The sequence below is a fragment of the Dinoroseobacter sp. PD6 genome (assembly GCF_028807315.1).
In the GTDB taxonomy this organism is placed as follows: Bacteria; Pseudomonadota; Alphaproteobacteria; order Rhodobacterales; family Rhodobacteraceae; genus Dinoroseobacter; species Dinoroseobacter shibae.
In genome coordinates, this window is sequence record NZ_JARAMN010000007.1 from 1 (window position 1) to 212,361 (window position 212,361).

At 66.5% G+C, this 212,361-nt stretch carries 209 protein-coding genes, 2 tRNA genes and 3 pseudogenes; 111 read left to right on the plus strand and 103 right to left on the minus strand.

Annotation, left to right across the window (positions count from 1 at the left end):
- The 3 genes from ftsY to PVW48_RS12540 form a co-directional block, all read left to right on the plus strand.
- A partial coding sequence (gene ftsY, locus PVW48_RS12530) for a signal recognition particle-docking protein FtsY (protein ID WP_274581588.1) occupies window positions 1-1,036 on the plus strand: 1,036 nt, incomplete at its 5' end.
- A 23-nt stretch (window positions 1,037-1,059) separates the two neighbouring features.
- Window positions 1,060-1,962 carry an EamA family transporter gene (locus PVW48_RS12535; RefSeq protein ID WP_012179385.1) on the plus strand — a complete coding sequence of 301 codons (903 nt, stop codon included), beginning with the start codon at window positions 1,060-1,062 and terminating at the stop codon, window positions 1,960-1,962.
- Between the two features lie 14 nt (window positions 1,963-1,976).
- Entirely contained in the window at window positions 1,977-2,588 is a 612-nt protein-coding gene (locus PVW48_RS12540; RefSeq protein WP_044027941.1) for an inner membrane-spanning protein YciB, read from the plus strand.
- 213 nt (window positions 2,589-2,801) lie between these two features.
- Here PVW48_RS12540 and PVW48_RS12545 read toward each other — a convergent pair whose 3' ends face one another.
- From PVW48_RS12545 to PVW48_RS12570, 6 genes are all read right to left on the minus strand, one after another.
- Window positions 2,802-3,143, minus strand: coding sequence for a DUF427 domain-containing protein (locus PVW48_RS12545; RefSeq protein WP_012179383.1), 342 nt, complete (start codon window positions 3,141-3,143; stop codon window positions 2,802-2,804).
- An 84-nt stretch (window positions 3,144-3,227) separates the two neighbouring features.
- Window positions 3,228-5,027 carry an aminopeptidase P family protein gene (locus tag PVW48_RS12550; protein WP_274581589.1) on the minus strand — a complete coding sequence of 600 codons (1,800 nt, stop codon included), beginning with the start codon at window positions 5,025-5,027 and terminating at the stop codon, window positions 3,228-3,230.
- Window positions 5,028-5,159: 132 nt separating this feature from the next.
- Window positions 5,160-6,287, minus strand: a complete 1,128-nt coding sequence (locus tag PVW48_RS12555) for an endonuclease/exonuclease/phosphatase family protein (RefSeq protein WP_274581590.1) — start codon at window positions 6,285-6,287, stop codon at window positions 5,160-5,162.
- A 57-nt stretch (window positions 6,288-6,344) separates the two neighbouring features.
- Window positions 6,345-8,219, minus strand: coding sequence for a cobaltochelatase subunit CobT (gene cobT / locus PVW48_RS12560; RefSeq protein ID WP_274581591.1), 1,875 nt, complete (start codon window positions 8,217-8,219; stop codon window positions 6,345-6,347).
- Window positions 8,220-8,274: 55 nt separating this feature from the next.
- The gene (locus tag PVW48_RS12565; RefSeq protein WP_425358959.1) at window positions 8,275-8,532 is read right to left on the minus strand and encodes a helix-turn-helix domain-containing protein; all 258 of its coding nucleotides are present in this window, start codon (window positions 8,530-8,532) and stop codon (window positions 8,275-8,277) included.
- Entirely contained in the window at window positions 8,525-9,046 is a 522-nt protein-coding gene (locus PVW48_RS12570; RefSeq protein ID WP_274581592.1) for a DUF2975 domain-containing protein, read from the minus strand. Before PVW48_RS12570 ends, PVW48_RS12565 begins: the two co-directional genes overlap by 8 nt.
- Window positions 9,047-9,116: 70 nt before the next feature.
- Here PVW48_RS12570 and PVW48_RS12575 point away from each other — a divergent pair, with 70 nt between their 5' ends.
- Window positions 9,117-9,626 carry a hypothetical protein gene (locus tag PVW48_RS12575; RefSeq protein WP_274581593.1) on the plus strand — a complete coding sequence of 170 codons (510 nt, stop codon included), beginning with the start codon at window positions 9,117-9,119 and terminating at the stop codon, window positions 9,624-9,626.
- Window positions 9,627-9,772: 146 nt separating this feature from the next.
- Here the strand turns inward: PVW48_RS12575 and PVW48_RS12580 are convergent, their stop codons facing one another.
- The gene (locus PVW48_RS12580; RefSeq protein ID WP_274581594.1) at window positions 9,773-11,089 is read right to left on the minus strand and encodes a DEAD/DEAH box helicase; all 1,317 of its coding nucleotides are present in this window, start codon (window positions 11,087-11,089) and stop codon (window positions 9,773-9,775) included.
- Between the two features lie 442 nt (window positions 11,090-11,531).
- Here PVW48_RS12580 and PVW48_RS12585 point away from each other — a divergent pair, with 442 nt between their 5' ends.
- From PVW48_RS12585 to PVW48_RS12595, 3 genes are read left to right on the plus strand one after another with little or no spacing between them, the layout of a single operon-like run.
- The gene (locus PVW48_RS12585) at window positions 11,532-12,209 is read left to right on the plus strand and encodes a phosphatidylserine decarboxylase (protein ID WP_274581595.1); all 678 of its coding nucleotides are present in this window, start codon (window positions 11,532-11,534) and stop codon (window positions 12,207-12,209) included.
- Window positions 12,206-12,955: a CDP-diacylglycerol--serine O-phosphatidyltransferase gene (pssA, locus tag PVW48_RS12590; RefSeq protein WP_012179374.1), complete on the plus strand. Its 750-nt coding sequence runs from the start codon at window positions 12,206-12,208 to the stop codon at window positions 12,953-12,955. Before PVW48_RS12585 ends, pssA begins: the two co-directional genes overlap by 4 nt.
- Window positions 12,956-12,971: 16 nt before the next feature.
- Window positions 12,972-13,652: a class I SAM-dependent methyltransferase gene (locus PVW48_RS12595; protein ID WP_274581596.1), complete on the plus strand. Its 681-nt coding sequence runs from the start codon at window positions 12,972-12,974 to the stop codon at window positions 13,650-13,652.
- Window positions 13,653-13,712: 60 nt separating this feature from the next.
- On the opposite strand, the gene cobS is transcribed toward PVW48_RS12595, so the two are convergent.
- Entirely contained in the window at window positions 13,713-14,696 is a 984-nt protein-coding gene (cobS, locus tag PVW48_RS12600; protein WP_012179372.1) for a cobaltochelatase subunit CobS, read from the minus strand.
- A 119-nt stretch (window positions 14,697-14,815) separates the two neighbouring features.
- Window positions 14,816-16,021 carry an NAD(P)/FAD-dependent oxidoreductase gene (locus tag PVW48_RS12605; protein ID WP_012179371.1) on the minus strand — a complete coding sequence of 402 codons (1,206 nt, stop codon included), beginning with the start codon at window positions 16,019-16,021 and terminating at the stop codon, window positions 14,816-14,818.
- Between the two features lie 136 nt (window positions 16,022-16,157).
- Here PVW48_RS12605 and msrB point away from each other — a divergent pair, with 136 nt between their 5' ends.
- On the plus strand, window positions 16,158-16,634 hold the full coding sequence (gene msrB / locus PVW48_RS12610; protein WP_012179370.1) for a peptide-methionine (R)-S-oxide reductase MsrB: 477 nt from the start codon (window positions 16,158-16,160) through the stop codon (window positions 16,632-16,634).
- A gap of 8 nt (window positions 16,635-16,642) precedes the next feature.
- On the opposite strand, the gene PVW48_RS12615 is transcribed toward msrB, so the two are convergent.
- The 4 genes from PVW48_RS12615 to hemE form a co-directional block, all read right to left on the minus strand.
- Window positions 16,643-18,235: an ATP-binding protein gene (locus PVW48_RS12615; protein ID WP_274581597.1), complete on the minus strand. Its 1,593-nt coding sequence runs from the start codon at window positions 18,233-18,235 to the stop codon at window positions 16,643-16,645.
- 108 nt (window positions 18,236-18,343) lie between these two features.
- Entirely contained in the window at window positions 18,344-20,062 is a 1,719-nt protein-coding gene (gene metG / locus PVW48_RS12620; protein ID WP_274581598.1) for a methionine--tRNA ligase, read from the minus strand.
- A 54-nt stretch (window positions 20,063-20,116) separates the two neighbouring features.
- Window positions 20,117-21,331, minus strand: coding sequence for an MFS transporter (locus PVW48_RS12625; RefSeq protein ID WP_012179367.1), 1,215 nt, complete (start codon window positions 21,329-21,331; stop codon window positions 20,117-20,119).
- 173 nt (window positions 21,332-21,504) lie between these two features.
- Complete coding sequence (gene hemE / locus PVW48_RS12630; protein WP_274581599.1) at window positions 21,505-22,539, minus strand: uroporphyrinogen decarboxylase; 1,035 nt, start codon at window positions 22,537-22,539, stop codon at window positions 21,505-21,507.
- Window positions 22,540-22,643: 104 nt separating this feature from the next.
- On the opposite strand from hemE, the gene hemC reads away from it, so the two are divergent.
- Window positions 22,644-23,600, plus strand: a complete 957-nt coding sequence (hemC, locus tag PVW48_RS12635) for a hydroxymethylbilane synthase (RefSeq protein WP_044027934.1) — start codon at window positions 22,644-22,646, stop codon at window positions 23,598-23,600.
- Window positions 23,601-23,760: 160 nt separating this feature from the next.
- Window positions 23,761-24,168, plus strand: a complete 408-nt coding sequence (locus PVW48_RS12640; RefSeq protein WP_012179364.1) for a hypothetical protein — start codon at window positions 23,761-23,763, stop codon at window positions 24,166-24,168.
- A 73-nt stretch (window positions 24,169-24,241) separates the two neighbouring features.
- On the opposite strand, the gene PVW48_RS12645 is transcribed toward PVW48_RS12640, so the two are convergent.
- From PVW48_RS12645 to urtA, 8 genes are all read right to left on the minus strand, one after another.
- Window positions 24,242-25,234, minus strand: coding sequence for a threonine ammonia-lyase (locus PVW48_RS12645; RefSeq protein WP_274581601.1), 993 nt, complete (start codon window positions 25,232-25,234; stop codon window positions 24,242-24,244).
- Window positions 25,231-26,055 carry an alpha/beta fold hydrolase gene (locus PVW48_RS12650; RefSeq protein ID WP_274581602.1) on the minus strand — a complete coding sequence of 275 codons (825 nt, stop codon included), beginning with the start codon at window positions 26,053-26,055 and terminating at the stop codon, window positions 25,231-25,233. The genes PVW48_RS12645 and PVW48_RS12650 overlap by 4 nt, the downstream gene beginning before the upstream one ends.
- Window positions 26,055-26,744, minus strand: coding sequence for a haloacid dehalogenase type II (locus PVW48_RS12655; RefSeq protein ID WP_274581603.1), 690 nt, complete (start codon window positions 26,742-26,744; stop codon window positions 26,055-26,057). The genes PVW48_RS12650 and PVW48_RS12655 overlap by 1 nt, the downstream gene beginning before the upstream one ends.
- 477 nt (window positions 26,745-27,221) lie before the next feature.
- A complete protein-coding gene (urtE, locus tag PVW48_RS12660) occupies window positions 27,222-27,917 on the minus strand; it encodes an urea ABC transporter ATP-binding subunit UrtE (RefSeq protein ID WP_274581604.1) in 696 nt (231 codons plus the stop codon).
- A 1-nt stretch (window position 27,918) separates the two neighbouring features.
- Window positions 27,919-28,656, minus strand: a complete 738-nt coding sequence (gene urtD / locus PVW48_RS12665; protein ID WP_274581605.1) for an urea ABC transporter ATP-binding protein UrtD — start codon at window positions 28,654-28,656, stop codon at window positions 27,919-27,921.
- Window positions 28,653-29,756 (minus strand): urea ABC transporter permease subunit UrtC, encoded by a 1,104-nt coding sequence (gene urtC, locus PVW48_RS12670; RefSeq protein ID WP_274581606.1) that lies wholly within the window; start codon window positions 29,754-29,756, stop codon window positions 28,653-28,655. Before urtC ends, urtD begins: the two co-directional genes overlap by 4 nt.
- A 301-nt stretch (window positions 29,757-30,057) precedes the next feature.
- Complete coding sequence (gene urtB, locus PVW48_RS12675; RefSeq protein WP_274581607.1) at window positions 30,058-31,674, minus strand: urea ABC transporter permease subunit UrtB; 1,617 nt, start codon at window positions 31,672-31,674, stop codon at window positions 30,058-30,060.
- Window positions 31,675-31,783: 109 nt separating this feature from the next.
- Window positions 31,784-33,067 carry an urea ABC transporter substrate-binding protein gene (gene urtA, locus PVW48_RS12680; protein ID WP_044028887.1) on the minus strand — a complete coding sequence of 428 codons (1,284 nt, stop codon included), beginning with the start codon at window positions 33,065-33,067 and terminating at the stop codon, window positions 31,784-31,786.
- 521 nt (window positions 33,068-33,588) lie between these two features.
- Between urtA and PVW48_RS12685 the strand changes: the two genes are divergently transcribed.
- A tRNA-Met gene (locus PVW48_RS12685) sits at window positions 33,589-33,665 on the plus strand.
- A gap of 47 nt (window positions 33,666-33,712) precedes the next feature.
- Here the strand turns inward: PVW48_RS12685 and PVW48_RS12690 are convergent.
- On the minus strand, window positions 33,713-34,114 hold the full coding sequence (locus PVW48_RS12690) for a c-type cytochrome (RefSeq protein WP_012179355.1): 402 nt from the start codon (window positions 34,112-34,114) through the stop codon (window positions 33,713-33,715).
- Window positions 34,115-34,256: 142 nt separating this feature from the next.
- On the opposite strand from PVW48_RS12690, the gene PVW48_RS12695 reads away from it, so the two are divergent.
- On the plus strand, window positions 34,257-34,691 hold the full coding sequence (locus PVW48_RS12695; RefSeq protein ID WP_044027927.1) for a DMT family transporter: 435 nt from the start codon (window positions 34,257-34,259) through the stop codon (window positions 34,689-34,691).
- A gap of 35 nt (window positions 34,692-34,726) precedes the next feature.
- On the plus strand, window positions 34,727-35,455 hold the full coding sequence (locus PVW48_RS12700; protein WP_012179353.1) for a DUF1194 domain-containing protein: 729 nt from the start codon (window positions 34,727-34,729) through the stop codon (window positions 35,453-35,455).
- A 12-nt stretch (window positions 35,456-35,467) separates the two neighbouring features.
- On the opposite strand, the gene gloB is transcribed toward PVW48_RS12700, so the two are convergent.
- On the minus strand, window positions 35,468-36,238 hold the full coding sequence (gene gloB / locus PVW48_RS12705) for a hydroxyacylglutathione hydrolase (RefSeq protein WP_274581609.1): 771 nt from the start codon (window positions 36,236-36,238) through the stop codon (window positions 35,468-35,470).
- A gap of 143 nt (window positions 36,239-36,381) precedes the next feature.
- Here gloB and PVW48_RS12710 point away from each other — a divergent pair, with 143 nt between their 5' ends.
- Window positions 36,382-36,936 (plus strand): hypothetical protein, encoded by a 555-nt coding sequence (locus PVW48_RS12710; protein ID WP_274581610.1) that lies wholly within the window; start codon window positions 36,382-36,384, stop codon window positions 36,934-36,936.
- A gap of 20 nt (window positions 36,937-36,956) precedes the next feature.
- On the opposite strand, the gene PVW48_RS12715 is transcribed toward PVW48_RS12710, so the two are convergent.
- The 4 genes from PVW48_RS12715 to PVW48_RS12730 all read right to left on the minus strand — a co-directional run bounded on the left by PVW48_RS12715 (window position 36,957) and on the right by PVW48_RS12730 (window position 40,765).
- Window positions 36,957-37,970 carry a cytochrome d ubiquinol oxidase subunit II gene (locus PVW48_RS12715; protein ID WP_012179350.1) on the minus strand — a complete coding sequence of 338 codons (1,014 nt, stop codon included), beginning with the start codon at window positions 37,968-37,970 and terminating at the stop codon, window positions 36,957-36,959.
- Between the two features lie 4 nt (window positions 37,971-37,974).
- Window positions 37,975-39,369, minus strand: coding sequence for a cytochrome ubiquinol oxidase subunit I (locus PVW48_RS12720; protein ID WP_274581611.1), 1,395 nt, complete (start codon window positions 39,367-39,369; stop codon window positions 37,975-37,977).
- 267 nt (window positions 39,370-39,636) lie between these two features.
- Window positions 39,637-40,110: a pseudoazurin gene (locus PVW48_RS12725; protein WP_274581612.1), complete on the minus strand. Its 474-nt coding sequence runs from the start codon at window positions 40,108-40,110 to the stop codon at window positions 39,637-39,639.
- A gap of 238 nt (window positions 40,111-40,348) precedes the next feature.
- Window positions 40,349-40,765 (minus strand): universal stress protein, encoded by a 417-nt coding sequence (locus PVW48_RS12730; RefSeq protein ID WP_274581613.1) that lies wholly within the window; start codon window positions 40,763-40,765, stop codon window positions 40,349-40,351.
- Window positions 40,766-41,067: 302 nt separating this feature from the next.
- Here PVW48_RS12730 and PVW48_RS12735 point away from each other — a divergent pair, with 302 nt between their 5' ends.
- Together PVW48_RS12735 and uraH are read left to right on the plus strand one after the other, a co-directional pair.
- Window positions 41,068-42,057 carry a type I glyceraldehyde-3-phosphate dehydrogenase gene (locus PVW48_RS12735; RefSeq protein WP_012179346.1) on the plus strand — a complete coding sequence of 330 codons (990 nt, stop codon included), beginning with the start codon at window positions 41,068-41,070 and terminating at the stop codon, window positions 42,055-42,057.
- Window positions 42,058-42,451: 394 nt separating this feature from the next.
- A complete protein-coding gene (uraH, locus tag PVW48_RS12740; protein WP_012179345.1) occupies window positions 42,452-42,817 on the plus strand; it encodes a hydroxyisourate hydrolase in 366 nt (121 codons plus the stop codon).
- Window positions 42,818-42,869: 52 nt separating this feature from the next.
- On the opposite strand, the gene PVW48_RS12745 is transcribed toward uraH, so the two are convergent.
- Window positions 42,870-43,874: an aldose epimerase family protein gene (locus PVW48_RS12745; RefSeq protein WP_274581614.1), complete on the minus strand. Its 1,005-nt coding sequence runs from the start codon at window positions 43,872-43,874 to the stop codon at window positions 42,870-42,872.
- 192 nt (window positions 43,875-44,066) lie between these two features.
- Between PVW48_RS12745 and gcvT the strand changes: the two genes are divergently transcribed.
- From gcvT to gcvP, 3 genes are all read left to right on the plus strand, one after another.
- A complete protein-coding gene (gene gcvT, locus PVW48_RS12750; protein ID WP_274581615.1) occupies window positions 44,067-45,152 on the plus strand; it encodes a glycine cleavage system aminomethyltransferase GcvT in 1,086 nt (361 codons plus the stop codon).
- A 13-nt stretch (window positions 45,153-45,165) separates the two neighbouring features.
- On the plus strand, window positions 45,166-45,534 hold the full coding sequence (gene gcvH / locus PVW48_RS12755; RefSeq protein ID WP_274581616.1) for a glycine cleavage system protein GcvH: 369 nt from the start codon (window positions 45,166-45,168) through the stop codon (window positions 45,532-45,534).
- Between the two features lie 91 nt (window positions 45,535-45,625).
- Window positions 45,626-48,490 carry an aminomethyl-transferring glycine dehydrogenase gene (gene gcvP / locus PVW48_RS12760; protein WP_274581617.1) on the plus strand — a complete coding sequence of 955 codons (2,865 nt, stop codon included), beginning with the start codon at window positions 45,626-45,628 and terminating at the stop codon, window positions 48,488-48,490.
- Window positions 48,491-48,859: 369 nt separating this feature from the next.
- Here the strand turns inward: gcvP and PVW48_RS12765 are convergent, their stop codons facing one another.
- On the minus strand, window positions 48,860-51,388 hold the full coding sequence (locus PVW48_RS12765; protein WP_274581618.1) for an ABC transporter permease: 2,529 nt from the start codon (window positions 51,386-51,388) through the stop codon (window positions 48,860-48,862).
- Window positions 51,385-52,089: an ABC transporter ATP-binding protein gene (locus PVW48_RS12770; protein WP_274581619.1), complete on the minus strand. Its 705-nt coding sequence runs from the start codon at window positions 52,087-52,089 to the stop codon at window positions 51,385-51,387. The genes PVW48_RS12765 and PVW48_RS12770 overlap by 4 nt, the downstream gene beginning before the upstream one ends.
- Before the next feature lie 22 nt (window positions 52,090-52,111).
- Between PVW48_RS12770 and PVW48_RS12775 the strand changes: the two genes are divergently transcribed.
- Window positions 52,112-52,813 carry an arylesterase gene (locus tag PVW48_RS12775; RefSeq protein WP_274581620.1) on the plus strand — a complete coding sequence of 234 codons (702 nt, stop codon included), beginning with the start codon at window positions 52,112-52,114 and terminating at the stop codon, window positions 52,811-52,813.
- Here the strand turns inward: PVW48_RS12775 and PVW48_RS12780 are convergent.
- The 5 genes and pseudogenes from PVW48_RS12780 to PVW48_RS12800 form a co-directional block, all read right to left on the minus strand.
- Window positions 52,810-55,052: pseudogene (locus PVW48_RS12780) on the minus strand (PAS-domain containing protein). The gene PVW48_RS12775 and the pseudogene PVW48_RS12780 sit on opposite strands and share 4 nt — an antisense overlap.
- Window positions 55,024-56,223 carry an FIST N-terminal domain-containing protein gene (locus PVW48_RS12785; RefSeq protein ID WP_274581621.1) on the minus strand — a complete coding sequence of 400 codons (1,200 nt, stop codon included), beginning with the start codon at window positions 56,221-56,223 and terminating at the stop codon, window positions 55,024-55,026. Before PVW48_RS12785 ends, PVW48_RS12780 begins: the two are co-directional and overlap by 29 nt.
- A gap of 54 nt (window positions 56,224-56,277) precedes the next feature.
- Window positions 56,278-56,964, minus strand: a complete 687-nt coding sequence (locus tag PVW48_RS12790; protein WP_274581622.1) for a response regulator transcription factor — start codon at window positions 56,962-56,964, stop codon at window positions 56,278-56,280.
- A gap of 357 nt (window positions 56,965-57,321) precedes the next feature.
- A complete protein-coding gene (locus PVW48_RS12795; protein WP_274581623.1) occupies window positions 57,322-59,088 on the minus strand; it encodes a PQQ-dependent methanol/ethanol family dehydrogenase in 1,767 nt (588 codons plus the stop codon).
- A gap of 297 nt (window positions 59,089-59,385) precedes the next feature.
- Complete coding sequence (locus PVW48_RS12800; RefSeq protein WP_012179333.1) at window positions 59,386-59,805, minus strand: c-type cytochrome; 420 nt, start codon at window positions 59,803-59,805, stop codon at window positions 59,386-59,388.
- A 174-nt stretch (window positions 59,806-59,979) separates the two neighbouring features.
- Between PVW48_RS12800 and PVW48_RS12805 the strand changes: the two genes are divergently transcribed.
- Both PVW48_RS12805 and PVW48_RS12810 read left to right on the plus strand, forming a co-directional pair.
- Window positions 59,980-60,951: an ABC transporter substrate-binding protein gene (locus PVW48_RS12805; protein WP_274581624.1), complete on the plus strand. Its 972-nt coding sequence runs from the start codon at window positions 59,980-59,982 to the stop codon at window positions 60,949-60,951.
- Between the two features lie 16 nt (window positions 60,952-60,967).
- The gene (locus PVW48_RS12810) at window positions 60,968-61,678 is read left to right on the plus strand and encodes an ABC transporter ATP-binding protein (RefSeq protein ID WP_012179331.1); all 711 of its coding nucleotides are present in this window, start codon (window positions 60,968-60,970) and stop codon (window positions 61,676-61,678) included.
- Here PVW48_RS12810 and PVW48_RS12815 read toward each other — a convergent pair.
- The 6 genes from PVW48_RS12815 to PVW48_RS12840 all read right to left on the minus strand — a co-directional run bounded on the left by PVW48_RS12815 (window position 61,618) and on the right by PVW48_RS12840 (window position 66,962).
- Window positions 61,618-62,163, minus strand: coding sequence for a tetratricopeptide repeat protein (locus PVW48_RS12815; protein WP_012179330.1), 546 nt, complete (start codon window positions 62,161-62,163; stop codon window positions 61,618-61,620). The two genes, PVW48_RS12810 and PVW48_RS12815, sit on opposite strands and share 61 nt — an antisense overlap.
- A gap of 46 nt (window positions 62,164-62,209) precedes the next feature.
- Window positions 62,210-63,001, minus strand: a complete 792-nt coding sequence (locus PVW48_RS12820; RefSeq protein ID WP_012179329.1) for an ABC transporter permease — start codon at window positions 62,999-63,001, stop codon at window positions 62,210-62,212.
- Between the two features lie 481 nt (window positions 63,002-63,482).
- The gene (locus PVW48_RS12825; protein WP_274581625.1) at window positions 63,483-64,202 is read right to left on the minus strand and encodes an ABC transporter ATP-binding protein; all 720 of its coding nucleotides are present in this window, start codon (window positions 64,200-64,202) and stop codon (window positions 63,483-63,485) included.
- A gap of 6 nt (window positions 64,203-64,208) precedes the next feature.
- Entirely contained in the window at window positions 64,209-64,655 is a 447-nt protein-coding gene (locus PVW48_RS12830) for a hypothetical protein (protein ID WP_012179327.1), read from the minus strand.
- Window positions 64,656-64,761: 106 nt separating this feature from the next.
- Window positions 64,762-65,739, minus strand: a complete 978-nt coding sequence (locus PVW48_RS12835) for a YVTN family beta-propeller repeat protein (RefSeq protein WP_274581626.1) — start codon at window positions 65,737-65,739, stop codon at window positions 64,762-64,764.
- Between the two features lie 62 nt (window positions 65,740-65,801).
- The gene (locus PVW48_RS12840; RefSeq protein ID WP_274581627.1) at window positions 65,802-66,962 is read right to left on the minus strand and encodes an ABC transporter substrate-binding protein; all 1,161 of its coding nucleotides are present in this window, start codon (window positions 66,960-66,962) and stop codon (window positions 65,802-65,804) included.
- A gap of 312 nt (window positions 66,963-67,274) precedes the next feature.
- Between PVW48_RS12840 and pedF the strand changes: the two genes are divergently transcribed.
- The 7 genes from pedF to PVW48_RS12875 all read left to right on the plus strand — a co-directional run bounded on the left by pedF (window position 67,275) and on the right by PVW48_RS12875 (window position 74,131).
- Window positions 67,275-67,949, plus strand: coding sequence for a cytochrome c-550 PedF (gene pedF, locus PVW48_RS12845; protein ID WP_012179324.1), 675 nt, complete (start codon window positions 67,275-67,277; stop codon window positions 67,947-67,949).
- A gap of 73 nt (window positions 67,950-68,022) precedes the next feature.
- On the plus strand, window positions 68,023-68,925 hold the full coding sequence (locus PVW48_RS12850) for a substrate-binding periplasmic protein (RefSeq protein ID WP_012179323.1): 903 nt from the start codon (window positions 68,023-68,025) through the stop codon (window positions 68,923-68,925).
- A gap of 76 nt (window positions 68,926-69,001) precedes the next feature.
- A complete protein-coding gene (locus PVW48_RS12855) occupies window positions 69,002-69,532 on the plus strand; it encodes a CoxG family protein (RefSeq protein WP_012179322.1) in 531 nt (176 codons plus the stop codon).
- Between the two features lie 48 nt (window positions 69,533-69,580).
- Window positions 69,581-70,069 (plus strand): (2Fe-2S)-binding protein, encoded by a 489-nt coding sequence (locus PVW48_RS12860; RefSeq protein ID WP_274581628.1) that lies wholly within the window; start codon window positions 69,581-69,583, stop codon window positions 70,067-70,069.
- 73 nt (window positions 70,070-70,142) lie between these two features.
- Window positions 70,143-72,518, plus strand: coding sequence for a xanthine dehydrogenase family protein molybdopterin-binding subunit (locus PVW48_RS12865; protein WP_274581629.1), 2,376 nt, complete (start codon window positions 70,143-70,145; stop codon window positions 72,516-72,518).
- Window positions 72,519-72,566: 48 nt separating this feature from the next.
- A complete protein-coding gene (locus PVW48_RS12870) occupies window positions 72,567-73,355 on the plus strand; it encodes an FAD binding domain-containing protein (RefSeq protein WP_274581630.1) in 789 nt (262 codons plus the stop codon).
- Window positions 73,356-73,540: 185 nt separating this feature from the next.
- Complete coding sequence (locus PVW48_RS12875; protein WP_274581631.1) at window positions 73,541-74,131, plus strand: hypothetical protein; 591 nt, start codon at window positions 73,541-73,543, stop codon at window positions 74,129-74,131.
- A 93-nt stretch (window positions 74,132-74,224) separates the two neighbouring features.
- Here PVW48_RS12875 and PVW48_RS12880 read toward each other — a convergent pair whose 3' ends face one another.
- Entirely contained in the window at window positions 74,225-76,300 is a 2,076-nt protein-coding gene (locus PVW48_RS12880) for a bifunctional sulfate adenylyltransferase/adenylylsulfate kinase (protein WP_274581632.1), read from the minus strand.
- A 256-nt stretch (window positions 76,301-76,556) separates the two neighbouring features.
- Here PVW48_RS12880 and PVW48_RS12885 point away from each other — a divergent pair.
- Window positions 76,557-77,609, plus strand: a pseudogene (locus PVW48_RS12885) (cytochrome-c peroxidase).
- Window positions 77,610-77,655: 46 nt separating this feature from the next.
- Here the strand turns inward: PVW48_RS12885 and trxB are convergent.
- Window positions 77,656-78,654, minus strand: a complete 999-nt coding sequence (gene trxB / locus PVW48_RS12890; RefSeq protein WP_274581633.1) for a thioredoxin-disulfide reductase — start codon at window positions 78,652-78,654, stop codon at window positions 77,656-77,658.
- A gap of 164 nt (window positions 78,655-78,818) precedes the next feature.
- Between trxB and PVW48_RS12895 the strand changes: the two genes are divergently transcribed.
- On the plus strand, window positions 78,819-79,319 hold the full coding sequence (locus tag PVW48_RS12895; RefSeq protein ID WP_012179314.1) for an Lrp/AsnC family transcriptional regulator: 501 nt from the start codon (window positions 78,819-78,821) through the stop codon (window positions 79,317-79,319).
- 19 nt (window positions 79,320-79,338) lie between these two features.
- Here PVW48_RS12895 and PVW48_RS12900 read toward each other — a convergent pair whose 3' ends face one another.
- From PVW48_RS12900 to lgt, 5 genes are all read right to left on the minus strand, one after another.
- On the minus strand, window positions 79,339-80,043 hold the full coding sequence (locus tag PVW48_RS12900) for a Hint domain-containing protein (protein WP_274581634.1): 705 nt from the start codon (window positions 80,041-80,043) through the stop codon (window positions 79,339-79,341).
- Window positions 80,044-80,151: 108 nt separating this feature from the next.
- Window positions 80,152-80,301 (minus strand): hypothetical protein, encoded by a 150-nt coding sequence (locus tag PVW48_RS12905; protein WP_274581635.1) that lies wholly within the window; start codon window positions 80,299-80,301, stop codon window positions 80,152-80,154.
- A gap of 241 nt (window positions 80,302-80,542) precedes the next feature.
- Window positions 80,543-81,301, minus strand: coding sequence for a peptidoglycan editing factor PgeF (pgeF, locus tag PVW48_RS12910; protein WP_274581636.1), 759 nt, complete (start codon window positions 81,299-81,301; stop codon window positions 80,543-80,545).
- A complete protein-coding gene (locus tag PVW48_RS12915; protein ID WP_274581637.1) occupies window positions 81,298-82,389 on the minus strand; it encodes a class I SAM-dependent methyltransferase in 1,092 nt (363 codons plus the stop codon). The genes pgeF and PVW48_RS12915 overlap by 4 nt, the downstream gene beginning before the upstream one ends.
- Window positions 82,386-83,273, minus strand: coding sequence for a prolipoprotein diacylglyceryl transferase (lgt, locus tag PVW48_RS12920; protein WP_274581638.1), 888 nt, complete (start codon window positions 83,271-83,273; stop codon window positions 82,386-82,388). The genes PVW48_RS12915 and lgt overlap by 4 nt, the downstream gene beginning before the upstream one ends.
- Before the next feature lie 112 nt (window positions 83,274-83,385).
- On the opposite strand from lgt, the gene PVW48_RS12925 reads away from it, so the two are divergent.
- The gene (locus PVW48_RS12925) at window positions 83,386-83,628 is read left to right on the plus strand and encodes an accessory factor UbiK family protein (RefSeq protein ID WP_012179309.1); all 243 of its coding nucleotides are present in this window, start codon (window positions 83,386-83,388) and stop codon (window positions 83,626-83,628) included.
- A 2-nt stretch (window positions 83,629-83,630) separates the two neighbouring features.
- Here the strand turns inward: PVW48_RS12925 and PVW48_RS12930 are convergent, their stop codons facing one another.
- Window positions 83,631-84,551, minus strand: a complete 921-nt coding sequence (locus PVW48_RS12930) for a hypothetical protein (RefSeq protein WP_274581639.1) — start codon at window positions 84,549-84,551, stop codon at window positions 83,631-83,633.
- 283 nt (window positions 84,552-84,834) lie between these two features.
- Here PVW48_RS12930 and PVW48_RS12935 point away from each other — a divergent pair, with 283 nt between their 5' ends.
- The 5 genes from PVW48_RS12935 to PVW48_RS12955 all read left to right on the plus strand — a co-directional run bounded on the left by PVW48_RS12935 (window position 84,835) and on the right by PVW48_RS12955 (window position 88,429).
- Window positions 84,835-85,365: a YbjN domain-containing protein gene (locus PVW48_RS12935; protein ID WP_012179307.1), complete on the plus strand. Its 531-nt coding sequence runs from the start codon at window positions 84,835-84,837 to the stop codon at window positions 85,363-85,365.
- Window positions 85,366-85,396: 31 nt separating this feature from the next.
- The gene (gene proC / locus PVW48_RS12940) at window positions 85,397-86,218 is read left to right on the plus strand and encodes a pyrroline-5-carboxylate reductase (RefSeq protein WP_274581640.1); all 822 of its coding nucleotides are present in this window, start codon (window positions 85,397-85,399) and stop codon (window positions 86,216-86,218) included.
- A 3-nt stretch (window positions 86,219-86,221) separates the two neighbouring features.
- On the plus strand, window positions 86,222-86,560 hold the full coding sequence (locus PVW48_RS12945; RefSeq protein ID WP_274581641.1) for a tRNA-binding protein: 339 nt from the start codon (window positions 86,222-86,224) through the stop codon (window positions 86,558-86,560).
- Window positions 86,560-87,510, plus strand: coding sequence for a 2-hydroxyacid dehydrogenase (locus tag PVW48_RS12950; RefSeq protein ID WP_274581642.1), 951 nt, complete (start codon window positions 86,560-86,562; stop codon window positions 87,508-87,510). The genes PVW48_RS12945 and PVW48_RS12950 overlap by 1 nt, the downstream gene beginning before the upstream one ends.
- An 82-nt stretch (window positions 87,511-87,592) precedes the next feature.
- Window positions 87,593-88,429, plus strand: coding sequence for a hypothetical protein (locus tag PVW48_RS12955; protein WP_274581644.1), 837 nt, complete (start codon window positions 87,593-87,595; stop codon window positions 88,427-88,429).
- Here the strand turns inward: PVW48_RS12955 and PVW48_RS12960 are convergent.
- On the minus strand, window positions 88,426-89,016 hold the full coding sequence (locus tag PVW48_RS12960) for a thymidine kinase (RefSeq protein WP_274581645.1): 591 nt from the start codon (window positions 89,014-89,016) through the stop codon (window positions 88,426-88,428). The two genes, PVW48_RS12955 and PVW48_RS12960, sit on opposite strands and share 4 nt — an antisense overlap.
- 122 nt (window positions 89,017-89,138) lie before the next feature.
- Here PVW48_RS12960 and PVW48_RS12965 point away from each other — a divergent pair, with 122 nt between their 5' ends.
- Window positions 89,139-89,930 (plus strand): hypothetical protein, encoded by a 792-nt coding sequence (locus PVW48_RS12965; RefSeq protein ID WP_274581646.1) that lies wholly within the window; start codon window positions 89,139-89,141, stop codon window positions 89,928-89,930.
- Between the two features lie 114 nt (window positions 89,931-90,044).
- On the opposite strand, the gene carB is transcribed toward PVW48_RS12965, so the two are convergent.
- On the minus strand, window positions 90,045-93,362 hold the full coding sequence (gene carB, locus PVW48_RS12970; protein WP_012179300.1) for a carbamoyl-phosphate synthase large subunit: 3,318 nt from the start codon (window positions 93,360-93,362) through the stop codon (window positions 90,045-90,047).
- A 182-nt stretch (window positions 93,363-93,544) separates the two neighbouring features.
- Between carB and PVW48_RS12975 the strand changes: the two genes are divergently transcribed.
- The 3 genes from PVW48_RS12975 (at window position 93,545) to bchJ (ending at window position 96,092) form a co-directional block, all read left to right on the plus strand.
- On the plus strand, window positions 93,545-93,757 hold the full coding sequence (locus PVW48_RS12975) for a Flp family type IVb pilin (protein ID WP_274581647.1): 213 nt from the start codon (window positions 93,545-93,547) through the stop codon (window positions 93,755-93,757).
- Window positions 93,758-93,825: 68 nt separating this feature from the next.
- Window positions 93,826-95,469, plus strand: coding sequence for a magnesium-protoporphyrin IX monomethyl ester anaerobic oxidative cyclase (gene bchE, locus PVW48_RS12980; protein WP_012179298.1), 1,644 nt, complete (start codon window positions 93,826-93,828; stop codon window positions 95,467-95,469).
- Window positions 95,469-96,092, plus strand: coding sequence for a bacteriochlorophyll 4-vinyl reductase (gene bchJ / locus PVW48_RS12985; protein WP_012179297.1), 624 nt, complete (start codon window positions 95,469-95,471; stop codon window positions 96,090-96,092). Before bchE ends, bchJ begins: the two co-directional genes overlap by 1 nt.
- 42 nt (window positions 96,093-96,134) lie before the next feature.
- On the opposite strand, the gene PVW48_RS12990 is transcribed toward bchJ, so the two are convergent.
- Entirely contained in the window at window positions 96,135-96,776 is a 642-nt protein-coding gene (locus tag PVW48_RS12990; protein ID WP_274581648.1) for a pentapeptide repeat-containing protein, read from the minus strand.
- Window positions 96,777-96,872: 96 nt separating this feature from the next.
- Here PVW48_RS12990 and PVW48_RS12995 point away from each other — a divergent pair, with 96 nt between their 5' ends.
- Entirely contained in the window at window positions 96,873-97,349 is a 477-nt protein-coding gene (locus tag PVW48_RS12995; RefSeq protein WP_044027916.1) for a hypothetical protein, read from the plus strand.
- 99 nt (window positions 97,350-97,448) lie between these two features.
- Window positions 97,449-99,341 (plus strand): aspartate--tRNA ligase, encoded by a 1,893-nt coding sequence (gene aspS, locus PVW48_RS13000; protein ID WP_274581650.1) that lies wholly within the window; start codon window positions 97,449-97,451, stop codon window positions 99,339-99,341.
- Window positions 99,342-99,391: 50 nt separating this feature from the next.
- On the opposite strand, the gene PVW48_RS13005 is transcribed toward aspS, so the two are convergent.
- Both PVW48_RS13005 and PVW48_RS13010 read right to left on the minus strand, forming a co-directional pair.
- The gene (locus tag PVW48_RS13005) at window positions 99,392-99,586 is read right to left on the minus strand and encodes a hypothetical protein (protein ID WP_012179293.1); all 195 of its coding nucleotides are present in this window, start codon (window positions 99,584-99,586) and stop codon (window positions 99,392-99,394) included.
- A gap of 166 nt (window positions 99,587-99,752) precedes the next feature.
- A complete protein-coding gene (locus PVW48_RS13010) occupies window positions 99,753-100,457 on the minus strand; it encodes a response regulator (protein ID WP_012179292.1) in 705 nt (234 codons plus the stop codon).
- A 131-nt stretch (window positions 100,458-100,588) separates the two neighbouring features.
- On the opposite strand from PVW48_RS13010, the gene mce reads away from it, so the two are divergent.
- Both mce and PVW48_RS13020 read left to right on the plus strand, forming a co-directional pair.
- Window positions 100,589-100,993 carry a methylmalonyl-CoA epimerase gene (mce, locus tag PVW48_RS13015; RefSeq protein WP_012179291.1) on the plus strand — a complete coding sequence of 135 codons (405 nt, stop codon included), beginning with the start codon at window positions 100,589-100,591 and terminating at the stop codon, window positions 100,991-100,993.
- A gap of 3 nt (window positions 100,994-100,996) precedes the next feature.
- The gene (locus PVW48_RS13020) at window positions 100,997-101,284 is read left to right on the plus strand and encodes a DUF1467 family protein (protein WP_012179290.1); all 288 of its coding nucleotides are present in this window, start codon (window positions 100,997-100,999) and stop codon (window positions 101,282-101,284) included.
- 27 nt (window positions 101,285-101,311) lie between these two features.
- Here the strand turns inward: PVW48_RS13020 and PVW48_RS13025 are convergent, their stop codons facing one another.
- The 5 genes from PVW48_RS13025 to PVW48_RS13045 all read right to left on the minus strand — a co-directional run bounded on the left by PVW48_RS13025 (window position 101,312) and on the right by PVW48_RS13045 (window position 104,639).
- Window positions 101,312-102,022 (minus strand): EI24 domain-containing protein, encoded by a 711-nt coding sequence (locus tag PVW48_RS13025; RefSeq protein ID WP_274581651.1) that lies wholly within the window; start codon window positions 102,020-102,022, stop codon window positions 101,312-101,314.
- Window positions 102,019-102,624, minus strand: coding sequence for a nitroreductase family protein (locus tag PVW48_RS13030; RefSeq protein ID WP_274581652.1), 606 nt, complete (start codon window positions 102,622-102,624; stop codon window positions 102,019-102,021). Before PVW48_RS13030 ends, PVW48_RS13025 begins: the two co-directional genes overlap by 4 nt.
- A gap of 46 nt (window positions 102,625-102,670) precedes the next feature.
- Window positions 102,671-103,849 carry an MFS transporter gene (locus PVW48_RS13035; RefSeq protein WP_274581653.1) on the minus strand — a complete coding sequence of 393 codons (1,179 nt, stop codon included), beginning with the start codon at window positions 103,847-103,849 and terminating at the stop codon, window positions 102,671-102,673.
- A 103-nt stretch (window positions 103,850-103,952) separates the two neighbouring features.
- On the minus strand, window positions 103,953-104,207 hold the full coding sequence (locus PVW48_RS13040; RefSeq protein ID WP_012179286.1) for a hypothetical protein: 255 nt from the start codon (window positions 104,205-104,207) through the stop codon (window positions 103,953-103,955).
- A 9-nt stretch (window positions 104,208-104,216) separates the two neighbouring features.
- Window positions 104,217-104,639 carry a thiol-disulfide oxidoreductase DCC family protein gene (locus PVW48_RS13045; RefSeq protein ID WP_012179285.1) on the minus strand — a complete coding sequence of 141 codons (423 nt, stop codon included), beginning with the start codon at window positions 104,637-104,639 and terminating at the stop codon, window positions 104,217-104,219.
- 136 nt (window positions 104,640-104,775) lie between these two features.
- Here PVW48_RS13045 and PVW48_RS13050 point away from each other — a divergent pair, with 136 nt between their 5' ends.
- The 4 genes from PVW48_RS13050 (at window position 104,776) to PVW48_RS13065 (ending at window position 106,628) form a co-directional block, all read left to right on the plus strand.
- Entirely contained in the window at window positions 104,776-105,528 is a 753-nt protein-coding gene (locus PVW48_RS13050; protein WP_012179284.1) for a M48 family metallopeptidase, read from the plus strand.
- A 96-nt stretch (window positions 105,529-105,624) separates the two neighbouring features.
- Window positions 105,625-105,873 (plus strand): DUF6455 family protein, encoded by a 249-nt coding sequence (locus PVW48_RS13055; RefSeq protein ID WP_012179283.1) that lies wholly within the window; start codon window positions 105,625-105,627, stop codon window positions 105,871-105,873.
- Window positions 105,874-105,926: 53 nt separating this feature from the next.
- Window positions 105,927-106,262 carry a DUF6455 family protein gene (locus PVW48_RS13060; protein WP_012179282.1) on the plus strand — a complete coding sequence of 112 codons (336 nt, stop codon included), beginning with the start codon at window positions 105,927-105,929 and terminating at the stop codon, window positions 106,260-106,262.
- Window positions 106,263-106,292: 30 nt separating this feature from the next.
- Entirely contained in the window at window positions 106,293-106,628 is a 336-nt protein-coding gene (locus PVW48_RS13065; protein WP_274581654.1) for a hypothetical protein, read from the plus strand.
- Window positions 106,629-106,631: 3 nt separating this feature from the next.
- Here PVW48_RS13065 and cutA read toward each other — a convergent pair whose 3' ends face one another.
- Both cutA and rimO read right to left on the minus strand, forming a co-directional pair.
- Window positions 106,632-106,967 (minus strand): divalent-cation tolerance protein CutA, encoded by a 336-nt coding sequence (gene cutA / locus PVW48_RS13070; RefSeq protein ID WP_274581655.1) that lies wholly within the window; start codon window positions 106,965-106,967, stop codon window positions 106,632-106,634.
- Between the two features lie 74 nt (window positions 106,968-107,041).
- A complete protein-coding gene (gene rimO / locus PVW48_RS13075; protein WP_274581656.1) occupies window positions 107,042-108,412 on the minus strand; it encodes a 30S ribosomal protein S12 methylthiotransferase RimO in 1,371 nt (456 codons plus the stop codon).
- Window positions 108,413-108,749: 337 nt separating this feature from the next.
- Here rimO and PVW48_RS13080 point away from each other — a divergent pair, with 337 nt between their 5' ends.
- On the plus strand, window positions 108,750-109,391 hold the full coding sequence (locus tag PVW48_RS13080; protein WP_012179278.1) for a VPLPA-CTERM sorting domain-containing protein: 642 nt from the start codon (window positions 108,750-108,752) through the stop codon (window positions 109,389-109,391).
- Between the two features lie 199 nt (window positions 109,392-109,590).
- On the opposite strand, the gene PVW48_RS13085 is transcribed toward PVW48_RS13080, so the two are convergent.
- Window positions 109,591-110,214, minus strand: coding sequence for a GcrA family cell cycle regulator (locus tag PVW48_RS13085; protein ID WP_012179277.1), 624 nt, complete (start codon window positions 110,212-110,214; stop codon window positions 109,591-109,593).
- A gap of 154 nt (window positions 110,215-110,368) precedes the next feature.
- On the opposite strand from PVW48_RS13085, the gene PVW48_RS13090 reads away from it, so the two are divergent.
- Window positions 110,369-111,172, plus strand: a complete 804-nt coding sequence (locus PVW48_RS13090; protein WP_012179276.1) for an ABC transporter permease — start codon at window positions 110,369-110,371, stop codon at window positions 111,170-111,172.
- A 115-nt stretch (window positions 111,173-111,287) separates the two neighbouring features.
- On the plus strand, window positions 111,288-111,593 hold the full coding sequence (locus tag PVW48_RS13095; protein WP_012179275.1) for a hypothetical protein: 306 nt from the start codon (window positions 111,288-111,290) through the stop codon (window positions 111,591-111,593).
- Here PVW48_RS13095 and PVW48_RS13100 read toward each other — a convergent pair.
- Window positions 111,590-112,039: a low molecular weight protein-tyrosine-phosphatase gene (locus PVW48_RS13100; protein ID WP_274581657.1), complete on the minus strand. Its 450-nt coding sequence runs from the start codon at window positions 112,037-112,039 to the stop codon at window positions 111,590-111,592. The genes PVW48_RS13095 and PVW48_RS13100 overlap by 4 nt on opposite strands.
- A 61-nt stretch (window positions 112,040-112,100) precedes the next feature.
- Between PVW48_RS13100 and PVW48_RS13105 the strand changes: the two genes are divergently transcribed.
- Window positions 112,101-112,787 (plus strand): NAD-dependent deacylase, encoded by a 687-nt coding sequence (locus tag PVW48_RS13105; protein WP_274581658.1) that lies wholly within the window; start codon window positions 112,101-112,103, stop codon window positions 112,785-112,787.
- Between the two features lie 203 nt (window positions 112,788-112,990).
- Here the strand turns inward: PVW48_RS13105 and PVW48_RS13110 are convergent, their stop codons facing one another.
- Window positions 112,991-113,323, minus strand: coding sequence for a DUF6476 family protein (locus PVW48_RS13110; RefSeq protein WP_157865333.1), 333 nt, complete (start codon window positions 113,321-113,323; stop codon window positions 112,991-112,993).
- On the opposite strand from PVW48_RS13110, the gene PVW48_RS13115 reads away from it, so the two are divergent.
- The 7 genes from PVW48_RS13115 (at window position 113,322) to PVW48_RS13145 (ending at window position 118,080) form a co-directional block, all read left to right on the plus strand.
- A complete protein-coding gene (locus PVW48_RS13115; protein WP_274581659.1) occupies window positions 113,322-114,365 on the plus strand; it encodes an RluA family pseudouridine synthase in 1,044 nt (347 codons plus the stop codon). The genes PVW48_RS13110 and PVW48_RS13115 overlap by 2 nt on opposite strands.
- A gap of 193 nt (window positions 114,366-114,558) precedes the next feature.
- Complete coding sequence (rpoH, locus tag PVW48_RS13120) at window positions 114,559-115,455, plus strand: RNA polymerase sigma factor RpoH (protein ID WP_012179270.1); 897 nt, start codon at window positions 114,559-114,561, stop codon at window positions 115,453-115,455.
- Between the two features lie 52 nt (window positions 115,456-115,507).
- Complete coding sequence (locus PVW48_RS13125; protein WP_274581662.1) at window positions 115,508-116,494, plus strand: Gfo/Idh/MocA family protein; 987 nt, start codon at window positions 115,508-115,510, stop codon at window positions 116,492-116,494.
- A 217-nt stretch (window positions 116,495-116,711) separates the two neighbouring features.
- Window positions 116,712-117,014 (plus strand): DUF4389 domain-containing protein, encoded by a 303-nt coding sequence (locus tag PVW48_RS13130; protein WP_274581663.1) that lies wholly within the window; start codon window positions 116,712-116,714, stop codon window positions 117,012-117,014.
- A gap of 119 nt (window positions 117,015-117,133) precedes the next feature.
- Window positions 117,134-117,376 (plus strand): CDGSH iron-sulfur domain-containing protein, encoded by a 243-nt coding sequence (locus PVW48_RS13135; RefSeq protein ID WP_012179267.1) that lies wholly within the window; start codon window positions 117,134-117,136, stop codon window positions 117,374-117,376.
- A gap of 65 nt (window positions 117,377-117,441) precedes the next feature.
- Window positions 117,442-117,666, plus strand: coding sequence for a hypothetical protein (locus PVW48_RS13140; RefSeq protein WP_274581664.1), 225 nt, complete (start codon window positions 117,442-117,444; stop codon window positions 117,664-117,666).
- 12 nt (window positions 117,667-117,678) lie between these two features.
- Window positions 117,679-118,080, plus strand: a complete 402-nt coding sequence (locus PVW48_RS13145) for a DUF805 domain-containing protein (protein ID WP_274581665.1) — start codon at window positions 117,679-117,681, stop codon at window positions 118,078-118,080.
- Window positions 118,081-118,164: 84 nt separating this feature from the next.
- On the opposite strand, the gene PVW48_RS13150 is transcribed toward PVW48_RS13145, so the two are convergent.
- The 12 genes from PVW48_RS13150 to PVW48_RS13205 form a co-directional block, all read right to left on the minus strand.
- The gene (locus tag PVW48_RS13150) at window positions 118,165-120,000 is read right to left on the minus strand and encodes a M3 family oligoendopeptidase (RefSeq protein WP_274581666.1); all 1,836 of its coding nucleotides are present in this window, start codon (window positions 119,998-120,000) and stop codon (window positions 118,165-118,167) included.
- Between the two features lie 401 nt (window positions 120,001-120,401).
- A complete protein-coding gene (locus PVW48_RS13155) occupies window positions 120,402-121,607 on the minus strand; it encodes an acyl-CoA dehydrogenase family protein (RefSeq protein WP_274581668.1) in 1,206 nt (401 codons plus the stop codon).
- A 180-nt stretch (window positions 121,608-121,787) separates the two neighbouring features.
- A complete protein-coding gene (locus PVW48_RS13160; RefSeq protein ID WP_274581669.1) occupies window positions 121,788-122,816 on the minus strand; it encodes a helix-turn-helix domain-containing protein in 1,029 nt (342 codons plus the stop codon).
- Window positions 122,806-123,702, minus strand: a complete 897-nt coding sequence (locus tag PVW48_RS13165) for a DMT family transporter (RefSeq protein ID WP_274581670.1) — start codon at window positions 123,700-123,702, stop codon at window positions 122,806-122,808. Before PVW48_RS13165 ends, PVW48_RS13160 begins: the two co-directional genes overlap by 11 nt.
- Entirely contained in the window at window positions 123,699-124,493 is a 795-nt protein-coding gene (locus PVW48_RS13170; protein ID WP_274581671.1) for an ABC transporter permease, read from the minus strand. The genes PVW48_RS13165 and PVW48_RS13170 overlap by 4 nt, the downstream gene beginning before the upstream one ends.
- On the minus strand, window positions 124,486-125,424 hold the full coding sequence (locus tag PVW48_RS13175) for an ABC transporter permease (protein ID WP_274581673.1): 939 nt from the start codon (window positions 125,422-125,424) through the stop codon (window positions 124,486-124,488). The genes PVW48_RS13170 and PVW48_RS13175 overlap by 8 nt, the downstream gene beginning before the upstream one ends.
- Window positions 125,421-126,146, minus strand: coding sequence for an ABC transporter ATP-binding protein (locus PVW48_RS13180; protein ID WP_012179258.1), 726 nt, complete (start codon window positions 126,144-126,146; stop codon window positions 125,421-125,423). The genes PVW48_RS13175 and PVW48_RS13180 overlap by 4 nt, the downstream gene beginning before the upstream one ends.
- On the minus strand, window positions 126,140-126,823 hold the full coding sequence (locus PVW48_RS13185; RefSeq protein ID WP_274581676.1) for an ATP-binding cassette domain-containing protein: 684 nt from the start codon (window positions 126,821-126,823) through the stop codon (window positions 126,140-126,142). Before PVW48_RS13185 ends, PVW48_RS13180 begins: the two co-directional genes overlap by 7 nt.
- Window positions 126,820-128,343: an ABC transporter substrate-binding protein gene (locus PVW48_RS13190; RefSeq protein WP_274581678.1), complete on the minus strand. Its 1,524-nt coding sequence runs from the start codon at window positions 128,341-128,343 to the stop codon at window positions 126,820-126,822. The genes PVW48_RS13185 and PVW48_RS13190 overlap by 4 nt, the downstream gene beginning before the upstream one ends.
- A gap of 10 nt (window positions 128,344-128,353) precedes the next feature.
- Complete coding sequence (locus PVW48_RS13195; RefSeq protein WP_274581680.1) at window positions 128,354-128,626, minus strand: DUF6525 family protein; 273 nt, start codon at window positions 128,624-128,626, stop codon at window positions 128,354-128,356.
- Window positions 128,623-129,258: a DUF1826 domain-containing protein gene (locus PVW48_RS13200; protein WP_012179254.1), complete on the minus strand. Its 636-nt coding sequence runs from the start codon at window positions 129,256-129,258 to the stop codon at window positions 128,623-128,625. The genes PVW48_RS13195 and PVW48_RS13200 overlap by 4 nt, the downstream gene beginning before the upstream one ends.
- Window positions 129,255-130,466, minus strand: a complete 1,212-nt coding sequence (locus PVW48_RS13205) for a GTP-binding protein (RefSeq protein ID WP_274581682.1) — start codon at window positions 130,464-130,466, stop codon at window positions 129,255-129,257. Before PVW48_RS13205 ends, PVW48_RS13200 begins: the two co-directional genes overlap by 4 nt.
- 103 nt (window positions 130,467-130,569) lie before the next feature.
- Between PVW48_RS13205 and PVW48_RS13210 the strand changes: the two genes are divergently transcribed.
- Complete coding sequence (locus tag PVW48_RS13210) at window positions 130,570-130,974, plus strand: RrF2 family transcriptional regulator (protein ID WP_083768390.1); 405 nt, start codon at window positions 130,570-130,572, stop codon at window positions 130,972-130,974.
- A gap of 116 nt (window positions 130,975-131,090) precedes the next feature.
- Here PVW48_RS13210 and PVW48_RS13215 read toward each other — a convergent pair whose 3' ends face one another.
- The 4 genes from PVW48_RS13215 to PVW48_RS13230 all read right to left on the minus strand — a co-directional run bounded on the left by PVW48_RS13215 (window position 131,091) and on the right by PVW48_RS13230 (window position 135,471).
- Window positions 131,091-131,723 (minus strand): tyrosine-type recombinase/integrase, encoded by a 633-nt coding sequence (locus tag PVW48_RS13215; RefSeq protein WP_012179251.1) that lies wholly within the window; start codon window positions 131,721-131,723, stop codon window positions 131,091-131,093.
- A 225-nt stretch (window positions 131,724-131,948) separates the two neighbouring features.
- On the minus strand, window positions 131,949-133,553 hold the full coding sequence (locus PVW48_RS13220) for an ATP-dependent DNA ligase (RefSeq protein WP_274581686.1): 1,605 nt from the start codon (window positions 133,551-133,553) through the stop codon (window positions 131,949-131,951).
- The gene (locus PVW48_RS13225) at window positions 133,550-134,446 is read right to left on the minus strand and encodes an alpha/beta hydrolase fold domain-containing protein (protein WP_274581687.1); all 897 of its coding nucleotides are present in this window, start codon (window positions 134,444-134,446) and stop codon (window positions 133,550-133,552) included. The genes PVW48_RS13220 and PVW48_RS13225 overlap by 4 nt, the downstream gene beginning before the upstream one ends.
- Window positions 134,443-135,471, minus strand: a complete 1,029-nt coding sequence (locus tag PVW48_RS13230) for a ligase-associated DNA damage response exonuclease (protein ID WP_274581688.1) — start codon at window positions 135,469-135,471, stop codon at window positions 134,443-134,445. The genes PVW48_RS13225 and PVW48_RS13230 overlap by 4 nt, the downstream gene beginning before the upstream one ends.
- A 289-nt stretch (window positions 135,472-135,760) precedes the next feature.
- Here PVW48_RS13230 and PVW48_RS13235 point away from each other — a divergent pair, with 289 nt between their 5' ends.
- On the plus strand, window positions 135,761-136,516 hold the full coding sequence (locus PVW48_RS13235) for an HpcH/HpaI aldolase family protein (protein ID WP_274581689.1): 756 nt from the start codon (window positions 135,761-135,763) through the stop codon (window positions 136,514-136,516).
- An 18-nt stretch (window positions 136,517-136,534) separates the two neighbouring features.
- Here the strand turns inward: PVW48_RS13235 and PVW48_RS13240 are convergent, their stop codons facing one another.
- The 4 genes from PVW48_RS13240 to meaB all read right to left on the minus strand — a co-directional run bounded on the left by PVW48_RS13240 (window position 136,535) and on the right by meaB (window position 139,227).
- Complete coding sequence (locus tag PVW48_RS13240; protein WP_012179246.1) at window positions 136,535-137,047, minus strand: copper chaperone PCu(A)C; 513 nt, start codon at window positions 137,045-137,047, stop codon at window positions 136,535-136,537.
- Between the two features lie 43 nt (window positions 137,048-137,090).
- The gene (locus PVW48_RS13245) at window positions 137,091-137,447 is read right to left on the minus strand and encodes a hypothetical protein (RefSeq protein ID WP_274581690.1); all 357 of its coding nucleotides are present in this window, start codon (window positions 137,445-137,447) and stop codon (window positions 137,091-137,093) included.
- A gap of 292 nt (window positions 137,448-137,739) precedes the next feature.
- The gene (gene rpmB, locus PVW48_RS13250) at window positions 137,740-138,027 is read right to left on the minus strand and encodes a 50S ribosomal protein L28 (protein WP_012179244.1); all 288 of its coding nucleotides are present in this window, start codon (window positions 138,025-138,027) and stop codon (window positions 137,740-137,742) included.
- Window positions 138,028-138,150: 123 nt separating this feature from the next.
- A complete protein-coding gene (gene meaB / locus PVW48_RS13255) occupies window positions 138,151-139,227 on the minus strand; it encodes a methylmalonyl Co-A mutase-associated GTPase MeaB (RefSeq protein WP_274581691.1) in 1,077 nt (358 codons plus the stop codon).
- Window positions 139,228-139,378: 151 nt separating this feature from the next.
- On the opposite strand from meaB, the gene PVW48_RS13260 reads away from it, so the two are divergent.
- Both PVW48_RS13260 and hrpB read left to right on the plus strand, forming a co-directional pair.
- Window positions 139,379-140,110 (plus strand): DUF3108 domain-containing protein, encoded by a 732-nt coding sequence (locus PVW48_RS13260; RefSeq protein ID WP_274581692.1) that lies wholly within the window; start codon window positions 139,379-139,381, stop codon window positions 140,108-140,110.
- Window positions 140,111-140,158: 48 nt separating this feature from the next.
- Window positions 140,159-142,663, plus strand: a complete 2,505-nt coding sequence (gene hrpB / locus PVW48_RS13265; protein WP_274581693.1) for an ATP-dependent helicase HrpB — start codon at window positions 140,159-140,161, stop codon at window positions 142,661-142,663.
- Between the two features lie 165 nt (window positions 142,664-142,828).
- Here hrpB and PVW48_RS13270 read toward each other — a convergent pair whose 3' ends face one another.
- Window positions 142,829-143,233, minus strand: a complete 405-nt coding sequence (locus PVW48_RS13270) for a DUF2147 domain-containing protein (protein ID WP_012179240.1) — start codon at window positions 143,231-143,233, stop codon at window positions 142,829-142,831.
- A gap of 143 nt (window positions 143,234-143,376) precedes the next feature.
- Here PVW48_RS13270 and hisA point away from each other — a divergent pair, with 143 nt between their 5' ends.
- On the plus strand, window positions 143,377-144,099 hold the full coding sequence (gene hisA, locus PVW48_RS13275; protein WP_012179239.1) for a 1-(5-phosphoribosyl)-5-[(5-phosphoribosylamino)methylideneamino]imidazole-4-carboxamide isomerase: 723 nt from the start codon (window positions 143,377-143,379) through the stop codon (window positions 144,097-144,099).
- Between the two features lie 260 nt (window positions 144,100-144,359).
- Here the strand turns inward: hisA and PVW48_RS13280 are convergent, their stop codons facing one another.
- Window positions 144,360-145,484, minus strand: coding sequence for a THUMP domain-containing class I SAM-dependent RNA methyltransferase (locus tag PVW48_RS13280; protein ID WP_274581738.1), 1,125 nt, complete (start codon window positions 145,482-145,484; stop codon window positions 144,360-144,362).
- Between the two features lie 100 nt (window positions 145,485-145,584).
- Here PVW48_RS13280 and hisF point away from each other — a divergent pair, with 100 nt between their 5' ends.
- Window positions 145,585-146,346, plus strand: coding sequence for an imidazole glycerol phosphate synthase subunit HisF (hisF, locus tag PVW48_RS13285; RefSeq protein ID WP_012179237.1), 762 nt, complete (start codon window positions 145,585-145,587; stop codon window positions 146,344-146,346).
- Window positions 146,343-146,651: a phosphoribosyl-ATP diphosphatase gene (locus PVW48_RS13290; RefSeq protein WP_274581694.1), complete on the plus strand. Its 309-nt coding sequence runs from the start codon at window positions 146,343-146,345 to the stop codon at window positions 146,649-146,651. Before hisF ends, PVW48_RS13290 begins: the two co-directional genes overlap by 4 nt.
- An 88-nt stretch (window positions 146,652-146,739) precedes the next feature.
- On the opposite strand, the gene PVW48_RS13295 is transcribed toward PVW48_RS13290, so the two are convergent.
- The 4 genes from PVW48_RS13295 to rlmB all read right to left on the minus strand — a co-directional run bounded on the left by PVW48_RS13295 (window position 146,740) and on the right by rlmB (window position 149,225).
- Window positions 146,740-147,225 (minus strand): CoA-binding protein, encoded by a 486-nt coding sequence (locus PVW48_RS13295; protein ID WP_274581695.1) that lies wholly within the window; start codon window positions 147,223-147,225, stop codon window positions 146,740-146,742.
- 270 nt (window positions 147,226-147,495) lie between these two features.
- The gene (locus PVW48_RS13300; RefSeq protein WP_274581696.1) at window positions 147,496-147,951 is read right to left on the minus strand and encodes a YHS domain-containing (seleno)protein; all 456 of its coding nucleotides are present in this window, start codon (window positions 147,949-147,951) and stop codon (window positions 147,496-147,498) included.
- 106 nt (window positions 147,952-148,057) lie between these two features.
- Window positions 148,058-148,390 (minus strand): hypothetical protein, encoded by a 333-nt coding sequence (locus PVW48_RS13305; RefSeq protein ID WP_012179233.1) that lies wholly within the window; start codon window positions 148,388-148,390, stop codon window positions 148,058-148,060.
- Between the two features lie 43 nt (window positions 148,391-148,433).
- Complete coding sequence (gene rlmB / locus PVW48_RS13310; protein WP_274581697.1) at window positions 148,434-149,225, minus strand: 23S rRNA (guanosine(2251)-2'-O)-methyltransferase RlmB; 792 nt, start codon at window positions 149,223-149,225, stop codon at window positions 148,434-148,436.
- A 118-nt stretch (window positions 149,226-149,343) separates the two neighbouring features.
- Here rlmB and PVW48_RS13315 point away from each other — a divergent pair.
- The 3 genes from PVW48_RS13315 to PVW48_RS13325 all read left to right on the plus strand — a co-directional run bounded on the left by PVW48_RS13315 (window position 149,344) and on the right by PVW48_RS13325 (window position 151,248).
- Window positions 149,344-149,427 (plus strand) — tRNA-Tyr (locus PVW48_RS13315).
- Window positions 149,428-149,581: 154 nt separating this feature from the next.
- On the plus strand, window positions 149,582-150,223 hold the full coding sequence (locus tag PVW48_RS13320) for a GntR family transcriptional regulator (RefSeq protein WP_274581698.1): 642 nt from the start codon (window positions 149,582-149,584) through the stop codon (window positions 150,221-150,223).
- On the plus strand, window positions 150,220-151,248 hold the full coding sequence (locus tag PVW48_RS13325; protein ID WP_274581699.1) for an AbrB family transcriptional regulator: 1,029 nt from the start codon (window positions 150,220-150,222) through the stop codon (window positions 151,246-151,248). Before PVW48_RS13320 ends, PVW48_RS13325 begins: the two co-directional genes overlap by 4 nt.
- Window positions 151,249-151,256: 8 nt before the next feature.
- Here PVW48_RS13325 and PVW48_RS13330 read toward each other — a convergent pair whose 3' ends face one another.
- From PVW48_RS13330 to PVW48_RS13340, 3 genes are all read right to left on the minus strand, one after another.
- Window positions 151,257-151,901: a response regulator transcription factor gene (locus tag PVW48_RS13330; RefSeq protein WP_012179229.1), complete on the minus strand. Its 645-nt coding sequence runs from the start codon at window positions 151,899-151,901 to the stop codon at window positions 151,257-151,259.
- Window positions 151,894-154,200 (minus strand): cache domain-containing protein, encoded by a 2,307-nt coding sequence (locus PVW48_RS13335; RefSeq protein WP_274581700.1) that lies wholly within the window; start codon window positions 154,198-154,200, stop codon window positions 151,894-151,896. Before PVW48_RS13335 ends, PVW48_RS13330 begins: the two co-directional genes overlap by 8 nt.
- A gap of 397 nt (window positions 154,201-154,597) precedes the next feature.
- Window positions 154,598-156,787, minus strand: coding sequence for a dehydrogenase E1 component subunit alpha/beta (locus PVW48_RS13340; RefSeq protein ID WP_274581739.1), 2,190 nt, complete (start codon window positions 156,785-156,787; stop codon window positions 154,598-154,600).
- A 218-nt stretch (window positions 156,788-157,005) separates the two neighbouring features.
- On the opposite strand from PVW48_RS13340, the gene PVW48_RS13345 reads away from it, so the two are divergent.
- The 19 genes from PVW48_RS13345 (at window position 157,006) to PVW48_RS13435 (ending at window position 184,623) form a co-directional block, all read left to right on the plus strand.
- Window positions 157,006-157,647, plus strand: coding sequence for a LuxR C-terminal-related transcriptional regulator (locus PVW48_RS13345; protein ID WP_274581701.1), 642 nt, complete (start codon window positions 157,006-157,008; stop codon window positions 157,645-157,647).
- A 219-nt stretch (window positions 157,648-157,866) separates the two neighbouring features.
- Window positions 157,867-160,212, plus strand: coding sequence for a phage tail sheath family protein (locus tag PVW48_RS13350; protein WP_274581702.1), 2,346 nt, complete (start codon window positions 157,867-157,869; stop codon window positions 160,210-160,212).
- Window positions 160,213-160,238: 26 nt separating this feature from the next.
- Window positions 160,239-160,748, plus strand: a complete 510-nt coding sequence (locus PVW48_RS13355) for a phage tail protein (protein ID WP_012179224.1) — start codon at window positions 160,239-160,241, stop codon at window positions 160,746-160,748.
- A complete protein-coding gene (locus tag PVW48_RS13360) occupies window positions 160,745-161,563 on the plus strand; it encodes a hypothetical protein (RefSeq protein ID WP_274581703.1) in 819 nt (272 codons plus the stop codon). Before PVW48_RS13355 ends, PVW48_RS13360 begins: the two co-directional genes overlap by 4 nt.
- Before the next feature lie 870 nt (window positions 161,564-162,433).
- The gene (locus PVW48_RS13365) at window positions 162,434-163,513 is read left to right on the plus strand and encodes a DUF4255 domain-containing protein (protein WP_274581704.1); all 1,080 of its coding nucleotides are present in this window, start codon (window positions 162,434-162,436) and stop codon (window positions 163,511-163,513) included.
- Window positions 163,514-163,518: 5 nt separating this feature from the next.
- The gene (locus tag PVW48_RS13370; RefSeq protein WP_274581740.1) at window positions 163,519-164,853 is read left to right on the plus strand and encodes an ATP-binding protein; all 1,335 of its coding nucleotides are present in this window, start codon (window positions 163,519-163,521) and stop codon (window positions 164,851-164,853) included.
- The gene (locus PVW48_RS13375; RefSeq protein ID WP_044027889.1) at window positions 164,850-165,083 is read left to right on the plus strand and encodes a hypothetical protein; all 234 of its coding nucleotides are present in this window, start codon (window positions 164,850-164,852) and stop codon (window positions 165,081-165,083) included. Before PVW48_RS13370 ends, PVW48_RS13375 begins: the two co-directional genes overlap by 4 nt.
- Entirely contained in the window at window positions 165,080-165,742 is a 663-nt protein-coding gene (locus tag PVW48_RS13380; protein WP_012179219.1) for a hypothetical protein, read from the plus strand. Before PVW48_RS13375 ends, PVW48_RS13380 begins: the two co-directional genes overlap by 4 nt.
- A 3-nt stretch (window positions 165,743-165,745) precedes the next feature.
- Complete coding sequence (locus PVW48_RS13385; RefSeq protein WP_274581705.1) at window positions 165,746-166,108, plus strand: hypothetical protein; 363 nt, start codon at window positions 165,746-165,748, stop codon at window positions 166,106-166,108.
- Window positions 166,109-166,112: 4 nt separating this feature from the next.
- Window positions 166,113-167,252: a phage late control D family protein gene (locus tag PVW48_RS13390; RefSeq protein WP_274581706.1), complete on the plus strand. Its 1,140-nt coding sequence runs from the start codon at window positions 166,113-166,115 to the stop codon at window positions 167,250-167,252.
- Window positions 167,249-168,070, plus strand: coding sequence for a phage baseplate assembly protein V (locus PVW48_RS13395; RefSeq protein WP_012179216.1), 822 nt, complete (start codon window positions 167,249-167,251; stop codon window positions 168,068-168,070). Before PVW48_RS13390 ends, PVW48_RS13395 begins: the two co-directional genes overlap by 4 nt.
- Before the next feature lie 10 nt (window positions 168,071-168,080).
- Window positions 168,081-168,476 carry a GPW/gp25 family protein gene (locus PVW48_RS13400; RefSeq protein WP_012179215.1) on the plus strand — a complete coding sequence of 132 codons (396 nt, stop codon included), beginning with the start codon at window positions 168,081-168,083 and terminating at the stop codon, window positions 168,474-168,476.
- Window position 168,477: 1 nt separating this feature from the next.
- Window positions 168,478-169,671 carry a hypothetical protein gene (locus PVW48_RS13405; RefSeq protein WP_012179214.1) on the plus strand — a complete coding sequence of 398 codons (1,194 nt, stop codon included), beginning with the start codon at window positions 168,478-168,480 and terminating at the stop codon, window positions 169,669-169,671.
- Window positions 169,668-172,487 (plus strand): hypothetical protein, encoded by a 2,820-nt coding sequence (locus PVW48_RS13410; RefSeq protein ID WP_274581707.1) that lies wholly within the window; start codon window positions 169,668-169,670, stop codon window positions 172,485-172,487. The genes PVW48_RS13405 and PVW48_RS13410 overlap by 4 nt, the downstream gene beginning before the upstream one ends.
- 3 nt (window positions 172,488-172,490) lie before the next feature.
- Window positions 172,491-174,041, plus strand: a complete 1,551-nt coding sequence (locus PVW48_RS13415) for a hypothetical protein (protein ID WP_274581708.1) — start codon at window positions 172,491-172,493, stop codon at window positions 174,039-174,041.
- Between the two features lie 54 nt (window positions 174,042-174,095).
- On the plus strand, window positions 174,096-178,511 hold the full coding sequence (locus PVW48_RS13420; RefSeq protein WP_274581709.1) for a DUF6519 domain-containing protein: 4,416 nt from the start codon (window positions 174,096-174,098) through the stop codon (window positions 178,509-178,511).
- 12 nt (window positions 178,512-178,523) lie between these two features.
- Window positions 178,524-180,011, plus strand: a complete 1,488-nt coding sequence (locus PVW48_RS13425; protein WP_274581710.1) for an eCIS core domain-containing protein — start codon at window positions 178,524-178,526, stop codon at window positions 180,009-180,011.
- 3 nt (window positions 180,012-180,014) lie between these two features.
- Window positions 180,015-184,226 carry an eCIS core domain-containing protein gene (locus tag PVW48_RS13430; RefSeq protein WP_274581711.1) on the plus strand — a complete coding sequence of 1,404 codons (4,212 nt, stop codon included), beginning with the start codon at window positions 180,015-180,017 and terminating at the stop codon, window positions 184,224-184,226.
- Between the two features lie 16 nt (window positions 184,227-184,242).
- The gene (locus PVW48_RS13435) at window positions 184,243-184,623 is read left to right on the plus strand and encodes a hypothetical protein (RefSeq protein ID WP_274581712.1); all 381 of its coding nucleotides are present in this window, start codon (window positions 184,243-184,245) and stop codon (window positions 184,621-184,623) included.
- Window positions 184,624-184,716: 93 nt separating this feature from the next.
- Here the strand turns inward: PVW48_RS13435 and PVW48_RS13440 are convergent, their stop codons facing one another.
- Genes PVW48_RS13440 through PVW48_RS13460 form a run of 5 tightly spaced genes read right to left on the minus strand, consistent with a single transcriptional unit; the run spans window position 184,717 to window position 189,449 of the window.
- Window positions 184,717-185,772 (minus strand): Ldh family oxidoreductase, encoded by a 1,056-nt coding sequence (locus tag PVW48_RS13440; protein ID WP_274581713.1) that lies wholly within the window; start codon window positions 185,770-185,772, stop codon window positions 184,717-184,719.
- Entirely contained in the window at window positions 185,765-186,619 is an 855-nt protein-coding gene (locus PVW48_RS13445) for an ABC transporter permease (RefSeq protein WP_050757898.1), read from the minus strand. Before PVW48_RS13445 ends, PVW48_RS13440 begins: the two co-directional genes overlap by 8 nt.
- Before the next feature lie 5 nt (window positions 186,620-186,624).
- On the minus strand, window positions 186,625-187,434 hold the full coding sequence (locus PVW48_RS13450) for an ABC transporter ATP-binding protein (protein WP_274581714.1): 810 nt from the start codon (window positions 187,432-187,434) through the stop codon (window positions 186,625-186,627).
- Window positions 187,434-188,462, minus strand: a complete 1,029-nt coding sequence (locus tag PVW48_RS13455) for an ABC transporter substrate-binding protein (protein WP_274581715.1) — start codon at window positions 188,460-188,462, stop codon at window positions 187,434-187,436. The genes PVW48_RS13450 and PVW48_RS13455 overlap by 1 nt, the downstream gene beginning before the upstream one ends.
- 60 nt (window positions 188,463-188,522) lie before the next feature.
- Window positions 188,523-189,449 (minus strand): fumarylacetoacetate hydrolase family protein, encoded by a 927-nt coding sequence (locus PVW48_RS13460; protein ID WP_274581716.1) that lies wholly within the window; start codon window positions 189,447-189,449, stop codon window positions 188,523-188,525.
- A gap of 183 nt (window positions 189,450-189,632) precedes the next feature.
- Between PVW48_RS13460 and PVW48_RS13465 the strand changes: the two genes are divergently transcribed.
- Window positions 189,633-190,313: a FadR/GntR family transcriptional regulator gene (locus PVW48_RS13465; protein ID WP_274581717.1), complete on the plus strand. Its 681-nt coding sequence runs from the start codon at window positions 189,633-189,635 to the stop codon at window positions 190,311-190,313.
- Between the two features lie 154 nt (window positions 190,314-190,467).
- On the opposite strand, the gene PVW48_RS13470 is transcribed toward PVW48_RS13465, so the two are convergent.
- Together PVW48_RS13470 and PVW48_RS13475 are read right to left on the minus strand one after the other, a co-directional pair.
- Window positions 190,468-191,031 carry a hypothetical protein gene (locus tag PVW48_RS13470; protein WP_274581718.1) on the minus strand — a complete coding sequence of 188 codons (564 nt, stop codon included), beginning with the start codon at window positions 191,029-191,031 and terminating at the stop codon, window positions 190,468-190,470.
- Between the two features lie 53 nt (window positions 191,032-191,084).
- A complete protein-coding gene (locus tag PVW48_RS13475) occupies window positions 191,085-191,774 on the minus strand; it encodes a FadR/GntR family transcriptional regulator (RefSeq protein WP_012179200.1) in 690 nt (229 codons plus the stop codon).
- Window positions 191,775-191,942: 168 nt separating this feature from the next.
- On the opposite strand from PVW48_RS13475, the gene PVW48_RS13480 reads away from it, so the two are divergent.
- The 13 genes and pseudogenes from PVW48_RS13480 to PVW48_RS13535 all read left to right on the plus strand — a co-directional run bounded on the left by PVW48_RS13480 (window position 191,943) and on the right by PVW48_RS13535 (window position 202,596).
- Window positions 191,943-192,629, plus strand: a complete 687-nt coding sequence (locus tag PVW48_RS13480) for a fumarylacetoacetate hydrolase family protein (RefSeq protein ID WP_274581719.1) — start codon at window positions 191,943-191,945, stop codon at window positions 192,627-192,629.
- A 31-nt stretch (window positions 192,630-192,660) separates the two neighbouring features.
- Window positions 192,661-193,704, plus strand: a complete 1,044-nt coding sequence (locus PVW48_RS13485) for a 4,5-dihydroxyphthalate decarboxylase (RefSeq protein ID WP_274581720.1) — start codon at window positions 192,661-192,663, stop codon at window positions 193,702-193,704.
- Window positions 193,705-193,915: 211 nt separating this feature from the next.
- On the plus strand, window positions 193,916-194,053 hold the full coding sequence (locus PVW48_RS13490) for a hypothetical protein (RefSeq protein WP_274581721.1): 138 nt from the start codon (window positions 193,916-193,918) through the stop codon (window positions 194,051-194,053).
- Window positions 194,054-194,283: 230 nt separating this feature from the next.
- The gene (locus PVW48_RS13495) at window positions 194,284-194,442 is read left to right on the plus strand and encodes a hypothetical protein (protein ID WP_274581722.1); all 159 of its coding nucleotides are present in this window, start codon (window positions 194,284-194,286) and stop codon (window positions 194,440-194,442) included.
- A 54-nt stretch (window positions 194,443-194,496) separates the two neighbouring features.
- Window positions 194,497-194,928, plus strand: a complete 432-nt coding sequence (locus tag PVW48_RS13500; protein WP_274581723.1) for a tripartite tricarboxylate transporter permease — start codon at window positions 194,497-194,499, stop codon at window positions 194,926-194,928.
- 14 nt (window positions 194,929-194,942) lie between these two features.
- Window positions 194,943-195,131: a hypothetical protein gene (locus PVW48_RS13505; protein ID WP_012179194.1), complete on the plus strand. Its 189-nt coding sequence runs from the start codon at window positions 194,943-194,945 to the stop codon at window positions 195,129-195,131.
- Window positions 195,132-195,378: 247 nt separating this feature from the next.
- A pseudogene (locus PVW48_RS20135) lies at window positions 195,379-195,735 on the plus strand (molybdopterin cofactor-binding domain-containing protein); the annotation flags it as partial.
- A 128-nt stretch (window positions 195,736-195,863) separates the two neighbouring features.
- Window positions 195,864-196,301, plus strand: coding sequence for a molybdopterin-dependent oxidoreductase (locus tag PVW48_RS13510; RefSeq protein ID WP_274581724.1), 438 nt, complete (start codon window positions 195,864-195,866; stop codon window positions 196,299-196,301).
- 489 nt (window positions 196,302-196,790) lie between these two features.
- On the plus strand, window positions 196,791-198,005 hold the full coding sequence (locus PVW48_RS13515) for a TsoY family (seleno)protein (RefSeq protein WP_274581725.1): 1,215 nt from the start codon (window positions 196,791-196,793) through the stop codon (window positions 198,003-198,005).
- A gap of 37 nt (window positions 198,006-198,042) precedes the next feature.
- The gene (locus PVW48_RS13520) at window positions 198,043-198,738 is read left to right on the plus strand and encodes a Crp/Fnr family transcriptional regulator (RefSeq protein ID WP_274581726.1); all 696 of its coding nucleotides are present in this window, start codon (window positions 198,043-198,045) and stop codon (window positions 198,736-198,738) included.
- Between the two features lie 926 nt (window positions 198,739-199,664).
- Complete coding sequence (locus tag PVW48_RS13525; RefSeq protein ID WP_274581727.1) at window positions 199,665-200,966, plus strand: NAD(P)/FAD-dependent oxidoreductase; 1,302 nt, start codon at window positions 199,665-199,667, stop codon at window positions 200,964-200,966.
- A gap of 12 nt (window positions 200,967-200,978) precedes the next feature.
- Window positions 200,979-201,347 carry a DUF5368 domain-containing protein gene (locus tag PVW48_RS13530; protein ID WP_274581728.1) on the plus strand — a complete coding sequence of 123 codons (369 nt, stop codon included), beginning with the start codon at window positions 200,979-200,981 and terminating at the stop codon, window positions 201,345-201,347.
- A 271-nt stretch (window positions 201,348-201,618) separates the two neighbouring features.
- Complete coding sequence (locus PVW48_RS13535) at window positions 201,619-202,596, plus strand: SLAC1 anion channel family protein (RefSeq protein ID WP_274581729.1); 978 nt, start codon at window positions 201,619-201,621, stop codon at window positions 202,594-202,596.
- A gap of 22 nt (window positions 202,597-202,618) precedes the next feature.
- On the opposite strand, the gene PVW48_RS13540 is transcribed toward PVW48_RS13535, so the two are convergent.
- On the minus strand, window positions 202,619-203,536 hold the full coding sequence (locus PVW48_RS13540) for a hydrogen peroxide-inducible genes activator (RefSeq protein WP_274581730.1): 918 nt from the start codon (window positions 203,534-203,536) through the stop codon (window positions 202,619-202,621).
- A 71-nt stretch (window positions 203,537-203,607) separates the two neighbouring features.
- Between PVW48_RS13540 and PVW48_RS13545 the strand changes: the two genes are divergently transcribed.
- The 7 genes from PVW48_RS13545 (at window position 203,608) to PVW48_RS13575 (ending at window position 209,283) form a co-directional block, all read left to right on the plus strand.
- Window positions 203,608-204,300: a peroxiredoxin gene (locus tag PVW48_RS13545; RefSeq protein ID WP_274581731.1), complete on the plus strand. Its 693-nt coding sequence runs from the start codon at window positions 203,608-203,610 to the stop codon at window positions 204,298-204,300.
- An 84-nt stretch (window positions 204,301-204,384) separates the two neighbouring features.
- Window positions 204,385-205,062 (plus strand): Crp/Fnr family transcriptional regulator, encoded by a 678-nt coding sequence (locus tag PVW48_RS13550; protein ID WP_012179182.1) that lies wholly within the window; start codon window positions 204,385-204,387, stop codon window positions 205,060-205,062.
- A 102-nt stretch (window positions 205,063-205,164) separates the two neighbouring features.
- Window positions 205,165-205,377 (plus strand): YgaP family membrane protein, encoded by a 213-nt coding sequence (locus tag PVW48_RS13555; RefSeq protein ID WP_274581732.1) that lies wholly within the window; start codon window positions 205,165-205,167, stop codon window positions 205,375-205,377.
- Window positions 205,374-205,808, plus strand: a complete 435-nt coding sequence (locus PVW48_RS13560; RefSeq protein ID WP_274581733.1) for a YeeE/YedE family protein — start codon at window positions 205,374-205,376, stop codon at window positions 205,806-205,808. Before PVW48_RS13555 ends, PVW48_RS13560 begins: the two co-directional genes overlap by 4 nt.
- A 4-nt stretch (window positions 205,809-205,812) precedes the next feature.
- On the plus strand, window positions 205,813-206,250 hold the full coding sequence (locus tag PVW48_RS13565) for a DUF6691 family protein (RefSeq protein WP_274581734.1): 438 nt from the start codon (window positions 205,813-205,815) through the stop codon (window positions 206,248-206,250).
- A gap of 28 nt (window positions 206,251-206,278) precedes the next feature.
- The gene (locus tag PVW48_RS13570) at window positions 206,279-207,163 is read left to right on the plus strand and encodes an MBL fold metallo-hydrolase (protein ID WP_012179178.1); all 885 of its coding nucleotides are present in this window, start codon (window positions 206,279-206,281) and stop codon (window positions 207,161-207,163) included.
- A gap of 383 nt (window positions 207,164-207,546) precedes the next feature.
- Entirely contained in the window at window positions 207,547-209,283 is a 1,737-nt protein-coding gene (locus PVW48_RS13575; protein WP_274581735.1) for a SulP family inorganic anion transporter, read from the plus strand.
- 131 nt (window positions 209,284-209,414) lie between these two features.
- On the opposite strand, the gene PVW48_RS13580 is transcribed toward PVW48_RS13575, so the two are convergent.
- The gene (locus PVW48_RS13580) at window positions 209,415-210,407 is read right to left on the minus strand and encodes a hypothetical protein (protein WP_274581736.1); all 993 of its coding nucleotides are present in this window, start codon (window positions 210,405-210,407) and stop codon (window positions 209,415-209,417) included.
- A gap of 84 nt (window positions 210,408-210,491) precedes the next feature.
- Between PVW48_RS13580 and PVW48_RS13585 the strand changes: the two genes are divergently transcribed.
- Window positions 210,492-210,905 carry a hypothetical protein gene (locus PVW48_RS13585; RefSeq protein ID WP_012179174.1) on the plus strand — a complete coding sequence of 138 codons (414 nt, stop codon included), beginning with the start codon at window positions 210,492-210,494 and terminating at the stop codon, window positions 210,903-210,905.
- Between the two features lie 15 nt (window positions 210,906-210,920).
- Here PVW48_RS13585 and dusA read toward each other — a convergent pair whose 3' ends face one another.
- Window positions 210,921-211,937 (minus strand): tRNA dihydrouridine(20/20a) synthase DusA, encoded by a 1,017-nt coding sequence (dusA, locus tag PVW48_RS13590; protein WP_274581737.1) that lies wholly within the window; start codon window positions 211,935-211,937, stop codon window positions 210,921-210,923.
- Window positions 211,938-212,361: the final 424 nt, after the last annotated feature.

Genomic DNA, 212,361 nt, shown 5'->3' on the forward strand with positions numbered 1-212,361 from the left:
CGAACCCGAACCCGAACCCGAACCCGAACCCGAACCCGAACCCGAACCCCAGCCTGAGCCTGCCAAAAAGCCAGGGCTGATGGGGCGGCTTTTCGGGGGCGGGAGTGCGCCCGCGGCGGACCCTGCGCCGCAACCTGCCGCTGCGCCCACGCCCACGCCTACCCCGACCCCGCCGCCCGCCCCGGCGCTTGGGCCGACCCTGCGCCGGGTGATGGACGACGCGATGCTGGAAAGCCTCGAAGAGGTGCTGATCGCGGCGGATATGGGCGTCGACACGGCGCTGCGGGTCAGTGCGAACATCGCGGAAGGGCGGATGGGCCGAAAGGTCTCCACCAACGAGATCAAGCGCATCCTCGCCGACGAGATCGCCCGCATCATGGAGCCGGTGGCCAAGCCCCTGCCGATCTATCCCAAGCGGCCGCAAGTGGTGCTGGTGGTGGGCGTCAACGGGTCGGGCAAGACCACGACCATCGGCAAGCTTGCCAGCCAGTTCAAGGCCGCGGGCAAATCCGTGGTGATCGCCGCGGGCGATACGTTCCGCGCGGCGGCGGTCGAACAGTTGCAGGTCTGGGGCGACCGGGCCGGGGTGCCGGTGCTGACAGCCCCCGAGGGGTCCGACCCGGCCTCTTTGGCTTTCGATGCGATCAAGCAGGCGCAGGCCTCGGGCGCGGACCTGTTGATGATCGACACTGCCGGGCGGCTGCAAAATCGCGCCGACCTGATGGAAGAGCTGGCCAAGATCGTCCGGGTGATCCGCAAGGTGGACGAGACCGCGCCACACAACACCCTGCTGGTGCTGGACGCCACCACGGGCCAGAACGCGCTCAGCCAGGTGGAGACCTTCCGCAAGCTCGCGGATGTCTCGGGCCTGGTGATGACCAAGCTCGACGGCACGGCCAAGGGGGGTGTCCTGGTGGCGCTGGCCGACAAGTTCGGGCTGCCGATCCACGCCATCGGGGTGGGGGAGCAGATCGACGATCTCGCCGCCTTCGACCCCGAGGAGTTCGCCGATGCGCTCACCGGGTATGAGCGCTAGACGCAGGTGAGGATGCGCGCATCATGAGCGCCTGGCTCGTGTCCCTCGAAGGGACGGCGGATGGCAAGACGCTCGCCCTGATCCTCGCGCTGACCGCGGCGGTGCTGCATGCGGTGTTCGGCGCGCTGCAGAAGGGGCGCCACGACCCCTGGCTGTCCCGCGGGGCGATCGACACCGTGCTGTTCGTGATGGCGGCGCCACTGGCGCTCTGGGTGGTGCCCTGGCCCGAGCCGCATATGTGGCCGATCTTCGCCGGGGTCTTCGTGATCCATACGGCCTACAAGACCCTGCAGGCCTTCGCCTATTCCAAGGGCGCCTATACGGTCGTCTACCCGGTGGTGCGCGGCACGGGGCCCCTGTTCACGGTAATCGGGGCCTATTTCGTCTTTGGGGAGTATTTTACGGCGACCCAGTGGCTGGGGGTCGCGGTGCTTCTGGCGGGGATCTTCGGGCTGGCGGCCTACAACCTCGTGCATATCGAGATCGACCGGGACACGCTGGTCCCGGCGCTCTGGCTGGCGGTGGCGACGGGGCTCTTCGTGGCGCTCTATACCACCTATGACGCATACGGTATCCGCGCCACGGCGGACCCCTTCACCTTCCTCGCGTGGTTCTTCTTCATCGACAGCGTGGTCTTTCCGGTGCTGGCGGTCCTGCGCTGGCGCCGCATGGCCGATGCACCCCGCCTGGCACCCCTGGCCCTGCGGGGCGTGATCGGGGCGGTAGTGGCCTGGGGCAGCTTCGGCTCGGTGATGATCGCCACCCGGCTCGACAAGGTGGGCGAGGCCGCGATCCTGCGGGAAACCTCGACCGTGTTCGCCGCCGTGATCGGCTGGGTCTTCCTGAAAGAGACCGTGGGGCCGCGACGGATGGGCCTGATGGCATTGATCGCGGCGGGAGCTGTGATAGTTGAGTTGGGAGCATGAGCGAAAGGCGCCCGATGGCAGAGCAGAAACCGATCAATCCCTGGGTGAAGACGGGGCTGGAGCTTGGCCCCGTGCTGGGCTTCTTCATTGTCTACATGCGGATCAAGGACGAGGTGTACCCGATCCTCGGGCAGGACTACAGCGGCTTCATCGTGGCCACGGTCGGGTTCATCCCGATCCTGCTGCTGTCCATCGCGATCCTGTGGAAGCTGACCGGCAAGCTCAGCCGGATGCAGATCATGACCGCCGTGCTGGTGATCGTATTCGGCGGGTTGACGGTGATCTTCAACGACGAGGCGTTCTTCAAGATCAAGACCACGATCGTCTACGGCATGTTCGCGGCGATCCTCGGGGTCGGGCTGCTGCGCGGGCAATCCTACCTTGCCTTCGTGATGGAGGACCTGATGCCCATCGCGCAGGAAGGCTGGATGCTGCTGACCAAGCGCCTGGCGGCCATGTTCGCGGCCATGGCGGGGGCCAACGAGATTGTCTGGCGCACCATGTCCACGGAATTCTGGGTCAAGTTCGAGACCTTCGCCCTGCCTGCGGCGCTTTTTGCGTTTTTCATTGCCCAGGCGAAGATGCTGGAGCGGTATTCCCTGGAAAAAAAGGGACCGGAGGCCTGATCTGCAAGAGACGGCTGCGCGCCGCGGCGCTCGTGTGTTGCCAAAAGGCGCGCCTGTCGGCGCACGCGGTCCCTGGTGCCGCCCTGCGGGCGGCGAGGCGGCGCTGCCCCCGCCGCGCGGCGCGCGTCTCCCCCGGAGTATTTTCGCAAAGATGAAGACTGGCGCGACGGCCTGCGACGGGGCGGTGTGGGTGGTGCGCCTGTGCCTCCGGGGTCAGAGTTGTTCCACCGTGACCTTGTCCGGGAAAAAGGCGATGTGGTCGCGGATCCGCGCCACCGCGTCCTTGGGGCTTTCGTAGGACCAGCCGGCATCGGGGATCAGCCCACTTTTGGCCTGGATCGAGTAATAGCTGGCATCGCCCTTGTGCGGGCAGTGGGAGCGGGTTTCGGACGGCTCGAGGAAGGCCATGCCGATATCGGACCGGGGGAAGTAGATTACCGGCGGCATGCCGCCTTCGACCAGTTCGAGGGCGTTGGCGCTTTCGACCAGCACGGCACCGCCCGCGCGGACGGTCCAGGTGCCGGGGGCCTTGTGGATCTTGATATGCTCGCTCATGGCTTGGTCCTTTGAGTTGTGGCGATGCCGGGGATGTCCGGCGCGCGTCGTGTCGGGTGTGTCGCCGTCAGGCGGACTGCGCGGTCACAGCGGGCGCGTTGCCCTGTCCAGCCAGCGACGCGCCTCGGGCGTCAGCCGGTCTCGGAGGCGCTGGCGGGTTTCCGCGTGATAGGTGTCGATCCAGTCGATCTCGGCCTGCGACAGCATCGCGGTGTCGATGAGGGCGGTCTCGAGCGGGACGTAAGTCAGGGTGTCGAAGCGCAACATCTCGCGTTGCGGATCGCCGCCCTCGGGCGGGTCGGCCTGCGTGACGACGACGAGGTTCTCCAGCCGGATGCCGAAGGCGCCTTCGCGATAATAGCCGGGCTCGTTGCTGAGGATCATACCGGGCTCGAGGGGCACTTCGCTGATCCGGCTGAGCCGCTGCGGGCCTTCGTGGACGCACAGATAGGTGCCCACACCGTGCCCGGTACCGTGGTCGTAATCCTGCCCGGCCATCCACAGCGGGGCGCGGGCCAGCGCGTCTAGGTCGCGGCCTGCCAACCCCTTGGGCCAGCGCGCGCGGCTGATGGCGATCATGCCCTGCAGGACCCGTGTGAAGGCGGCCCTGGCACCCTCCGGCGGGGTGCCTGTGGCCAGCGTGCGGGTGATGTCGGTCGTCCCGTCCGCATACTGGCCACCGCTGTCGATCAGCAGCAGGTCACCGGGGGTGATCCGCCGATTGGTGCCTTCGGTCACGCGGTAATGGACGATGGCGCCGTTCGGGCCGGTGCCGCAGATCGTCTCGAAGCTGATGTCGCGCAGGGCGCCCGTGGCCTGCCGGGCGGCTTCGAGCGCCTTGACCACGTCGATTTCGGTCAGCTCCGCGGGGTTTTGGCCCGAGAACCAGGTGAGGAACTCGACAACCGCGGCCCCGTCGCGCAGGTGCGCCTCGGTGGTGCCCGCGATCTCGGCCGCGGTCTTGCAGGCCTTGGGCAGGATGCAGGGGTCGTCGGCCTCGATCACCGGGGTGTCCTGGGCGGCCAACAGGTCGAAGATCGCGACAGGCGCGGTGTTCGGGTCTACCTGGACCGGACCGGCCAGCGCGCCGAGGGCCGCGGCCAGGTCGTGCGGCGGGTAGCAGCGGATCTCGGGCCCGAGATGGGCGTGCAGATCGTCACCGAGCTTGGCCGGATCGATGAAGAGATCGCAGCTTGCATCGTCATGCAGGACCGCGAAGGCATGGACCACCGGGTTGCGGGGGATATCCGCGCCGCGGATGTTGAGCAGCCAGCACAGGCTGTCGGGCAGGGTGAGGACCACGGATTTCGCGCCGGCCTCGGTGAGGTACTGCGCGAGGGACCTGCGCTTCTCGGCGCTGCTGCGACCGGCCAGGCTATCGGGATGGACGATGACCGCGCCTTGGGGTGGCGCGGGCTGATCCGGCCAGATCCTGTCGATCAGGTTGTCCGTGCGGCGCAGGGACAGCGCGTCGCCGAGGCTCGCCTCCAGCCGCGCGATCTCGGCATTGGTATGCAGCCAGGGGTCGAACCCGATCACCCCGGTGGAAAGCGCTTCGCGCAGCCAGGGGCCCGGCTGCGTCTTGGGCCAGGGAACCGGGGTGAAGGCCCGGGTGTCGACCTGCGCGCGGACCTGCAGGGTGTAGCGCCCGTCGATGAAGATCCCGGCGGTTTCGGCCAGGGCGATGCAGAACCCCGCGGAGCCGGTGAACCCCGTGAGCCACGCAAGCCTGTCGTCGCGCGGAGCCACGTATTCTCCCTGATGCGCGTCGGCGCGCGGCACGAGAAAACCTGCGAGCTCCTCCGCGGCCATTTCGGCGCGCAGGGCCGCAAGACGGGGTGGCCCCTGATCGGGGGTGGTGGTGGCGGAAAAAGATTGGAACATGGGTGCTTTGGTTGTTTCTTGCCGGTACAATCTAGCGTTGCGGGCAGAAACCGCCATGGCAATCCGCAGGCGCGGGGCAAGCGCCTTCAAGGGCGCCTCTAAAGGCGCTGCGAAGCGCCTTGAGCCCGTTGCTCAGATGTCGAATTCCACGACGACCGGGCAATGGTCGCTGGCCTTGGGCCGGTCCCATCCGATCCGGGGGTAACGCGGGGTATCGAGGTTGGGCACGCGCTGGGGCATGCCCGTCCGGATGATCTCGGGGATGCTGCGCACCCGTGCGGCCAGGGCGGGCGAGGCGATGACATAGTCAAGCTGGGTCTTCGACCGCCCCCCGGCGTAGTAATGGGTCCAGCGCGCGGCCTCGGGCAGGGCCGCCACAAGGTTGATCCCGAACCCATCCTCCAGCAGCGGCGCGACCCCCGATGCGTCTTCGCCGGAAGGCGGCCTGTCGCGTAGGCTTTCGGCAAAGCTGCCATCGGCCTGCCGCACCGAGCTGACGAAGCGGTAGCTCAGCGCGTCGTTCAGATCGCCGCAGATCGCCCAGAGCCCTGCTGCGGGATCCGGGAATTTCCGGGTGATCAGCTCGCGCACCAGGATCGCTTCGGTCTGCCGCGTGGCGAGGGATTTCTCCGCATTGCGCCCGCCCATGGATTTGAAATGACAGTTGTAGAGCGTGAGCGTCCCGTCCCCCACGGGCACCACCAGCTCCAGGCAATCGCGCCGAAACACCCGCGCCGAGCGCAGCGACCGCGCGCGGGCCCTCGCCAGAGGATAGGCGTCGAGCAGGGCCCGTCCCGTTTCGGTATTGTCGATCACCGAGCCCGTCAGCCAGGCATGGCTGCGGCTGTAGAACGGAAACCTGCGCACCGAGATCGCGGCCACGTCGATGCCGCGCGGGTCGTTGCCCTCGTGCAGGACGCGGTTGTGGAAACTCTCGCCCATCGTCTTCTTCACATAAGCCTCCAGGAACCGGGTCAGCGGGTCGAACCCGTCAACCTCCTGCAGGCAGTAGAGATGCGCATCCGCTTCGGCGATGGCGAGGGCGGTCTGCTGACGTTTGTCGTCGTCCTGCGCGATGGCGGCGGTTTCCACCATGCGCTTGAACGCGGCGAACTTGCTCAGGTCATCATCCCCGTAATCGCCGTAGAACTGCACGATCGGTGACAGGTAGCGCGCCGCATCCGGGTCGGAAAAGCCCGAAAAATTGAACCGGGTGAACAGGTTTTCGATGTTGAAGGTGCAAAGGCGGAACTTGGTCATGGAAAATCTCCCTGTCTCTCAATGAGAGCAGGATAGCACATCTGGCCGCGGGCGGGCTCAGCTGGCGCGCTTGATCCCCATCACCCGGGCCCGGGCCCGGGGGTCGCTGTCGAACAGGGCGGCAAGTTGCTCGGTCATCGCGCCGGCCAATTGCTCCACATCCGTGATGGTCACGGCACGGTCGTAGTAGCGTGTGACGTCATGGCCGATGCCGATGGCGATCAGTTCCACCGCGCGGCGCTTCTCGACCATGGCGATCACGTCGCGCAGGTGCTTTTCGAGATAGTTCGCCGGGTTCACCGACAGGGTCGAATCGTCCACCGGGGCGCCGTCCGAGATCACCATCAGGATCTTGCGCGCCTCGGGCCGTGCCAGCATGCGGCGGTGCGCCCATTCCAGCGCCTCGCCATCGATGTTTTCCTTAAGCAGCCCTTCCTTCATCATCAGGCCGAGGTTGTTCCGGGTCCGGCGCATGGGCGCGTCGGCCTGCTTGTAGATGATGTGGCGCAAATCGTTCAGGCGTCCGGGCTGCTGCGGGCGACCATCGGCGAGCCATTTCTCGCGGCTCAGCCCGCCTTTCCAGGCGCGGGTGGTGAAGCCCAGGATCTCGACCTTCACCTGGCACCGCTCCAGCGTCCGCGCCAGCACATCGGCGCAGATCGCCGCAATCGAGATCGGGCGCCCGCGCATGGAGCCGGAATTGTCCAGCAGGAGCGTGACCACCGTATCGCGAAACTCGGTGTCCTGTTCGACCTTGAAGCTCAGCGGGGTCGTCGGGTTCGCGACCACGCGCGCCAGCCGCCCGACATCGAGGATGCCTTCCTCCATGTCGAATTTCCAGCTGCGGTTCTGCTGCGCCTGGAGACGCCGCTGCAGCTTGTTGGCCAGCCGCGAGACCGCGCCCTTCAGCGGCTCGAGCTGCTGGTCGAGATAGGCGCGCAGGCGTTCGAGCTCGGCAGGCTCGGCCAGATCCTCGGCCTTGATCTCCTCGTCGTGCTCGGTGAGGTAGACCACGTAGTTCGGGTCCGCATCGGAATGGGCGGGCGGCGGCGGCGGCTCCAGCGGGGCCTCGCCCTCGGGCAGCTCGGCCTCGTCGCCCAGTTCCATATCCGCCAGGTCGTCCATGGCGACTTCGGCCTGGGACGGGTCCATTTCCCGGGTGTCGGAGGGGTCGGGGGCGGCTTCGCCCTGTTCGGACTGCTGGTCGTCCTCATCGCCGTCCTCGGCGGCGCTGTCCTCATCCTCCTCCTGTTCGGAGGTGTCTTCGGACTCGTCCTCTTCCTGGTCCGGGTCGTCGCCCAGTTGGTCGCCATAGCCCAGATCGTCGATGATCTGGCGGGCCAGCTTGGCAAAGGCGGCCTGGTCGCTCAGGTCCCGCTGCAGCGTTGCAAGGGTCTCGCCGCACTGATCCTCGATGTGATCGCGCCACAGGTCCATGACATTCTGCGCCCCCTTGGGCAGATCGCGCCCCGTGGCCAGGTGCCGGATCAGGTAGCCCGCGGCAATGGCCAGCGGCGCCTCGGAGGCCTGGGTGACCTGGTCATAGCCCTTGCGCTGGGCCTCGGCACCGATCTTGGCGTCGATATTGCCAGCCGTCCCCGGCATCACCCGTGCGCCCATCGCCTCGCACCGGGCGGTCTCCATCGCCTCGTAGAGGTCGCGCGCCATCTGCCCGGCGGGTTCGTATCGCGCATGTGTGCCCGCATCGTGATACTTCCGGCGCATGGCATAGGCATCGGCGGTGCCGCGCGCGAACATCACCTCTTCGCGAGTCATGCGGCGGCTGATCTGGGGCAGGCGCATGGAGTCCGATGTCATCCCCGGCGGATCGACGGAGTAGGTCACCGCCATGTCCGGATCATCGGCCAGCACGCGGGTCGCTTCGGCCAGGGCCTTCTTGAAGGGTTCGACGGGGTTGTCGGGCTTGCTCATGGGGGCCTGCGCAGGGGTGGCGGCCCAGATGGGCCTGATGGGAAATACATAGGGTTTATTGCGCGGATGGGGAGGATTGGCCAGAGCCGGATGCCTCCCCGCCGGGCAGATATTCCAGCAGGTCGCCCGGCTGGCAGTCGAGCTCCCGGCAGATCGCCGCGAGCGTCTCGAACCGTACGCCCTTCACCTTGCCGGATTTCAGCAGCGACAGGTTCTGTTCCGTGATCCCGATGCGGCGCGCGAGCTCGCGCGAGCGCATCTTGCGGCGGGCCAGCATCACGTCCAGCCGCACGGTAATGTCTGCCTCAGACAAAGAGCCGGTTCTCGTCCGCCTGGCGCGTGGCCTCGGCCAGCACCCACCCCATCACCATCAAAAGCGCCCCCAGAAGCCCCAGCAGCACATCATGTCCCGCGAAGGACACCGCGAGCGTGCGGGCCCCCTGCGGGTTGTCGTGGGTCAGGATCAGCACGGCCGCCGTGCGTCCGGCGATGGCCAGCCCGGTGCCGAGCAAAAGGGCTGCGCCGATGCGCCGGATCGCCGTGGCATTGCGGTGGCTGAACACACAGCCTTGCCCGTAACGCCCGAAAAGCCCGCGCGCTGTCCAGAGCGCGACACCCGCCGGGGCGAGGATCACCGCGGCAAGCGTCGCAAGGGCCACCCGCTTGCCCGGGGTCAGGCCGGTCGCGGTCTCCACCGGTGGCAGGAAGGGCTCGGGATCGACCAGAACCACCCCGTAGCCTGCGATCAGCAGGGCGCAGGCCAAGGTACAGCCATGGCCGAGCAAGGTGCAAAGCCGGGCAAGACGCGGGGGAAGAGAAGTTTGCATCGTTTCAATCCCAGAAGTGATAATTTAATGTAAAACGACAAATGATTCGTGTCGAGAGAGGAATTGAAAGATGTGCTATCCTTGGATTGCCGCGCTTTGCGTTGCCGGATGCTCGCAGGTGCCCCTGGCCAGCATGGTGGAGCTTGCGAGGTTCGATCCTTTGCAGACGGACCTGGCGGGTATCACCGTGGCGGTCGATGTGACGGAGGGGCTGAGGGTCGCGCCCGACGGGGCCATCATGGTGCTGGCCGCGCAGGCGCCGAGCGGGGCTTCGGTATCCGAGCGCTTCGTGCTGGATCAAGCGGCAGTGTCCGAGACGCGCTGGTTTTTCGGCGTCGCGCCGCAGGACGCCGCTAGATTGGAACGTGCCCGGCAGCAGATCGTCGCGTTGAAGGCGGAGGACCCCGCCACGGCAGGGCAGCTGTCGGTCACGGCAGAGCCCTGTCGCGCCGTGGCGGGGGCGGGGGGCACGGTGGATGTGTTCCTGCAACTGGCCGCGGACAGACCTTTCGTGCCCGTCGCCCCAACGGTCGATCTGGAGGACGAGGGCGTGCCCGTGCCAAGGTGCGAAGGAATGTAACTTCGCCCCGAACCTTCGGCGGAACTCAGGGCGTTGCGTCGTGAGATTTTTTTCGGAACACTGAAGCCGCAAGCGCGCCGCGCAAGGGGCGCTAGGGGCCCGGGGCCTGACCCGGATTTCGGGTCAGGCCGTTCGTGGCTGAGAGGTTACGCCGCGGCGCGGGCGCGCCGGGGGCGGCGGCGCTTGTTGGCCGGTTTGCCCTGGGGCTTCGGCTGGGGCTTGCCCTGGCCGGTCGGCTTGCCGCCGCCGCTGCCGCGACGCTGGCCCCCACCACCGCCGGGGCCGCGCCCGCGACCACCGCCGCCGCGGCGGGGTTTGGACGGCTCGTCCATCACCTCCCACGGGGTGCCGCCGGCCACGGGCAGGGTCAGGCCCATGACCTTCTGCACCGCGCGCAGCTCGCCCATTTCCTCGGGCGCGCAGAAGGCGACCGCCTGGCCATCGCGGCCCGCGCGGGCGGTCCGGCCGATGCGGTGCACGAAATTCTCCGGCACGTTGGGCAGGTCGAAATTGTAGACGAAGCGCACATCGGGGATGTCGATCCCCCGGGCAGCCACATCCGTGGCCACCAGCACCTTGAGCGTGCCCTCGCGGAAGGCCTTGAGCGCGCGCTCCCGTTGGCCCTGACTGCGGTTGCCATGGATCGCGGCGGTCTCGAAGCCCGCGTTGCTCAGCTTGCGCGCCAGCCGGTCGGCCCCGTGCTTGGTGCGCGAGAAGACCAGCGCCAACTCGTCCCGGTGATGGCCGAGAAGGTCGATCAGCAGCTGTGTCTTGGCGCCCTGTTCGACGAAATGCACCGACTGGGTGATCTTGTCGGCGATCTTGCCCGGAGGCGCGACCTCGACCCGCACAGGGTCGGTCAGGTAGGCGCGGCTGAGCTCTTCCATCTGCTTGGGCATGGTGGCCGAGAACAGCATGGTCTGGCGTTCCGCGGGCAGGAGCGGCGCGATCTTGCGCAGGGCATGGATGAAGCCGAGATCCAGCATCTGGTCGGCCTCGTCCAGCACCAGGAACCTGGTTTCGCTCAGGCGCAGGGCCTTGCGGTCCAGCAGGTCGATCAGACGGCCGGGCGTGGCCACGATCAGGTCGGCGCCCCGCTCGGCGCGCTTGATCTGCGGGCCGATGGCAACACCGCCCACGATCACCTGCAGCTTGAGATGGGAGCCTTCGGTGAAGGCGCGCAGGCTCTCACAGATCTGGCTCACCAATTCCCGCGTGGGGGCGAGGATCAGCCCGCGGCAGGTGCGCGGCGCGGGCTTGGTGCCCGCCTTCATCAGCGCATCGAGCAGGGGCAGCCCGAAGGCCGCGGTCTTGCCGGTGCCGGTCTGGGCGATGCCCAGCACGTCGCGCCCGTTGAGCCCGTGCGGGATCGCGCGGGTCTGGATCGGGGTCGGGTCGGTGATGTTCTGGGCGGCAAGGCCGGCCACGAGGCGGGGCGAGAGCCCCAGCATGTCGAAATCCAAAGGATATGTCCTTTCGCGCCACGCAATCGGCGTGGCTATGGGGGATGCGTGCGGCCGGTTTCGGCACGCGGCATGTACAGGGACGCGCTGCCTCGGCAAGGCGCGCGACGGCGTTTGGCCGCGTCTGCGGCGCTCGGGTTCCGGGTCAAGGACGCGCTGCGCCGTGACCCTCTGGACCCAGGCGTGAATGGGAACCGGTCGGAGAGGCATGCTGGCATCTGTCTGCGATCCGGGGACCGCAACGACCCTGAGGCCGGACAGTTCTGCTCACGCGGCAGGCCTGCAATGCTCAGCAGCACATGGGGGAGTTTTGCCCAAAGGTCAATGGGGTGCCGCGCATTCGAGGGATATTTGACGCCGCGACGCCGGGCCGGGGTGGTTGCAAACAGCGCAGATTGGCCCTAGCGCTGTTGGGGATCAGACATAGCGGAGAGCCGCGCCCATGCGCATGACCGACACCTTCATCAAGCCGATGCATCCCGAGGGCCGCAAGTTCGTGGCGATTTTCGGGGCCATTGCCCTCGCGCTCTTCATCGTGTGGGAGCCTCTGGGCTGGATCGGGGTCGGTGCGACGGTGTGGTGCTACTATTTCTTCCGCGACCCCGAGCGGGTGACGCCGCAGCGCGACGGGCTGGTGATCAGCCCCGCGGACGGGGTCGTCTCGCTGATCGAGCAGGCCGTGCCCCCGGCGGAGCTGGGCATGGCCGATACCCCCCTGACCCGGGTCAGCGTCTTCATGAACGTGTTCAACTGCCACGTGAACCGCACGCCCGTGCCCGGGACGGTGAAGGCCGTGGCCTACCGGCCGGGCAAGTTCCTCAACGCCTCGCTCGACAAGGCCAGCGAAGACAATGAGCGTAACTCGGTCTGTGTCGAGATGGCCGATGGCCGCCAGATCGCCATGGTCCAGATCGCGGGGCTTGTGGCCCGGCGCATCGTCAGCTTCGTCAAGGGCGGCGAAACCCTCGCGGCCGGCGAGCGGTTCGGTCTGATCCGCTTCGGCAGCCGCGTGGATGTCTACCTGCCCCAGGGCGTGCAGCCACTGGTCTCGGTCGGGCAGACCATGGTCGCGGGCGAAACCGTGCTGGCGGAGCTGGGCGCCGGAGGCCGCGCAGCATGACACGCCCGCCCCGCCGCCCGCGCACCGAGTTCTCGATCACCAACCTGTTGCCGAACATGCTGACGGTGGCCGCGATCTGCGCGGGGCTGACGGCGATCCGCTTCGGGGTGGACGGCAATTACGAGCCCGCGGTGCTGCTGATCCTGCTGGCGGCGGTGCTGGACGGGCTGGACGGGCGCCTTGCCCGCGCGCTGGGCAGCGACAGCGAGATGGGCGCCGAACTCGACAGCCTGGCGGATTTTCTGAACTTCGGGGTCGCGCCCCCGCTGATCCTGTATTTCTGGGCGCTGCAGGACATGCGCGGTGCGGCCTGGATCTCGGTGCTGGTCTTCACCGTCTGCTGCGTGGTGCGCCTGGCACGGTTCAACGCCACCTCCAAATCCGACGAGGGGGCCAGCAAGCTGTCGGAGTTTTTCACCGGCGTACCGGCCCCCGCGGGCGCGGCGCTGGTCATGCTGCCGATGTTCGCCTCCTTCTCCGTGGGGGAGGAACCGCTCTTCCCGCCGGTGCTGATCATGCTCTACATGATGGGGGTCGGGCTGCTGATGATCAGCCGGATTCCAACCTGGTCTTTCAAGACCGCGCGGGTCTCACGCGAAAATGTTAAGTTTTTTTTGGTCGGATTTGTGGCAGTCGTCGCCGCACTGTTTACTTTTGCTTGGACGACATTGGTGATCCTGTGCCTCGTATACGTGGGCGTTGTGATCTGGGCGCTGCTCATGCGGCGACCCGGAGCAGGGTCGTAACAGACCCGGAGAGGCTATGCGCCCTGAACAAGTTGAAACTGCCTATGCCCGCTGGGCACCCATATATGACTGGTCATTCGGCAAGCTGACCTCGGTCGCCCGCCGTCGAACGATGGAGTATGTCTCGGGCCGCGACGGCTCGGTTCTGGAGGTCGGGGTCGGGACGGGATTGTCCCTGGGCCTCTATCCCGAGGGCCGCCCCGTGACCGGCATCGACTACAGTGCGGACATGCTCGCCCGCGCGCAGGACAAGGCCGCGCAGGGCAATCTGCCGGTCACGCCGGAGCTGCACCGCATGGATGCGCGGGACATGGACTTCCCGGACGATCATTTCGACACGGTGCTGGCCATGCACGTGCTGTCGGTGGTGCCCGAGCCGCACCGGGTCATGGCCGAGATGACGCGCGTCTGTCGCCCCGGGGGCGAGATCGTGGTGGCGAACCATTTCGCGCGGGAGACAGGTCTGTTGCACCTGGCAGAGCGGGCGATCTCGTCGATCCCGGGCACGGTGGGCTGGCATTCGGACTTCGAGCGCGAGATCGTGACCGAGGCACCTGGCCTGCGGGTGGCGCATTACGAGCCCTTGCCGCCCCTCGGCGTCATGACGCTGGTGGTGCTGGAAAAGCCGGTGCCCGAGGTCAAGCTGCCGGAGGCGTCGCCCTGTGCTGCGGAGGCGGTCGCGGAACCCATCGCTTAACCCGCGTCCGGGCACGGTGCCTTGCGCTGCCGTGCCCGGCCCGGTCTTGCAGCCCGGGTGTCAGGTGATCGCGTTGGAGGCCGCGCTTTCGGGCAGTTCCTCATCGAAGCAGCGCTGGTAGAACTCTGCCACGGTCTCGCGCTCCAGCTCATCGCATTTGTTGAGGAAGGTCAGCCGGAAGGCGTAGCCCACATTGCGGAAGATCTCGGCATTCTGGGCCCAGGCGATGACCGTCCGCGGGCTCATCACCGTCGACAGGTCACCGTTCATGAACGCGGTCCGGGTCAGGTCCGCGACGGTGACCATGTGCCCCACGATCTTGCGGCCCTTTTCGGTGTTGTAATGGGGGTTCTTGGCCAGCACGATGGCGGCCTCCGCATCGTGGCGCAGGTAGTTCAGGGTCGCCACCAGGGACCAGCGGTCCATCTGGCCCTGGTTGATCTGCTGGGTGCCGTGATAGAGCCCCGTCGTATCCCCGAGCCCGACGGTATTGGCCGTGGCGAAGATGCGAAAATAAGGGTTCGGCGTGATCACCTCGTTCTGGTCGAGCAGCGTGAGCTTGCCGTCCACCTCCAGCACCCGCTGGATCACGAACATCACATCCGCCCGGCCCGCGTCGTACTCGTCGAACACGATGGCCGTGGGGTTGCGCAGGGCCCAGGGCAGGATGCCCTCGTGGAATTCGGTGACCTGCACCCCGTCCTTGAGCTTGATCGCGTCCTTGCCGATCAGGTCAATCCGGCTGATATGGCTGTCGAGGTTGACCCGCACGCAGGGCCAGTTCAGCCGTGCGGCGACCTGTTCGATATGGGTGGATTTGCCTGTGCCGTGATAGCCCTGGATCATCACCCGACGGTTGTGGGAAAACCCGGCCAGGATGGCCAGGGTGGTGTCGGGGTCGAACTTGTAGGTCGGGTCGATATCCGGCACGCGGTCGGAGCGTTCGGAGAAGCCTTTGACCTTCATGTCCGTGTCGATACCGAACACCTCCCGCACCGAGATTTCTTCCGTGGGTTTACCGATATCCAAGCCACCGTCTGCCATGCTGTCCCCGAATCTTGTGAGTCGCGCCAGAGGGATCTGGCGCGTGTTTGCGCGCAACATATCGTAGGGGACGCGGAGGGAAAGGGGGAGACCGGGACGCAATAGCGGTTTTTGGCAGATCAGCCGCCCGCGCGGGCCGCGATCTCTTGGCCCGCGGCCCAGCCCGAGGACCAGGCCCACTGGAAGTTGTACCCGCCGAGCCAGCCGGTCACGTCCACCACCTCGCCGATGAAGTAGAGCCCGGGCTGATGCGCGCTCTCCATGCTGCGCGACGACAGGGCCGCGGTCTCCACGCCGCCAAGGGTCACTTCGGCCTTGCGATACCCCTCGGTGCCCGTGGGTTTCAGGTGCCAGTCGGTCAGCGCCGCGGTGATCTCGCGCAACCGCGTGTCGCTCAGGTCGGCCAGGTTGCCGGTGGCGCCCACCTGCGCGGCGATGGTCTGGGCCAGCCGCTTCGGAAGCCATTCCGTCAGCACCGTGGCCAGGTCCCGCCGCCCGGCCCGGGCGCGCCGGTCGCGGAGGGCGGTGAAGAAGTCGGTCTCGGGGCACAGCCGCACGGTGATCCCGTCGCCCTCGCGCCAGTAGGACGACGCCTGCAGGATCGCCGGTCCCGACAGCCCGCGATGGGTAAAGAGCAGCGCCTCGTCGAAACTGGTGCCATTGGCGGTCACCCGGGCGGGGCTGGCAAGGCCCGACAACTCGGCGAACGCGGCCTCCGCCCCGAACGTCAGCGGCACCAGCGCGGGCCGCGTCTCGGTCAGGGCATGGCCGAACTGCCGCGCGATGCGGTACCCCTGGTCCGACGCGCCGATCTTGGGGATCGACTTGCCGCCGCAGGCCACCACCACCTGCCGCGCGGTCACGCGCACGGACCGCCCCTCCCGCGTCACCGACAGCCGGAACCGGCTGCCGTCATGGGCGATCTCGTCGAGCGTGCTGCGCAGCCACAGCACCGCGCCCGCCCGGTCCATCTCCGCCAGCAGCATCGCGATGATGTCCTTGGCGGAAGTGTCACAGAAAAGCTGCCCCAGGGTCTTTTCGTGATAGGGAATGCCGTGCCGCGCCACAAGGTCGATGAAATCCCATTGGGTGTAACGGCTGAGCGCGGATTTGGCGAAATGCGGGTTGGCGGAGATGAAGTTCTCCGGCCCCGCATACATGTTGGTGAAGTTGCACCGCCCCCCGCCCGAGATGCGGATCTTCTCGCCCGGATTGGCGCTGTGATCCAGCACCAGCACCCCGGGCCCCGCATGGGCCGCGCACATCATGCCCGCGGCCCCGGCGCCGAGGATCACGGTCTCGAAACTGTCAGCGGGTTGTGCCATGGGCGCGGGATGGCCCAGAGCCGCCCGAGGTGCAAGCCCTCACGGGGCCACACAACCCCGTGACAGGGATGACGCAATCGCGACAGGTGGCCGCCCCCGCGCTTATATAGCCGGGACACGACCGAAAGGATGCCCCATGAACCGTCGCCATTTCCTCGCCGCCACCGCCGGACTTCTCGCCAGCGCCGCGATCCTGCCCCGCGGCCTGCAGGCCAGCGCCGGCCCGTTCGAGATCACCCTGACCGAGGCGGAGTGGCGCGCGCGCCTGACACCGGCGCAGTTCAAGGTGCTGCGCAAGGAGGGGACCGAGCGCCCCTTCACCAGCCCCCTGAATGACGAGACCCGCGCCGGGATCTATCACTGCGCGGGATGCGACCTGCCGGTCTATCCGTCGACCACCAAGTATGACAGCGGCACGGGCTGGCCGTCCTTCTGGGCACCGCTGGAGGAGGCCATCGGCACCAAGGCGGACCGCAAGCTGATCTATTTGCGCACCGAGGTCCATTGCCGCCGCTGTGGCGGGCATCTGGGCCATGTGTTCGATGACGGGCCGCAGCCCACGGGCAAACGGCATTGCCTCAACGGGGTCGCGCTGACGTTCAAACCGGCCTGAGCGCGGCGCTAGGTGCCGGGACCGTGCGAGAAAGCGCCGCCCGAGACGGCGCTGTTGATCGCGGCTTCCAGGGCGCGCGGGTCCACCGGCTTGGGCAGGAACCCGTCGATCCCCGCATCGCGGTAGCGCGCCTGCACGTCGCCGCCCACATGGGCGGTGCAGGCGATGATCGGCACCTTGCTTTTTTCCGGGCCCGAGGTGCGGATCTGCGCCGTCGCCCCCAACCCGTCGAGCCCGGGCATGGTGATGTCCATCAACACCAGGTCGAAACTCTCCGACAGGATCGCCTCGACCGCCTCGAACCCGTTGGAGACCACGCGCACCTCGTGCCCGAGATCGCGCAGCATCGCCTCCATCACGTTCTGGTTCAGCGGATTGTCCTCGGCCACCAGCACCTTGGCCGACGGCCCCCTGGGCGCCCGGGCGGGATGGGGCTGCGGGGTCTCGCGCGGCTCGGGGCAGGGCTCCAGCGGCAGCGTCAGCTCGAAATGAAAGGTCGCGCCCGCGCCGGGCTGCGAGGTCACCCCGATATCGGCGCTCATGGCCGCGGCGATGTTGTGGCAGATCGACAGGCCAAGGCCCCAGCCGCCGCGATCCTTGCCGAAATCGCTCTCGATCTGCACGAAGGGCCGGAACAGCAACGCCTGCTGCTCTTCCGAGATCCCGATCCCGGTATCCTCGACCTCCAGACGCAGGCGCGAGAAGCTGTCGCTGCGGCTGATTTCCCGCACACGCAGGGTGATCGTGCCCCGGTCGGTATAGCGCAGGGCGTTGGCCATGAAGTTGTTGAGCACCTGTTGCAGCCGCACCGGGTCAGTCAGCACACGGGCCGGCATCCGGTCGTCGATCTCGACCTGCAAGGTCAGGCCCTTGTCGCTGACCGAGCTGTACCACCAGTCCGCCACCTGGTCCAAAAGCGGCATCAGGTCCGTCGCGCGGCTTTCGATCCGCATGCGCCCGGTTTCCATGTGGCTCAGATCCAGCAGGTCGGTCAGCAGGTTCATCAACTGCCCGCCCGCCGCGATGATCGCATCCACATGGCCGCGCCGCTTCTCGTCCAGGTCCGACAGCCGCAACAGCTGCGCAAAACCGAGAATGGCGTTCATCGGGGTGCGGATCTCGTGGCTCATGGCGGCCAGGAACCGGCTCTTGGCGCGGCTGGCATCCTCGGCCCTGATCAGGGCGGCCTGAAGGTCCTGCTGCAGCCCGTCCGTCCCGTCATCGGCACTGACAATCGACAGGGTGCGCAGGAAGGCGCCGTCCGCGTCGCGCAGCACCACGGCCGAGACAAGGGCGTGGAACGGCGTGCCGTCCTGGCGCAGGAACGTATGCCGGATCTTGTCCACCGAAGATGTCCGCAGCAGGGTCGGCATGACCTCGGTCCGGGCACGGTTCGCCGATTCGGGCACCATGAACTCCATGATCGACCGGCCGATCATGTCATCGGGGCTGTAGCCGAGCCGGGCCGCCCAATAGGCGCTGATCGCCACGATGACGCCGTCCCGATCCACAGAATGCATCAGTACAGGCGCCTTGCCGAAGAACTCGAGGAACGGGTTCGCGGCGTGGTCGTCAAGCCCCTTGAGCGTTGCCTCAGGCATACACTGTGTCCTTAGAGTGGCGTCCGGAGACAGAATTCCCCCGGCCAGAACATCATCGTCTTCCCAAGGGGAACCTTCGCATTCCCGGTTGCAATATGCAAATAAAGCTTAGTCGCGCGTGCCGGAAAACTTCTCGGCCCAGGCCTCCCGATCCGCGTCGGAGATCTTGGCAAAGGTCACCTCGGGCACCGCGAAGGCATGGCCCGCGGGCAGGGCGGCAAGCGCCTCTGCCACGTCCCCGGGCCAGCCGGCATCCTCGGCCTTCATGGCGCGCAACAGCGCGGCACTGGCATCGGGGATGAAAGGCCGCGACAGCACCGCGTAGAACCGCACCAGGTTCAGCCCCAGCCGGATGATCGCCGCCGCCGCGTCCGGATCGGTCTTGAACACGCTCCAGGGGGCGGCGGCTTGCAGGTACTCGTTGCCCGCAACCCAGATCGCGCGCAACTCGGCCGCGGCCTTGCGCACCTCCATCGCGTCCATGTGCCCCTCGTAGGCGCGCAGCTTGGTGGTTAACTCGGCGATCAGCGCCTCCTCGGCAGGCTCATAGGCACCGCCCGCAGGCACCTCTTCGCCGTATTTTGACCGGCAGAACTTGGTCACGCGGCTGGCGAAATTGCCCAGCACATCGGCGAGATCCTTGTTCACAGAGGCCTGGAAATTCTCCCACGTAAACTCGGAATCGGAGTTTTCCGGCGCGTGGCTCAGCAGCCACCAGCGCCAGTAATCCGCCGGCAGGATCTCCAGCGCCTGGTCCATGAACACGCCCCGCCCCTGGGAGGTCGAGAACTGCCCCCCGTCATAAGTCAGGTAATTGAACGACTTGATGTAATCCACCAGCTTCCAGGGATCGCCCGAACCCATGATCGTGGCCGGGAAGCTCAAGGTGTGGAAGGGCACGTTGTCCTTGCCCATGAACTGCACGTAGCGCACCTCGTCCGCGCCCTTGTCCGTGCGCCACCAGCGTTCCCATGCCGCATCGTCCAGCCCGTTGGCATCGGCCCATTCGGCGGTCCCGGCAATGTACTCGATGGGCGCGTCGAACCAGACGTAGAAGACCTTGCCCTCCATCCCCGGCCAATCCTCGGTTCCCTTCTTCACCGGCACGCCCCAGTCGAGATCCCGGGTGATGCCCCGGTCCTGCAACCCGTCCCCGTCATGGAGCCATTTCTTCGCGATCGACGTGGTCAGGATCGGCCAGTCGGTCTTGCTGTCGATCCAGGCGTCCAATTGGTCCTTCAACGCGGATTGGCGCAGATAGAGGTGCTTGGTCTCCCGCACCTCCAGGTCGGTGGAGCCGGAGATTGCGCTGCGCGGGTCAATCAGGTCCGTGGGGTCGAGCTGCTTGGTGCAGTTCTCGCACTGGTCGCCGCGGGCCTTGTCGTAGCCGCAATTGGGGCAGGTGCCCTCGATGTACCGGTCCGGCAGGAACCGGCCGTCCGCATGGGAATAGACCTGCTTTTCCGAGACCTCCTCGATCAGCCCGTTCTCGGCCAGCTTGCCCGCGAAATATTGGGTCAGCGCCTTGTTGCGCTCCGACGAGGAGCGGCCGAAATGATCGAAGCTCAGCCCGAAGCGTTTCGCGATATCCGACTGGACCGCGTGCATCTCGGCGCAATACTCCGCCACCGGCTTGCCCGCCTTGGCCGCGGCCAGCTCGGCCGGGGTGCCATGCTCGTCCGTGGCGCAGATGAACATCACCTCATGTCCACGCGCACGGGCATAGCGGGCATAGAGGTCCGCAGGCAGCTGGCTGCCCACGAGATTGCCCAGATGCTTGATGCCGTTGATGTAGGGAATCGCGGAGGTGATGAGGATACGTGCCATGGATCGGGCCTTTGTGACGTGCCCGCCCGAGGTAGCGCAGGGGCGCGGCGAGGTCTAGCGCTTGCGGCCCAGAAGCCGCCCGATGGTGAAGCTGGTGCGCGGGGTATAGACGTAATCCGTACGCTCCTGCGGTGCCGGCCGCACCCGCATCCGCGCCAGGCCGAACACCACCAACACGAGATGCCCCAGACCCAGGAACACGAAGAGCGCCATCGGCCCCCGCGCCTCGATCAAGAGCGACGAGACCAGCGGGCTGGCAATCGCGCCCACGGCGAACATGAACATCAACGCCGCCGACAGCTCCACCCGCTCGTCATCGCTGGCGAAATCATGGGCATGGGCGGCGGCGACCGAGAAGATCGGAAAGGTCGTCACCCCGAACAGAAGCGCCGCGCCGAACACCGCCAGCGTCCCGGCGCTCTGGGTGTGGATCGTGATGGCGCAGCTGGCGATGGCGGCGACCGACAGGGCGATCAGCACCCTGCGCCGGTCGAACCGATCCGCGAGCCAGCCGGTGGGATACTGCGCCAGCGCCCCGCCCAACACGTAGGCGGCCAGAAAGAGCCCGATCTGGTCCGAGCGCAGGCCCACATCCTGACCGTAGATCGGGCCGACCATGCGGAAGGCTGCACTGGTCAGCCCCGCCACGATCACCGCCGCCGCCGCCAGGGGGGATTTGGCGAGGGCGAGGGCAGGGCGCAGGCGCGGGGCCTTGGGCACCGCGGGCTGGCTCGCCTGGGTCAGGGCGATGGGCAGGAGCGCCATGCAGCACAGGATCGCCAGCAGGTTGTAGGACACGTACTCCGCCGGGGGCAGCACCGCGATCATCAGCTGCGCGATCAGCGCCGCACCCAGGTCCACCACCCGGTAGAGCCCGGTCGCCCGCCCCCGCGTCTCGTTGGTCAGCCGCGCATTCAGCCAGCTTTCGATGATCGTGTAGCAGCCCGCGACACACAGCCCCGTGGTGACCCGCAGCCCGGCCCAGGCCAAGGGATGCACCACCATCATATGCGCCAGCAGCCCGATGGCGCCCGCGGCGGTGAAGGCCGCGAAGGCGCGCGAATGGCCCACCGTGCCCAGCAGGCGTGGTGCACCCCAGCAGCCGATGAAGAACCCGATGTAATGGGCCGAACCGAGCATGCCGATCTCGGCATTGGAAAACCCGAGAACCGCGCCGGAAAGCGCATCCAGGGGCCCGACCGCGCCCGACGACACCTGCAACAGGGCGACGGAGGCGAAAAGGGCGGCAAAAGTGATCAGTACGCGCATGGGAACCGGGGCGGGCAGGACAGGCCCCCCCTATGGCACCGAAGGCGCAGCCCGGGGCGGCCGATTTCGACGCGCCCGTGTCGGTTTTGAGCCTGCGGCGCGCGGTGCGCCCTCAGAGCCCGAAAGATGCCGCGCCGCGGGGCAAGAATTTTAAGTAAAATTCTTGCCCCCGCTCAGGCGCTGCGCACGGTGTCGATCATCAGCTGCACGTTCTCGGGGTCCGCATCGGGCGTGATCCCGTGGCCGAGGTTGAAGATATGCGGGCCCTTGGAGAACGCTTGGACGATCTCGCGGGTCTCGTCCACCAGGGCCTGCCCGCCGGTCACCATATGCGACGAGGCCAGGTTGCCCTGCACGCAGCCATCGACCTGCACATGCTCGGCCGCCCAGGCCGCCGAGACGGAATTGTCCAGTGCGACGCAATCGGCCCCCGTGGCCTTGGCAAAGCCGATATAGCCGTCGCCCGCCTCGCGCGGGAAGGCGATGATCGGCGTGTCGGGATGTTTCGCCTTCAGCGCGGCGATGATCTTTTTCGTCGGCTCCAGAGCGTATTTCGTGAACGCCTCGCCCTTCAGCGACCCGGCCCAGCTGTCGAAGATCTTCACCGTCTCGGCCCCCGCCTCGATCTGCATCGAGAGGTACGCGATGGTCGCCTCGGTCAGCCGGTCCATCAGCGCGTCGAACACCTCGGGCGCCTCGCGCATCAGCTTGTGCGCCGGGGCCTGGTCTGGCGTCCCGCGCCCGGCGATCATGTAGGTCGCCACGGTCCAGGGCGCCCCGGCAAAGCCGATCAGCGCGGTCTCGGCGGGCAACTCGCGCGACAGGATCCGCACGGTCTCGTAGATCGGGGCGAGATGGTCATGGACCTCGTCGGCGGGCTTGAGCTTGTTGAACTCTTCCATGGTCTCGATGGTCGACAGGCGCGGCCCCTCGCCGGTCACGAACCACAAATCCGCCCCCAGCGCGTCAGGGATCAGCAGGATATCTGCGAACAGGATCGCCGCGTCGAACCCGTAGCGGCGGATCGGCTGCAGGGTCACCTCGGCGGCCAGTTCCGAGTTGTAGCACAGCGACAGAAAATCTCCGGCCTCCGCCCGCGTGGCGCGATATTCGGGCAAATACCGCCCCGCCTGGCGCATCATCCAGATGGGTGGGACCTTTTGCACCTCTCCATCCAGAGAACGGAGGAGTTTTTTTCTGTCAGTCATCGAGGTCGTTCCTTAGTATGGGGATACTGAGATCCCGCCGTGATGTCAGCTTGATGGCGCAAAATGTGTTGTCAAGTCAAGTTGACACTTATAGAGATGCGACCATGACTATCACACTCCCGACCCCCGATTCACCCTTGAAAATCGGCACACGCGGCTCGCTGCTCGCGCTGGCCCAGGCCCATGAGACGCGGGCCCGTTTGTCGGCCGCGTTCGACCTGCCGGAGGAGGCCTTCGAGATCGTGGTCATCAAGACCACCGGGGACCGGATCCAGGACCGCTCGCTGAGCGAGATCGGCGGCAAGGGCCTGTTCACCCGGGAAATCGAGGACGCCATGCTGGACGGGAGCATCGACATCGCGGTGCATTCGATGAAGGACATGCCCGTGGACACGCCCGCGGGACTGGCACTCGACACCTACCTGCCGCGCGAGGACGTGCGCGACGCTTTCGTGACGCTCGACGGGGGCACGCTGGCGGATCTGCCCGAGGGGGCCGTGGTCGGGTCCAGTTCCCTGCGGCGGCGCGCGCAGCTGGCCCATCGGCGCCCGGACCTGCAACTGGTCGAGTTCCGCGGCAATGTGCAGACCCGGATGAAGAAACTCGGCGACGGCGTGGCCCATGCGACCTTTCTTGCCATGGCGGGGTTGAACCGGCTCGGCATGGACGAGGTCCCGCGCAGCGCGATTGCGCCCGAAGACATGCTGCCCGCGGTCGCCCAGGGCTGCATCGGGATCGAACGGCGCGCCGATGATCCGCGTGCGGCCGAAATGCTGGCCGCGATTCACGACGGACCTTCCGGACACCGCCTGGCCTGCGAGCGCGCCTACCTGTCGGCCCTGGACGGCTCGTGCCAGACCCCGATCGCCGGTCTGGCGGAGCTTGACGGCGGCTCGATTCACTTGCGTGCCGAAATTCTGCGCCCCGATGGCTCCGAAGTGCTGAGCGATTCCGAAACCGCACCGGTGGAAGATGCCGCAAAAATGGGCAGGGAGGTGGCCGAACGCCTCCGCGCCCGCGCGCCCGACGGGTTTTTCAGCTGGCTGACGGCGCACGCGTGACCTGAAACGGGCGTTTGATGCCCGAGGCTGCGACCGATTGCTGCGCTGCGGCGCGACGTCCCTTTGGATTGCCGGGAACTCTGCCAAACTGTGTCACGCGATACCGGCCCTGTCGGTCCGGTGTCGCGCGGTTAGGACAGTTGCAGAATCGGATCCCGGAATGTTGACCCCAGAAGAGCCCATTTCCCCGCCCCTCGACGCGGACCGCGCTCAGGAGGTTCTGGCCTTGATCCGCCGTCGGGCGGATGCATCGCGCAGCGCCGCGCGGCTCGACCTCTTCAAGGCCTGCGCGGTGCTTTCCCTGCGCGAAGAGGCCTCGGCCCATGATTTCGCCGATGCCGTGGCCCGCACCCTGGAGCAGGCCCTGGGCCGCGCCCCCGAATGGCACGGCCCCGACGCCCGCAGCGTGACTTTCGACGAAACCTGGCTGCTGCGGCTGGTGGACCGCTCCATCGCCTGTGACAGTGCCAGCGTCGCCTTCCTGATCTCCAGCCGGGTGCAACGGGGCAAGCGTGCCTCGCTCGCCTACCTGGTGAACGGGCTGGCCGAACGGCTCGAGGCGGCCTGACCGCCGCAGGGGGCGCTGCCCCCGTCGCGGACGCGACGCCCCCGGAGTATTTTTGCAACGATGAAGCGGGGCGTCAGGCGCGGGTCGGAGGCATGCTCAGGGCGCGGGCGAAGACCTCGGCGCTGACATTGCCCCCGGTGGCCACCGCGATGACCGTGTCGCCGGAGAGCGCGTCGGGGCGGAACAGTGCCGCCGCGAGGGCCACCGCGCCGCCCGGCTCCAGCACCAGTTTCAAGTGCTGGAAGGCCAGCGCCATGGTCCGCAGCACCTCACCCTCGGTCACCACGAGCCCCGGTCCCGCCCGCGACGCGAGCACGGGGAAGGTGATCTCGCCGGGCATCGGGGTCAGGATCGCGTCGCAGATCGAGCCGTCGCGCGCGCTGTTGGCCAGCCGTGTGCCCGCCGCGAGCGAGCGGGCCATGTCGTCGAAGCCGTCCGGCTCCACCGGCCGGACGCGCATCCGTGGCGCGGTCTCGGCCAGGGCCAGGGCGATCCCCGCGCTCAGCCCGCCGCCGCCGCAACACACCAGCACCTCCGCCGCGTGGACGCCTTCCGCAGCGGCCTGGGCGGCGATCTCCAGCCCGGTGGTGGCCTGACCCGCGATCACCTCGGTGTCGTCATAGGGTTTGATCAGGGTCAGCCCGTCGCGCTCCGCTAAAGTCGCGGTCAGCCCGTCCCGATCCTCCCGCGCCCGGTCGTAGAACACGACCTCCGCCCCCAGGGCGCGGGTGTTGTCCACTTTCGGCGCAGGCGCATCGCCAGGCATCACGATGAGCGCCCGCGTGCCATGGGCCGCCGCGGCGCGGGCCACGCCTTGGGCATGGTTGCCGCTGGAACAGGCGATCACCCCGCGCGCCCGCACCGCCGCGGGCAGGGCCGAGACCGCCGCCCAGCCGCCCCGCGCCTTGAAGGAGCCGGTGTGCTGCAGGCACTCGGCCTTGATCAGCACCCGGCGCCCGGCAAGCGCATCGAGCGCGGGCGCGCTCAGGAGCGGCGTGCGCCGGACATGCCCGTCGAGCCGCGCCTCCGCCGCCTTGATCCGGTCGAAATCGGGGGCGCCGCTCATGGGGTCACGGCGGCAAGAAAGGCGCGCAGGGCCGCGACCGACTCCGGCTCGTCGAGGAAGGGAATATGCGCGCGGTCCGGCACTTCGGCGGCGATCAGGCCCGGGTGGCGGCGCGCCATCTCGACCACGGTCGCCGCACTCAGAAGGTCCGAATTCGCCCCCCGGATCACCGCCACGGGCAGCCCCGCCAGCGCCTCGAAGAACGGCCAGAGGTCCGGGGCCGCCGTGGCCCCGGCCTCCTCGACGGCATCGCGGAGCTTCGGATCATAGGTGATCTGCAGCCCGCGTGGGGTTTCGGTATAGTGTTTTTGCACCTCCTCCAGCCAGCGGCTGGCGGGCACATTGGCAAAGCCGGTCATCAGCCCGGGCATGGCCGCGGCCATCTCGGCATGGGTGGCATAGGCCGGGTTGCGGCCCAAGTATCCCATGATCACCTCCAGCCCCTTGGGGTCAAGCTCGGGCCCGATATCGTTGAGGCACACGCCCAGCAGTCGCTCCCGCGCCCCCAGCCCCAGCCCCATGGCGATCAGCCCGCCGCGGGAAGTGCCGAGGATCGCCGCCCTGTCCAGCCCGAGATGGTCGAGCAGTTGCAGCGCGTCCGCGGCCTCCTGTTGCAGGGTGTAGGACCTGTGGTCGGCCCAGTCGCTTTGCCCCCGGCCGCGGTAGTCCATCCGGATCACCCGTGCGCCGGTCAGGTGGGGCAGGGCGTAGTCGAAATCCCGGGTGGTCCGGGTCAGGCCCGACAGGCACAGCAGCGGGATGCCCGCGCCCTCGTCGGTGTAATGCAGGCGGGTGCCGTCGGGCGCGGTGATCTGGGGCATCAGAGCTCTTTCACGAGGACGGGAAGGGGCCGGAGGTCGGCGACGATCCGGTCGGGCACCGCGGGCAGGCGGTCGACGGGCTCTTCGGCGCGGTTGGCCCAGACCGCGCGGAACCCGTAGGCGGCGGCCGCCGCCGCGTCCCAGCCGTTGGAGGAGACGAACATCACCTGCTCCGGGCTGCAGCCGAAGCGCGCGCCGACGAGGTCATAGACCAGCCGCGCGGGCTTGAAGATGCTGACCGATTCGACGCTGAGCACATCGTCGAGCAGCGCCCCGATCCCGGCGCTGTCCACCGCGCCTGCGAGCATGTCCGGCGCGCCGTTGGACAGGATGCCGGTGTTCAGGCCCTGGTCCTTGAGCGCGCCGAGCATGGCGGGCACCTCCGGGTAGGCCGACAGCTCCCAGTAGAGCTGCAACAGGCGTTCGCGCAGCTCCGCATCGTCGCCGAGGCCCGCGGCCTCCAGCGCCCAGTCCAGCCCGTCCTGCGTGACCTGCCAGAAGTCGCAGTGATCCCCGGTGACGGCGCGGAGCCAGGTGTATTGCAGTTGCTTGAGCCGCCAGTCCCGCGCGATCTGCGGCCAATGGGTGGCGAAGGCGGCGCGCCCGGGCTCCGCGGCGGCTTCGCGGGCGGCGGCGCTGACATCGAACAGGGTGCCATAGGCGTCGAAAATGCAGGTGGTGATGGGCATGGGGCGTGGGTCCTTCGTCGGGGCCAAGGTGACGCTGTGGGGCGGGAAGGGCAAGGCCCGGATGGACGGCGGGTCAGGTTTTGCGCCGCGCTGCGCGCGTCGCACGGTTGACGATGCACTATTCCTGGGTGCTGGACGGTTTGGCATGGTATTGCGCCGCGCGATGCGCGTCGCCCCGGCGGGGGGCAAGCCCCCCGCACCCCCCGATCTGCGTGGGGGCGCTGCCCCCACACCCCCGGAGTATTTTTGCGCAAAAGAAGACATACGCGGAGCGCATGGAAGGGTCTGTGGCGTCCGAAAACGCGAGGTGGGAGGCGCGTCAGAAGGGCCTTTGGGGCGGGCCCACCGTCGCGTAGCGGCGGCCGGGCCCAACGCCGGTCCAGCCCCGCAAGGGGCGTGGGCCGGGGGCGGGAGAGCCACGACTCCGCCTGTTCGGGACGCTGTGAAGCTCGGACGCTGGCGCGGTCCTGCGGGAAGTTACACCGTCAGAAGGCCGCGCAGCTCTGCCTCATCCATGGAGTCGCGCGTGCCGGCTTTCACGATCTGGCCCCGATCCATCACAGCGAAGCTGTCGCAGAGGTCGCGGGCGAAGTCGAAGTACTGCTCCACCAGCAAGATCGCCATGTCGCCCCGGTCGCGCAGGTAGCTGATCGCGCGGCCGATATCCTGGATGATCGAGGGCTGGATGCCCTCGGTCGGCTCGTCGAGTACCAAGAGGCGCGGCCGCATCACCAGCGCCCGGCCGATGGCAAGCTGCTGTTGCTGGCCACCCGACAGGTCGCCGCCACGCCGGCCCAGCATATCCTTGAGGACCGGGAAAAGGGTGAAGACCTCGTCGGGGACGTGGCGCAGCGCGCGCGGCAGCGCTCCGAAGCCGGTTTCCAGGTTCTCCTGCACGGTCAACAGGGGGAAGATCTCCCGCCCCTGGGGGACCGAGGCGATCCCAGCCCGGGCGCGGGCATCGGCGCGCAGCGTCGACAGATCGGTGCCTTCCCACTCCATCCGGCCCGCCGAGATCGGCTGACGCCCGGTGATGGCGCGCAGGAGCGTGGTCTTGCCCACCCCGTTGCGCCCCAGCACGGTGGTGACCTTGCCCGGCTCGGCGGAAATGGAGACGCCGCGCAAGGCCTGCGCCGCGCCGTAATGGAGGTCGATATTGTCGATGTTCAGCATCTTAGCGGCCCAGATAGACTTCAATGACTTGTGGGTTGGCGGAGACATGGTCCAGCGAGCCTTCGGCCAGCACATGGCCCTGGTGCAGCACCGTCACACGGCAGTCGAGCGCGCGGATGAAATCCATGTCGTGTTCGACCACGATCACCGTGTGCTTGCCCGCGATACCGCGCAGAAGCTCGGCGGTGCGCATGGTCTCGGCGTCGGTCATGCCTGCGGCGGGTTCGTCCACCAGCAGCAATTCAGGGTCCTGTGCCAGAAGCATGCCGATCTCCAGCCATTGTTTCTGTCCGTGGCTGAGGTCCGCCGCCAGCCGGTCGCGGTCACCGTCGAGCTTCACCAGTTCGAGCAGCTCGGTGATCCGCGCCTCCTCGGCGGCGGTGCGCCGGTTGAAGAGCGTGGCCCAGATGCCCCGGTCTGCCTTCAGGCTGAGCGCGATGTTGTCGGCCACGGTGTGGGTTTCGAACACGGTCGGTTTCTGGAACTTGCGCCCGATGCCGAGATTGGCGCTGTCGGCCTCGTCGGTGCGGGTCAGGTCCACGGTCTGGTTCCAGAGCACCTCGCCCTCGTCGGGCCGGGTCTTGCCGGTGATGATGTCCATCATCGTGGTCTTGCCCGCGCCGTTGGGGCCGATGATGGCGCGTAACTCACCCTTCTCGACCGTGAGGCTGAGGTTGTTGATCGCCTTGAACCCGTCGAAGCTGCGGTTCACGCCGTTGAGGGAAAGCTGAATGCTCATGCCTCTGCCTCCCTCGGTTCCGGCTCTGGTTTCTTCTTGCGTTTCAAGGTTTTCTCGACGACGCCCAGCACGCCCTTGGGCATGAAGATCGTCACGAAGATGAAGAGCGCGCCGAGGGCGAAGAGCCAGATCTCGGGGAACCAGCCCGTCAGAAGGGTCTTGGCGGCCGCCACGAGGATGGCGCCGATGGCGGCGCCGACGAGGGTGCCGCGGCCGCCGAGGGCGACCCAGATGACGATCTCGATGGAGTTGGCGGGGCTGAACTCGCCGGGGTTGATGATGCCCACCTGGGGTGTGTAGAGCGCGCCCGCGACCCCCGCCATCATCGCCGAGACCACCCAGACGAAGAGCTTGTAGCGCTCCACCCGGTAGCCGAGGAACCGCGTGCGGGCCTCCGAATCCCGGACACAGACGAGGATCTGGCCGAGCTTGGACTTGGTGATCGCCTTGGAGATCAGCAGCCCCGCCGTCAGCGCCAGGGCCGAGAGTACGAAGAGGCCCGCGCGGGTGGCATCCGATTGCAGATCGAAGCCCAGCACGTCCTTGAAATCCGTCAGCCCGTTGTTGCCGCCAAAGCCCATCTCGTTGCGGAAGAAGGCGAGCATCAAGGCATAGGTCATGGCCTGTGTGATGATCGACAGGTAGACGCCGGTCACCCGGCTGCGGAACGCGAACCAGCCGAAGACGAAGGCCAGCGCACCGGGCACCAGAAGCACCATCAGGCAGGCGAACCAGAACTGGTCGAACCCGTACCAGAACCATGGAAGCTCCTGATAATTCAGGAAAACCATGAAGTCGGGCAGCTCGGGGTTGGCATAGACGCCGCGGTCGCCGATCTCGCGCATCAGGTGCATGCCCATGGCGTAGCCACCAAGCGCGAAGAAGGCCCCGTGACCCAGCGACAGGATGCCCGTGTAGCCCCAGACCAGGTCCAGCGCGACGGCGAGCAGCGCATAGCACAGGTACTTGCCCAGCAGGCTGACGATATAGGAGGGGACGGGCTGGCCCTCCATCCACAGGTTGCCCGCGGGGATGGCCACGGTGAGGATGAACAGGCCGGTCAGGAAGATGCCCATGCGGCGGTCGACAAGGCGGGTCATGGGGCGGTCCTCCCATGGGATCGGAAGGGCAGAGAGGCAGCCTCGAAGCGCTTCGTGCGGCCGCCCGCGTCCCTGCCGGACGCGGAGCGGCCGGCCGGGCCCAACGCCGGGTGAGGGGCCGCGCAGCGGTCCGAAAGCCGGGGGCGGGAGAGCCATGTTGCCGCCTGCTCGGGTGTCCCGGAATTGGCCGTCCGACCGTGTCGGATCGGCGTCGGGCCTGCGTCGGACATGTGTCGGGCAAGTGTCGGGCACCTCCGCGCGGTCGCGTAAGGATTGGTTAGGGAAATCACGCGCGTCATGGTCAGTTCTCCACCGCCCGGCCCTTCACCGCGAAGAGCCCGCGGGGCCGCTTCTGGATGAAGAGGATGATGAACACGAGCACCAGGATCTTGGCCAGCACCGCGCCCGCGTAGGGCTCCAGGAACTTGTTCGCGATCCCGAGGCTGAAGGCCGCCGCCAGCGTGCCCCAGATGTTGCCCGCCCCGCCGAAGACCACGACCATGAAACTGTCCACGATGTAGCTCTGCCCGAGGTTCGGCGAGACGTTGTCGATCTGGCTCAGCGCGACCCCTGCGAGCCCCGCGATGCCCGCGCCCAGCCCGAAGGTCATCGCATCGACCCAGCCGGTGCGGATGCCCATATTCGCCGCCATCGCCCGGTTCTGGGTCACGGCGCGCATCTGCAGCCCGATGGCGGTTTTCTTCAGCACGAAGAGGAGCACCGCGAAGACCGCCAGGGCAAAGAGCAGGATCCACAGCCGGTTGTAGGTGATCGTCATCTGGCCCACCTCGAAAGCGCCGGACATCCAGCTGGGGTTGCCCACCTCGCGGTTGTTCGGCCCGAAGATCGAGCGCACGGTCTGTTGCAGGATCAGGCTGATCCCCCAGGTGGCCAGCAACGTCTCCAGCGGGCGGCCATAGAGGAAGCGCACGCAGCCCCGCTCGATCGCCACGCCCACGGCCCCGGCAATCAGGAAGGCCAGTGGCGCCGCGATCAGCAGCGACCAGTCGAAGAGGTGCGGAAAGGAGGTGCGGATGATCTCCTGGACGAAGAAGGTGGTGTAGGCGCCGATCATCACCAGCTCCCCATGGGCCATGTTGATCACGCCCATCACCCCGAAAGTGATCGCAAGCCCAATGGCCGCCAGCAGCAGCACCGAGCCGAGCGAGAGGCCAAACCACACGTTCTGCGCCATGTTCCAGAACCGTTGATTGGCCTCGATGGCCGCGACCGCTTCGGCGGCGGCCTGGGCCAGCACCGGGTTGGTGGCTTGCAGCAGCGGGGTGAGGATCGAGAGCGCGTCCTGGTTGCCCATCTCGCGCAGGACTTCGATGGCCGCGACCTGCTCGGCTTCGGGGGCGTCGGCGGCGATCAGGGTGGCAGCGATGGCGTAGTCCAGGGCCTCGGCCACCGTGCCGGTGTTCTCGGCCTCCCGCGCGGCGCGCAACAGGTCCAGCTGGTCGGGGTCCGGCGCGGAAAAAGCGGCCTCGGCGGCGGCCAGGCGCAGGGCGGGGTCCGGCGCCCGCAGGGTCAGGGTGCCGATGGCCGCCCGGATGTCCCGGCGCAGGCCGTTATTGACGCGGATCTTGGTGGCTCCGCGCCGGGGCACGATGCCGTATTCCGCGCCGGTGATCGCGTCGTAGGCCACGTCATCGCCCGCGATCTCGCGAATGGCGACCACGGCGCCGTTGGATTTCAGCACATGCAGATTGCCGTCGCGCAGCACCTCCAGCACGGGCACGGCCCGGGGATCGCCCAGGGCGGCAAGCCGGGCGACTACGGCGCTGCGCTCGGCGAACTTCCCCTCGGGCAGGTCGGCGACGAGGTCCTCGAAGCTCTGGGCCGCGGCGGGGCCGGGGGCGGTCAGCGTGGCAAGGCAGGTCAACAGGACTGCAAGGCACAGGCGAAGGATTGTCATGTCTCTCTCGGGGGCGCAGGTCGGGTTTCTCGGAGGCGCGGCCCGCATCGGGGCCGCGCACCGGGTCAGGCGGGACCGCACCCCTTGCGGGGCGCGGTCGGGGCGGGGCTCAGGAGCCGCCGCCGCAGGTGCCGGTTTCGGTGTTGAAGTTGCCGCAGGACATGGGCGGCAGCCAGTTGGAGATCAGCGGCGCGCTCTCGGGCAGGTGGTCGGACCACGCATCCCCGCGCACCAGGCCGGGGGTTTCCCAGACCACGTCGAACTGGCCGTCATCCTGGATCTCGCCCACCAGCACCGGCTTGGTGATGTGGTGGTTGGGCAGCATGGTCGAGAGGCCCCCGGTCAGGTTCGGCACGGACACGCCCACGATGCTGTCGATCACCGCATCCGGGTCGGTGGTGCCCGCGGCCTCGACGGCCTTCACCCACATGTTGAAGCCGATATAGTGGGCCTCCATCGGGTCGTTGGTGACTTCGTTCTCGTCGCCGATGAATTCGATCCAGGTGTCGATGAACGCGTCGTTTTCCGGCGTGTCCACGGACATGAAGTAGTTCCATGCGGCCAGGTGGCCCACGAGCGGCTCGGTGTCGAGACCGGCCAGCTCTTCCTCACCCACGGAGAAGGCGACCACGGGGATGTCTTCGGCGGAGATGCCCTGGTTGCCCAGCTCCTTGTAGAACGGCACGTTGGCGTCGCCGTTGATGGTCGAGACCACGGCGGTTTTCTTGCCCGCCGAGCCGAAGGTGGCGATATCGGAGACGATGGTCTGCCAGTCGGAATGGCCGAAGGGCGTGTAGTTGATCATGATGTCCTCGGGGGCGACGCCCTTGGACTGCAGGTAGGCTTCGAGGATCTTGTTGGTCGTGCGGGGATAGACGTAGTCGGTGCCCGCGAGCACCCAGCGTTCGACGCCTTCCTCGTTCATCAGGTAGTCGACCGCCGGGATCGCCTGCTGGTTCGGAGCCGCCCCGGTGTAGAACACGTTGCGCTGGCTTTCCTCGCCCTCGTACTGGACGGGGTAGAAGAGGATCGAGTTCAGCTCCTCGAACACGGGCAGGACGGATTTGCGGGACACGGAGGTCCAGCAGCCGAAGACCACGTCGACGCCTTCGCCCTCGATCAGCTCACGGGCCTTTTCGGCAAAGAGCGGCCAGTCGGAGGCGGGGTCCACGACCACGGCTTCGAGCATCTGGCCGTTGATGCCGCCCTTCTTGTTCTGCTCTTCGATGAGCATCAGCATGACGTCCTTCAGGGTTGTCTCGGAGATTGCCATGGTGCCGGACAGCGAGTGCAGGATACCGACCTTGATCGTGTCTTCCTGGGCCAGGGCGGTGGTCGACAGCAGGGCCGTCGCGACGCCAGCGGCCATCAAGGATTTGTTGAAAAATTTCATGCGCTTGTTTCCCAAAGAGCGCGTCGCAGGAGGGCAGGGCGGGCCCGCGGATTGAACCGGGGCCGGGATCTGCATACATACCCTCTTGCAACACCTGTGTTGCATCCAGTGCGGCGGCAGAGAACTGCCAGGACCCTTGCCGTCGCACACCTTCCTTGCCGCGGGATCGACCGGGGGCCGGGGCGGCGCCTGCAACTTCGGACAGGACGGCACCGGGCAGAACCGGGAATCGGGGGTCAAGGGCGTTCTGGCGCCGCATGGGCCCCGGGTTGGGGGTCTCTTGCTCGTGAAATGAGCGGCTTGCGCAATTATCGGGCGGAAATATGGGCTGAAACCTGCCGGAGCCGGGTCTTCGGGCGATCCGCGGGCGCGACAGACTCGCGGCGGGGCAGGGCGGCGTTGCGCGTCGGGGGTCCTGGGGGCGGGTGAGCTGTCCCGGGCGTGGCGGCGGTGATCCGCGCCCCGGGGGCGAAATGCCCCTTGACGCCCCAAACCCGGTGGCATACCCACCCGCGCACGGCGGCGTGGTAGCTCAGCTGGTTAGAGCGCACGACTCATAATCGTGAGGTCGAGAGTTCAAGTCTCTCCCACGCCACCAGGTTTCTTTCCTGGAAAATGTCAATCGCAGGCGGTCCGCGGGCGCGGTCAGTCCTGGAGGGATTGCAGGTACGCCACCACAGCGACCATGGCGCGGCTGGTCAGGATCGGGGCGCCGGTTTCACTGTCCAGCGCGCCGGCTTCGCCGTCGAAGAGATCCCCGAAGACCGGCATGGGGCCGCCATGGCCCAGGATGGGCATGCGCCCGTCGATCCGGGCGACCACGCGGCTGACCGGGAAGACCCCGTCATTATCCACGCTGAGCCGCGCAAGGTCCGGGGGCGCGATGGTGAGCACCTGCGTCATCGGCCCGTCGCCACGCCCCTCCATCCCGTGGCAGGTCACGCAATAGTCGCGAAAGAGCTGCCGCCCCTCGTCCACCGGGTCCGCAAGGCCCGGTCCGGAAAACAGCATGGCGGCGGTGCCCAGTCCGAATAGAAGCTCACGCATGTCCAGATACCTCCTGCAATCTGCCTCGTTCCGGGTCGAGCATAGCCGGGTCTTGTTTCCGACTCCTTGATTTCGCGCAACTTTGCTTGCCGCCACGGCGGGGCGCGGTCAGGATGGGCCGAACGGATCGCGGAGCCCCCAGATGCCCACACACGCCCTTGTCATGCTGCTCGCCGGGATCGGTATCCCGGTGCTGGCGGCGCTCAACGCCCGGTTGGGCAGCCAGATCGGCGCGCCGGCCACGGCGGCGTTCATCCTGTTCCTGGTGGCGCTGTGTGCGACGACGGTGGTGATGCTGGCCACGGGGCGGCAGGGGTTCGACGGGCTTGCGGCCCAGCCCCGGCATCTGTTCCTGGGCGGTGTGCTGGTGGCGTTCTACGTGCTGTCGATCACCTATGTGGCGCCGAGTTTCGGGGTCGGCAACGCGGTCTTCTTCGTGCTGCTGGGGCAGCTGGCCTCGGCGGCGGTGATCGACCATTTCGGCCTGTTCGGCGCGCGCCAGACCCCGTTGGAGACGACGCGGGCGCTGGGTATCGCGGCGATGGCGCTGGGCGTGTACCTGACCCAGAAGGCCTGACTTTTCCGGATCGCGGGGCGCGCTACCTCCAGGGGATGAAACGGATCGCGCTTGGCCTCCTTCTTGCCTTGATGCCGCAGCTGGCCACCGCCGAGGAGGTGGAGGTCGAACTGGTGCTGCTGGCCGATGCGTCTGGTTCCATCGACGCGGCGGAGATCGCGTTCCAGCGCCAGGGCTATGCCGAGGCGATCACCGACCCGTCGGTCCTGGCGGTGATCGAGGGCTCGGCCTATGGCAAGATCGCGGTGACCTACGTGGAATGGGCGGCGGCGGGCACCGAGGACGTGGTGGTGCCGTGGATGGTGATCTCGGATGCGGCGAGCGCCCGGGCCTTTGCCGAGGCCCTGCTGCCGCCGCCGCGCCGGGCCTTCGGGCGCAACGCGATCGGCTCGGCGCTGCTCAAGGGCAAGGAGCTGATCGAGACCAACGCCTATGAGGGCTGGCGCAAGGTGATCGATTTTTCCGGTGACAGCGCGAACAACTGGAACGGGCCGTCCATTGCCGAGGCCCGGTCGGAGGTTCTGGCGGCGGGGATCACGATCAATGGCCTGCCGATCCTGTGCCGGTTCTGCAACGGGCGGCCCAGCGGCGCGGACCTGGAGCGGATTTATGCAGAGCGGATCATTGGCGGGCCGGGGGCCTTCGTCATCACCGCCGATAGCGAGGCGAGCCTGGGCGACGCGATCCGGCGCAAGCTGATCCTGGAGATCGGCGGCTGGGTGCCTGCGGACGCGCCCGCCCGGCGGGTGGCCGGGGCGGACTGAGCGGCGCCCGCGTCAGGAATTGTCCTTGCGGCGGCGGATTTCGGTGAAGACCTCGGCATCGCTGGCCGTTTCCAGGCCCAGATGGGCGCGGATGCGGGTGTCATGGGCGCGCAGGAAGGGGTTGGTCGCCAGCTCTTCGGCGAGCGTCGTGGGCACGGTGGGCTTGTCCTGGGCGCGCAGGGCCTTCACCCGGGCGGCCTTGTCCTTGAGGTCCGGGTTTTCGGGGTCCACGGTCAGGGCGAAATCCGCGTTGGCCTCGGTATATTCGTGGGAGCAGTAGATCACCGTGTCGGCGGGCAGGGCGGCGAGTTTCTGCAGGCTGGCATGCATCATCGGCCCGTCGCCCTCGAAGAGCCGCCCGCAGCCCATCACGAAGAGCGTGTCGCCGGTGAACGCCACGCCCTCGGCGGGCAGGTGGAAGTTGATCATGTCGATGGTGTGGCCCGGCGTGTGGATCACCCGCACCTCGTGGCCGGAGAAGTCGAACCTTTCGCCGTCGCCGTAGCGGGTATCGACCCCGGCAATCGGCGCGCTCTGGGGTTTGGGGCCGATCACGGTGCAGCCGGTTTCGGCCTTGATCTCCGCCACCCCGTCGGTGTGGTCTGCATGGTGGTGGGTGATCCAGATCTCCGACAGGGTCCAGCCGGTCTTCTTCAGGGCGGTGCGCAGGGCGGCGGCGTCGCCGGCATCGACCGAGGCGGTGGCCCCGGAGGACGGGTCATGCAGCAGAACCCCGTAATTCGCGCCCGGTCCGTATGGGTATTGGTAGATTTCCAGTGCCATGGTGGTCCCCCTTGCGTCCGTTCGCGCTCAGACAATCGAAGCGCGGCCGGTTTGGCAAGGGGCCCCGCGGCGCGGGTTTCCGCCAGGGGTTTGCCCGGGGCTGGCCGTGCCGTAGGCTGGGGGCGGTCACGGGGAGGGACGGGATGCGCGCAGGATGGGGCGGTTTGGCGGTGGCGGTCTGGGGGGCGACGGCGGGGGCGGTGGTGCTCGACGGGCAGATCCTGCGCCAGAGCGGCGCGGGCAGCTTCGTGAAGCTGGAGACCAGCCCGGGGTTTGCCGTGGGGGCGGACAATTTCAATACTGATCACCTCTATGCCTTCGACGAGGACCAGAACATCGCGCTGGCCGCGCCGATCCGGGTGGATATCGGCGGACAGGATGGGGTGATCCCGGCGGGGCAGGTGGTGGCGAGCCATTACGTGTTCTTCGACAGCATCGACGGGGTGCAATACGGCTATGTGGAGTTCGACGCGCCGATCCTCGGCATCGCGGCGCAGCCCGGGACGATGGACGCGACGGATTTCCTGGCCAACACGGATGTGACCTATATCAGCACCGACCTGCGCGGGCTGGAGCGGGGCGACGAGGTCTGGATCGACGCGGAGAACCCGTTCCGGCTCTGGGTCTATTGGGCGGGATCGTCGCCCGGCGATTATATCCGGGTGTTCACCGAACGCTCGCCCGCCGCGATGATGTGAGCCCGGCGCCGGGCGGCGGCTCAGTCGTAGCTGAGCGCGCGCGCCTTGCCGCGGAAGATCACGTAGCTGAGCACCGTGTAGCCCAGGATCGCCGGGAGCACGAAGACCGTGCCCACGAGGATGATCAGCAGGCTTTCCGGCGCGCTGGCGGCCTCGTAGATCGTCAGCTGCTCGGGCACCACGTAGGGGTAGAACGAATAGGCCAGGCCGAAGAACGCCAGGATGAAGAGCACGATGGTCGCCGCGAAGGGCAGCCAGGCAAAGCTGTCATCGGCGGTGGGCAGGCGTTTGAGCCCCACGAACAGCAGGCCGATCAGCAGGCAGAACATCAAGGGCAGGGGGGCCAGCAGCACGATCTCGGGAAAGGAGAACCACTTGTCGAAGATGCGCGGGCTGACGAGCGGCGAGGCCAGCGACACCGCGCCCAGGCCCAGCACCAGCCCCCAGATCCCGCCCTTGGACCATTCCACCGCCTTGAGTTGCAGCGCGCCTTCGGTCTTCAGAACCAGCCAGGTCGCACCGATGAAGGAATAGGCCACAGTCAGGAACACCGCCGTCAGGGTGGCGAAGCCCACGGTCCAGACCGTCCATTGCAGGCCCATGATGTAGAGCCCCAGCATGAAGCCCTGGCTCAGCGAGGTCATCATCGAGCCGATGAAGAACGCGTTGTTCCAGGCGCGTTTCTGGGCGGCCGGGGCCTTGGCGCGAAACTCGAAGGATACGCCGCGCAGGATCAGCCCGATCAGCATGATCGCCACGGGCAAGTAGAGTGCGGTGAGGATCGCGCCATGGGCGGCGGGAAAGGCCACCAGGAGGATGCCGATGGCCAGCACCAGCCAGGTCTCGTTTGCGTCCCAGAACGGGCCGATGGAGGCGACCATGCGGTCCTTCTCGGCGTCCTCGGCGAAGGGGAAGAGCACCCCCACGCCCAGGTCGAACCCGTCGAGCACCACGTAGATCAGGATCGAGAGCCCCATGAGGGCGGCAAAGGTCAGCGGCAACCACTGGGCCGGGTCGGAGAAGATCGCGCCCATGGTCCTACTCCGCCGGGGTGATGGCGCGCACTTCGGCCTCGCCCGAACGGGGCGTGTCGAAGATGCGGGTGGGCTCGCCCTTGGCCGCCTTGGCCGCGAGATAGGTCAGCACGCTGATATAGCAGAAGATCAGCGCCGCGTAGACCGCGAGATAGGCCAGAAGCGTGCCCAGCACCATGCCCGCGGGCACGTCCGCCACCGCGTCGGCGGTGCGCAGCACCCCGTCCACCAGCCAGGGCTGGCGGCCGATCTCGGTGGTGTACCAGCCCGCCAGCGTGGCGATCCAGCCGGAAAAGCCCATGGCGACGAAGCCGTAGAGCATCGGTTTGGGCAGGCCTTCGATGCCGCGGCCCCGGCGCATGAACCACATCGCGGCCCAGCTCATCACCAGCATGGCCATGCCGGTGGCGACCATCACCCGGAACGACCAGAACACCTTGGCCACGGGCGGGTGCAGCACCTCGCCGTCCTCGGTGACGAAGTCGTTCAGGCCGGGGATCTTGCCGTCGAGCGAATGGGTCAGGATCAGCGAGCCGAGATAGGGGATGGCGATCTCGAAATCGTTCTCGCGGGTTTCGGCATTAGGCAGGGCAAAGAGCACCAGCGGCACCGGGCTCTTGTCGCCGTCCCAGTGGCCTTCCATCGCCGCGACCTTGGCGGGCTGGTGTTCGAGCGTGTTGAGCCCGTGCATGTCGCCCACGAAGATCTGCACCGGGATCAGCAGCGCGCCCAGCGTCACGCCCGTGCGCATCGCCGCGCGCACGCCGTCGGAGCGGTCGCCGCGCAGCCAGCGGAAGGCCGACAGCCCCGCCAGCAGGAAGGCGACCGTCAGGCCCGAGGCCAGCAACGTATGGCTGAACCGGTAGGGCAGGGACGGGTTGAAGACGATTTCGAGCCAGTTGGTGGCATAGGCCACGCCATCGCGGATCTCGTACCCCTGGGGCGTGTGCATCCAGCTGTTCAGCACCAGGATCCAGAAGGCGGACATGGTGGTGCCGAAGGCCACGAGGAAGGTGGCCAGCGTATGCAGCCAGGGCGGCACACGGCTGACCCCGAAGAGCATGATGCCGAGGAACACGGCTTCGAGGAAGAAGGCGGTCATCACCTCGTAGGCCAGAAGCGGCCCGGCGATGTTCCCGACATGCTCCATGAAGCCCGGCCAGTTGGTGCCGAACTGGAACGACATGGTGATGCCCGACACCACGCCCATGGCGAAGCTCAGGGCGAAGACCTTCACCCAGAAGCGATACGCCTCCATCCATTTGCCGTCCCCGGTGGCCTGAAAGCGCAGCTTGAAGAACAGCAGCACCCAGCCGAGCGCGATGGTGATCGTCGGGAACAGGATGTGGAACGAAATATTCGCGCCGAACTGGATGCGCGACAGGATCAGTGTGTCCATCGGGAACTCCGCGGGAGGGCTAGGCTCGGGTCTTCGGGTCTTGAACCTGAGTTAGCCTTGCGGCTTTGCGGGTCCAGACGCCCCGGGTGCGACCCGCTGTCCCGTCCTGTGGCCTGCCTCCGGGCGCGCGCAGCGGCGCGGATCGGAGTCGGGCGGGGCCAGCCGCGGCGCGGCCCCGGAGGTTTGCGCGCGCGCCCCGCCTCGCCGCGGGCGTCGGCCATGGGCCCGCAAGAGCGCGGGCGCGGGGGCGGCCGGCCCGCGCCTGCGTCAGGAAATGGCGAACTCCATCTCCGCGACTTCGGCCCAGATCTCTTCCCAGACCTTCGCGGCGCGCCCGCGCTGTTTGACGCCTTGCGCTGCTTCGAGATTGGCCATCATGCCCGCGCCCTCGACGATCACGAGACCGACCATGCCGGTGGCGGCGTGGGGTGTGCACTTGTAGCCATATAAGCCGGGCGTCGGGAAGGACACGACGATTTCCTCGTTGATCTTGCCGTTCCATGCCTCGGCGCCTTCGGGGAGCATCCCGTCGATCGAGGCGCTGTTGTGGCTGGGATCGGTGGCGGCGAATTTCACCGTGTCGCCGGGCTGCACGACCACGATCCGTGGCGAAAACACCATGCGCAGCCTGGGGTTGTCCGGGTCCTTGTTGAGCATTTCCACCACGGTCTGCGACTGTGCGAGGGCCGGTCTGGCGACCGAAACCGCCGCCGTGGATGCAAGGAAGAAACGCCGTGTCATGCGCGAGGTCATGGCAAGCTCCTGTATGGGATTGTGGTTGGAAAGCGTGCGTTCGGCGCCTTCGGCGCGGAGCTGGCGGTCGACAATTACCAGACCCGCGCGCGAAGTCTACAAAAATTGTCGGAAATAGGGGGTGTCGCGCGCGCCGTGTGCGCGTGGGCCCATGTCGCGGCCGCGCATAGGTCCCGAACGCCCCCGGCCCGGCCCGTTCGGGCCACGGCCGGACGACGGGGCCGCGTCAGCGCACCACGGTCACCGTGATCGGGGCGTGGGTGGCGACGTAGCCGGCGTTGGAGGACAGGAAATACTCCTTCAGGCCCGGCATGTGGGTGGCCATGACGATCAGGTCGGCCTTGGTATCGCGGGCGGCCTTGAGGATGTCGGCGCCCACGTTCAGGCTCAGATCGCCGCGCAGGGTGACATGGCCGCGGGTCTTGATGTCATGGGCCAGACCCTGGTCGGCGGCGAATTGCGCGAGCCGCGCGCCGGCTTTCTGCCCTTCGGTGCGGGTCGAGGTCGTGGGCACGGCGTCGACCACGTCGACATAGATCACCTCGGCCCCGTGGGCCTTGGCGGTCTGTCCGGCCAGATCGAGCGCCTTTGTCAGCTTGTCGGCGTTGTCGAGGTCCACGGGGACCAGAATGCGTGTGTACATGGGGGTGTCCTCTCTTGCGCCTCAGCATAGCGCATCGCGGGGCGGTGTCGCTGATCTCGGTCAAAGGGCGCTGCGCCGCCCGTGCCGTGGGCCGGGCGGTGTCGTGCCGGGATATGCCGGTCGGATTGGCGCGGCGCAATCGGGGGCAGGGGCGCCTGCGCGGATGGCGGATCTCTCCGACCCGTCCGCGCAGGTGCCGCTGCCGGTCTCGGGGAAGGGGCATGGCGGGTATCCGGCCGATGGACAGGGCGTCTTGCGCGGGCTGCGCGCTTGGGTCATGTCAGGGGGCGAGGAGGCCCCCCATGCGACAGTACAATGTGATCATCAACGGGTTCGGTCGGATCGGCCGATCCGTCCTGCGGGCCTGGCTCCGCGGTGGCTGGCCCGGGCTGCAGATCGTGGGCGTGAACGATATCGCGCCGCTGGAGACCTGCGCCTATCTCTTCGAATACGACAGCGTGTTCGGCCCCTGGCGGGGCGAGGTGGGCATGGAGGCCGGGGCGCTGGTGGTCGACGGGCGGCGGATCCCGTTCTCGACCGTGGCGAACCTGCGGGACCGGGACCTGTCGGGGGTGGACCTGGTGATGGAGTGCACCGGGCGCGGCTCGGACCGGGCCTTTGCCGAACGGGCGCTGGAGGCGGGGGCGGCGCGCGTGCTGGTGTCGGGGCCGTCGCTGCAGGCGGACTGGACCCTGGTGCTGGGCGCCAATGACGCGGAGCTGGGGCGCGGGCACCGGATCGTGTCGAACGCGTCCTGTACGACCAATGCGGTCGCGCCGTTGGTGAACCTGCTGGACCGCGCGTTCGGTATCGAGACCGGGCACATGACCACGGTGCATTGCTATACCGGCAGCCAGCCCACGGTGGACATGCCGATGGACACCCCGGTGCGCAGCCGGGCGGCGGCCCTGTCCATGGTGCCCACGACCACGAGCGCCCAGGCGCTGACCGACCTGGTGCTGCCGGGGCTGGCGGGGCGGATCCAGGGGGCGGCGGTCCGGGTGCCGGTGGCGTCGGTCTCGGCGGTGGATCTGAGCGTGATGCTGCGCGCGCGGCCCGGGGTGGCGGCGGTGAACGCGGCGCTGGAGAAGGCCGCGGGCGGGATCATCGGGGTGACGGGCAAGCCGCTGGTGTCGTCGGACCTGCGCCAGCGGCCCGAGAGCGTGATCATGGCGACGCGGGAGACCCAGGTGAGCGCCGGCGGGATGGTGCGGGTGTTCGGCTGGTACGACAACGAATGGGGCTTCGCGAACCGGATGCTCGACGTGGCCATCCGGATGTCGAAGTTCTGAGCGGCGCGGTGCAACGGTCTTCGAAGACCGTTGGCCCGGTGGCAGGTGGCGCGCGTCGGGCCGGGCGCTGCGCGTGCGGCGCGGTCCGGTGCTGGTCCGGGCATCGTGACCAGAGGCCTGGGCCGGGCGCGGCAACGATCTTCGAAGATCGTTGGCCCGGTGGCCGAGCGCGCGCCTGCGCCTGCGCGAGGCGTCCCGCCCGGGGCCCGTTGTCCCTGCCCCTGGCGCGGTGCGGGGGGCAAGATTTCCCTTCCCTTCGGGGTCGGAATTGCGCCTACTGCCAAGCGACCCGCAGGGGCTCTACCGGCGCGGGGCGTGACCCGATCCTGGGGCCGGAGCGCTGTGGCGGCGGTCTGCCGCGGAGCCGCCTCGGGACCACAGGAAGGGGAGCGCCATGGCGCAAGACACAGGTTATCTGACCACCCATGTGCTCGACACCGCGCGGGGCGTGCCGGCGGCGGGGATGCATATCGTGCTCTACCGGCTGGACGGGACCATGCGCGAGGTGGTCGCCGCCAAGCACACCAACAGCGACGGGCGCACCGATGGCCCGATCCTGCCCCAAGCGGAGTTCCGCACCGGTGTGTTCGAGCTGCTGTTTCATGCGGGCGACTACCTGCGCGACACCGGGCAGGCGGGGGCGGAGCCGCTCTTTCTCGACGAGATCCCGATCCGCTTCGGGATGAGCGATCCGGGGGCGCATTACCATGTGCCGCTGCTGCTCTCGCCCTTCTCGTTCTCCACCTATCGCGGCAGCTGAGCCCCGGGCCGCGCGAGGACGCCCGCAGGGCGGAGGAGCGGCGCGGCGGGTGTCAGGGGCGGCGGAACCGCCAGCGCGTGTGCTGGTGATAGGGGTGATCGGGGCCGATCTCGATCGGCGGGAAGCCCGCATGGTTCGCCGCGTCGGGCCAGCCCTGCGCCTCAAGCGCGATGGCCGCGAAGCGCAGATAGGGCGCGCCCGCATGGCCCGGATGGGGCGCGGTGGTGAAGGTGCCCAGATCGAAGACCTGCAACCCCGGCTCGGTGGTGGACATCTCCATCTGCACGCCGGAGGTGCCGGTCAGGGTGCAGGCATGGCTCAGGGGCCGCTTGGCATCGGCCAGCACGTAGTTCAGGTCGAACCGGTTCTCGGGGCCCGGGTCGAACGCGCGGGGCCTGCGGAAGTCGAACCGGGTGCCCGCCACCGCCATGACCTCGCCCGTGACCATCAGGTCGTCGCCGTTCACCGTCACCCTGTCCGCCGCGATCTGCAGCGTATGGCCCGCGATGCTGTCGGAGCCGTCGAGGTTCCAGTAGCTGTGATTGGCGATGTTCATCAGGGTCGGGGCGTCCGTGGTGCCGATCACCACCAGGTCCAGATCGGCGCCGTTCACCCGGTACTCGGCGCGCAGGGTGCGGTTGCCGGGAAAGCCCGATAGCCCGTCCTGCAGCACCGTCTCCAGCAGGGCATGGGTCGGACTGCTCTCCAGCAGGTGCCAGACCCGGTATTGCGGCCCGTGGCTGCCGCCATGCTTGGTATGGGCGCCGTCGAGATTGGCCTCGAAGGCGTGGCGCTGGCCCGCGATCGGGGCGGCGGCCCCCTTGATCCGGTTCACCACCGGCCCCATCAGCGCGCCGAAGCTGTTCATTGCCCCGGCATAGGCGGCCAGATCCGCGGTCCCGAGGGTCAGCGGCTGCGCCACCCCGGTCAGGCGCACATCCTGGATCACCGCGCCCCAGGTCAGCAGCGTCACCCGCAACGCGTCGCTGGCGAGGGTGATCGCGTGGACCTGCGTGCCTTGGGCGGTCTTCCCGAACGGGGTGATTTCTGCGGACATGGGGCCTCCGGACGTGGTTCGGGCCAAGATGGGCGCGGGCCGCGGGCGGATGCAAGCGCCAAGGGCGCGGTAGTCGGTTCGGGCAGGCGGATATTTCGCCGCGCCCGCCTTCCCGGCTTGCACGGGGGGGCGTGTTTCCGATAGGAAACCGGCACGGATGTCCCCTTGGCGACTCACCTCGGAAAGCGCCCCATGTTGAAGAAAACGCCGCTGCACCCCCTACATCTTGAGTTAGGCGCAAAGATGGTGCCCTTCGCCGGGTGGGAGATGCCCGTGCAGTACCCCACGGGCATCATGGCCGAGCATGCCGCCTGCCGCGAAGGCGCCGCCCTGTTCGATGTCAGCCACATGTGCCAGATGGAGATCACCGGCGACGACCCGGCCGCCGCCCTGGAGCGGCTGGTGCCCGGCGGCATCACCAGCCTCGCCCCCGGGCAGGCCCGTTATACCCAGCTGACCACCGGGGCGGGGGGGATCTATGACGACCTGATCGTGACCCGCGATCCCGGGGGGCTCTATGTGGTGGCCAACGCCTCCATGGCGGACCAGGACGTGGGCCTGCTGCGCGCGGGGCTGCCCGATTGCACCCTTCGGGTCATCGAGGACCACGCCCTGATCGCCGTGCAGGGCCCCGCGGCAGCCGCGCTGGTGGCCGGGCTGGTGCCCGCGGCGGAGGATCTGCGCTTCATGCAGAGCGCGCAGGCGGCGTGGGACGGACAGGATCTGCGCCTGTCGCGGCTGGGCTATACCGGCGAGGACGGGTTCGAGATCTCCCTGCCCGCCACCGCGGCGGAGGCCTTCGCCCGGGCGCTGATCGCCGGGGGGGCCATGCCCGCCGGGCTGGGCGCGCGCGACACCCTGCGGATGGAGGCGGGCCTGCCGCTTTACGGCCAGGATATCGACCAGGGCACCTCGCCGCCCGAGGCGGGGCTGGGGTTCTCGATCCCGAAGCGCCGCCGCGCCGAGGGGGGCTTCCCGGGTGCCGCGCGCATCCTGGGCGAGCTGGCCGACGGTCCCGCCCGCCGGCTGGTCGGCCTGCGCCCCGAGGGGCGCGCGCCCGTGCGCGCGGGCGTCGAGATCACCGCGCCCGACGGCACACCGCTCGGCACCGTGACCAGCGGCGGGTTCGCCCCCACGCTCCAGGCGCCGATCTCCATGGGCTACGTGACCGCCAGCCACGCCGCCCCCGGCACCGAGATCCACGTGATCCTGCGCGGCAAGCCCCAGCCCGCAACGGTCACCCCGCTCCCCTTCGTTCCGCACCGCTACAAACGTTGAAAGGCCCCGCGCGATGCCCACAACATACTACACCGATGACCACGAATGGATCGAGGTCGAGGACGACACGGCCACCATCGGCATCACCAAACACGCCGCCGAGCAACTGGGCGAGGTGGTGTTCATCGAGCTGCAGCCCGAGGGCGAGACCTTCGTCAAGGGCGACGAGATCGGCGTCGTCGAGAGCGTCAAGGCCGCCTCGGACATCTTCGCCCCGGTGACCGGCGAGATCGTCGAGGCCAACGCGGCGCTGGTCGAAACCCCCGCGGAGCTCAACGAAGATCCCGAGGGCAATTCCTGGCTCTACAAGATCAAGCTGAGCGATCCGGGTGAGCTGTCCGAGCTGCTGGATGCCGAGGGCTACGCCGCCTTGATCGGGTAAGGCCGCGCCCCTTATCGTTCCGGAAATACGCCCGCCCGAGGCGGTCCCGACCCCGCCTCAGGCCCCCGCCGCTTCGCGCAAGGAGACCACCATGGGTTTTTCGCTGACGGACTACGCGCCCTACGATTTCGCCAATCGCCGCCATATCGGCCCCTCGCCCAAGGAGATGGGACAGATGCTCGCCACGCTCGGCGTGCCGTCGCTGGAGGCGCTGATCAACGAGGCGCTGCCCGAGGGCATCCGGCGGCGCGATCCGCTGGCCTTCGGCCCGGCGCTGAGCGAGCGCGACACCCTGCACCGGATGCGGGAGCTGGCGGACAAGAACACGGTCCTGACCTCGCTGATCGGGCAGGGCTATCACGGCACGCACACGCCGCCGGTGATCCTGCGCAACATCCTGGAAAACCCGGCCTGGTACACGGCCTATACCCCCTACCAGCCCGAGATCAGCCAGGGTCGGCTCGAGGCGCTGCTGAACTTCCAGACGATGATGGCGGACCTGACCGGGCTGCCAATCGCCAATGCCTCGTTGCTGGACGAGGGCACCGCGGCGGCCGAGGCTATGGCCATGGCGCAGCGCGCGTCGAAATCCAAGGCGCGCGGCTTCTTCGTGGCCGAGGATTGCCACCCCCAGACCATCGACGTGATCCGCACGAGGGCCGAGCCCCTGGGGATCGAGGTGATCGTGGGCGCGGTCGACGCGCTCGACCCCGAGGCGGTCTTTGCCGCGCTCTTCCAGTACCCGGGCAGCTACGGCCATGTGCGCGACTACACGAACGTGATCGCGGCCCTGCACGGCGCCCGCGCGCTGGCCATCGTGGCCGCCGATCCGCTGGCGCTGACCCTGCTGAAATCGCCGGGCGAGATGGGGGCGGATGTGGCCATCGGCTCGACACAGCGTTTCGGGGTGCCCATGGGCTTCGGCGGCCCGCACGCGGCCTACATGACCTGCACCGACGCGCTGAAGCGGTCCATGCCGGGCCGCATCATCGGGGTGTCGGTGGATGCGCGTGGCAACAAGGCCTACCGGTTGTCGCTGCAGACGCGCGAGCAGCATATCCGCCGCGAGAAGGCCAATTCCAACGTCTGTACCGCGCAGGCGCTGCTGGCGGTCATGGCGTCCATGTACGGGGTGTTCCACGGGCCCGACGGGCTCAAGGCGATTGCCCAGACCGTGCACCGGAAAACCGCGCGCATGGCCGACGGGCTGACCGAGCTGGGCTTCAAGGTGGACCCGCAGGACTATTTCGACACGATCACGGTCAAGGTGGGGTCGATGCAGGGCGTGATCCTCGCCGCCGCCCTGCGCGAGGGCGTCAACCTGCGCAAGGTCGGCACGGACCGGATCGGGATCACCCTGGACGAGCTGACCCTGGGCCGCACCATCGAGGCGGTCTGGCGCGCCTTCGGGGCCGAGGGCATGGTCTATGACAAGACCCGGATGGTCTATCACCTGCCCCAGGAGATGCTGCGCGAGAGCAGCTACATGACCCACCCGATCTTCCACATGAACCGCGCCGAGGCGGAGATGACCCGCTACATGCGGCGGCTGGCGGACCGGGACCTGGCGCTGGACCGGGCGATGATCCCGCTGGGGTCGTGCACCATGAAGCTGAACGCGACGGTCGAGATGCTGCCGCTCACCTGGCCGGAGTTTGCCAACCTGCACCCGTTCGCCCCCGCGGACCAGGCGGCGGGCTATCACGAGATGATCGCCGAGCTGTCGCAGATGCTGTGCGATGTGACGGGCTATGACGCGATGTCGATGCAGCCCAATTCCGGCGCGCAGGGGGAATATGCGGGCCTTCTGGCCATTCGCGGCTATCACCGGGCGCGGGGCGAGGGGCATCGCAATATCTGCCTGATCCCGACCTCGGCCCATGGCACCAACCCCGCCAGCGCGCAGATGGTCGGCTGGAAGGTCGTCGTGGTGAAATCCGCCGAGAACGGCGATATCGACCTGGAGGATTTCCGCGCCAAGGCCGAGCAGCATTCGGAAAACCTGGCCGGCTGCATGATCACCTATCCCTCGACCCACGGGGTGTTCGAGGAGATCGTGCGCGAGGTCTGCGACATCACCCATGCCCATGGCGGGCAGGTCTATATCGACGGGGCCAACATGAACGCCATGGTGGGGCTGTCGGCCCCGGGCGATCTGGGCGGCGATGTGAGCCACCTGAACCTGCACAAGACCTTCTGCATCCCCCATGGCGGCGGCGGTCCGGGCATGGGGCCGATCGGGGTGAAGGCGCATCTCGCCCCGCATCTGCCGAGCCATGCGACGGCCACGGGCGCGGGGTTCGGCGACGCGGGGGCGGTGGCGTCGGCGGCCTATGGCAGCCCGTCGATCCTGACGATCTCCTACGCCTATTGCCTGTTGATGGGGGGCGCGGGGCTGACCCAGGCGACCAAGGTGGCGATCCTGAACGCCAATTACATGGCCAAGCGGCTGAGCGCGGGCTTCCCGATCCTCTATGCCAACAACAAGGGGCGGGTGGCGCATGAGTGCATTCTCGACACGCGGGTTCTGGACAAGATCGCGGGCGTTTCGGTCGAAGACGTCGCCAAACGGCTGATGGATTGCGGCTTTCACGCGCCGACCATGAGCTGGCCCGTGGCGGGCACCCTGATGGTGGAGCCCACGGAGAGCGAGCCCAAGGCCGAGCTCGACCGGTTCTGCGATGCGATGCTGGCGATCCGGGAGGAGGCGGACGCGATTGCCGCGGGCACCCTGGACGCGGAGAACAACCCGCTCAAGCGCGCGCCGCACACGGTCGAGGATCTGGTGGGTGACTGGGACCGCCCCTATAGCCGCGAGCAGGCCTGCTACCCGCCGGGCGCGTTCCGGGTCGACAAGTACTGGCCGCCGGTGAACCGGGTGGACAACGCCTATGGCGACCGCAACCTGGTGTGCACCTGCCCGCCGGTCGAAGACTACGCCGAACCGGCGGAATAGGTCGGCCCGGGCGCCTTCAGGGCCGTCTCCGGCGGCTCTTGGCCGCTCTCGCGGTTCGGGGGGCTCCCGCCCGTCGTTGCCGCACACTGCCGGGCGCAGCGCCTCCCGTTGGGCCCGGCCCGCCCCCTGTCGGGGGCGGGTAGTCGCAGCGCCGGTCCGGGTGAGCGCCAGGATGCGCGGGCGCGCTTGCCCGGCGCGACAGGCGCGGCGAGGGCACCGGCGAGCGCCCACCGTCTGCTTCATCTTTGTCCAAATACTCCGGGGGCCGTCATTGGCGCGCCATTGGTCCGAGCGACAATGGCGGCGGGGCGGAGCCCCCGCCCCGGCGACGCGCATAGCGCGGCGCAACCCCTCACCGGTCCTTGCGGGCTACTCCCGGGCGCGGAGGGTCCGGGCGGGGCGGGTGGCCAGGGGCCGCCAGGCGAAGGCAAGCCCCGCCAGCAGGGTCGCCAGCGCCCCGCCGGTGACGATGGCCAGCGCCGAGACCGGCTCGAACCGGTAGCCCGCCTCCATCACGAAGGTCATCACCCCCCAGCCCGCCAGCCCGCCGGCGAAGATCGCCACCAGCCCCGCCGCCAGCCCCAGCATCGCCGAGCGCAGCGCAAAGCTTGCCAGGATCCGCCCCCGGGTCGCGCCCACGGTCTTGAGCACCGCGGCCTCGAACACCCGCGCCCGCTCGCCCGCCGCCGCAGCCCCGATCAGCACCACGAAGCCGGTGACCAGCGTCGCCGCCGCGCCGTAGCTTGTCGCCGCGGCCAGCCCCGAGAGCGCCTCGGTCACCCGGTCGATGGCGTCGCGCACCCGGATCGCGGTGATGTTCGGCGCGTCCGCCGCCACGTCGCGCAGAAGCTGCGCTTCGGCGGCCTCCTCGGCATAGACGGTGGAGATGAAGGTGTGCGGCGCGCCGCGCAAGGCCGCGGGGTTCATGGTCAGCACGAAGCCGATCCCGGCGGTGGAGAAATCCACGACGCGGAAGCTCGTGATCTCCCCCTCGATATCGCGCCCGAGGATGTTCACGGTCAGCCGGTCGCCGAGTTCCAGTCCCAACTCGCGGGCCTCTTCCTCGGCGAAGCTGATCTGCGGTGGGCCGTCATAATCCTCGGGCCAGAATGCGCCTTCGACGATGCGGGTGTCCGGCCCGGGTGCGGTGGCATAGGTCACGCCCCGGTCGCCGCGCAGCACCCAGTGATCGCCCGCCACCTCGCGGGCAGGTTCGCCGTTGATCCGGGTGATCACCCCGCGCAGCATCGGCGCGCTGTCCACCCGCCGCACGGCCGGGTCGCCCCGGGTGCGGCTGAGGAAATCGCCGATCTGGTCGGGCTGGATGTCCACGAAGAAATAGCTGGGCGCATCGTTGGGCAGCTCTTCGGCGATCACGTTGCGCAGGTTGCTGTCGATCTGGCCCACGGCGGCCAGCACCGCAAGGCCGAGGCCCAGGGACAGGACCACCGAGGTCGTCTCGCCGCCCGGTCCGCCCACGGCCCCCAGGGCCAGGCGCAGAGCGGTCCGCCCCCGCACCATGCGCGACCGGGCGAGCCGCCGGGCGGCGCGCCGCACCAGCCAGGCCGCCCCCACCAGCAGCAAAAGCGCCCCAGCGATCCCGCCGAGCGAGCCGAGCGCCAGGGTCGGGATGCCCGAGAAGGCCACGGCACTGCCGATCAGGGCCGCGACCGCCAGCCCCAGCGCCACCATGTAGCGGCGGCTGGGCAGGTGGAATTTCGGCGCCGCCGCATCGCGGAAAAGCTCTGCCGCGCGCACCTGTTCGGTCCGGGCGAGCGGCCAGAGCGTGAAGACCAGCGCCGTCAGCACCCCGTAGAGCGCGGCCTCGGCCAGGGGCCCGGGATGGAGGCCGAAGGCCGCGGGCATGGGCAGGTTCGCGGTCAGCAGCGGGGCCGCCACGATCGGGATCGCCGCCCCGAGCACGAGGCCCAGGCCCACGCCGATCGCCGTCAGGATGCCGATCTGGATCAGGTAGGCCGCGAAGATCGTGCCCCCCTCGGCGCCCAGGGTCTTGAGCGTCGCGATCACCTGGGTCTTGCCGTCGAGATAGGCGCGCACCGCCGCCGAGATGCCCACGCCCCCCACGGCCAGCCCCGCCAGCCCGACGAGCACAAGGAACGACCCGATCCGTTCGACGAAGCGTTCGACCCCCGGCGCGGCGTTGCGGCTGTCGCGCCAGCGCATGCCGGTGTCGCGGAAGAGCGCCTCGGCCTCCTCCTCCAGCGCCTGCAGGTCCGCATCCTCGGGCAGGGCGAGGCGGTACTCGGTCTCGTAGAGGGTGCCGGGGCCGATCAGGCCGCTCTCGGCCAGCGCCTCGGTGCGCAGGATGGTGGTGGGGCCAAGGCCGAACCCGCCCCCGGCACTGTCCGGCTCGCGCTCCAGCGCGGCGGTGAGGCGAAACTCCTGCGTGCCCAGCCGGAAGGTGTCGCCGATCTCCAGCCCCATCCGGTCGATCAGAACCCGCTGCATGACCGCGCCGGGGATCTCGCCGCCCAAGGCCTCGGCCAGGGGGATCGCGGGCTCCAGCACCACCGCGCCCTTGAGCGGATAGAGGTCGTCGACCGCCTTGACCTGGGTCAGCCCGCGTTCGGGCCCGTCGGGGCCGTCGACCACGACCATGGAGCGGAACTCCACGATTTCAGAGACTTCGAGCGCGTTCTCTTCCATCCACGCCAGCTCACCCGGCTCGGCGAAGCGGTAGGTGAACTCCATCTGCCCGTCGCCGCCAAGGATCACCGCGCCTTCGCGCTCCAGCCCCTGCTGGATCGCCACGCGGACCGAGCCCACGGCGGCAATCGCCGCCACGCCCAGCACCAGGCACAACAGGAAGACCCGGAACCCGCGGACCCCGCCGCGCAATTCCCGCCGGGCGATCCGGCCCGCGACGGCCAGGTTCATTCCGCGGCCTCGCGGGGGGCGGCGGCGCTGTCGCTCTCGATCCGGCCGTCGCGCAGGCGGACCACCCGGTCGCAGCGCGCGGCCAGTTCGCGCGAATGGGTCACGAGAACCAGGGTCGCCCCGTGCCGGTCGCGCAACCCGAAGAGAAGGTCCATGATCGCCTCGCCGGTGCTGCCATCGAGGTTGCCCGTGGGCTCGTCGGCCAGGAGCAGCGCCGGGCGCGGGGCGGCGGCGCGGGCGAGCGCCACGCGCTGCTGCTCGCCGCCGGACATCTGCGACGGGTAGTGATGCACCCGGTCGGCAAGGCCCACGGCGACCAGCTCGGCCTCGGCCCGTTCGAACGCGTCGGCCGCGCCGGCCAGTTCCAGCGGGGTGGCGACGTTTTCCAGGGCGGTCATTGTCGGAATGAGGTGGAAGGATTGGAACACCACGCCCATATGATCCCTGCGGAACCGGGCGAGCGCGTCTTCATCGAGCCGGGTCAGGTCATGGCCGAGCGCCAGCACCTGCCCCGAAGACGCACGCTCCAACCCGCCAAGCACCATGAGGAGAGACGACTTGCCAGACCCCGACGGCCCGATCAGCCCCACAGTTTCCCCGGTTTCGACCTTCAGCGAGATATCATGCAGGATATCCACCGGCCCCGCGTTGCCATCCAGGCGCAGGGACACATCGGTCAGGGACAGAACGGGATCGGTCATGGGAAGGGGTCTCCGGTGGGGGATGCGGGCATTGCGGGGCGTTGCGTCTGGATATGGGGCGGATGGCGGCATTCGCAAGGCTGGCGCGGGACTTGCCGCGGCCGCGAGCGCACTGTGGCTGAGCCTTGCGCCCGCCTGGGCCGAGCCGGTGGTGGTCGCGGCCCTGGGCGACAGCCTGACCCAGGGCTACGGGCTGCCGCAGCAGGACGGGTTCGTGCCGCAGCTGCAGGCTTGGCTGGAGGCGCAGGGCGAGGAGGTCACGCTGATCAATGCGGGCGTGTCGGGCGATACCACGGCGGGCGGGCTGAGCCGGGTGGACTGGACGCTGACGCCCGAGGTCGACGCGCTGATCGTGGCGCTGGGGGGCAATGACCTGCTGCGCGGGATCGACCCGGCGGTGAGCCGCGCCAATCTCGACGGGATCCTGAGCCGGGCGGCGGCGCGGGGGTTGCCGGTGCTGCTGGTGGGGCTGGAGGCGCCGGGCAATTACGGCCTCGACTACAAGGCTGCGTTCGACGCGATGTATCCCGAGCTGGCCGCGCAATACGGGGCGCTGCACGAAGAGAGCTTCCTGGCCGCCTTGACCGCCGAGGATGACCAGGCCACGGCCTTGCGCAGCTACATGCAGAGCGACGGGATCCATCCCAATGCGGCCGGGGTCGCCAAGATCGTCGCAGCGCTCGGTCCCTCGGTGCAGGCCCTTATCGCCCGCGCCGCGCCCTAGGCGCGGAAATCGCGCGCCGATTTCAGCGCTTCGGTCAGGAACCGCTCTAGGGTGCGGGCATCGATGGGCTTGTTGAGCAGCTCGATGTTTTGCGCCGCGCAGCGCGCCCGCAGCTCCGGCGAGCGGTTGGCCGAGATCAGCCGCGTGGGCACCGCGCCATGGCGCGCCTGCACCTGCCGGATCAGGTCGAGCCCGTTCTCACCGCCGTCGAGCTGGTAGTCGATCAGCATGGCGTCCGGGGCGATCTCGATCTCGTCCAGCAGCTCGACCGCCTCGGAGGCGCCGTGCACGTCCAGAACGCTGATATCCCACTTCTCGAGCAGCAGGGTCATGGCGCGGCGCAGGTCGAGATCGTTCTCCACCAGCAGCACGATCATCCCGCTGCCCTGAAGGCCCGCGCTGCTCATCTTGGTCAGGCCGGTGTTCAGGGTCAGGTGCGGTTGCATCGACCGGGCGACGTTGACGAAAAAGCCCGAGCCCTGGCCCATCACCGACCACAGGCCCAGCGGGTGGCCGAGCCGCGCGCAGGCCCGCTCCACGATGGCGAGACCCAGCCCCAGCCCCTCGGAGGCGCTGGCCTTGGCATCGAGGCGCTCGAACTCCTGGAAGATGATGTCCTGCTTGGCCTCGGGGATGCCGGGGCCGGTATCCCAGACCTCGATCCGGATGGAATTGCCGTTGCGCCGCGCCCCCACCAGAACCCGCCCCTCGGCGGTGTACGCCCCTCGGCGGTGTAGCGGATGGCGTTGGACACCAGGTTAGCAACGATCCGGCGCAGGTAGGATGGGTCGGATTCCAGCACCACCGCACAGGGCATCACCTTGAATTCCAAACCTTTCTGGGCAGCCAGCGGGCTGAATTGTTCGCGGATGGCGTCGAACACCGTGTTCAGCGGCACCGACGACACCTCCAGCGCGGCCATGCCGGCTTCGAGTTTCGAGATGTCGAGCAGGGCGTCGATGATGTTCTCGACACTGAGCAAGGCGCGGTGGGCCTTGTGGGCGATCTCCCGCGTGGCCTCGGTCGTCTCCGGCCCGTCCAGCGCCGAGACATAGAGCTTGGCCGCCGAGAGCGGTTGCAGCAGGTCGTGGCTGGCGGCGGCCACGAAGCGCGATTTGGAGGCATTGGCCCGCTCCGCCGAGGATAGCGCATCCTCCAGCTCCAGCGTGCGCTCCATCACCCGCTGTTCCAGCAACTCGTTGACCTGGAACAGGGTGCGGGTGGCTTCGCGTTCGGCGGTCACGTCGGTGAAGCTGATCACGAAGCCCTTGTCGGGCATCTCTTGGGCGAAGACGTCGAGGATCATGCCATCCCGGCGCTTGACCTCGAAGCTGATCGGCTTGCGGTTGGTCTTGCGCATCACCCAGCGCCAGAGGTTCGCGCGGTTTTCCTCGGACTCGAAGCTCAGCTCGGCCTCGAAACGCTCCAGCAGGGACTGGAACTGCGTGCCCAGGCGGAACCGGTTCAGCGGCAGCGCCAGCAGGGTGCCGACGCGCTTGTTCCAGCCCATCAGGCGGCTGTCGCTGTCGAAGATCACCACGCCCTGGTTGAGGTGATCGAGCGTGGCGCGCAGCATCTTCGACTGCCCGTCCAGCAGCTTGTCGCGTTCTTCGCGCTCCAGCCGCATGATGTCGGTCACATCGGTCTGCATGATCACCGTGCCGCCGTCATGGGTGCGGTGTTCGGACACCTGCACCCAGCGGTCGCGCACCATGCGGTCGTTGAAGATCACGTGATTGTCCTGGTGCCGTTTCAGGCGCCGCGCGGCCCAGTCCGCGGAGCCGACCCCGTCGGGCAGGGCGAGGTACTTGCTGCGGCTGACCAGCTCCACGTAGCGCGCGAAGCTCAGCCCCGGCGTCAGCTCGGTCTGCAGATCGAGCATGTGCATCCCGAACCGGCTGTTGCACATCACCAGCTCGTCGCGCGCGTTGAAGAGCGCGAAGCCCTCCTGGATCGTCTCGATCGCACTGGACAGGTCCGCCCGCGCGCTCTCGGCGGCGCGATTGGCCTCGGCCAGCCGCGCGTTGGATTCGTTCAGAAGGTCGAGCGCATGTTCCAGGTCGGCGGTGCGCTGGCGGACCTGGTCCTCCAGCAGGGCGGCGCGTTCGAACTGGCGATAGGCGACACCGGTGCGGTCGGTATCCTGTTCGACCCGGCGCATGAGCACGCCGGTGATCTGGCGCAGCTTGGCGTTCTGCTGCTCCAGCGTATCATTCGGGTCGATCAGCCAGTCGGTCATGCAGGCTCCCGGCCTCACCATCTTCCGGCGGCGGTGGATAGATCGCCACCCCGGTCATGGTATGATTCACGTGCATTGCGTTCAGTTGTTCACCATAGGTTGAAAAGCCGACAACGCAATGCTCGGCCAGCGTGTTCGACATGCGGCCCAGAAGCTGCTTCTGGCCGGCCTCCAGCCGCCGCAGGATGCAGTCGCAGGCGATGATGGCGGCCGGTTTGACCTCGGCCGACAGGGCCTGGAATTCCCGTTCGAGATGCTCGACCAGGTGGTCGGGCTCGGCCAGGGTCAGCACCAGCCCCTCGTCGATGGCGGAAAAGAACACCAGGTCGCCCTGTTCGGTCACCTGCTGGATCGCGCGCACATGGTGGGTGCCGCCGATGGTGACCACCACCGGGTGGGCGGCGAAGGTGAAGGGGCCGAGCTGCTCGGGATCCTTGCCCAGGATACGGGCGTATTCCCGGGCGGCGGGCGCGGCATTGAGCGTACGCACGATGCGGCGGCTCGGGTCGGCCCCGGTCACCACCATCCGCCGACCCGTGGGCCGCAGGTGGTCGAGGCTGAAGACCCGCACCGGGCAGCGGGTGCGCACGAAGGTGACGATCGCCGCATCCTGGTAGGCGATGCCGTTAAGCGCGACGAAGGTTTCCTCGAACCGCGCGCCGTCCCCGGCGGACCCGCCGAAGAGCGGCACGGGACCGAGCCCCGTGGCCAGCCCGAAGGCCAGCTCATCCTCCTTGAGCGACAGCCCGTCGATCATCAGGAAGGCGAACTCGTTCTGCCAGTCGGGCGCAAGCCGCATCAGCGATTGCCGCCGCCGGATCGTGCGCCCGATCAATTCCTGGGAGTCGATCTCTTCGAGCGTGTCGATCAGCATGGTCTCAATGGCGAAATGCCGCGATGGCAGGCCGACCGCGACGATCTCGTCCTCGGTGTATCCCTCGGCTGAAATTTCGCCCGCCGTGGTGCAGGCCAGCACGGGGGTCTCGCCGAGCCGCGCGCTGGCGGCCCGGATCACCTCGCCGAAATCGGTGGAGGGGCTGACGAACAGGATGACGAGGGCGAGAGGCTCGGCGCCGAGGGCCGCGCAGAGCGTGTCCACGGGATCCGGGTCCGTGCAGAGCACGCTGGCCTGCACGACAGGCTGCGCCGCGATCTCCGGCGAGCTGAGCATCTGTGGTCCCCTCCCATGGGCCGTCTTCGCTGCGGCCCTCGTCGTGGCCCCGTATCAGGCCAAGGTATTGTCGCTCGCCACAAAATTGGCGAAATTCGCCTCCTGTGCAATCAAAACCGCCTGCGTTCGGCTCTGGACCCCCAGCTTGCGCATGATCGCGGTGACATGGGCCTTCACGGTCGTCTCGGCGATGGACAGGTCATAGGCGATCTGCTTGTTCAGCTTTCCGGCGCAGATCAGCTGCAGGATGCGGGCCTGCTGCTTGGTCAGCAGGCCGAGCCGTGCGAGCGCTTCCTCGGCGTTGTTCTGGGGGCTGTCGGCATCGGTGTTGGGCACGTAGTTCTCGGGGGTGAAGACGGTGCCGTTCTGGATCGCGTCGAACGCTTCGCGGAAGACTTCGCGCTTGGAGTGCTTGGGCACGAAGCCCGAGGCGCCCACGCGCAGGGTCGAGGTGATCATCCGGTTGTCGGCCATGGACGAGACGACCACCACCGGGGTGGAGGGCACAGCGGTCTTGAGCCGGATCAACCCGTCGAGCCCGTTCACGTCCGGCAGGTTCAGGTCGAGCACGATCACATCCGGTGTGGCGCCCTCCAGTTGGGACAGCGCGGATTCCATCGTGTCCGCAGTCGCGATTTCGTCGATGTCGGAGACCGTTCGCAAGGTCATGGAGAGCGCATCGAGAAAGAGGGGATGATCGTCCACGATCATCGCGCTTCGGAATGCGACTGGCGAGGTCATGTGCCCGTGTGTCTCCCTGCGGTATGTGCCGCGCCCCCGCGTCTGGTACGCGTTCTCGAGTGGGTCGAGCATAGGTGAAAAACCTGTGCTGGAAACCAAGCCATTGGTCTCATGGACCGGGTTTCGATGCAATCCGGCGGGGCCTGGCGCGGGCACGCGTTTTCGAAAACGCGTAAGCGGGCGCGCGCCCGCTTGGCCCCCTCCCCGGGCCGGGCGCGGATGCCGACGCGGGGCGGGTCAAGCGGTTTCGAAACCGCTTGGTCCGCGGTGCTGCCCGCCTGCGCCCGGGCTCCGGTCGAACGCAAAACGCGCGCCCGGATAGGGCGCGCGTCGCGTGAGTTGCAGTGGCAGGTTGCCTTAGTTAGCGGCGTACTGCTTGGGCAGGCGGAAGGTCCAGAGCATCCCCCCCTGGTTGAGGTAGTTGACCTTCTTGGCCACTTCGCCGCCCCAGAGCGGAACCGCGCCGCCCCAGCCGGAGATCACCGAGACGTACTGCTCGCCGTTCTGTTCCCAGGTGATTGGCTGGCCGACGATGCCGGAGCCGGTCTGGAAGGACCAGAGCTTCTCGCCGGTCTCGTCGTCGAGCGCGATGAACTCACCCTCCGGCGTGCCGAAGAACACCAGGCCACCGGCGGTGGTCATCACCCCGCCCCAGAGCGGTGCGTCGTTCTTGTAGGTCCACTTGATTTCCATCGTGTCCGGGTCGATCGCCTTGATCGCGCCGATATGGTCCTCGAAGAGCGGCTTGATGGTGAAGCCGGAGCCGAGATAAGCGGCCCCCTTCTTGTAGGTGATCGGCTCGTTCCAGATATCCATGCCCCATTCGTTCGCGGGCACGTAGAAGTTGCCGGTCCGCTGGCTGTAGGCCATGGGCATCCAGTTCTTGCCGCCAAGGAAGCCGGGCACCGCGAAGACAGTCTCGCCCTTCTTGCCATCGGCTGCTTCGGCCGGGTCGCCGGGGCGGTTTTCCTCGACGAAGATCGGGCGGCCGTTCTCGTCGATGCCGGAGGCCCAGCTGATCTGCTCCACAAAGGGAGTGGCGCCGACGAAGCCGCCATCGGCCGCATCGAGCACGTAGAAGAAGCCGTTCCGGTCGGCGGTGGCGAGGCGCTGGTTGCCCTCGCGGTCCTCATAGGCGACCACTTCGTTCACACCGTCGAAGTCCCAGCCTTCGCGCGGCGTGGTCTGGAAGTGCCACTTGATCTCGCCGGTGGCCGGGTCGATGCCGAGGCGCGAGGCGGCGTAGAGGTTGTCGCCCATGCCATCGTCGCTGGGCTCGCCCGCGCCGCGCAGGTGGCTGTTCCAGGGGGCCGGGTTGCCGGTGCCGAAGATCAGCGTGTCGGTGCGCGCGTCATAGGAGCCGCCGAGCCAGGTCGCCCCGCCGCCGGTCTTCCACATGTCGCCGGGCCAGGTCGCGTTGAGCGTGCCGGTCATGGTCGAGGGCTCGCCGTTCAGCTCACCCATGTGACCTTCGATCACCGGGCGCTTCCAGACCAGCTCGCCGGTCTCGGCGTCGCGCGCCTCGACCGCGCCGACGATGCCGAACTCGCCGCCGGAATTGCCGGTGACCACGAGGCCGTTCACGATCAGCGGGGCGGCCGTGTAGGAATAGCCCGCCTTGTAATCGTCGATCTTCTTGCGCCAGACCACGTCGCCGGTCTTCAGGTCGAGCGCCACGATGCGGGCATCGAGCGTGCCGAAGTAGAACTTGTCGCCATAGATGGCGCCGCCGCGGTTGATCACGTCACAGCAGGGCAGGATGCCTTCGGGCAGACGCGCGTCGTACTGCCAGATCTCCTTGCCGGTCTCGACGTCGATCGCATAGACGCGGCTGTAGGAGCCGGTGATGTACATGATCCCGTCATAGATGAGCGGCTGAGTTTCCTGTCCGCGCTGCTTTTCCCCGCCGAGGCTGAAGGCCCAGGCCGGAACCAGGTTTTCCACGTTGTCCTTGTTGAGCGTCTCGAGCGGCGAGTAGCGCTGCAGGTGGCGGCCCATGCCGTTGGTCAGCACGCGACTCGTATCCGCCTGGTCATTGGCCAGGTCTTGTTCCGTGATGCCTTCTGCGTAGGCCGCGCCTGTCGCGACAACGGCAGCGGTTACAGCGGCAATAAACCGATTCATGCGGTTTCCTCCATGGTGTTACTGTCCCTAAGATCCCCGAGCAGCGGGGACTCCTCTGGGCCGTTTGTCCCCCAGAATCCGCACGCGCACCTATTGCACAATAGTCGTAACCCGTATTTCAGATGCATCTTTGGGTCCCCATACAAGCGGATCATGCCCCTCCGAACCCGTTTCTGCCGACCAAAGTCGCAGGGCTGGGTCGCGCCCGGCGCGCCTTGTGCCGGCACATTCCCACCCCTGACACGCAAAACGGCGACCCAGGGGCCGCCGCGTGCGAGATCGGACAGGATGTCGGGGCTACTTGTCCAGCGACTGGTTCATCTCGACATCGGAGATGCTGGTCAGATAGGCGATGATGAAATCCTGCACGGTGCGGTCCTCGATGCCCACATGGCGCATCTTGGTGCCGGGCATGAAGCCGTCATTGTCTTCCATCCAGGCGCGCAGGGCGGCCGGGGTCCAGACGATGCCCGAGGCTTCGAGCGCGATGGAATAGTCGTAATCCTCGACGATCCCGGCCGCGCGCCCCACGATATTGTTCAGCGGGGGACCATAGCTTTCATGGTCGCTGTCCGGGGCATGGCAGCGGCGGCACTCGGCCTCGTAGAGCGCCGCGCCCGCGTCGATCTTGACTTGTTCGAATGTTGCCGGACCTGCCTGCGCAGCCGGTGCCAGCATCGTCAGGCCCAGGGCTGCGGCGGTGAGTATTCGGGTCATGTCGTCCTCCATTGCTTGCGGGAAGCCTAAGCCGGAGCCCCGCTTCGAAGAATGAGGTATGTCAAATCACGGCACCCTTTGAATGACGCTTTGGTCGTATTCGGGATGACGCTTTGGTCGTATTTCACCCCCTGCGCGCCTTGGTAGAGTGTGGCAAATCCGGGAGGGATCATCATGTTCATGACCAAGCTGTGCGCCGGGGTCGCGGCCCTTGCGATTACCACCGTGGCCGCATTGGCCGAAACACCCGTCCTGCGGGCACAGGTGCTGAAATTCGGCACCGTCAACTGGGAACTCGACACCATCAAGCATCACGGGTTCGATGCGGCCAACGGCTTCGAGTTGCAGGTCACCGGCGTGGCCGGCGGGTCCGCGGCCCAGGTCGCATTCCAGGGCGGCGAGACCGACGTGATCGTGTCGGACTGGCTCTGGGTGGCGCGGCAGCGTGCCGCGGGCAAGGACTACGTGTTCCTGCCCTACTCCAAGGCCGTGGGCGGCGTGATGGTGTCCGAAGACAGCCCAGTGCAGTCGCTCGCTGACCTCGAAGGGGGCAAGATCGGCATCGCGGGCGGGCCGCTCGACAAGAGCTGGCTGATCCTGCAGGCCTACGCGAAGCAGGCCTATGGGCTCGATCTCAAGACCGGGACAGAGCAGGTCTACGGCGCGCCGCCGCTGATCTTCAAGACCGCGCTGCAGGGGGAGTTGGACGGGGCGATCAACTACTGGCATTTCATGGCCAAGATGGGGGCCTCCGGCATGCGCCAGGTGGTCAGCGTCACCGATGCCGCGGAATCCCTCGGGCTGGACAGTGAGACCCCGCTGCTGGGCTACGTGCTGACCGGCGAGATGCTGGCCCAGCACCCCGAAATCGTGCGCGGCCTGGCGGCGGCGTCGCGCAGTGCCAAGGATCTGTTGGCCTCCGACGACGCCGAATGGGACCGTCTGCGCGACCGGATGAATGCCAACACCGATGCGGAATTCGAAGCCCTGAAGGCGGGCTTCCGCGCGGGTATCCCGGCGCCGGGCCCGGTGGACGAGGATGCGGCCAACCGGATGCTCAAGCTGATGGCCGAACTGGGGGGCGAAGAGTTGCTCGGCGCGGCCACGGAATTGCCCGAGGGTGTCTTTGTCCAGCCCGGAAGCTGATCGGCGGCCCCTGCGGGTGGCTACCGACGCCAGCACCGCGGCGGGGGCGCAAGCCGAGCCGCGCGCGCCCCTTGTCCGGCTCGAGTTGCAGGAGATGGGCTTTGAGCCCGGCGCGCCGATCCTCGGGCCGCTGACGCTGGAGGTGCGCGCGGGGGAGACCCTGGCCATCACCGGGCCGTCCGGGGTCGGCAAATCCACCCTGCTGCGGATCATCGCGGGGCTCGAGTCGCGCTATCGCGGTCGGCTGACCACGCCGCCGCGGCTGGCCATGGTGTTCCAGGAACCGACGCTGCTGCCCTGGCGGTCGGCGCTGGACAATGTCCGGCTGTCCACCGGGCTGGGGGTCGAGGCCGCGCGGCGCGCGCTGGCCGAGGTCGGACTTTCGGCCCAGGAAAAACAGTACCCGACCCAGATGTCCCTGGGCCAGCAGCGGCGGCTGTCGCTGGCGCGGGCCTTCGGGTCGGACCCGGATGTGCTGCTGATGGACGAGCCTTTCGTGTCGCTCGACCCGGACCTGGCCGAGGACATGATGGTGCTCTTTGCCCGGCTGCGGGCGGCGCGGGGGCTGGCGACGATCCTCGTCACCCATGTGGAACGGGAGGCGGAGATGCTCGCCTCGCGCATCGTGGCCCTGACCGGCAGCCCCGCGACCCTGGGCGCGGAGCGTCAGAACAAGGGCGCGTATTTCCAGTTGTCGGCGTCGGGAGTGACCTCGTCCAGATCATAGCCCGCGCCGCGCAGGCGCTGGGCGGCGACGATGCCCTCGGCCGCGGCCTCGTCCACCATCCGGCGGCCCTTGATCGGATCCTTGGCGATCCCGCGTCCGCGCAGCAAGTCTATGCCATGGTTGAGTTTTCCGACCGCATCCCCGGCCTCGGCGGCGCGGCGGTTCCACTCGGCGGCGGCATCCGGGTTCTCGTCGGCCCCGAGGCCGTTGTCGTCGAGCTGGCTCATCCAGGTCATCGCCCCGGTATAGCCGGCCTCGGCGCAATTCTCGAAAATCTTGCGCGCGTTCTCGTGGTCGCCGGACTTCGTGAGCATGTAGCCCGAGGCGCAGAGCACCATGTCGGTCTCGCCCCGGTCGGCGCGGTCCAGCATGGATTGCCAGGTCATCTCGTCGGGGTTCAGGGTGCCGCCGGGATCGACCTCCGCTTCGTCGGCCAGCGCGGGGCCGGCCAGAAAGGCACAGAGAATCAGGGGTATGGTACGCATGGCGCCTCCAGGGTTCGGGCCATGATAGCAGGGGCCGGGGCTTCGGTCATCCCTTGCGCTTGATCATGCCGCGGGCCGGGTCGTAGCCCCAGAGCGCCAGCGCCATGAACCCCGCGCAGGCCAGCGTGGTCCAGCCCAGGGCGGGCAGGTTCAGCTCGCCGTAGAGCGCGAAGCGGATCAGCTCGACCCCGTGGGTGAACGGATTGAGCGCGCAGATGTCATGCAGAAGTTCGGAACTTTCGGCCATTTTCCACAGCGGATAGAGCGCGGAGGAGAGGAAGAACATCGGGAAGATCACGAAGTTCATCACCCCGGCGAAATTCTCCAACTGCTTGATAAAGCTCGACAATGCCAGCCCGAGCGCGCCGAGCATCAGGCCCGCCACGAGCAGCGCGGGAAAGGCCAGCAGGTAGCCGTGCCAGGGCATCTGGATGCCGAAAAGCGCGGCGATGGCGAGAAACGCATAGGCCTGGGCGATGGAGATCAGGGTGCCGCCCGTGAGCTTGCAGAACAGGAGCCACCAGCGCGGCAGGGGCGAGGTCAGCAGGAGGCGCATGGAGCCCATCTCCCGGTCGTAGACGAGGCTGAGCGACGACTGCATCCCATTGAAAAGCAATATCATTCCGCACAGGCCGGGCACGATGTAGACCTCGTAGGTGATGTAGGTCTGGTAGGGCGGGATGATGCTGAGTCCCAGGGCCGCGCGGAAGCCCGCGGCGAAGACCAGCAGCCAGACGAGGGGGCGCACGAGGGCCGCAACGAAGCGCTCGCGCTGTTGCAGGAAGCGGAAGGCTTCGCGCTCGACGATGGCGAAAAGGGCGATCAGATAGGGGCTCATGGGCGCGTGCTCCGACCGTCGAAAAGGCGCGCCAGACCCGGTCGGATCGGCGTCGGGCAGGTGTCGGGCAAGTGTCGGGCAAGTGTCGGGCACATTGTCTGACAATCCGGACGCGGGGGCCGGGCAAGGACGCCGCGACAGGCACGCCCACAGCTTGCGATGCGGATCGGACGCGGGGCGCGCGCGGCGGGACAGCGCGCCCCTCGGGGGTGCGGTGCGCAGGCGGTGGCCGCGATCTTCGGCCGCTGGGGGTGAGGGCGCGCAAGCGGTTTCGAAACCGCTTGGTGGCGCGTGCGTCCGGCGCAGGCGCGAGGCGGCCGTGCCGGCGGGCTGTCTGGCAGCCGGGAGAGGGCGCGGCGCTGCGGCCTGGGATCCGGCGCGCAGTCCGGGCCCTCCGGGTGCGACCGGGCGGGGTCAAGCGGTTTCGAAACCGCTTGTCGGCGCCGGATGTCGGGCGGGGGCGCAGGGGGGCGGCGGGCGGTCATGCGGGCTGCGCCGTGACGCGGAGGAAATGCTCGGTGAGCGGGGTTGCGCCGCGGATCTCGGCGGCGGTCCCGTCGGCGCGGATCTCGCCCTTGTGCAGGATCAGCAGCTGGTCGGTATCGCGGATCTCGTCCGTGAGGTGGGTGGCCCAGAGCACGGTCAGCCCGGTCTCGGCGGCCAGCTCGTGGACATGGGCGGTGATCGCGGCGCGGGAGGCCGCATCGAGCCCCACGGTCGGCTCGTCGAGCAGCAGCACCGAGGGGGAATGGATCAGGGCGCGGGCGATCTCGGTCCGGCGGCGGTGGCCGCCATTGAGGTCGCGCACGGTCTCCCGCCGCCGCTCGGCCATGTCTAGCCGGTCGAGCGCGGCGTCGATCCGGCGGGCCGCCTCGGCCCCGGCCAGCCCGTGCAGGGCGGCGAAGTATTTCAGGTTCCGCTCCACCGAGAGCGACAGGTCCAGGGTGGATTGCTGGAACACCACGCCGATCTCGGCAAGGGCCGCGCGGGGCGTCTTGCGCAGCTCATGCCCGGCCACGGTGATGGTGCCTTCGGGGCTGGTGAAAAGCCGGGTGAGCAGGCCGAAGAGCGTGGACTTGCCCGCGCCATTGGGGCCGAGCAAGGCGCAGAACGCGCCTTGCGGGATGTCGAAGCTGACATCCGACAGGGCGCGCCTGGAGCCGTAGGAGAAGCTCAGGTTGCGGACGGACAGGCCCGTCACGCGCGTTTATTCGATGGTGATTTCAAGGCGCTGGGTCTCTCCGGTGGAGCCTGGGATACGCAGATAGTAGCTGCCCGGCTTGATGGCGACAAACCCGATTTCCATCTCGCCCGCATCGTCGAACTCGATGGAGTTGACGCCGAGGGGGCGTATCTCGAGGTCGTTGACCACGATTTCGTCGATCCAGATCGCGCGGAAGAACTCGGCCCCTTCCAGGGCAAGCTCGGCCGAGCCGTCGCCCTGGATCTCGAACTCGTAATAGGTGCCGGATGTCAGCACCCAGGGGGCTTCGGAGAGCGGCGTGCCGGAGCTGAGCATGATCGGGGGCAGGTCGGCCTTGTTGGCCGAGGACAGGATGCCCGCGCGGCCCCAGTCGCTGCGCGGAGCGCCGTCGGCGAAGCTGGCGGCGGGCAGGGCGAGGGCGGCGACGAGGGGGAAGATGAGGTGTTTCATGGGGTCTCCATCAAGTTTGGGTCACGGGTAGGCCGGGGTTCACCCCGGCGCGGCAGAGGTTTTTGGGGGGGGGAAGGTGGGGAAGTCCCGCCCTGCGGATGCAGCTCTATTCGGTGGGACGCATGGCGGCCCCCCAGGGGAACCGGCCGACCTTGATCGACTTGATCGCCTCGCGCTTGGCCACGTCGATCACGGTCACGTCGCCGGACACCCCATTGGTGGTGAAGACCAGCGAGCGGTCGGGCGAGAAATCCATGTGCCAGACCCGGCGGCCCACGAGGATGTAGTCCTCCACCTCGTAGGTTTCGGCGTTCACCACCGCGACGTGGTTCGACGGCCCGAGTGCCACATAGGCGTGGGTTTCGCCTTCAGTGAATTCAAACCCCACGGGCTGCACCCGGTCGGGGTGGACGCCGTCGACCTCGAAGGAGATCTTGGTGATCTCGCTCTGGTCCTCGACGTTGAACACCGAGATCGTGCCACCGATTTCGGCGCTGACCCAGAGCTCGGTCCCGTCCTTGATGAATTCCGCGTGGCGCGGGCGGCTGTCCACCAGGGTGTTGGCGAAGAGCGTCTGGGTCTCGGTGTCGATCCAGTGCGCCATGTTGGTGGTCTCGGAGGTGGTGATGGCGATCTTGCCGTCCGGCGAGACGGCCATGCCCTCGGGTTCGATCCCGACGTCGATCTGGGCGATGACCTGGCGGGTTTCGGTATCCACCACGGTGGTGATCGCGTCATCCTCGTTGGCGATGTAGAGGTGGCGGTCGTTGGGATGCAGGACGAACTGCTCGGGGTCTTCGCCCGAGGGCAGGTCGTGCAGGATCTCGCCGGTGACCGGGTCCATCACCTGCACCGTGTCGCTGTCGGAGGCGCAGATATAGACGCGGGAGTAGTCCTTGGAGAAGGTGATGCCGCGCGGGCGCTCGCCGGTCTCGATGGTGCGGACCACTTCGAGTGTGGCGATATCGATCACGCTGATCGTGTCGTCCTTTTCGTTGGTCACCCAGATCTCGCCCGAGGCGAGGGCGGCGGTGGTGCCCAGCAGCAGGGCGGTGGTGGCGGCGGCGGTCAGGGTCGGTCTCATGGTGTGGCTCCGGCTCTGGATGGTTGGGGGGCGCGTTGGCCCCGGGGAACGGGCGGGACGGGTCAGTCGAAGGCGGTGCAGGCGCTTTCGGGCTCGTCGAGGCCGAGCGTGTCAAGCTCGGTACGCTGGTGCAGGAAACCCTCCAGCGGGGCCTGGGCGACCAGGGCGCGGGGGTGGACGATCGGGATCGGTTGGCGCAGCTGGCCGTTCCAGGGGCGGAAGGTCAGCGGGCGGCCCTTGAAGCCCGCCAGCTCGAACGTGTCGCCGAGGATGTAGCTGCGCAGGGTGGGCAGATCGGCGGCGGAGGTGCGCACGACCGCCTCGCCCAGGCTGCGCATGGCCGCCCAGGCGGCGTAGTCCTTCGACTCCATGTCGCGCCCGATCGTGTCGGTGAAGCGGGACTGGAGCTGGGCCGCGCCCCATTGTTCGACCACCGGCGACCAGGTGCGGGGGCTCAGCCCCTCGGAGCCGGCGACCGGGCGGGGCTGCCAGGTGTTGTAGAGGATGTAGCGGCCGAAATCCTCGACCTCGTCGGCCACCAGCAGGGCGTCGTAATCGCCGAAATCCTGGGTGAAGAGGGGCACTTCCTGCGACGCGTTGCGGCGCATGTCGGCATCGAAGGCCCAGGTTTTTTCGGCCTCGAGGGACAGGCCGAACTTGCGCAGGGATTTGCGGAGCGCATCCGCATAGGCCACGTCCACCGGGTAGGTGCCGGAGATCAGCACCAGGTCGTCCCAGCGCTTGAGCACCAGAAGTTGCGCCAGGGCATCGGTGCGCATGGCATCCGAGGGCAGGGTGTGCAGCACGTTGGCGCGGCACTCGGCGTCGCGCAGGGCCACGTCCGCGGCGGCGACGTTGAAGATCAGCGCCTCGGCAGCCTCGGGCATGTCGGCGATGGCCAGCAGGTCCGCCGCCGGGGCGTCCACCAGCAGGTAGGGGGTTTCGGCCAGGGCCGCGCGGGCCGCGGCCAGCAGGTCCTCGCCCTCGGCCACCTCGGTGATCTCGAGCGTGTAGGTATGGCCCAGGAACTTGCCGGTGGTGGTATTGTCGTCCAGCCCGACGCGGGCTCCGGCCATGCCGAGATCCTCGGGCAGGGGGGCGAGATTGGACAGGGTCGGCGGAAGGGGGACGTCCTGGCGCAGGTAGTGAACGGACAACTCCACGGCGGCGGCAGGGCCTGCCAACAGGGCCGCGGCACAAAGGCCCAACGGTAGGCGATGCATGTGATCCTCCCTTTTGACCGGACGGTACGAACAACGCTCTGCGGAGTAAAATGCGACCAAGGTATGAGCATGCATACCGCCGACCGGGGCGGTGCCGGGTCGACCGGGCCTCGGCGATGGGCGCGGGCGGTGCGCCGGATTAGACGCTTGTTTTCAGGGAGTAACGCTCGGGTGCGCGGGGATAGGCCCTGCCGCGGCATCATGCCCTTGCTGCACGAAGGTCTGTTGAACCAAAGTCCAATTCTGCGGCTGCACGCTCTCGGTTAAAAGCGGGGCGAACATATCAAACAACCTTCGTGGGAGCTGAGGAAAATGGACCTGAAGACGACAACACAACTGGCCTTCGCCGCCGTTCTTGCCGCCACGATGGCCCATGCCCATGGCGATGTCTCGCCACAGCCGGTCGATACGGACGTCCTGCCCGAGGTCGGTGAAGAGTGGCTGACCGAGAACCCCTACCGGGACCTGGAGCCGGAGCTTTGGAAGACCGCCATCGATATCGGGGCGTCGGGCTACAACCAGAACTGCGCGCGCTGCCATGGGCTGGGCGCGGTGTCTGGCGGGTTGGCGCCGGACCTGCGGTACCTGGAGGCCGAGGAGTATGGCGACGAGTGGTACATGGAGCGCTACATCTATGGCTACACCCAGAACGGGATCACCAAGATGCCGGCTTTCGGCGACCTGCTGGGCCAGAAGGCGGCCTGGGCGATCCGGCTCTATATCGAGACGCGGCCGGGCGAGGGCGCGCTGGATGACCACCAGGACCGCCTGAAGGAGATCCGGGACCAGCTCATCGCGGGGGATGTCGGCGACGAGGCGGCGCTGAAGGCCGAGCTCGAAGCGATCGCCGCTGAGGTTTACACCGAAAGCGGCGCGCCGCTGGCCGACAGCGTGGCCTGGCGGGCCGCGGCCCAGCTGGCGGGATCGCCGGAAAGCTACAAGTCCGCCGCAGAGACCTTGACGGTCGGCCTGTCTGCCGCGCAATAATCGGCTCAGCCACGTTTCGGCGCGCGCCGAACAACATAAAAAAGCGCGCCGATCCAATACCATGGGAGGAATAATGGTCCGCATTTCCGTCTGGATTGCTGCTGCCATCATGTCGACGATTACCCTGAGCGCACCGGCCCATGCCGACCGGTGCGCAGATTGGGTTCCGCAACCCAAGCCCCAGAATGTCGGCCGCGACATCGTCGGTCAGGACCTGGACACGATCCAGGAGCGGGGCTTCGTCACCATCGCCGTTTACGAGGATTTTCCGCCCTATTCGTGGAAAGAGGGCAACACGCCCCGGGGGATCGATATCGAGATCGGCAAGCTGATCGCCGAGGATATCGGGGTGGAGCCGCGGTTCAACTTCGTGGCCGCGGGCGAGACGCTGGATGCGGACCTGCGCAACAATGTCTGGCGCGGCCCGATCATCGGCGGGGCGGTGTCCAACATCATGATGCGCGTGCCCTATGACAGTGCCTTCACCTGCCGGGTCGAGCAGGTCGTCTTCACCGGGCAGTATTACAAGGAGAGCATCGCCATCGCCTATGACAAGGCGAGCTATCCCGAGGAAAAGCCGGTGCCGGCCTATTTCCGGTTCGACACCGTGGCGGTGGAGAACGACTCGATCGCGGATTTCTACCTGTCGTCCATGGCCGGGGGGCAGCTTCTGAACAACATCCGCCGCTTTACCACCATGGAGGAGGCGATGGCAGCGCTCGATGCGGGCGAGGTCAAGGCGGCGATGGGCCCGCTTGCGCAGCTGGAGCATGGGGCGACGGAGCGGATCGGCGTCCACCAGCCGCCTTTGCCGGGCTTCGCGCGCGGCGAGTGGACCATCGGGCTGGGCATCAATTTCGCCTATCGCCCGCTGGCCTATTGGGTCGATGACGCGGTGCGCTATGCCCTGGAGGACGGGCGCATAGAGCAGATCTTCGCCGACTACGGCCTGCAATTCCGGCCGCCGGAGCGTTGAAATCTGCGACCTTAGTCTGAATAGTCGCACCCTGTGCCCGTGCTAGGCTCACTCACAACCGGAAAGGAAGACCCCGATGCATCTTACCGACTCGCGCGACATCGCCGCGGACCCACAGACGGTCTGGAATGCCTTGCTGGATGCAGAGGTTCTCAAGGCCTGTGTGCCGGGCTGCCAGGAGATGCACGGCTCCCCCGAGGAGGGGTTCGAGGCCGTGGTGGTTCAGAAGGTCGGCCCGGTAAAGGCCACGTTCAAGGGCTCGGTCGAGTTGCAGGACATGGTCGCGCCGGAGAGCGTCAACATTGTCGGCGAGGGCAAGGGCGGGGCCGCGGGCTTTGCCAAGGGCGGCGCCAATGTGCGGCTGGAGCCGATCGAGACCGGCACGCGGCTGCATTACGACGTGGATGCCAAGGTGGGCGGCAAGCTCGCGCAGCTCGGCAGCCGGATCATCGACGGGTTCGCCAAGAAGATGGCGGATCAGTTCTTCGCCAAGTTCCAGGAAACCATCGAAGGCCCGGCGCCGGAGGGTGGCGACGACGAGGGCGGGACGGATGAGGCCGCCGAGGGCGGCAAGAAGAAGGGTTGGCTCAAGAAGCTCGTAAGCTGAGGCCGACCCGTCGGACGAGACATGATTAAGGGATCAGGGAGGATCTGAATGACATCTGTAACGATGACCGTGAACGGCAAGGCCCGCTCCGGCGAGGTGGAGGGGCGCACGCTGTTGTCGTCGTTCCTGCGCGACCAGCTGCACCTGACGGGCACCCATGTGGGCTGCGATACCAGCCAGTGCGGCGCCTGCGTGGTGCATGTGGACGGCGAGGCGGTGAAGGCCTGCACGGTGCTGGCGGCGGACGCGGACGGGGCCGAGGTCACGACCATCGAGGGCATGGCGAATGCGGATGGCTCGCTGTCGGTGATCCAGGCGGCGTTCCAGGAGCATCACGGGCTGCAATGCGGGTTCTGCACGCCGGGCATGGTGATGTCGGCGGCGGCGCTGCTGAAGGACAACCCCAAGCCGAGCGAGCACGAGATCCGCGAGTATCTCGAGGGCAATATCTGCCGCTGCACCGGCTACCACAACATCGTCAAGGCGATCCTGGCGGCCTCGGGCCAGCAGGTCGCGCCGCCGATGGCCGCGGAATAACCACTGAGCTTGGCCGCTGGCGCTATGGTGCGCCCGGCCGGATTTGACCCAGGATACTCCGAGGGAGAATGACATGCCCAAAGATGGTGGCATTGGCGCCAGTTCAAAGCGCCGCGAAGACGTCCGGTTTCTGACCGGCCGGGGACGCTACACGGACGACATCAACCTGAACAACCAGACCTACGCCTATTTCCTGCGCTCGGAAGTGGCCCATGGCAAGATCAACGGGATCGACACCGCCGCCGCCGAAGGCATGGACGGGGTGATCCGGGTGTTCACCGCCAAGGATTTCGAGGGCGTGGGCGGGGTGCCCTGCGGCTGGCAGGTCACCGACATCCACGGACAGCCCATGAAGGAGCCCAAGCACCCGGTGCTGGCCGAGGGCAAGGTGCGCCATGTGGGCGACCCGATCGCCGTGGTCGTGGCCGAGAGCCTGGAGCAGGCCCGCGATGCCGCCGAGGCGATCGAGCTGGACATCGAGGAGCTGCCCGCGGTCATGGACATGAAGGCCGCGCTGGCCGAGGGCGCCACCAAGGTGCATGACGATCTGGACGACAACCTCTGCTACGAGTGGGGCTTTGTCGAAGAGAACCGCGCAGCGGTCGATGAGGCGATCAAGAACGCGCACCATGTCACGACGCTGGAGCTGACCAACAACCGGCTGGTGGCCAACCCGATGGAGCCGCGCGTGGCGGTGGGGGATTATCACCCCGGCACGCAGGATTACACGCTCTACACCACCTCGCAGAACCCCCATGTGATCCGGCTCCTGATGGGCGCCTTCGTGCTGGGTATCCCCGAGCACAAGCTGCGCGTCGTGGCCCCGGATGTGGGCGGCGGGTTCGGCTCGAAGATCTATCACTATGCCGAGGAAGCCTTCGTCACCTTCGCCAGCGGCCAGATCGGGCGGCCGGTGAAGTGGACCTCGTCGCGCTCGGAGGCGTTCGTGTCGGACGCGCATGGTCGCGATCACGTGACCAAGATCGAGCTGGCCCTGGACGAGAACCACAAGTTCACCGCCCTGCGCTGCGACACCTATGCCAACATGGGGGCGTATCTGTCGACCTTCGCGCCGTCGATCCCCACATGGCTGCATGGCACGCTGCTGGCGGGCAACTACACCACGCCGCTGATCTATACCAACGTGAAGGCGGTGTTCACCACCACCACGCCGGTGGATGCGTACCGTGGCGCGGGCCGTCCCGAGGCGACCTTCCAGCTGGAGCGGGTCGTGGACAAGGCCGCGCGGGAGCTGGGCGTCGACCCGGCGGAGCTGCGCCGGATCAACTTCATCAAGCCCGAGCAGTTCCCCTATGACACGCCCGTTGCGGTGACCTATGACACCGGCAACTACCACGCGACGCTGGAAAAGGGCCTGGAGATGGCCGGGGCCGACACGTTCGAGGCGCGCGCCGCCGAGAGCAAGGCCCGCGGCAAGCTGCGCGGCTTCGGCCTGGCGCATTTCATCGAGGCTTGCGGCATCGCGCCCTCGAACCTGGTGGGACAGCTCGGCGCGCGCGCGGGGCTCTACGAGAGCGCCACGGTGCGGGTGAACGCCACCGGCTCGATCAGCGTGATGACCGGCAGCCACTCCCACGGGCAGGGGCATGAGACCGCCTTCCCGCAGGTGGTCGCGGAAATGCTCGGCATCGACGAGAACATGATCGAGATCGTCCATGGCGACACCGCCAACACGCCCATGGGCATGGGCACCTATGGCTCGCGCTCCATCGCGGTGGGCGGCTCGGCCATGGTGCGGGCGACCGAGAAGATCATCAACAAGGCCAAGAAGATCGCGGCCCACCTGCTGGAGGCCGCCGAGGGCGACATCGAGCTCAAGGACGGTGCGTTCACGGTCGCGGGCACGGACAAGTCCGTCGCCTGGGGGGATGTGACGCTGGCGGCCTATGTGCCCCACAACTACCCGCTGGAGGATATCGAGCCGGGGCTGGAGGAGACGGCGTTCTACGATCCGTCGAACTTCACCTACCCGTCGGGCGCCTATATCTGCGAGGTCGAGGTGGACCCGGACACCGGCAAGGTGGACGTGCTGGCCTTCACGGCGGCGGATGATTTCGGCAACGTGATCAACCCGATGATCGTCGAGGGCCAGGTCCATGGCGGCGTGGCGCAGGGGATCGGGCAGGCGCTGCTCGAGAACTGCTCCTACGACGCGGACGGGCAGCTCCTGTCGGGGTCGTACATGGATTACACCATGCCGCGGGCCGACGATCTGCCGATGTTCGAAGTGGATCACTCCTGCATCACGCCCTGCACCCACAACCCGCTGGGCGTGAAGGGCTGCGGCGAGGCCGGGGCCATCGGCTCCCCGCCGGCGGTGGTGAACGCGGTGATCGACGCGCTGCACCGGGCGGGCCACACCCATGTGACCCATATCGACATGCCCCTGACGCCGAGCCGCGTCTGGGCAGCGATCCACGGACACTGAGCGACGGGCCCTGCCTTCGGGCGGGGCTCCCTTCAACGGGAGAGAGATATGCACAATTTCGAGTTTGTGAAACCGACCACCGTCACGGATGCGGTCAAGGCCCTGTCGCGCGACGAGGCCCAGGCGCTGGGCGGGGGGCAGACCCTGCTGCCCACCATGAAGCAGCGGCTGGCCGCGCCCGAGACCCTGGTGAGCCTGTCGGGCATTGCCGAGATCAAGGGTGTCTGCACCAATGATGCGGGCGAGATCTGCATCGGTGGCGGCACGGTTCACGCGGTCGTCGCGCGCGAGACCGCGGCCAAGTACCCGGCCCTGTCGGACCTGGCGGGCAAGATCGGCGATCCGGCGGTGCGCAACCGCGGCACGATCGGCGGCAGCCTTGCCAATAACGACCCGGCGGCCTGCTATCCGGCGGCGGCGCTGGGATCGGGGGCGACCATCGTGACCAACACGCGGGAGATCGCGGCGGACGACTATTTCCAGGGGATGTTCACCACCGCGCTCGAAGAGGGGGAGATCATCACCGAGGTCCGCTTCCCGGTGCCCGAGAAGGCCAACTGGCAGAAGTTCGTCCAGCCCGCCTCGCGCTTCAGCCTGGTGGGCGTGTTCGTGGCCAAGTTCGCGGATGGCGTGCGCGTGGCCGTGACCGGCGCGTCGGAAGAAGGCGTGTTCCGCTGGTCCGAGGCCGAGGCGGCGCTGAGCGGCGATTTCTCGGCCGATGCGATCAAGGATCTGTCGGTTCCGGCGGACGGGATGATCAACGACCTGCACGGCACGGGCGCCTACCGGGCGCATCTGGTCAAGGTGCTGACCGGGCGCGCGGTTGCCGCCGCCTGACACGGGCGCGCATTCGACAGACAAGACCCCCGTTCGGCGCGCGCCGGGCGGGGTTTTGTTTTGGGTCCGGGGCGGGCGCGACGGGCTGCGAGGGGTCTGGTCCTGCCCGCGGGCTTTTTCTATGTCTTGGAGCGCGCAAGGGAGTCGCGCGGCCGTCCCGGCCGTGGTCTGAGATCGGAGAATACATGCGTGATGTGAAACGAAAGATCGGCGCGCTCGCGTTGTCGGTCGCCTGTGTCGGGCCGGGTGCGGCCGCGGCGTTCGAGCTGGACCCGGCCTGGGAGCGGCATGTGACGGTGTTCGGCGCCTCGCTGACCGAGAACACCTCGTTCGACGTGATGTCCTTCGATGTGACCTGGGCGGACTCCTACCTGGTGGGCGTCGCGGCCGGGATCGAGCGGCAGATCGGTGCCAGCCGGTTCAGCTGGGGCATCGAGGGGCAGTTGGTGCGCCATTTCGGCAAGATGGACCATTGGGAGGTGAACCTGCCCGTGGTGCTGCGCTATACCCCGCCGAACCCGTGGATCGATGCGTTCGAGAGCTTCGCCTACGGGCTGGGCCTATCCCACGCGACCGATGTGCCCAGCGTGGAGGTGGAGCGCACGGGCGAGTCCCAGCGCAACTTCTTCTTCTGGAAGGCGGAGCTGGAGTTCAACACGCCGGTGGAGGACAGCACCTTGCTCGTCGGGTTGCACCATCGCTCGGACGGTTATGGCACGTTCGAGAATGACAGCGGGTCGACCGCGGTGTCGGTGGGCTGGAAACGGGCGTTCTGAGCCTGGTTTGCCAATGACAACAGCCTCCCCGGGGGGAGGCTGTTTTCCTGTGGGCCGGTGCCGGGGTCGGGCGGCGGTGCCCAGGGGCGCGGCTCAGGCCGCGACGAGGCCCATGGATTCGAGCTTCAACAGCACCTGCTGGGCGCAATAGTCGACCTCGGTCCCTTCGGTGTCCAGCACCAGCTCGGCATTGGTCGGCGCCTCGTAGGGGTCGGAGATCCCGGTGAACTCCTTGATCTTGCCCTCGCGCGCCAGCTTGTAGAGCCCCTTGCGGTCGCGGCGCTCGCATTCCTCGAGGCTGGTGGCGACGTGGATTTCCACGAAGGCGCCATAGGCCTCGATCATCTCGCGCACGGCCCGGCGGGTGGCGGTGTAGGGCGCGATGGGGGCGCAGATCGCGATGCCGCCGTTCTTGGTGATCTCGGAGGCGACATAGCCGATGCGGCGGATGTTGATGTCGCGGTGTTCCTTCGAGAAGCCGAGCTCGGACGACAGGTGCTTGCGGACCACGTCGCCGTCCAGCAGCGTGACCGGGCGGCCGCCCATTTCCATCAGCTTGACCATGAGCGCGTTGGCCACGGTGGACTTGCCGGAGCCGGACAGCCCCGTCAGAAACACGGTGAAGCCCTGCTTGGCTCGCGGCGGGCGTGTCTTGCGCAGTTCGGCCACCACTTCGGGGAAGGAGAACCATTCGGGGATCTCCAGCCCCTCGGACAGGCGGCGGCGCAGCTCGGTGCCCGAGATGTTCAGGATCGTGACCTCGTCCTTGTCCTTGATCTCGTCCATGGGTTCGTATTGCGCGCGCTCCTGGACCCAGACCATGTGTTTGAAGTCCACCATGGTGATGCCCATTTCCTCTTCGTGCTCGCGGAAGAGGTCCTGTGCGTCATAGGGGCCGTAGAAATCCTCGCCGGCGGAGTTTTTGCCGGGGCCCGCGTGGTCGCGGCCGACGATGAAATGGGTCACACCGTGGTTCTTGCGGATCAGCCCGTGCCAGACCGCCTCCCGCGGGCCAGCCATGCGCATGGCCAGGTTCAGCAGGCTCATGGTGGTGGTGGCGGCCGGGTACTTGTCGAGCACCGCCTCGTAGCAGCGCACGCGGGTGAAGTGGTCCACATCGCCGGGCTTGGTCATGCCGACGACCGGGTGGATCAGCAGGTTGGCCTGGGATTCGCGCGCGGCGCGGAAGGTCAGCTCCTGATGCGCGCGGTGCAGCGGGTTGCGGGTCTGGAAGGCCACGACCTTGCGCCAGCCGAGCTTGCGGAAATAGGCGCGCAGCTCGTTGGGCGTGTCGCGGCGGGCGCGGAAGTCGTAATGGATCGGCTGCTGGATGCCGGTGATGGCACCGCCGAGATAGACCGGGCCCGCGACGTGGTGCAGGTAGTTCACCGCCGGATGCGCCAGGTCGTCGGCGCCGAAGACCATTTCGGCCTCGCGGGCCTTGTTGGGCACGTATTTGTCGGAGATCGACAGGATGGCGAGGATCACGCCCTCCTGGTCGCGCAGGGCGATGTCCTGGCCCGGCTCGACCGTGTCGGCGAAATCTTGGCTGATATCCAGGGTGATGGGCATCGGCCAGAGCGAGCCGTCCGCCAGGCGCATGGTTTCCACCACGCTTTCGTAGTCGTCCTTGCCGAGGAAGCCCTTGAGCGGGTTGAACCCGCCATTCATCAGCAGCTCCAGATCGCAGATCTGGCGCGGGGTCAGGTCCCAGGAGGGAAGCGACGCGGCTTCGACCTTCAGCTTCTGGGCGCTGTCGGCGGAGACGTAGAGCTCCGTGATCGGGGCGTGGGGGTTTTGCATCGGAAAGCTCCTGAATTGGGGAGGGATCGGGTATTGGGCCGAGCCGGTCAGCTCGGCGTGAAGGGCGGTGAACTCGGTGAACTTGCGGGCGAGGAACTTGTCGATGAGCCGGGTTTTCTGCGCTGCACCCCGGGCCGTCAGGCCATAGGCGAAACGCTGGCGCCGGTCGGTCCCGGTCCGTTCTGTGATCTCGATCAGCCCGGCCTCCGCGGCGGCGCGCAGCTGCGCATTGACCCGGCCCAGGGAGATGCCCAATGCCCCGGCCAGGGCGCGCTGGGAGGCGTCCGGGGTCAGGTCGAGCTGCCGCAGCAGGCGGAAGAGCAGGTCTTCCTCCTCGGCGGAGATCGGTTTGGGCTGGGCGTTCATCGGGGCGGGACTCAATATGTGTTCACGGCTGAACGCATATGGCAGCCAACCCGATCTGCCAAGAACAATTTGCGATCGCGGTAAACGCTGTGTTGATCCGGGCACAGGGCGGGCGATGGACGGGTTTCGCGCGGCGTATTGATAGGAATTTCCTATCGTGTGGCGTTGGGCGTTCGGATTTGACCTGAGTCAACAAACTTAGAACGATTCCAAGTTAGGCCGGGCAGGCTAAGGTCCACAAGAAAAGGAGTTTCTCATGGCCTGTCACCCAGCCCTCCGGTTTGGCACTGTTTCCATGCTTGTTCTGGCCGCGTCCGCGGCGTCCGCGTCCGACCTGCAGGAGCAGGCGCGCGAGCTGTTCGAGCCGGTGCCCTCCACGATCCCGGCGCTGCGCGACAACCCTGTCACGCCGGAGAAGATCGACCTGGGCAAGGCGCTGTTCTTCGACCCGCGGATGTCCGCGTCGGGGGTGTTTTCGTGCAATTCCTGCCACAACCTGGCGACGGGCGGCGACGACAACATGCCGGTCTCGATCGGCCATGGCTGGCAGAAGGGGCCGCGCAACTCGCCCACGGTGCTGAACGCGGTGTTCAACATCGCGCAGTTCTGGGACGGGCGGGCCGAGGACCTGGCAGCGCAGGCCAAGGGGCCTGTGCAGGCGGGGGTCGAGATGGCCAACACGCCGGAGAACGTGATCGCGACGCTCAACTCCATGCCGCAATATGTGGAGTGGTTCACGGCCTCCTTCCCCGAAGAGGCCGACCCGGTGTCCTTCGACAATTTCGCCAAGGCGATCGAGGCCTACGAGGCCACGCTGATCACGCCCGCGCCCTTCGATGCCTAACTGAACGGGGACGAGGCGGCGCTGAGCGAGGATCAGAAGGAGGGCCTGGCGCTCTTCATCGACAAGGGCTGCGCCTCTTGCCACAACGGGGTGAACCTGGGCGGCAACGGCTACTATCCCTTCGGGCTGATCGAGAAGCCGGGGGCGGATGTGCTGCCGCCCGATGACATGGGCCGCTTCGCGGTGACCGAGACGGCGGATGATTCCTATGTCTTCCGGGCCTCGCCCCTGCGCAATATCGAGCTGACGGCGCCCTATTTCCATTCCGGCGTGGTGTGGGACCTGAAGGCCGCGGTGCAGATCATGGGCGACTCGCAGCTCGGTGCCGATATCACCGAGGATGAGGCGGACAAGATCGTGGCCTTCCTGCGCGCCCTGACCGGGGAGATGCCGGAGGTGGTCTATCCGATCCTGCCGGTGGAAACGGCGGCGACGCCGCGGCCCACGGGCGAGGTTCTGCCCTGAGCCAGCGCGGTCCGGGCCTGCGGGCCCGGGCTGCCTTGCGGGGCGGTTATTCCGCCGCGTTCACCGGGGCCGCGTAGACGCCCGCATCGGCGGTGGTCTCGCCGTCCATTTCCGCCAGAAACCGCTCGGCCTCCAGCGCGGCCATGCAGCCCATGCCCGCGCTGGTCACCGCCTGGCGGTATTCGTGGTCGGTCAGGTCGCCCGCGGCGAAGACACCCGGGATCGAGGTCGCGGTGCTGTCCGGCGCGGTGACGACATAGCCGCCCATATGGGTTTCGAGCTGGTCGATCACCAACTCGGAGGCCGGGGCATGGCCGATGGCCACGAAGAACCCCGCGCAGGGCAGGGTGCGCGTCTCGCCGGTGTCGCGGTGCTTGATCACCACGCCTTCGACGCCGCGCGGGGTGTCTGTGCCCACCACTTCCTCCACCGTGTGGTCCCAGATCACCTCGACCTTGGGGTTCTTGAACAGCCGGTCCTGGAGGATCTTCTCGGCGCGCAGGCTGTCGCGGCGGTGCACCAGGGTCACCTTGGAGGCGAAATTGGTCAGAAACAGCGCCTCTTCGACGGCCGTGTTGCCGCCGCCGATCACCACGACCTCCTTGCCGCGGTAGAAGAACCCGTCGCAGGTGGCGCAGGCCGAGACGCCGAAGCCCTTGAAGTGTTCCTCCGAGGGCAGGCCCAGCCATTTCGCCTGCGCCCCGGTGGCCAGGATCAGCGCCTCGGCCTTGTAGATCGTCCCGCTGTCGCCATAGGCGGTGAAGGGGCGGGCCGACAGGTCGAGCCGGTTGATATGGTCGGCGATGATCTCGGTCCCCATGGCCTTGGCATGCTCTTCCATCCGCACCATCAGGTCGGGGCCCATGACGCTGCTGTCGCCGGGCCAGTTTTCCACATCGGTGGTGATGGTCAGCTGGCCGCCGGGCTGGATGCCCTGGACCAGCACCGGGTTCAGCATCGCGCGGCTGGCATAGACCGCCGCCGTGTAGCCCGCCGGGCCGGAGCCGATGATCAGGACCTTCAGGTGACGTGTTTCGCTCGACATGGGGCAGCTTCCTCGACAAATGATCCCCCCGATATAAAACCCGGGGACAGAGAGGAAAAGGGGCCACGGTTCTGATCTTCGGCAGAAAAATATTGCCGAAGTGAGAAACATTATTGCGCAGGTGGGGTGTCTGGCGTAAGAAAGCCCCACGGGAAGAGGGCCTTATGCACGCATCCAAACTTGATCCGATCGACCGCAAGATTCTTGCTGAATTGCAGGGGGACGGGCGCATGACCAATGTCGAATTGGCCAGGCGCGTCGGCATCTCGGCCCCGCCCTGCCTGCGCCGGGTGCGCGCGCTGGAGGAGGCCGGGTTCATCCGCGGCTACCATGCCAGTGTCGACACCCGCGCCTTGGGATTCGAGGTGCAGGTCTTTGCCATGGTCGGGCTGAACAGCCAGGCGGAGGCGGATCTGAGCGCCTTCGAGGCGCGCTGCCGGGCCTGGCCGCTGGTGCGCGAGTGCCACATGCTGAACGGCGAGATCGACTTCATCCTGAAATGCGTGGCCCCGGACCTGTCGTCCTTCCAGAGCTTCCTGACCGGCGAGTTGACCGCGGCGGAGAACGTGGCGAGCGTGAAGACCTCGCTGGTGATCCGGGGGGCCAAGGACGAGCCCGGCGTCCCCTTCGATGTCATGGAAGCGCGTCTCAGCCAGATCGCCTGACGGGCGGGCGTCCGGGGGCTCAGCCCAGGCGGGCGCGGCGGAAGGGCGAGGCGGTGACGAAGCGTTCGGGTGCGGGCCGCGTGGTCAGCCCGGGCATCAACCTGGCGAACATCTGTGCCAGAAGATCTGGTTGGCGGGACAGGAAACCGTCCGTGTTCAGGGTACGAATCGACAGACCGTTGGCCACGGCCCAGGCGGGGCTGGCGCAGGCGATCTGGAACATGCGAACAGGGGCTTGCGGGACCAGCGCGGTGATCATGTCGTCATGGCCGAAGGTCGAGAGCGGCTTGGAGATGTCGCGGGCGCCGCCGAGTTGTACCTCGGCCGCGGCGCCGAGGATGCTGTCGCTGAGGGGGCGGCCGAAGCCGAAGCGTTCGGGCTGTACGCGGCGCAGCCAGGGGGTGTCGAGCGCGTCGGGCCGCAAGGTGACCTCGCCGATCCAGGTGATCTGAGCGGTGCCGCCGTCACCCGGGGCGATGGTGTCGCCGAGGCCCAGATCCTCGATCGCGACGCTGCCCGTGGGTACTCGGATCTGGGTGCCTTGGGCGAGGATCCCGAAGGCCGGCAGCAGGCGCGTTACGATCTCGGGCTTGCGGGCGCAGAAACTGCGCGCGCCCTGTTCGATGCAGTGGCTGTCGAATCTGGCCAGAACGGACGGTTGCGCGGTGGCGTCTGCACCATTGGATACGGTGACCGGGACCGGCGGACGGACGAGTGGAGCCATGTTCTTACCCTCGGGTTGCTGTACGGCCCCCACCGTGGTCAGCCCGCTGAACCTGTGCGCTTTGACTAAAATTGTCAAAGAATTCGACGGGTCATCCTTAACGCGGGGTCAGCCTCCCGCGGCGCGGCGCCGCTCCGGTGCAGGTGGCGCGTCGCGCAGGGCAAGCGGCGGGCGCACCTGGCGGGCATAGGGCGGGTGCGGGGTGTGTTCGGCCGTGGCGCGCAGCAGCGCGCGGAGCCAGCGGGGCGTGTCTTTCATCATGGTTTGTGCCTTAATTTGGCGCCGTGAGTGGCAGTTGGGAACAATCCGCGCTCGTGATCGCGAATTGTGGTCAGCCTTGCGGGCAAAAAAGGCCGAAATTTGACGAAAATTGTAAAAGTTGTGGGGGGCAGCGGCCTTGCGGAAACGCCCGCGTTTGCAGGTATTCCATGCAGCTGACGCGGGGGGCCGGGGCGAAACAAGGCAGGAATGTGGCGGGCGTCGGGCCGGACAGGGCCGCTCAGAGCCGGATGGTCGAGATCAGCCGGCCGTAATCGGCCTCGCCCCCATGGACGCTGCGGCGGTAGGAAAAGAACCGGCCCGGATCGCTGTAGGTGCAATGGCCGGTCCACTCGGCCTGGGCGATGCCCGCGCCCCGCAGCCGGGTCAGCCCGTAGGAGATCAGGTCGAAATGCGCCCGGCCGTCCTGGCCCCCTGCGAAAAAGCGGCTGTTCTCGGGGTCGTCGTCGAGGAAGCGGTCGAGAAACTCGGGCCCGACCTCGTAGGCCCGCTGGGAGATCGACGGGCCGATCACGGCGGTGATCGCCTCGCGCCGGGCGCCCGCGGCCACCATGGCGTCGATCGTGGCCTCCAGCACGCCGTCCAGCGCGCCGCGCCAGCCCGCATGAGCCGCGCCGATGACGCCCGCCTGCCCGTCGGCGAAAAGCACCGGCTGGCAATCGGCGGTCAGGATGCCGAGAACGAGGCCCGGGGTCGCGGTGACCATGGCGTCGGCGGTGGGTTTCGGGCCGGGCGCCGGGGCGGTGTCGAGCGTGACCACGTCCGGCGAATGAACCTGGTTCACCGTGGCGAGCGCGCTGACCGGCACCTCCATCGCCGCGGCCACGCGGGCGCGGTTCAGGGCCACGGTGTCGGACTGGTCGCTGGAGCCGGGGCCGCAATTGAGCCCCTCGAACACACCCGAGGACGCGCCGCCCTTGCGGGTGAAGAACCCGTGCGCCACCGGCAGGGCGGGCGATGTGAGGATCTCGAGCGTCATGGGGCGTCGGGTTTCCCGGGGTTGGGCGGGGCGATGGACCCCGGCACGGGGGGCGCGGATGGGGGACTCACACAGAGCACTTTGAACAGGGTTCCCATTTCCTCCGGGTGGGTCAAGCGGCGATGTGCGGCGATGTGGCTTTGCAATGCCGCGCCTTCCAGTCCCCTGGCGAGGGCCCGGGCGCGGGCGGTGATGGCCAGCCGTTCGAGAAATACGCCCTGGGGGATCATCGCCGATACGCTCGCCCCGGCGGTGCGCGCGGCCTGCGCCAGCGGCTCGAAATCCACATGGGCGGTCAGGTCGGCCTGGCCGGGATGGGCCAGCACCGGGTCCGGGCGATGGGCGCGCACCGCCTGCAACGTGTCGCCCTTCGAGCGCCAGTCGCCATAGTCTGCAATGATCGCCGCGCCGCCGTGGCGCGCGATGCGGCCCGCGATCTCGGCGATGATCGGGTGCGCCGGGGCGCAGGTTTCGACCAGATCGCCGGGGCTTGTGTCCGCCATCCGGTGGGCGAGGGATGCCAGGGCCGCAGGTTGGGCGCGCCCGAAGGCCAGCGCGCCCTCGGCCAGCCCGATCTGCCGTTCGGCCCAGCCCGCGACGTGGCGCTCGAACTGGCGGATGGGCAGGGCATCGAAGAACTCGTTGGCCACCAGCAAGAGCGGCGCGTCGGGCAGATCCTCCACTCGGTCGAGCCAGACGGCCTCCGGCACGCGGGTTGCCTGCTCGGCGCGCAGGGCGGGGCTGGCCTCGACCAGGTGGGGGCGCAGGGTGTCGGCGCCGGGCACCTGTTTCAGCACGCGCAGGATGTCGGCCATGAGCGTGCCGCGCCCCGGCCCGATCTCGGCAAGAATGGCGCCGGGCGGTGCGCCCTGGTCGTGCCAGGCCTGGGCCAGCGCGAGGCCCAGCAATTCCCCGAACATCTGGCTGATCTCCGGTGCGGTGGTGAAATCGCCTGCCTGACCGAAGGGCGTCCGCGTGGTGTAATAGCCGTGGGTGGGGTGCAGCAGGCATTCGGCCATGAACTCGGCCACGGTGATCGGGCCGGTCGCGGCGATCCGCGCGGCGAGGATCTCCGCCAGCGGGGTCATGGCGCGGTGCGGCGGGCGCGCGCGATCAGCCACAGGCCGAGCGCGATCATCGGCAGGCTCAGGATCTGGCCCATGGTCAGGCCCCAGCCGCCGAAATGCAGCGCATGGCCCACCGGGTTGCCGGCGGAGACGAATTGCGCATCCGGCTGGCGGACCAGTTCGACCACGAAACGCGCCGCGCCGTAGCCTGCGAGGAACGTGCCGAACACCGTGCCCGTGCGCGCCAGCGCGCCGCGCCGCACCAGCCACAACAGCACGAGGCCGAGCACAAGCCCCTCCAGGCCCGCCTCGTAGAGCTGCGAGGGGTGGCGCGCGCAAAGCTCCCCGGCGGGCTGGCCGCAATTCTGGGCCGAGACACCGGGGAAGATCACGCCCCAGGGTGCGTCCGTGGGCCGGCCCCAAAGCTCGGCATTGATGAAATTCGACATCCGCCCGAGGAACAGCCCCGGCGGGGTCGCGACGGCCAGCGCATCGGCGGCCTGCAAATGGGGCACGCCTTCGCGCCAGCAGAAGATCGCCACCGCCAGCACCACGCCCACCAGCCCGCCATGGAAGGCCATGCCGCCCTGCCAGACCATCAGGATCTCGGCCGGATGGCGCAGGTAGTAATCGGGCTGGTAGAACAGCACGAAGCCCAGCCGCCCGCCCAGCACCACCCCGAGGATCACCCAGGTCAGCAGGGCCTCGACCTGCGGCGGGGACATCGGGGCGGGGCGCGCGCCCCAGAGCGCGGGGCGCTTGACCAGCCCGGTCACGATCCGCCAGCCCAGCACCAGCCCGAGGATATAGGCCAGCGCATACCAGCGCAGGGCGAGGGTCACCCCGCCGATCTCGATCGCGAAGATCTCGGGGCTCAGCGGCGGGAAGGGTATGGCGAACGGCATCATGGGCTCCGGCATCTGGGGCGATGTGTCCGGGCTGGCCGAGGGCTTGTCAACCTTGAGGTTTCAGGGGGACGGGGCCATATACGGGGTCACGCAGCAGATGGAGCGCCCCATGCAGACCCGCAACAAGTTGTTCGACGATATCGGCCAGTTGATGACCAACGCCATGGGCGTGGCGCAAGGGGCCAGGGACGAAGCCGAAACCGCGATGAAGGGGATGATGGACCGCTGGCTGGCGGACCGGGATTTCGTCACGCGCGAAGAATTCGACGCCGTGCGCGGCATGGCGCAGAAGGCCCGCGAGGAGAACGAGGCGCTGAAGGCGCGGATCGAAGCGCTGGAGGCGAAGGGCTAGGCTCAGCGCGCGATCGCGGTGGCGTTGGCCTCGACCAGGGGCATCACCTTGTCCATCACGAGCGGCGCGGCGAGGATCAACCCCGCCAGGAGCGCGATGCCCGCCACCAGGCGCACGAGGGTCAGCTTTCTGTCGGGCGCGGGGTCTTGCGCCGCTTCGGTGTCCACGTCGTCCTCGTAACCAGGTGCGTCCCAGATGTCCTCGGCTACGTCCGGGGCCGCAGCCGCGTCCGGCTCGCGGTCCTCTGTCGGCCCTTCATCCGCGGATTGCCATTCCGCATCGTCTTCCGCGGCGCTGTCCGGGGGAGACGCGCGCTCCGCGCCTTCCGTGAATTTCGCGATCAGGTCGACCCAATTTTCCTCTTCGGGGGGCGCGGCCGGGCTCTCGGCCGCGTCCCCCGGGTCCGTGCGAGGCGCGGGTTCGGTGGTGTCCGGGTCCAGCGGCTCTGCGGTCTCGGCCGCGGCAAGTTCGGCCGAAGGCCAGGCGTCCGCCTCCGTTGGCTGCAGCGGGGCCGGGGGGTCCTGCGCCAAGGGCTGGGCCGTCTCCAGGCTGTGCAGGAAGGCGGGCAGGTCGAATCGGTCGCTGTCGTCCTCCGGCGTGGCAGGTTGCAGGTCGTCGGCGGTCAGGTTCGCATGGGGCAGGCGGGCGGCAAGCTGCGCGATCAGCGCGAGGCGGGTTTCCTCGTCCTCGGCGGGATAGGTGCCCTCGGGCGCGCCGCTGTCATGGGCGGTCAGGCCGAATCCCGACGCCTCCAGGTAGACGCGCAGGCCGTCGGGCGCGGCCTTCAGGGCGTCCACCGTGGCGGGATCGCGGAACAGCGCCATGCAGGAGACGCCCAATTCCCGGGCAGGGGCCATATCCTCTGACGCGGCGGGAGCGTCGTCGCAGACAGGCAGGATGTCGAAATCGTAGCGCAGTGCCATGGCGGGCCTCCGGTCGTGGGGAATGGATTCAGGAATTGTTCTCAGACAATTGAGACCCGATCTTGACGCAAACGGGTCGATTCCACGCCGGGGCGCGGCCTATGGGGTTAAGCAGCTGTTAACACAAATTATTGTGGATAACCCCAGCTCTCGACGGTTTCACGCTGTTTGTCACAAAAATTCTTCTTTACAGGTGAAGCCATCGCTTACACCATATCTAGTAAGACGCGGGCCGCCGCGGCGCGGGTCTTGTAACGACACCCAGCCTATTGTGGGACACCCCATGGCAGGCAGAAAAACGGGGCCGGGCATGTCACTTGTCGAGCAGCATTATGAGACCGAAGACCTTCACCCGATCGACATCGTCGAATCGCTGGCGGAGCATCATGACTGGGATTTCGACCGTATCGCGGATGACCAGATCGCCATGGCGGTGGAAGGCCAGTGGCGGACCTATTCGGTCACGCTCGCCTGGTCCCATTACGACGAAACCCTGCGGCTGGTGATGACCTTCGACATGGAGCCGCCGGCGCACCGGGTTCCGGCGCTGCACGCGGTGCTGAACGCGGCCAACGACAAGTGCTGGACCGGGGCCTTCACCCATTGGGCGCAACAGAACCTGCTGGTGTACCGCTACGCGCTGGTGCTCAGCGGCGGCGCGCTGGCCGGGCCGGAGCAGATCGACCGGATGCTGACCACGGCGTTCCTGAACTGCGAGCGGTTCTACCCGGCCTTCCAACTGGCCACATGGGGCGAGGAAGCCCCCGAGGCGGCCATTCAGGTTGCCATTGCGGAGGCTTACGGGCGCGCCTAACCTGCCGCGCAAGGACGACGCGGGAGGGGATATGGGTCTCGAAGATGTGCGCCGCCGGGGCTTGTTCCTGCTTGGCTGCGGAAAGATGGGGTCGGCCATGCTGCAGGGCTGGCTGGCACAGGGGATCGCGCCCGGGTCGGTCTGGGTTCTGGACCCCAAACCATCCGAATGGCTGACAGGGCTGGCCGCCCAGGGGTTGCACCTGAACGCGGGCGTGCCCGAGGCCCCCGCGATCGCGCTGCTGGCGGTCAAGCCGCAGATGATGGGCGACGCGCTGGGCCCGGTGACCGCGCTGGGCGGGGGCGCGACGCTGGTCCTGTCCATCGCGGCGGGCACCCCGATCCGATTTTTCGAGGCGGCTTTCGGACCCGCGACCCCGATCATCCGTGCCATGCCCAACACCCCCGCGGCCATCGGCAAGGGGATCACGGCGCTGGTCGGCAACGGGGCGGCCACCGAGGCGCATATGGCCCTGGCCGAGGCGCTGCTCTCGGCCATCGGGCAGACCGTGCGGCTGGAGGGCGAGCACCAGATGGACGCGGTCACGGCGGTGTCCGGGTCCGGGCCGGCTTATGTCTTTCACCTGATCGAGACGCTTGCCGCCGCCGGGGAGGCGGAGGGGCTGCCCCCCGCGCTTGCCCTGCAACTGGCGCGGGCGACCGTGGCGGGCGCGGGCGCGCTGGCCGAGGCCGCCGACGAGGGACCTGCGCAGTTGCGGGTCAATGTCACCAGCCCGGGCGGGACCACGGCGGCGGCGCTGGAGGTGCTGATGGATGCCGAGACCGGGTTTCCTCCGCTTTTGCGCCGGGCGGTGGCGGCGGCGGCGCAGCGCGGGCGGGAGTTGGCGGACTAACCCATGGCCGAGATCACGTTCGACGATTTCCTCAAGGTGGACATCCGCGTGGGCCGCGTGGTGCAGGCGGAGCCGTTCCCGGAGGCGCGCAAGCCCGCGATCAAGCTCTGGGTGGATTTCGGAGATGCGCTGGGCGTCAGGAAAAGCTCGGCCCAGATCACCCGGCATTACGCCCCAGAGGCGCTGATCGGCACGCAGGTGATGGCGGTGGTGAATTTCCCGCCGCGCCAGATCGGCAAGTTCATGTCCGAGATCCTCGTGCTCGGGGTGCCGGATGCAGACGGGGAGGTGGTGCTGCTGCGCCCGGATCTCGACGTTCCGCTGGGAGGGCGGCTTTACTGATGAAACTTCTGATTTCCCGGCCCTTGCCGGAGGCGGTTCTGGCGCGCGCCCGGGCGCGGTTCGACTGCACGCTGCGCGAGACGACCCAGCCCATGCGCGCAGAGGAGCTGCGCGGGGCCCTGCGGGATTATGACCTCGTGCTGCCCACGCTTGGCGACGCGTTCTCGGCGGAGGTGTTCGCCGATGTGTCGGAGCCCCGCGCGCGGCTGCTGGCGAATTTCGGGGTGGGGTACAATCATATTGATGCCGCCGCGGCGCGCGCTGCGGGGATCGAGGTGACGAACACCCCGGGTGCCGTGACCGATGCCACGGCGGACACGGCGCTGACCCTGATCCTGATGGCGGCGCGCCGCGCGGGCGAGGGGGAGCGGCTGGTCCGTGCGGGCAAATGGACGGGCTGGCACCCGACGCAGATGCTGGGCCTGCACGTGACCGGCAAGACCCTGGGCGTGATCGGCATGGGCCGGATCGGCCAGGCGATCGCCGCGCGCTGCCACCACGGGTTCGGGATGGAGGTGGTGTTCTACAACCGCTCGCCCAAGACGCCCGATCTGCCCGCGCGGCAATTGGCCAGCGTGGCCGAGGTCATGGCAGCGGCGGATATCGTGGTGGTCGCCGTGCCCGGCGGGGCCGCGACCCATCACCTGATCGGGGCCGAGGCGTTCGCCGCGATGCAGCCCCATGCGGTTTTCGTCAACATCGCCCGGGGCGACGTGGTGGACGAGGCCGCGTTGATCGCGGCGCTGCAGGCGGGGCAGCTCGGCGCGGCGGGGCTCGATGTCTACGAGTTCGAGCCTGCGGTGCCCGAGGCCCTGATCGGGATGGAGAATGTCGTGCTGCTGCCCCATCTCGGCACCGCCGCGCTGGAGGTGCGCGAGGCGATGGGGCACATGGCGCTCGACAATCTCATCGCTTGTGCCGAGGGCGCGCCGCTGCCCAATCCGGTGTGATGCCAGGCTGCTGAAACCTCTTTCTTTTGCCGAAGCGCGGTGCGTAGAGTGGCGGCAAGAGAACCGTGGGAAAGCAGAAGGCATGGACGGGACGACAGCGGTCGCAATTTACGGCGAGATGCGGTTGCCGGTATTCTCGCTGGGCACGACGGTTCTTTTGCTGGCCCTGACCTTGCCGGCAGCGGCGGTCACCGGGTTTCTCTTCGGCCAACGGCAGCGTGCCCGGACCCTCGCCAAGGGCAAGATCATCGACAAGGTTCTGGGCGAGACCACGCTGGGCGCGATCCTGGGCCTGCTCGGGCTGCTGCTGGCGTTCAGCTTCGGCCATGCCCTGTCGCTCGCCCAGACCCGCAAGGTCGCGGTGATCGACGAGGCGGCGGCGCTCGGCACGGTCTTTCTGCGCGCCGATTACGCGGGCGAGGGCGCGCGCACCGACCTCAAGACCGCGATTTACGACTATACCCTGACGCGGGTCGTGCCCGATGTGGCCCGGGTCGAAAGCGAGGCGGATGTCCGGGCGTTCCTGGAAACGAGTCTCGCGGCTCAGGCCAAACTCTGGCCCGCGACCTTGGCGGCAACCGACGGTGTGGAGCCGCCGGTCGCGACCTTCATCGCCTCGGCCATGAACGACGCGATCGATGCCCATCTCTACCGGATGCAGACCTTCGCGGTGCCGGTCTCGGACGTGACGCAGCTGATGCTGCTGGCAACGGCCTTGGCATCGCTGTTCCTGCTGGGCAACCGGGCGGGCATGCAAGGACGTGTGCTGTCCTGGCGCACCTTCATGTTCTCGGGCTTCCTGTTCGTGGTGATGGTCACAATCGTGGATGTGCAGCGCAGCTCGGCCGGGTTCGTCCAGACCGACCAGTCGCCCCTGTTGGTGACGATCTTCGATATGGAGCAGGCGCTGGGCCTCTAACCCCTCGGGCGGTCGCCCGTGGCTTCCCGCCAGTGGCGGCGGCAGAGCGACAGGTAGGTCTCGTTGCCGCCCACCTGCACCTGGGCACCGTCGGTCACCGTGCGCCCCTCGGCGTCGCGGCGCACCACCATCGTGGCCTTGCGCCCGCAATGGCAGATCGTGCGCACCTCGCGCATCTCGTCCGCCAGCGCCAGCAGCGCCGCCGAGCCCGGAAACAGCTTGCCGCGAAAATCGACCCGCAGCCCGTAGCACATCACCGGCAGGTTCAGGTCGTCCACCGCTCGGGCGAGTTGCCAGACTTGGTCCTCTGTCAGGAATTGCGCCTCGTCCACGAAGACGCAGGCGCAGGGCCCGCCCTTGAGCCGCAGGGCCAGCGCGTCGAAGAGGTCAGTCTCGGGCCCGAAGGTGGCGGCAGGCGCGCTCAGCCCGATCCGGCTGCCGATCCGGCCCTCGCCCGCCCGGTGGTCGAGCCGCGCGGTCATCAGGTGGGTCTGCATCCCCCGCTCGATATAATTATGCGAGGCTTGCAGCAGCGCGGTCGATTTGCCCGCGTTCATAGTGGAGTAGTGGAAGTAAAGCTTGGCCATGGCGCGCAATAGCCCGGTCCGCACCTTGCGGCAAGCGTCCGGGGCCGGGGTCGCGGCGGAATGACGGAGATCTAACGCAAGATGCTGAATCCATGCCGGATATCTTGTCAAAGAAGTTTTTCATGCCTTCGTTTTCCCTTCGCCTTTTGCCCGTTTGTGGCCCGGCCCTTGCCCTGGCCCTGACCGCGGCTGTCGCCCTGCCCGACGCGGCCTCTGCCAATGAATGCGCGCGCCAGCTCAATTTTCTCGGCAGCAATGCTTCGGACACGCGCAAGATCAACGCGCTGCTGACCTGCGCCGAGGAGACGCGGAGTGATCTTGCGGCGCTGGAGACCCGGGTGGCGGAATTGGAGCGCAAGCTGGGCCGCACCGAGCGGCAAGTGGAGGGCCTCGCGGACCTGGGCATGCGCGTCTCGGGTCTGGAGCGCAGCGTGACCCAGCAGGGCCGCAGCCTCGACGGGTTGGACGACCGGATTTCGCGGGCGGTCACGGCCGCGACACGCGACCTGCAGGCGTCGGTCAACGCGGATATCCGCGCCCTGCGTACCGAGATCCGCGGGGCCGCGGCAGGGGACGGGGATGTCACGCGCCTGACGCGGCGGATCGATCAGCTCGCCGGACGGAAATGGGAAGAGTTCGGCGCCGCGCAACGGCCCGTCGGGCGCAGCCAGACCAACAGCCGGGAGTATCCCATCGTGGTCGCCGCCACGATCAATGTGGGGGACTCGAACCGCTGTCATGCCCGGCTCAAGGTGAACGGCGTGACCGTGGCCGAGACCAGGAACAACAACGACAGCTGGGACAAGGCCTGTTTCGTGACCACCACGGTGCCGCCCGGCGCGTCTTACGTGCTGGAATCCGCGCCCCATGGCGGCGGGCGGCCCCGGGTGTCGAAATGGGCCGAGCTGCGCTGAGCGCGGCGCGGGGTCAGATGATCGGGATGAGGGGCACACCCCCGCATCCCGCCAGTGCAGCGAGTGTCAGCAGGGCAAGTCCCGCCCTGGCCGTGGCCGATCGCGCGCGCCCGGTCATCCCTGCAACGCGCGGACGCCGATCTCGCCCTCGCGGCGGGCGATCATGGCCTGGGCCGCGGCATGGCTGGCCGCCAGCGTGGTGAAGTAGGGGATGCGGTCATAGAGCGCGACGGACCGGATTTCGCGGCTGTCATTGACCGCCTGCGCGCCCTCGGTGGTGTTCATCACCAGCGCGATGCGCCCGTCCTTGAGCATGTCGACCACGTCCGGGCGGCCCTCGTAGACCTTGTTGACGACCTTGGAGGCGATGCCGTGATCCTTCAGGAAGGCCGCGGTCCCTCTGGTCGCGACGATGTCGAGGCCCAGTTCGGTCAGCATCGCCGCCGTTTCAACCAGCATCTCGGTCTTGTCGGCTTCCTTGATCGACAGGAACACCGTGCCTTCCGTCGGCAGTACGGTGCCCGCGCCCATCTGTGCCTTCAGGAAGGCGCGGGGGAAGGACCGGTCCCAGCCCATCACCTCCCCGGTGGAGCGCATTTCCGGGCCGAGGATCGTGTCGACGCCGGGGAAGCGCGCGAAGGGCAGAACCGCCTCCTTGACCGAGAACCAGGGCGTATCCGGGTGCGCCAGTGTCATCGGGTCGCCGATCGGCAGGTGCTGGTCCTCGGGTGCGTCATGGGGCAGGGGGTCGCGCAGCGGGAAATTCGACAGCGGCTCGCCCGCCATCAGCCGGGCTGCGATGGACGCGATCGCGCTGTCGGTGGCCTTGGCCACGAAAGGCACGGTGCGCGAGGCGCGCGGGTTCACCTCGATCAGGTAGATCTCGTCATCCTTGATCGCGAATTGCACGTTCATCAGGCCCTTGACCCGCAGGGCGCGCGCCAGTGCCTCGGTCTGCACGCGAATGCGCGCCAGCACGTCGTCGGAGAGCGAATAGGGCGGCAGGGAACAGGCGCTGTCGCCGGAATGGACGCCCGCCTCTTCGATATGCTGCATGATGCCCGCCACATGAACGTTCTCCCCATCGCAGAGCGCGTCCACGTCCAACTCCACCGCGCCGGCGAGATAGCTGTCGAGCAGTACCGGGCTGTCGCCCGAGACCACCACCGCCTCGGCGATATACCGCTCCAACTGACCCATGTCGCGCACGATCTCCATCGCGCGCCCGCCCAGAACATAGGACGGCCGGATGACCAGCGGGAAGCCGATGTCGCCCGCGGCGGCGAAGGCCTCGGCATCGGTGCTGGCGATGGCGTTGTGAGGCTGTTTGAGGCCCAGGTCGTTGACCAGCGCCTGGAACCGCTCGCGATCCTCGGCCAGATCGATGGCATCGGGCGTGGTCCCGAGGATCGGGATGCCTTCGGCCTCCAGCGCATTGGCGAGCTTCAGGGGGGTCTGGCCGCCGAACTGGACGATCACCCCGTGCAGCGTGCCGTTCTCCTGTTCGGCGCGCAGGATCTCCATCACATGCTCGAAGGTCAGCGGCTCGAAATAGAGCCGGTCCGAGGTGTCGTAATCGGTCGAAACGGTCTCGGGGTTGCAGTTGACCATGATGGTCTCGTAGCCCGCCTCGGTCAGCGCGAAACACGCATGGCAGCAGCAATAGTCGAACTCGATCCCCTGGCCGATCCGGTTCGGCCCGCCGCCGAGGATGACCACCTTGGTGGCGTCCGTGGGCCGCGATTCGCATTCGGCCTCGCCCATCACCGGGGTTTCGTAGGTCGAGTACATGTAGGGCGTCTGGGCCTCGAACTCGGCCGCGCAGGTGTCGATCCGCTTGAACTGCGCGGTCACACCGAGCCGGGTTCGGGCGCGGCGGACCTGGCCCTCGTCCCGGCCCGTCAGCTTGGCCAGACGCGCATCGGTGAAGCCCATCATCTTGAGCTTGCGCAGGCCCTCGGCCTCCAGCGGCAGGCCGTCGCGGCGCACTTGTGCCTCGGTCTCGACGATCTCGCGGATGCGCGCGAGGAACCACGGATCGTATGAGGTCGCGGCCTGGATCTCGTCATCGCTCAGCCCGTGGCGCATGGCCTGGGCGATCACGCGCAGCCGGTCGGGCGTCTGCCTGGCCAGCGCCTTGACCACTGCGGCGGTGTCGGGGGCGTCCGACCTGTGGTCGGCAGAAATCCCGGGGATGGCGATCTCGTCGAAGCCGGTCAGCCCGGTCTCCATCGAGGCGAGCGCCTTTTGCACGCTTTCGTGGAAGGTGCGGCCGATGGACATGGCCTCGCCCACGGATTTCATCGCCGTGGTCAGGTTCGGCTCGGCGCCGGGGAATTTCTCGAACGCGAAGCGCGGGATCTTGGTCACGACATAGTCGATGGTCGGCTCGAAGCTGGCGGGCGTGACCTTGGTGATGTCGTTGTCGAGCTCGTCGAGGGTGTAGCCCACCGCCAGTTTCGCGGCGATCTTGGCGATGGGAAAGCCCGTGGCCTTGGAGGCCAGCGCCGAGGACCGCGACACCCGCGGGTTCATCTCGATGACCACCATGCGCCCGTCGGCGGGGTTGACCGCCCACTGCACGTTGGAGCCGCCGGTTTCCACCCCGATCTCGCGCAGCACGGCAATCGAGCCGTTGCGCATGATCTGGTATTCCTTGTCCGTGAGCGTCAGCGCCGGGGCCACGGTGATCGAATCGCCCGTATGCACGCCCATCGGATCGACGTTCTCGATGGCGCAGACGATGATCGCATTGTCCGCCTTGTCGCGGACCACCTCCATCTCGAACTCTTTCCAGCCCAGCAGGCTCTCGTCGATCAGGATCTGGTTGACTGGCGAGGCATCGAGCCCGGATTTGCAGAAATGCTCGTAATCGTCCCGGTTGTAGGCCACGCCGCCCCCGGTCCCGCCGAGGGTGAAGGCGGGCCGGATGATCGCCGGCAGGCCAATATCGTCCAGCGCAGCCATGCATTCGTCCATGGTCGTGGCGATGGTGGCACGGGGGTTCTCGATGCCGAGGCGATCCATCGCCTCGCGGAAAAGCTTGCGGTCCTCGGCCATCTCGATGGCTTCGCGCTTGGCGCCGATCATCTCGACCCCGTATTTCGCCAGCACGCCCATCTCTTCGAGCGCGAGCGAGGTGTTCAGCCCGGTCTGACCGCCCATGGTCGGCAAGAGCGCGTCCGGGCGCTCCTTCTCGATGATCTTGGCGACGATCTCGGGGGTGATCGGCTCGATATAAGTGGCGTCGGCCAGGCCCGGGTCGGTCATGATGGTTGCGGGGTTCGAGTTGACCAGGATCACCCGGTAGCCCTCTTCGCGCAGCGCCTTGCAGGCCTGGGCCCCGGAATAGTCGAACTCGCAGGCCTGCCCGATGATGATGGGCCCGGCTCCGATGATCATGATCGACTTGATATCGGTTCTCTTGGGCATCGGGCAGACTCCAGTGGCGCAAATTGTCGGCGTTATACATGCGGGCGGTGCGGGCGCAAGGCCGCTGGGGTCGGGGTGCTATCTTGATCTCGCCCAATTTCCGTCGCGCCGCCGCCCCATCGCTCTGGCATCCCGGGAGGACATGCGGCTGGCCGGTTTCGGCCCGGGAAGGACAGGACATCATGCGGTACGCGCAGCTCGAACCATTCATCCGGTCCGAAGACGGGGCCGTCACGGTCGATTGGGTGGTTCTGACCGCGGCGCTCGTCGGGCTGGGGATCGCCGTCGCCGCCGTGCTGGGCCCCTCGATGACCACCAATTCCGGCTCCTTGAATCGGCAGCTGAACACGCACCAGATTCACACCGATTTCAACGTGCCGGTTCCCGTGGACTGACTTGACTTGTGTCAATGTTGATTGACACACAAACTGTCAGACTTCTCTAAAATCGCGGAGGGGTTCTAATGCGCATCGTTTTCGTCCACCCAAATTATCATTCCGGCGGCGCCGAGATTGCCGGCAACTGGCCACCGGCCTGGGTGGCCTATCTCGCCGGGTCGCTGAAGGCGGCCGGTTTCGACGACATTCACTTCCTCGATGCCATGACCAACCACATGCCCGACGAGGATCTCCGGGCAAAGCTCGCAGAACTGCAGCCCGATATCGTCGGCACCACCGCGATCACCCCCGCGATCTACGAGGCTGAAAAGGTTCTGAAAATCGCGTCCGAGGCCTGCCCCGACGCGGTGCGCCTGCTGGGTGGGATCCACGGCACCTTCATGTACAAGCAGGTGCTGGCCGAGGCCCCCGAGGTCGAGGTGATCATCCGCGGCGAAGGCGAAGAGATCATGGTCGAACTGGCCCGCTGTGTCGCCGAGGGGCGCTGGCCCGAGGATCAGCGCAAGATCAAGGGGCTGGCCTTCCGCGAGGGCGATCAGATCGTCGCGACCCAGGCCGCAAGCACGGTCAAGGACCTGGATGGAATCAACCCGGACTGGTCGCTGCTGGAATGGGACAAGTACATCTATGTCCCCCTGGGCGTGAAGGTCGCGATCCCGAACATGGCGCGCGGTTGCCCGTTCACCTGTTCGTTCTGCTCGCAGTGGAAATTCTGGCGCGACTACCGTGTCCGGGACCCGATAAAGGTCGTGGACGAGATCGAGAACCTGGTCGACAATCACGGCGTCGGTTTCTTCATCCTCGCGGACGAGGAACCCACCATCAACCGGCGCAAGTTCATCCAGTTCTGCGAAGAGCTGATCGCGCGCGGCCTGCCCGAGAAGATCCAGTGGGGCATCAACACCCGCGTGACCGACATCATGCGCGACAAGGAGCTGTTGCCGCTCTATCGCAAGGCCGGTCTCGTCCATGTCAGCCTCGGCACCGAGGCCGCTGCGCAGCTCAAGCTCGACCAGTTCAACAAGGAAACCAAGGTCGAGGAAAACAAGGAGGCGATCCGACTGCTGCGCGAGGCCGACATCTTCACCGAGGCGCAGTTCATCGTGGGTCTCGACAACGAGACGGCGGAGACGCTGGAGGAAACCTTCCAGATGGCCTGGGACTGGCAGCCGGACCTCGCCAACTGGGCAATGTACACGCCCTGGCCCTTCACCCCGCTCTTCCAGGAACTGGGTGACAAGGTCGAGGTCTTCGACTTCTCGAAATACAACTTCGTCACGCCGATCATGGCCCCCGATGCCATGACCCGGGGCGAGCTGTTGGACGGGGTGATGAAGAACTACCGCCGGTTCTATTCCCGCAAGGCGCTGTTCCACTATCCGTGGCGCGGCACGGGCTACCGGCGAAAATACCTGTTGGGCTGTCTCAAGGCCTTCCTCAAGGCCGGGTTCGAACGCAAGTTCTACGACCTGGGCAAGGCGAATTACTGGGGCCCGCAATCCAAGGACAAGGTCAATTTCAACTTCGACCGGACCCGGAAGATCGCCAAGGCCCAGATGGACGACTGGGAGGCCGCCGCCGACCGCGCGTCCCAGGCCAAGGCCCGGCGCAAGGCGCTCGACACCTCTTTCAAGCTGCCCGAGGGCCATGAGAAGCGCGAACCGATCAAGGCCTGTGGCGGGGGCTCGCAGCAGATGGAAGATGTCTGATGCCCCTTGATACCGCCGCGGGCCGCGTCTGGGCGGCCCCGGACACCACGGCCCGGATCGGCCCCAATGCGGTGCTGCAGCTGATCACCGTGCTGGATGAAGAGGGCGGCCCCGAGCTTGTCGCCCATGTCATGGCGCTCGCGGGGCTGTTCGATATCCCCTCCGACGATGCCATGATCGACGAGCGTCCGGTCGCGCGGCTGCACCAGGCCCTGCGCCGGGACCGCCCCGGCGACGCGCCCCGGCTCGCTTGGGCGGCCGGGGAGGCGACGGCGAATTACATCATCGCCAACCGGATCCCCAGGCCGGTGCAATGGCTCTTGCGGGCTCTGCCCGTGGGGCCGGCGGCGAAGCTGCTCAGCGTGGCGATCGCGAAACATGCCTGGACCTTCGCCGGCTCCGGCCGGTTCTCGGTCGTCTCGACCCGCCCCATGGTGTTCGAGATCGCCGACAACCCGGTGGTGCGTGGCGAACAGGCGCAAAGCCCGATCTGTTTCTGGCATGTCGCCGTGTTCGAGACCCTGTTCCGGCGCCTGGTGGCCCCGGACTTCCGGGCCCGCGAGACCGCCTGTTGCGCGGTGGGCGCACCCGCCTGCCGCTTCGAGCTGCGGCGCATCGGCTGAGCGCCCCGCGCGCCGCCACGCGCGCTGTGCGCCGAGGCGCCCCTAGGGACAGCCGTCGCTGCGCAGCGTGCCGTCGGGCATCACCGTGCGGCAGAAGACAGCCCCCGAGAACCCCGCCGCCTGCGTGACCGCGCCTGTCAGGTCCGCCTCCGACAGGTCGGCCCCGGTCAGCCTCGCACCGGTCAGGTCAGCCTCGCGCAGTACGGCGCCCACCAGCCGGGCATTGCCGAAATTCGCCCCCTCCAGAAACGCCCCGCTCAAATCCGCTCCGCCGAGATCCGCCTCGGTCAGCGTTGCCCTCGGCAAGGCCACCCCCACCATCGACGCCGCGCGCAGGTCCGCCCCCGCGAACACGGTGTCGCGTGCATTCGTGCGGTCGAACAGGATCCCGCGCATCCGCGCGCCGGAAAACTGCGCAAACGGCATGAACGCATCGCGCAGATCCGCCCCTTCCAGATTGGCGCCATCGAACACCGCATAGGTCAGATACGCGTCCCGCAGATCCGCCCCGGCCAGCTCGGCTCCCGCCAGGTCGCAGTCCCGGCACTGATTGTCCGCAAGAAGGGCGTTCACCGAATCGCGGTCCGCCCCCGTCGCGGGGAGCGCGAGGCAGGCTAGCGCGACCCCCAAAGCCGTTGCTTTCATCTCTCGGTCTCCCCCGATCTTGTCCGCTGTGTCGATCATCGCGCGATCGTGGTGCGGCGCCATCCGACTTTGGCATCGGTTGCTGATGCACCCGACAGCGCGCACCTTGGAGCCGAAAACCACCGGGAGGTTCATATGACCAGTTTGACACAAGCCGCGGCCGTGCTCGCACTCGCATGCGTCACCGCTTCCGGCGCCTTCGCGGATGCGCAGGAATCCGGTCGCGTCGGGGCCGGGGCGCCCGAGGACATCTTCATGGAAATCACGCGCGCAGAGGACGGCGCCGTGACCATCGCCCCGGAGGAGTTCACCCTTGCCCATGGCGGCTACTACCGCTTCAACGTGGTCTGCCCGGAGGCGTTGACCTCCGAGACCGGCTATCATTTCGAGGCGACCGAGCTGCTGGAAAACGCGCATATCCGGGTGCTCTCCGTGGGCGAGGTGGATATCGAGTTTTACATGCAGGGACTGACCTTCCGGGCGATCGAATGCGACGATGCGGGATCCGCGCGGTTCAGCTTCCATCCGATGCGCAAGGGCGTCTATCCGATCCATGTGCGCGACCAGGCCGTGCCCCCGACCGAGGCTTTCGGGCGCGTGGTGGTCGAATAGGTCCAGCCCGCCGCCCGCAGGCTCTGACGCGACCTTGACAGCCAGAGCCCGGTCGTATGTATGGCCCGAGACTTCACACCAGAGTTCCGGGGACCCCAGATGCACGCCTTTCGCACCCATACTTGCGCCGAGCTGACCAAGGACGCCGTTGGCCAGACGGTCCGGCTGTCGGGCTGGGTCCACCGGGTGCGGGATCATGGCGGCGTGCTCTTCATCGACCTGCGCGACCATTACGGCATGACCCAGGTGCTGTGCGATCCCGACAGCCCGGTCTTCTCGCAGGTCGAGAAGGTCCGCTCCGAATGGTGCATCCGCATCGACGGCACCGTGAAGGCCCGCGACGAGAGCCTGATCAACCCCAAGATCCCCACCGGCGAGATCGAGGTCTTCATCCGCGACATGGAGGTGCTGGGCACCGCCGAGGAACTGCCCCTGCCGGTCTTCGGCGACCAGGAATACCCCGAGGAAACCCGGCTGAAATACCGCTTCCTCGACCTGCGCCGCGAGAGCCTGCATGACAACATCATGCTGCGCTCCAAGGTGGTGCAATCCATCCGCAAGCGCATGTGGGACATCGACTTCACCGAGTTCCAGACCCCGATCATCACGGCCTCCTCGCCCGAAGGTGCCCGCGACTTCCTCGTGCCGTCTCGCCTGCATCCGGGCAAGTTCTATGCGCTGCCCCAGGCCCCGCAGCAATTCAAGCAGCTGATCATGGTCGGCGGCTTCGACAAGTACTTCCAGATCGCGCCGTGCTTCCGCGACGAGGACCCGCGCGCCGACCGCTCGCCCACGGATTTCTACCAGCTCGATATGGAGATGAGCTTCGTCAGCCAGCAGGACGTGTTCGACACGATCCAGCCGGTGATCGCCGGCATCTTCGAGGAATTCGGCGGCGGCCGGCGGGTCGACACCGACTGGCCGCTGATTTCCTATCGCGACAGCGCGCTGTGGTACGGCACCGACAAGCCCGACCTGCGCAACCCGATCAAGATGCAGATCGTGTCGGAGCATTTCGCAGGCTCCGGCTTTGCCATCTTCGCCAAGCTGCTCGAACAGGAGGGCACCGAGATCCGCGCCATCCCGGCCCCCGGGGGCGGGTCGCGCAAGTTCTGCGATCGGATGAACAAGTTCGCGCAGGAACAGGGCCTGCCCGGCATGGGCTACATCTTCTGGCGTAAGGTCGATCCATCTGGAAAGGGCAACGACGAAGGCAGTGGCTGGGGGTTTGGCGAAGCTGCCAAGTCCGACCCTAAAGAATTAGCTGAGTTGGCGAAGCTGGGCGTCCAGTACGACGCTAACTCCGATCAATTCATGGAAGCTGCAGGCCCGCTGGCCAAGAACATCGGCCCCGAGCGCACCGAGGCCATTCGGCAGCAACTGGGGCTCGAGGTCGGCGACGCCGCCTTCTTCCTCGGCGGCAAACCGGCCAGCTTCGAAGGTGTCGCAGGTCGCGCCCGCACGGTGATCGGCGAGGAGCTCAAGCTGATCGACGAAGACCGCTTCGCCTTCGCCTGGATCGTCGATTTCCCGATGTACGAGAAGGATGACGAGGGGCGGATCGACTTCTCCCACAATCCGTTCTCCATGCCCCAGGGCGGGATGGCGGCGCTGGAGGGCGACCCGCTGGAGGTGCTGGGCTACCAGTACGACCTGGCGTGCAACGGCTACGAGCTGGTCTCGGGTGCCATCCGGAACCACAAGCTCGACATCATGTACAAGGCGTTCGAGATCGCGGGCTACGGCGCCGACGAGGTCGAGAAACGCTTCGGCGGCATGGTCAATGCGTTCAAATACGGCCCGCCGCCCCATGGCGGCTGCGCTGCGGGCATCGACCGGATCGTGATGCTGCTGGCGGACACGGCGAATATCCGCGAGGTCATCATGTTCCCGATGAACCAGCGCGCCGAGGACCTGATGATGAACGCGCCCTCCGAGCCGACGGGGGAGCAGTTGCGCGACCTGTCCCTCCGCGTGATCCCGCAGGAATAAGGGGCGGCCCGGGTCGGGGGCCTTCGGCATCGCAGGCTGTCGCGCGCCATTCAGTCTTGCGGCAAGTCGCCTTGGACGTTTTCGGCCTCGATCAGGCCCGAGGCGATCGAACCTGCGTCGAAATCGCTGATCCCGATCACGATGGCCGCCACCATGGCCAGCGCGAGGATCGCGTTGGCCGCCAGAGACGACGCCCCCGGGGTCCGCCGGGGCAGGAGGCGTGAAGGGGTGAAGCGATTAGCCATGTTTCCGTCCCTGGACTGCTCTCGGTCAGGTCATGCCTCTTGCTGGGCAAGCTCCCGTCCGAGAGGTGACTTTGCTGATAAAGCCCTGTTTTCGCCACAGCGATGACAGAGCTGTGTCAGAACTGTGGCAAAAAGGCGGCAGGCTGCCGATCAGGCCCCTGCGCGGCTAGATTGCAACACGATTGGCCAGCCGATCCGCCAGCAGCGCGCGCACCAGCGACAGGCTGGACCGGTCGCCGCGATCCGCAAGGCTCCGGGCTGCCTCGGCCAGGGGCACATCCTGTGATGCAATGGCCAGACCGTGCAGGAACTGCGCCGAATAGGCCCGCTGGATCGGGTCGTCGGGATCCGACAGCAGGTCATTCACATGGGCGAAGTCATCCTGCAAGGCGATCAGGTCCGGGCTGACCTCCGTATCCGGGACGATGCGGGGACCGGCGGGATGCGATTCGGGCGGCAGGTGCGCCAGAACGGCCGCCTGGAACTCGGCCAGCCGGGTCAGCGGCTTGGCCAGGAACCCGTCCGCGCCCGCTGCGATGGCGCAAGGCTCCCCGCTCAGATCGCCGCTGAAGCCGAGGATGACCGGGAGGCGCGGTTGCGCCGCGGCCAGTTCCGCGATCAGATCTTCGCCCGCGCCATCGGGTAGGCCCAGGTCGATGATCGCCACCGTGGGGCAATACATGCGCAAGTGTCGGTGCGCCGCGGCGATGCAGTCGGCGCGCCGCAATCGGGCACCGGACCGCAGGCACAAGAGCCGCATCGATTCCGATGCAAACCGGCTGTCTTCGACCAACAGGACCGTCACGCCCAGCAGAGGGCGCGCGGATGTCGGTCGCGGGGCGGTCGAGACAAGGGCAGCAGTGTCGTCCATAACGTCCTCCGAATCTTCCCTAAGAGTGCCGCAAGCATCCCTAATGATCGGTAAACGGGCGCGAGAACCCTTGTCGGGCTGGGTCTGGCGGGTCATAACCTGCCCAACTCTAGCCATGTACGGAGTCCGCCATGATCGGTCGCCTGAACCACGTCGCCATCGCCGTTCCCGATCTGGAGGCCGCGTCGGCGCAATACGCCAACACGCTCGGGGCCAATGTGGGCGCGCCCCAGGACGAACCCGATCACGGCGTGACGGTCGTGTTCATCGAGCTGCCCAACACCAAGATCGAGCTGCTCTATCCCCTCGGGGAAAACTCCCCCATCGCAGGGTTTCTGGAAAAGAACCCCTCGGGCGGCATTCACCATATCTGCTATGAGGTGGAGGATATCCTGGCGGCGCGCGACAAGCTGAGCGCCGCGGGCGCGCGGGTGCTGGGCACGGGCGAGCCCAAGATCGGCGCCCATGGCAAGCCGGTTCTGTTCCTGCATCCCAAGGATTTCAACGGCACCCTCGTCGAGCTGGAGCAGGTCTGAGCCATGCAGATTACCTCCGCCCTCGTGCTGCTCGCGGTCTTGTGGTTCATGACCCTGTTCATCGTCCTGCCGATCCGGATGCGGACCCAGGGCGACGAGGGCCGGGTGACCATGGGCACCCCCGCCGGCGCGCCCGCCCGCATCGACATGCGCCGCAAGGTGAAGATCACCTCGATCGTGGCTTTCGTGCTCTGGGTGCCGCTCTGCGCGCTGATCCTGTCGGGCTGGATCACCGTGGACGATTTCGATCTCTTCAACCGGTTCGGCGGCGGGCTGCCGAAGCTGGAGTGACCCCGGGCCCCGCCGGGTGCAAGGATTTTAAGTAAAATCCTTGCCCCGCTCCGACCCCGCGAGCGTGTGATAGAGGTGGGTGAAGGCCGCGGCCCCCACAACCGGGATCACCAGGTTCACCAGGGGCAAGGACAGCACCATCGCCATCGGCACCCCGGCGAGCCAAATCTTGCCGATATGGCGCTTGCGCATCTGCGCGGCCCCCTGACGGCCCAGTCTGCGCATGGCGGTGACCTGGAAGTATTCCCGGCCCAGAAGGAACCCGTTGAGCCCCCAGAAGATCAGCGGCGCGAGCGGGACGAAGAACAGATACAGCACCAGTGCCGCGAGGTTGGCGACCACCAGCACCCCGAGAAACCCGAACGTATCGCGCAGCCCGTCGGCGAAGCTGACCTTCGGCGCGGGTGGCAGGCCGGGATAATGGCGTGCCTCCACCGCATCGGCGATGTCCTCCAGAAACAGCGACGTGAAGGCCGAGGCCACCGGCACCATCAGGAACACCGACAGCCCCAGCATGCTCAGGATGCCGAGGCCCGAGGCCAGATCGTCCAGCCAGGTAATCTCGCCGACAAAGGGCAGTGTCAGCGCATCGGGCACCAGCCAGCCCAGCAGGGTCACGAACACCCAGGCGATCGCCACCAGCAGGGCCACCGTCGCCCCGATCCCGATCAGCAGGACCCGACGAAACGCCGGATCGCTCAGCTGGCCGAGCGCGCGGGTATAGATCGTGACGATCATTCCGACACCCAGCGTGTCAGGGCCGCCACATCCGGACGGGGCCGCTCCGGGGGCACCGCGCCCTCGGTGCCGAGATGGATGAACCCTGCGACCCGTTCCTCCGACTCCAGCCCCAGCGCTTCGGCGCCGAACACCGGGTCATGGGCCACGTAGCCCGTCAGCCAGTTCGCCCCCCAGCCCGCCGCAAGCGCTGCATTGACCAGCGCCAGGCACACCGCGCCCGCCGACAGGTCCTGCTCATATCGGGGGATCTTCTCCGACGCCTTGGGCGCGGCGATCACCGCGACCACGCAGCCCGCGGTGTCGAAACTGGCCCGGGCCTTGGCGATCTTCTCGGGCTCCTGGCCCAGGGCCACGCCTCGTGCCTCGGTCAGCACCGCCAGACGGGTCAGGGCCGCGCCCTGCAGCACCACGAACCGCCACGGCTCCAGCTTGCCGTGGTCCGGCGTGCGGGCCGCCGCGGTCAGCAGGGTCTCCAGCACCGCGCGGTCCGGATAGGGTGCGGTCAGGGTCTTGGCCGGGCGCGACCGGCGCGTCAGCAGGAAATCGAGCACATCGGTGCGGGGGGTCAGGGCGGGCAGCGGGGCGGGGGCGGTCGTCATGGGCTCTGCGTCTCTCTCGGGGGCGACCGCGCGGGCCGGGATCATATCACTGCCCCGATACCTCGGGGTTTTCGCCGCGGGCTTCAAGGGGGGGCTGCAAGGCCCGCGCCAACACCATCACCATCAACCCGAGTGCCGCGAGCAGGGCAAAGCTCGCCGGGTACCCGGCGCGCGCAGCGACAAACCCGATCAGCGGCGGGCCCAATAACACCCCGCCATAAGCCAGCAGAGCCACCTGCGCGATCCCCGCGCCGGGCGCCACCTTGTCGTCGCGTGCCGCCCGCGCAAAGGCCAGCGGCATCAGCAGCGCCGCCCCGCAGCCCAGGATCGCAAACCCGGCCAGCACGCTTGCCGCCGAGGCGCCGAGCACCGCCAAACCCGCCCCGATGGCCAGGCACAGGCCCGAGATCCTCACCGCGCGCACCACGCCCAGCCGGGTGACCAGCCAGCCGCCGCTCAGCCGCACGACCACCATGGTCACCGAAAAGGCGGCAAACCCCAACGCCGCGATCTGCGGCGGGGCTTCGGTGACAATGCTCAGATACACCGCGCTCCAATCGGCGATGGCCCCCTCGCTCAGCCCCGTCGCCCCGGCGACCAGCCCGACCGGCAGCAACGCGCCCTTGGGCAGCAGGGCGCCCTTGGCGGCGGGACCCGCGGGACGGGCGGGCGGTGTCGCCGTCCGGGCGCCCGGACGCAGGATCACCGGCAAGCCCGCCAGCGCCAGCGCCCCGGAAACCCAGGCGAAATGGGCCAGCGGGTCGAGCCCCGCGGCCACCGCGCCCGCACCGGCCCCTGCGCCAAGACCCGCGCCAAGGCTGAACAGTGCATGGAGCTGCGGCAGGATCGGGCGGCCATGGGCGGTCTCCACCTCCGCGCCCCAGGCGTTCATCGCCACGTCCATCCCGCCGAAGCAGACCCCAAAGGCCGCCAGCGCCAGCGCCAGCAGCCAGACATTGGGCGCCATCGCGACCAGCGGCAGGGAAAAAAGATAAAGAAGTGCCAAGAGCTTGCTCAGCCCGGCGGGCCCCTGGCGGTCGATCACCCGGCCGGCGAGCGGAAAACCGGCTATCGCGCCCGCCGCCAGACACAACAGCACGAGGCCCAACGCGTCCGCATCCAGCGCGAAGCGCGCCTTGAAGGCCGGGATCCGCGCGGCCCAGCTGCCGAACAAGGCTCCGTTGAGGAAAAACAGCACCAGGACGGCGTGAAGGGCAAGGCGCATGGCGGCTCCGGGGCTCAGGCCATGCCCCCATCGCCCGGCACCTGCGCGCCTGTCAATGGGCGGGGCGCAGGGCCTCGCGCGCCAGCCTGTCAGTCCAAGGGGCTCAGGCGGAGCGGGCCGGTTCCACCGGCTTGCGCAAGCGGTACACCCCTTCGGGCAGGTCCAGCGCCGCCCCGAGGTCGTTGAGTTGCGCGATGGAGAGGGTGATCCGCACGGTCTGATCCGTGCGCGGATCGTACTGCTCCACGGTCACGCATTCCTCGAAGGCATGCACGATCACGTCCTCTTGGAGAGGGGCTTCGCCCTCATCCACAAGGGTCACGACGGTCGAATCGAAGTCATGCTCGATGGTAAACATGCCGAAATGTTAACGTGTCGGGGCATGTTTTCCAGATTTTTCTGCACCTGCATAACGACGGCGCTGCCAGTGGTACAAAATTGGCGCGATCACCCGGTCATAGGTGACGGATGCGAAACAATGGATCCCGGGGAGTGCCACGATCCGCGCCAGCCAGCGGTACTTCGGCATCTCGCGCCAGAGCGCCACGAAGGCTGGAATGCCGCTGAGCAACACGCCGGCCTTCAGGACATAGAGCCGTCTCGCGGCCTCGTCGCGGGTCAGGCCCCAGCGGTCCATGTCCGTGGCATTGAGGTCCTCGAACCGGATCGGCAGCGCCTCTCGCCCGGCATAGTCGGCATAATGGTCGATCTCGAACCGGCAGACCGGGCAGGCGGCATTGTAGAGAACCGCTGTCTCGGTGTCGGATGGGGGTGTGTGCTCTGTGCTCATGGCGAATGACCTAGGTCCGCCCGGCTGTGCGCCAAGGGAGCCATTGCGTCGCGGGCGGGCGCAAATCTGCCGAATCGGGCCGTCCCGCGGGATCGCGCCACTGGCGTTTTCACCGGCGGCGGCCTACATCCCGGGCATGGTGTTGCAATACGTCTCCCTCGCCCGCGTGGCCCTCGCAGGCGCTCTGGCCGCCGCCCTGGCGGGGTGCAGCGTCGCGCCCGCGCCGCAACAGGCAAGCCGCCCCGTCCCGTCGGCGCCCGAACCGGTCGCGCGACTGTCCTCCGATCAGGCGGTGCGCAATTTCGATGCGGTGGTCCGGCGGGTGGAGCCCGTGGCGGAATCCGAATGCCGCGCGCGCACCCGCGGGCTGGATTGCGACTTCCTGATCCAGGTGGATACCCGGCCGGGCCAGCCTGTGAACGCCTTTCACACCCTCGATGCCGAAGGGCGCCCGCTGATCGTGTTCACCGTCGCCATGATCGCCGAGGCGCGCAACCAGGACGAGCTGGCCTTCGTCATGGGACACGAGGCGGCCCACCATATCGCCGGCCACCTGGTCCAGACCCAGCGCAACGCGGGCCTTGGCGCGGTCGTTTTCGGCACGCTCGCCTCCCTCGCCACTTCGGGGGCCAGCGACGCGGTCCGGCAGGCCACGGTGGAACAAGCGCTTCAGGCCGGTGCCCTTGTCGGGGCGCGGACCTACAGCAAGGAAAACGAGCTGGAGGCGGACGCGCTGGGCACGGTCATCGCCGCCCGCGCGGGATTCGACCCCCTGCGCGGGGCGCTGTTCTTCTCGCGCCTGCCCGATCCCGGTGATCAATTCCTGGGCAGTCATCCCCCGAATGCGGCACGTTTTGAAACCGTAAGGCAGGTCGCCGCCACGCTTTGAGCGCTTTGTGCGCCACCCGGCGCGCCGGTTTGATCTGCCTCAAGGCCCCGCGGCCCCGCGCCGCCCAGACTGTCTCCCATGTGAGGGAGATCGCCTATGCTGAACCAAACCGTCGTTCGAAAACACGCAGCCCTGGTGGACCGGATGTCCGACCGGCTCGGCGTGGACCTGGAAGAAAGCGCGTTCCGCGGCGAGATTTCGCCGGAACTGATCCCGGATCTGGTGCTGCGCTGCACCAACTGCGCCAACCCCGAAGCCTGCACCCGACTGCTCGACAGCATGGAGCAGCTGGAGGCCGCGCCGTCCTATTGCGTCAACCGCGACACCCTCGCAAACCTGCGCTGAGCGCGCGCGCCGCTGGGCCACATGGGGGCCCGCCCCTGATACGGGAGATTGCCATGACACGCGCTGCACCCCGCGCGCAGTCCACACAAGACAGTGCCTGCCCGAAGAGACTGGGCAAGGCCAACGCGCATTTCTGGCTCGTCCAACGCATGGCCAAGACCGCGGGCCTCGATCTGGCCAAGGCCGTGGAGGCCGGTCTGCTGAGGCAAGACGACTGGGCCAGCATGGTCCAGTGCTGCCGCGGTTGTGCCTGGGCGGACGGATGCGAACACTGGCTGGACACCGCTGACCAGAACGCGGACGCCCCGCCGGTGCCCTGTCTCAACCGCACACGCATGGCCCGCCTGAAGGAGGCTTTGGCTGTGGAAACCGAGGCCGATGTCGCCTAGGATCCGCGCGTGGCTTTGGAGACCAAGCTTATGAAACGCACGAAGATCTGGCCCCTCGCACTTGGCTGTGCCGTGCTTGCGGGATGCGACGGGATGGGGTCGGCGCCCCGTGGCGAAACCCCGCCGGTCGCGACCTCCAGCCCGGGCACCGGTGCGCTGATGCTGCTCGGCGGCTACCGCGCGACCGACGATCCCTGCCGCCGCGTGGGCGAGACCGCCGCCACGGTCGATTTCCTCGATCACACCGCCGATCTCGTGGGCTGCCCCGAAGGCTCCGCCCAAGCCGCCACCTTCGCCGCCGAGATGGGCGCCCAGCCGATTTCCGTGATCGACGGCTACCAGCTCTTCACGGTGCCGCGCGGCTGACCCTCAGCCCTCGGTCTCCGCCGTGATCCAGGCGGCCAGGTCGTCGGACATCGCCACCGGGACCCAGGTGATCGCCGGCAATTCATACGGATGCCCCTGCGCGATCAGGGCCGCGAGGGCGGTCCGATGCCGCTCCAGCGTCTTGAAACTCAGAAGCACCTCCGCATCCTCGCACAGCGTGCCCTGCCACCAATACAGGCTCGACACCCCCGGCAGCACATTGGCACAGGCCACCAGCCGCGCCGACAAGGCCCGCCGCCCCAGCAGCTTGGCTGTCTCCACATCCGGGCAGGTCACGCTCAGGTGCAAGGGGGTCTCGGGGTCCAGGGCTTCTGTCACGGTGCACTCCGTCGCAGTTTCAGTGTTCCCAAAACACGCACATCCCGCCAGCGCCGCGCGCGGCACGGTCGGGATCAGACGCGCGTCCCCCAAAGGTCATAATCCGACGCCTCGTCCACGTCCACGGTCACGATATCGCCGGGTGCCAGTCCCTCAAACCCCGCATCGATGAACAGGTTGCCGTCGATCTCCGGCGCGTCGGCCTTGGTCCGGCAGGTCGCGGCCTCCGCGTCCACCTCGTCCACGATCACCTCGATCCGGCTGCCCACCTTCGCCGCGAGTTTCGCCGCCGAGATCGCCTGCGCCTTCTCCATGAACCGCTCCCAGCGGTCCTGCTTGACCTCCGGCGTCACATGGTCGGGCAGGGCATTGGACCGCGCGCCCGCCACGTTCTCGTACTGAAAACACCCCACCCGGTCGAGCTGTGCTTCGTCCATCCAGTCCAGCAGGGTCTGGAACTCCGCCTCCGTCTCGCCGGGATAGCCCACGATGAAGGTCGAGCGCAGGGTGATCTCCGGGCAGATCCCGCGCCATTCCGCGATCCGGTCCAGCGTCTTCTCCGCCGCCGCAGGCCGCGCCATGCGCCGTAACGTGTCGGGGTGCGCGTGCTGGAACGGGATATCGAGATAGGGCAGCACCAGCCCCTCGGCCATCAGCGGGATCAGGTCTCGCACATGGGGGTAGGGATAGACATAATGCAGCCGCACCCAAGCCCCGAGCCCCCCGAGATCGCGGGCCAGATCGGTGATATGCGCCCGGTGCCCGCGATCCTCGGCATGGCGGATATCGACCCCGTAGGCCGAGGTATCCTGGCTGATCACCAACAGCTCCCGCACCCCCGCCTCGACCAGCTTCTCGGCCTCGCGCACCACCGCATGGGCCGGGCGACTGGCCAGACGCCCGCGCATGTCCGGGATGATGCAAAACTTGCACTTGTGGTTGCAACCCTCTGAAATCTTGAGGTAACTGTAGTGCCGCGGCGTCAGGCTGACCCCCGAGGCCGGCAGCAGATCGACAAACGGATCCGGGCTGGGGGGCACGGCGGCATGCACCGCGTCGAGCACCTGCTCGTACTGGTGCGGGCCGGTCACGGCGAGCACGCTGGGATGATGCCCGGTGATATACTCCGGCTCCGCGCCCAGACAGCCCGTGACGATCACTCGCCCGTTCTCGGACAGGGCCTCGCCAATCGCCTCAAGGCTCTCGGCCTTGGCACTGTCGAGAAACCCGCAGGTGTTCACGATCACCGCCTCCGCGCCCGCGTAGTCCGGGCTGATCGCATAGCCCTCGGCCCGCAGCCGCGTCAGGATCCGCTCGCTGTCCACCAACGCCTTGGGACAGCCCAAAGAGACCATCCCGATCCTCGGCTGCCCCGGTCGCGCGGCCGGGTCGATCTTGATGCCGGGCGCAATATCCGGGCGCAGGTCAGGCGGATTCTGGGTCATGCCCAGCCTATAACGCCATGTGTGTTTCGCGGGAAGGGGGGCCGTGACGAACTGATTTTGCAGGTCACGCGGGAGCGGCAGCGTGTTGGGCTTTCAGCCTCGGACGGTTTCCGCTTCTCGATCCATGGCACGGATGCCCACCACGAGGCAGATTACGTGACCGCATCGTCCCAAAAGGGCGTCGGAGCAAACCGCTGGTCCGCCCGGACGCATCTTTCTTGACGTAAGGTCATTCTGAATATGTCTGATTTTGCCTCCTTTTTTATGACACGAAGAGTTTGCATTGAATGCCCGCCATCGGGTAAGGCCCGGGCACTTAACCAGTGGAGACGATTTTATGAGATTTCTTGCGACTGCCGCTCTCGGCGCGGTTCTGGCCACCTCCGGCGCTCAGGCCGCCGTCATCGATTTCGAAGGTTTCAACGCCGGCGATATCCTGTCGGGCCTTGGTGGTCTGTCCGTCGATGGCGTGGGCTACAGCATCACCGTGGACAGCAATGGCAGCAACGATATCGCCATGGTGTTCGACACCGACAATCCGACCGGGGGGGACTCCGACCTGGCCGCACCGTTCACCAATCCGGCGACCGGGGCGCAGTTGTCGCCGGGCAATGTGCTTATCATCTCCGAGGATGGCGACACCTCCGACCCCGATGATGAGCGCGCGGGCGGCAAGATCACCTTCGCTTTCGACTCGGCGGTGAACCTGCTTGGCTTCGATGCGTTGGATGATGTCACCCTGACGGTCACCGACAGCGCGGGAGGCACGGTCACGGTCAGCGTGGCCAAGGACAACCAGTTCGCCAGTGTCACCACCAGCTTCTTCAACATCTCGTCGGTCCAGTTCGACTTCGGTAACCAGTCGGGTGCTATTGATAACCTGAGCATCTCGGCCGTGCCGCTTCCGGCGTCTGCCTTGCTGCTCTTCGCCGGCCTGGGGGGGCTGGGCGTGATGTCACGCCGTCGCAAGTCGGCCTGAGCTGGCACTCCAGCGGGACTTGAAGGCGCCTTTCGGGGCGCCTTTTTCGTGGGGTGTCGGCAGGTCCAGATGCGGCGATGGCGCGGTGTCGGGGCAGCTATCTAAACGGCCATCCGCCACGTCCCCTGTCATCTACAAGGGGGCGCGGCCTCACGCAGGGCGGGCGTATCAGGGCCCGAGCGCCGTTTGCAGTGCTCGGTTAGCGCCGCCGGTCGCGGCGCGAGGACATGGGTTGGAACGCCACGCCCACATGGGCCTCGCAGTAGGGCTTGCCCGCCTGCACCGGCAGGCCGCAGAACCAGAATTCTTCCGTGGCCGGATCGCCGATGGGCCATTTGCAGGTCCGCTCGGTCAGCTCCATCAGGCTCAGCTTCTTGGCCTTCTTTTCCACCTCGCGCACCGAGGCCAGCGCCTCGGGGCTGATCTCGTTGGCCGAGGGTTGCGGCGGCAGGGGCTGGCCCGCGGGCACGATGGTGCGGCGCAGGGGCGTGGGCTCCGGCGCGCTGGCCGCGGCGGGGGCCGCTTCGGCCGGGCGCGCGGCGTCGGTCTTGGGGGTGTTGGCAGGCTCCGGGGCGGGCCGCGGCTTCTCCGCCGCCTTCGCCGGTTTCGCCGCGGCCTGTGCGCTGTCCTTCTTGGCCGGCTCGGCCGCCTTGGCCGCGGTACTGCCGCCGCCGCCATTGCGGTTCGACAGGCCCAGCCGGTGGACCTTGCCGATCACCGCGTTGCGGGTCACGCCGCCCAGTTCCTTGGCGATCTGACTGGCGCTCTTTCCTTCGCCCCACATGGTCTTGAGAATTTCAACGCGCTCGTCAGTCCAGGACATCGCCACCTCGGTAAGCATAAAGGAGGGGTCAGGCCGCACCGGCCCAACCCCGCCCCTTGGAGTTTTCCAATCTTCCTCTATTTTAGCCACCGCGGACGAGGATACAAGCACCCCCGGACCGACAGATGCATGACGCACGGTCAGAAAGGCCCCGATGACAGATCAAACCCGCATGGGCACCCGCAGGTTCGGGCGCATCAACTGGCTCGGCGTGGCCACCCTGGCCGAACGGGAGATGCGCCGCTTTCTCGCGGTCTGGACCCAGACCGTGGCCGGCCCCCTGGTCACGGCGGGGCTGTTCATCCTGATCTTCAACCTCGCCATCGGACCCCGGCGGGGCGAGGTGATGGGCGTGCCCTTCATCGAATTCCTCATCCCCGGCATCCTGATGATGACCGTAATCCAGAACGCCTTCGCCAACACCTCCAGTTCGATCATGGTGGCCAAGGTGCAGGGCAATATCGTCGATACTCTGATGCCACCCCTGTCGGCGGCCGAACTGGTGGCGGGCTACATCATCGGCGGGATCGGACGCGGGCTGCTGGTGGGCCTGGCGATCGTTGCGGCCACCATGTTGCTTCTGGGGACATCGGTCGCCCATCCGCTCTGGGTGCTTGTCTTCATCCTGCTGGGGGCGGCGGTGCTGAGCGGGCTCGGCATCATCGCCGCGATCTACGCCAACAAGTTCGACCAGATGGCCGCGATCACCAATTTCGTCATCACGCCCCTGAGCTTCCTGTCCGGCACCTTCTACTCGCTCGAAGCCCTGCCGCCCCTGATGCAGACCCTCAGCCATATCAACCCGATGTTCTACATGATCGACGGGGTGCGCTACGGCATGCTCGGCACCTCCGACAGCTCGCCCTGGCTGGGGCTCGCGGTCTGCGCCGCCTCCGCGGTCGCGATCCTGCTGGTCTGCTGGGCCTTCTTCCGCTCCGGATATCGGCTGAAGCCCTGACAAAGCGGAATTGAAAACCGCCCCGTTTCAAGCTATTCTTAAGGCTCACGGGGTTACAGAGCCATGAGGCCACTCCCGGTGCGAGGCGGTTTTCACATATAGGCAGGTGAGCAGAATGCGCGCAGCTATACTCGGACTATCCCTGACACTCATGCTCGGCGGTGTCGCCCCGGCACAGGCGGACGCGATCAAGCGTGCCTGCATCGATTCGGGCCGAACGGGGGCGAACTATGCCCTGTGCGGCTGCATCCAGAGCGTCGCGAACCAGACCCTCAGCCGCTCGGAGCAACGCAAGGCCGCGTCCTTCTTTGCCGAGCCGCACCGCGCCCAGGAGGTCCGGCAATCGGACCGCGCCTCGGACGAACGGTTCTGGACCCGCTATCGGCAGTTCGGCGCCGTGGCCCAGAACGCCTGCAGCTAGAGCCGGGCGAGCAGGCCGCGACTGGCGGCCTCCAGCATGTCGAACACCTCCGGGAAGTTGTCCTCGTAATAGGGGTCCGGCACCTCCTCGCGCCCGATCCCGGGCGCTTCCCCGAGAAACAGCGCGACCGGCGTGGCATTGCCCGCCGGGCGCAACGCCTCCAGCCTGGCGATATTGGCCCGGTCCATCCCGTAGATCAGATCGAAGCGGTCGAAATCCGCCGTCCCCACCTGCCGGGCCCGCAGCCCGCTCAGGTCGATCCCCCGCCCGCGCGCTTCGGCCACCGCGCGCCGGTCGGGCGGCCCGCCCACGTGCCAATTCGACGTGCCCGCACTGTCGCAGATCACATCCGCGCCCGCGGCCTCGGCCAGATGCCGAAACACCCCTTCGGCGGTGGGGGAGCGGCAGATATTCCCGAGACAGACAAAAAGAACCGAAACCGTCATGGACAATCGCGCAAGGCGCCTCTTGGATAGGGGTCTCGGGACGGTAACGGAGCGGCGCGCAATGCCCAAGCGGATTGTCATTCTCAGCGGCGCGGGCCTGTCGGCCGAAAGCGGCCTGGGCACGTTTCGCGACAAGGACGGGCTCTGGACCAAGTATGACCTGGCCGAGGTCGCCACCCCCGAAGGCTTCGCCGCCAATCCCGCCCTTGTTCATGGCTTCTACAACGCGCGGCGCGCCAATTGCCTCGATGCCCGGCCGAACGCCGCCCACGCGGCGCTCGCGGCGCTGCAACGGCAGGCCGAGGTCACCCTCGTGACCCAGAATGTGGACGACCTGCTGGAACGGGCGGGCGCGCGCGACGTGATCCACATGCACGGCCAGCTCACCCGCGCGCTCTGTGCGGCCTGCGGGCACCGCTGGGACGCCCCGCGCGAAATGGCGCCGGATGACCCGTGCCCCGCCTGCGCGCGCCCCGCCACGCGCCCGGACATCGTCTGGTTCGGCGAGATGCCCTACCACATGGCCATGATCGATGGCGCGCTCGCTGCCGCCGAGCTCTTCGTCTCCATCGGCACCAGCGGGGAGGTCTATCCGGCCGCCGGGTTCGTCCAGGAGGCCCGCGCCGCAGGCATTCCGACGCTGGAGCTGAACCTGGAGCCGTCCTCCGGCAGCGCGCTTTTCACCGACGCCCGCTATGGTCCAGCGACCGAGATCGTGCCCGCCTGGGTAGCCGAACTGGGCGCCTGACCCCTCCGCCGGGTCCAAGCGGTTTCGAAACCGCTTGCCCGCGCCCGGTGATCAATCTTGATCGGCTTTTCGGGCCTTCTGCGCAGGCCCGCCCTTGCGCGCAGCACAGGGGGCTGCCGGTCTCTCCCTGACCGCGCCGCCGGGGGCCAAGCGGTTTCGAAACCGCTTGTCGCGCTCCGGCCCCACCGTCCGCGCCCGGCGGGCTATTCTGCGCCGCCGCCCACCGCGATCCGCTGCCGCAGCGCACCGTCGCCCGCGCCGTAGATCAGGATCTCGTCCCCCGCGACCACGGCAATCCAGTCACCGCCGAAGGTCACCGCTTCGGCCACCACACCGGCGGGCAGGGTGATACTCTCGGGCAGATCTGGCAGGGACGGGGCCTGCAAGCGGATGACAAGCAACCCGATTACCGTTACCACCCCGGCAATCATCACGACCGTCAGCACGGTCACCAATCGCCGCAGGAACTTCAGGTTCGCCGGCTCCGGCATTTCCGGGCCGGGCTCGGCGCCAAATTCGGACGGGTCATCGCGCATGTCGGGCATCCCAGAGGCCAGCGAGGAAATCACGGTCGAGGTCCAGCCGGACCCGCCGCCGCGCCTTGATAGGGCGCTGGCGCGGGATGTGCCAGAGGGGCTGGGCCTGAGCCGGTCGCGGCTCGTCAAGCTGATCGAGGCGGGCGATGTGCGCCGGGGGGCGGAGGTGCTGGCCAGCCCCAAGGCCCGCGTCGCGGCGGGCGACGTGCTGACCCTGCGGCTGGGCGCGCCCGCCGAGGTGCCGCTGGTGGCCGAGGCGATCCCGCTCGATGTGATCTTCGAGGATGCGGACCTGATCGTGGTCAACAAGCCCGCGGGCATGGTGGTGCACCCCGCCCCCGGCAGTCCCGCCGGCACGCTCGTGAACGCGCTGATGCACCATTGCGGCGACAGCCTGTCGGGCATCGGCGGCGAGAAGCGGCCCGGCATCGTCCACCGGATCGACAAGGACACGTCCGGCCTGCTGGTGGTGGCGAAATCCGACCACGCCCATCAGGGGCTCGCGGCCCAGTTCGCCGCCCACAGCGTCGATCGGATCTACGACGCGCTGGTCCACGGGGTGCCTGAGGCCTCCGATCCGCGCCTGCGCGGCCTGCCCATGGTCCGGTTCGAGCCCGGCGGCGTGCTGTGTCTGCGCGCATCCCTTGCGCGCCACCGCACCGACCGGCAGCGCCAGGCGGTCGTGGCCGAGGGCCAGGGGCGCCATGCGGTCACCCGGGCGCGCGTCGAGGCGCGCTTCGGCGATCCGGCCGGGGCGGCGCATCTGGCCTGCTGGCTGGAGACCGGCCGCACCCACCAGATCCGCGTCCATCTGGCCCATATCGGTCACGGGCTGTTGGGCGATCCGGTCTATGGTGGGCGCAAGCGCCTGTCGGCCAAGGCTTTTTCGCCTCAGGCATTGGCCGCCGCCGAAGCCTTCCCGCGCCAGGCCCTGCATGCCCGGACCCTCGGCTTCGTGCATCCCGTGACCGGGGCGGCGCTGTCCTTCGCCGCCCCGATGCCTGCCGACATGGCGGCCCTTGTGGCGGCGCTGGGCGGTTAATTTTCGCTTAATTCGAGAATGTTACAAAGCTGCACAAGGCAGTGACATCCGGTTTCAGCCGCTCGCTCTCGGGCCCGTGCTGACCCATATTGACCCCCAAGCACAAGGCGCAGGCCTTGACGAATGTTCATTTGATTAACATATCAGGCTGGTCCGGGCGGAGACCCGACCCGAGCCGACACGGAGGCGCAACATGGCATCATATACCAATCTTCCGGCCCCCTCTCCGGAGCAGGGCCTCAACCGGTACCTTCAGGAAATCCGTAAATTTCCCATGCTGGAGCCCGAAGAGGAATACATGCTGGCCAAGCGCTGGGTGGATCACGAGGACACCGAGGCGGCGCACAAGATGGTCACCTCGCACCTGCGTCTCGCTGCGAAAATCGCCATGGGCTACCGCGGCTACGGCCTGCCCCAGGCGGAGGTGATCTCCGAGGCCAATGTGGGTCTGATGCAGGCGGTCAAGCGGTTCGATCCCGAGAAGGGGTTTCGGCTGGCGACCTATGCCATGTGGTGGATCCGCGCCTCTATCCAGGAGTATATCTTGCGGTCCTGGAGCCTGGTGAAGCTGGGCACGACCTCGGCCCAGAAGAAGCTGTTTTTCAACCTGCGCAAGGCCAAGAACCGCATCGGCGCGCTGGAGGAGGGCGACCTGCGCCCGGAAAACGTCGCCCGGATCGCCAATGACCTGAACGTCACCGAGGACGAGGTGATCTCGATGAACCGGCGGATGTCGGGCGGGGATGCGTCGCTCAACGCGATGATCGGCTCGGATGGTGAGGGCGCCACCGAATGGCAGGACTGGCTGGAGGACGAGGACGCCGACCAGGCCGACGACTTCGCCGAGAAGGACGAGTTGATGGTGCGCCGCGAACTCTTGGCCGAGGCCATGGGCGTGCTCAACGACCGCGAGAAGGATATCCTGATGAAGCGCCGGCTGGAGGACAAGCCCGCGACCCTTGAAGAGCTGTCGGAGGTCTATGGCGTCAGCCGGGAGCGGATCCGCCAGATCGAGGTCCGCGCCTTCGAAAAGCTGCAAAAGGCAATGCGCGATCTGGCCAAGGAGAAGGGGTTGATGGCGACCGCCTGACCCTTCCCCTCCCCCCGCGGGGCGGTCTAGGCTGCCCGCGGGAGGAGACCACATGACCACACCATTGCGCTGGGGCATCCTGGGGGCCGCGAAATTCGCGCGTGAGCACATGGGCCCCGCCATCCATGCCGCCAGGGGCGCCACGCTGGCGGCGCTTGCCAGCCGCGATGCGGCCAAGGCGGCGCCGTTCCGGGCCTTCGCGCCCGGGCTGCGGGTCCATACCGATTACGACGCGCTGCTGGCGGATCCGGAGGTGGACGCGGTCTATATCCCGCTGCCCCACCCGATGCATGTGCCCTGGGCGATGAAGGCGCTGGAGGCGGGCAAGCATGTGCTCGCCGAGAAGCCGCTGGCCATGACCGCCGCCGAGATCGACCCGCTGATTTCGCGGCGAAACGCGACCGGGCTGCACTGCGCCGAGGCCTACATGATCGTCCACCACCCCCAATGGCAGCGGGCGCGCGCCCTGCTGCGCGAGGGGGCGATCGGGCGGCTGGTGCATGTGGCGGGGATCTTCACCTATGACAACCGGGCCGATCCCGGCAACATCCGCAACGCGGCCGATCAGGGCGGCGGGGGCATCCCGGATATCGGGGTCTATACCTATGGCTGCACCCGCTGGATGACCGAGGCCGAGCCCGAGGCGATCACCCATGCGGATATCACCTGGGAGAACGGCGTGGACACCATCGCGCGGGTCTCGGCGCGCTTTCCCGGCTTCACCGCCCATTGGGTCAACTCCATGCGGATGGCGCCGTTTCAGGACATGGTGTTTCATGGCGAAACGGGCGTTCTGCGGCTGACCGCGCCGTTCAATGCGCAGGTCTTCGGCGAGGCGCGGGTGGAGTTGCACCGGCCCGGCGGCGGCGGCGATCACACGGTCACGGTGGAGCGGTTTCCGGCCGCCAATCAGTACGTCGCGCAGGTCGAGGCGTTCGGGCGCACGGTGCGGGAGGGCGCGGAGTATCCCTGGTCCCTGGAGGATGCGCGGGGCACGCAAGCCATGATCGACGCGGTCTATGCCGCGGCCAAGGGTTAACGCAGGGGAGGTTTCGCGCGCGAAACATCGCGATTTATCCAATGTTTTCAAAACCGCCTGGTTAATTTTGCGTCAGCACATTGGGGTTTTCGTGCCTTTTGGTCGCGAAAGGTTAATGCGACCCCGGGTCCCGGCGCCGCCGCCAAAGGCGTTGACAGGGCGCGGGCACACCGCTTCCCTTGGCGAGGCGATCCGGCATGGGGTGAGGTGAGGTGCGATGACCGACGACGACAAGGTGACGGGGCGGCTCCATGGGGAGCAGCCCGACCCGGGCAAGCCGGACGGGCTGTTTCTGCGGCTGATCTACATGGTGCTGATCGCGGTGATGCTGAGCCTCGGTCAGACGGTCTTGACGGTTCTGACCGTGATCCAGTTCGTCATCATGTTGGTCAGCGGCGGCAAACCGAACCCGCGTCTGGCGGAGGTCGGCACGGATCTGGGCATCTGGATCGCCAAGGCCGCGCGGTACCAGACCGCCGCGTCCGAGGTGAAGCCCTGGCCCTGGACGGAGCTGGACTAGGGACCGTGGTACCCGGCCCCGAGGGCAGTATGCGCGAGCATATCGGGGAGGATGAAAGACTGGGCGCAGCGCCCGGCAAGGCTAGGTACTCGCGCGGAAGCCAGCACAGGAGCACGCTCATGTCCGACACACCCATCATTGCCCAGAAAGCCCCGTACCCGGTCGAGGTGACCGCGGGAAAGACCTATTTCTGGTGCACCTGCGGACGCTCCGGCGCGCAGCCTTTCTGCGACGGGTCGCACAAGGACACCGGGCTGACCCCGATGAAATACGAGGCGGCGGCGGACAAGACACTCTATTTCTGCGGCTGCAAGGCGACGGCAAAAGCGCCGCTGTGTGACGGGGCGCATAACAAGCTCTGAGGGCTTGACCCTGCGCGCTGCGCCGGGTCTTGTCATGCGGGTCAACGGAAAAGGGACACGCGTTCATGTCGAAGACCCTCTCTGAGGGCCTGATGGTCATCTGTGTTGTGGGCCTTGCGGCCTGCGGGATGTCCGACGAGGAGGCGGCGGCCTTGTCCGACGCCGTCGTGATAGACATGGAGGTGGCCGAGACGCAGCGGGAGGTCGAGAAGTCCCGGGATTTCGACCGGATCGCGCAAGAGACCGTGGCCGGGATGGATACATCCGGGCTGGAGGCCTTGGGTCAGTAAAGGGAGTTCGGAGTGGAAAACCTCAGCCTGGCCATGCGGTCGGCCCTGTCGAACTACGCCACCTTTTCGGGACGCGCGGCGCGTCCGGCCTATTGGTGGTGGGTGTTGTCGGTGTTTCTGTTGCTGTTCGTGCTGGGGCTGCTGGATGCGTTCGTGATGGCACCCCTGCTCGGGGCGGGCATCGCGGATGAGAACGCCGGGCAGCCGCTGTCCTTCCTGGCCAGCCTCGCCCTGCTTTTGCCGAACATCTCCATCGGGGTACGGCGACTTCACGACACTGGGCGGACCGGGTGGTGGATGCTGCTCGCGCTCTTCCCGGTGCTCGGGGTGCTGGTGCTGATCTACTTCTACCTCCAGCCGAGCGAGGAAGGCGAAAACGCCCACGGCCCGCAGCCGGTCTGGCCCCCGGCCTGAGGGATCCGAGGGGGCGGCCCTCATGGCGCGCCCCTGATTTCTTTTGTGCCTAAATACTCACGGCAAGACGGTCGCCCGGGGCGCTCAGTCCTCCATCGCTTCCAACTCGTCGATCATGCCAGAGATCATGCTCAGCCCCTTGTCCCAGAAGGCCGGGTCCGAGGCATCGAGCCCGAAGGGTTCAAGCAGGTCCTTGTGGTGCTTGGACCCGCCCGCCTTGAGCATGTCGAAATACTTGGTGCGGAAATCCGGATCGCCTTCTTCGTAGACCGCGTAGAGCGCGTTCACCAGCCCGTCGCCGAAGGCATAGGCATAGACGTAGAAAGGCGAGTGGACGAAGTGGGGGATGTAGGCCCAGAAGGTCTCGTAGCCCTCCATGAACTCGAAGACGGGGCCGAGGCTTTCGCCCTGCACGCTCATCCACAGATCGCCGATCTCGTCCGGGGTCAGCTCCCCCGCCTTGCGCGCGTCGTGCAGCTTGCACTCGAAGTCGTAGAAGGCGATCTGGCGGACGACCGTGTTGATCATGTCCTCGACCTTGCCGGCGAGCAGGATCTTGCGGGTGGCCTTGTCGGGGGCGGCGTCGAGCAGTTTGCGGAAGGTCAGCATCTCGCCGAATACGCTGGCGGTTTCGGCAAGCGTCAGGGGGGTGGAGCTGAGCAACTCGCCCTGGCCCGCGGCGAGGACCTGGTGGACGCCGTGGCCCAGTTCGTGCGCGAGGGTCATGACGTCGCGCGGTTTGCCCAGGTAGTTGAGCATGACGTAAGGATGCACCTCGGCCACGGTCGGGTGGGCGAAGGCGCCGGGGGCCTTGCCGGGTTTGACGCCCGCGTCGATCCAGCCGCGGTCGAAGAACGGCTCGGCGATGCGGGCCATTTCCGGGTCGAAATCGGCGTAAGCCTCCAGCACGGTCGCCTTGGCCTCGTCCCAGTCGACGATGCGATTGTCTTCGCGGGGCAGGGGGGCGTTGCGGTCCCAGACCTGCATCTTGTCGAGCCCCATCCACTTGGCCTTCAGCGCGTAGTAGCGGTGCGAGAGCTTGGGATAGGCGGCGACGACCGCGTTGCGCAGGGCCTCGACCACTTCGGGCTCGACATGGTTGGCGAGGTGGCGTCCGGCCTGAGGCGTGGGCAGGCCGCGCCAGCGGTCGGTGATCTCTTTCTCCTTGGCCAGCGTGTTGTGGACGCGGGCGAAGAGCTTGATCTGGCTGCCGAACTGGGCGGCGAGCTCGCGGGCGGCGGCCTCGCGCTTGTCGCGTTCGGGCTCGGACAGGAAGTTGAGCGTGCCCTCGATATTGTAGGCCTCGCCGTCGACCTCGAACATCATGCCCGCGATGGTCTCGTCGAAGAGCCGGTTCCAGGCGGCCGCGCCCACGGTGGAGCTGTCATGGAGGAACTTTTCCAGCTCGTCGGAGAGCTGGTAGGGCTTCATCGCGCGCAGGCGGTCGAAGATCGGCTTGTAGCGGGCGAGATCGGCATTGGCGGCGAAGAGCGCGTCCAGATGGTCGTCGGGCAGGCGGTTGATCTCCAGCGTGTAGAACACCAGCGGCGTGGTGTAGGTGGTGATCTTGTCCTGGGCGTCGGCCATGGCCTTGGCGCGCTCGGCATCGGTGGTGTTCTGGTAATAGCGCAGGCCCATGTAGGACATCAGGCGGCCGGAGACCGTGTCGATCCGCTCGTAGCGCAGCACGCAGTCGAGCATGCCCGCGGCGTCGAGGTCCGCCAGCTTGCCCTCGTAATCGGCGGCGAAGTCGCGGCAGGCGGCCTCCAGCCAGTCCATGTCGCGCTTGATCTCGGGGGCGTCGGGGGCCGGGTAGAGGTCCGACAGATCCCACTCCGGCAGCGCCCCGAGGTTCTTGCCCCCGGTCTCGGTGGCGGCGTCGCGAAGGGGCGTGGGGGCAGGGAAGGGAAGCGGGTGCATGGACGGTCCTCTTGTTGGCTTGGGCTAGAGGTAAGCCGGGAGGGGCGGGGGCTCAAGCGGGGAGGGAGATTTTGCGTATAGGTTGGGGCGGTTCAGAGCGGACCTTGACGGTAACCGCAGCGAATGATCGCTCCGAGCCCATAGGAGAAGTCTCAATATTTCGCTGCGTGCGCACGCAGCACAGACTTCTCTGCATCTGCACAATTCCTAACATGTTGGCGCAAGACGGAGGAACCGGCCGTTTACCAGCAATGCCATAACTCCTCTTAGTGCAAGAGCCACATAGTTATCCGAAAGTGATTCATGGACGCTTCGATATCGAGCGAAATGATCCGGCTGGCCACTTTGTTGCGGCCCGCCGGCTTGTTTGTCAGTTGATCACCGCAATGGCTTTGGCTGATTTATTGCGCTGCGATCGAGGAGGCTTCTTCATCCCGCTCGCCAAACCCCTTGGGGACAGGCAGGTCAGGCAAGCCAGCAGCCCGCTTTTGCAACGCACGCCCAATGACCACACGGCTGATTTCCGTTGTGCCATCGACGATCCGCAGCATCTGCGCCAGTCGCGACAAACGGTCGAGGCCATAGGGTTGCAACAACCCCATGCCGCCTAGCACCTGCGTGCAGGTATTGGCAGCCTTCACAGCGGCATCCGGGACAAAGCGTTTTGCATGTGCGGCCATCAACGGGCCGTCGGGGGTGCCAAGTGCCTCGGCGGCTCTGCGATAGAGCAGCTTGGATGCTTCAAGGTCAGTTGCGACTTCGCCCAACATCCATTGGATTCCATCGAGATCGAGGTTCTTACCCCCAAACATCTTGCGGCTCTTGGAATAGGAGAGTGCTGTATCGAGGGCAGCTTGCATCAAGCCACAGCACCCGGACGCGATTGAGACCCGTGCGATGTCAATCGCCATGAGCGAACCCTGCAGACCTTGCCCGATCGGCAGAATGATGTTCTCCTCGCTGACCACAACGTTGTCGAAATACATCTCGGACATGGGCAAGAAGTTGTAGGATGGGGTTTCATACAACGGGCCAAAGCTGATCCCCGGTGCATCTGCGGGAATAGCGATCATTGCCATGTCCTTGTGGCCGGGTGCGTCGCTCGTCTTGACGACCGTAAAGTAAATGTCGGCCTCAGTCGCCAAACTTACCCAAGCTTTTGATCCGCTGATCGTCCAAGTGCCGTCCCCGTTGATCATGGCGCGTGTATACATCTTCATCGGATCCGAGCCGGATTGTGGCTCAGTCAATGCGAAGTTCGCAAGTTTCCGACCCGCCGTCAGATCCCGCGCCCATTTCTTTTTGAATGCGTCGGTGCCGTACCCGCAACCGGCAAATGTGCAGATGTTGTGCATCGAAAGGGCAAAAGCGTAAGCGCCATCCCCAAGGCCCAGTTGTTCGTAAACTTGTATGCCTTCCGACAAAGGCAGGCCTTGTCCACCCCAATCTTCGGGGGCGTAAAGCCCTGTCAGGCCAGCAGCGCCTGCTTTGTCAGATGCGTCGCGCGGCCACGCCTTTGCTGCGTTCCACGCGTCTACATTGGGCGCTACGACCTCAGTGGCGTGCGTGTGAGCTGCGGCAAGAATGGCATCGAGTTTTTCTGACATGGGAGTGTTCCTTGAGATAGGCGCACACTGTCGCATCCCGCCGTTTTCACAGGAGTGGGAGCAGAGCGTTGCATGTAGCAGTCAATGAGGTTGAGTTCTTTTTTCAAGGCCTCGGATAGCAGATTCATTCGGCTCGCTCTATCTCACGAGGTGACAGTTTATTGTCGAAAAGTGACAGAATTACACGCCGGAGTAAGGCTTGCGTCGATATGAGCTGGGTGTATTGCCAGTCCACCTTTGAAACGCTTTGTGGAAATTAGCCGCTGACGAAAACCCCACCTCATGGGCGATGGCTTCGACACTATGCTGCCCTGTTTGCAGATGACGGATCGCAATGTCGCGACGTAAGGCGTCCTTGATGGCCTGAAACGATGTGCCGTCGGCCTCCAACTTGCGGATGAGTGTGCGCGGGGTCACGTGCATCGCGGCCGCGGCCTCTGTCAGGTTTGCACTGTCCCAACCCGTCTGGCTCAGATAGGTGCGGACCCGCAAGGACTGGGTATGCACTTGGGACTGGGTAAATATCCAATCCCGGGGCGCGTTTTCCAAAAACAGAGTCAAGTCTGCCGAACTGCGCACCTGAACCGGACCCAAGACGCCAGGACCAAATGCAATCGACGTCGCCGACTGAGCGAACCGCACGGGCGCAGGAAAGATCACTGCGTAGTCTTCCTCGAAGGCTGGCGCCTCGAAGGCGAAACCCACCGCTTTGACGGGGACTTCATATCGGGCCAGCCAGGAAATCAGTCCATGTGCCAGTTTTAGGATCAGCAGGTGGCCGAACCGCTGAGCGGCTTGATCGGTCTGCGGCACAAGCTTCAACACCGACACATTATCCGCTTCCGCAAACGAGAATTGGTAATCATCAAGCAGCAGGTTCCAGAAGGTCGAGAACCGGTAGAGTGCTGAGGAAAGGGTTGTCGCTTCGCGGATCGACGTCAGCAAGTGTTGCAGTGCGCGTTGGCGGATGGGGCGGGACCAAAGGCCCATCATCTCATCCTCGGTCTCGACAGCTGCCAGTTGATAGAGACAAACAACTTGATCAAGCGTCACCCTGCCGGTCGGGGCGTCGCAATCGTCTTGAAGTGCGGCGCGTTTCAGGAGAGATCGAAAATGATCCACGCTGCACAGGGGTCGCAGCGCCTGCAGCCAGTCCGCAATGAACTGACTGGAAACTGTTGACAGTTGTGGCGTGCTCTCAGGCGGCATTCCGAGTTCTTCTTTTGCCTTCCAACGCTGCAACGGCAGCACCGGCTAAGACAAGAGGCATCGCGAGTAGAAAGCTGCCGGACAGGGGTAATTTGAAGATCAGCAAATCCGCTAGAACCGGCCAAAGAAGCGCGACATATTCGAACGGCGCTAGACGGGAGGCCTCGGTATAGCTGAACGAGAGTGTCATCGCGATATGCGCGAACCCACCGAAGAGGCCTGCAAGTATCAGCAACATGAGCGTTTGCGCGTCAGGGAATGCCCAGCCCCATGGCAGCGTCAGTATTCCACCGGCCATAGACGCGACCACGAAGTAGAAGGCGATGGCCCCGGGGCTCTCGGTTCGTGTCAAGCTGCGCACCATGATCAGCGCGAAGGCGGTCAGAAGTGCAGTCAACAGTCCAAGACCGATTCCGAGGAACCGTTGCGCATCAACCGTGCCCCCGCCAATGTCAGGCCAGACCAACACAAGAACACCTGCCAGCCCGAAGGCGAGCCCCAGCACACGCCATTTCGTGAGTCGTTCTGACAGAACCACAACGGCTGTGATTGCGGTCAGCACCGGCGCGAGTTGGGCAAGCAGGACCGCCTCGGCTAAAGGCAGCAGCGCCACTGAGGCGAATGACGTGAACATCGCCGCTGCCCCGAAGAAGGAGCGTACCAGATGACCAAGGGGGCGTGTGGTACGAAGCCCGCCAGGAAACTCATGCCGCAGCATCAGAAAGATCACCAATGGTATCAGGGCAAAGAACGACCGAAAGAACACGATCTGGCCAAGTGGAACTGCATCGCTCAAGGCCTTGACGCACACGACCATGCCAGTGAACAATATACCCGACAGGATGCGCAACGCGATCCCAAGCGACGGATTGTCAGGCCGCGTCACGTCTTTGCATCCTGCTCGGCGAGCGCATCCCGCAGGGCATCGCCGGCCAGATTGATCGCAAGAACCGAGACCACAACACACAGCCCGGGCCAGATCATTTGCAGCGGGGTAGAACGCATGTGAATCCGCGCATCCAGGAGCATCGTTCCCCATTCCGGCATAGGGGGCTGCACACCGAACCCCAGAAACCCAAGTGTGGAAATTCCAAGGATCGCGCGAGCGAGCATGCCGGTCCAGACAACGGTCAGCGAAGGCAATAGCGACGGCAGATAATGCCAGCGCGCAATCGCAAGTGGCGAAAGTCCCGCAAGCCGCGCTTGTATAACGTACCCCTTGTTGCTGACGGACAGACCAATGCCGCGGGCCACACGAGCGTAACGCATCCAACCTGTCACTGTGAGCGCGAAGATCAACGAGCCGGTGCTTGCGCCCAAGACACCCGCAATCACCACAGCAGCGATAAGCTCTGGAAACGCCAGGAACGTGTCGGTGGCCCGCATCGCGATCCAGTCGGTCACACGACCACCTTGGGCTGCAATCAGTCCTATGGTCGTACCGATGATCAAACCCAGCAGCGAAACCAAAAAGGCCAACCCAAGTGACCAGCGCGCACCGTGCAGAAGCCTAGAAAGGATGTCGCGGCCAAGTGCATCCGTACCCAGGAGCCAATCGCCGCCGGGCGGGCGCAACCGGTTGGGAATGTTGATAGCGGTCGGATCATGAGGCGCGACCATCGGGCCGAATATCGCAAGCAGCGCGCAAACGGTGACGAGAACATAAACGCTACGCATCGCGCCCACTCACTCTGGGATCAAGGCTGCGATAGATCAGGTCGATGGCAAGGTTTACCACGACAAAGACAACCGCAGCCAGAATGACAACAGCCTGCACCTTTGGGAAATCGCGCGCAAAGATGGCGTTTACGAGAAAGCTTCCGAGACCGGGACGCGCAAAGATCACCTCGACCACGACAAGGCCCTCCAACAAGAAGGCGAGTTCCAGACCAAGCACCGTGACGACAGGCACGGCGGCATGGGGGGTGACGTGGTCGCGGGCAATGTCGCGGCGCGCGACGCCCCGTCTAGTGAAGGCTGGCAGGAAAGGCTGTTCGCGTGCCTCCAGAATGCCCGAGCGGATGATGCGTGTGAGGGACGCGGCAACACCGACCCCTAGCGTCATTGCGGGCAAGATACTGTGTGTGGTCGTTTCGGCCCCCATGGCAGGCAGCCAGCCAAGCTGCACGGCGAAGAGCAGGATCAACAGCAGCCCAAGCCAGAAAGCCGGGATGGCGACGCCAACCGAGGCCAGGGCAACGGCCCCGCGATCCAGCCAACTGCCGGGTCTGCGTGTGGCAATCAGGGCAAGGGGGACAGAGACGGCCAAGCCGAGTGCCAAGCTCACGAGCGCAAGCGGAAACGTGTAGGACATCGCCGTCACAAGGTCAGGCCAGACGTCTCGGCCATTGACGGAAGACTGACCAAAATCACCCTGCATAAGCGGGGCAAGCCAGGCCCAGAAGGCTGTCCAGAACCCGTCGTCAAACCCGGCCTCGGCCCGGATGAAATCCAGAACCTCTTTGGATACGTTCTGGCCATAGCGCGCTTCTGCAATCGCCAAAGCAGGGTCGCCTGGTGCGTGCCACAATAGTGCGAATGTCGCCAAAGCCGCGCCGGTGAGAACGACCAGGGCGCGCAGCAAGAGACCCGCAAAGACGCCAATCATGCGACACGCTCCAATGCACCAAGGGCGAAGGCGGCATCGCGGAGCGTGCGTCCATAGTCGGTCTGCGGTGCTTCGACAAAAGCTTGCGCGGTCGCTAACTCTTCGATCCGCCCCGCCCGCAGCACGGCAATCTCATCCGCGAAGGCGGCGGCATATCCCAGATCATGAGTCACGATCAGCGCTGCAAAGCCTTCCTGTTCTTGCATATCGGCGATCAGACGCGCGGTGTGTTTTTGCGTGACGGCATCGAGGGCGGACAGCGGCTCATCAAACAAGATCAATGGTGGGGCAGCGGTAAGAGCGCGAAGGATGCCCACGCGCTGTGCCTGCCCGATGGACACCTGATCGGGACGCCGGTCCAGAAGGTCGGGTCGAACTTCAAGAGCGCGGCACAGCGCCGCCAAACGATCCGTGTCCAAAGCCAGCTTCTGAGCCATGACAGGTTCCATGACAGAGCGACGGAGCGACAGGCGCGGATTAAACGCCGCGCGCGGTTCCTGCATGACGAGCGCGGGACGGCACTGCGAGACCGGTGCACCATTCCACGACACGCTTCCCGCTGAGCACCGGACCAACCCAAGGATTGCGCTGATGAGGGTGGACTTGCCCGCGCCGCTTTCGCCCACCACCGCCAGCGTGCGTCCCGGTTCGAGTAAGAACGAGACCTCCTGGAGCGTCGTTGAAACGCCGCGCCGGACAGAGATGTTGTCTACCGTCAGCATGGCAGCTCCAGCCAATTCCGGTGGGCGCAAAGGGCCTTGGCGGTTCGTGTTTTCGGCGATGCGAGAAATGCTTCGGTCGGTGCATCCTCTACAATGCGCCCGGCATCCATCACCATCAATCGCGCGACCCGGCGTGCCGCAAGCCCAAGATCGTGGGTGATGAGCAAGAGCGCCGTTTGCCGATTTTTGAGATAGTCCTCAAGCAAATCCATGGTACCCGCTGCCACCACGGGGTCCAGCGCGGAGGTAGGTTCGTCCATAACCAACAGGTCAGGTGTGCCGATCAAAGCCATGGCGATCACAAACCGCTGCTGCATCCCACGGCTCCAGCCCCAGGGGCGTTTGCGAAGGTCGCCCCCTTCGATCCGAAGGGCTTTGAACAGCACCTCGCGGCGCGCGTCGTCCGGGGCTAGACCCAAGGCCCGCTCCGCTTCCCGCCAATGGAACGCCATCGACCGAAGTGGGTCGAGCGCTTCATCCGGGCTTTGCGGCACATGGGCAACGCTGGCTCCTTGCGCGCGCAACGCGTCCACCAGTTCATGCCCAAGGGTCGACTTGCCGGATCCCGAGCTACCTACAAGCCCGACGCGTTCGCCGGGCTTGAAGTCCACATTCGTGGGATGAAGGATGGTGCGACCTGAGCGTTCGGCGCTCAGGCCTTGGACTTCAATCGTCATTCAGCGAAGCGTGTCTCGTGGGTGATCCAGTAGGTCTCGGTCGGGTGGACCTGGTAACCGGTCAGACCGGCACGGGCCACAACGGCCTGGCTCACGTGGAAGACAGGGATAAGCGGGACATCGGTGGCAATGATCTGCTGAACCTCATCGTAAATCCGCTCACGCTCGGCTTGTTCAAACGTGGTCTGACCTTCGACAAGTAGGGCGTCCATCGCGGGATTGGCGTAGTTGCCCGCGTTCGAGCCGCCGTCGCTGGCCAATAGAAAGCCGAGGATCGAACCGGGGTCGCCCTGAGGCAACATCACCCATGCTTGCAGGAACATGTCGCCGTCACCCGCTTTGAGCGCATCGTTGCTGGCGCCGTACTCGCCCACACGCACAGATGCTGTGATCCCGATCTGCTGCAGAAAGGCCTGCGTAATCTCCGCCGTGGGCGGCAGCGCCGCACGCGACGAATAGGTCAGGATCTCGATCTCAAGCGGTTCACCATCAAGCATCCAGGTGCCGCCCTGCTTGACCGCTCCGGCTTCGGCAAGCAATTCCTCTGCCCGTGCCGGATCATATGTGGGCGCGATGTCCGCGGCCCAGCTCTTGCCCTCCGGATAGATGGTGCCTGCTGGCACACCGCCAACGCCGGAAAGAACCGCCTCAACGATGCCGTCCCGGTCAATCGCCAAAGATACGGCTTGCCGGATCAACGGGTTTGCCAGCGGGCCGGACGCTGTGTTCATCGAATAGAAGTAAAGCCGGGCGGTTGGAGCGGTAAAGCCCTGCGCACCCGTTTCCTGGATACGTGCAAAATCGGTTTCGGGGTAGTTGATCACCATATCCACATCACCGGCTTCAAAGGCCAGTGAGGCTGTGGCTGGATCAGGTGAGGCGACAACCCGCACTTCGTCGAAGCCGGGCTCGCCCATGCGATAGTCTGAGTTTGCTTCAACGCGGTAAAGCTGCTCCGGCACAGCCTCACGGAAGATGTAGGGGCCGGTTGCGTTGATTGGGAATGCGTCTGAAGGCGCGCCGAGAATGGCGACACCCGGATCAGACAGGCTCCATTGGAACGCCGCGTTCGGGCTGTTGGTCTCAAAGACCACTACGCGGTCTCCATCCGCAGACATGCCCGCCAGATCAAGCACACCAGCGATGCGCTTGTTGAACGCGGGATCGTTCTCATCCGAAATCGGCGCAATTGCATCGATGACCGCCTGTGCCGTCACGGGAGAGCCATCGTGGAATGTCAAACCATCGCGCAAGGTCACACGCCAGGTCGTCGGTGCGGTTTGCTCAATGCTCTCTGCCAGGCGCGGATAGAGGTTCAGGTCATAGTCGATGCCCATCAGCGTTTCCGTGACGCCGGTCTGGTTGGACATCCAACCGTTATAGCCCGCGCGCGGATCCGGCACCTCGCCCGTTGGGCCAAAAGTGACGGAAATGGTGAGCGTATCGTCCTGTGCTGCGGCAGGCAGAGCGGTGCCAAGCGCGATCAACGCGGCGGCGGTCATGCGGGTCAAAAGTGACATAAAGGTTCCTTCAGGTGTTCGTTGGCAGATGGTTGGTGTTTGCGAAGCGGTCGCGCGCCAAGGTGCGGGCTTCCGCTTGCGATAAGATGGTGAGTGCTTCTTCGGCACTGAGCCCCTTTGCACATGTGCGGTTCCAGACGCGTCGCGCCGATGCGGGGGACCAGGGCAGCGTTGCTTGTGCGAGCCAGTTCCTGAGCGGCGCAGGCAAAGCATCGTAGCTGCGCATCGGGTCAGCAGAACGCCGTTTGCGATGAAGAGAGGTCGATCCGAGGTTGCGGGTCAAATGTGGTCCTCCGGACTATCTACCGCATCCAGCACGAGAACGAGGCGGGTCTCTCCCGTCCCTTCAATGGGGGGCGAGCGATGGAGGAGACCTGAGGCGGGATATTCGGGCCAAAGTGTGCCGCGCAGAAGGATCGGTGCACCCGTTGCAACCGAGAATACTCGCGCCGGGTCCCGGCCGTCTGTTGAAATACCGTATTGAGTGCCTTGGCCCCGATAGGTGCACACAAGTCGCGCTGTGATCGCGTCGATGTGGAACTTGCGGCACGCATTCGTCGTCACGGCCTGAAGGCGCAGCCGCAAATAGGGTGCCTTCATCAACCCGGCGAAGATCCCGGCCAAAGCGCTGATATCGCCGATGAGTTGATCGCGTTCGTGGCAGTCTGGTGCTTCTGCCACATCGCAAAGCGCTGTTACCGCAGATGGGACGGCACTGGCACGCAAGACGATCCGTCCTTGCGGCGATAAGGATGGATTGAGAGTGTCGATCCATTTCTGAAACGTAGGCTCGGGTTGTCTGCGCCAGATCGCACCGGCGCAACCGGGCTGAAGAAATGTCTTGAGGTCTTCCGGCTTGTCCGCGACGGCGACACCGATTGCTGCGTTCCGGACGAGGGCCCGCGCCAGCGTCATGCCGCTTCCTCTAGCCGTCTCCAAGCTGGGAATGGATCCGGATAATCCGGCAGATCATCTGGACCACTTGTCGCCGTAGCGGGAACCAAGCAGGCATCCAGCCGCGCCTTTAGCGCTGGCCAATCGATGCCCGCACCAATGAACACGATTTCCTGCCGTCGATCCCCCCATGGCTCTTGCCAGTGCTGCCGCATGTAATTGCGCGCGCTCTCATGATCGGGCCAACGCTCCTTCGGCACGGACGCCCACCAGGTTCCAAGTGGCTTGACGCTCGACAAGGCTCCGGCGAGCGAGAACTCGGCAACCCATCCGGGTCGTGTGGAAATCCAGAAATGCCCTTTGGCGCGGATCACGCCCGGCAAATCGCCGTTCAGAACGCTCAGGATCTTCTCTGGGATGAACGGGAGCCGCGCGCGGTAGACAAAAGAGGCGACGCCATACTCCTCGGTTTCCGGCGTGTGATCAGCGAAGCCATAGAGTTCCTTGGCCCACATCGGATGCTCGTGGGCCTTCTCGAAGTCGAACATGCCGGTATCGAGGATCGCTTCGGCAGCGACATCGGAATGGTCCGTTTCGATAATCTTGGCATCGGCGTTCAAACTGCGGATAATCTTGCGCGCGGCGTCCGTGCGCTCTGGCCCCGCGTCCGTCACCTTGTTGAGGATAACCACATCGGCGAATTCAATCTGCTCGACCAACAGATTGACGAGCGTCCTATCATCCTCTTCGCCCAGCGTCTCGCCACGATCCTTCAGGAAGTCATGGCTGGAGTAGTCATTCAGCAGGTTCACGGCATCGACCACTGTCACCATTGTGTCCAGCCGGGATACGTCCGACAGGCTGTCGCCAAACTCGTCCCGGAAATCGAAGGTGGCCGCGACGGGAAGCGGTTCGGATATTCCTGTAGATTCAATCAGCAGATAGTCGAAGCGCCCCTCCGCTGCGAGCCGGCGCACTTCCTCTAAGAGATCGTCCCGCAAGGTGCAGCAGATACAGCCGTTCGACATCTCTACAAGTGTCTCATCGGTCCGGCTCAGCTCCGTGTCTGCCCGCACGAGATCAGCATCGATGTTCACCTCGGACATGTCGTTGACGATGACCGCAACCCGGCGGCCTTCACGGTTGTTCAGAACCCTATTGAGGAGCGTGGTTTTTCCAGCGCCAAGGAAACCTGAAAGGACGGTGACGGGCAGTCGTTGGTCTGTCATAACGCGCTCCAAATCTGATCTAACAGATCACGCAACTTATGCAGTTACTTTACAAATGCAACTGTAAAAGTTACGGTTGGTGCTCGTTTGGAAAAAATCGCAGATGAAACGCAACTCTCGTCTTTCTCTTGCTTTGCACACGCTCAGCCATATGGCAGGTGAGCCGGACCGTATGCGCACTTCTGCGGATATTGCCGAACATGCAGGGACAAACCCAGTCGTCGTCCGCAGGGTGTTGGGCAAACTCAGAGAAGCCGGCCTGCTAACTTCTGAAAAAGGACATGCAGGCGGATGGCGTCTGGCACGCCCACCTCAGGACATCACGCTCGCCGATGTCTATCTGGCCCTTGATGAGCGGATGGTTGCAACAGGCAACGCCGAAGATGTTCCCGCCTGTTCAATCGAGCACGCACTTCATCGACGCGTTTCGAGCGTTCTTGAAGAGATCGAAGAAAGCCTGGTCCAGAGACTGCGTGAAACGTCGATCTCCGAGGTGCGGGGAGCCTAATGGAGAGCATAAGCCAGACAGCACGCAAATAGATCGCAGGAGACCTGGTTCTTCCTGAAATCGAAGACTGATCTCCTGCAGCAGCAGTCATGGACTGCTTGGAAACAGTGCCAAATTCAGATGTCAATCTGCTCGGCGATGGTCAGGGCATCTTCAAGCTCAACACCGAGGTAGCGAACTGTGCTGTCAACTTTCGTATGACCTAGAAGCAGCTGAACGGCGCGCAGATTGCCTGTCTTCCTGTAAATTGCCGCTGCTTTGGTGCGTCGCAATGAATGTGTACCGTATCCACTCGGCTCAAGACCTATCGCGGTAACCCAATCCCGAACTAACCTCCCATATTGGCGCGTCGAGATGTGAGGGCGATCATGAAACCGGCTTGGAAACATGAACCCGCATCCAAGCATCTCGGGAGATCGAAGCCAAATCATGATCGATTGTCTGGTATTCTCGGTCAATTCGAACCTAACGGGATTTCCCGTTTTGGTCTGGATAACGGACGCCCGTTCCTTGATCTGGCTGGTACTAGCCAGATCTGACACCTTAAGTTTCACAAGATCGCAACCGCGCAATTTGCTATCTATTGCGACATTGAAAAGGGTGAGATCGCGTAGACAGTTCGAAAGCTCCAATCTTGTACGAATAGCCCAGACCTGCCTCGGCCGCAGTGGCCGTTTCTGTCCGACGATGCGGCCCTTGTTCCAAACCTTGCGTCTTGGCGTTACTGCGGGAAGTTGGACTCTTGGCATAGTTTTTCCTCCAAACCACCCGCCAATCCCAACATCAGCACTGCGCTGACAAGACTATCTTACACAACAACGAAAGGCCGGTTTGGCGAACTATTGCGGTTCTCGTTAAGTTTCATTCTGCACTTGCACCAAGATGCTGCGTCAGCAAAAGCCGCACCCGCACAAGTCTGCTTTGTCCGCACTCCAGACTTTGACCCGCATCAAAGCGGATGACTACCCCCTCCGCTACCCATACACCTCCAACATCCCCTTCAAATCCTCCAGCGTGTTCGCCTCTTGCAGGGGTTTGTCCTTCCGCCATCTCAGCATCCTCGGGAACCGTAATGCGACGCCGGATTTGTGGCGGGGGCTGGCTTGTATCCCCTCGAAGGCGATCTCGAAGACGTGTTCGGGGGTCACGCGGCGCACGGGGCCGAAGCGTTCCAGGGTGTTCTTGCGGACCCAGGCGGTGATCTGGCGGAACTCCGCGTCGGTGAGGCCGGAATAGGCCTTTGTGAAGGGCACGAGGTCGTTTCCGTCCCAGACCGCGAAGGTGTAGTCGGTGAAGAGGTTCGCGCGGCGGCCGTGGCCCGCCTGGGCGTAGATCATCACCGCGTCGATGGTCAGGGGATCGACCTTCCATTTCCACCAGTCGCCTTTTTTGCGGCCCGCGAGGTAGGGCGAGGCGCGGCGTTTGAGCATGATCCCTTCGGCGCCCATCTCTCGTGATTTGGCGCGGATTTGGGCGAGGGCGTCCCAGCTGTCGAAGGTCAGGGTCGGGGAGAGCCGCAGGGGGAGGGTGTCGGGCAGGGCGGCGGCCAGCGCCTCCAGCCGGGTGCGGCGCTCCGCCAGGGGGCGGTCGCGCAGGTCGGTGCCGCCGTCCTCCAGCAGGTCGTAGGCGCGCAGGATCACCGGGGCCTCGGTCAGCAGTTTTTTCGGCACGGTCTTGCGGCCGATACGTTTTTGCAGGGCGTTGAACGGCAGGGGTGCGTCGCCCGCGCCATTGTAATCCCAGGCGAGCAGTTCGCCGTCGAGCACGGTGCCGTCGGGGAGGAAGTCGCGCAGGGCGGCGAGTTCCGGGAAGCGGTCGGTCATCAGCTCTTCGCCCCGGGACCAAACGAAGTGCTGGCCGCCCCGGGTGATGAGTTGGCCGCGGATGCCGTCCCATTTGTGCTCGGCCTGCCAGTCGGTCGGGGGGCCGAGGGTGTCGGGCGCGTCCTCCAGCCCGTAGGCGAGGTAGAACGGGTAGGGTTTGGACAGGTCCGCCTCGGGGTCGCGGGTGAGCACGAGGGATTGGAAGCTGGTGGTCTCCGGCGTCCAGTCGCCCATCAGGCGGTGGGCCAGTTCGGCCTCGGGGATGTCGGTGGCCTGGCTGAGGGCGCGGGTCATCAGTTTGGCCGACACGCCCATGCGGAAGCCGCCGGTGATGAGCTTGTTGAACACGAAGCGCTCGGTTTCGGGCAGGCTGTCCCAGGCCGCGAGGATTTCGGCGCGGCGGTCGGGCTCCTCGCAGGCGGCGAGGCTGCGGATGGTGGTGATCCAGTCGGTGAGGCTGCGGGTGCTGGTCCGGGTGGGGGGTGGCAGGACAAGGGCGATGGTTTCGGCCAGGTCGCCGACGACCGGGTAGGCCTCCTCGAAGAGCCAAAGGGGGATGCCCGCGCGCGCGGCGGCCCATGTGCGCAGGAGTGTGGTGGTCACGGTGCGCTTGGGGCGGCGGCCGGACAGGAGCGCGATGGTCCAGAGGCGGTCCTCCTCGGGGGCGGTGCGGAAATAGGCGGCGAGGGCGGCGACCTTGGGCGTGATCTTCGTGGTCTGGTCGAGGGAGGTGAAGAGCGCGGCGAAGTCCTTCACGGGGTGTGCTCCCGCAGGAAGGCGCCGATCCGGGCGATGGCGGTATCGGCGGCATGGGAGCGGCCCGCATGTAGGTGCCAGACATGGGCGACACCCGGGGTGGCCTCGACCGTGACGGGCCCGCCCGCGGCGCGCAGGGCATCCGCCGTGTGCAGGCTGTCGGGCTCCAGCGCCTCGCCGCTGGCGTATTGGATCAGGGTCGGGGGGGCGCAGGGAAAGGGGGCGGCGAGCGGGGAGGCGAGCGGGTCGGCGGGGTCGTGGCCATCGAGATAGGCGGCGACGGCGCGGCGGGCCCAGCCCTCGGGGATCAGCAGTTCGGTGTCCGTGGAGCGCTGAAAGCTGCCCTGGGCGAGGTCGAGATCAGCGACGGGGGAGAGCAGGACGAGGGCGGCCGGGGGCGGTGTGCCGGACCCGAGGGCGTGCAGGAGCGACAGCGCGAGGGCGCCCCCGGCGCTGTCGCCGGCGACCATTACGGGGCCGTCGGCGGCCATCGCGGCGTAGGCGGCGCGGGTGTCGTCGAGGGCGGCGGGGAACGGATATTCCGGTGCGCGGCGGTAGTCGGGCAGGAAGGTGGTGCAGCCGGCAGCGCGGGCGATATGGGCGACCATGTGGCGATGGCTGGTGCTGCTGCCGATGGTGAAGCCGCCGCCATGGAGGTAGAGCAGGCGGCCCCCGGCGCCGTTCTCGGGCGTCAGGCACAGGCCCGGCACGCCGCCCACCCGGCTGCGCGTGGCCGCAACCCCGGCGCAGCGTTTGGCCAGCAGGAAGGTGGTGCCGTCGAAGATGCCGCGCAGCAGTTTCTGCGACGGGGTGAGCGCGAGGACCGGGCGCTGGACCCAGGCCGCGTAGTGCGGCCAGATCCGGTCGCCCGGGCCGGTGGGGGCGGTGGTCATGGGGCGGCTCCTTCGGGCTCGGGATCCGGTGCGTCGATGCTTTCGCCTTCGAATTCCGTCTCGACGATCTGGGCGTCGTAGCCCTGATCCTCCAGCCATTTGCGAAAGACGGAGGTATAACCATGGGTGACGAAGATCCGTTCCGCCCCGGTTGCGGCGATGGCAGTATTCAGCCCGGTCCAGTCCGCGTGGTCCGACATCACAAACCCCCGGTCTGCGCCGCGTCGGCGCCGGACCCCGCGCATCCGCATCCAGCCCGAGGCAAAGCCGGTCTCGGCGGGCCCGAAGCGTTTCATCCAGGGCGTGCCGAGGGCGGAGGGTGTGGCGAGTACCAGCGCGCCCGGGTGGGTTTTCGCGGTGATCTCGGCGGTGACCTGGGTCGTTGGGGGCAGCGAGAGTCCCTGGGCGCGCAGGATGCGGTTGGTGCCCTCCACCGCGCCATGGGTCAGGATCGGGCCCTGGGCGGGGTCCAGGTGGGCGAGGATGCGCTGGGCCTTGCCCAACGCGTAGGCGCCGAGCACGGCGGTCTTGCCCGCGGCGGCGCAGGTCGCCCACCAGCGGTGGATGGCGGCCATGACATCGTCCTGCGGGTCCCAGCGGAAGACCGGCAGCCCGAAGGTGCATTCGGAGATGAAGGCGTGGCAGCGCACGGGCTCGAACGGTTCGGAAAACCCGTCCGCGTCGATCTTGTAGTCGCCCGAGACCACCCAGACCTCGCCGCGATGGGCGATCCGGATCTGGGCGGAGCCGGGGACGTGGCCCGCGGGATGGAAGCTGACCTCGACGGCGCCGATCCGCCGGGTCTCGCCGTAGCGGATGGTGTCGAGGGCGATGTCGCCGAGGCGGTGGCGCATCACGGGGGCCGCGGCCTCGGTCGCGAGATAGGCGCGGTGGCCGGGACGGGCGTGGTCGGCATGGCCGTGGGTGATCAGCGCCCGGTCCACGGGGCGCCAGGGGTCGATGTGAAAGCCGCCCGCCGGGCAGTGGATGCCGCGGTCGGTGAAGGTGAGGAGGGGCTCTGCCATGGCAGGCAACCTAGGGCCGGGGGGACGCGGAGCCAAGATGCGCGCGGGTGGGGCGGGACAAGCCCGTTCGAACGGGCTTGGGGTGCGGAGCGGGGCCGGGGGATCGGGGTGACGGGGGCGGGCTGCCGCCGACCCGGGGACCGCGGCGCGCGCGGGACGGGCCTGTGACCGGGGTCCCCTGGGGGCAAGCCCGTTCGAACGGGCTTGGACGCGCCCCGGGATCGACCCGTGCCGCTTGCGGGGGGCGGTCGGGTCTGATTCAGTGCCCGGGCGCATCAGGGAGGCGGAGATGGACGATTTCAGGACAAGGATGCTGGCGGGCGAGATGCTGGCGGGGACGTTCGTGAAGACACCGGCGATCGAGATGGTGGAGGTGCTGGCGCTCTCGGGGCTGGATTTCGCCTGTCTCGACGCGGAGCACGCGCCGTTTGACCGGGGCCGCATCGACGCCTGCCTGGCGCTGGGCCGGGCGCTGGGCTTTCCGCTGCTGGTTCGGGTGGCCGAGGCGACGCCGCCTGCGTTGATGCAGGCGCTGGACGCGGGCGCGGCCGGGGTCGTTGTGCCCCATGTGGACAGTGCGGCGGCGGCGGCGCGGATCGCCAAGGCGTGCCGTTACGGCCATGGCGGGCGGGGGTTCGCAGGCTCCACCCGGTCGGCGGGCTACGGCACGCGGAGCATGGGGGATGTGTTGAGCGACGGGCCGAAGCCGCTGGTGATCGCGCAGATCGAAGACCCCGAGGGGGTGGACGCCTGCGAGGGGATCGCGGCGACGCCGGGGGTCGACGGGATTTTCCTCGGCCCCGCGGATCTGTCGGTGTCCCATGGCAAGATGGACCAGACCTCGCCGGAGTTGATGGCGGCGATTGACCGGGTGGGGGCGGCCTGCGCGGCGTCGGGCAAACCCTACATGACCTTCACGCCGGATGTGGAAAAAGCCGCGGCCTGGCGGGCGCACGGCTTTTCCGTGTTCTTCGTGGCCTCCGAGCATGCCTGGATGTTGCAGGGCGCGCGGGCGGTGGCCAAGGGGATCAAGGCGCTGGGCTGAGCGCGACCTGGGGCGGGGTCAGTTGGTCTTGTTGCCCATGTTGTGGCCGCCATGGCCGTGCCCCTGATGGCCGTGGCCGCCATGCTCGGGGCTGCGTTCGAGGTCGACGGGGATCTCCACCATGACCTCGCCGGCCTGCTCGAAGACGAGCGTGACGGGGACCGTGTCGCCGTGGGACCAGCTGTCGGTGAGGCCCATGAACATTACGTGATCGCCGCCGCGCTGGAGCGCGTAGGTCTCGCCCGCGGGGATGGTGAAGCCGTCCTCGACCTCGCGCATGAGCATCACGCCGTTGCCGTCATCCACATGGGTGTGCAACTCGACCCGCGCGGCGGCGGGGGAGGTGGCGGAGACGAGCCGGTCGTCCGTGTCGGAGCGATTCATGATCTGCATGAAGGCGGCGCCGGATTTGGCGACCGGGGAGGAGACGCGCGCATAGGGGTCCATCACCATGATGGGGCCGTCCATGGCGAGGGCGGGCAGGGCCGCGAGGCCGAGGCCTGCGGCAAGAGCGAAAGCTTTGAAAGACATGAGGGTTCTCCTGGTCTGAACAGTTCTGTTTTTCGAGGTGTGCTCAGATCGGGAGGGGGGGCGCGCGCGGGGCGCCGCCCTGTTGCGGCGCAGTTTTCCAGAGGGAGGTGGCCAGCGGGGTGGGCCTCCAGCGGGTCTGCGTTTCGAGTTTTGCCAGATCGAGCCGTTGCGCGCCAAGGCTTGCGAGGCCGAGCAGGGCGCAGTCCGGGCAGGTGTGGCCGGGTGTGATCGGCTGGCCGCGGCTATCGACCCGGACAATATCCGTGCCGCTGCCGTGGCAGATGACCATCACCGTGCCGGGCGCGGTGGCCATCTGGCCACGGGCCACGGCCATCGCTTCGCTTGTCACGATCAGGACAAGGGCGAGGCAGGCGGCGATGCAGGTGCGGATCATCGGCATGGTCGATAGCTAAGCCGAGGGCCGGACCAAGCGAAACGGGCGCGATGTCGCAGGCGACGTTCGACGCAGGACGACGGCGGTAGGGCGCGCCTTGCCCCGCGCCGTCGCGGTTGAACAGGGGCTGCGTAAGCGGTGTGGTTCGGGCGCCCAAGGCGCTTGCAAGCGCCTTGCCCCGCGCCACGGTTGGATCCAGGCGAAGCCGTGGAGCGTCGATCCGCCCCGGCGGCCGCGCGGACACGAAAAAGCCCCGCGCGGACGGGCCGGCGGGGCGCTTTGCAGGATCGCGAGGGGATCAGGCGGCGGCCTGGGCCTTTGCGATGTCTTTCTTTATCTTGAGCGCCTTTTCGGACAGCTCTGCATCCTTGGCCTTTGCCAGGAAGCTGTCGAGTCCGCCGCGGTGATCCACGGTCCGCAGCGCCGCCGCAGAGATCCGCAGCTTGAAGCCCCGGCCCAGGGTTTCGGACATCAGCGTCACGTCGTTCAGGTTCGGCAGGAAGCGCCGCTTGGTCTTGTTGTTGGCGTGGCTGACATTATTGCCCACCTGGACGCCTTTTCCGGTCAGTTCGCAGCGGCGCGACATCGGCTCGCTCCTCGTTCTCTGGCGATTTGTTCTCGCGGTTCGGGTCGGATGGGCGCGCGCAGGTCGGGCACCCGGAAACTCAGGCGTGTCGTCTAGGATGGATGCACGCGGGCGTCAAGCGATTCATGTGGTCTTTTCCGGGGTATCCCCGGCGGGTGCGCCCTCCGGGTCGGTTTCCAGGGCCGGGGCGGCGCCAAGGGTCTCGAGGATGTTCTCGGCGGCCTGGCTTGCGGTCAGTTTGCCCGCGGCCACATCGGCCCCGAGCCGGTCCATGGCGGTGCGGGTGGCGGCGTCCTCGGTCAGCCGGGCAAGCAGGCCCGCGCGGACCTCTGCCTCGAACCAGCCGCGGGCCTGGGCGGCGCGGCGGGCGTCCCAGTGCCCTTCGGCCTGGCGCCACTTGGCCAAGGCCTGCATTTCGGACCAGGCCTGCTCCAGCCCCAGCCCGGTGACGGCGGAGACCATGAGCGCCTTGGGAAAGCCTTCGGGGTCTTCGGGCCGTTTGCGCAGCAGGCGCAGGGCCCCGGCATAGTCGGCGCAGGTGCGGGTGGCGGTGGATTTCAGATCGCCGTCGGCCTTGTTGACCAGGATCAGGTCGGCGGTTTCCATGATGCCGCGCTTGACCCCCTGCAACTCGTCCCCGCCCGCGGGCGCCAGCAGGAGCACGAAGAGGTCCGACATCTCGGCCACCATGGTTTCGGACTGGCCCACGCCCACGGTTTCGATCAGCACCACGTCAAAGCCCGCGGCCTCCACCAGCGCCACGGCCTCGCGGGTGCGGCGGGACACACCGCCCAGATGCGACAGGGAGGGCGACGGGCGGATGAAGGCCTCCGGCGCGCGGCTGAGCCGCTCCATCCGGGTCTTGTCGCCAAGGATCGAGCCGCCGGTGCGGGTCGAGCTGGGATCCACGGCGAGCACGGCCACCTTCAGCCCGGCGTCGATCAGGGCGATCCCGAAAGCCTCGATGAAGGTCGATTTGCCGACGCCGGGGGTGCCCGAGAGCCCGATGCGCAGGGCCTGTCGTTTCAGCCCGGAGAGCTTCTGCAACAGCGCGGTGGAGAGGGCGCGATCCTCGGGCCGGGTGCTCTCGATCAGGGTGATGGCGCGGGCGAGCGCCCGGCGCTCCCCGGCGGCGACGCGGTCGGCGAGGGTGTCGAGATCGGGCAGGCGGGCCTTGCGGCGGGGCGGAGCGGCGGTCAAGGGCGGTCTTTCGCTTGGGTCTGCGGTCTTTCGCCGGGGCGATTGACGGGGTCGTCGTTTTCTTGCCTCGTCCCTATATGAAATGTCCAGATGGCAGGCTGTCTCTCTCGGCCTGCTGCCCCTTGCAGACAGGATGTCGCCCGTGCCGAAGATGATGATTACCCGCTTTTTCGCCGCCGCGCTGGTGGCGAGTCTTGCCCTGGGGCAGGCGACGCAGGCCCGGGCAACGGAGACCGGGGTGTTCGACATCTCGCTCGGCGGGATCCGGGCGGCGGTGGTGCAATACGCCGCCAATACCGAGGGCAACCGCTATGCGGTGACCGGCAAGATGAACACCACCGGCTTGCTGGGCGCGGTGGTGCGGGCGTCCTACGAGGCGACCGCCCGGGGCACCGAGCCGCGCCCGGGGCAGTATCGGCCGACCTCGTTCACAGAGGTGCGCGACGCCTCCAAGGAGGTGAGCCGGGCCGAGATGCTGTTTCGCAGTGGCCGGCCCCAGATCAAGACCTATGACCCGCCGCGCAAGTCCGACCGGCATGCGGTGGACCCGGCGACCCAGTCGGGGACGGTGGACCCGATGACGGTGATCTATGCCGCTCTGCGTGACCAGCCGCGAGAGCGGGTGTGCGACCTGTCCTTGCAGGTTTTCGACGGCAAGCGGCGCAGCGAGGTACGCCTGTCGGACCCGGCGGAAGCGAGCGATGGGCGGATCACCTGCCAGGGGGTCTATCGCCGGATTGCGGGGTGGTCGCCGGAATCCCTGGCCGAGCGCAGCCGGTTTCCGTTCCAGATGACCTATGCGCCCAAGGGCGAAGGGGTCTGGCGGGTGGTGCGGGTGACGACCGATACGACCTTCGGACGCGCGGTGCTGCAACGGCGCTGAGCGCGTTGCGCGCCTGAGGCGGGCGCGCTAGGTCGGGGGCCGGGGCGGATGTTGCGCCCCTGGCGGGAGTACGTTCGGAACAATGAGGCGGTTGGTGTGACCTCTGGGGGCGGCAAGAGCGCGTCCTTGCCCATCGACGGGGCGCTGCCGGAGCTGTTGGCGGCCATGGCCGGGTCCGGCATGGCCGTGCTGCAGGCCCCGCCCGGGGCGGGCAAGACCACGCGCGTCCCATTGGCCCTGCTGGAGGCCGGGGCCGCGGGCCGGATCGTGATGCTGGAGCCGCGGCGGCTGGCTGCGCGGGCGGCGGCGGAGCGGATGGCCGCGAGTTCGGGCGAGCCCGTGGGCGCCACCGTGGGCTACCGGATGCGGGGGGCCAGCAAGGTCGGGCCTGCGACCCGGATCGAGGTGGTGACCGAGGGCATTCTGACCCGCTGGCTGATGGCGGATCCGGAGTTGCCGGGGATCGGCACGGTGATTTTCGACGAATTTCACGAACGCTCCCTGAACGCGGATCTGGGGTTGGCCTTGTGCCTGGAGGTACGCGGCGCGCTGCGCGAGGATCTGAACCTGCTGGTGATGTCGGCGACGCTCGATGCGGAGCCGGTGGCGGCCCTGATGGGGGGGGCGCCCGTGGTGACCAGCGCGGGCCGCGCGTTTCCCGTGGAGGCGCGGTACCTGGAGCGCCCCTTGCCGCGCGGGGCGCGGTTTGCCCCGGCGGTCGCGGACCTGGTGCTGCAGGGCTTGGAGGAGGCCGAGGGCAGTGCGCTGGTATTTCTGCCCGGCGAGGGGGAGATCCGGCAGGTTGCGGGACTGTTGCGGGACCGTGTGGGACGAGATGTGGTGGTGCGGCCCCTGTTCGGGGCGATGAAGCTGTCCGAGCAGCGCGCCGCGATCGCGCCCGCGCCCGAGGGCCAGCGCAAGGTGGTGCTGGCCACGGCGATTGCCGAGACCTCCCTGACCATCGAGGATGTGCGGATCGTCGTGGATGGCGGCCGCGCGCGGCGGGCGCGGTTCGATCCGGGCTCGGGCATGTCGCGGCTGGTCACCGAGCCTGTGAGCCGGGCCGAGGCGGCCCAGCGGCAGGGCCGGGCGGGACGGGTGGCGCCCGGGGTCTGCTACAAGCTCTGGACGCGGGGCGCGGAGGGGGCGTTTGCGGCCTATGCGCCGCCGGAGATCGCGGTGGCGGACCTGAGTGGGCTCGCGCTCGATCTGGCGGTCTGGGGGACCGGGCCGGAGGATCTGGCCCTGCTGACGCCACCGCCGGAGGGGGCCTGGGCCGAGGCGCGGGCCTTGTGCGCCATGTTGGGCGCGCTGGATGCCGAGGGGCGGGTGACGGACCACGGCCGGGCGCTGGCGCGGATGCCGATCCACCCGCGGCTGGCCCATATGCTCCATGTCGCGGGGCGGCAGGGGACGGAGTTGGCAGCGCTCCTGTCTGAGCGGGATCTGGATCGGGGGGCGGGGGTGGACCTGGCGCGCCGGGTGGCGATCCTGCGGGGCGATGCGCCGGCCCCGGATCCGGGCGCGCGGGCCCGGGTGCGCGAGGAGGCGAAGCGGCTGGCGCGCAATCTGCCGGAGCGGGCGGCACTGAGCCTCGGGGCGCAGGCGGCGCTGGCCTATCCGGACCGGATCGGGTTGCGCCGGGCGGGAGAGGCGCCGCGCTATTTGCTGGCGGGGGGCAAGGGGGCGGTGATGGAGCCGGACGCCCCGCTGGCGGGGATGCGGTTGATCGTGGCGACGGATCTGGACGGCGACCCGCGGGAGGCGCGCATCCGGCAGGCGGTGGCGGTGACCGAAGGGGAGGTGCGGGCGCTGTTTGCGGATCGGATCCTTTGGCGCGACCTGTGCGCCTGGTCGAAGCGGTTCCGAAAGGTGGTGGCGCGGCAGCAGGAGTGCCTGGGCGCGCTGGTGCTGGCCGACAGGATCTGGCGCGATGTGCCGGAGACGGCGCGGGCGGCGGCGGCGCTGGAGGGGGTGCGGGATCTGGGTCTCGTGGCTCTGGGCGGTGGGCCTGCGTTCGAGCGGTTGAGGGCGCGTGTGGCGCTGTGCCGGGCCGGGGGGCTGGAGGTGCCGGACATGTCCGAGGCCGCGTTGCTGGAGGCCGGTGAGGCGTGGTTGCTGCCGGTGCTGGGGCAGGTGCGGGATGCGGACGATCTGCGCCGGATCGATCCGTTGGAGCCGCTGCGCGCCTGGTTGGGCTGGGACGCGTTGCAGGCGGTGGAGGCGCAGGCGCCCGGCGCGATCACGACGCCCCTGGGGCGCAAGCTGCCGGTGGATTACAGCGGCGAGGTGCCCGAGGTGCAGGCGCGGGTGCAGGAGTTCTTCGGGGTCACACGGCATCCGACCGTGGGGCCGGGGCGGGTGCCGCTGCGTCTGACGCTGTTGTCGCCGGGGCAGAAGCCCGTGGCGGTGACCTCGGACCTGCCGGGGTTCTGGGTGGGGGGGTATGCGGACCTGCGCAAGGATATGCGGGGGCGGTATCCGCGCCATCCCTGGCCGGAGGATCCGACGGAGGCTGCGCCCACGACCCGGGCCAAGCCGCGCAAGGGGTAGGGCGGGGGCAAGCCCGTTCGAACGGGCTTGGCGCGCTGAGCGCGGCAGGTGGTGTCGGGCGTGAGGGCTGAGCGTCGCGGGGCCGGACCGCGCCGCGGCTCGGGACCGTATCGCAGGCCCCACATCTGTGCGGGGATCAAGCCCGTTCGAACGGGCTTGGGCCGCTCAGCGGACGCGGACCCATGTATTGGCGCGGCAGATCGGGCCGATGCAGCCGGACACTTTCAGCTGGTCGCCCTCCAGCACCATCTTGGAGCGGTAGGTCTTGTCGGCGCCCGGATCCCAGATCTTGCCCTTGCCGAACTTGCCGCCGCCCTCGTCCTGCATGTCCCAGACGATGTTGCGCCCGACATTCGGGGACTCGATGGGTGTGCCACCGGCATTGAAGGACCGCACAAGCTTGCCGCAGGTCAGCCCGCCGCAATCGTAGAACTCCACATGGCCCACATTGCCATCGTCGTTGGGGGCGGTCTGGAACAGGCCGCGCACCTCTTGCGCGGCGGCGGGACCAGCCAGGCAAGCCAAGGCGGCCAGGGTGGCGAGTTTTCCGAGCATGACGATCTCCTCCATGTCACGTGCTGCCGGAGCGTGGCAAGGCGGGCGGGGGTGGGGCAAGCGTGACGTTACGCCAGCCGCGGGTGTCACGTTACGTCTTTGCATTCGGGGCGCGGCTCGCTAGACCGCTGCCACCTGTCGTAACCGGAGCCTCGACCATGATCCTTTATCCCGCCATCGATCTGAAAGACGGCCAGGCCGTGCGGCTCTACAAGGGCGACATGGACAAGGCGACCGTGTTCAATGACAGCCCCGCGGCCCAGGCGCGCGCCTTTCAGGACGCGGGCTGTGCCTGGTTGCACCTGGTGGACCTGAACGGGGCCTTCGCGGGCGCACCGGTCAATGCCGCGGCGGTGGAGGCGATCCTCGCGGAGACCTCGGTGCCGGCGCAGCTGGGCGGTGGCATTCGGGACATGGCAACGATCGAGATGTGGCTCGGCAAGGGCATCGCGCGGGTGATCCTGGGCACGGTCGCGGTCGAGGACCCGGAACTGGTGCGCGCGGCGGCCAAGGCGTTTCCCGGGCAGGTGGCCGTGGGGCTGGATGCACGGGCCGGCCGGGTGGCCACGCGCGGCTGGGCCGAGGAGACCGACCTGATGGTCACCGACCTCGCGCGATCCTTCGAGGACGCAGGCGTAGCGGCGATCATCTACACCGATATCGACCGGGACGGGGCGATGCAGGGGCCGAACGTGGCGGCCACGGCGGCCCTCGCGCGGGCCACGTCGATTCCGGTGATTGCCAGCGGGGGGGTCAGTTCGCTCGACGATCTGCGGGCGCTCAAGGCCTCCGGCGCACCTCTGGACGGCGCGATTTCGGGGCGGGCCCTCTATGATGGGGCGATCGATCTGGCCGAGGCGCTGGCGGTTCTGGCGGACTAGGGGGCTCTGCCCCCGGCGCTGCGCGCCTCCCCCGGAGTATTTTCGCACAAAAGAAAGGGCGGGGCTTTGGAAAGAGCGGGCCGTTCTGTGGCGCGTTTTTTTGCGGGGTTTGACCAAACTGTGGGCCGAGCTTCGGTTTGGGCGGTGGAGGGTGCCCTCGGCGGGGCGGACCTGGGCTGCGCGCTGTAAGCCGCCCTTATCGCGCAATCGATTTGACAAGTGCACACGGGTCGAGCCCAGACCGGACCTGGGCCGAGGGGTCAACGCAGCGGATCGCTTTGCCACAGCTGGACGGTCAGCCCGCCATGGGCCACGCGCGGGCCGGGGGTGATGGGCAGGGCGGTGGCCTTGGCGAGCGCGGGCTCGGAGGTCATGAGGCCCAGGCGCCAGCCGGCGAACCGGGTGCGGAGGGTCTCTCCCAGGGCGCCGTAGAGGCCATAAAGCAGTTTCTTGTTGCCGATCCGGGCGCCGTAGGGCGGGTTCACCATGATGAGGCCGGGCCCGGGGACGGGCGGCTCCAGCGCGCTGATCGGTTGGCAGGCGAACTGGCACAAGGCCGTGACGCCGGCCTGTTCGGCGTTGCGGGTCGCGCCGGTGATCGCGCCTTGGTCCCGGTCGAAGCCGAAGAAGCGGGGCGGGCCATCAGGGGGGACTACCGGTGTCCGGAGCGCAGCCCAGGCGGCGGGGTCGTGATTGGCGAAGCGCTCGAAGGCGAAGGCGCGGGCGCGGCCCGGGGCCAGGCCGCTTGCCATGCTGGCCGCTTCGAGCAGGAGCGTGCCGGAGCCGCACATCGGGTCCACCAGGGGTTCGCGCCCGTCATGGCCCATCTGGCGCAGGAAGAGCGCGGCCATGGTTTCACGCAGGGGCGCCTTGCCGACGAAGGTTTTCAGCCCGCGGCGGTGGAGCGGCGCGCCGGAGCTGTCGAGGCTGATCGTGACGAGGTCGTCGTCGATTCGGGCGATCAGGCGGAGCGCCTCGTCGGCCTCTGCGTCGGCCTCGCCCCGGGCCAGCACCGCGCCCGCATCCGTCACGGCCTTGGCGATGCGCTGTGCGGCGGCACGGTCGTGGTAGATTTTCGACTTTCGGCAGGTGGCCTCCACCCGCACCGGGGTGCCGGGGGCGATCCAGGCGGCCCAGTCGATCTTGCGCGCGCGCTTGTCGAGTTGCGCCAGGTGGAAGGCGCGGAACTCGGCGATCCGTACCAGCACGCGGCCCGCGCCCGCGAGCACGAGATTGGCGCGCCGCATGTCCTGCAGCGTGCCGGTGATCTCGACGCCGCCGGGGACCGGGCGCGGGTCCAGGAAGCCCGCGGCGCGGGCCTCCTCGGCGAGGGCGGCTTCCAGCCCGGGCTGGGCGGCGAGAAACAGGGGCAGGGTGTCGGCCATGGCGGTCTTGTAGGGGGCGGCGCGGGTCTTGGCGAGAGGCAGGGTTGTCCGGGGCCCCGTGGCGGCGTACACGAAGGCCGGAACCGCGCCGGAGGGCCCCATGCTGAAAATCCGTGTCATCCCCTGTCTCGACGTGGCCGATGGGCGCGTGGTCAAGGGCGTGAACTTCGTGGACCTCGTGGATGCGGGGGACCCGGTGGAATCGGCCAAGGCCTATGACGCGGCGGGGGCGGACGAGCTGTGCTTTCTCGACATCCACGCGACCAATGAGAACCGCGGCACGATGTATGACCTGGCCACGCGAACGGCGGAGCAATGCTTCATGCCGCTGACCATCGGCGGCGGGGTGCGGACCACGGAGGATGTGCGCAACCTGCTTCTGGCGGGGGCGGACAAGGTGTCGTTCAACTCGGCGGCCGTGGCGGATCCGGACGTGATCGCGCGGGCCGCCGACAAGTTCGGCAGCCAGTGCATCGTCTGCGCGATAGATGCCAAGACCGTGGCGCCGGGGCGGTGGGAGATATTCACCCATGGCGGGCGCAAGCCAACGGGGATCGACGCGGTGGAATTCGCCAAAACGGTCGTGGAAAAGGGGGCGGGAGAGATCCTGCTCACGTCGATGGATCGGGACGGGACCAAGCAGGGCTTCAACATAGCCCTGACGCGGGCCATTTCGGATGCGGTGTCGGTGCCGGTGATCGCGAGCGGCGGGGTTGGCACGCTCGATCACTTGGTCGAGGGCGTGACCGAGGGGGGAGCGAGTGCCGTGCTGGCGGCGTCGATCTTCCATTTCGGGGAGTTCACCATCCGCGAGGCGAAGGAACACATGGCGGAGGCGGGGATCCCCGTGCGGTTGTCATGAGCGTGCTGGCGCGACTGGAGGCGACGATCGCGGCCCGGAAAGGGGCCGATCCGGACAGTTCCTGGACCGCGAAGCTGCTGGCCAAGGGGCCGGAGAAATGCGCCGAGAAGTTCGGGGAAGAGGCGGTCGAGGCGATCATCGAGGCGGTGAAGGGCGACCGGGCGAAGCTGACCTCCGAGGCGGCGGATGTGCTCTATCACCTGCTGGTCATGCTGGCGGCGCGCGATGTGGCGCTGGCGGAGGTTCTGGTGGAGCTGGAGCGGCGCGAAGGCATCTCGGGGATCAGCGAGAAAGCCAGCCGCTAGGGCCAAGCGGCTTCCAAGCCGCTTAAGGATTTTCCAAAATCCTTGGCCCCTCTCCATTGCAACGGACAGGCGCGCGCCCGCCGGGGTCTCAGAGTTTCGAGCTGATCACGCCGGTATTGAATCCGCCCATCCGCAACTCGCCGAAGAGGCGTTGATATTCGATCTTGGGGCATCTGTCCTGGATGACCTCGATCCCGGCGGCGCGGGCCTTGGCGGCGGCTTCCGGGTGGGTCACACTGATCTGCATCCAGATCACCTTCAGCCCCGGCAGCGCCTCCAGTGCCGCGTCCACCACCTCCGGCACGGCTTCGGAGCGGCGGAAGATGTCGAGCATGTCCACGGGCTCGGGAATATCCGCAAGAGAGGCGCGCACGGTCTGGCCGAAGAGGGTCTTGCCCGCGTGGCCGGGGTTCACGGGAATGACGGTCTTGCCCTTTAACGACAGGTAGCGTGCGACATAGTAGGAGGGCCGCACGGGGTTCATCGATACGCCGACGCAGGCCACGGTGCGGGTCCGGGTCAGGATGCGGCGGAAATCGTCGTCGCTCGGCGGTGTTATGGGGTCGTGGATCATGGTGCGAGCCTAGCGTCATGCGGGCCGCGCGGGAAGTCGGGATCCTGCGCGGGCGCAGGCTGGCCAAGTGCGTTTCGCCAAAAAAAACGCCCGTGCCGAGAGGGCCGGGCGTAAAGTAACGGAACGAGGGACAGTGAATGAAGCGCGGGAGTTCCGAGCCCGCCTTCCTAAGGAATACGTAGGAACGCGTTGTCGGATTGAAAGGCATTCTTCACGATTCTGTGATGAGGCCTGTGTCCTCAGCGCCATCGGCCGCTCTTGGGTGCGCGATCAGGCGAGAACTTGCGGCCAGTTGGCGTTTCCGCGGGCGATATTGCCGGGAATGTCCCTTTCCCAGCGGCGCTGCACGCGTCTGGAGAAGTTCATGTAGAGCTTGCCATCGACGATGCGCCAGGCTTCCGGGATGGTGGAGGCGGTATAGCCCTCGGCCACAGCCCAGGCGCAGTAGCCGCCGAATTGCGGGGCGTAGGCCACAGGGTCGGCGGCGAAGGCTGCGCGATGCGCGTCGGACGCAAAGCGCCAGGTCGCGCCGTTCCAGTCATGGGTGAAGGCGTCGCTTCCTTCGGTGGGTTCGCCCAGGGTGAAGTAGGCCACCGGGTCATAGCCGCGGATGGCAGCACCGCGGTCCGAGAATACCGGCGGTTCAGCGGCGAGGGCAGGGGCCGCAAGGGGGGCTGCGGCGAGCGCGGTGGCGGTGCCGATCAGGAACTGGCGTTTGGTGAGCATGGGGCGATCCTTCCGAGGTTATGACGCCGAGGTGGCCCCGGGTGATCGCCTGCGCAACCCGTCTGACTTCCATGTGAAACGGCGCGGCGCCCCCGTGAGAATTGTTTCAGTCGAAAATGTCTTCGATCACGTCCACGGCTTCGGAAAGGGCACGCTTCCACAGGGGCTTCTTGCGTTTCTTGCGCCGACGCGGGTCCGGACCCATGCGGGCGGACTGCGGGCGCGCGCCGTGTTCCGGGCCGTGCACGCCGGGGATATAGCCCGTGGCCTTCTTGCGCTTGGCAGGCTTGGTCCCGCTGGGCGCTTTGAGCCATTTCATCTCGTGCAGGGGCGCGCCGCAGGAGCCGCAGGCCAGCTCGTGCCCGTCCCGCGCGGACGGCACCAGCATGGTCCGGGCGCTGCAATAGGAACAGGTGGCTAGTTTCGTATGCTCGGGCATCTGGATCTCCTTGGCCCCTAGATAGGGGCCGGGCGGGCGCGTGTCATCCCTCGCCCCGGCAAGCATAAAGTGCGACCGCCGCCGCGTTCGAGACATTGAGCGATCCGAAGTCGCGGGCGAAGGGAATTTTCACCAGCCGGTCGCAGGTATCCTTTGTCTTGTCCCGCAGGCCCGGTCCCTCGGCGCCCAACACCAGGGCGATGGGACGGTCTGTGAGGTCGCGCAGGGCCGTGCCGATGGTGTCCTCGGCGGTGCCATCGAGCCCGAGGAGCACGAAGCCCATGGCGCGCAGCTCTTCCATGGTCTCGGCCAGGTTGCGCACCCGCAAATAGGGTTGGCGTTCGAGCGCGCCGGAGGCGGTCTTGGCCAGCGCGCCGGTTTCGGGTGCGGCGGACCGGGCGGTGGAGATCACGGCCGCGGCCCCGAACACCTCCGCCGAGCGCAGGATCGCGCCCACATTGTGGGGATCGGTCACCCGGTCCAGCAGCACCACCAGCGGCGGGCGGTCCGCCGGGCCGGTGAGGACCGTCTCGGCCAGCGGACCCCAGGCGAGCGGCTTGACCTCCAGCGCGGCGCCCTGGTGGACCGAGCCGGGGTCGAGCGGCGCGGGAAACCGGCGCGGGTCGGCAATCTCCGGTGCGATCGCGGCCTCGGCGATGGCCTCGGCCAGCTTGTCGGCAGCATTGCGCGTCACCACCAGCCGCAGTTTCGTGCGCGCGGGGTTTTCCAGCGCATCGCGCACCGCGTGCAGGCCAAAGAGCCAGACGGTCTGGGCCGCCGCCGCCCGTTTGGCGCGTTCCTTGTCGATCACCCAGGTCGGTTTCTTGCCAGCCATTGCCTGTCATCACATGCGGTTTCGAAGCGTCGGGCATAGAGGACCGCCCCGCACGGGTCAACGGGGCGGTTTTTGCCGTTGACGCCCCCGGCACAAGGGCTTAAGCAGCGCGCCAGTTGGGCGACAGGCCGCAAGGTGTGGCAGGGGACTGTAACTCCCTCGCGGAGACGCACGCCTGGTTCGATTCCAGGGTCGCCCACCACTTCTCTCCTCCAGACCATTCCAGATAACCTGCCCGGGTCGGGGCGGGAATGGGGCCGTTCATCCGGCTCGCGGGACGCCGTGTTCGGGCGTTTGACCTGAGTGCCCGGCTGGTGCTAGGTGCATTGTATCCTTTCGGATACAAGAGGCTCTTCTTGAAAGAATCGTCGAAATCCAGCGGCGAGGCCGCTTATGGCGCGCTGCTCGATGCCATTCACTCCGGCGAGTTCCGCCCGGGGGACAGGTTGCGCGAGGAATCCGTGGCCGAGCGATTGCGCCTGTCGCGCACGCCGGTGCGAGAGGCCCTGCGGCGGCTGGAGGCCGAGGGGGTGGTGGAGCATCGGCCGCGGGTGGGCGCGGTCATTCGCAAGCTCTCCCAGCGCGAGATCGTGGAGCTTTACGAGATGCGCGTCGTCCTGGAGCGCACGGCCGCGGCCATGGCGGCCAAGCACGGTGCGGAAGCGGAGTTCGACGCGCTATCAGACCTCAATGAGGCGATCAGGGCCGAGCGGACGCACCCGGCCAGGGCAGCGGAGATCAATCAGCGGTTTCATCTCGGGCTCTATCATGCGGGCCGCAATCGTTTTCTGATGGATGCGGCGCGGGCGCTCAACAACTCGCTGATCCTGCTGGGGCCGACCACCTTCACCGACCAGGCCCGGATCGACCAGGTCACCGCCCAGCATACCGATATCGTCGCGGCCCTGCGGGCGCGCGATGCGGACGCGGCCAGCGCCGCGGCGGAGACACATTTGCAGACCTCCCTGCGGCACCGATTGCGGGCGTGGGACGCATGATCGGCATTTTCACCGCCTTCGCGGTCGCGCTTGCGGGCGTCGGGCTGTTTCAATGGCTGGACCTGCCGCTGCCCTGGCTTCTAGGGCCGATCTTCGCCTGTCTGACGGCGGCGATGCTGGGCGTGCCCATGCGCAGCCTCAAGCCGATCAACGAGGCGACGCGCATGGTCCTTGGCGTGGCGGTCGGGGCCACGCTGACGCCGCCGGTCCTGGCGACCTTTCCCGCCATGTGGTCGACCCTGATGCTGGTTCCGGTGATGGTTGTTGCGATCGGACTGGTGGGGGTACCTTATTTCCGCAGGCTGTGGGGGTATGATCCGGCCACGGCCTATTACTCGGCCATGCCGGGCGGGTTGCAGGACATGCTCCTTTTCGGGGAGGAGGCGGGGGGCAATGTGCGGACCCTGTCTCTGATCCATGCGACGCGGGTGACGGTGATCGTCGTGGCATTGCCCTTTTTGCTCAAGGGGGTGTGGGGGGCGGATCTGGGCAATGCGCCCGGTGCGTCTCTCGGTGTCGTGCCGGTCCACGAGATGGGCTTGATGGGGCTGTGCGCGATTGTCGGCTGGTGGGGCGCGCGTCGGATCGGGCTGTTCGGCGCGGCGATCCTCGGGCCGATGATCGTGACCGGGGCTGCGGCCATGTCCGGACTGCTTGAGAACCGCCCGCCGGCGGAGGCGATATGGGCCGCGCAGTTCTTCATCGGCGTGACCATCGGCTGCAAATACGTGGGCATCACCTGGGGCGAGATCCGACGCGATCTTGCCGCGGGTCTGGGGTTTTGCGGGATCCTGATCGTGCTGACGCTGATCTTCGTCGAAGGCGTTTATCTCGCCGGTCTTGCGCCGGGAATGGAGACGCTGCTGGCCTTTGCACCGGGGGGGCAGGCGGAGTTGACGGTGCTGGCGCTGATCGTGGGTGCGGATGTGGCCTTCGTGGTGGCGCATCATATCCTGCGGATTTTCGTGGTGATCCTCGGCGCGCCCATCGTGGTGCGGATGCTTGGGGACAAGGACGCGCGCTAGGGTCGGGCTTAGGGGTCGGTCTTGAACAGGTCCGCCTTGAGGGCGGCCTCGACCAGTTCGGCGACGGTGCGGACGTCCATTTTCTCTAGGATGCGGGCGCGGTGATGGTCCACGGTGCGCGGGCTGATCCCAAGGGTGCGCGCCACGTCCTTGGAGGAATTGCGCGCCGGGTTCGTGGCGATGATCAGCGCGATTTCCTGTTCGCGGCTGGTCAGGCCCTGGTACCGCGCCACGATCTCCGACTGGTGCTGGTTGACCTCGCGCCGCTTGGCATCGGCCTCGAAAGCGGCGTCGATCCGTTCGATGAGGATCGATTGCTTGAAGGGTTTTTCCAGAAAGTCGATCGCACCCATTTTCATGGCCTGCACCGATTCCGGGACACCGCCATGGCCGGTGATGAAAATGATCGGCACGTCGATGCCCGCGGCTTTCAGATAGGCCTGCAATTCCAGCCCGTTCATGGTCGGCATGCCGTAATCGAGGATCAGGCAGCCCGAGGCCGAGCCATCATAGGTGCCCAGAAACTCATGGGCGGAGGCGAAGGTCTTGACCGTGTAGCCGCGTAACCCCAGGGCCCGGGAGAGCGATGCGCGTATATCCGCATCGTCATCCACCAGAAAGACGCATGGCTCCTGCAATTCGCTCTCAGACATCACCGATTCCCCTCACCGGCAGGGTGAAACAGAACCGGGTCATCTGACCAGAGCGTTCGTGCCAGATCTTGCCGCCATTCGCCTCGATCAGCGTACGGCTGATCGACAGGCCGAGCCCCATTCCATCCCGCTTGGTGGTCTCGAAGGGTGTGAACAATTCCAGCGCGTCGTCGATACCCGGCCCGTTGTCTTCGACGACGACGCGGACATGGTCGCCCTCCCGGGTGGCGCTAACGCGCAGGATGCGTGCGTCGCTGTCCAGCAGCGCGAGGGATTCCACGGCGTTGCGCAGCAGGTTGACCACCACTTGGGCGACCTGCACCTTGACCGCCCGAACCATGATTTCCTCGCCCTTGGGGAGCACGAAATCGACGCTGTGCTGGCGCGCTTCGGGCAGAACGAGGCGGCGGGCCTGGGTCACCAGTTCGATGATGCCGAAATCGCTGGGGACGTTCTCGTCCTTGCGCACGAGGGCCCTCAGCGCCCGGATGATGTCGGCGGCCTGATGGGCGTGATCGTCGATTTCGCCGAGAAGCGCGCGTACGTCATTCATGCGGTTCGGTGTCTTCTCGATGGTCAGCTGGGCGGCATCCACGTTCTGGGTGATCGCGGTCAGGGGTTGGTTCAGTTCATGGGCCAGCCCGGTTGCCAGCTCCCCCATCATTTCCTGCCGCGAGAAATACGCGATCTCCCGGTTCAGGGTTTCGATGGTCTCTTCGGTGGCGCGGGCCTGGGTGATGTCGTCAATGGTGGCCACCACATAGGTATCATCCGGGCCGCCCTCGTGCACGTAGATGCCGTTGAAGCTGATCCAGACGGTCTCGCCGCCCCGGTGCAGGACTTTCGCCTCGAACCCGAAGGCTTTCTGCCCGCCGATCCAGTCGCTGAACTCAGCCCGTATCTCGGTTTCTTCGGGATCGAGCAGCATGCGGAAATCCACCCCTTCGAGATCGCCGGGGCTGTAGCCGAGCAGTTGCGCGAAGCTTTCGTTGACGCGCTTGAGCCGACCGGAGCTGTTGTCGATCCGGACCATGCCGCGGGAGGCGCGCTCGAAGATCTCGCGGTACTCGGTTTCTGTGCGCCTGCGCTCCGAGATCTCGTGGACCAGCGCGGTGTTGGCGTTCTCCAGTTCCTTGTAGGTGCTGGGCAGGGGTTCGTTCGGGTCGACCTCGCCCTGGGAGATCAGCGAGGAGCGCACGGCAAAGGCGCGCACGGGGGCGTGAATCCGGTTGGCGAGGGCCAGGCCCAGGAGGGCGGTGGTGGCCGCCACGGCAATGGCGATGAGGGTGTTCTGGGCGCGGTTCTCTTTCAGAGCTCCGGTGAAATCCACCTGTGGGGCATAAAGAACGATGGTCCAGGGAATGTCGTCGAGCCCGAAGGGCATGATCAGGGACACGAACCGCTCGCCCAGAAGCTCGAAGTCAGACTGGATCGGGCTGTCCACGGCCACCCCGTCCGGGCCGAGGCGGTCGCCGAACGCGGCGCGTGCAATGGGATCGTCGATCTCGGTAATCGAGGGGAATTGCAGGGTGCCGCCCTCGCCCTTGGTCGTCAGAAGATCCGGGTTCGGGTGGGCGATCACATCCCCGTTGCGATTGAGGATCAGGGCTGCACCGGTCTTCCCGATCCGCAGGTTGGATAGGAAATTCGACAGCTCGGCGATCTCGATATCGACACCCACGACCCCCTGGACATTCCCCTTGAACCCCACCACCGGCGTGGCGGCCGTGATGCCGGGGGATTGCGAAGTAAAGAAGATATAGGGATCGGTCCAGATGCTGCTGCGATATGCGGTCGCCTCTATATACCAAGGGCGCGCGCGGGGATCATAGGTGTCCGTCGGGTCGACATACCGCCCGATATCCGCGAAATCGTCGCTGCGACGGATGAACAGGGCGCGGTGGGCGGACTCCACATCGACGATCTTGGTCAGGTATTGCTGGTCGCCTTCCCGTTTGACGTAAACGAAGTTCCCGTCGGAATCTCCGTAATAGGCCCCGGCGAACTGGGGGGCCGAGCGGAGTTGCTGAAACAGCAGGCCTTCGAGGTGGTCGCGGTCTTCGCGGCGCACGATCTGGTTGGTGGCAAGCGCGGTGGACAGTTCCGCCGCACTGCGGGCCGGAGACATGAACCATTTTGTATGCTGGATCACGTTGGTGCCAACGTCATAGAGTTGGCTTCTGGCGTGTTCCAGCAGGCTGCGCTCGGATGTGAAGTAGGACGAGAACACCACCACAGCCACCGCCAGCAGCTGCAACCCTGCCAAAGCCAGTGCAAGAATGGCCCCCAGTGACTTCATGCGTCCGCCCTGTCCCGTCAGTGGTTTCCCGCCGACAATCCCGGAGGGGTGTCGCGTGTTCTCCAAACTCATTCTAGAATGCATGTTGAGCGCATGGCTACCATCCCAAAAGCAACACGCTCTGCCCCAAGGGGACAGAGCGTGCCGATCCAAGCCACTCACTCCTGGAAAGTCTCGGGCGTCTCACGAAACACCCTTAAATGTCTGTCCCGGCAAAAAAACGCACGCACCGGCTGATAGAAAGCCTAGAGGCTGCGAAGATGAGGGGCTATTCGCTGTGTTACCTACGTAGTTTTGCCTATGTGGGCGAGTGCGCGGATTTTTGCGCAACCCGGGGCTGCGCCCCGATCGAGCCCGGGCTGTCGCGCGCGATATGCCCGAGGCGCTGGACTGCGCTTCAGACCGGGGCAGACACCAAGGCTCTGGCTGCTACGGTGATGCTGTCGACCGAGGGCAGGGTGGCGGCATAGGCCGGGCCGGTGGCGATGAAGCTGTCTGCGGCGGTGTCGCGCGCGACCCGGGCATTCGTGCGCTCCGACAGGAGGGCCATGAGCCCTTCGGCGACCCCGCCGGAGTGGCGGGTTTCGTCGACGATCAGGATGTTGGGGATGCCGTCAATCGCCTCCAGCAAGGACCTTTCCGGCAGGGGGGACAGCCAGCGCAGGTCGATGATACGCGGATCGATCCCGGCGGCGCGAAGTTGCGGCAGGGCCTTGTGGCACAGGTAGTGCCCGTTGCCGAAACTCACGAGCGCGAGATCCGTACCGGTGCCGTGCTGGCCGACTTGGCCGAGATCGATGCGCTCCCCCGGCGGGGGGTAGCGGGTCATCCAGCCGCCATCCTTGTCGCCCTGCAGATCGCGCATCGGGTAAAGCGCGATGGGTTCCAGGAAAACCACCACACGCTGTTCCTCCCGGGCCAGCCGCACACATTCGCGCAGCATTCGGGCGGCATCGGCACCGGTGGACGGGCAGGCAAGGATCACGCCGGGAATGTCGCGCAGGACCGCCAGCGCATTGTCGTTGTGAAAGTGCCCGCCGAACCCTTTCTGGTACCCCAGCCCCGCGATGCGCAGCACCATGGGGTTCGTGTATTGGCCGTTGGAGAAGAAGGGCAAGGTCGCTGCCTCGCCCCGCAACTGGTCCTCGGCATTGTGCAGATAGGCGAGAAACTGGATCTCGGGCATCGGCACGAAACCGTTCTGGGCCATGCCGATGGCGAGCCCGAGGATGGATTGTTCGTCCAGCAGGGTGTCGATCACGCGGTCGCGCCCAAAACGTTGCGCCAGCTTCTGGGTGACGCCGTAGACCCCGCCCTTGCGGCCGATATCCTCGCCCATCAGGACGATCTCGCCATGCTCCAGCATCAGGTCGGTGAGCGTGAAGTTCAGGATCTTCGACAGGTGCTGAGGCGCATCGAGACTGTCGAAATCGGCCCCGAAGGCCGCCGCGCGCGCGTCCGGCGCAGGCCCGTTCCCGGTGCGGCAGGGGCGTTTCGGGGGGATGAGGCTGTGCATGACCTCTGCCGCGGTGCGCAGGCGAGGTCGTTCAACCACGTCACGCGCCAGATCGGCCACCTCGCCATGACAGTCGGTGTAAAGCGTCAGCGCGTCGGCAGAGGGCAGCACGCCCGCCGCATCCAGCATCCGCACCATGTGCAGGAGCGGGTCGTCCGCCTCCGCCGCTTCGACCTCGGCGCGGGGCAGGTAGCTGGTGGGCACATCCGCGCCCGCATGGCCATAAAGCCGGATCGTTTCCAGGTGCAGGATCGCCGGGCGCCGCTTGTTGCGGACATGATGCGCCGCCTCCCGGGCCACGCGGAAGGTTTCGTAGATGTCGCGCCCATCGGCGTGGAAATAGGTGATCCCGGGCCGCGCGCCGAGGCTCGCGGAAATCCAGCCCGGCGGGGTTTTGGTCGAGATGCCGATCCCGTTGTCTTCGCAGACGAAGAGAAGGGGCAGGGGGATATTCCGGTATGCGGTCCAGCTGGCGGTGTTGAACGCGCCCTGGGCGGTGGAATGGTTAACCGAGGCATCCCCAAAGCTGCAACAGACGATTCCGTCCGGGTCGAGTACCCGATGTTCAGGCTTGTGCCGCGCCGCCGGGGCAATGGAATAGGCGGCGCCCACCGCCTTTGGCAGGTGGCTAGCGATGGTCGAAGTCTGGGGCGGGATGTTCAGCGCCCTGGAGCCGAGCACCTTGTGGCGCCCCCCCGATATGGGGTCCTCGGCCGAACAGGCGAAGCTCAGAAGCAGGTCGCGGGCCGGGGTCTGGCCCGGCACCTGGGCGGCGCGCGCGACCTGGAAGGCGGCGTCACGGTAATGCAGGAAGGCCATGTCGGTCGGGCGCAGGGCGGTGGCGACGGCCGCCATCGCCTCGTGCCCCGAGGAGCCGATGGTGTAGAATCCCTGTCCGGCCTTCTGCATCTTGCGGCTCTGCAGGTCGAGCACGCGGGTCAGGCAGGCGGCGCGGTAGATGCTGCGCGCTTCGTCTGCCGAAAGCGGGCCGTCTGGCGCGGCGCCGGGGGGCAGATCGCGCGCCGCGACCCGGCGCAGGAAGTTCTGATGCACGATATCGGCGCGGTCCATGGCTCGGGCCCGGTCTCCAGTGGTGGCGGCAGGCTTGCCCATCGGGCACGCGGGCGCAAGAGCGGAAACCGCGACGCAAGCTTACAGGCCGAACCGCAGGGGTGCGTTGGCAAGGAGTTGATACAATGCCTCTGCGCGTGGTAGCATTGAAGCTAGCGTTCACAGGTATTTCCGGACGTCGCAGTTTTTGAGATTAACAAGTGATTTCAGGGGGATGTATGATCAGAGTCCTGATCATGTCGGATGTGCAGGTGTTTCGTGAGGGCTTGGCCATCGCGCTCTCGCAAAGTGGGGAGTTCGATGCGCGGCAGGCATCCTCCCGATCACAGGAGGCTTTGCGGACCATTCGGCGGTCTGCCGCCGATGTCGCGCTTGTCGACCTTCAGATATGTGAAGCCACCGATTTCATGGCGGCCTTGTCCCGGGGAGCACCGGAGACAGCCCTGATCGCCATGGGTGTCGACCGGGACGGTGGCCAGATTCTCGAATGCGCAGAGGCCGGGGCGCGGGGGTTCGTGGCGCGGGACGCATCCCTGGCCGATCTCACCCGTGCCATTCACGATGCGCGGGCGGGTGCCCTGCGTTGCCAGCCCGAGGTGGCGCATATGCTCTTTTGCCATGTTGGGCGGCTGAGGGCTCGGCGCGAGGCGGACCCCTGCGCGCAGCCCGGCATGCAACTGACCCGGCGCGAGCGGGAAATCCTCGACCTGATCGAGCGGGGCAAGTCCAACAAGGTGATCGCCTGTACACTGGGCATCGAGGTCTCGACGGTGAAGAACCATGTCCACAGCCTGCTGGGCAAACTGGGGGTCCGCCGCCGAGGCGAGGCGGCCGCCCTGCATCGACGCAGATCGACGTAGCATCGCCCCTCCAGACTGTCACCTGCCGCTGCCGCCTCTTTCGGGCGGCTTTTTTGTGTGGTCTGCGAAGATCTAGATCCAACGGTCCCCCGCATGGGCCCGAGGGTACAGATCATTTTTGGACCCAAGGCTTCATTTGCAGCCACTGTCGGTTCTGGAACGCTGAGACGATCCGTTCCGCGGACAAGAGCCGCGGCTGTCTCAGTCAGGAGCCCTGTCATGGCGGTCTACCAATCCCCCGGCGTCTATATCGAAGAAATCCCCAGCGGCGCGCGTCCCATCGAGGGGGCGGCCACGTCCGTTGCGGCCTTTGTCGGCCCGGCCAGGCGAGGACCGGCGGGCAGCGCCGAGCCGATCGGCAAGCTGGACGATTACAAGTCGCTTTATGGAGACATCACCTCCGAGGACGACGCCATGGGGCTTGCAGTGCAGGCCTTCTATCTCAACGGGGGCAAGAAGGCCTATATCTGCCGCTTGGCGGGAGGGCTTTCGGAGGCGGCCTCGGTCTCGGTCAACGGTCAGGGCTCGGGTGGGGCGAACACGGCGCAGCCGGTCCTCGTTGTTTCGGCCTCCAGCGTGGGCGACTGGGGCAATGATCTCTACATCCGCATCGTGAAGCCGGACCCTGATGCCCTGAGCTTCGATCTGGAGGTCGGCGCGCGGATCGATGGCACGTTCGAATTGATGGAGCGTTTTGCGGGGCTCGACATGCGCGCGGGCTCGGACCGTTATGTCATTGACGTGATCGCGGATCAGTCGCGGCTGATCGATGTGGCGCTGGGCCCGGATGCGCAGGCCGAGCTTGCCGCGAGCGATTATGCCGATGCGACGCTGCAAGGCGGCGATACCGGCACCGAGGCGACCTATTTCACCGCGGGGCTGGGCGGTGCGACCTCTGGCACGCTGACGCTCAACCTCAATGGGCGGGGGACAGAGACCATCACCGTGGACCTGTCCACCGCCGGGCTCGATGGCAGTGACCATGTGGACGATGCGGACCTGCTGGCGGCGGCGGTGCAGGCGGGTATCCGGGCGCATAGTCCGCTCGATGTGTTTCAGACCGTCACCGTGGACTACACCGCGCCCCGCTTCACCATTACCGCGCCCGAGGACGGATCGGCCGCGTCCCTGGCGGGGGGCGGTGGGACGCTTGGCGCGCTGATGCGGATGACGCCGGAGGATCGCGCCACCCTGACCAGTGAACCTGCGGTCGGGGCCAGCGGAACGTTCTTTTCCAGCGCGGCGAACGGGGTGAATGCGGCGGCCAATGCCCCGACGGAGATCTCGATCACCATCGATGGGCATGGTCCGGTGGCGGTGGCGATGGATTTCACCGACACCGGCTTTGTCGGCACCAACGGCACGGACGGTGCGCTGGTCGCGGGCGTGATGGAGACCGCGATCCGCGCAGCACGGCCGGACCTTGTGTCCTTCACCGAGGCGACGGTGGTCTATGACACCAACCGCTTTGTCATCACGTCGGGCAACCCGGCGCCACGCGTCAGTGGCGTGTCGGTCGCGGCGGGCAACTTCGCCGATTACCTGAACCTGAGCACGGGCACATCCGTCGCCGGGCGCGCAGTGACCCAGGGCACTTCGCCGGTCATGCCGCTGCAGACACTCGGATCCGGTGGCGAGGGGGAGCAACTGGTCGGCGGTACCACGGTCGCGCCGTCGGCGGCCGATTACGCCGCCTTTTACGACGGGGTCCTGCGCAAGGTGCCGGATGTGACGATGATCCTGTTGCCGGGCCAACCCTATACCGAGACCGGACCGAGCCTGGAGATTTCCAACACCATCGCCTTCGCCGAACGGGAGCGGCGGATGATGTTCATCGCTGATCCACCGCCGGGGGTGGAGTTGACCACCGATACCGGGATCGACGCGCTGCAGCTGACCTCGTCGACCTATGCGGCGACCTATTACCCTTGGGTGCGCTCGCCCAACCCGCTTTACAATGTGGACTTAAACCCGACCGCGCCCAAGACGGTTCTGATCCCGCCTTCGGCCTTTGCCGCGGGGCTGTGGACCAAGACGGACGGGCGGCGCGGGGTCTGGAAGGCGCCCGCGGGGGTCGAGACCCGGCTGGTCGGAGCCTCGGCGCTCGAATTCGAAGTCGAGGAGTTGGAGCAGTCGGCCCTCAATCCGCGCGGCATCAACTGCTTTCGGAAGCTGCCGAGCTTCGGGTCGGTGGTCTGGGGGTCCCGGACGCTGGCCACCAAGGCGGTGCCGGAATGGCGCTATGTGCCGGTGCGGCGCACCGCGCTCTTCATTGAAAAGTCGATCAAGGACGGGATCCAGTGGGCGGTGTTCCAGCCCAACGCGCATCCGCTCTGGGCATCCCTGCGGACCAATATCGGCGGGTTCATGGATGGGCTGTTCCGGGCCGGGGCTTTCCAGGGAGAGAAGGCCAACGATGCCTATTTCGTGCGCTGCAATCTCGGCGACACGATGACCCAGGCGGATATCGACCGCGGCCAGGTGATCGTGATCGTCGGCTTCGCGCCGCTGAAACCTGCGGAATTCGTCATCGTGCGAATTCAGCAGAAGGTCGCAGAACAGTAATCGAGACAAGATGAGGAGATACGATCATGGCGGCCCCTCTTTTTCCGGCCAACGCCCACCGGTTCGATCCCTATCGGACCTTCAACTTCCAGGTGCTGATCGATGGTCAGACCGTGGCTGGGCTGCGCAAGTTCTCCGGCCTCAAGCGGACCGTAGAGGCGGTGAAATGGCGCTCTGCCGGAGAGCCGAACGTGGAGCGGGTGATGCCCGGTGGCGCGACCTATGAGCCGATCACCCTGGAACAGGGGCTGACCCATGACCCGGTGTTCGAGAACTGGGCAAACCTGGTCAACAACATCCAGGGTAATGCGGCGATGTCGCTGGTGCAGTACCGCAAGGATATCACACTCAACATCATGAACCTGCAGGGGGCGGTGGCGCTCAGTTACCGCATCTATCGCTGCTGGGTGAGCGAGGCGCAGTTGGTGCCGGAGCTTGATGCCGGAACGCGCAATGCGGTGGGCATCCAGATGATCAAGCTGGAAAACGAGGGCTGGGAACGCGACGTGTCGGTGGCCGAGCCGGTCGAGACGTGAGCGAGCTGACCCTCATCGGAGGTGTGCCGGGCGAGGGCGGGCTGCGCCAGGATGTCGTGCTGCGCCCGATGACGGGCCGGACCGAGATGGCGCTGGTCGATCTGGGGGATGCGGCATCGAACTTGTCGCAACCCGCGCGGGTCAACCGGTTTCTGGCCGAGACGGTGGAGAGCGTCGGTGGCGCGCCGGTGGATCCCGGGGCCCTGAGCGTCGGAGACCGGCAATACCTGGTGCGCCAGATCGGCGCACGGCTCGGGCCGGATACGGTCTGGCTTGGCGGAACTTGCCAAGCCTGCGACGGGCCCTTCGAGGTGCCTGTGACCCAGTCGGACTTGCCGGTCAAACCGGCCGGGCCGGGCTACCCTCAGACGCGCCTGTCGGTCGAGGGTACGGCCTGCGTTCTGCGCAGCCCGACCGGGGCCGATCAGGAGGCGATCGCGGGTCTGCCGCCCGGGGCCGCGGCCGACGCGCTGTTCGCGCTGCTGGTGGAGCAGGTTGAGACCGGGGCGCTGGGCGTGGAGGCAAAGCAGCAGCTTGAGGCCGCGATCGAGGACCTGTCACCGGAGGTCGCGCTGGAGGTCGCCACGTCCTGTCCGGAGTGCGGTGCCGCGCTGCGGATCGAGATCGATCCCTACCTGGCTCTCAGCCGACCGTCCTCGGACATTCTCGACGAGATCCACCTGATCGCCAGTCAGTATCACTGGTCCGAGGCGGAGATCCTCGCCCTGCCAAGGGCACGGCGGCAGGCGTATCTTGCGCGGATCGACCGGGCGCGCGGCATGGTACGCGCCCCCGAGTTCGGCGCGGAGGGCTAGGCGATGGGGTATCTCGGCCAGGTGGTTCGTGACGCCCAGCCCCGGCGCAGGGCCACGCCCGCTTTCCCGGGCGCGCGCGCCGCAGGCGTGGTCGCGGAGCCCTTGGTGTCGGCGCGTCTGATGGAAACGGAGGCTGAGGGATCGCCGCCATCGTGGGAAAACGACACCGGAGCCGCGGCGCGCGTGGCGCCCGACCCCCTGGAATCCGACAGCGAGCAGGGGAATGTCGCTGAGCCGGTCCGCAAGGACAAAAAGGACCATCTTGTCCGGCCGCCGATGCCACATTTCAGAGCCGCTGGTCCGGATGGGGCGCAAGGGCCGAGCCTTGCGACAGGCGCCGCGCGGAACTCGTTCGTGCGGCATGCCGAGACGACACGGCGCGCCACAGAGCAGGCGCCGAGCGCATCAGGAGTGCCGGGGCAGTTATCCCAGAGCCCCGTCGCGCCCGGACACGCCGTTCCGCGCTGGCCCGGGTCACCCGATGCGAAGACGGATGCGGACGATCGAGCGTATCGCCGCCCGCAGCATGCCGACCGGGATCTGTCCTCTGACCCGCCGGTCTCGGAGCTTGCATCGGTGGCGCGGTTCGCAGGAGATCCCCCGGTGGACCCTGAGAGAGTAGCTGATCCGCAGGCGGCCCTCTTGCCCGCGGCGATTACCCCCGAGATCCGCAGTCCGGTTGACGCGTCCTCATCCCGGCCGGTGCCATCGGTCAGCGCGGCCCAGATCCCCGCCGAGGCCCCGGAGGTCCGGATCGGTCATGTTGAGATCGTGGTGCCGGATCCCGCGCCTGCGCAACCCCGGCCTGGGCGGACCCGTTCCTCCGCTCCGATATCGCCCAGCCGCTTCCATGTACGGAGTGTCTGAGCCATGCCGGTGCCCACCTCCTCGCTGGCGCAGGTCTGCATGCAGGTGCGCGACGTGATCAGCGCGGGCATCCAGGCCCAGGCCCGCGGGATCGAGGTGACCATGGGGGCGCCCGCGGTGGTGGGGGGGATCGACAACCCGACCGAACATCATCTCAACCTGTTCTTCTACCGGTTCGAGCCCTCGGGGTTTCAGCCCGACACGCAGCCCGACCTGCCCTGGCGGATGCGGATGTTCTGCATGATCACGCCCTTCGGTATCGTGGAGGCCGATGGCGGTCAGACGATCTCGGCAGGTGAGAACGACATGCGCATCCTGAGCGAGACCATGCGCGTGTTGCATGAGACGCCCGTACTCGACCCGGTGACTGTGAGCGCGGCGGGGGGTGCCAATGGGATCGAGGTGCGCACGCGTGTGGTTTTCCTGCCCGCCACGGATGAGCAGATCAACCAGATCTGGTCGACCCAGGGCGAGACTCATTACCGTCCGTCTGCGGTCTACGAAATGTCACTGACCCCGGTGGTGCCTCTGGAGCTGGCTTCCGAGCCGCGGATGGTGGGGGCCATCGGGACCGATATCCGCGCGAACTTCTCTGCGCGGAGGGCGGCATTTGACGGGGTGATCCTCGGCCCGCCGGTCCCTGCTGTGCTGGTGGACACGACCGATCCGGGCTGGGCCCCGGCCACGGCATTGATCTTTGAAGGTGCGCTCCACCGCACCCTTTCTTTCGACGTGACAGCCCCGGCCTTTGCCGGGTTCGTCCCGCAGGTCTGGATCGCCGGAGAGACCAACACGCCGGTGGATCTGGTCTGGCAGGCGTGGCGCGACACCGGCTGGGAAACCGTGGGCGCGGCGCAGGCCGCTACACCCGCAACCGAGGATATCGATCCGCGCAACATTCCCGCAGGGTTGCCGGGGGTGCCCGTGGCCGCGCCGCTGCCGGAGGCGCTGGCGCCGGATGAGACCTCGCTGCAACTGATGCTGACGGCGCAGCGGCAGTTCACGCGGTATGCCGGGGGGCCGGTGGAAACCGCGCGCAGCGCGCCCTTGCTCATCACCCTGTGGCGGGAGGTGAGCCCGTGAACGCGATGGACGAGATCACCGGCTTTGCCGCGCTGGAACCGGAATGGGACCGGATCGAGGCGCTGGCCCTGTGCCTGGTGGAATCGCGGCAAGGTCGGGAGCCTCCAGAGGCTCTTTTGGAGGCGTTGACTGCGCTGCAGGTTGCAGTTTCCGCCCTGCGCACGGAGACGGCCCATTGGCACGGTCTGCCTCTCGATGGTTTGAGCATGCTGGAGATGGATATCCTCGCCGCGCTCGTGGCCGTGGAGGTCCAGCCGCGGGTAGGCTGGCTTTTCCAGTCCTTGCAGAGTGCCGGACCGCAGCCGTCGCCCGCGTTGCTGCAGGAGCTGTTGGCCCTGCGTCCGGCCGAGACGGCCGGGTTGCACCGGGCAATGTCGCCGGAAGGGGCGCTGGTCAGCCGCCGGATCATCAGCGTCGAGGCGCCGGGGCTCTACGGCGCGCTGCAGATGGAGCCGAGGATGCTGGCGCGGCTTATGGGCTGGCAGCGTGTTCTGGCACCGCCGCCCGGCGCGACCCTGATCCGCGATCCGGCGAGCTGGCAGGACCTGGTGCTGCCGGAGACGCAGATGCGCATGCTGCGTGAGTTCCTGATCTGGGTGCGGCAGCGGTCGCGCGTGGTGACCGACTGGGGCGGGCGCGATGTGGGCGGCCCGCTGGCGCTGTTTTCGGGGCCGTCGGGGACGGGCAAGACTTTCACCGCCTCGGTGCTGGCGGCGGAGCTGGGCTGGCCGCTCTACCGGGTCGATCTGGGGATGGTCGTGTCGAAATATATCGGCGAGACCGAAAAGAACCTCAACGCGCTGTTCGATGCCGCCCATGGCGCGGAGATGGTGCTGCAATTTGACGAAGCCGACAGCCTTCTGGGCAAACGGGCCGAGGTTAAAGAGGCGCGCGACCGGTACGCCAATATGGAGGTGTCGCATCTGCTCAGTCGGATCGAGCAGCATCGCGGCCCCTGCATCCTGACCACCAACCTGCGGACCCATCTGGACCCGGCTTTCATGCGGCGCTTCCAGGCGGTGATCGAGTTTCCGCGCCCGGATCTCGCGGCGCGGGAGGCGCTCTGGGCGCGGCTTCTGCCCGCGGGCGCGCCGATCGCGGCGGAGGTGAAGCTGGCTGAGCTTGCCGCGGCGGTGCCCCTGACCGGCGGGGGGATCCAGAATGCGGCCTTGCACGCGGCCTATCTGGCGGCGGAGGACGACACGGAGATCGGGCTGGCACAGATCGCAACGGCGATCTGGCGCGAGTTGGGCAAGTCCGGCAAGGCGACGGGCCACAAGGAGCTGGGGCCGCTGGGCGCGCATCTGCCGCAGGCCGAGCGGCTGGAGGGCGCATCATGAGCCGGCGCAAGACCGTGATGCTCGACAAGGTGACCCTGCATGTGCCGCCCGGGGCGGATCCGCAGGCGGTGCTGCGTGCCGTGACAAAGGCGATGGGTCAGGGGGCGTCGTCCTCAACCGCCACAGTGCGCGTGACCGTGCCTGGCATTCCGGGCGAAGGCCCGCAGGCGCTGGCGCAGCGCATCGGGCGGGCGACAGCGGCAAAGCTGAAATCGGGGGGCGGGGCATGAGTGTTGCGCTGATCCGCGGCTTCCTGATCGAATACGGCATCAGCCTGCCGCCGCTGGTGTTCCAGTTCACGTTCAACCCGACCACCCTGTCGCGGACCCGGTCGATCTCGCTCAGCCAAGGCGGTGCGCCGGGGACGAACCGGGGTTACGACTTCACCACGCCTGCCGAGACGCCGCGCGTGGCCCAGGGGGTCGAGTTGCAGCCCGAGACCTTCACCATGGCGATCCTGCTGGATAGCTCGGACCGCATGGCCGAGGGCAATCCCATCGCCGGTGTGGCGGGGATCGAGCCGGAGCTGGACACGTTGCGGTCCATGGTCGAGCCGAAGGTGCAGGGGCCCGGGGGGCTGAATACGTTGGCCGCGCTGGGCTTCGGGGGACAGCGGGCGTTCCAGCGCAACGAGACGGCCTCGGTGCTCTTGCTGGTCTGGGGCACGCATGTGCTGCCTGTGTTCCTGACGCAGGTGCAGGTGGAGGAAACCGCCCATCTGCCCACGCTGATCCCGTACCGGGCCAATGTGCAGCTCAGCTTCACGGTGATCGAGGGCAACAACCCGTTCTATACGGTCGAGAAAGTGCGCCAGTCCATCGGGGCGGGCCTGAACGCGGCGGACACGGTCGCGAGTGCCGTGTCCTTCAGTTTTGGCGGAGGGTTCTGAGCCATGTTTTCCCGCAACTCCCGGTACGCAGCGTCGCGCCTGTTCGAGCCCGGTCAGGACGGAACATCGGTGTTTCGGGGCATTCGGCCCCGGGCGATCGCGCCCACCGAAGGGGTGATCGAGCATACCCAGACCGAGGATGACCGGCCCGACCTGATGGCGCTGAACTTCTACCAGGCGGACCGGGCGTGGTGGCGGATCCTCGATGCCAATTCGGAGTTCCTGCTGGCGGGTCCTGTGCGGGACGCAGACGGCGCGCGGGTGAGTTTCGGCGCCGGGCTGCAGCCCGACCGGGGCGTTGGCGAAGTGATGATTTCGGACGCGATGCAGGGCGACGCCGTCCTGATCCCGCCGAAGAAGGGATGAGGGGATGCTGGAGCTGATCAAGACCCAGAGCCGTGCGCCCGGCGAGTGCCTGATCCATATCGGGGACGCGGAGATCGTCGATCTCTACCCGTTCCTGATGGAGGTGACGGTCGATACGGCGCGGGAGGCGGCCTCCGAAGCCGTCCTGAAATTCGAGACGCGCCGGGATCTCGACGGCAGCTGGATCGTGCAGGATGACGACCGGATCCGTCCCTGGAAGCCGCTTCGGATCGAGGCCGCGTTCGGGGACGAAACGGAAGAGGTCATGCGCGGCTATATCCGCCAGATCGATGTGTCCTTCCCCGAGGATACCGGGGGCGCGACGGTCACGTTGGCGGTGCAGGATGACAGCCTCGCCCTTGATCGCACCGCGCGAACCGAGGCGTGGGGCGCGGAGGGGCGGACCACGGATCAGGCCATCGTCACGGACATCCTGTCGCGCAACGACCTTGTCCCGGAGGGCATGCCGGCCCTGGGCCAGACCGACCTCGCGGTGACCCAGGACGACACCGATGCGGCCTTCCTGCGCAAGCGGGCGGAGGTGAATGGTTTCGAGCTGATCTACCGCCGGGGCGCGGTCTATTTCGGACCCCGGCGCTTGACGGCGGCGCCGCAGGCCACGGTGAAGGTCTATGCCGGGCCGGACACCACCTGTTTGAACTTTGCTGTCACCGATGACGGGATGAAGCCCGACGGGGTGGAGTATGACGTGGCGAGCGCCGAGGGGGCCAGCACCGAGACCCGGCGTCTGGCCCCGAACCTCGATGCGCTGGGCCCGGAGCCAGCAAGCTCGGTCGCGGCGCTGGACGACGGGTTCGTCTGGAAGATCCGCAAGGAGGGTGAGAGCGACGCGGCCAAGGCCGAAACCCTTGCGCAGGAGAAGGCCAACGCCAATGCCATGAAGATCAGCGGCAAGGGTGTTCTGGATGGCGCGCTCTATGGTCATGTGCTGCTGACCGGACTGCCCGTGGGCGTGGACGGGGTGGGCAACCGCCATTCGGGCATCTGGTACGTGGACCGGGTGCGCCACGTGTTCGACACCACGGGCTACCGGCAGGAGTTCGAGTTGCAGCGCAACGCCTATGGCGACAACCTGCCCGAAACAGGCGATCCGCTGGCGCGGCTGCGGGGGGTCGGCACATGAACAAGCCGCTGGACATCCAGGTCGCGCAGGAGCAGGCGCGCCGCTATTACGGCAAATTTCGAGGGTTTGTGGTGGACAATGCCGACCCTGAGACGCTCGGGCGACTGCGGGTCCGGGTGCCTTCGGTGATGGGCAACGAGGTGTCGGACTGGGCCTTGCCCTGCGCGCCCTTTGGCGGGCTGGACGGGCAGGGGCTGTTCCTGATCCCGGAGGTCGACAGCCAGCTCTGGGTGGAATTCGAAGAGGGTAATCCGGACAAGCCCATCTGGGTGGGCACCTTCTGGCGTGCCTCGGACCTGCCCCCCGAGGACGCGCGCCAGCCGGAGCCGACCACGCGGATGCTGCAGACCCCGTCGGGACATCGGCTGCGCTTCGACGACGCGGATGGGGACGAGCGGATCACGCTGGCCCACAAGAGCGGCGCGGAACTGGTGATGGACCCTGAGGGAGGTCTTGTGCTGACCAATGCGGGCGGTGCGATCCTGACCCTCGACGAGACGGGCAACAGTGTCACGCTCGAAGACGGCAATGGCAATGAAATGACCATGACATCCACCGGGACGACGGTGAGCGATGCCAATGGCAACGAGGTCGTGATGGGGCCGTCCGGCGTGACCGTGAAGGGCACGACCGTGACCATCGAGGGCAACCAGGTCGCGGTGGCGGGACAAGGGGGCGAGCCGCTGATCAAGGGCATGAGCTTCCTGAGTCTCTTTGCCACCCATGTCCACACCACGACCTTCCCGGGCTCTCCAACATCGCCGCCCATCCCGCAGGGCGAGTTTTCCAGCCTGACCACCAAGACAACGGCCAACTGAGGATGACCCGATGACCCGCCTCAACGCACCGGACTACATGAAATTCCCCCTCACTGTGGGGCCGGAGGGGGCTGAAGTGTCGTCTCGGCTCGCCCATGTGCGCGAGATCATCGAGCAGGTCTTGTTCACCAACCCGGGCGAACGCTGGTTCCGGCCCGAGTTCGGGGTGGGGGCCGTGGCGCTGGTGTTCGAGCCGAACGCGCCGCCGCTCTGGGAGGTGACGCGCAAGCGGCTGACGGCGTCGTTGACCGATGCGCTGGCGGGGGAGGTCGATCCCAAGACCATCGAGGTGGGCATCGACACGGCGGCCTCGTCGGAGGCGCATCTGCTGGTCACGGTCGGCTTCACGCTCGCCGCGATAAACCACACCGAACGCAACACCTATGCCATCGGGGGGGCGGGCTGAGATGGCCGACACGCCGCAAAGCGTTCTGAGCTTCGACGCCGGGTGCCCCGATTGCGGCGTGCGGCGCGTGCAGCTGCCTGACCCGTTGCCGCCGGTGGGGGATGATTTCGACTGGCTCCAGCGGGACTATGACGGTTTCCGCATCGCCATGATGGAGGAGTTGGCCGCGCGCTTTCCCGAGCGGCGCAGCTGGTCGCCCGCCGACCTGGAGGTGGTGCTGGTCGAAGCATTATCGGTGGTTCTGGATCAGCTTTCGGACATGCTCGACCGGGTGCATGCGGAGGCGTTTCTTGAAACGGCACGGCGGCCCGACAGCGTTTGGCGCCTGTTGAACTTCATCGGCTATGACCCCTTGCCGGGTTCGGGGCTGGCGTATGACCCGGATGACGCGGCGCAGGTTGCCGCGGCCAAGGCAGTCCTGTTGGACCGCTGGTTGACCTACCCGGCCGAGATGGCGGCGGCCAAGATCGACGGGCCGCGTTCCATTCAGCGCCAGCGCCGGATGGTGACCGAGGCGGATGTGGTCTCCCAACTCGAAGCGCACCCCCTCGTGGAGCGGGCCCATGCGCGCATGCGCTGGACCGGGTCGTGGAATACACTGCGCGTGGCTTGCCTGACCCGGGAGAACACGCCGCTCGATACACCCATCGGCGGGATCTACGGCCCTGCAAGCGATGAGACCGCGGCGTTGCGGGCCGAGATCGACGGACTGCACCGGGAGGCGGGGATCGACCTGATCAACTGGGACGCAGAGCCAACCCTGCGCAGCGGGTTGCGCGAGTTGATCGATGCCTACCGCATGGCCGGTCAGGAAATCTGGCTGGAGGATCCGGTGGAGGTGCCGGTCCTGATCGATATGACCGTTCTGGTACGGGACAATTTCTACCGCTCCGAGATGCAAGCGGCGGTTGCACGAGCGCTGGGCACGGGGCTGGACGGGTTCTTCTCGCCCACGCGGTTGCGGTTTGGTGAAGACTTGCACGCGTCAGATGTGATTGCGGCGGTGATGGCGCTGGACGGCGTGGAGGCAGTCTGTCTGAACCGGTTCAAGCGCCTTGGGGACAGGTATTCGGACCAGTCCGAGAGCGGGCGCATCGAGCTGGTCGAACGCGAGATCGCGATCTGTGACAACGACCCGAGCATGCCCGGGCGGGGTCTTTTGCGGTTGCGGACGAGCGGAGGTCTGGCGGGATGAGCGGCGATTTCACACGTTGGAACCGGGCCGGGCTGCGCCGCTTTCGCTATGTCGGTGGCAACGCGGTCACCTTTCTGGAAACGCTGCGTGCGCATCTGGCGGAGGGATACCGCGCACCCGGGGAGGCCTTGCCGCGCTGGAGCGATCTGGTCACCCGCAACCCGGTCGCAGCGGACGAGGACCCGGCCGAGCGCGAAGCGCGGCTTCTGGCGCAATACGCGGACATCCGGCGGGATCATGGGTGGGAAATCCTGCGGGCCTTTGCCCGGTCCACCCATGTTCTGACCGAGCATATCGATGCCTACGCCAATGAGACCTTTATCCGTACGGCGACCCAGTGGGACAGCGTGCGGCATCTGATCAAGCTGCTGGATGCGCGGCCCGCGCCGCCTGCATCAGCGCGCACGGTCCTGGCGTTTGATGCCAGCGAGGCGGGCAAGCTGGCCAAGGGGTTCCAGGTCAAGGCCGGGCCGGGTGGCGACGGGCCGCCCCCGGTCTTCGAGACGATTGCCGATCTGGATCTGGACCCTGCGCTCAATGTGCTGCGCCCGACCGACTGGAATCGCGGTCAGGAGGATTTCGCCTACAGCGCTGCAGCGAGTGGTCATGTCGCTAGTTTTCCCCTGCCCGATTCCGGGATGGCGCCGGTGGTGGGCGAGATCGCGGTGCTGGAGATCGCCGCGGCAGACGGGGTGTCCGCGCCGAGTGCTTTCGGGGTGCAGGTCAACCCCGGCATAGGGGGCATGGCCATGTTGCAGGGCCAGAGCCCCGCAGGCGGGGGCGACCTGACGGTCAAGCGCTGGCGCGTGGCGCTCCATGCGGGCGCGCGTCTGGTGCAGACGCCGCGGCTTGCAGGTCCGGACGTGGTGATCCTGACACCGGAGCACAATCTCGCCGCCGGGCGCAGCACGGTGACCTGGCTTGCGGGCGGGACCTGGCGCACGGCGCGGGTCATGGAGATCGACGGGGACCGCGTGCGGTTGGACGGCGGTCTCATGCCAGGGGTCGGCGCGGATCTCTACGCGATGGTCGAGGCGCGGTCTCAGGTGCTGCCCGGGTCAGAAACGCTTGTTCTGCCGTTCGAGCGGGGCGCGTCCGGGCGGGTCTGGTCCGTGGCGCTTGTCGACAAGACAGCGGATGTCCGGACCAAGAGCTCCAATGACGCGCTGGGCAACTCGTTCCCGGAATATGACTTCGTCACGGGCCTCGCCACGGCGCTCTATGTGCCCGGAGGAAGCGATCCGGTGGCCCGGGTCGAGGTCGCGGCCCCTTCCGGTCTTGTGCTCGGCGGCGCGGTGGAGGGGCTGCGTCAGGGCGACTGGATCGTCTCGGCGGGTTCGCAGTTGCAGGCGGTTCGGGTGACGGCGGTGACTGAGCGGGAGGGCGATACAGCCATCGATACGGTCCCGGAGATTACAGATCTGCAAGCGCCCGTGCACTTGCACTTCGCCGATGTCTTGCGTCCGCTGGATCATGATCGCAACCGTAGTTCGGTTCATGATGCCACGGCACTCTCAGACCGGGTGACGCGCGTGCTGGTCGATGTCGGGGGCTCGGCGCGGCTGGCCCGGGGGCGACAGGTTATACTTGAGGATCCGGAGCGCTCCCATGCCGGGGAGATCACCGCGACCGGTCCGGGCTGGATCGAAATTGCGCCGGTGATCCCGGGAACGGAATTGACCGACCCCCTCGATGTCACGCCGTTCGAGCGGTGGTCCACCACCCTCTCTGCAAATGTGGTGACCGCCGATCACGGGGAAACACAGGACCTGAAGATCATCGGCTCGGGGGATGCGACGGCCTCCAACCAGGTGTTCGAGATCAAGGCGCAGGAGCTCTCGTTCACCACCGACCCGCTGATGCCAGCAGGGGTGCGGGCGGGGGTCGAGATCTTTGTGGGAGCCCGGCGCTGGCGCCAGGTGGGCAACCTGCGCGACAGTGGGCCGACGGATGCGGATTACGAGGTCCGGGTGGCCGAGGATGGCACGGTCACTGCCCATTTCGGCGATGGGCGCCATGGGCGACGTTTGCCCACGGGCACAGACAATGTCCGCGCGACATGGCGCAAGGGCGTAGGTTCGGTGGGCAATCTGCCGCGCAGCACGCTGCGCAAGATCGTGCAGCCGGACCCACGGCTCTCCGCTGTCCGGCAGCCTGTGGCAGCGGCGGGCGGGGCAGAGGCCGAAGGGGTCGAGTCTCTGCGGGACAATGCGGCGGCGGGCCTTCTGACCCTTGGGCGCGCTGTCTCGGTCAGTGATTTCGGCAAGCTCGCGGCGCAGAACGCCCAGGTCTTGCAGGCCATGTCCTACAGGGTGGCGCCGGGTACGGCACGTGGCGAACTCGTTGAGGTGGTCGTGGTCCCGGCAGGTGGGCGCATGGGCACACTGGGCGAGGATCTGACGCGATTTCTCGCAGGAAACGGGCTCCCCGGTGTCAATCTGCGAGTGGTGCCGTATGTGGCGTTGCCACTGAGCCTGTCGGTTCGGATCGAAGTCAGGAGCGCCGCGTACGATCCCGATGAAGTGGCCGAGGTCGTCCGCTTGAAGATCAGTGAGGCTTACGCGCTGGAGCGTGCACAACTCGGTGCGCCACTCTTCCGCAGTCAGATCCTGCACCTCGTGGAAGGGGTAGAGGGGGTCGAGAACGCCCGGGCCGATATCCTGACCGCGGGGTGGGCGGGGATCACGCCCGCGCCCGGCATCGGCCTGGGCACAGGGAGCGGGGTGCGCAGCGTGCGCCCGCGGCCGAACCAGATGATCCACCACGACCCGGACCTGTCCCAGCTCACCATCAGCACACAGGAGTTCACGTTGTAGGCCATGCCCGAGGATTTCGCCCAGACGCTCTATCGCATCCTCCCGGCCTATTACAGGCAGCGCGACGAGACAGGGGACCTGAAAACCTACCTCGCAGGGTGCGGGGCCTTGTTGGATGCAGTCCATGCCACCCTGCGGCAGCGTTATGCGGACAACTTCCCCGACGCGCCCGACCCCGGCGCGCAGGCGGCGCAGGACTGGCTGCTGCCCTATTTCGCCGATCTGGTGGATGCGCGGCTTGTCTCGCCCTTGCCGGATGGGCGACGGGACGAGTTGGCCCATGCGATCCGGTGGCGCCAGGGCAAGGGCACCTTGGCGACGCTCGACAGTATCATCGAAGCGATCGGCCAGACCGAGGCCGTGGTGCAGGAGGGCTGGCAGCGAGTCGCGATGACACCGCGGATCGACCGCCCCCTGCGCCCGGCCCGGTCGTTAGGCTACGGGCAGGAGCCCGCGGGCAGCCCCGCAAACCACGCACGGCATCCTGACCTGTCTGCGGCCACGGTCGATATGCGCTGCCCAAGCCGCGCCATGGCGGCCGATCCGAACCGGCCGGGCGTGCAACGCGCCCGGATCGACGGGGTGGACCGGGTCTGGCGCCAGGGCGCGCACCACGGAGCGCCTTGCTTTCCCGGCAGTTTCGAAGATATCTCTCCCCGGACCCCGGACATGCGCACGCCGGACTGGCGTGTGGGGCATTTCCATCCGCGCCGGGTCCTTGCATTCCTGCCGCCGCCATCGGGGTTCTTCCCGCCTTCTGCGGAGGTGGTGACCTGGCAGGACACGCCCTCGGCGGGTTATCTCGCCCGGATCGAGATCGACACTGAGACCGAGCCAGGCGTGGTCATCCATCGAAACATGTCGCTTGTGGAAGGACCGTTTCGGCCTGTGCAGGTGCAGGGATCGGTCGACCTTGACCTTGCCGAGACCCAAGGCACCACGTTCCGCTTCGAGGGGATCAGTTTCACCGGCGCGGTCACCAGCGCTACCGCGCGGCTGGAATTCTACCGCTGTGCGATGGTTCGGGCCGCGACCGAGCGTGTCGATCTTCTGGAACCTGCCTTGTGGTTGCGGAGCTGCCTGACGCAGGGACTGTCCGCGCCCGAGGGGCGCGTGCGACTGGAGGGTGTCACGGTGCTGGGGCCGACTGTCGCGCGGGCGGTCGAGGCCAGCGAGGCCCTGTTCGACGGGCCGGTGCACGCGCCGGACAATGACACCGCAGCGCCGCCTGATGGGGGGTGTCTGCGATACTCCCGCATTCTACCGGATCAGCCCGCGGGGCTCCTGCAACTCCGGCAGGTCACGACGGAGGCACCGGCGTTCTTCAGCCGCGATTTTCCGGCCCGCCATGTCGGTGTTCTGAGCCCGGCCACTCATCCCGCACTCCTCACCGGGGCGGAGGACGGGGGCGAGATCGGAGCGTTTCACGAAGCCCGTCACGCCGCGGTGCGGTCTGCGATTCATGACAAGCTGAGCGATTTCCTCCCCGTGGGGCAGGAGGTGGTTCTGATCCCCGACATCCGGCTGACCGCCGAGCCCTGGTCGCCGCCCTAGGCGCATAGCCGACCACCCCAGACGAGCCCAGAGACGACGCGCGGAGGACGTGCCATGAAAACGCAACTCAGCCAATTCCCGACCAGCCTGCACCAGCCCTATTCCGGGGTCTTTCAGCAGCAGGGCCGGATGATCACCGATGCGGATTGGAACGCCGCGATGCAGGTCTCCAGGGACAGGCTGGAGCGCGCGCTGGGCGATGTGATCGGCACCGGCACGCCCGAACAGGGGGGGATCATTGCCGGGGACGAAGCGAGCGGTTTTTCGATTGTCTGGGGCGATGTTTATGTCGACGGGCTCCGGGGCGTGCTGGCTTCCCGCAGCGGCGCGGCGGCCTTCGACCTCGCGGACCAGGCCGATTTTCCCGGCGCGCCCGAGGCGCCAGAGGGGGCGCATCGGCTCTACCTCGATATCTGGGAGCGGAGCCTCACCGCGCTGGAAGAGCCCCATCTGATGGACGCCGCCCTGCATGGCGCGGATACCTCCACGCGCAAGCGCGTAATGACGCAGGTGAAGCTATGCCCGCAGGATTTCGACCCCGAGGATCCGGCGCAGAACCCGTCGATCGGCGAGGGCCGCCTGGATATGCGTCTGCGCGCGGGCACGGCCTCGCCGGACGCCTGCGAACCCTGTCTGGACGAGATCGACGTCAGCGGACGGGTAGGCAACTATGCCTTCCGGGTGGAGGTGCATGCGGTTGATCGCAACGCGGCGGGCGCGCCGCGCCGCATCACCCTGAAATGGTCGCGGGAAAACGGTGCCGAAGCCGCCGTTATCGGTCAGGAACCGCCGGGGTTTCAGGCCTCGGACTGGATCTACGAGTTCTATCATGCGGCGTCCGAAGACAGCCTGAGCGAGAGCCACGCGGGTTTTCACCATCCCGAGGTCATCGCGGCCGGGTTCACGCCGGCTGTGGGGGCGCTGGTGGAAGGCTATCCGCAGGGGGCGCCGCCCGCGGGGTTTTCCCTCGTGCGCCGCTGGGACGGTTACGTCGTGCTGGAAAAGAACGGTGCGATCTGGGAGATGGCGACACAGACCGTCGACGGTGAGAGCGTGCCCTTCGGGGCCGATCGCGGGCAGCGGCTGTCCACGGTTCTGGCCGAAGCCCAGCATGGCCATGTTTCCGAGGGCGCCACGATCCTGATGTCGCTCGACACCATGACCCTGCGGCTGGAGCTGGCCGATCACCAGCATCTCGCAGGGGATTACTGGATCGGGACCGTGCGCGAGGCTCTGCACGGCGTCGGCGACGTGATACGGCAGGACGCCACACCGGATGGTCTCCAGCATCATTACATGTGTCTGGCAGATGTGGCCGAGGACGGTACCTTCAGCCTGCTGAACAAGGACGCCTGCAAACGCTTCCAGTTTCCGCCCCTGACCAACCTGCACGCGGACGATGTCTGCTACGACAATACCGCCTGCGAAATGCCCGGGGTCGAGAACGTGCAGGATGCGCTCGACCACCTCTGTCGGCAGAAGGACCTGAAATGGCACAACAAGCATCTCCATGGCTGGGGGATCGTGTGTGGCCTGATCGTGGAATGCTGCCCTGAGAACCCGGACTCGGACGAGGATCCGTCGCAATGCGTGACGGTGACCAAGGGATACGCCATCGATTGCGAGGGCTCGGACATCATCGTCGAGGATCGTATCCATGTGGACCTGATGGACGCGGTGCGGGCCTGGGATGCCGAGAACCCGAATGCGCCGATCCTGCAGGAGGGGCGCGGCACCGCGTGCCTGCACATCGCGCAAGTGGATGGCGCGCCCATGGTCCGGGTCGAACCCCATGAAGGCGGTGACACCAGCGTTTTCGATCAGTTGATGGATGGCACGCTGCTGGGCGCTTTCATCCAGCATTGCATTCTCGATCTGATCAACGAGCTGAGCGAGGAGCTGTCCTTCATGGAGGATGGCCAACTCGCCGTGGACGAGGACGGCGACGTGATCGTCAGCCAGGCGCGCCGCAAGTTCATCAGCTTCGTCAACCTGGTGCAGCAGATTTGGTTCAAGGACAACGGCCCCTATGTGTGGCTGTCGCGGCGCGAATACGACATCCTGCGCGAGCTCTATGACCGGCTGCGCGCGCTGATCGGATCCAAGACATTCTGCGGGCTTCTCAACGCGGATGTCTTTCCCGAGTATCCTTTTCCCGAGACCGAAATCGACACCTGGTTCGGGGCGGACAACCACACCCGCCTGAAGGCGGATCCGACCGGCGCGCGGGTCTACACCTATGGCGGGACGGACGAAGCGATCCATGTGTTCGACACCGCCAAGGGCGAGTTGGTCGAAATCATCCGGGCGCCGATCCCTTCAGGCGGTGAGGTCACGGCCATAGCGCTCAGCCCGGATGGGCAGTTGCTCTATGTTGCGGCGTCGGTGAATGGCGAGGACACGGTGCTGGGCATCGCCCAGGTCGGAGAGACCCATGTGTTCGAGAAGCCGATGCAGATCCTCTGCGGGATCACGCTCTCGGACATGGAACTGGACCCACGTGACCCCAAGCTGATCTTTGCCACGGGACCTGGTGCGGGGCTCTATGCGCTCCGGCCCGATGTGCTGTCGCAGCAGGACAAGCCGCGGCCGGACCCGGTCCATGCCTTCAACGCGACGGGGCAGATGGCGGTGGACACGGTCGCGCGGCGTATCTTCTGTCCGGCGGCGGCGCCGGTAGACGGACAAACGGCGACGGCGCCCCCGGTGGACTATGACCGGGTGGCGGTCTGCGAGATGAACGAGACGGGCGGGGGCGCGCCGCCTATGGTTGTTCTCGGCCAGCTCAGTGATCGCTTCGTTTCCGGCCGCGATGACATCGCGGTGCGTCCGGGCGACGACAGCCGGGTGTATCTGGTCGTCGACGGGGTCGAGCCGGCTGGGGACAAGCAGATCATCACTTTCGATGTCCCGAGGGCCGGTGCGGACCAGGCCAAGTTGCAGGCGCAGATCGCAGTCCAGAACAGCCTGATCAGCCTAGGATTCGACCGGGGCAGTGATACGCTCTATGCCAGCTTTGCAGAGAGCTTCCGCCTGCAGGCCATCGCCGCCAACGGCACGGGTGTCATCCAGCCCCGCATCCCCGTGCAGCTCTGGCCGACGGGTATCGCGGTGGGGCCGGAGGGCGATGTGCAGGTGGTCAATGCGCTCTCCAGCACCGTAACTTCCATTCCGCGGGCCGAGGTGGCCCGGTCCGCCGATCGGCTGGCGCCGCTGGCCGAGACACGCTGGCGCATCCTGATGGCGTTCTATGCGCTGGTGGGAAACCTGTTTCAGTATCTCAAGGACTGCTTCTGTCACCATCTGCTGGTGAAATGCCCCGAATGCGACGGGTCCGAGAAGATCTATCTCGCCTGTGTCGATATCCGCGACGGCGCGGTCTTCAACATCTGCAATTTCGGCAAACGCAAATATGTGCAGACCTTCATGGCCTGGACCTATTGGCTGTCCCTGGTGCCGATCATCCCCCTGATGAAACAAGCGATTGCCAAGGCATGCTGCACTGTCTTGCCCAATTTCCTCGATCAGTTCTCGGACGGCATCTCGCCGCCGCCAAAACCGCCGGAATTCGGGGCCGCCTCGGGCGTTTCCACACCTGTGAAGGCCAGCACGGGGCTGGTTGCGATGCGGGCCTACAAGCGGGCAGATATGCCGAGTTTCCAGCGGCGGCAGATGGAGAAGCTCAATATCTATACTGGCTTTGTCGGCGATGCGGTTCTGTCCACGGATACGCAGAAGTTCCTGGCCCCCCAAGGCGTTCGCAAGGAAAGCCTGCAGAACAGCGCGACCGACGACGCCCTGCGCAACCTGCAGGAGGCCGGGATCGAGAACATCGAGGTGCGGCCTTACGATCCCAAGCTGGCTGACCGCTACCTGTTGGATTTCGCGCGCACGCCCAGTCGACTGGACCCGAGCGCGAAGATCATCGTCTACGAGCGGGACGGCAAGGCTGCCTTCGTGGCCGAAGAGCGGATCACGACTGTGACGACACCGGCGCCCACGCTCACCCCTGCCGAGGAGGCGCGCATCGTCGAGCTGACCAGCCGGATCGAAAAGGCCAAGGACACGTCGGCGGCGGAGGAAGCCCTCGCCAACCTGAAGCTGGAAACCGCCAAGATCGAGACCGAGGTGGATGCCCTGCGTGTCATGCGGGAGGCGGAGGCCCAGAGCCTGGAGGCGCTCAAGATAGAGCGCGACAGCCTCAAGACGGAACTGGAGGGGCTGCGCTCCGGTCTGGATGCGGTGGGTGAGATGCAACGCAAGATGAAGGTCGATGTGGACAGCCTGCGACCGGTGACCGAGCTGGAAGGGGTCTCGCGCGAGGTCGCGGCCCGGCTTGAACGTGCAGGCGTGCGGACGATCGGGGACCTGGCCACGGCGTCCACCGCCAAGCTCAGAACGGCAGAAATCGGGCAGGACACGGCGGCGCGCAAGGCCCTGATCGACACCGCCAAGCTGCGGTTGCGCTAGGGAGAGGGTATCATGGGCCATTTTATCGGGCGCATTCGCAAACGCGCAAGATGCAGCGTCAAACCGGGGGCGCGGGGAAACTCCCCCGCCGTCCGCGCCGCCCTTCACGCAGGGCAGGTACAGGCCAAGCTGCGGGTGGGACCCCAGAATGACGCCTACGAAAGGGAGGCGGATGCGGTCGCCGCGCGGGTCGTCGCGGATCAGCCCGTCGGGCCGATCTCGACCTTGGCCGGTTCCGCCAGCCAGCGCAAATGCGACGCTTGTTCGGACGAGGACGAGCACATCCAGGCGCAACGCAGATCCGATGTGCAACGGCAGCCCGAGGAGGAGGAAGAAGAACTCCAGATGAAGCGGCGAGACGTCGTGCAGCGTCAGCCGGAAGAGGAAGAAGAGGAGGTGCAGGCAAAGCGACATGACACCCTGCAGCGTGCGCCCGAGGAGGAGGAAGAGGAGCTTCAGATGAAAGGGCGCGAGGTTGGGGCAGGCACAGGCCCCGTCGCAAGCGCCCGGATCGACAGGATGCGCGGCGGGGGCCAGCCGCTGGCCTCGGGGGCACGGCGGTTTTTCGAGGCGCGCATGGGTGCGGATTTCTCGGATGTGCGGGTGCATACCAGCGCTGACGCGCAACAGGCCGCCAAGGCGCTGAACGCGCGGGCCTTCACCACCGGACGGGACGTGGTGTTCGGGCCGGGTGAATACGCGCCGGGCACGCATCGAGGGGCCGAGTTGCTGGCGCATGAGCTGACCCATGTCATCCAGCAGCGCGGTTATCGCGGTGCGCACGCAGACGCCGCACCGATCCAGCGTTGGCAGATCGGTGCCGGGCCTATTCCTGCCGGGACGGATTGGGAAACAGTGCCGGACGGGACGCCCGCGGGTCAGCCGAACCATCGCCGACGCCTGGCCGCGGCCCGGTCCATTGTCGCGCGGCTCTTGTCCAGCACCCGGTGCCAGAACTATTTCGCCGACAATTGTGATGGGGGCACGCGGACCGCGCTCCGCGATGCCTTTGATAATGCCCGCGTCTACCGGATGGATGATGACGGCATCCGGCTGGGTGAAAACATCCGTGGCACCAGCGACATCGCCTATAATAATACGGCGTATGACCAGGGGCGGTACTTCCTTGCCGCGACCCTGCTCCATGAGATGTACCATGTCTGCGCGCCGACCCGGCCCGCGAACTCCCGGGAATTGTTGGCCGAAAACGCGCTGGAGGCCTGTCGGCTGTATGCGCCTTACCTGCGGCGGATCTTGCCCCGCAGCGGTCCGGCGGGCTCGGCGGTCACGCTTACAGGCTGGGGGCTCGGGCCCAGCCAGGGACCCCGCGACCGGGTGGAATTCAACGGTGCGACGTGCCGCGTGCTGTCCTGGACCTTTGATCGCGGCACCTCGATGGTCACGATCCGGGTTGTGCTTCCGGCGGGTGCGCGCACGGGCCATTTCCGCGTCTTCAACAACAATGTGGGCTCCCGCCCGGCGGCCTTCACCGTGACCTGAGCGATGCTGACCCACGCCAAGACACGGGAGCCGAAAACCACCGGTGCCCCTGTGACGGCGAGGGGTCGCGCCGCACCTGTTCGCCCATGTCTGGAGCCGGGGCTCATTCAGCGCGCGGCCACGCTTGGCAAGCGCGACGATGTCTATGAGCGGGAAGCGGAGCGGGTGGCGAAGGCCGTATCCAGTGGGGATCGGCCGGAACCGGTCAGCATGGCGGCCCCAAGCGGTGTCCCGCAGCGGCTGACCGAAACGGATGCCGAGGCCGAGCGACCTGGGGAATATCTCATCCAGCCCAGCCGCGAGGGCGCGCAAGGGGGCGAGCCGCCGCTGCGCAAGGGCTTCCTTCAACGGCTTTTGGAATTGCGGCGCGGCGGGCGGCCTCTGCCTGACACGGTGCGCAGCGAGATGGAGGCCCGGATCGGCGAGGACTTCTCCGACGTGCGCATCCATACCGGGCGGGAGGCATCGGACCTCGCCGCGGAGATCCACGCCCGCGCCTTTACCGTGGGGCGCGATGTGGTTTTCGCGGGCGACAGTTTCGCACCGGCCACTTTGTCGGGTCGCCATCTAATCGCCCATGAGTTGACCCATGTGGTGCAGCAGCGGGGCCCGCGCGCTGACAGTGCCGTGGCGCAGGCCGCACCGGGCGGACTGCAACGGGATGTTTCGGACTATATCCCCGACCTGCCGGATGTCGGCAGCATTGTCATGGGGCTGGTGCGCGACTATGCCCCGCGGCTTGCCCCGATCCTTGACAAGGGGCCGTTCAACTGGCTGACGGATCAACTCGCAGGCGTGTTCTCTGGCGTGATCGACAAGGTCACGGCGCTCGATCCGGGCCAGCATGTCACCGCCCTGGTCGAGACATTCGGCAGGATGGTGGAGAGCGCCGCCGAGATCATCGGCGCGCTCGTGACGGGCGATTGCGGGCCGATGATGGCGGCGCTGGGCCGGATGAAGGTCCTGGTGCTCGAGGTCGCGGGCAAGGCCTGGGACAAGACAAAGGCGTTCTTTGCCCCGGTCGGTGCGTTTTTCTCCGACCTGTGGTCTTCGGTCTCGGCGGCGGGCAGTGCCGCGATCACCTGGATCAAGGAATTCGCTGGCGAGATCTGGACCGGCATCGAGGAAATAGGTGCCTATATCTGGGACAAGACCAAGACGATCCGCGACTACGGCATGGGCGCGTGGGATTGGCTGTCCGAGAAGCTTTTCGGGGCAAGCGATGCCGGGAAGGCCACGGATGGAAATGGGGTCCTTGGGCTGATCACCGACAAGGCCATGGAGGCCTGGGACTGGGTCAAGGCCCGCACGCGACCCGTGTGGGAGCCGGTCAATGAGGCCATTGAGACAGTCAACGAGTTGATCCCGCCGGAGTTCGTTGCCGATCTCGGCGAGAAGATGACCAGCTTCGCCGATGACGTCGAAAGCACCGCGGACGAACTGGACCAAGGCAATTCGCTGGCCGAGAACCGCGAGGCGCTGTCAGGGGTGTTGCCGTCCCTGGACAGGATCATCACGACTGTGCGGGGCGTGATCGAAGGTGCGGGCAGCTTCCTGACCACCACCATCGGCAAGGTCGCGGGCAAGGTCACAAGCTTCATGACGAAGCTGCGCAGCAGCGATCTGGTCTCCGGTCTTGCGAGCGCACTGGGCTGGCTTGAGACCGCGATCGAGGATGTCTCAGGCTGGGCGGCGGACAAGGTTGGCACGCTCTTCGAGTGGTACCTGAAGGCCTTCGATTTCCTGTCGCCCTTCGTGAAGCAGTTGATCGAGATCGCCGGCAAGGTGGTCGAGATCGCGGTCGATATCCTTCTGTTGCCCAAACTTCTTCTGACCAAGGCATGGGACCTGATCCCCGAGTGTATCCGGGAGCCGATCAAGAGTTTCGTGTTGGACACGGTGCTGGCGCAAGTGCCGATATTCAACCAGTTGCTCAAGATCGGTGGCCTGTGGAAGAAGGTGCAGGAGGTCGCGTTCGAGATCCTCGCCTCGATCTTTGCCAAGGGCGATATCCTCAAGGCCGCCTGGACCTTCTTCAAGGAGATGCTGGCGCTGATCGGCTTGCCAGCGAAACTCGTGGTGCAGATCCTCGCAAAGGCCGCGCGGGCCTACGGGATGATCCTGCGGAACCCCATCGGTTTTCTGATCAACCTGCTGAAGGCGATGAAGGAGGGCTTCACCCTCTTTTTCGACAACATCCTGACTCACCTGATGAACGGGGTGGTGGGGTGGCTGACCGGGGCGGTGAGCGCGGCTGGTCTGAGCTTTCCGACCGAGCTCACTTTCCAGGCGGTGCTCGATTTCGTGCTGCAACTGCTCGACATCACTGTGGAGCGGGTTCTGGAGCGGCTCGAAAAGAAAATCGGAAAGGAGAAGGTCGCCAAGATCCGCAAGGCGCTCGATTACGCCGACGGGGTCTGGGAGTTCATCCGGGTGATCGTGACCGAAGGCGTTGGCGGGCTTTGGCGGTTCATCCAGGAGAAGCTGTCGAACCTGTGGTCCATGGTGTTGCAGAGCACTATCGGCTGGGTGGTCGAGAAGATCATCACCGAGGCCACGGTGAAGATCCTGTCCTTCCTCGACCCTTCGGGTATCATGGCGGTGATCAACAGTTGCATCGCGATCTATCGGGCGATCGAGACCTTCGTACAGCAGCTCAAGGCGATGTTGCAGATCGTCTCTAAGGTGCTGAACGGCATCGTCGGCATTGCCAAGGGCGCCATAGACGTGGCGGCCGGGTTCCTCGAGAAAGCCATGGCCGACAGCCTGCCCGTCGCCATCGCATTCCTCGCCGATCAGGTGGGGTTGGGCGATTTGTCCGACCGGATCAAGGAGTTCGTCGAGGGGCTGCGAGATTTGGTCAATAGCGCCATCGACTGGCTCATCGACAAGGCGCTGAAGTTCGGGCAGGGGTTCTTGAAACTGGTCGAGAGCGGCGTGGATCTTGCCAAGGCCGGGGTACGCAAACTGAAAGATTGGTGGACCGCGCGGACGGATTTCAAGACGACGGGCGGCGAGCCGCACAGCATTTCGATCGAGGGCCAGGGTCGCAATGCCAAGGTCATACTCCGCTCCACGCCGGTGACCTATGCGGATTGGATTGCCGACACGAGCAACTTCACCCTGGACACGCCCAAGAAGCAGAAGGCCTATCAGGATGCCGTGGTGAAGTCCGGCGAGCTTGATGCGGCGATCTCGGCTGCGGCCTCCAACCCGTCATCGGCAACTCCCGAGGCTACGGATGCCACCCAGGGGGATCACGGTCCCAAGATACAGGCTCTTGTCAACGAACTCGGAGACCTGACATCCGTGTTCATGCCCAACTCGGCAACGAAGGATGAGGAAAGCAGTCCGCCGATCTACGGGGGCCTCTACAAAAACAAGTACGGCACATCGGTCACGGTCCAGCGACTGACAAACCAGGTGCCGAAAGGGGGCACAGCCGCGAGCGGGCGCGGAGACCGGTGGACCGAACTCGCCCCTCGTGGCACCAGCCCTGGCTCGCCCGATGGTTATTATGTCCGCGGCCACCTTTTGAACCAGAAACTCGGCGGACCTGGGGCGAAGTGGGAGAACCTCACCATTCTCACGCAGGATGCGAACAATCGCGAGAAGGCGTCCCACGAGAAAAAGTTCGAGAGCAAGGTAAAGGATGCGGTGATACCGGATGCGGGCACGATCGCGCCCAAGGCCGTCAACTTTGTCTGTACCGTGAATTACGGACGGGAAGACCGGGTCGATCAAGCCGATCGGTTCCTGGAGAGAACGACACCCGCTGTGCGATCCAACCGTTTGAGTATCGCGCAGACGGAAAGTATCGCGCGCATCATCCGCGCGGAGACCGACGTTCCCTTTTCCATGGATTGCTCGGCGTTCGAGTTGAACGACGACGGCGCGAAGAAAGCCGAGTTGGTAACCTTCCGGGTGCAGAATCCGATCAAGACGGATGACAAGGACTACTACGTCAAATCCGATACTGCCAAACCGACGCTCAACATGAACACGGCGAACCGCAACCAGCTCAAGCTCGTGTATGGGATCGGCGACAAGACGGTGGACAAGTTCTTTGCAATTCGGACTGCGCGCATGGCCAAGTCACCGCCCGAACCGTTCGAGAGTCTCGACGATCTCAAGGCGCTCAAGTCCGGGGGGGCCGTGCTCTTCAACAAGATACAGATCGAAGAGCTTCCCCTCACCTACAAACTCCAATTCTGACCAAGGAGCCCACGCAATGACAGATGATCTTGATAAGAAAAGCCTCGGCGACAGCTTTGCCGTCGCGATCCTGCACTGGCCCGCCGTGATCGGGGCATTGACGCTGGAGGGCGAGGGCTGGGTCCTCGTGCTGCGCGGCGTTCTGGCGACCTGGGCAGCGCTGGTCTCTCTCGGGTTGATCTTCGGGCGTCCGGAGGGCGCGCGCTGGGGTCTGGTGATGACCCTCACCGCCGGCTTCGCAGCGGCGTTCTGGATCACGGTTCCAAGTTTCTGGGCGCTGATCTGGTTCGTGCTGCTCATGATCGGCTTGCACACGTCCATCAAGGTGCGGATGGACGAGGCGTGCGTCGGCGGGTCGAATGAAAGCAAGGCAAGCATCGCGGTGCAAAGGCAGTGATGCGCCGCAGGGCCAGTCCACGCGCGGAATAGTCGGTGGGCCTCGACTACGGCGGGGGGGGGGCGGCCCGACCGGGACGGCCCATAGGTTCGATCAGGACGAGACGGGCTCTACGCCGTATTTTTCGGCCAGCGCATCCAGATCCTCGCGAAGCGCCGGATTGAGGGTGAGGCCCCGCCGGCGTCGTGTCTCGGCGGCCTGTGTCTTTCCATCGCCTGGAAGCCGGACCGGGTCGTGCCCGGGCAAGGGGGGCGAGGCGCGCATCTCGCCAAAGACGCGGCGCGCCGTCTCGGCAAACCCGTCGCCCAGCCCGAACGCCGCGGGGTCGAGGGCCATGACGAACTGGCCGGTATTCGTGGGCGAGGTCGTGTCGGAGGTGAAATCCACCACGTCCGACCCGAAGGCGGCACCGTTCAACACACCGGCCATAAGGCCGATCGCCACCGACAGCCCGAAACCTTTGGGCCCGCCGATGGGCAGTAGGAAGCCTTCCGACTTGCGGGCAGGATCGGTCAGCGGCTTGCCGTCGCGTCCGACCATCCAGCCCTCGGGCATGTCGGCCCCCTGTTGCAGCAGGGTCTTGATCTTGCCCATCGCGGCGACCGTGGTGGCCATGTCGAAGACGAACGGGTCCGGCCCTTCGACGGGAGCGGAAAAGGCGATGGGGTTGGTGCCAAGCAGCAGGTCCGTGCCCCCATAGGGTGGCACATGGTTGGCACTGCCCACGGCGGCGGCCATGCTCAAGAGCCCGGCCTCGGCCTGGGGGCGTACATAAAGGGCGAGGGGCCCCGCGTGGTTGCCACGCCGCACTCCGACCCAGCCGATCCCGGCTTGGCGGGCCTTCTCCATGGCCAGATCACGGGCGGCGGCCATGGCGAGATGCCCAAGGCCGTTGTCGCCGTCGATCAGGGCCGTGGCAACGGTCTGTTGCACGACCGATATGTTCGGGGCCGGGTTACAGCCTCCGCCCTCCAGCCGGGCGAGGTACTGGCGCAGGCGAAAGACGCCATGGGTGCCGTAGCCATAGATGTCAGCTTCGACCATCAGGCCGGCCACCTTGTTGGCGTCATGCGCCGGCACCCCGCGCGCAGAGAGCGCGCGGGCCACGAAGTCCTGCAGCGCCTCGGCGCCGATCGTGTCGTCAGGCATCGTAGGAGCCCACGCTTTCTTTCTGCCAGAACACGACGCGGCGCTGGGTCCACTGCACCAGCAGGTAGAGCGTCAGCCCTACGAGGCTGAGATAGAGGATCAGCGAGAACACGCGGGGCGTATTGAGCTGCGACGCCGCCACCCGGATCAACTCGCCGAAGCCCTTGCCACCGCCGAGGAATTCGCCGGTAATCGCCCCGGCCATGACGCCGACCGCGCCGATCTTGAGCCCGGTGAAGATCTGCGGCAGGCCCGTGGGCAGCTTCATCTTGATCAGGGTCTGCATCCGGCTCGCACCCATGGTCTTGAACAGCATCCGCGCGTTCTCATCGGCGGCATGCAACCCTGCCGCGGTGCCCACGACGATGGGGAAGGTCGCGATGAAGGCCGCCAGCGCCACCTTCGACTCGATCCCGAAGCCGAGCCAGGCGACGAAGAGCGGTGCGAAGGCGACCTTGGGCATGGTGTCGATGGCCACGAGATAAGGCATCACCGCCTTCTCGCCGAACGCCGTCTCGCCCACGAGTACGCCGAGGGAAAACCCGATCGCGATGGCAAGCGCGAAGCCATAGATCACCTCTTTCACGGTGATCCAGAGCGCCCCCAGCATGTAGCCTCCGCTAAGCAGGTTTTGACCGACGAAGATCATGTCCTTGAGCGTTTCCCACGGCGTCGGCAGTATGATCGGCGAGACGAGCCCGAAGCTGGTTACCAATTGCCAGGTGCCGATGAACACCACGAACACGAAGGTCATGGCGATCCAGCGCGGCACGCTGTCGATAAAGGCCACTTCCTGTTCCCAGACCGTGTCTTCGAAATCGTCCTTGTCGGACAAGTTGTTGGTCATGTCGGTCACATGTCTTCTCCCTTGTCCAATTGACCACGTATATGGTCGACGATGGCGCCGAATTTCGGCGTTGTCATCATGTCGAGCGTGCGCGGCCGGGGCAGGTCGACCTCGACGATCTCGGCAATCCGGCCGGGGCGGGGTTTCATCACGACGATGTCGTCGGACAGGATGACGGCCTCCTGGATCGAGTGGGTCACCAGGAAGGCGGTGGCGTTCTGTTCTCGGCAGATCCGCTGCAATTCCATGTTCATCATGTCACGGGACAGCTCGTCGAGCGCGCTGAAGGGCTCGTCCAGCAGAAGGACCGCCGGCTCCGTGATCAGCATCCGGCAGATCGAGGCGCGCTGCGCCATGCCGCCGGACAATTCGTTGGGGTAGACGTTTTCGAACCCCTTGAGCCCAACGATCTCGAGCAGTTCATAGGCCTTTTCCATGGCTTTGTTCGCGGCAGCCTTGCCATCCCGGATCTCGATTGGCAGCACGATGTTCTCGACCGCGGTCTTCCACGGAAAGAGCGTCGCTTGCTGAAACATCATGCCGATGTCGCGCCGCGCGCCGCGCACCGGCTCTCCTTGCAGGATCACACGCCCCTTGGAGGGTGGGATCAGGCCGGCCATGATTTTCAACAGGGTTGACTTGCCGCACCCGCTCGACCCGATCACGGAGGTGAAGCTGCCCTTGCGCAGTGTCAGATCGACATCCTCAAGCGCCACGACGCTGTTGCGCGCATAGGTCTTGCTGACGCGCGTCAGCTCATAAACTGGCGCGCCGAGAGGCGCGCCAGAGTAATCGGAAGCAACTGCGGGCGTCATCAGTTGACTGCCGCAGCGCCGATTTCAGCGAATTCATTGGTCCAGGCCGCGTCGAGATCCTCCAGAGGATCGGACAGCTCTCCACCGGCGACCAGCGCGTCCTGCCATTCGGCCCAGACCGCACCCGGGTACCAGCCCAGGTGTTCGGCATCGTCCGTCGGGATCGTCTTGGACCGGACTGCGTCGAACAGGGCGGATTGGAACTCCTTGTCCTCACCTTCCTGGGGGTTGCCGGCGGCCAGATGTGCAAGCACGGCTTCGCGGTTTGCATCGTCCAGCGCAAAAGCATGACCCCTGGCGAAGGCGCGGCTCCAGGCTTCGACCAGTTCGCGATCGTTGCGGATGGTGTCGCCCATGGTCGCGATGCCATTGCCGAAGAACCGCCCGAACTCCGCGGGCGTGATGTCGCGCACGGCCATGCCGCGCTGGTTCAGGATCGCCGTGTCCGCTGTCGAGGCCGAGTATGCATCGATCTCGCCATTCAGGAAGGCAGCCGTTGCCGGGCCACCATCACCAACTGTCAGGAACTCGTAGTCCTCGCCTGCCGTCATGCCGGCGCCGGTCATCACGTTGCGCGCAAAACCGACTTCGGCGCCATCGGCGGTACCGGTGCCGATCACCTTGCCACGCAGCCCTTCCACATCCTGGATGTCGGAGCCTTCCTGTACCGCGATGCCGAAGTTGCTGCGCGCGGCCACGTTATAGATATGGACTGCGTCCACGCCGCGCGCGCGGGCCGCGATCAGGGGGCCGGGGCCGGGCCGCCCGAAATGCGCCTGGCCTGCGGACAAGGCCTGCAGAACGGCGCCGGAGCCGTTGATCGCTTCGACCGTGACGTTCAGGCCTTCTTCCTCGAAGAAGCCTTCGCCAATGGCGACGAAAACCGGGAAAGAGTTGATCGCCGAGGGGCTGGGCTGCACGAAAGTGATGTCGCGCAGTTCGTCGGCGGCAAGGGCGGGCGCCCCGAGCGCGCCGGCCAGGGGCAGGGACGCGACCATCGCGGCGGTGAAAAGTCTTCTGTTGATCATGGGGGTCTCCTCCAGGTTGGATTTCGTCATGGCCACTCACCGAGCGGCCTGCTCAGTGCGTCATGCAACGCGCACCGTGTTCTTGAGTTGTCCGATATTTGCGATATCGCAGATAACCGTGTCGCCCGGCTTGAGGTATTGCGGCGGGTCCATCGCGTAGCCCACGCCCGAAGGTGTGCCGGTTGCGATGATATCCCCCGGCTCCAGGGTCAGGCCCTCGGACAGCGATGCGATCAGGGTCGGAATGTCGAAGATCATGTCATGGGTCCAGCCGTTCTGGCGCAGCTCGCCATTGACCGACAAGCTGATCGACAGGTCCTGCGGGTCCGTGATTTCGTCCGCCGTAACGATCCAGGGACCGATCGGGCAGGAGCCGTCCAGGGACTTGCCCTTGAAATACTGCCCGCCATGGCGGCGCTGAACATCGCGTGCGGTAATGTCGTTGAGGATGGTGTAGCCGAACACGTGCGCGAAGGCGCGGTCCTTTGGGATATCGCGACCAGTGGTTCCGATCACCACGGCCAGTTCGACCTCGTAGTCGATCTTTTCCGACACGGACGGGAAAATCAGAACATCTCCACCATGACCCACGACTGCCGTGGCAGGCTTTGTGAAATAGACCGGATGCTCGGTGATGCCGATCTTTGCGTTCTGGGCGCGCTCGCCCTCGGCAATGTGTTCGGCATAGTTCCGGCCCACGCAGAAGATATTCTTGCGCGGCGTGTGCAGCGGCGCCAGGAACGGATTGTCGAGGGAGATCCGCGCATCGCGACAAGCCCCGTTCTCGGCGGCCTCGACGATTTCGCGCAAGGCGTCCAGTGCGTCCGGGCCCGCGTCGATGAGCGCCTGCAACGTGCCGGTGCGTAGGGCATCGCCAGCCTCCCCGGGCACATCCCAGGCGCAGGCGGCATAGTTCAGCGCCGCACCATTCGATAGTAAAACTACCGCCATGGGGTTACCCCCCACGGCCAGCGTCGCAAGTTTCATGCCATTCTCCTCCCCAAAGAACGGGTTTCTTGACGTGCTGCACCAAACTCGCGCCAGATCCCTTGCGGACCTCGGCACCCCAGGTGCATTTTCAGCGAAACCGCAGAGCAGCCTCGTGCTTGCAAATAGGAACACAGTTGGGTGCCCAGGCAATCAACCAATGTGCCGATTGGGTGGCGTTTCATGGCGCAGGCCAAAGAACTAGTCAGCATCATCCGCCAGCTCATCGCCGAGAAGGGCTACAAGCTGAGCGATCGGTTGCCGCCGGAACGGGAGCTGTGCAAGACCCTTGGCGTTTCACGGCACATCCTGCGCAACGCCCTGATCGAAATGGAAAAAAGTGGCCTGATCTGGCGCCATGTGGGGCGGGGGACCTTTGTCGGGCCCCGGCCCATCCTGAACCTGGATGATGTACTGTTCCTGCGGGATCTGGTGACGCCGGCGCAGGTGGTGACGGTGCGGTTCACGATTGAGCCGGAGTTGAGCCGGCTGGCGGCCTCCCACGCCACGCGGTCCGATTGCGACCGCATGAAGCAGTGTGCGGATCGGTGTCGCGAGGCCGAGGATTGGCGCACCTACGAGGCATGGGACAACAATCTTCACCACGCCATCGCGCGCGCAGCCCGCAACCAGCTCTTCTTGTATTTCTTCGAAACCTTGAATTCCGTTCGGCGCTCCATCGTCTGGGGACAGGCGCGTGAGACCCGCAAACCGGAAGAGGGATATGTCAGCTTCCGCCAGCACGATGATATCGTGGCCGCGATCGCCGAGGGGGATGGCGACCGCGCGGCGCGTTGCATGATCCGACATCTTGAAACTGTCTATGCGGATGTGCTGCGCAAAGGTGTCCCCAGAGACACCTGAAGCGGTGCTACACCTTTCGGGTTCGGGTCCGAATGGCGTCTCGCCCGCCTTCGTTCAACGGTGCTGCGCGGTTTGGTTTCCGCTCCGATCGTGTTTGTGGCGGGCAAAGAGCGCTCGGGCGGTCGTGACTTGCCAGCAGATCAATGAGCAGAGGTCAGACCCGCATCTGCGAGTATTCGCCAGCCCTCCTCGGAGCCGAAATAGGCGAGCACTCCAGGTGAGGCTCGTCATGGTGGCCCGTGTTCGAGAGACCGGCAGAACAGCATGTCCGGGGGACGAGGTCGTCGGGCAGAATGCCGGCAAGCTCGATGCCCAGATGCGCATGCAACCGGATCTCGGTGACCTGTCGGAAGCCCAGGGGGCGTGCAGACCGTCGCCTCGCCAGCGCCTCCATGTTTTCCGCTCCGGTTTGGGTTCGGATGGTCTTCGTTGAGGTTATTTCCGAAAGGCCGAGCCGCTCGATCAGGCGTGCGATCTTCATGCCGCTGGAGGCGCGGTTGTGGATCAGCGCCTCCGCTGCGGTAAGCGTGCAGTACAGGGAGCTTTCGCTGCTGAGGTCATAGCGGGGCGCGCCGGTCGGAACGGCGGCACCGACTGAAATGCAGCCCAATTGCGCTGTGGTGTCAGCGCGCAGGGTGCTGCTGGCAAAGGCCTCGACGCAACGCCGGACGCCCTCGTTCAGCCCTCCGGCGCTGAGAACACGCAAACGGGCTGTCACGAAGACGGGGCCGGTGTCTCTGGGGCGGATCCCGCCGCGCGCCCCACCACATGCTAGAGTTCTCCGAACAGACGGCCCGAGACAGAGCGGAGGTGCAGATGCATGGCCGCCTGCGCGGCGACAGGGTCGCGCGCTTCGATCCCCTCGAGGATTTTCTCATGCTCTTCAAAGCTTGTGTGGTTGTCATCGGGCCGGTTGGTCTGGCGTACCACGTTGTTCCAGGCCACCGTGCGGCGGACCTGATTCAATTGGTCAAACAGGGAAAGCAGCAACACATTGTCTGTAGCTTCCGCGATGGACCGGTGGAACGAGTCGTCCTGCGCTTCATAGGCGTCCCAGGTTCCGGCATTTCTACACCTGCGCATGGCCTGCCGAAGCCGGACCACAGCCTCGTGCGATGCGTGCAGGGCAGCTTCGCGTGCAAGCGCCGGTTCCAGAGCGATCCGCGCGCGCATCAGCTGCACCGGGGTAATCTGCTGGCTCAGTTGGACAAGTGATCCAGCACCGGCCGCACTGCCCTGGGCGGATACGAAAGTGCCCTTGCCCACGTGGCGCCAGATCTCTCCGTCGCGCTCCAGTGCATCGAGCGCCTTGCGCAATCGGTTGCGGGTCATGCCGAGGCTGCCGATCAGTTCACGTTCCGACGGCAGGCGGTCACCGGGCACGTAACCGCCGCTTTCGATGAATGCGCGAAGGACGCTAACCGCGTTATCCCGTTCAGACTGTTCCGGCCGTATCAGCACGATGCGCCCATAAAATGGTTGACCAATTTTGCTTGATTGATCATGATTGAACTCCAGATCTAGGGAAAATTCAACATAAAAGAGCGTTAATCTAGGATTGATCTTGATTGGTTCCGCGCTCCCTCGGGCGATCTGGAAGAACAGCAGAAGAAGACATCGGAGGAATTTATGTCTGAGTACGTGATCGACACACCGCCCTTGGTGGCCTTGCCAATCGCCGGGATGGACGCACTTTTTCCGGTGCGGCGTGTCTACTGCATCGGGCGTAACTATGCCGCCCATGCAATCGAGATGGGGCACAATCCCGATCGCGAGCCGCCGTTCTTCTTCCAGAAAAACCCGAACAATCTCGACCCTTCCGGTGAGTTCCCCTACCCGCCCCACACCTCGGATGTGCATCACGAAGCCGAAGTTGCGGTAATGTTGAAATCCGGCGGCACGAACATCCCCATCGACGAGGCCGAGAGCCATATCTACGGCTATGCGCTGTCGTTGGACATGACGCGCCGGGATCTTCAGGGCGAGCAAAAGAAGATGGGGCGACCCTGGGAAATCGGCAAGGCGTTCGAGCGGTCGGCGCCCGTTGGTCCGATCCACCGGATCGAAGAGACCGGCCCGCTGAACGAGGGCGCTCTGCGCCTTACCGTGAACGGGGAGACACGGCAGGAAGGCGACCTGAACCAGATGATCTGGAAGGTTGCTGAGATGATTTCCTATCTTTCGGAATATTTCGAGCTGGCGCCCGGGGATGTCATCCTGTCGGGCACGCCGTCCGGTGTGGCGGCGGTTGAGAGGGGCGATGTGATGGAGATCTCCGTCGAAGGGCTCGGCAGCATGTCGGTCAAGGTCGTCTGAGACCCGGCATGGCGACAGTAACGCCAGACACATGGGACTCGAGGTGATGGATCAGGCTGATCGGACCGCGCCGGGCACGTCGGCGCAGGGCTTGAGCCTGTCGCTGGCGAGTTGGGATCATGACCGTGTCATGGCGTTACATGATGGCCGGGTGCGCGTGCCGGGTGTCGCGCTGCGGGGAACGGTTGCGCCGACATCCGAGCTGTTTCCGCGCGCGGTCGGCGATGCCCCTTACGATATCACCGAGATGTCAATCTCCAGCTACGTGCTGCAGGTGTCGCGCGGGGTCGGCGCGTATGTTGCGATCCCGGCCTTCGTCAGCCGCGCATTCCGGCATGCAGGCTTTTTTGCCAGGGCTGGCTCCGGCATCGAAACTCCGGCGGATTTCGCCGAACGCAGGATCGGCGTGCCCGAATACCAGATGACCGCCGCGCTCTGGATGCGCGGCATCCTGGCCGATGAGTACGGGGTCGCTGCCCGGCAGGTGCATTGGCGTACCGGCGCGCTGGACGCGGGCGTCCGGCGCGAGCGCCTTGAACTTGAGCTGCCGGAGGGGATGCGCGTGGAGCCCATCTCGGAGGGCGAGACCCTGCAAGACCTGCTGCTTGCCGGTGAAATCGACGGGCTGCTCGCCCCGAAGCCACCCAATGCCTTTCTGGCCGGCGATGCCCGTTTTGTCCGGCTGTTCCCGGATTTCGAAGCCGCGGAGCGCGCCTATCACGCGAAGACCGGGTTTTTCCCGATCATGCATCTGATTGGCGTGCGCAAGTCCCTCGTCGATGCGCATCCGTGGTTGCCGCGCGCGCTCTATGACGGGTTCGTCGAGGCCAGGGACATGGCCCTGCAGCGTTTGCGGTCCGTGTGGTTGGGCAATGCCAACCGTCTGTCGCTGCCTTGGCTCGGGGCCACGATGGAGCGGACGATTTCGGCGCTGGGCCCCGATTACTGGAGCTACGGCTACCGCGCCAATCGCGAGGAACTGGCCGCCGTTTGCCGCTACTCTGTGGAGCAGCATCTGGCCGCGCGCGCGGTGCAGCCGGAAGACCTGTTCCACCCCTCCGTGCTGGAGACCTGACAATGGCGGAGTTCCTCCATGCGGGTCTGGGGTGGCCGATCGCATCGACCCTCACCGCGCTGAGCTTCTTCACGTTCTCCATGACGGCAGCCTTCGGCATTGGTGGCAAGGCGGTGATGCTTGCGGTCCTGGCGACACTGTTGCCTGCGGCGGCGATCCTCCCGGTGCACGGGCTCGTGCAACTGGGGCCAATGCGGGACGGGCGGCGATCATGTGGCGGCACCTGCGCCGCGAGATCGCCCCGATGTTTCTGGCAGGCGCGGTCATCGGGATCGCGCTTGGCAGCGTGTTCTTGGTGCAATTGGACCCTGCGATTCTGCAGATCGCCCTAGGCTCCTTTATACTTTAGTCGATCACAGTCACGCCACCGGCCTTCATGCGGAGGTCGACCGCGATCGCTGGGGGCTTATCAAGTTTCCTGACGATGTTTTTCGGCGGCACCGGCCCATGTGTCGGCGCTTATCTGCGCAGCCTCAAACTCGATCGGCTCACCCTTGTGGCGCCCCACGCGACGCTGATGACCTTTCAGCACCTTCTCAAGACCGTAGCATTCGGATTGCTGGGCTTCGCATTTTCCACTTGGGCCAGCCTGTTTGCGTGCTGATCGGACAGCTGGGGTTCACGCTTACAACGTTTCTGTTCCTGCTCAGCAGCATGGCGATCCTGTCAAGGTTCCAGGACCCCGCCCTGATCACGGGATTGGCCGCGCTAATCTCGCTGATCGGGTGGGTGGTGTGAACCTTCGCCTTAGACACCCGGTTTCCCCGCGGATGGTTCGAGCCGGCCCTGCCCATGGACCCCCAGATGGGGCTTGTCTTCCTGGTCACGCTCTATTGCGCGGCCCGGATGGGGGCGGGCATCCGGGCCATTCTCTTCAACATTCCCGGCACGGCGGGGGCCGCGGCAACACCCCAGGATGGCTATCCCATGGCCAAGCAAGGCAAAAGGCAGCAGGCGCTGGCAATCAGCTTCGTCGCCTCGGCCCTTGGCGGGCTGCTGACCACCATTAACGCGCTCCCGGCCATGCCGCTGCTGGCCCGTACCGGGTCCTACGTGCATTCGGTCGAGATGATAGTAGTGATGCTGTTCGGGGTTTTACTGATCGCGTCGATTGCAGCCCAGGGCATGCTCAAGGGCCTGGTCGCTTGTTTCTTCGGCTTGATGATCGGTGCGATCGGGACGGATGTGGTCTACGCCACGCCCGCGGCATCTTCGGGTTTCTGACACTTTACGACGGTGTGCCGCTCGTCCCGGCGCTGGTGGGCCTCTTTGCCGTGTCCGAGGCGTACATTATCATCGAAAAAAAGGCGATCATCACCGACGACGCCGAGCTGAAGGATCCCAACTGGCATGACACGTTCGACGGGGTGCGCATCGCGCTCTCGCGTTGGTGGCACATCGCCTGGAGACGTATGGGCTGCGATTGATACGGGATGGCAGAGTTCCGGCACTGGTCCGGTCGGATGGGTGGCAAGTGGTCGACCATGCGTCGAAATTCGCCTCGGCCTTCACATGGTCGCAGGACATGGGGCTGGATGAAGCTGACGTGTTCGAAAGACTGACCCAGTCCAACGCAAAGCGGTTCACGGTGATCGACAGCACGCCGCTCGAGACGGCGATCCCGGATCCCCTACCAATCCTGCGGTCGAGGCATGTTAAGAGCGCCCCTACAGGATGCACGGCTTACTTGCGCCCTCCGCCGCGATGGCGATCGATGCAGCTGGCATTTTGGCTGTCCAAACCCACAGCCAAGCGATTTATGCCTTGCGCGAAAGTATCGCAGACAGTCTCGATCTGCCTTTGGAACAGGTCGTGTTGATCCACACGCCGGGCGCGGGCTGTTACGGGCACAATGGCGCCGATGACGCGGCTTTCGAGGCGACACTGGTCGCCATGTCCATGCCGGGCTCGCCGGTCCTACTCAAGTGGACCCGGGAAGAGGAGCGCGCCTGGGAACCATATGGCACCGCACCGGCCGCGGAGTTGCGCGCAACGCCGGATGCGGAGGGGGGCATTTCCGCCTATTCCGCCGAAGCCATCAGCGGAACGCATCGCGGCGCCCGTGACCGGGGCCGTGCAGGGCGGGTCCGGCCAATCATCTGCAGGCGGATCCCATCGGGCCCTTGCCCGCGCAGCCGGACCTCAACCGGCATGGGGGAATGCACCGCTCTCTCGACCCGATCTACGCGTTTCCCGAAAAGCGGTTCGTCAAGAACCTGGTCGATGACATGCTGCACCGGACCTCGGCCCTGCGCTGCCTCGGAGGGGCGCGCAACAATTCTGTGCTGGAGAGCTTCATGGAAGAGCTCGCTCATGCGCAGTCGTGGGATTCTCTGGAGTACCGGTTTTCTCAACTGCTGGACCCGCGGGCGATTGCCGTGCTCGGCCATCTCGAGGACTGCCTCGGGGCACTGCCCTTGGCGGCGAGCCTGAGCCGCGGGATCGCCCATGCCCAATACAAGAACGAAATGAACCGGCTCGTGGTGGCCGTGGATCTCAGGGTCACGGATGATGCGGCCGTCGAATTGATCAACCCGGTGGTGGTCGCCGATACGGGACGAGTCCAGGACCGTGCCGGTCTGGACGCACAACTCTAGGACGGTTTCCTGCAAGCCGCGAGCTGGGCGCTTTGCGAGGAAGTCACTTGGGACCGCGATGGAACTACCTCGCGGGACTGGGAGAGTTATCAGGTTATGCGCTTCGAGCAGGTGCCGCACATGCAGGTGCATATCCTGGACCGACCGGACGCGCCATCGGTCGGGGCAGGGCAGGCGTCCCCAGGCCCCACCGTGGCGGCTATCGGCACCGCACTCTTCGGCGCTACGGGCCTTCGGATGCGACGTTTGCCTTTCACGGCGGATGCCATCCGTCGACAAGCGCTCATGACCTGACAGGTCACTCCCGGAGCAGGTAAGCCGGGGGTGGGGTCGCCGACGCGTCTGCAAGGTACCGAACTTGGCCGCGATGACGCCCCTGGTGGCGACCCATGACGAGAAAGTACCGGATCTGCCAAGGTGGGTGACGATGTCACCGTCGTTATGGGAGATGGTATGGCACTGCTTCTCCATCATTTGTGGAGAAGCGCCATGAACACATCCCGCCACAGACCCGCTGACGCTTGGTCGCCCCTCTATTTCCTGGCATCGCTGGGGTCCGGAGGCCTGGTTGTCACGTTTTTCATGTACCTGATGTTCTGGGTGCCCCATCCGGGCCAACCCGTGCCGGTTTTCGAAGATATCCGAGCCGCGTTCGGGACCGGCGGACTGCCTCAGCAGGCTGCCATCGTCATTGCGGTGGCCGGGATCGCGGGGTTTGCATTTCTCAACATCAAACTGCTGATATGGAACCTCGCCCGCCTGTCGGAATTCCGCAAGACAGACGCCTTTGCGCAGCTCGTCAACTCGAACGGCGAAACCCAACTGCTGGCAATGCCGCTGGCGCTGGCTATGTCGGTCAATGCCGGTTTCATCCTTGGCCTTGTCTTTGTTCCGGGACTGTGGACCGTGGTGGAGTATCTCTTTCCACTGGCCATGCTTGCCTTTGCCTTCATCGCCGTTGTCGCGTTCCGCCGTATCGGGGCGTTTCTCGGGCGGGTTCTGAGCGATGGCGGCGTCTTTGATGTGACGGCAAACAATTCCTTCGCCCAGCTTCTGCCCGCTTTCGCCCTGTCGATGATTGCTGTCGGCATGTCCGCACCCGCGTCGATGAGCACGCTGCCCCTGACCGTGGGCATTTCGCTTGTTCTGTCGATCATGCTCGGGGTCATCGCAGGGCTTTACGCCTCGGTCGCGGCGATCGTCGCGTTAAACTCGATGCTGCATCACGGCACCGCGCGGGAAAGCGCGCCGACGCTGATGGTCGTCGTGCCAATCCTGACGGTGCTGGGGATCATGACCATGCGGCAGGAGCACGGTTTGCACACAACATTCGACGGCCAGGGCGGTGTGGCCGACACGCTCTTGCTGACAACCGCGATCCTCGCGGTCCAGCTTGTTTTCCTCGTGCTCGGGCTGTTGGTGCTGCAGCGTCAGAAATACGCCACCGCCTACCTGCGCGGAGATGGCTATTCGGCGGGCTCCTACGCGTTGATTTGCCCCGGTGTCGCCCTCAGCGTGATGCTGCATTTCTGGATCAACAAGGGGCTGGTCGAGGCGGGGCTGATCGCCAAGTTCGGGGGCGCCTACTGGTCCCTGACGGCGCTGGCCATCGCCAGCCAGTTCGCCATGATCGGGCTCTTGGTCCTGCTCAACCGGCGCCACTTTGCCAGACGCGCTGCGGATGCCGCGGTCCCGGCGGAGTAACGGCGGGGCCGGCCTGCGCCTTGAGAAGGGGCAAGACGTGCAGCCCTGCGATGCGACATTGGAAGACATCTCGCTGGTCGACGGTCTCGTTGCGGCAGGGGGCGTTGTCAAATCCGCCGACAAGGGCGACACGGCGTTTCAGTGGCAAGGGCAGCCCAAGGCGTTCGTGCTTGTGACGCAAGGCAAGTTGACCGTTCATTTCCGCAAGACGGGCCAACGGCTTGCCTGGGCCGAATGTCGGGCGACGCAGGGACAGGATTGCATGCCGGTCACAGCTGCCATCCTGTCCGGAAGCCCGATTGCGATACGCGCGACCTGCACGGCGCCCTGTTTCTGGATCGAACTCGCTCCGAAACGGTTCCACCAACTCGTCGATGATCATCTCGGGTTCCGGCGCGCCTTGTTTGCAGAACATGCCAATCGCCTGCCCAAGTTCTTTGCGCGCGTCTCGGCCAAGAATGTGCTCGGTTTCGACCAGCGCCTTGCGGATTGGCTCTTGGGTCATGTGCGCGAAGGGGCTGTCGTCGCGACCCATGGCGATATTGCCGCCGAGTTGCTGACAGCGCGGGAGGTCGTTTCGCGCGGGTTGCGGGACTTCGCCGTGAAAGGCTGGATCACGCAGGAACGTGGCTGCATTTTCCTGGAGGCGCCTGCCGCCCTGGCGAGGGTTTCGAAGGGCTACCTTGCCCGACCGAGTTCCGGTTCAAGGCCCAGGGGCATCCCGGCGCCTTGATCATGCCAGGCAAGCGGCAAGCTGAAGATGCTCAGAGCGCACCAAAGACGCCCGCCTGCGCCGCAGCCCGACGCGCCGAGGCTGCCCTACCGTTGCAGCGCGCGTCGATCGCAGCCGTGGTCTTTCTCGCCTCTGCGCTCCTGCCCGCAATGCCGAGGCACTATACCCGGGGTCTTCTGTGCGATGCCAAGGGCACCGACCCGGTGCTGCCTGTCCTCGTGGTTTTGTCGTCGGCTCGGGCGGGGATGCTGGCATCCGGGTCCAAGGGTTGGCGCGGACCGCCCGGCCTGAAACTGCACAAGGGCAGACGGTTTGCGGCTCTGCCGAAGCAACGTGCGCATCGCAGGTTCGGTGCGGGCTGGTGCCCTGTTCGAAGAAAGTCGCGCCCGCCTGTCTCTGGCGCGCAGCATACTCGACCGCGTGCCGGTTTTATTTTCAATGAGACGCCAAGGGGCTGGACCCGGCGCCCGCAACGTCGGTTTTGAGCGGGGTCTGAAAGGCGCTGTCGATGGTCCTTGTCCCTGCCGCGATGCTTCGTGGGGCGGATCATTCGATTTTCGATCGCACCTGTCACTTTCCATGCCTGTTATGTGACAGAGTCACCAACGCTTTCGGTCCGCCGGGTTTAGTCATTGGCCAGTTGGACATGAAGGTTCGTCGCACTCGCGGCGTTGCTGGAGGGCTTATGTTGGAACTGGACATTGTAAAGCAGCCGTTCGCCTTGCGCGATGACTGCCATCCATCACGGTCTCTCGCTGCCTGTCACGCGGGGACTGTCCCGGGCCGCAATCTTCGTCGTGATAAGCGCCCATGGGCTGGAGCGGCAGCGTGACCGCAGGCTGATCGAGGAACACGACCCACCGACACCTGCGGTCGGGGCGGAACAAGGGAGTGCCGGAGGGCGACCCTACCCGAAGGAGGACATCATGGACAGAAGACAATTCCTGACAGCGGCAGTCGCCGGGGGGGCTGCGGCCTCGCTCGTCTCGCCAAGCGCCGAGGCACAGGTCAGCCCCGTTCAGACATCGGCGCGCATCGTGATCATCGGCGCGGGGGCGGGTGGCACCGCCCTGGCCAACCGGCTGGTGCGGCGGCTCGAAGGCGCGCAGATCACTTTGATCGACCCGCGCCGGGAGCACCTCTACCAGCCTGGCCTGACGCTGGTGGCGGCCGGTTTGAAACCGGGGGGATACGTGGTCTCGGACACGGCAAAATGGCTTCCGGAGGGGGTGACATGGCTGCCCGAGCGCGTGGTCGCCGTGGACGCGGAGGCTAAGACCGTCTCGACCGAGAGCGGCGAGACGCTCGGTTACGACTGGCTGGTCGTCGCACCAGGTCTGGTCCTCGATCACGATGCGATCGAGGGGTTCAGTCTGGACATGGTGGGCGAGAACGGGATCGGCGCGCTCTATGCCGGGCCCGAGTATGCTGCGCGCACCTGGGCAGCCGCCAGCCGTTTTGTCGAGGACGGCGGCACGGGGCTCTTCACCCGTCCGTCGACCGAGATGAAATGCGCTGGCGCGCCGCTCAAGCATACGTTCCTGATCGACGACATCGCGCGTCGGGCGGGCAATGCGGGGCGGATGAACATGGTCTACGTCGCGCCGCAAGCCACGCTCTTCGGGGTGCCCATCGTGGCCGAGAAGGTCCGGATGCTGTTCGAGGACCGCGGTGTCGACACCATGATGAACCGCACGCTGACCGGCATTGATGCGGGCGCGAGACGGGCAACCTTTGCCACCGGGTCCGGCTCGGAAGAGGTGGAGTATGATTATATCCACGTCGTCCCGCCGCAACGTGCGCCGGACTTCGTGCGCCGCTCGGGGCTGTCCTGGGCCGACAGATGGACCGACCAGGGCTGGGTCGAATGCGACATGGCCACCCTGCGCCACCTGCGCTACCCCGAGGTTTTCGCGCTCGGCGATGTCGCCGGGGTGCCCAAGGGCAAGACCGCGGCGTCAGTCAAATGGCAGGTGCCCGTGGTCGAGGATCACATCGTTGCGGGCATCGAGGGCCGGGAAGGCACCGAGACCTATGACGGCTACACTTCCTGCCCGATGATCACCCGGATCGGGCGCGCCATGCTGGTGGAGTTCGACTACCACGACAACCTCGTGCCGTCCTTCCCCGGCATGATCGCGCCGCTCGAAGAGCTGTGGATCAGCTGGCTGATGAAGGAAGTGGCGCTGAAGGCCACCTACAACGCGATGTTGCGTGGCCGAGCCTGAGGAGAAAAAGAAATGCAAGATCTGACATTCGAAACGCTGATCGCCGTTTTCGAGGAAATTTTCGGCCGCGGCCTGTTCTGGTTCATGGTGGCCGCAGCGGTTTTGGTGACTTTCGGCTATTTCTACGTGCTCATTCGCGACCGGGAGGTGAGCTGGAAGAAATTCCTCGTGGCGCAGCTGTCCATGCCCGTGGGCGCGGTCCTTGCGGTCTGGTTCGTCATGGTGATGACCGACAGCCGCCTCGCGGATCTCGGCGGGCCGATCGACATCATCCTCTTTCTCGGCATCGCCGTGATGGGGGCCATCGGCATGGCCATTCTCGTCTATACTCTCGAAGCGCTTCTCGGCACGAAGCGTACCAAGGGTGAGGCGGACATCTGACACCGCTGTCGGAGCGGGGGATTTCCCGCACCCTCGCTCCGCACAATGCAACCAAATCAAGGGCAGGCCCAATGTCGACTTCTGTTAGGTATTCCCGCATTCAAGTGGCCCTGCATTGTGGGATCGTGTTTCTCGTGGCCGCTCGATACCTGCTGCTCGCGCTGCATGTCGCGGGGGCCGTTGTGCAGAAAGTCCGGTTGAAAACCGATGGAATGACACGAATGCCTCCGGCACCCATCTTCGCGGACGGGGCAGCACAGGAGCGTGAAACATGAGCACCGACGCAAACCCGGGCGATGCAGCCGCGGCACCGCAGCCATCGCTCGCCCATTATCCGATCACGGTCTTCGGGATCACCATGGGGGTTCTGGGCCTTGCCCTGGCCCTGCGGGCGGGCGGCTTTGAGGGGGCCTCGGTGGCGATTACCGTCCTTGGGGCGCTTGTTCTGATCCTGCTCGGCGCGCTCTATGGGCTGAAGTCCCTGCGCCATGCCGCCTTTGTCGCGCAGGAATGGCACCACCCTGTCCGGCTGGCGTTCTTTCCCGCCGCCAACATCTCGATCCTGCTTTTGTCCTTGTTGCTGCAGAGCGGGATGCCCGCACTTTCTGCAGCCCTGTGGATCATCGGCGCCGTCGTGCAGGCGATCCTCACGGTGGTGATTGTCTCGGCCTGGATCTCCCATCGCGCCTTCGGCCCGGCCATGCTGTCGCCTGCCTGGTTCATCCCGGCTGTGGCCAACGTGATCTTGCCCCTTGGGGGGGCCCATCTCGGCTATCTCGAGGTCAGTTGGTATTTCTTCTCGGTCGGGTTGCTGTTCTGGCTGATCCTGTTGACACTGGTCTTTAATCGCTTGATTTTTCACGATCCTCTGCCTGGCAAGCTGCGCCCGACCCTCGTCATCCTGATCGCCCCGCCGTCCGTCGGCTTTCTCGCCTGGCTTGCCTTGAATGGCGGGCAGATCGATGCGCTGGCCCATGTCTTGCTCAGCACTGGGGTCTTCTTCGCAGCACTTGTCGCGGTGCAGGTACCTGCGCTGCTGCGGCTGCCCTTCGCGATGTCGTTCTGGGCACTGTCCTTCCCGCTGGCCGCGCTGACGACGGCGATGTTTCGCTATGCGGACCTGTCGGGGTCCGGGATGCACCGTGCGGCCGGCCTTGTCCTGCTATGCCTGCTCGGCCTCACCATTCTCGGGCTCGGCCTGCGGACGATCCGCGCGGCGATGGCCGGGGAAATCTGCCAACCGGAATGACGTGCACTCCCAAGCCGCCGCTTCAGGCGGCTGCAGGCGAGTTCTGCAGATCGGCACGGGCCGCCTTGAGGCATGCACCAATCTTTCGAAACACCTCGATTTTTGGCGAACTCTTGCGCCACGCCAGCGCCACCCTGCGCGGACAGGCACCATCAACCCGGCCCAGATGTAACCTGTGGCCCTGCGAGATCCCGGCATCGACCGCCAGGTCCGGCAAGAGCGTGATCCCCAAATCCTCTTCCACCATCGCAACCAGGGTCGAGAGGCTGGTGGCCGAGAAACTCTGATCCTCGTCCAGGTTGATCCCGGAAAAGCTGGAAATCGCATGGCGCTGCAGGCAATGACCCTTCTCCAGCAAGAGCAGTTGCCGATCTGCCAGATCTCCCGCGCCCACGCTGCTGCGATTGCCCAGCGGATGGTCCGTTGGGGTGGCCAGCCGGTAGCCGTCGGAGAACAGCATCTCGGCCTCGATCTGCGTCGGCAGCGGATGCGGCAGCGCCAGCAGCAAAAGGTCAAGCCGCCCCTCCAGCAGCCCGGCCACCAGCGGCTCTGTCAGTTCCTCGCGCAGATAGAATTTCGTCTCCGGCAGGGCGCGCCGCAGCAGCGGCATGGCCCGCGGCATCAGGAATGGTCCCACCGTGGGGATGGCCCCCAGACGCAGGACCGAGGCGCCCGCAGCGTTCTCACGGGCGGCGCGCTGTTCGAAATCCTGCACCTGTGCGAGGATGGCCCGGGCACGCTCGGCCAGATCGCGACCGACCGGGGTCATCATCACGCTTTGTTTCGTGCGTTCGGCCACCTTGATCCCCAGACGTTCCTCGAGCTCCTTCAGACCGGTGGACAGGGTGGATTGGGTCACATGGCAAAGCTCGGCCGCCCTGGAGAAATTCCCGGTGTCATCGAGCGCCGCGAGAAAGCGGAGTTGGCGCAGGGTGGTCATGGATTATCGCTTTATTGAATTACGATGAGGGATACAATCAATTTCAAAGATCAGGGCGGAGCGACTACGTCATGTTCATCATCACAACACGGAGCCAAGACATGAATGCCCATGCCACCCCCACGCCCGAGACCTCTGTCGGCCTGCCACGTCTGAACGAACCGGCGCCCGCCTTCGACGCACTGACAACCGATGGGCGCAAGACGAACGCCGATTACAAGGGCAAGTGGCTGATCCTGTTTTCGCATCCGGCGGATTTCACGCCGGTTTGCACCACCGAATTCGTGGCCTTCGCCAACCGCGCAGAAGAGTTCGCCGCGCTCGACACGCAGCTTCTCGGCCTGTCGATCGACAGCCATTATGCTCATATTGCCTGGATGCGGTCGATCAAGGCCAGCTTCGGCATCGAAATTCCGTTTCCGATCATTGCCGATCTCGACATGAAGGTCGCGCAAACCTACGGCATGATCCAGCCGGGTGCCTCGGACACCCAGGCCGTGCGGGCGACCTTCGTGATCGATCCCGAAGGCATCCTGCGGGCGATGGTCTACTATCCGATGACCAACGGGCGCTCCGTAGACGAATTCCTGCGCCTTGTGAAAGCGCTGCAGACCTCGGATACGCACAAGGTCGCCACGCCGGAAAACTGGACGCCGGGCCAGGACGTCATCGTGCCGACCCCGCAAACCGCGGCAGCGGCAGAGGCCCGCATGTCCGAAGGGTTCGACACCAAGGACTGGTATTTTTCGACCAAGTCGCTCTGATGGGCTGAGCAGAAGTACAGGCGCAACCGCCATGCGGTTGCGCCCGTGCGCCGAAAGTGAACCGATCGCCCGGGAGGCAAGAATATGGACGCGTCATGGATCGCCAAGTTCAAGGGGCTGAGCCGTCTGCCCGCCGACATACAAGCAGAGCTCGAAGACGGCAGCCAGATCGTATCGGTCCCTGCGGGGACACAGATCTTCGCCCCCGGTCAGACGGCCGATAACCTGCTTCTGCTGCTCGACGGCACGGTCAAGGTGCAGCAGAAATCCGAAACCGGGCGGGAGGTGTTCCTCTACCGGGTGCATGCCGGGGAAAGCTGCGTTCTGACCACCGCCTGCATGCTGGCATTCGAGGATTACTCGGCCGAAGGCACTGCGGAAACAGCGGTGAAGGCCGTCGCCATTCCCCGCAAGATGTTTGACGATCTCGTTGCGAAGTCTCCGGTGTTCCGCGAGTTTGTCTTTACGGCCTATTCGCGCCGGATCACCGATCTTTTCACCTTGATCGACGATATCGTGTTCCAACGTATGGACGTGCGCCTGGCGTCGCGGTTGCTGGAACTCGCGGATCGCAGCGACGTGGTGCATGCCACACATGCCGTCCTCGGCACCGAGCTTGGAACCGCGCGCGAGGTCATCTCGCGGACCCTGTCGGAATTCCAGCGCCGAGGCTGGATCGAGCAGTCGCGGGGCGAGGTGCGTATCGTCGGCCGGGAAGGTCTCGAACGGCTGGTGAAATCCTCCGGCGCCCATGGCTCATAGCCGGCTCCCGGTTCGTGATGTGCCGCTCGGTGACCAAGTCACCAAAGCCACGCCGCGCGTCGTGGCATAGAGGATGCATCGATTCTGGAGGGAACGAAAATCATGACCACGAACATGGGAACACTCGACCGGGTCGCGCGGCTCCTCATCGCCGCAGCGCTGCTCTTTGCCGCGCTCGGCACCTCGATGCTGGGCGCGGGCCTTCTGTTCTGGATCGCCCTGATCGTCGCGGGCGTATTCACCCTGACCGCCTTTGTCGGCAACTGCCCGCTCTACAGCGTCGTCGGGCTCAAGACGTGCAAGGACTGCGGATGATCGAGACAGCATTCACACCCTGGGCCTCGTTGTCGGGGGGCATTCTGATCGGAGTCGCCGCGACCCTGCTGATGCTGGTGCTCGGTCGCGTCATGGGCGCGACCGGTGTGCTCGCCGGTTTGGTTCAGCCGTCCTCGGGACAGGATTTCGCCTGGCGTGCCGCGCTCCTGGCGGGCATGGTCACGGGCCCTACCGTTGTCTGGCTGATCACCGGCCAGATGCCCGCCGTGCAGGTCCCGGTTTCGACCGTGGCCCTCGTGATCGGCGGTCTGATCGTCGGTATCGGTGTGACCTTCGGGTCGGGCTGCACCTCCGGGCACGGGGTGTGCGGCATGGCGCGGTTGAGCCCGCGGTCGATCGTGGCGACGCTCACCTTCATGGCGGCGACCTTCGCGACCGTCTTCGTCGTCCGTCACGTGATCGCAGGGTGATGCCATGAAACTGATTGCAACTTACCTGATCGGCCTGATCTTCGGTGTGGGCATCGCCCTGTCCGGCATGGCGAACCCCGCGAAGGTTCTGAATTTCTTCGATATCGCAGGGTCTTGGGACCCTTCGTTGATATTCGTGATGGGCGGTGCGCTGATCACGACCTTCATCGGCTACAAGCTGGTGTTCGGTCGCGCAGCACCGCTCTTGGAGGAGAAGTTCAGCCTGCCGACATCCAGCGCAATCGACGCAAGGCTTGTCGGAGGCTCCGCCGTTTTCGGCATCGGCTGGGGAATTGCCGGGTTCTGCCCGGGCGGCGCCTTGCCCGCGCTCGGCACCGGCCGGTGGGAGGTCTTCGCCTTCACCGCCGCGCTCATCGCCGGCATCTTCCTGGCCAAGTTCATCCAGTCTGCGGCCACACGCCGGTCCGCGTCCGCGACCTGATCTCTTTACTCTGAGGAGTATAACGCAAATGACGACCTATCCCGTCAACATGGACATCAAACCGTCCGTTCAGGCCTTCTTCGACGAGGCCACGAACACGATCAGCTATATCGTCAAAGACCCGTCATCCAACGCCTGCGCCATTGTCGACAGCGTGATGGACATCGACTACGCCGCCGGGCGCATCACCTATGATCACGCCGACGCATTGATCCGCGAAATCGAGACGCAAGGGCTCAAGCTGGAGTGGATCATTGAAACCCACGTCCATGCCGACCACCTGTCCGCCGCGCCCTACATCCAGCAAAGGTTGGGTGGCAAGATCGGCATCGGATCGAAGATCCTGGTCGTGCAGGACACGTTCGGCAAGGTCTTCAACGAAGGCACCGAATTCCAGCGCGACGGCTCGCAGTTCGACCGGCTCTTCGAGGATGGCGATACCTACACTATCGGCAACATGCAGGCCTTCGCCATGTACACCCCGGGTCACACACCCGCCTGCATGGTGCATGTGATGGGCGACGCGGCCTTTGTGGGCGATACGCTCTTCATGCCGGACGGCGGCTCGGCCCGGGCCGATTTCCCGGGTGGGGACGCGGGCGTGCTCTATGACAGCATCCAGAAGGTGCTGGCCCTGCCGGATGAGATGCGGCTTTTCATGTGCCACGATTACGGGCCCGATGGCCGCGACATCCAGTGGGAAACCACCGTCGGCGAAGAGAAGGCGCACAACATCCATGTGGGCGGCGGCAAGACGAAAGAGGAATTCGTCAAGTTCCGGACCGAGCGGGATGCGCAGCTGGATATGCCGAAACTGATCATCCCGTCCCTGCAGGTCAACATGCGCGCGGGCGAGATCCCGACCGACAAGGACGGCAAGCCGATGCTCAAAGTGCCGGTCAACGGTCTGTGAACCCCGGCAGCGACACGATCTTGGACCTCGGAAAGATCACCGACGCGGTCACGGCTACGGGTCCTGCGCGCTCACGCCGACGTGCGGCAGGATCGTCCTGGCCGCGTTCGGTTATGGCGGCGCGCTCAAGCCCGCTTTCCCGGTCTTCCTGCTCGACGGGACCCGGCGCTTGCGGGCGGCCTCGGTCCTGAACGACCCCTCGCTGCCGCCGATCCGCTGGACGGCGATGCTGCACGGCACGGCGTTTATGGCGAGGCCCGAGAGGCTGAAAGTCGCCGTCACGTGACCTGATTGCCAATGTCGCGCAGGTCCTCGCATCCTGTGCGCTGACTTGCGGGCGGAGCGCTACGGCTCCGCTTGCGCCTTTCTTCGGACCAGACATCATGATCGACACACTCAGGCGCCATATCCCCGTGCTCGATTGGGGCCGGACCTATAGCCGTCAGGCATTTTCGAACGACATGATCGCGGCCGTGATCGTGACGATCATGCTGATCCCGCAATCGCTGGCCTATGCCTTGTTGGCCGGTCTGCCGCCCGAGGCCGGGCTTTACGCCTCGATCGTGCCGATCATCCTCTACGCGATATTCGGCACCAGTCGCGCGTTGGCGGTCGGACCCGTTGCGGTGGTGTCGCTCCTGACCGCCTCCGCGGTCGGCCAAGTCGCCGAGCAGGGCACGGCGGGCTATGCCGTCGCGGCGCTGACGCTCGCTTTCCTGTCGGGTGGGTTTCTGGTGCTGATGGGGGTCTTCCGCCTCGGGTTTCTCGCCAACTTTCTGAGCCATCCCGTGATTGCCGGGTTCATCACGGCCTCGGGCATCCTGATTGCCGCGAGCCAGCTCAAACACATTCTCGGGGTCCGTGCCGGTGGGCACACCTTGCCGGAAATCCTTGTCTCCCTGGTCGCGCATCTCGACGAGATCAATTGGATCACGGTCGTGATCGGGGTCGGTGCCTCCGGGTTTCTGTTCTGGGTCCGCAAGAACCTCAAGCCGACGTTGAGCAGGCTTGGCGCCCCCCCATTGCTCGCCGATATCCTGACCAAGGCCGGTCCGGTGGCAGCGGTGGTGGGCACGACATTGGCCGTCTGGGGCTTCGGTCTGGCCGAGCGTGGTGTCAATATCGTGGGCGACGTGCCCCAAAGCCTGCCACCGCTGACCCTGCCCGGCCTCTCGCCTGACCTGGTCGGGGCCTTGCTGGTGCCGGCGATCCTGATCTCGGTGATCGGGTTCGTGGAATCCGTCTCTGTTGCACAGACGCTCGCGGCCAAGAAACGCCAGCGGATCGACCCGGACCAGGAGTTGATCGGGCTGGGCGCGGCCAATATCGGGGCGGCCTTTACCGGCGGATACCCGGTCACGGGCGGTTTTGCCCGCTCGGTAGTGAATTTCGACGCCGGGGCCGAGACACCCGCCGCGGGGGCTTTCACCGCCGTGGGGCTCGCAATTGCCGCGGTGGCCCTGACACCTCTGGTCTACTACCTGCCCACCGCAACGCTGGCGGCCACGATCATCGTGGCGGTGCTGAGCCTTGTCGACCTGTCGATCCTGCGGAAAACCTGGGATTACTCCCGCGCCGATTTCACGGCCGTTGCGGCGACGATCCTGCTCACCCTCGGGCTCGGGGTCGAGGTCGGCGTGGCCTCCGGCGTGACGATCTCGGTCCTTTTGCATCTCTACAAGACATCGCGCCCCCATGTGGCCGAGGTCGGCCTGGTGCCCGGAACCCAGCATTTTCGCAACATCAACCGCCACAAGGTCGATACCGACCCCACCCTGGTGTCCCTGCGTGTGGACGAAAGCCTCTATTTCGTGAATGCCCGCTTCCTCGAGGATCTTATTCAGAAGCGCGTGACCGAAGGATGTCGCATCGAAAACGTTGTTCTGATGTTCTCGGCGGTCAACGAAGTGGATTACTCCGCGCTGGAAAGCCTCGAGGCGATCAACCACCGGCTGAAGGACATGGGCGTCGGTCTGCACCTGTCCGAGGTGAAGGGGCCGGTGATGGACCGGCTCGAAAGATCCCATTTCATCCGCGATCTCAACGGACAGGTATTTTTGTCGCAATACGAAGCCTGGATGCACCTGTCGAAACCCGGGCTTGGGCAGGTGACGGAGTAGACGCGCGCGGTCGACATGCTCTCACCCGACGGGACGCAGAAGGCCGAGTCGGTCCATGGGCGCGTCCATTTCCCGAAGATCGCCGATGTCATTGTCCCCAAGGCGGCGACGGGAAGGCGCCGCGCGCAGCTTCAGCGCAGCCATAGCCTGTTGCGCTTGAGCGTGTTGCGGATCGTGCGTTCATGGGGGGGCAGGGCGGTCCGGTCGAAGAGTGCCCGCGCCTTGGCTCCGCGCCCCTGATAGATCATGCGCTTGGCGGCCTCGGAGCCCTTGAGCACCTTCTTGACCTTGTTGGGGGCGGTGACCCGCATCAGCGTCTCGACCACCGCGTCGCTCTCTCGCGCGAAGAGCAGCGGCAGCAGCCGGTAGTGACAACTGACCCGCCCATCCAGCAGCCCCTCAGGGATCGTGTTGCGCGCGCCACCGAGCCCATGGATCACCAGCGGCAGCGCCACCTGATCGAGCCAAGGGTCCAGCGGCTGGCAGATCAGCGCCGCGGGCGGGTCGTCCCGGATACTGCGGGCGATCTCCAGGAACTGCTTATGAAACACCTGCGGACAGGCGCCGAAAAACCAGCCCGCGTTGAAATAGAGATACCGCTCCCAGTATTCCTCCGGCTGGCTGTGGTCGAGGGAGCTTTCGAAATCCAGCCCGAACCGGTCATAGAGCGCGCGCCAGATCTCGGTATAGCCGGGACCGTACAGTTCAATCACCGGCCAGGTTCCCGTCCGCCGCATCGAGGCCGTGGGCCGCGCGAAGTCGAACGGCACCTCCGACAGTGGTCCGGTAAACAGCGTGTCTGTGTCAAAAAACACGAAGGGCGCGCCCTCGGGCAGCACCTTCAATGCCTCGATCTTGTTGCCATGGGGGTAGGAGGCCCCGAACACCTCCGAAGCGAAGGGCAAAATCACCGCCCCGAACTCCGCCTCCAGCAAGGCGCGCACCTCCGGCTCCGCCCGCGGATCGGTGCCGGGCCAGAGCGGCCCGGGCTGCGGCTCGGCAAAAACCAGCCTTCCTGCAAACTCCGGATTGGCCGCCCGAAACGACGCCGCGAAGATCACAGCCTCATAAGACAGCCGTCCAGCCTGAATCACCGCCAGGACATCGGGCGCTGGGTTGCTCATCTCTGGGCCTGTTCCATTTTTTGCAGTATGCCGGGACCACCGGTGGGCACAATTGCTATTCCACCTTGGTAAACGGAGTGTGCAATGATCCGAACTTCTCTTGCCGTGCTGTTGCTGGCGATCGCAACCCCGACTTGGGCGGCCAACTTCACCACCGCCGCCGAGGTGAAGCCCATCCTCGACGCGACGAAGTCCAGCTGGGTGGCGATCCGCAAGCTGAACGGCCAGGACCTGCTGTATTTCACCCAGATCGAGAGCTGGCGCTGTGGGCTGACGCAGATCACCTTCCGCGTCAACGGCGCGCCCGAGACCTACAACAAGTTCATGGAGCCCTGCTACGAAGGCACCCCGGCCCCGAACGCGTTCCGCCTAGACAGCCATCTGCCTTACGTGACCTTCCAGCCCGACAGCCTGACGAGCGTCGAGGTCACGCTGACCTACGAAGACGGGACTACCGACACCGCTACGTTCCAGCGCTCCGAGATCGAATTGCAATAGCAGGGGGCGCGGGGCCTACCCGGCCAGCCGGTGTGGGTCCGCGATATGGGCCAGCGCCCGGTCCAGCGTGCCGAGCCCGGCCTCAGGGCGATGCCCTTCTTCGGACAGCACTCGCCGCCAGCCCCGCGCCCCGGGCCGTCCGGCAAAGGCACCGAGCATATGGCGCGTGATCTGCGCCAGCTTGCCGCCGCGCGCCAGATGGTCGGCGATGTAGGGGCGCATCGCCTCCACCGCCGTCTCGGCACTTACCGTTTCCGCCCCACCGAAGAAACGCCGGTCCGCATCGCCCAGCACCCGGGCAGGCTCGTGATAGGCCGCGCGCCCGATCATTACCCCGTCGAGTCCCGATGCCAGATGCGCCGCCGCCTGATCCAGATCGGTGATCCCGCCATTGATCGACAGGTGCAGCCCCGGGAAGGCCTGTTTCATCCGCACCACCAGCGGATAGTCCAGCGGCGGAATATCCCGGTTCTCCTTCGGGCTGAGCCCCTGCAACCACGCCTTGCGCGCGTGGATGGTGAACCGGCGCACCCCGGCCTCCGACACCGTGCGCAGGAACCCCGGCAGCATCTCCTCCGGTTGCTGGTCATCGACACCGATCCGGCACTTCACGGTGATCTCGGGACCGTCCGAAGCCGCGATCATCGCCGCCACGCAGCGCGCCACAAGCGCCGGCTGCTCCATCAGAACCGCACCGAAACATCCCGACTGCACCCGGTCCGAGGGGCAACCGACATTCAGGTTGATTTCGTCGAAGCCATGGCCGCAAGCGATCCGCACAGCCTCCGCCAACTCCACCGGGTCCGACCCCCCGAGTTGCAGCGCCAAGGGATGCTCGGCTTCGGCATGCTCCAGCAGCCGTCCCGCATCCCCCCGCACAACTGCCGGAGCCGTCACCATCTCGGTATAAAGCAACGCATGCTGCGTGAACTGCCGATGGAACATCCGGCAATGGCGGTCGGTCCAATCCATCATGGGCGCCACGGAAAGCCGAGAAGAGCCGCAAGAATTTGATTTTTCTTCACTAATCATCTCTCACCCGTCGGCTGCTCAGCTTCAAAACCACTCCATTCCGGCGGGTTATGCCTTATTTCGCCGGGTTTCGCGAGCCGTGTTGCTACGGCGTAGCAACTCACGACGCCACGCGTTTAAGCGGTCGAGAGGCCCTCCCACGCCGTCAGAGCGTCCCGATTTCCGGGGTTCTGACCTCGGACCAACCTTCTGTCTACAATCGACCAAGGAAGTCCAACTATGACCGCAAACATCATCCAGTTTCCCGGCAACCGAGTGGCCGCACCGCTCCCCGCTCCTCAAAATGAAAAAGTGCGTGATGACGGTGCACCGACGAAGAATCTGCCGAGGAGGGATTCGAACACGCGATCAGATGGTCGCCGAATGCATAACCCCAATGACCTGAGAGCCGCTTCTTCCTCCAGTTTGAGGTAGAGTCCGCCCA

Bases quoted from the DNA above. Each gene is read 5' to 3' on its own strand.
- PVW48_RS12535 (WP_012179385.1), top strand. From the start codon at position 1,060: ATGAGCGCCTGGCTCGTGTCCCTCGAAGGGACGGCGGATGGCAAGACG.
- PVW48_RS12540 (WP_044027941.1), top strand. From the start codon at position 1,977: ATGGCAGAGCAGAAACCGATCAATCCCTGGGTGAAGACGGGGCTGGAG.
- PVW48_RS12545 (WP_012179383.1), bottom strand. From the start codon at position 3,143: ATGAGCGAGCATATCAAGATCCACAAGGCCCCCGGCACCTGGACCGTC.
- PVW48_RS12550 (WP_274581589.1), bottom strand. From the start codon at position 5,027: ATGTTCCAATCTTTTTCCGCCACCACCACCCCCGATCAGGGGCCACCC.
- PVW48_RS12555 (WP_274581590.1), bottom strand. From the start codon at position 6,287: ATGACCAAGTTCCGCCTTTGCACCTTCAACATCGAAAACCTGTTCACC.
- cobT (WP_274581591.1), bottom strand. From the start codon at position 8,219: ATGAGCAAGCCCGACAACCCCGTCGAACCCTTCAAGAAGGCCCTGGCC.
- PVW48_RS12570 (WP_274581592.1), bottom strand. From the start codon at position 9,046: ATGCAAACTTCTCTTCCCCCGCGTCTTGCCCGGCTTTGCACCTTGCTC.
- PVW48_RS12575 (WP_274581593.1), top strand. From the start codon at position 9,117: ATGTGCTATCCTTGGATTGCCGCGCTTTGCGTTGCCGGATGCTCGCAG.
- PVW48_RS12585 (WP_274581595.1), top strand. From the start codon at position 11,532: ATGCGCATGACCGACACCTTCATCAAGCCGATGCATCCCGAGGGCCGC.
- pssA (WP_012179374.1), top strand. From the start codon at position 12,206: ATGACACGCCCGCCCCGCCGCCCGCGCACCGAGTTCTCGATCACCAAC.
- PVW48_RS12595 (WP_274581596.1), top strand. From the start codon at position 12,972: ATGCGCCCTGAACAAGTTGAAACTGCCTATGCCCGCTGGGCACCCATA.
- cobS (WP_012179372.1), bottom strand. From the start codon at position 14,696: ATGGCAGACGGTGGCTTGGATATCGGTAAACCCACGGAAGAAATCTCG.
- PVW48_RS12605 (WP_012179371.1), bottom strand. From the start codon at position 16,021: ATGGCACAACCCGCTGACAGTTTCGAGACCGTGATCCTCGGCGCCGGG.
- msrB (WP_012179370.1), top strand. From the start codon at position 16,158: ATGAACCGTCGCCATTTCCTCGCCGCCACCGCCGGACTTCTCGCCAGC.
- PVW48_RS12615 (WP_274581597.1), bottom strand. From the start codon at position 18,235: ATGCCTGAGGCAACGCTCAAGGGGCTTGACGACCACGCCGCGAACCCG.
- metG (WP_274581598.1), bottom strand. From the start codon at position 20,062: ATGGCACGTATCCTCATCACCTCCGCGATTCCCTACATCAACGGCATC.
- PVW48_RS12625 (WP_012179367.1), bottom strand. From the start codon at position 21,331: ATGCGCGTACTGATCACTTTTGCCGCCCTTTTCGCCTCCGTCGCCCTG.
- hemE (WP_274581599.1), bottom strand. From the start codon at position 22,539: ATGACTGACAGAAAAAAACTCCTCCGTTCTCTGGATGGAGAGGTGCAA.
- hemC (WP_044027934.1), top strand. From the start codon at position 22,644: ATGACTATCACACTCCCGACCCCCGATTCACCCTTGAAAATCGGCACA.
- PVW48_RS12640 (WP_012179364.1), top strand. From the start codon at position 23,761: ATGTTGACCCCAGAAGAGCCCATTTCCCCGCCCCTCGACGCGGACCGC.
- PVW48_RS12645 (WP_274581601.1), bottom strand. From the start codon at position 25,234: ATGAGCGGCGCCCCCGATTTCGACCGGATCAAGGCGGCGGAGGCGCGG.
- PVW48_RS12650 (WP_274581602.1), bottom strand. From the start codon at position 26,055: ATGCCCCAGATCACCGCGCCCGACGGCACCCGCCTGCATTACACCGAC.
- PVW48_RS12655 (WP_274581603.1), bottom strand. From the start codon at position 26,744: ATGCCCATCACCACCTGCATTTTCGACGCCTATGGCACCCTGTTCGAT.
- urtE (WP_274581604.1), bottom strand. From the start codon at position 27,917: ATGCTGAACATCGACAATATCGACCTCCATTACGGCGCGGCGCAGGCC.
- urtD (WP_274581605.1), bottom strand. From the start codon at position 28,656: ATGAGCATTCAGCTTTCCCTCAACGGCGTGAACCGCAGCTTCGACGGG.
- urtC (WP_274581606.1), bottom strand. From the start codon at position 29,756: ATGACCCGCCTTGTCGACCGCCGCATGGGCATCTTCCTGACCGGCCTG.
- urtB (WP_274581607.1), bottom strand. From the start codon at position 31,674: ATGACAATCCTTCGCCTGTGCCTTGCAGTCCTGTTGACCTGCCTTGCC.
- urtA (WP_044028887.1), bottom strand. From the start codon at position 33,067: ATGAAATTTTTCAACAAATCCTTGATGGCCGCTGGCGTCGCGACGGCC.
- PVW48_RS12690 (WP_012179355.1), bottom strand. From the start codon at position 34,114: ATGCGTGAGCTTCTATTCGGACTGGGCACCGCCGCCATGCTGTTTTCC.
- PVW48_RS12695 (WP_044027927.1), top strand. From the start codon at position 34,257: ATGCCCACACACGCCCTTGTCATGCTGCTCGCCGGGATCGGTATCCCG.
- PVW48_RS12700 (WP_012179353.1), top strand. From the start codon at position 34,727: ATGAAACGGATCGCGCTTGGCCTCCTTCTTGCCTTGATGCCGCAGCTG.
- gloB (WP_274581609.1), bottom strand. From the start codon at position 36,238: ATGGCACTGGAAATCTACCAATACCCATACGGACCGGGCGCGAATTAC.
- PVW48_RS12710 (WP_274581610.1), top strand. From the start codon at position 36,382: ATGCGCGCAGGATGGGGCGGTTTGGCGGTGGCGGTCTGGGGGGCGACG.
- PVW48_RS12715 (WP_012179350.1), bottom strand. From the start codon at position 37,970: ATGGGCGCGATCTTCTCCGACCCGGCCCAGTGGTTGCCGCTGACCTTT.
- PVW48_RS12720 (WP_274581611.1), bottom strand. From the start codon at position 39,369: ATGGACACACTGATCCTGTCGCGCATCCAGTTCGGCGCGAATATTTCG.
- PVW48_RS12725 (WP_274581612.1), bottom strand. From the start codon at position 40,110: ATGACACGGCGTTTCTTCCTTGCATCCACGGCGGCGGTTTCGGTCGCC.
- PVW48_RS12730 (WP_274581613.1), bottom strand. From the start codon at position 40,765: ATGTACACACGCATTCTGGTCCCCGTGGACCTCGACAACGCCGACAAG.
- PVW48_RS12735 (WP_012179346.1), top strand. From the start codon at position 41,068: ATGCGACAGTACAATGTGATCATCAACGGGTTCGGTCGGATCGGCCGA.
- uraH (WP_012179345.1), top strand. From the start codon at position 42,452: ATGGCGCAAGACACAGGTTATCTGACCACCCATGTGCTCGACACCGCG.
- PVW48_RS12745 (WP_274581614.1), bottom strand. From the start codon at position 43,874: ATGTCCGCAGAAATCACCCCGTTCGGGAAGACCGCCCAAGGCACGCAG.
- gcvT (WP_274581615.1), top strand. From the start codon at position 44,067: ATGTTGAAGAAAACGCCGCTGCACCCCCTACATCTTGAGTTAGGCGCA.
- gcvH (WP_274581616.1), top strand. From the start codon at position 45,166: ATGCCCACAACATACTACACCGATGACCACGAATGGATCGAGGTCGAG.
- gcvP (WP_274581617.1), top strand. From the start codon at position 45,626: ATGGGTTTTTCGCTGACGGACTACGCGCCCTACGATTTCGCCAATCGC.
- PVW48_RS12765 (WP_274581618.1), bottom strand. From the start codon at position 51,388: ATGAACCTGGCCGTCGCGGGCCGGATCGCCCGGCGGGAATTGCGCGGC.
- PVW48_RS12770 (WP_274581619.1), bottom strand. From the start codon at position 52,089: ATGACCGATCCCGTTCTGTCCCTGACCGATGTGTCCCTGCGCCTGGAT.
- PVW48_RS12775 (WP_274581620.1), top strand. From the start codon at position 52,112: ATGCGGGCATTGCGGGGCGTTGCGTCTGGATATGGGGCGGATGGCGGC.
- PVW48_RS12785 (WP_274581621.1), bottom strand. From the start codon at position 56,223: ATGCTCAGCTCGCCGGAGATCGCGGCGCAGCCTGTCGTGCAGGCCAGC.
- PVW48_RS12790 (WP_274581622.1), bottom strand. From the start codon at position 56,964: ATGACCTCGCCAGTCGCATTCCGAAGCGCGATGATCGTGGACGATCAT.
- PVW48_RS12795 (WP_274581623.1), bottom strand. From the start codon at position 59,088: ATGAATCGGTTTATTGCCGCTGTAACCGCTGCCGTTGTCGCGACAGGC.
- PVW48_RS12800 (WP_012179333.1), bottom strand. From the start codon at position 59,805: ATGACCCGAATACTCACCGCCGCAGCCCTGGGCCTGACGATGCTGGCA.
- PVW48_RS12805 (WP_274581624.1), top strand. From the start codon at position 59,980: ATGTTCATGACCAAGCTGTGCGCCGGGGTCGCGGCCCTTGCGATTACC.
- PVW48_RS12815 (WP_012179330.1), bottom strand. From the start codon at position 62,163: ATGCGTACCATACCCCTGATTCTCTGTGCCTTTCTGGCCGGCCCCGCG.
- PVW48_RS12820 (WP_012179329.1), bottom strand. From the start codon at position 63,001: ATGAGCCCCTATCTGATCGCCCTTTTCGCCATCGTCGAGCGCGAAGCC.
- PVW48_RS12830 (WP_012179327.1), bottom strand. From the start codon at position 64,655: ATGAAACACCTCATCTTCCCCCTCGTCGCCGCCCTCGCCCTGCCCGCC.
- PVW48_RS12835 (WP_274581626.1), bottom strand. From the start codon at position 65,739: ATGAGACCGACCCTGACCGCCGCCGCCACCACCGCCCTGCTGCTGGGC.
- PVW48_RS12840 (WP_274581627.1), bottom strand. From the start codon at position 66,962: ATGCATCGCCTACCGTTGGGCCTTTGTGCCGCGGCCCTGTTGGCAGGC.
- pedF (WP_012179324.1), top strand. From the start codon at position 67,275: ATGGACCTGAAGACGACAACACAACTGGCCTTCGCCGCCGTTCTTGCC.
- PVW48_RS12850 (WP_012179323.1), top strand. From the start codon at position 68,023: ATGGTCCGCATTTCCGTCTGGATTGCTGCTGCCATCATGTCGACGATT.
- PVW48_RS12855 (WP_012179322.1), top strand. From the start codon at position 69,002: ATGCATCTTACCGACTCGCGCGACATCGCCGCGGACCCACAGACGGTC.
- PVW48_RS12860 (WP_274581628.1), top strand. From the start codon at position 69,581: ATGACATCTGTAACGATGACCGTGAACGGCAAGGCCCGCTCCGGCGAG.
- PVW48_RS12865 (WP_274581629.1), top strand. From the start codon at position 70,143: ATGCCCAAAGATGGTGGCATTGGCGCCAGTTCAAAGCGCCGCGAAGAC.
- PVW48_RS12870 (WP_274581630.1), top strand. From the start codon at position 72,567: ATGCACAATTTCGAGTTTGTGAAACCGACCACCGTCACGGATGCGGTC.
- PVW48_RS12875 (WP_274581631.1), top strand. From the start codon at position 73,541: ATGCGTGATGTGAAACGAAAGATCGGCGCGCTCGCGTTGTCGGTCGCC.
- PVW48_RS12880 (WP_274581632.1), bottom strand. From the start codon at position 76,300: ATGAACGCCCAGCCCAAACCGATCTCCGCCGAGGAGGAAGACCTGCTC.
- trxB (WP_274581633.1), bottom strand. From the start codon at position 78,654: ATGTCGAGCGAAACACGTCACCTGAAGGTCCTGATCATCGGCTCCGGC.
- PVW48_RS12895 (WP_012179314.1), top strand. From the start codon at position 78,819: ATGCACGCATCCAAACTTGATCCGATCGACCGCAAGATTCTTGCTGAA.
- PVW48_RS12900 (WP_274581634.1), bottom strand. From the start codon at position 80,043: ATGGCTCCACTCGTCCGTCCGCCGGTCCCGGTCACCGTATCCAATGGT.
- PVW48_RS12905 (WP_274581635.1), bottom strand. From the start codon at position 80,301: ATGAAAGACACGCCCCGCTGGCTCCGCGCGCTGCTGCGCGCCACGGCC.
- pgeF (WP_274581636.1), bottom strand. From the start codon at position 81,301: ATGACGCTCGAGATCCTCACATCGCCCGCCCTGCCGGTGGCGCACGGG.
- PVW48_RS12915 (WP_274581637.1), bottom strand. From the start codon at position 82,389: ATGACCCCGCTGGCGGAGATCCTCGCCGCGCGGATCGCCGCGACCGGC.
- lgt (WP_274581638.1), bottom strand. From the start codon at position 83,273: ATGCCGTTCGCCATACCCTTCCCGCCGCTGAGCCCCGAGATCTTCGCG.
- PVW48_RS12925 (WP_012179309.1), top strand. From the start codon at position 83,386: ATGCAGACCCGCAACAAGTTGTTCGACGATATCGGCCAGTTGATGACC.
- PVW48_RS12930 (WP_274581639.1), bottom strand. From the start codon at position 84,551: ATGGCACTGCGCTACGATTTCGACATCCTGCCTGTCTGCGACGACGCT.
- PVW48_RS12935 (WP_012179307.1), top strand. From the start codon at position 84,835: ATGGCAGGCAGAAAAACGGGGCCGGGCATGTCACTTGTCGAGCAGCAT.
- proC (WP_274581640.1), top strand. From the start codon at position 85,397: ATGGGTCTCGAAGATGTGCGCCGCCGGGGCTTGTTCCTGCTTGGCTGC.
- PVW48_RS12945 (WP_274581641.1), top strand. From the start codon at position 86,222: ATGGCCGAGATCACGTTCGACGATTTCCTCAAGGTGGACATCCGCGTG.
- PVW48_RS12950 (WP_274581642.1), top strand. From the start codon at position 86,560: ATGAAACTTCTGATTTCCCGGCCCTTGCCGGAGGCGGTTCTGGCGCGC.
- PVW48_RS12955 (WP_274581644.1), top strand. From the start codon at position 87,593: ATGGACGGGACGACAGCGGTCGCAATTTACGGCGAGATGCGGTTGCCG.
- PVW48_RS12960 (WP_274581645.1), bottom strand. From the start codon at position 89,016: ATGGCCAAGCTTTACTTCCACTACTCCACTATGAACGCGGGCAAATCG.
- PVW48_RS12965 (WP_274581646.1), top strand. From the start codon at position 89,139: ATGCCTTCGTTTTCCCTTCGCCTTTTGCCCGTTTGTGGCCCGGCCCTT.
- carB (WP_012179300.1), bottom strand. From the start codon at position 93,362: ATGCCCAAGAGAACCGATATCAAGTCGATCATGATCATCGGAGCCGGG.
- PVW48_RS12975 (WP_274581647.1), top strand. From the start codon at position 93,545: ATGCGGTACGCGCAGCTCGAACCATTCATCCGGTCCGAAGACGGGGCC.
- bchE (WP_012179298.1), top strand. From the start codon at position 93,826: ATGCGCATCGTTTTCGTCCACCCAAATTATCATTCCGGCGGCGCCGAG.
- bchJ (WP_012179297.1), top strand. From the start codon at position 95,469: ATGCCCCTTGATACCGCCGCGGGCCGCGTCTGGGCGGCCCCGGACACC.
- PVW48_RS12990 (WP_274581648.1), bottom strand. From the start codon at position 96,776: ATGATCGACACAGCGGACAAGATCGGGGGAGACCGAGAGATGAAAGCA.
- PVW48_RS12995 (WP_044027916.1), top strand. From the start codon at position 96,873: ATGACCAGTTTGACACAAGCCGCGGCCGTGCTCGCACTCGCATGCGTC.
- aspS (WP_274581650.1), top strand. From the start codon at position 97,449: ATGCACGCCTTTCGCACCCATACTTGCGCCGAGCTGACCAAGGACGCC.
- PVW48_RS13005 (WP_012179293.1), bottom strand. From the start codon at position 99,586: ATGGCTAATCGCTTCACCCCTTCACGCCTCCTGCCCCGGCGGACCCCG.
- PVW48_RS13010 (WP_012179292.1), bottom strand. From the start codon at position 100,457: ATGGACGACACTGCTGCCCTTGTCTCGACCGCCCCGCGACCGACATCC.
- mce (WP_012179291.1), top strand. From the start codon at position 100,589: ATGATCGGTCGCCTGAACCACGTCGCCATCGCCGTTCCCGATCTGGAG.
- PVW48_RS13020 (WP_012179290.1), top strand. From the start codon at position 100,997: ATGCAGATTACCTCCGCCCTCGTGCTGCTCGCGGTCTTGTGGTTCATG.
- PVW48_RS13025 (WP_274581651.1), bottom strand. From the start codon at position 102,022: ATGATCGTCACGATCTATACCCGCGCGCTCGGCCAGCTGAGCGATCCG.
- PVW48_RS13030 (WP_274581652.1), bottom strand. From the start codon at position 102,624: ATGACGACCGCCCCCGCCCCGCTGCCCGCCCTGACCCCCCGCACCGAT.
- PVW48_RS13035 (WP_274581653.1), bottom strand. From the start codon at position 103,849: ATGCGCCTTGCCCTTCACGCCGTCCTGGTGCTGTTTTTCCTCAACGGA.
- PVW48_RS13040 (WP_012179286.1), bottom strand. From the start codon at position 104,207: ATGTTTACCATCGAGCATGACTTCGATTCGACCGTCGTGACCCTTGTG.
- PVW48_RS13045 (WP_012179285.1), bottom strand. From the start codon at position 104,639: ATGAGCACAGAGCACACACCCCCATCCGACACCGAGACAGCGGTTCTC.
- PVW48_RS13050 (WP_012179284.1), top strand. From the start codon at position 104,776: ATGGTGTTGCAATACGTCTCCCTCGCCCGCGTGGCCCTCGCAGGCGCT.
- PVW48_RS13055 (WP_012179283.1), top strand. From the start codon at position 105,625: ATGCTGAACCAAACCGTCGTTCGAAAACACGCAGCCCTGGTGGACCGG.
- PVW48_RS13060 (WP_012179282.1), top strand. From the start codon at position 105,927: ATGACACGCGCTGCACCCCGCGCGCAGTCCACACAAGACAGTGCCTGC.
- PVW48_RS13065 (WP_274581654.1), top strand. From the start codon at position 106,293: ATGAAACGCACGAAGATCTGGCCCCTCGCACTTGGCTGTGCCGTGCTT.
- rimO (WP_274581656.1), bottom strand. From the start codon at position 108,412: ATGACCCAGAATCCGCCTGACCTGCGCCCGGATATTGCGCCCGGCATC.
- PVW48_RS13080 (WP_012179278.1), top strand. From the start codon at position 108,750: ATGAGATTTCTTGCGACTGCCGCTCTCGGCGCGGTTCTGGCCACCTCC.
- PVW48_RS13085 (WP_012179277.1), bottom strand. From the start codon at position 110,214: ATGTCCTGGACTGACGAGCGCGTTGAAATTCTCAAGACCATGTGGGGC.
- PVW48_RS13090 (WP_012179276.1), top strand. From the start codon at position 110,369: ATGACAGATCAAACCCGCATGGGCACCCGCAGGTTCGGGCGCATCAAC.
- PVW48_RS13095 (WP_012179275.1), top strand. From the start codon at position 111,288: ATGCGCGCAGCTATACTCGGACTATCCCTGACACTCATGCTCGGCGGT.
- PVW48_RS13100 (WP_274581657.1), bottom strand. From the start codon at position 112,039: ATGACGGTTTCGGTTCTTTTTGTCTGTCTCGGGAATATCTGCCGCTCC.
- PVW48_RS13105 (WP_274581658.1), top strand. From the start codon at position 112,101: ATGCCCAAGCGGATTGTCATTCTCAGCGGCGCGGGCCTGTCGGCCGAA.
- PVW48_RS13115 (WP_274581659.1), top strand. From the start codon at position 113,322: ATGTCGGGCATCCCAGAGGCCAGCGAGGAAATCACGGTCGAGGTCCAG.
- PVW48_RS13110 (WP_157865333.1), bottom strand. From the start codon at position 113,323: ATGCGCGATGACCCGTCCGAATTTGGCGCCGAGCCCGGCCCGGAAATG.
- rpoH (WP_012179270.1), top strand. From the start codon at position 114,559: ATGGCATCATATACCAATCTTCCGGCCCCCTCTCCGGAGCAGGGCCTC.
- PVW48_RS13125 (WP_274581662.1), top strand. From the start codon at position 115,508: ATGACCACACCATTGCGCTGGGGCATCCTGGGGGCCGCGAAATTCGCG.
- PVW48_RS13130 (WP_274581663.1), top strand. From the start codon at position 116,712: ATGACCGACGACGACAAGGTGACGGGGCGGCTCCATGGGGAGCAGCCC.
- PVW48_RS13135 (WP_012179267.1), top strand. From the start codon at position 117,134: ATGTCCGACACACCCATCATTGCCCAGAAAGCCCCGTACCCGGTCGAG.
- PVW48_RS13140 (WP_274581664.1), top strand. From the start codon at position 117,442: ATGTCGAAGACCCTCTCTGAGGGCCTGATGGTCATCTGTGTTGTGGGC.
- PVW48_RS13150 (WP_274581666.1), bottom strand. From the start codon at position 120,000: ATGCACCCGCTTCCCTTCCCTGCCCCCACGCCCCTTCGCGACGCCGCC.
- PVW48_RS13155 (WP_274581668.1), bottom strand. From the start codon at position 121,607: ATGTCAGAAAAACTCGATGCCATTCTTGCCGCAGCTCACACGCACGCC.
- PVW48_RS13160 (WP_274581669.1), bottom strand. From the start codon at position 122,816: ATGCCGCCTGAGAGCACGCCACAACTGTCAACAGTTTCCAGTCAGTTC.
- PVW48_RS13170 (WP_274581671.1), bottom strand. From the start codon at position 124,493: ATGCGTAGCGTTTATGTTCTCGTCACCGTTTGCGCGCTGCTTGCGATA.
- PVW48_RS13175 (WP_274581673.1), bottom strand. From the start codon at position 125,424: ATGATTGGCGTCTTTGCGGGTCTCTTGCTGCGCGCCCTGGTCGTTCTC.
- PVW48_RS13180 (WP_012179258.1), bottom strand. From the start codon at position 126,146: ATGCTGACGGTAGACAACATCTCTGTCCGGCGCGGCGTTTCAACGACG.
- PVW48_RS13185 (WP_274581676.1), bottom strand. From the start codon at position 126,823: ATGACGATTGAAGTCCAAGGCCTGAGCGCCGAACGCTCAGGTCGCACC.
- PVW48_RS13190 (WP_274581678.1), bottom strand. From the start codon at position 128,343: ATGTCACTTTTGACCCGCATGACCGCCGCCGCGTTGATCGCGCTTGGC.
- PVW48_RS13200 (WP_012179254.1), bottom strand. From the start codon at position 129,258: ATGACGCTGGCGCGGGCCCTCGTCCGGAACGCAGCAATCGGTGTCGCC.
- PVW48_RS13205 (WP_274581682.1), bottom strand. From the start codon at position 130,466: ATGACAGACCAACGACTGCCCGTCACCGTCCTTTCAGGTTTCCTTGGC.
- PVW48_RS13210 (WP_083768390.1), top strand. From the start codon at position 130,570: ATGAAACGCAACTCTCGTCTTTCTCTTGCTTTGCACACGCTCAGCCAT.
- PVW48_RS13215 (WP_012179251.1), bottom strand. From the start codon at position 131,723: ATGCCAAGAGTCCAACTTCCCGCAGTAACGCCAAGACGCAAGGTTTGG.
- PVW48_RS13225 (WP_274581687.1), bottom strand. From the start codon at position 134,446: ATGACCACCGCCCCCACCGGCCCGGGCGACCGGATCTGGCCGCACTAC.
- PVW48_RS13230 (WP_274581688.1), bottom strand. From the start codon at position 135,471: ATGGCAGAGCCCCTCCTCACCTTCACCGACCGCGGCATCCACTGCCCG.
- PVW48_RS13235 (WP_274581689.1), top strand. From the start codon at position 135,761: ATGGACGATTTCAGGACAAGGATGCTGGCGGGCGAGATGCTGGCGGGG.
- PVW48_RS13240 (WP_012179246.1), bottom strand. From the start codon at position 137,047: ATGTCTTTCAAAGCTTTCGCTCTTGCCGCAGGCCTCGGCCTCGCGGCC.
- PVW48_RS13245 (WP_274581690.1), bottom strand. From the start codon at position 137,447: ATGCCGATGATCCGCACCTGCATCGCCGCCTGCCTCGCCCTTGTCCTG.
- rpmB (WP_012179244.1), bottom strand. From the start codon at position 138,027: ATGTCGCGCCGCTGCGAACTGACCGGAAAAGGCGTCCAGGTGGGCAAT.
- PVW48_RS13260 (WP_274581692.1), top strand. From the start codon at position 139,379: ATGATGATTACCCGCTTTTTCGCCGCCGCGCTGGTGGCGAGTCTTGCC.
- hrpB (WP_274581693.1), top strand. From the start codon at position 140,159: ATGTTGCGCCCCTGGCGGGAGTACGTTCGGAACAATGAGGCGGTTGGT.
- PVW48_RS13270 (WP_012179240.1), bottom strand. From the start codon at position 143,233: ATGGAGGAGATCGTCATGCTCGGAAAACTCGCCACCCTGGCCGCCTTG.
- hisA (WP_012179239.1), top strand. From the start codon at position 143,377: ATGATCCTTTATCCCGCCATCGATCTGAAAGACGGCCAGGCCGTGCGG.
- PVW48_RS13280 (WP_274581738.1), bottom strand. From the start codon at position 145,484: ATGGCCGACACCCTGCCCCTGTTTCTCGCCGCCCAGCCCGGGCTGGAA.
- hisF (WP_012179237.1), top strand. From the start codon at position 145,585: ATGCTGAAAATCCGTGTCATCCCCTGTCTCGACGTGGCCGATGGGCGC.
- PVW48_RS13290 (WP_274581694.1), top strand. From the start codon at position 146,343: ATGAGCGTGCTGGCGCGACTGGAGGCGACGATCGCGGCCCGGAAAGGG.
- PVW48_RS13295 (WP_274581695.1), bottom strand. From the start codon at position 147,225: ATGATCCACGACCCCATAACACCGCCGAGCGACGACGATTTCCGCCGC.
- PVW48_RS13300 (WP_274581696.1), bottom strand. From the start codon at position 147,951: ATGCTCACCAAACGCCAGTTCCTGATCGGCACCGCCACCGCGCTCGCC.
- PVW48_RS13305 (WP_012179233.1), bottom strand. From the start codon at position 148,390: ATGCCCGAGCATACGAAACTAGCCACCTGTTCCTATTGCAGCGCCCGG.
- rlmB (WP_274581697.1), bottom strand. From the start codon at position 149,225: ATGGCTGGCAAGAAACCGACCTGGGTGATCGACAAGGAACGCGCCAAA.
- PVW48_RS13325 (WP_274581699.1), top strand. From the start codon at position 150,220: ATGATCGGCATTTTCACCGCCTTCGCGGTCGCGCTTGCGGGCGTCGGG.
- PVW48_RS13330 (WP_012179229.1), bottom strand. From the start codon at position 151,901: ATGTCTGAGAGCGAATTGCAGGAGCCATGCGTCTTTCTGGTGGATGAC.
- PVW48_RS13335 (WP_274581700.1), bottom strand. From the start codon at position 154,200: ATGAAGTCACTGGGGGCCATTCTTGCACTGGCTTTGGCAGGGTTGCAG.
- PVW48_RS13340 (WP_274581739.1), bottom strand. From the start codon at position 156,787: ATGGACCGCGCCGATATCGTGCATCAGAACTTCCTGCGCCGGGTCGCG.
- PVW48_RS13345 (WP_274581701.1), top strand. From the start codon at position 157,006: ATGATCAGAGTCCTGATCATGTCGGATGTGCAGGTGTTTCGTGAGGGC.
- PVW48_RS13350 (WP_274581702.1), top strand. From the start codon at position 157,867: ATGGCGGTCTACCAATCCCCCGGCGTCTATATCGAAGAAATCCCCAGC.
- PVW48_RS13355 (WP_012179224.1), top strand. From the start codon at position 160,239: ATGGCGGCCCCTCTTTTTCCGGCCAACGCCCACCGGTTCGATCCCTAT.
- PVW48_RS13365 (WP_274581704.1), top strand. From the start codon at position 162,434: ATGCCGGTGCCCACCTCCTCGCTGGCGCAGGTCTGCATGCAGGTGCGC.
- PVW48_RS13370 (WP_274581740.1), top strand. From the start codon at position 163,519: ATGGACGAGATCACCGGCTTTGCCGCGCTGGAACCGGAATGGGACCGG.
- PVW48_RS13375 (WP_044027889.1), top strand. From the start codon at position 164,850: ATGAGCCGGCGCAAGACCGTGATGCTCGACAAGGTGACCCTGCATGTG.
- PVW48_RS13380 (WP_012179219.1), top strand. From the start codon at position 165,080: ATGAGTGTTGCGCTGATCCGCGGCTTCCTGATCGAATACGGCATCAGC.
- PVW48_RS13385 (WP_274581705.1), top strand. From the start codon at position 165,746: ATGTTTTCCCGCAACTCCCGGTACGCAGCGTCGCGCCTGTTCGAGCCC.
- PVW48_RS13390 (WP_274581706.1), top strand. From the start codon at position 166,113: ATGCTGGAGCTGATCAAGACCCAGAGCCGTGCGCCCGGCGAGTGCCTG.
- PVW48_RS13395 (WP_012179216.1), top strand. From the start codon at position 167,249: ATGAACAAGCCGCTGGACATCCAGGTCGCGCAGGAGCAGGCGCGCCGC.
- PVW48_RS13400 (WP_012179215.1), top strand. From the start codon at position 168,081: ATGACCCGCCTCAACGCACCGGACTACATGAAATTCCCCCTCACTGTG.
- PVW48_RS13405 (WP_012179214.1), top strand. From the start codon at position 168,478: ATGGCCGACACGCCGCAAAGCGTTCTGAGCTTCGACGCCGGGTGCCCC.
- PVW48_RS13410 (WP_274581707.1), top strand. From the start codon at position 169,668: ATGAGCGGCGATTTCACACGTTGGAACCGGGCCGGGCTGCGCCGCTTT.
- PVW48_RS13415 (WP_274581708.1), top strand. From the start codon at position 172,491: ATGCCCGAGGATTTCGCCCAGACGCTCTATCGCATCCTCCCGGCCTAT.
- PVW48_RS13420 (WP_274581709.1), top strand. From the start codon at position 174,096: ATGAAAACGCAACTCAGCCAATTCCCGACCAGCCTGCACCAGCCCTAT.
- PVW48_RS13425 (WP_274581710.1), top strand. From the start codon at position 178,524: ATGGGCCATTTTATCGGGCGCATTCGCAAACGCGCAAGATGCAGCGTC.
- PVW48_RS13430 (WP_274581711.1), top strand. From the start codon at position 180,015: ATGCTGACCCACGCCAAGACACGGGAGCCGAAAACCACCGGTGCCCCT.
- PVW48_RS13435 (WP_274581712.1), top strand. From the start codon at position 184,243: ATGACAGATGATCTTGATAAGAAAAGCCTCGGCGACAGCTTTGCCGTC.
- PVW48_RS13440 (WP_274581713.1), bottom strand. From the start codon at position 185,772: ATGCCTGACGACACGATCGGCGCCGAGGCGCTGCAGGACTTCGTGGCC.
- PVW48_RS13445 (WP_050757898.1), bottom strand. From the start codon at position 186,619: ATGACCAACAACTTGTCCGACAAGGACGATTTCGAAGACACGGTCTGG.
- PVW48_RS13450 (WP_274581714.1), bottom strand. From the start codon at position 187,434: ATGACGCCCGCAGTTGCTTCCGATTACTCTGGCGCGCCTCTCGGCGCG.
- PVW48_RS13455 (WP_274581715.1), bottom strand. From the start codon at position 188,462: ATGATCAACAGAAGACTTTTCACCGCCGCGATGGTCGCGTCCCTGCCC.
- PVW48_RS13460 (WP_274581716.1), bottom strand. From the start codon at position 189,449: ATGAAACTTGCGACGCTGGCCGTGGGGGGTAACCCCATGGCGGTAGTT.
- PVW48_RS13465 (WP_274581717.1), top strand. From the start codon at position 189,633: ATGGCGCAGGCCAAAGAACTAGTCAGCATCATCCGCCAGCTCATCGCC.
- PVW48_RS13480 (WP_274581719.1), top strand. From the start codon at position 191,943: ATGTCTGAGTACGTGATCGACACACCGCCCTTGGTGGCCTTGCCAATC.
- PVW48_RS13485 (WP_274581720.1), top strand. From the start codon at position 192,661: ATGGGACTCGAGGTGATGGATCAGGCTGATCGGACCGCGCCGGGCACG.
- PVW48_RS13490 (WP_274581721.1), top strand. From the start codon at position 193,916: ATGTGGCGGCACCTGCGCCGCGAGATCGCCCCGATGTTTCTGGCAGGC.
- PVW48_RS13500 (WP_274581723.1), top strand. From the start codon at position 194,497: ATGGACCCCCAGATGGGGCTTGTCTTCCTGGTCACGCTCTATTGCGCG.
- PVW48_RS13510 (WP_274581724.1), top strand. From the start codon at position 195,864: ATGCACCGCTCTCTCGACCCGATCTACGCGTTTCCCGAAAAGCGGTTC.
- PVW48_RS13515 (WP_274581725.1), top strand. From the start codon at position 196,791: ATGAACACATCCCGCCACAGACCCGCTGACGCTTGGTCGCCCCTCTAT.
- PVW48_RS13525 (WP_274581727.1), top strand. From the start codon at position 199,665: ATGGACAGAAGACAATTCCTGACAGCGGCAGTCGCCGGGGGGGCTGCG.
- PVW48_RS13530 (WP_274581728.1), top strand. From the start codon at position 200,979: ATGCAAGATCTGACATTCGAAACGCTGATCGCCGTTTTCGAGGAAATT.
- PVW48_RS13535 (WP_274581729.1), top strand. From the start codon at position 201,619: ATGAGCACCGACGCAAACCCGGGCGATGCAGCCGCGGCACCGCAGCCA.
- PVW48_RS13540 (WP_274581730.1), bottom strand. From the start codon at position 203,536: ATGACCACCCTGCGCCAACTCCGCTTTCTCGCGGCGCTCGATGACACC.
- PVW48_RS13545 (WP_274581731.1), top strand. From the start codon at position 203,608: ATGTTCATCATCACAACACGGAGCCAAGACATGAATGCCCATGCCACC.
- PVW48_RS13550 (WP_012179182.1), top strand. From the start codon at position 204,385: ATGGACGCGTCATGGATCGCCAAGTTCAAGGGGCTGAGCCGTCTGCCC.
- PVW48_RS13555 (WP_274581732.1), top strand. From the start codon at position 205,165: ATGACCACGAACATGGGAACACTCGACCGGGTCGCGCGGCTCCTCATC.
- PVW48_RS13560 (WP_274581733.1), top strand. From the start codon at position 205,374: ATGATCGAGACAGCATTCACACCCTGGGCCTCGTTGTCGGGGGGCATT.
- PVW48_RS13565 (WP_274581734.1), top strand. From the start codon at position 205,813: ATGAAACTGATTGCAACTTACCTGATCGGCCTGATCTTCGGTGTGGGC.
- PVW48_RS13570 (WP_012179178.1), top strand. From the start codon at position 206,279: ATGACGACCTATCCCGTCAACATGGACATCAAACCGTCCGTTCAGGCC.
- PVW48_RS13575 (WP_274581735.1), top strand. From the start codon at position 207,547: ATGATCGACACACTCAGGCGCCATATCCCCGTGCTCGATTGGGGCCGG.
- PVW48_RS13580 (WP_274581736.1), bottom strand. From the start codon at position 210,407: ATGAGCAACCCAGCGCCCGATGTCCTGGCGGTGATTCAGGCTGGACGG.
- PVW48_RS13585 (WP_012179174.1), top strand. From the start codon at position 210,492: ATGATCCGAACTTCTCTTGCCGTGCTGTTGCTGGCGATCGCAACCCCG.
- dusA (WP_274581737.1), bottom strand. From the start codon at position 211,937: ATGATTAGTGAAGAAAAATCAAATTCTTGCGGCTCTTCTCGGCTTTCC.